General features: G+C 70.3%; 180 protein-coding genes and 7 pseudogenes (1 of these 187 cut by a window edge). 80 read left to right on the top strand and 107 right to left on the bottom strand.

Translation table 11 applies throughout. The annotated features are described in order from the left end of the window. The first annotated feature begins 215 nt into the window (after window positions 1-215). From OG446_RS30065 to OG446_RS30050, 4 genes are all read left to right on the top strand, one after another. Window positions 216-878, top strand: coding sequence for a helix-turn-helix transcriptional regulator (locus OG446_RS30065; RefSeq protein ID WP_093899280.1), 663 nt, complete (start codon window positions 216-218; stop codon window positions 876-878). A gap of 125 nt (window positions 879-1,003) precedes the next feature. Then, on the top strand, window positions 1,004-2,278 hold the full coding sequence (locus OG446_RS30060; RefSeq protein WP_328896942.1) for a ribonuclease D: 1,275 nt from the start codon (window positions 1,004-1,006) through the stop codon (window positions 2,276-2,278). A 242-nt stretch (window positions 2,279-2,520) separates the two neighbouring features. After that, window positions 2,521-3,741 (top strand): thiolase family protein, encoded by a 1,221-nt coding sequence (locus tag OG446_RS30055; RefSeq protein ID WP_328896941.1) that lies wholly within the window; start codon window positions 2,521-2,523, stop codon window positions 3,739-3,741. Beyond that, entirely contained in the window at window positions 3,738-5,867 is a 2,130-nt protein-coding gene (locus tag OG446_RS30050) for a 3-hydroxyacyl-CoA dehydrogenase NAD-binding domain-containing protein (protein WP_328896940.1), read from the top strand. Before OG446_RS30055 ends, OG446_RS30050 begins: the two co-directional genes overlap by 4 nt. A gap of 461 nt (window positions 5,868-6,328) precedes the next feature. Here the strand turns inward: OG446_RS30050 and galU are convergent, their stop codons facing one another. The 6 genes from galU to OG446_RS30020 form a co-directional block, all read right to left on the bottom strand. Continuing rightward, complete coding sequence (galU, locus tag OG446_RS30045) at window positions 6,329-7,240, bottom strand: UTP--glucose-1-phosphate uridylyltransferase GalU (RefSeq protein WP_328896939.1); 912 nt, start codon at window positions 7,238-7,240, stop codon at window positions 6,329-6,331. A 62-nt stretch (window positions 7,241-7,302) separates the two neighbouring features. Beyond that, a complete protein-coding gene (locus OG446_RS30040; protein ID WP_328896938.1) occupies window positions 7,303-9,300 on the bottom strand; it encodes a glycosyltransferase in 1,998 nt (665 codons plus the stop codon). Window positions 9,301-9,341: 41 nt separating this feature from the next. Then, a complete protein-coding gene (locus tag OG446_RS30035) occupies window positions 9,342-11,348 on the bottom strand; it encodes a glycosyltransferase (protein WP_328896937.1) in 2,007 nt (668 codons plus the stop codon). A gap of 3 nt (window positions 11,349-11,351) precedes the next feature. After that, window positions 11,352-12,980, bottom strand: coding sequence for a stealth family protein (locus OG446_RS30030; RefSeq protein WP_328896936.1), 1,629 nt, complete (start codon window positions 12,978-12,980; stop codon window positions 11,352-11,354). A gap of 95 nt (window positions 12,981-13,075) precedes the next feature. Next, window positions 13,076-14,893, bottom strand: coding sequence for a stealth family protein (locus tag OG446_RS30025; protein WP_328896935.1), 1,818 nt, complete (start codon window positions 14,891-14,893; stop codon window positions 13,076-13,078). Window positions 14,894-15,225: 332 nt separating this feature from the next. Further along, window positions 15,226-16,332: a hypothetical protein gene (locus tag OG446_RS30020; RefSeq protein ID WP_328896934.1), complete on the bottom strand. Its 1,107-nt coding sequence runs from the start codon at window positions 16,330-16,332 to the stop codon at window positions 15,226-15,228. Between the two features lie 293 nt (window positions 16,333-16,625). Between OG446_RS30020 and OG446_RS30015 the strand changes: the two genes are divergently transcribed. After that, window positions 16,626-17,714 (top strand): LCP family protein, encoded by a 1,089-nt coding sequence (locus OG446_RS30015; protein ID WP_389257473.1) that lies wholly within the window; start codon window positions 16,626-16,628, stop codon window positions 17,712-17,714. Between the two features lie 116 nt (window positions 17,715-17,830). Here the strand turns inward: OG446_RS30015 and OG446_RS30010 are convergent, their stop codons facing one another. From OG446_RS30010 to OG446_RS29980, 7 genes are all read right to left on the bottom strand, one after another. Next, entirely contained in the window at window positions 17,831-19,336 is a 1,506-nt protein-coding gene (locus OG446_RS30010; protein WP_328896932.1) for an amino acid permease, read from the bottom strand. A 163-nt stretch (window positions 19,337-19,499) separates the two neighbouring features. After that, a complete protein-coding gene (dxs, locus tag OG446_RS30005; RefSeq protein ID WP_328896931.1) occupies window positions 19,500-21,473 on the bottom strand; it encodes a 1-deoxy-D-xylulose-5-phosphate synthase in 1,974 nt (657 codons plus the stop codon). A 238-nt stretch (window positions 21,474-21,711) separates the two neighbouring features. After that, window positions 21,712-23,010, bottom strand: a complete 1,299-nt coding sequence (locus OG446_RS30000) for a sugar ABC transporter permease (protein ID WP_328896930.1) — start codon at window positions 23,008-23,010, stop codon at window positions 21,712-21,714. Next, on the bottom strand, window positions 23,007-23,795 hold the full coding sequence (locus tag OG446_RS29995; RefSeq protein ID WP_250967024.1) for an ATP-binding cassette domain-containing protein: 789 nt from the start codon (window positions 23,793-23,795) through the stop codon (window positions 23,007-23,009). The genes OG446_RS30000 and OG446_RS29995 overlap by 4 nt, the downstream gene beginning before the upstream one ends. Window positions 23,796-24,045: 250 nt before the next feature. Next, complete coding sequence (locus OG446_RS29990) at window positions 24,046-25,113, bottom strand: sugar ABC transporter substrate-binding protein (protein ID WP_389257184.1); 1,068 nt, start codon at window positions 25,111-25,113, stop codon at window positions 24,046-24,048. A 123-nt stretch (window positions 25,114-25,236) separates the two neighbouring features. Beyond that, a complete protein-coding gene (locus tag OG446_RS29985) occupies window positions 25,237-26,436 on the bottom strand; it encodes an ROK family transcriptional regulator (RefSeq protein ID WP_328896929.1) in 1,200 nt (399 codons plus the stop codon). A 197-nt stretch (window positions 26,437-26,633) separates the two neighbouring features. Beyond that, a complete protein-coding gene (locus tag OG446_RS29980; RefSeq protein WP_328896928.1) occupies window positions 26,634-27,647 on the bottom strand; it encodes an N-acetylglucosamine kinase in 1,014 nt (337 codons plus the stop codon). Between OG446_RS29980 and OG446_RS29975 the strand changes: the two genes are divergently transcribed. Both OG446_RS29975 and OG446_RS29970 read left to right on the top strand, forming a co-directional pair. Continuing rightward, window positions 27,646-28,602 (top strand): MurR/RpiR family transcriptional regulator, encoded by a 957-nt coding sequence (locus OG446_RS29975; protein WP_328896927.1) that lies wholly within the window; start codon window positions 27,646-27,648, stop codon window positions 28,600-28,602. The genes OG446_RS29980 and OG446_RS29975 overlap by 2 nt on opposite strands. Then, a complete protein-coding gene (locus OG446_RS29970; protein WP_328896926.1) occupies window positions 28,599-29,351 on the top strand; it encodes an SIS domain-containing protein in 753 nt (250 codons plus the stop codon). The genes OG446_RS29975 and OG446_RS29970 overlap by 4 nt, the downstream gene beginning before the upstream one ends. A 65-nt stretch (window positions 29,352-29,416) precedes the next feature. Here the strand turns inward: OG446_RS29970 and OG446_RS29965 are convergent, their stop codons facing one another. The 3 genes from OG446_RS29965 to ngcE are packed head-to-tail and all read right to left on the bottom strand — an operon-like array spanning window position 29,417 to window position 32,680. Then, window positions 29,417-30,289 carry a carbohydrate ABC transporter permease gene (locus OG446_RS29965; RefSeq protein ID WP_328896925.1) on the bottom strand — a complete coding sequence of 291 codons (873 nt, stop codon included), beginning with the start codon at window positions 30,287-30,289 and terminating at the stop codon, window positions 29,417-29,419. After that, on the bottom strand, window positions 30,286-31,332 hold the full coding sequence (locus OG446_RS29960) for a carbohydrate ABC transporter permease (protein WP_328896924.1): 1,047 nt from the start codon (window positions 31,330-31,332) through the stop codon (window positions 30,286-30,288). The genes OG446_RS29965 and OG446_RS29960 overlap by 4 nt, the downstream gene beginning before the upstream one ends. 16 nt (window positions 31,333-31,348) lie before the next feature. Continuing rightward, complete coding sequence (gene ngcE, locus OG446_RS29955) at window positions 31,349-32,680, bottom strand: N-acetylglucosamine/diacetylchitobiose ABC transporter substrate-binding protein (protein WP_328896923.1); 1,332 nt, start codon at window positions 32,678-32,680, stop codon at window positions 31,349-31,351. 848 nt (window positions 32,681-33,528) lie between these two features. On the opposite strand from ngcE, the gene OG446_RS29950 reads away from it, so the two are divergent. After that, a complete protein-coding gene (locus tag OG446_RS29950; RefSeq protein ID WP_328896922.1) occupies window positions 33,529-37,374 on the top strand; it encodes a GH92 family glycosyl hydrolase in 3,846 nt (1,281 codons plus the stop codon). Window positions 37,375-37,804: 430 nt separating this feature from the next. Here OG446_RS29950 and OG446_RS29940 read toward each other — a convergent pair whose 3' ends face one another. The 4 genes from OG446_RS29940 to xylB all read right to left on the bottom strand — a co-directional run bounded on the left by OG446_RS29940 (window position 37,805) and on the right by xylB (window position 43,354). Continuing rightward, a complete protein-coding gene (locus OG446_RS29940; protein WP_328896921.1) occupies window positions 37,805-38,449 on the bottom strand; it encodes a histidine phosphatase family protein in 645 nt (214 codons plus the stop codon). A 124-nt stretch (window positions 38,450-38,573) separates the two neighbouring features. Next, on the bottom strand, window positions 38,574-39,458 hold the full coding sequence (locus OG446_RS29935; RefSeq protein WP_328896920.1) for an aminoglycoside phosphotransferase family protein: 885 nt from the start codon (window positions 39,456-39,458) through the stop codon (window positions 38,574-38,576). A gap of 108 nt (window positions 39,459-39,566) precedes the next feature. Then, on the bottom strand, window positions 39,567-41,822 hold the full coding sequence (gene yicI / locus OG446_RS29930; RefSeq protein WP_328896919.1) for an alpha-xylosidase: 2,256 nt from the start codon (window positions 41,820-41,822) through the stop codon (window positions 39,567-39,569). 47 nt (window positions 41,823-41,869) lie between these two features. Then, complete coding sequence (gene xylB, locus OG446_RS29925) at window positions 41,870-43,354, bottom strand: xylulokinase (RefSeq protein WP_328896918.1); 1,485 nt, start codon at window positions 43,352-43,354, stop codon at window positions 41,870-41,872. Window positions 43,355-43,622: 268 nt separating this feature from the next. Between xylB and xylA the strand changes: the two genes are divergently transcribed. The 5 genes from xylA (at window position 43,623) to OG446_RS29900 (ending at window position 49,438) form a co-directional block, all read left to right on the top strand. Further along, the gene (xylA, locus tag OG446_RS29920) at window positions 43,623-44,792 is read left to right on the top strand and encodes a xylose isomerase (protein ID WP_328896917.1); all 1,170 of its coding nucleotides are present in this window, start codon (window positions 43,623-43,625) and stop codon (window positions 44,790-44,792) included. Window positions 44,793-44,964: 172 nt separating this feature from the next. Beyond that, a complete protein-coding gene (locus OG446_RS29915; RefSeq protein ID WP_328898456.1) occupies window positions 44,965-46,203 on the top strand; it encodes an ABC transporter substrate-binding protein in 1,239 nt (412 codons plus the stop codon). Between the two features lie 12 nt (window positions 46,204-46,215). Next, window positions 46,216-47,187 carry a carbohydrate ABC transporter permease gene (locus OG446_RS29910; protein ID WP_328896916.1) on the top strand — a complete coding sequence of 324 codons (972 nt, stop codon included), beginning with the start codon at window positions 46,216-46,218 and terminating at the stop codon, window positions 47,185-47,187. A 5-nt stretch (window positions 47,188-47,192) separates the two neighbouring features. Then, window positions 47,193-48,047: a carbohydrate ABC transporter permease gene (locus tag OG446_RS29905; protein WP_328896915.1), complete on the top strand. Its 855-nt coding sequence runs from the start codon at window positions 47,193-47,195 to the stop codon at window positions 48,045-48,047. Between the two features lie 11 nt (window positions 48,048-48,058). Further along, on the top strand, window positions 48,059-49,438 hold the full coding sequence (locus OG446_RS29900) for a GH1 family beta-glucosidase (RefSeq protein ID WP_328896914.1): 1,380 nt from the start codon (window positions 48,059-48,061) through the stop codon (window positions 49,436-49,438). A gap of 73 nt (window positions 49,439-49,511) precedes the next feature. Here the strand turns inward: OG446_RS29900 and OG446_RS29895 are convergent, their stop codons facing one another. Next, window positions 49,512-50,744: an ROK family transcriptional regulator gene (locus OG446_RS29895; protein WP_328896913.1), complete on the bottom strand. Its 1,233-nt coding sequence runs from the start codon at window positions 50,742-50,744 to the stop codon at window positions 49,512-49,514. Window positions 50,745-50,969: 225 nt separating this feature from the next. Here OG446_RS29895 and OG446_RS29890 point away from each other — a divergent pair, with 225 nt between their 5' ends. The 4 genes from OG446_RS29890 (at window position 50,970) to OG446_RS29875 (ending at window position 59,842) form a co-directional block, all read left to right on the top strand. Continuing rightward, on the top strand, window positions 50,970-53,096 hold the full coding sequence (locus OG446_RS29890) for an FUSC family protein (protein WP_328896912.1): 2,127 nt from the start codon (window positions 50,970-50,972) through the stop codon (window positions 53,094-53,096). Window positions 53,097-53,269: 173 nt separating this feature from the next. After that, window positions 53,270-54,121, top strand: coding sequence for an FG-GAP repeat domain-containing protein (locus OG446_RS29885; protein WP_328896911.1), 852 nt, complete (start codon window positions 53,270-53,272; stop codon window positions 54,119-54,121). 114 nt (window positions 54,122-54,235) lie between these two features. Next, window positions 54,236-55,150 carry an FG-GAP repeat domain-containing protein gene (locus OG446_RS29880; RefSeq protein WP_328896910.1) on the top strand — a complete coding sequence of 305 codons (915 nt, stop codon included), beginning with the start codon at window positions 54,236-54,238 and terminating at the stop codon, window positions 55,148-55,150. A gap of 711 nt (window positions 55,151-55,861) precedes the next feature. Further along, entirely contained in the window at window positions 55,862-59,842 is a 3,981-nt protein-coding gene (locus tag OG446_RS29875; protein WP_328896909.1) for a polymorphic toxin-type HINT domain-containing protein, read from the top strand. A 496-nt stretch (window positions 59,843-60,338) separates the two neighbouring features. Here OG446_RS29875 and acnA read toward each other — a convergent pair whose 3' ends face one another. After that, entirely contained in the window at window positions 60,339-63,053 is a 2,715-nt protein-coding gene (acnA, locus tag OG446_RS29870; protein WP_328896908.1) for an aconitate hydratase AcnA, read from the bottom strand. Window positions 63,054-63,371: 318 nt separating this feature from the next. On the opposite strand from acnA, the gene OG446_RS29865 reads away from it, so the two are divergent. The 4 genes from OG446_RS29865 to OG446_RS29850 all read left to right on the top strand — a co-directional run bounded on the left by OG446_RS29865 (window position 63,372) and on the right by OG446_RS29850 (window position 68,620). Then, window positions 63,372-64,124 carry a TnsA-like heteromeric transposase endonuclease subunit gene (locus OG446_RS29865; protein ID WP_328896907.1) on the top strand — a complete coding sequence of 251 codons (753 nt, stop codon included), beginning with the start codon at window positions 63,372-63,374 and terminating at the stop codon, window positions 64,122-64,124. A 356-nt stretch (window positions 64,125-64,480) separates the two neighbouring features. Then, window positions 64,481-66,010: a Mu transposase C-terminal domain-containing protein gene (locus tag OG446_RS29860; RefSeq protein WP_328898455.1), complete on the top strand. Its 1,530-nt coding sequence runs from the start codon at window positions 64,481-64,483 to the stop codon at window positions 66,008-66,010. Beyond that, entirely contained in the window at window positions 66,007-67,059 is a 1,053-nt protein-coding gene (locus tag OG446_RS29855; protein WP_443050240.1) for an ATP-binding protein, read from the top strand. The genes OG446_RS29860 and OG446_RS29855 overlap by 4 nt, the downstream gene beginning before the upstream one ends. 751 nt (window positions 67,060-67,810) lie before the next feature. Next, on the top strand, window positions 67,811-68,620 hold the full coding sequence (locus tag OG446_RS29850) for a leucine-rich repeat domain-containing protein (RefSeq protein WP_328896906.1): 810 nt from the start codon (window positions 67,811-67,813) through the stop codon (window positions 68,618-68,620). 297 nt (window positions 68,621-68,917) lie between these two features. On the opposite strand, the gene OG446_RS29845 is transcribed toward OG446_RS29850, so the two are convergent. From OG446_RS29845 to OG446_RS29835, 3 genes are all read right to left on the bottom strand, one after another. Continuing rightward, window positions 68,918-69,124 (bottom strand): hypothetical protein, encoded by a 207-nt coding sequence (locus tag OG446_RS29845; RefSeq protein ID WP_328896905.1) that lies wholly within the window; start codon window positions 69,122-69,124, stop codon window positions 68,918-68,920. Window positions 69,125-69,255: 131 nt separating this feature from the next. After that, window positions 69,256-69,726: a cyanase gene (cynS, locus tag OG446_RS29840; RefSeq protein ID WP_328896904.1), complete on the bottom strand. Its 471-nt coding sequence runs from the start codon at window positions 69,724-69,726 to the stop codon at window positions 69,256-69,258. A gap of 198 nt (window positions 69,727-69,924) precedes the next feature. After that, complete coding sequence (locus OG446_RS29835; RefSeq protein WP_328896903.1) at window positions 69,925-70,524, bottom strand: carbonic anhydrase; 600 nt, start codon at window positions 70,522-70,524, stop codon at window positions 69,925-69,927. A gap of 125 nt (window positions 70,525-70,649) precedes the next feature. Here OG446_RS29835 and cynR point away from each other — a divergent pair, with 125 nt between their 5' ends. Then, window positions 70,650-71,555, top strand: coding sequence for a transcriptional regulator CynR (gene cynR / locus OG446_RS29830; protein WP_328896902.1), 906 nt, complete (start codon window positions 70,650-70,652; stop codon window positions 71,553-71,555). Window positions 71,556-71,573: 18 nt separating this feature from the next. Here cynR and OG446_RS29825 read toward each other — a convergent pair whose 3' ends face one another. Further along, window positions 71,574-73,037 carry a flavin-containing monooxygenase gene (locus tag OG446_RS29825; RefSeq protein ID WP_328896901.1) on the bottom strand — a complete coding sequence of 488 codons (1,464 nt, stop codon included), beginning with the start codon at window positions 73,035-73,037 and terminating at the stop codon, window positions 71,574-71,576. A 236-nt stretch (window positions 73,038-73,273) separates the two neighbouring features. Between OG446_RS29825 and OG446_RS29820 the strand changes: the two are divergent. Together OG446_RS29820 and OG446_RS29815 are read left to right on the top strand one after the other, a co-directional pair. After that, a pseudogene (locus OG446_RS29820) lies at window positions 73,274-74,252 on the top strand (ATP-binding cassette domain-containing protein). Beyond that, window positions 74,249-75,040 carry an ABC transporter permease gene (locus tag OG446_RS29815; RefSeq protein ID WP_328896900.1) on the top strand — a complete coding sequence of 264 codons (792 nt, stop codon included), beginning with the start codon at window positions 74,249-74,251 and terminating at the stop codon, window positions 75,038-75,040. Before OG446_RS29820 ends, OG446_RS29815 begins: the two are co-directional and overlap by 4 nt. Here the strand turns inward: OG446_RS29815 and OG446_RS29810 are convergent. Next, window positions 75,021-78,140, bottom strand: coding sequence for an ATP-binding protein (locus OG446_RS29810; RefSeq protein ID WP_328896899.1), 3,120 nt, complete (start codon window positions 78,138-78,140; stop codon window positions 75,021-75,023). The two genes, OG446_RS29815 and OG446_RS29810, sit on opposite strands and share 20 nt — an antisense overlap. Before the next feature lie 412 nt (window positions 78,141-78,552). Here OG446_RS29810 and OG446_RS29805 point away from each other — a divergent pair, with 412 nt between their 5' ends. Then, complete coding sequence (locus OG446_RS29805) at window positions 78,553-80,082, top strand: helix-turn-helix domain-containing protein (RefSeq protein WP_328896898.1); 1,530 nt, start codon at window positions 78,553-78,555, stop codon at window positions 80,080-80,082. Between the two features lie 103 nt (window positions 80,083-80,185). Here OG446_RS29805 and OG446_RS29800 read toward each other — a convergent pair whose 3' ends face one another. Together OG446_RS29800 and OG446_RS29795 are read right to left on the bottom strand one after the other, a co-directional pair. Further along, complete coding sequence (locus OG446_RS29800; protein ID WP_328896897.1) at window positions 80,186-81,475, bottom strand: glycoside hydrolase family 6 protein; 1,290 nt, start codon at window positions 81,473-81,475, stop codon at window positions 80,186-80,188. A 143-nt stretch (window positions 81,476-81,618) separates the two neighbouring features. Next, window positions 81,619-82,584, bottom strand: a complete 966-nt coding sequence (locus OG446_RS29795) for a glycoside hydrolase family 6 protein (protein WP_328896896.1) — start codon at window positions 82,582-82,584, stop codon at window positions 81,619-81,621. Window positions 82,585-83,005: 421 nt separating this feature from the next. Here OG446_RS29795 and OG446_RS29790 point away from each other — a divergent pair, with 421 nt between their 5' ends. The 9 genes and pseudogenes from OG446_RS29790 (at window position 83,006) to OG446_RS29750 (ending at window position 91,510) form a co-directional block, all read left to right on the top strand. Further along, window positions 83,006-84,019: a LacI family DNA-binding transcriptional regulator gene (locus tag OG446_RS29790; RefSeq protein ID WP_328896895.1), complete on the top strand. Its 1,014-nt coding sequence runs from the start codon at window positions 83,006-83,008 to the stop codon at window positions 84,017-84,019. A 215-nt stretch (window positions 84,020-84,234) separates the two neighbouring features. Beyond that, window positions 84,235-85,062 carry a molybdate ABC transporter substrate-binding protein gene (gene modA, locus OG446_RS29785; RefSeq protein WP_328896894.1) on the top strand — a complete coding sequence of 276 codons (828 nt, stop codon included), beginning with the start codon at window positions 84,235-84,237 and terminating at the stop codon, window positions 85,060-85,062. After that, entirely contained in the window at window positions 85,059-85,919 is an 861-nt protein-coding gene (gene modB / locus OG446_RS29780) for a molybdate ABC transporter permease subunit (protein WP_328896893.1), read from the top strand. The genes modA and modB overlap by 4 nt, the downstream gene beginning before the upstream one ends. Continuing rightward, entirely contained in the window at window positions 85,916-87,001 is a 1,086-nt protein-coding gene (locus tag OG446_RS29775; RefSeq protein WP_328896892.1) for an ABC transporter ATP-binding protein, read from the top strand. The genes modB and OG446_RS29775 overlap by 4 nt, the downstream gene beginning before the upstream one ends. Before the next feature lie 182 nt (window positions 87,002-87,183). Further along, on the top strand, window positions 87,184-87,828 hold the full coding sequence (locus OG446_RS29770) for a LysE family translocator (protein WP_328896891.1): 645 nt from the start codon (window positions 87,184-87,186) through the stop codon (window positions 87,826-87,828). A 373-nt stretch (window positions 87,829-88,201) separates the two neighbouring features. Further along, window positions 88,202-88,720 (top strand): toxin-antitoxin system HicB family antitoxin, encoded by a 519-nt coding sequence (locus tag OG446_RS29765; protein WP_328896890.1) that lies wholly within the window; start codon window positions 88,202-88,204, stop codon window positions 88,718-88,720. 83 nt (window positions 88,721-88,803) lie between these two features. Beyond that, the gene (locus OG446_RS29760) at window positions 88,804-89,649 is read left to right on the top strand and encodes a DUF4097 family beta strand repeat-containing protein (protein WP_328896889.1); all 846 of its coding nucleotides are present in this window, start codon (window positions 88,804-88,806) and stop codon (window positions 89,647-89,649) included. Between the two features lie 85 nt (window positions 89,650-89,734). Then, window positions 89,735-90,722 (top strand): annotated as a pseudogene (locus OG446_RS29755) (ATP-binding cassette domain-containing protein). Then, a complete protein-coding gene (locus tag OG446_RS29750) occupies window positions 90,719-91,510 on the top strand; it encodes an ABC transporter permease (protein ID WP_328896888.1) in 792 nt (263 codons plus the stop codon). Before OG446_RS29755 ends, OG446_RS29750 begins: the two are co-directional and overlap by 4 nt. A gap of 114 nt (window positions 91,511-91,624) precedes the next feature. Here OG446_RS29750 and OG446_RS29745 read toward each other — a convergent pair whose 3' ends face one another. Next, window positions 91,625-92,053, bottom strand: coding sequence for a DUF6234 family protein (locus tag OG446_RS29745; protein WP_328896887.1), 429 nt, complete (start codon window positions 92,051-92,053; stop codon window positions 91,625-91,627). Between the two features lie 201 nt (window positions 92,054-92,254). Between OG446_RS29745 and OG446_RS29740 the strand changes: the two genes are divergently transcribed. After that, on the top strand, window positions 92,255-92,437 hold the full coding sequence (locus OG446_RS29740) for a hypothetical protein (RefSeq protein ID WP_328896886.1): 183 nt from the start codon (window positions 92,255-92,257) through the stop codon (window positions 92,435-92,437). Between the two features lie 127 nt (window positions 92,438-92,564). Here OG446_RS29740 and OG446_RS29735 read toward each other — a convergent pair whose 3' ends face one another. Beyond that, window positions 92,565-93,485: an alpha/beta hydrolase gene (locus OG446_RS29735; protein WP_328898453.1), complete on the bottom strand. Its 921-nt coding sequence runs from the start codon at window positions 93,483-93,485 to the stop codon at window positions 92,565-92,567. 324 nt (window positions 93,486-93,809) lie between these two features. Beyond that, entirely contained in the window at window positions 93,810-94,907 is a 1,098-nt protein-coding gene (locus tag OG446_RS29730; RefSeq protein WP_328898452.1) for a DmpA family aminopeptidase, read from the bottom strand. Window positions 94,908-95,527: 620 nt separating this feature from the next. Between OG446_RS29730 and OG446_RS29725 the strand changes: the two genes are divergently transcribed. After that, on the top strand, window positions 95,528-96,028 hold the full coding sequence (locus OG446_RS29725) for a DUF6069 family protein (RefSeq protein ID WP_328896885.1): 501 nt from the start codon (window positions 95,528-95,530) through the stop codon (window positions 96,026-96,028). Window positions 96,029-96,050: 22 nt separating this feature from the next. Here the strand turns inward: OG446_RS29725 and mnhG are convergent, their stop codons facing one another. Genes mnhG through OG446_RS29695 form a run of 6 tightly spaced genes read right to left on the bottom strand, consistent with a single transcriptional unit; the run spans window position 96,051 to window position 102,558 of the window. Then, a complete protein-coding gene (gene mnhG / locus OG446_RS29720; RefSeq protein ID WP_328896884.1) occupies window positions 96,051-96,404 on the bottom strand; it encodes a monovalent cation/H(+) antiporter subunit G in 354 nt (117 codons plus the stop codon). Next, window positions 96,401-96,736, bottom strand: coding sequence for a monovalent cation/H+ antiporter complex subunit F (locus tag OG446_RS29715; protein WP_328896883.1), 336 nt, complete (start codon window positions 96,734-96,736; stop codon window positions 96,401-96,403). Before OG446_RS29715 ends, mnhG begins: the two co-directional genes overlap by 4 nt. Beyond that, window positions 96,733-97,377: a Na+/H+ antiporter subunit E gene (locus OG446_RS29710; RefSeq protein WP_328896882.1), complete on the bottom strand. Its 645-nt coding sequence runs from the start codon at window positions 97,375-97,377 to the stop codon at window positions 96,733-96,735. The genes OG446_RS29715 and OG446_RS29710 overlap by 4 nt, the downstream gene beginning before the upstream one ends. Continuing rightward, entirely contained in the window at window positions 97,374-99,026 is a 1,653-nt protein-coding gene (locus OG446_RS29705) for a Na+/H+ antiporter subunit D (RefSeq protein WP_328896881.1), read from the bottom strand. The genes OG446_RS29710 and OG446_RS29705 overlap by 4 nt, the downstream gene beginning before the upstream one ends. Further along, window positions 99,023-99,637, bottom strand: coding sequence for a Na(+)/H(+) antiporter subunit C (locus tag OG446_RS29700; protein ID WP_328896880.1), 615 nt, complete (start codon window positions 99,635-99,637; stop codon window positions 99,023-99,025). Before OG446_RS29700 ends, OG446_RS29705 begins: the two co-directional genes overlap by 4 nt. Beyond that, window positions 99,634-102,558 carry a Na+/H+ antiporter subunit A gene (locus OG446_RS29695; protein ID WP_328896879.1) on the bottom strand — a complete coding sequence of 975 codons (2,925 nt, stop codon included), beginning with the start codon at window positions 102,556-102,558 and terminating at the stop codon, window positions 99,634-99,636. The genes OG446_RS29700 and OG446_RS29695 overlap by 4 nt, the downstream gene beginning before the upstream one ends. Window positions 102,559-102,940: 382 nt before the next feature. Here OG446_RS29695 and OG446_RS29690 point away from each other — a divergent pair, with 382 nt between their 5' ends. Genes OG446_RS29690 through OG446_RS29670 form a run of 5 tightly spaced genes read left to right on the top strand, consistent with a single transcriptional unit; the run spans window position 102,941 to window position 108,420 of the window. After that, window positions 102,941-105,826, top strand: a complete 2,886-nt coding sequence (locus OG446_RS29690) for a nitrate- and nitrite sensing domain-containing protein (RefSeq protein WP_328896878.1) — start codon at window positions 102,941-102,943, stop codon at window positions 105,824-105,826. Then, complete coding sequence (locus OG446_RS29685; protein WP_219573747.1) at window positions 105,823-106,260, top strand: roadblock/LC7 domain-containing protein; 438 nt, start codon at window positions 105,823-105,825, stop codon at window positions 106,258-106,260. Before OG446_RS29690 ends, OG446_RS29685 begins: the two co-directional genes overlap by 4 nt. Continuing rightward, entirely contained in the window at window positions 106,257-106,664 is a 408-nt protein-coding gene (locus OG446_RS29680) for a DUF742 domain-containing protein (protein WP_148021414.1), read from the top strand. Before OG446_RS29685 ends, OG446_RS29680 begins: the two co-directional genes overlap by 4 nt. 6 nt (window positions 106,665-106,670) lie before the next feature. Continuing rightward, a complete protein-coding gene (locus OG446_RS29675; RefSeq protein WP_148021413.1) occupies window positions 106,671-107,240 on the top strand; it encodes a GTP-binding protein in 570 nt (189 codons plus the stop codon). A 46-nt stretch (window positions 107,241-107,286) separates the two neighbouring features. Next, window positions 107,287-108,420, top strand: coding sequence for an FAD-dependent monooxygenase (locus OG446_RS29670; protein ID WP_328896877.1), 1,134 nt, complete (start codon window positions 107,287-107,289; stop codon window positions 108,418-108,420). Window positions 108,421-108,499: 79 nt separating this feature from the next. Here OG446_RS29670 and OG446_RS29665 read toward each other — a convergent pair whose 3' ends face one another. Continuing rightward, window positions 108,500-108,901 carry a RidA family protein gene (locus OG446_RS29665; RefSeq protein ID WP_328896876.1) on the bottom strand — a complete coding sequence of 134 codons (402 nt, stop codon included), beginning with the start codon at window positions 108,899-108,901 and terminating at the stop codon, window positions 108,500-108,502. Further along, window positions 108,898-110,025 (bottom strand): acyl-CoA dehydrogenase family protein, encoded by a 1,128-nt coding sequence (locus OG446_RS29660; RefSeq protein WP_328896875.1) that lies wholly within the window; start codon window positions 110,023-110,025, stop codon window positions 108,898-108,900. Before OG446_RS29660 ends, OG446_RS29665 begins: the two co-directional genes overlap by 4 nt. A gap of 121 nt (window positions 110,026-110,146) precedes the next feature. Here OG446_RS29660 and OG446_RS29655 point away from each other — a divergent pair, with 121 nt between their 5' ends. The 5 genes from OG446_RS29655 to OG446_RS29635 all read left to right on the top strand — a co-directional run bounded on the left by OG446_RS29655 (window position 110,147) and on the right by OG446_RS29635 (window position 113,643). Next, a complete protein-coding gene (locus OG446_RS29655; RefSeq protein ID WP_328896874.1) occupies window positions 110,147-111,784 on the top strand; it encodes an AMP-binding protein in 1,638 nt (545 codons plus the stop codon). 4 nt (window positions 111,785-111,788) lie between these two features. Then, window positions 111,789-112,604 carry a PaaX family transcriptional regulator gene (locus OG446_RS29650; RefSeq protein WP_328896873.1) on the top strand — a complete coding sequence of 272 codons (816 nt, stop codon included), beginning with the start codon at window positions 111,789-111,791 and terminating at the stop codon, window positions 112,602-112,604. 42 nt (window positions 112,605-112,646) lie between these two features. Beyond that, complete coding sequence (locus OG446_RS29645) at window positions 112,647-112,907, top strand: hypothetical protein (RefSeq protein ID WP_328896872.1); 261 nt, start codon at window positions 112,647-112,649, stop codon at window positions 112,905-112,907. Then, entirely contained in the window at window positions 112,907-113,107 is a 201-nt protein-coding gene (locus OG446_RS29640) for a hypothetical protein (protein WP_328896871.1), read from the top strand. The genes OG446_RS29645 and OG446_RS29640 overlap by 1 nt, the downstream gene beginning before the upstream one ends. Before the next feature lie 104 nt (window positions 113,108-113,211). Next, window positions 113,212-113,643, top strand: coding sequence for a hypothetical protein (locus tag OG446_RS29635; RefSeq protein ID WP_328896870.1), 432 nt, complete (start codon window positions 113,212-113,214; stop codon window positions 113,641-113,643). On the opposite strand, the gene OG446_RS29630 is transcribed toward OG446_RS29635, so the two are convergent. Continuing rightward, window positions 113,630-115,981 carry a bifunctional salicylyl-CoA 5-hydroxylase/oxidoreductase gene (locus OG446_RS29630; RefSeq protein WP_328896869.1) on the bottom strand — a complete coding sequence of 784 codons (2,352 nt, stop codon included), beginning with the start codon at window positions 115,979-115,981 and terminating at the stop codon, window positions 113,630-113,632. The two genes, OG446_RS29635 and OG446_RS29630, sit on opposite strands and share 14 nt — an antisense overlap. After that, the gene (locus OG446_RS29625) at window positions 115,966-116,793 is read right to left on the bottom strand and encodes an enoyl-CoA hydratase family protein (protein WP_328896868.1); all 828 of its coding nucleotides are present in this window, start codon (window positions 116,791-116,793) and stop codon (window positions 115,966-115,968) included. The genes OG446_RS29630 and OG446_RS29625 overlap by 16 nt, the downstream gene beginning before the upstream one ends. Window positions 116,794-117,036: 243 nt before the next feature. Here OG446_RS29625 and OG446_RS29620 point away from each other — a divergent pair, with 243 nt between their 5' ends. Continuing rightward, window positions 117,037-117,471: an ATP-binding protein gene (locus OG446_RS29620; RefSeq protein WP_328896867.1), complete on the top strand. Its 435-nt coding sequence runs from the start codon at window positions 117,037-117,039 to the stop codon at window positions 117,469-117,471. A gap of 11 nt (window positions 117,472-117,482) precedes the next feature. Here OG446_RS29620 and OG446_RS29615 read toward each other — a convergent pair whose 3' ends face one another. The 22 genes from OG446_RS29615 to OG446_RS29510 form a co-directional block, all read right to left on the bottom strand. After that, entirely contained in the window at window positions 117,483-118,910 is a 1,428-nt protein-coding gene (locus tag OG446_RS29615) for an amino acid permease (protein ID WP_328896866.1), read from the bottom strand. Window positions 118,911-119,108: 198 nt separating this feature from the next. Further along, window positions 119,109-120,113, bottom strand: coding sequence for an ornithine carbamoyltransferase (gene argF / locus OG446_RS29610; protein WP_328896865.1), 1,005 nt, complete (start codon window positions 120,111-120,113; stop codon window positions 119,109-119,111). Window positions 120,114-120,246: 133 nt separating this feature from the next. Continuing rightward, the gene (locus tag OG446_RS29605) at window positions 120,247-121,479 is read right to left on the bottom strand and encodes an arginine deiminase (protein WP_328896864.1); all 1,233 of its coding nucleotides are present in this window, start codon (window positions 121,477-121,479) and stop codon (window positions 120,247-120,249) included. Between the two features lie 102 nt (window positions 121,480-121,581). Beyond that, the gene (locus OG446_RS29600; protein ID WP_328896863.1) at window positions 121,582-124,206 is read right to left on the bottom strand and encodes a polynucleotide kinase-phosphatase; all 2,625 of its coding nucleotides are present in this window, start codon (window positions 124,204-124,206) and stop codon (window positions 121,582-121,584) included. Next, complete coding sequence (locus tag OG446_RS29595; protein ID WP_328896862.1) at window positions 124,203-125,723, bottom strand: 3' terminal RNA ribose 2'-O-methyltransferase Hen1; 1,521 nt, start codon at window positions 125,721-125,723, stop codon at window positions 124,203-124,205. The genes OG446_RS29600 and OG446_RS29595 overlap by 4 nt, the downstream gene beginning before the upstream one ends. A 30-nt stretch (window positions 125,724-125,753) precedes the next feature. Then, a complete protein-coding gene (gene mmuM / locus OG446_RS29590; RefSeq protein ID WP_328896861.1) occupies window positions 125,754-126,731 on the bottom strand; it encodes a homocysteine S-methyltransferase in 978 nt (325 codons plus the stop codon). A gap of 186 nt (window positions 126,732-126,917) precedes the next feature. Further along, complete coding sequence (locus OG446_RS29585; protein ID WP_328896860.1) at window positions 126,918-127,841, bottom strand: LLM class F420-dependent oxidoreductase; 924 nt, start codon at window positions 127,839-127,841, stop codon at window positions 126,918-126,920. A gap of 43 nt (window positions 127,842-127,884) precedes the next feature. Then, window positions 127,885-128,421: a DUF6099 family protein gene (locus OG446_RS29580; protein ID WP_328896859.1), complete on the bottom strand. Its 537-nt coding sequence runs from the start codon at window positions 128,419-128,421 to the stop codon at window positions 127,885-127,887. 124 nt (window positions 128,422-128,545) lie between these two features. Continuing rightward, window positions 128,546-128,905, bottom strand: a complete 360-nt coding sequence (locus OG446_RS29575) for a nucleotide pyrophosphohydrolase (protein WP_328896858.1) — start codon at window positions 128,903-128,905, stop codon at window positions 128,546-128,548. Between the two features lie 177 nt (window positions 128,906-129,082). Next, the gene (locus tag OG446_RS29570; RefSeq protein ID WP_328896857.1) at window positions 129,083-129,502 is read right to left on the bottom strand and encodes a cell division protein SepF; all 420 of its coding nucleotides are present in this window, start codon (window positions 129,500-129,502) and stop codon (window positions 129,083-129,085) included. 83 nt (window positions 129,503-129,585) lie between these two features. Continuing rightward, on the bottom strand, window positions 129,586-130,848 hold the full coding sequence (locus OG446_RS29565; protein ID WP_328896856.1) for a cytochrome P450: 1,263 nt from the start codon (window positions 130,846-130,848) through the stop codon (window positions 129,586-129,588). After that, window positions 130,845-131,474 (bottom strand): GTP-binding protein, encoded by a 630-nt coding sequence (locus tag OG446_RS29560; protein ID WP_328896855.1) that lies wholly within the window; start codon window positions 131,472-131,474, stop codon window positions 130,845-130,847. Before OG446_RS29560 ends, OG446_RS29565 begins: the two co-directional genes overlap by 4 nt. Next, the gene (locus tag OG446_RS29555; protein ID WP_148021392.1) at window positions 131,452-131,805 is read right to left on the bottom strand and encodes a DUF742 domain-containing protein; all 354 of its coding nucleotides are present in this window, start codon (window positions 131,803-131,805) and stop codon (window positions 131,452-131,454) included. Before OG446_RS29555 ends, OG446_RS29560 begins: the two co-directional genes overlap by 23 nt. After that, window positions 131,802-132,227: a roadblock/LC7 domain-containing protein gene (locus tag OG446_RS29550; RefSeq protein ID WP_328896854.1), complete on the bottom strand. Its 426-nt coding sequence runs from the start codon at window positions 132,225-132,227 to the stop codon at window positions 131,802-131,804. The genes OG446_RS29555 and OG446_RS29550 overlap by 4 nt, the downstream gene beginning before the upstream one ends. Then, window positions 132,224-133,585, bottom strand: coding sequence for an ATP-binding protein (locus OG446_RS29545; RefSeq protein ID WP_328896853.1), 1,362 nt, complete (start codon window positions 133,583-133,585; stop codon window positions 132,224-132,226). Before OG446_RS29545 ends, OG446_RS29550 begins: the two co-directional genes overlap by 4 nt. Before the next feature lie 173 nt (window positions 133,586-133,758). After that, a complete protein-coding gene (locus OG446_RS29540; RefSeq protein WP_328896852.1) occupies window positions 133,759-134,760 on the bottom strand; it encodes an MBL fold metallo-hydrolase in 1,002 nt (333 codons plus the stop codon). Between the two features lie 393 nt (window positions 134,761-135,153). After that, on the bottom strand, window positions 135,154-136,347 hold the full coding sequence (locus OG446_RS29535; protein ID WP_328896851.1) for a ricin-type beta-trefoil lectin domain protein: 1,194 nt from the start codon (window positions 136,345-136,347) through the stop codon (window positions 135,154-135,156). Between the two features lie 128 nt (window positions 136,348-136,475). Further along, window positions 136,476-137,651, bottom strand: a complete 1,176-nt coding sequence (locus OG446_RS29530; protein ID WP_328896850.1) for a Gfo/Idh/MocA family protein — start codon at window positions 137,649-137,651, stop codon at window positions 136,476-136,478. Window positions 137,652-137,691: 40 nt separating this feature from the next. After that, window positions 137,692-139,332: a hypothetical protein gene (locus tag OG446_RS29525; RefSeq protein ID WP_328896849.1), complete on the bottom strand. Its 1,641-nt coding sequence runs from the start codon at window positions 139,330-139,332 to the stop codon at window positions 137,692-137,694. A gap of 52 nt (window positions 139,333-139,384) precedes the next feature. After that, window positions 139,385-140,344 (bottom strand): carbohydrate ABC transporter permease, encoded by a 960-nt coding sequence (locus OG446_RS29520; protein ID WP_328896848.1) that lies wholly within the window; start codon window positions 140,342-140,344, stop codon window positions 139,385-139,387. Further along, window positions 140,341-141,351 (bottom strand): ABC transporter permease, encoded by a 1,011-nt coding sequence (locus OG446_RS29515; protein WP_389262331.1) that lies wholly within the window; start codon window positions 141,349-141,351, stop codon window positions 140,341-140,343. Before OG446_RS29515 ends, OG446_RS29520 begins: the two co-directional genes overlap by 4 nt. 450 nt (window positions 141,352-141,801) lie before the next feature. Further along, complete coding sequence (locus OG446_RS29510; protein ID WP_328896847.1) at window positions 141,802-142,602, bottom strand: DeoR/GlpR family DNA-binding transcription regulator; 801 nt, start codon at window positions 142,600-142,602, stop codon at window positions 141,802-141,804. 185 nt (window positions 142,603-142,787) lie between these two features. Here OG446_RS29510 and OG446_RS29505 point away from each other — a divergent pair, with 185 nt between their 5' ends. Continuing rightward, window positions 142,788-143,672 carry an SIS domain-containing protein gene (locus OG446_RS29505; RefSeq protein WP_328896846.1) on the top strand — a complete coding sequence of 295 codons (885 nt, stop codon included), beginning with the start codon at window positions 142,788-142,790 and terminating at the stop codon, window positions 143,670-143,672. Window positions 143,673-143,691: 19 nt separating this feature from the next. After that, a complete protein-coding gene (locus OG446_RS29500) occupies window positions 143,692-144,618 on the top strand; it encodes an acyl-CoA thioester hydrolase/BAAT C-terminal domain-containing protein (RefSeq protein ID WP_328896845.1) in 927 nt (308 codons plus the stop codon). Between the two features lie 93 nt (window positions 144,619-144,711). On the opposite strand, the gene OG446_RS29495 is transcribed toward OG446_RS29500, so the two are convergent. Next, complete coding sequence (locus OG446_RS29495) at window positions 144,712-145,260, bottom strand: hypothetical protein (RefSeq protein WP_328896844.1); 549 nt, start codon at window positions 145,258-145,260, stop codon at window positions 144,712-144,714. Window positions 145,261-145,398: 138 nt separating this feature from the next. Then, window positions 145,399-148,134 carry a cellulose binding domain-containing protein gene (locus tag OG446_RS29490; RefSeq protein ID WP_389262328.1) on the bottom strand — a complete coding sequence of 912 codons (2,736 nt, stop codon included), beginning with the start codon at window positions 148,132-148,134 and terminating at the stop codon, window positions 145,399-145,401. 657 nt (window positions 148,135-148,791) lie between these two features. On the opposite strand from OG446_RS29490, the gene OG446_RS29485 reads away from it, so the two are divergent. Then, window positions 148,792-149,427 (top strand): response regulator transcription factor, encoded by a 636-nt coding sequence (locus tag OG446_RS29485; protein WP_328898449.1) that lies wholly within the window; start codon window positions 148,792-148,794, stop codon window positions 149,425-149,427. Window positions 149,428-149,437: 10 nt separating this feature from the next. Here OG446_RS29485 and OG446_RS29480 read toward each other — a convergent pair whose 3' ends face one another. Then, window positions 149,438-149,842, bottom strand: a complete 405-nt coding sequence (locus tag OG446_RS29480) for a Zn-ribbon domain-containing OB-fold protein (RefSeq protein ID WP_389262322.1) — start codon at window positions 149,840-149,842, stop codon at window positions 149,438-149,440. A gap of 125 nt (window positions 149,843-149,967) precedes the next feature. Next, entirely contained in the window at window positions 149,968-150,690 is a 723-nt protein-coding gene (locus tag OG446_RS29475; protein WP_328896843.1) for a TetR family transcriptional regulator, read from the bottom strand. A 110-nt stretch (window positions 150,691-150,800) separates the two neighbouring features. On the opposite strand from OG446_RS29475, the gene OG446_RS29470 reads away from it, so the two are divergent. Together OG446_RS29470 and OG446_RS29465 are read left to right on the top strand one after the other, a co-directional pair. Continuing rightward, complete coding sequence (locus OG446_RS29470) at window positions 150,801-151,586, top strand: electron transfer flavoprotein subunit beta/FixA family protein (protein ID WP_328896842.1); 786 nt, start codon at window positions 150,801-150,803, stop codon at window positions 151,584-151,586. A gap of 57 nt (window positions 151,587-151,643) precedes the next feature. Further along, complete coding sequence (locus OG446_RS29465) at window positions 151,644-152,606, top strand: electron transfer flavoprotein subunit alpha/FixB family protein (protein ID WP_328896841.1); 963 nt, start codon at window positions 151,644-151,646, stop codon at window positions 152,604-152,606. Window positions 152,607-152,688: 82 nt separating this feature from the next. On the opposite strand, the gene OG446_RS29460 is transcribed toward OG446_RS29465, so the two are convergent. From OG446_RS29460 to OG446_RS29450, 3 genes are all read right to left on the bottom strand, one after another. Continuing rightward, a complete protein-coding gene (locus OG446_RS29460; RefSeq protein WP_328896840.1) occupies window positions 152,689-153,864 on the bottom strand; it encodes a macrolide family glycosyltransferase in 1,176 nt (391 codons plus the stop codon). Between the two features lie 229 nt (window positions 153,865-154,093). After that, entirely contained in the window at window positions 154,094-154,735 is a 642-nt protein-coding gene (locus OG446_RS29455; protein WP_328896839.1) for a CatB-related O-acetyltransferase, read from the bottom strand. 122 nt (window positions 154,736-154,857) lie between these two features. Next, on the bottom strand, window positions 154,858-156,264 hold the full coding sequence (locus tag OG446_RS29450; protein WP_443050239.1) for a lipase family protein: 1,407 nt from the start codon (window positions 156,262-156,264) through the stop codon (window positions 154,858-154,860). Window positions 156,265-156,663: 399 nt separating this feature from the next. On the opposite strand from OG446_RS29450, the gene OG446_RS29445 reads away from it, so the two are divergent. Next, window positions 156,664-158,193, top strand: coding sequence for a glycoside hydrolase family 43 protein (locus OG446_RS29445; RefSeq protein ID WP_328896838.1), 1,530 nt, complete (start codon window positions 156,664-156,666; stop codon window positions 158,191-158,193). A 47-nt stretch (window positions 158,194-158,240) separates the two neighbouring features. Here OG446_RS29445 and OG446_RS29440 read toward each other — a convergent pair whose 3' ends face one another. Further along, window positions 158,241-158,954: a hypothetical protein gene (locus OG446_RS29440; RefSeq protein ID WP_328896837.1), complete on the bottom strand. Its 714-nt coding sequence runs from the start codon at window positions 158,952-158,954 to the stop codon at window positions 158,241-158,243. 209 nt (window positions 158,955-159,163) lie between these two features. On the opposite strand from OG446_RS29440, the gene OG446_RS29435 reads away from it, so the two are divergent. Beyond that, complete coding sequence (locus tag OG446_RS29435; protein WP_328896836.1) at window positions 159,164-159,952, top strand: IclR family transcriptional regulator; 789 nt, start codon at window positions 159,164-159,166, stop codon at window positions 159,950-159,952. Between the two features lie 93 nt (window positions 159,953-160,045). On the opposite strand, the gene OG446_RS29430 is transcribed toward OG446_RS29435, so the two are convergent. After that, complete coding sequence (locus OG446_RS29430) at window positions 160,046-162,343, bottom strand: FAD-dependent oxidoreductase (protein WP_328896835.1); 2,298 nt, start codon at window positions 162,341-162,343, stop codon at window positions 160,046-160,048. 434 nt (window positions 162,344-162,777) lie between these two features. Between OG446_RS29430 and OG446_RS29425 the strand changes: the two genes are divergently transcribed. The 8 genes from OG446_RS29425 (at window position 162,778) to OG446_RS29390 (ending at window position 171,799) form a co-directional block, all read left to right on the top strand. Next, on the top strand, window positions 162,778-163,707 hold the full coding sequence (locus tag OG446_RS29425; protein ID WP_328896834.1) for a carbohydrate ABC transporter permease: 930 nt from the start codon (window positions 162,778-162,780) through the stop codon (window positions 163,705-163,707). Then, the gene (locus OG446_RS29420; protein WP_328896833.1) at window positions 163,707-164,624 is read left to right on the top strand and encodes a carbohydrate ABC transporter permease; all 918 of its coding nucleotides are present in this window, start codon (window positions 163,707-163,709) and stop codon (window positions 164,622-164,624) included. The genes OG446_RS29425 and OG446_RS29420 overlap by 1 nt, the downstream gene beginning before the upstream one ends. Before the next feature lie 56 nt (window positions 164,625-164,680). Further along, a complete protein-coding gene (locus OG446_RS29415; protein ID WP_328896832.1) occupies window positions 164,681-165,988 on the top strand; it encodes a sugar ABC transporter substrate-binding protein in 1,308 nt (435 codons plus the stop codon). A 221-nt stretch (window positions 165,989-166,209) separates the two neighbouring features. Further along, a complete protein-coding gene (locus OG446_RS29410) occupies window positions 166,210-167,511 on the top strand; it encodes a BNR-4 repeat-containing protein (protein WP_328896831.1) in 1,302 nt (433 codons plus the stop codon). 61 nt (window positions 167,512-167,572) lie between these two features. Beyond that, entirely contained in the window at window positions 167,573-168,187 is a 615-nt protein-coding gene (locus OG446_RS29405) for a hypothetical protein (RefSeq protein ID WP_328896830.1), read from the top strand. Window positions 168,188-168,269: 82 nt separating this feature from the next. Beyond that, window positions 168,270-168,887, top strand: a complete 618-nt coding sequence (locus OG446_RS29400) for a TetR/AcrR family transcriptional regulator (RefSeq protein ID WP_328896829.1) — start codon at window positions 168,270-168,272, stop codon at window positions 168,885-168,887. Between the two features lie 32 nt (window positions 168,888-168,919). Continuing rightward, window positions 168,920-170,578: an acyl-CoA dehydrogenase family protein gene (locus tag OG446_RS29395; RefSeq protein ID WP_328896828.1), complete on the top strand. Its 1,659-nt coding sequence runs from the start codon at window positions 168,920-168,922 to the stop codon at window positions 170,576-170,578. A gap of 144 nt (window positions 170,579-170,722) precedes the next feature. Beyond that, on the top strand, window positions 170,723-171,799 hold the full coding sequence (locus tag OG446_RS29390; RefSeq protein ID WP_328896827.1) for an NAD-dependent epimerase/dehydratase family protein: 1,077 nt from the start codon (window positions 170,723-170,725) through the stop codon (window positions 171,797-171,799). A 3-nt stretch (window positions 171,800-171,802) separates the two neighbouring features. Here OG446_RS29390 and OG446_RS29385 read toward each other — a convergent pair whose 3' ends face one another. Both OG446_RS29385 and OG446_RS29380 read right to left on the bottom strand, forming a co-directional pair. Beyond that, a complete protein-coding gene (locus OG446_RS29385) occupies window positions 171,803-172,909 on the bottom strand; it encodes a sensor histidine kinase (RefSeq protein WP_328896826.1) in 1,107 nt (368 codons plus the stop codon). After that, on the bottom strand, window positions 172,906-173,718 hold the full coding sequence (locus OG446_RS29380; protein WP_328896825.1) for a response regulator transcription factor: 813 nt from the start codon (window positions 173,716-173,718) through the stop codon (window positions 172,906-172,908). The genes OG446_RS29385 and OG446_RS29380 overlap by 4 nt, the downstream gene beginning before the upstream one ends. Window positions 173,719-173,841: 123 nt before the next feature. Here OG446_RS29380 and OG446_RS29375 point away from each other — a divergent pair, with 123 nt between their 5' ends. From OG446_RS29375 to OG446_RS29365, 3 genes are read left to right on the top strand one after another with little or no spacing between them, the layout of a single operon-like run. After that, on the top strand, window positions 173,842-174,546 hold the full coding sequence (locus OG446_RS29375; RefSeq protein ID WP_328896824.1) for a glycosyltransferase family 2 protein: 705 nt from the start codon (window positions 173,842-173,844) through the stop codon (window positions 174,544-174,546). After that, window positions 174,543-175,220 (top strand): TIGR04282 family arsenosugar biosynthesis glycosyltransferase, encoded by a 678-nt coding sequence (locus OG446_RS29370; protein WP_328896823.1) that lies wholly within the window; start codon window positions 174,543-174,545, stop codon window positions 175,218-175,220. The genes OG446_RS29375 and OG446_RS29370 overlap by 4 nt, the downstream gene beginning before the upstream one ends. After that, on the top strand, window positions 175,217-176,041 hold the full coding sequence (locus OG446_RS29365) for a class I SAM-dependent methyltransferase (RefSeq protein ID WP_328896822.1): 825 nt from the start codon (window positions 175,217-175,219) through the stop codon (window positions 176,039-176,041). Before OG446_RS29370 ends, OG446_RS29365 begins: the two co-directional genes overlap by 4 nt. Window positions 176,042-176,366: 325 nt before the next feature. Here the strand turns inward: OG446_RS29365 and OG446_RS29360 are convergent, their stop codons facing one another. Then, window positions 176,367-177,677 (bottom strand): molybdopterin-dependent oxidoreductase, encoded by a 1,311-nt coding sequence (locus tag OG446_RS29360; protein WP_328896821.1) that lies wholly within the window; start codon window positions 177,675-177,677, stop codon window positions 176,367-176,369. A 177-nt stretch (window positions 177,678-177,854) separates the two neighbouring features. Here OG446_RS29360 and OG446_RS29355 point away from each other — a divergent pair, with 177 nt between their 5' ends. Next, window positions 177,855-179,249 (top strand): hypothetical protein, encoded by a 1,395-nt coding sequence (locus OG446_RS29355; protein WP_328896820.1) that lies wholly within the window; start codon window positions 177,855-177,857, stop codon window positions 179,247-179,249. Window positions 179,250-179,407: 158 nt separating this feature from the next. After that, complete coding sequence (locus OG446_RS29350; RefSeq protein ID WP_328896819.1) at window positions 179,408-180,013, top strand: hypothetical protein; 606 nt, start codon at window positions 179,408-179,410, stop codon at window positions 180,011-180,013. 63 nt (window positions 180,014-180,076) lie between these two features. On the opposite strand, the gene OG446_RS29345 is transcribed toward OG446_RS29350, so the two are convergent. The 4 genes from OG446_RS29345 to OG446_RS29330 form a co-directional block, all read right to left on the bottom strand. Further along, entirely contained in the window at window positions 180,077-181,384 is a 1,308-nt protein-coding gene (locus OG446_RS29345) for a cellulase family glycosylhydrolase (protein ID WP_328896818.1), read from the bottom strand. Between the two features lie 975 nt (window positions 181,385-182,359). Beyond that, entirely contained in the window at window positions 182,360-183,118 is a 759-nt protein-coding gene (locus OG446_RS29340) for an SDR family NAD(P)-dependent oxidoreductase (protein WP_328896817.1), read from the bottom strand. Window positions 183,119-183,142: 24 nt separating this feature from the next. Continuing rightward, complete coding sequence (locus OG446_RS29335) at window positions 183,143-184,489, bottom strand: MFS transporter (RefSeq protein WP_328896816.1); 1,347 nt, start codon at window positions 184,487-184,489, stop codon at window positions 183,143-183,145. 127 nt (window positions 184,490-184,616) lie between these two features. Beyond that, window positions 184,617-185,201, bottom strand: coding sequence for a TetR/AcrR family transcriptional regulator (locus OG446_RS29330; RefSeq protein WP_328896815.1), 585 nt, complete (start codon window positions 185,199-185,201; stop codon window positions 184,617-184,619). Between the two features lie 426 nt (window positions 185,202-185,627). On the opposite strand from OG446_RS29330, the gene OG446_RS29325 reads away from it, so the two are divergent. The 5 genes from OG446_RS29325 to OG446_RS29305 all read left to right on the top strand — a co-directional run bounded on the left by OG446_RS29325 (window position 185,628) and on the right by OG446_RS29305 (window position 193,399). Then, complete coding sequence (locus OG446_RS29325) at window positions 185,628-186,650, top strand: glycoside hydrolase family 11 protein (protein ID WP_328896814.1); 1,023 nt, start codon at window positions 185,628-185,630, stop codon at window positions 186,648-186,650. Between the two features lie 124 nt (window positions 186,651-186,774). Next, entirely contained in the window at window positions 186,775-187,761 is a 987-nt protein-coding gene (locus tag OG446_RS29320; protein ID WP_328896813.1) for a polysaccharide deacetylase family protein, read from the top strand. Window positions 187,762-187,993: 232 nt separating this feature from the next. After that, entirely contained in the window at window positions 187,994-189,403 is a 1,410-nt protein-coding gene (locus OG446_RS29315; RefSeq protein ID WP_328896812.1) for an SWIM zinc finger family protein, read from the top strand. After that, window positions 189,400-192,027 carry a DUF7824 domain-containing protein gene (locus OG446_RS29310; protein ID WP_328896811.1) on the top strand — a complete coding sequence of 876 codons (2,628 nt, stop codon included), beginning with the start codon at window positions 189,400-189,402 and terminating at the stop codon, window positions 192,025-192,027. The genes OG446_RS29315 and OG446_RS29310 overlap by 4 nt, the downstream gene beginning before the upstream one ends. A 187-nt stretch (window positions 192,028-192,214) precedes the next feature. Further along, window positions 192,215-193,399, top strand: coding sequence for an MFS transporter (locus tag OG446_RS29305; RefSeq protein WP_328896810.1), 1,185 nt, complete (start codon window positions 192,215-192,217; stop codon window positions 193,397-193,399). A gap of 102 nt (window positions 193,400-193,501) precedes the next feature. On the opposite strand, the pseudogene OG446_RS29300 reads toward OG446_RS29305, so the two are convergent. Then, a pseudogene (locus OG446_RS29300) lies at window positions 193,502-193,708 on the bottom strand (TIGR02679 domain-containing protein); the annotation flags it as partial. 155 nt (window positions 193,709-193,863) lie between these two features. Next, window positions 193,864-197,163, bottom strand: coding sequence for an AAA domain-containing protein (locus OG446_RS29295; RefSeq protein WP_328896809.1), 3,300 nt, complete (start codon window positions 197,161-197,163; stop codon window positions 193,864-193,866). Window positions 197,164-197,510: 347 nt separating this feature from the next. Between OG446_RS29295 and OG446_RS29290 the strand changes: the two are divergent. Next, window positions 197,511-197,699: pseudogene (locus OG446_RS29290) on the top strand (hypothetical protein); the annotation flags it as partial. A gap of 187 nt (window positions 197,700-197,886) precedes the next feature. Here OG446_RS29290 and OG446_RS37240 read toward each other — a convergent pair. The 5 genes and pseudogenes from OG446_RS37240 to OG446_RS29265 all read right to left on the bottom strand — a co-directional run. Next, a pseudogene (locus OG446_RS37240) lies at window positions 197,887-198,150 on the bottom strand (hemerythrin domain-containing protein); the annotation flags it as partial. 32 nt (window positions 198,151-198,182) lie between these two features. After that, window positions 198,183-198,536: a hypothetical protein gene (locus tag OG446_RS29280; RefSeq protein WP_328896808.1), complete on the bottom strand. Its 354-nt coding sequence runs from the start codon at window positions 198,534-198,536 to the stop codon at window positions 198,183-198,185. Window positions 198,537-198,959: 423 nt separating this feature from the next. Next, a complete protein-coding gene (locus tag OG446_RS29275; protein WP_328896807.1) occupies window positions 198,960-200,261 on the bottom strand; it encodes a YncE family protein in 1,302 nt (433 codons plus the stop codon). A 678-nt stretch (window positions 200,262-200,939) separates the two neighbouring features. Further along, a pseudogene (locus OG446_RS29270) lies at window positions 200,940-201,902 on the bottom strand (chitinase); the annotation flags it as partial. A 153-nt stretch (window positions 201,903-202,055) separates the two neighbouring features. Then, a pseudogene (locus OG446_RS29265) lies at window positions 202,056-202,571 on the bottom strand (carbohydrate binding domain-containing protein); the annotation flags it as partial. Between the two features lie 378 nt (window positions 202,572-202,949). Here OG446_RS29265 and OG446_RS29260 point away from each other — a divergent pair. Then, window positions 202,950-203,543 carry a hypothetical protein gene (locus OG446_RS29260; RefSeq protein WP_328896806.1) on the top strand — a complete coding sequence of 198 codons (594 nt, stop codon included), beginning with the start codon at window positions 202,950-202,952 and terminating at the stop codon, window positions 203,541-203,543. A gap of 106 nt (window positions 203,544-203,649) precedes the next feature. On the opposite strand, the gene OG446_RS29255 is transcribed toward OG446_RS29260, so the two are convergent. Together OG446_RS29255 and OG446_RS29250 are read right to left on the bottom strand one after the other, a co-directional pair. Next, on the bottom strand, window positions 203,650-204,999 hold the full coding sequence (locus OG446_RS29255; protein WP_328896805.1) for a class I SAM-dependent RNA methyltransferase: 1,350 nt from the start codon (window positions 204,997-204,999) through the stop codon (window positions 203,650-203,652). Window positions 205,000-205,105: 106 nt separating this feature from the next. Beyond that, on the bottom strand, window positions 205,106-207,154 hold the full coding sequence (locus OG446_RS29250) for an APC family permease (RefSeq protein ID WP_328896804.1): 2,049 nt from the start codon (window positions 207,152-207,154) through the stop codon (window positions 205,106-205,108). Between the two features lie 412 nt (window positions 207,155-207,566). On the opposite strand from OG446_RS29250, the gene OG446_RS29245 reads away from it, so the two are divergent. Both OG446_RS29245 and OG446_RS29240 read left to right on the top strand, forming a co-directional pair. After that, window positions 207,567-208,235, top strand: a complete 669-nt coding sequence (locus OG446_RS29245; protein ID WP_026242838.1) for a potassium channel family protein — start codon at window positions 207,567-207,569, stop codon at window positions 208,233-208,235. Next, window positions 208,235-208,912: a potassium channel family protein gene (locus OG446_RS29240; RefSeq protein ID WP_328896803.1), complete on the top strand. Its 678-nt coding sequence runs from the start codon at window positions 208,235-208,237 to the stop codon at window positions 208,910-208,912. Before OG446_RS29245 ends, OG446_RS29240 begins: the two co-directional genes overlap by 1 nt. 63 nt (window positions 208,913-208,975) lie before the next feature. Here the strand turns inward: OG446_RS29240 and OG446_RS29235 are convergent, their stop codons facing one another. The 11 genes from OG446_RS29235 to OG446_RS29185 form a co-directional block, all read right to left on the bottom strand. Continuing rightward, entirely contained in the window at window positions 208,976-209,731 is a 756-nt protein-coding gene (locus OG446_RS29235) for a DUF3159 domain-containing protein (protein WP_328896802.1), read from the bottom strand. A gap of 3 nt (window positions 209,732-209,734) precedes the next feature. Beyond that, window positions 209,735-210,151: an OB-fold nucleic acid binding domain-containing protein gene (locus tag OG446_RS29230; RefSeq protein ID WP_326657379.1), complete on the bottom strand. Its 417-nt coding sequence runs from the start codon at window positions 210,149-210,151 to the stop codon at window positions 209,735-209,737. A gap of 86 nt (window positions 210,152-210,237) precedes the next feature. Further along, the gene (locus OG446_RS29225) at window positions 210,238-210,930 is read right to left on the bottom strand and encodes a response regulator (protein ID WP_328896801.1); all 693 of its coding nucleotides are present in this window, start codon (window positions 210,928-210,930) and stop codon (window positions 210,238-210,240) included. Window positions 210,931-211,007: 77 nt separating this feature from the next. Then, window positions 211,008-213,551 carry a sensor histidine kinase KdpD gene (locus OG446_RS29220; RefSeq protein ID WP_328896800.1) on the bottom strand — a complete coding sequence of 848 codons (2,544 nt, stop codon included), beginning with the start codon at window positions 213,549-213,551 and terminating at the stop codon, window positions 211,008-211,010. Window positions 213,552-213,838: 287 nt separating this feature from the next. After that, complete coding sequence (locus OG446_RS29215) at window positions 213,839-214,516, bottom strand: potassium-transporting ATPase subunit C (protein ID WP_328896799.1); 678 nt, start codon at window positions 214,514-214,516, stop codon at window positions 213,839-213,841. Window positions 214,517-214,522: 6 nt separating this feature from the next. Next, window positions 214,523-216,649, bottom strand: a complete 2,127-nt coding sequence (gene kdpB, locus OG446_RS29210) for a potassium-transporting ATPase subunit KdpB (RefSeq protein WP_443050238.1) — start codon at window positions 216,647-216,649, stop codon at window positions 214,523-214,525. Next, window positions 216,646-218,310, bottom strand: coding sequence for a potassium-transporting ATPase subunit KdpA (gene kdpA / locus OG446_RS29205; RefSeq protein WP_328896798.1), 1,665 nt, complete (start codon window positions 218,308-218,310; stop codon window positions 216,646-216,648). Before kdpA ends, kdpB begins: the two co-directional genes overlap by 4 nt. 7 nt (window positions 218,311-218,317) lie before the next feature. Continuing rightward, window positions 218,318-218,407, bottom strand: a complete 90-nt coding sequence (gene kdpF / locus OG446_RS29200; RefSeq protein ID WP_148021375.1) for a K(+)-transporting ATPase subunit F — start codon at window positions 218,405-218,407, stop codon at window positions 218,318-218,320. A gap of 313 nt (window positions 218,408-218,720) precedes the next feature. After that, window positions 218,721-219,485, bottom strand: a complete 765-nt coding sequence (locus OG446_RS29195; protein WP_328896797.1) for a DUF3710 domain-containing protein — start codon at window positions 219,483-219,485, stop codon at window positions 218,721-218,723. Window position 219,486: 1 nt separating this feature from the next. Then, a complete protein-coding gene (gene dut, locus OG446_RS29190; RefSeq protein WP_328896796.1) occupies window positions 219,487-220,020 on the bottom strand; it encodes a dUTP diphosphatase in 534 nt (177 codons plus the stop codon). After that, on the bottom strand, window positions 220,020-220,604 hold the full coding sequence (locus OG446_RS29185; RefSeq protein WP_219570108.1) for a PaaI family thioesterase: 585 nt from the start codon (window positions 220,602-220,604) through the stop codon (window positions 220,020-220,022). The genes dut and OG446_RS29185 overlap by 1 nt, the downstream gene beginning before the upstream one ends. A 58-nt stretch (window positions 220,605-220,662) precedes the next feature. On the opposite strand from OG446_RS29185, the gene OG446_RS29180 reads away from it, so the two are divergent. Further along, window positions 220,663-221,121, top strand: coding sequence for a DUF3093 domain-containing protein (locus OG446_RS29180; RefSeq protein ID WP_328896795.1), 459 nt, complete (start codon window positions 220,663-220,665; stop codon window positions 221,119-221,121). Between the two features lie 55 nt (window positions 221,122-221,176). On the opposite strand, the gene OG446_RS29175 is transcribed toward OG446_RS29180, so the two are convergent. The 4 genes from OG446_RS29175 to OG446_RS29160 form a co-directional block, all read right to left on the bottom strand. Next, window positions 221,177-222,172 (bottom strand): hypothetical protein, encoded by a 996-nt coding sequence (locus OG446_RS29175; RefSeq protein WP_328896794.1) that lies wholly within the window; start codon window positions 222,170-222,172, stop codon window positions 221,177-221,179. A gap of 13 nt (window positions 222,173-222,185) precedes the next feature. Continuing rightward, the gene (locus OG446_RS29170) at window positions 222,186-222,482 is read right to left on the bottom strand and encodes a DUF4193 domain-containing protein (protein ID WP_003965732.1); all 297 of its coding nucleotides are present in this window, start codon (window positions 222,480-222,482) and stop codon (window positions 222,186-222,188) included. Window positions 222,483-222,887: 405 nt separating this feature from the next. Next, window positions 222,888-224,120: a sensor histidine kinase gene (locus tag OG446_RS29165; protein WP_328896793.1), complete on the bottom strand. Its 1,233-nt coding sequence runs from the start codon at window positions 224,118-224,120 to the stop codon at window positions 222,888-222,890. A gap of 5 nt (window positions 224,121-224,125) precedes the next feature. Next, on the bottom strand, window positions 224,126-224,779 hold the full coding sequence (locus OG446_RS29160) for a response regulator transcription factor (protein WP_018551468.1): 654 nt from the start codon (window positions 224,777-224,779) through the stop codon (window positions 224,126-224,128). Window positions 224,780-225,201: 422 nt separating this feature from the next. Between OG446_RS29160 and OG446_RS29155 the strand changes: the two genes are divergently transcribed. After that, window positions 225,202-225,375, top strand: a complete 174-nt coding sequence (locus OG446_RS29155) for a hypothetical protein (RefSeq protein ID WP_187285335.1) — start codon at window positions 225,202-225,204, stop codon at window positions 225,373-225,375. 112 nt (window positions 225,376-225,487) lie between these two features. On the opposite strand, the gene OG446_RS29150 is transcribed toward OG446_RS29155, so the two are convergent. Next, window positions 225,488-226,306 carry an inositol monophosphatase family protein gene (locus OG446_RS29150; protein ID WP_326657391.1) on the bottom strand — a complete coding sequence of 273 codons (819 nt, stop codon included), beginning with the start codon at window positions 226,304-226,306 and terminating at the stop codon, window positions 225,488-225,490. A gap of 39 nt (window positions 226,307-226,345) precedes the next feature. Next, window positions 226,346-227,473, bottom strand: a complete 1,128-nt coding sequence (locus tag OG446_RS29145) for a ferrochelatase (RefSeq protein WP_328896792.1) — start codon at window positions 227,471-227,473, stop codon at window positions 226,346-226,348. 308 nt (window positions 227,474-227,781) lie between these two features. Here OG446_RS29145 and OG446_RS29140 point away from each other — a divergent pair, with 308 nt between their 5' ends. Together OG446_RS29140 and OG446_RS29135 are read left to right on the top strand one after the other, a co-directional pair. Beyond that, complete coding sequence (locus tag OG446_RS29140) at window positions 227,782-229,029, top strand: MFS transporter (protein WP_328896791.1); 1,248 nt, start codon at window positions 227,782-227,784, stop codon at window positions 229,027-229,029. Then, window positions 228,986-230,308, top strand: coding sequence for a D-arabinono-1,4-lactone oxidase (locus OG446_RS29135; RefSeq protein ID WP_328896790.1), 1,323 nt, complete (start codon window positions 228,986-228,988; stop codon window positions 230,306-230,308). Before OG446_RS29140 ends, OG446_RS29135 begins: the two co-directional genes overlap by 44 nt. A gap of 91 nt (window positions 230,309-230,399) precedes the next feature. On the opposite strand, the gene OG446_RS29130 is transcribed toward OG446_RS29135, so the two are convergent. Continuing rightward, window positions 230,400-230,686, bottom strand: the 3' portion of a protein-coding gene (locus OG446_RS29130) for a hypothetical protein (protein WP_328896789.1). It continues 817 nt past the right edge of the window; the window shows 287 of its 1,104 coding nt (coding positions 818-1,104); its start codon lies off the right edge, out of view — the gene reads right to left on this strand; the stop codon is at window positions 230,400-230,402.

The following is a 230,686-nucleotide window of genomic DNA, read 5'->3' as shown; positions in this document are numbered from 1 at the left end:
CCGTGACGCTGCGTCACACCACCTCGTACAGCCACCGGCTCTCTTTTCGTACAATCGATCGCGCGTCCTATTTGCCCGAATTGTTACTCACCAAATCGTGATCTTCCCCTAAAGGAGCAGGGGTCTGCTGCCGAAGGAGTCAATGACCCTTCAAGCACGGTTCGCCCCGGCTTCATCCCCGAGCCGGCCCGTCCCGCCACTCCCCAGGAGGCCTGGTGTCCGTTCTCCTCGAGCAGCCCGCAAGCCTGGTCGCCTACCGCCCGAACAAGCCGACGGCCATGGTCGTCGTGGCCGACCCGCGCGTCCGTTCCACCGTCACCCGCCATCTGTGGGCACTCGGAGTACGTGACGTCATCGAGGCGTCGTCCATCGCGGAGGCCCGCCCCCGCGTCGGCAACCCGCGCGACATCTGCGTAGCCGACGTCCACCTGCCCGACGGTTCCGGGCTGACCCTGCTGTCCGAAACCCGAGCCGCCGGCTGGCCGAACGGCCTCGCCCTCTCCGCCGCCGATGACATCGGCGCGGTGCGCAACGCCCTCGCGGGCGGCGTGAAGGGCTACGTCGTCACCGGCACCCGTACCAACATCGGCCATCCCACCCGTCCCGGCGTCGCACCCATCGGCGCCACCGCCGCCCGTATGCACCGCCGGCCCCCCGGCACCCCGAGCCACCCGGGCGGCTACCGCGAACTGTCCGGCCGCGAGGTGGAGGTCCTGCGGCTCGTCGCCGAAGGGCAGTCCAACAAGGCCATCGGCGTCTCCATGGGGCTGTCCGCCCTCACCGTCAAGAGCCACCTCGCCCGAATCGCCCGCAAGCTCGGCACCGGAGACCGCGCAGGCATGGTCGCCGTCGCCCTGCGGACGGGCATCATCCACTGAATCCCGACGAATCGACACCCCCGCCGGTGTGCAGAGATGCGGATCCGGCTGGATTACATGCATCGGCGCCCGCCGGCGGATCATTCCGTCGACGGGCGCCGCGCATACACAGATACCCTTTACACGTGACCGACGCCCAAGAGACCGCAGCAGACACTTCACTGCGAACCACCGGGGGCGCCCCCCCGGACGACGTCGCCCCGGCGCCGATCCCCTTGCTCGAACCTCGCGAGGGCATTCCACCGGTGGTGGCCTCCGACGATGCCCTGGCCGGGGTGATCGCCGCCTTCGCCGCGGGCTCGGGCCCGGTGGCCGTGGACGCCGAGCGCGCCTCCGGCTATCGGTACGGACAGCGCGCCTATCTCGTACAGCTGCGCCGCGAGGGCGCGGGCAGCGCGCTCGTCGACCCGGTGGGCTGCCCGGACCTGTCCGGGCTCGGCGAGGCACTGCGCGGCACCGAGTGGATCCTGCACGCGGCGACGCAGGACCTGCCCTGCCTGCGCGAGATAGGGATGACGCCGACCGGGCTCTTCGACACCGAGCTGGCCGGGCGGCTCGCCGGATTCCCGCGGGTCGGCCTCGGCGCGATGGTCGAGAGCGTGCTCGGCTACTCCCTGGAGAAGGGTCACTCGGCCGTCGACTGGTCGACCCGCCCGCTGCCCGACCCCTGGCTGCGCTACGCGGCACTCGACGTCGAGCTGCTGATCGACCTCCGCAACGCCCTGGAGGAGGAGCTCGACCGGCAGGGCAAACTGGACTGGGCGCAGGAGGAGTTCTCCTCCATCGCCGCAGCCCCGCCCGCTCCCCCGCGCCAGGACCCGTGGCGCCGCACGTCCGGCATGCACAAAGTCCGCAGGCGCCGGCAGATGGCAGTGGTCAGGGAGCTGTGGACCATGCGCGACCAGATCGCCCAGCGCCGCGACATCTCGCCCGGCAAGGTGCTCGGGGACGCCGCGATCGTGGAGGCCGCCCTCGCGCTCCCCGCCAACACCCACGCGCTGACCGCACTGCCCGGCTTCGGCCACCGCATGGGCCGGCGCCAGCTGGAGCAGTGGCAGGCCGCAGTGGACCGGGCCAAGGAACTGCCCGAGACGGAGCTCCCGCAGCCCGGCCAGCCGCTGGCCGGACCGCCGCCTCCCCGCGCCTGGGCGGACAAGGACCCGGCCGCCGCGGCCCGGCTGTCGGCCGCCCGCACGGCCGTGTCCGAGCTCGCGGAGCGGCTGAACATGCCGCAGGAGAACCTCATCACCCCCGACACCGTGCGCCGGGTTTGCTGGGAACCGCCGAAGAGGCTGACCCCGGAAACGGTCGAGAGTGCGCTCTCCGGATACGGGGCGCGGCACTGGCAGATCGAACAGGTGTCCCCGATTCTGCTGCGCGCGCTCGCTTCGGAGGCCTGAGAAGGCATGTGACAGGGTCGTATTCACGCCAGGTTCACGCGGCCCGCAGCCACTCGCCTCGTTCTTTCATGGCCCGGACGGCCCCCTTTCGGGGCCGTCCGGGCCATTTCGCGCATGTGACCTTCGCCGCTCCCGCCACAAGGGGTGGGCAGTCTGGTTACCCGCAAGTAGCATGAGGGTGGCGGCGCGCTCATGGGCGTGCCCCGCAGCAGTGCCATCCCGCACCCTGGAGGAGAGCCACCGTGCCTCGTACCATCCGGGACGTCGTCTTCGTCGACGGCGTCCGCACCCCGTTCGGCAAAGCGGGCCCGAAGGGCATCTACCACGAGACCCGCGCCGACGATCTCGTCGTGAAGGCCATCCGGGAGCTGCTGCGCCGCAACCCGGACCTGGACCCCGCATTGATCGACGAGGTCGCCATCGCCGCGACCACCCAGATCGGCGACCAGGGCCTCACGCTCGGCCGCACCGCCGGCATCCTGGCCGGGCTGCCGCAGTCCGTCCCCGGTTACTCCATCGACCGCATGTGTGCGGGCGCCCTGACCGCCGTCACCTCGACGGCCGGCTCCATCGCCTTCGGCGCGTACGACGTCGTCGTCGCCGGTGGCGTCGAGCACATGGGCCGCCACCCCATGGGTGAGGGCGTGGACCCGAACCCGCGCTTCGTATCGGAGAAGCTGGTCGACGAGTCCGCCCTGTTCATGGGCATGACCGCGGAGAACCTGCACGACCGGTACCCCACGATCACCAAGCAGCGCGCCGACGCGTACGCGGTGCGTTCGCAGGAGAAGGCCGCCAAGGCGTACGCCAACGGCAAGATCCAGCAGGACCTGGTGCCGGTCTCCGTGCGCCGCACCAACCCGGAGGCCGGTGAGACGGGCTGGGGCCTGGTCACCGCCGACGAGCCGATGCGTCCGGGCACCACGATGGAGTCCCTGGCCGGTCTGAAGACCCCGTTCCGCGCCCACGGCCGCGTGACGGCCGGTAACGCCGCTGGTCTCAACGACGGCGCCACCGCCTCGCTGCTCGCCGCCGAGGACGTCGCCCGCGAGCTGGGCCTCCCGGTCAGGATGCGCCTCGTCTCCTACGCCTTCGCGGGCGTCGAGCCGGAGGTCATGGGCTACGGCCCGATCCCGGCCACCGAGAAGGCCCTGTCGAAGGCCGGCCTGTCCATCTCGGACATCGGTCTGTTCGAGATCAACGAGGCGTTCGCCGTGCAGGTGCTCGCCTTCCTGGAGCACTACGGCATCGCCGACGACGACGCCCGCGTCAACCAGTTCGGCGGCGCGATCGCGTACGGCCACCCGCTGGCCTCCTCCGGTGTACGGCTGATGACCCAGCTGGCCCGCCAGTTCGAGGAGCAGCCGGAGGTCCGCTACGGCCTGACGACGATGTGCGTCGGCTTCGGCATGGGCGCCACGGTCATCTGGGAGAACCCGAATTTCGACGGAGGCAACAAGTGAGCTCCACCACTGAGCTTCTGAAGGGCGCGGCCGAGCTGTTCCCCGGCGAGGTCGTCACCCAGGCGCACGTCCGCCACCTGGACCTTCCGGCCGGTGCGGGCAACTTCGCCCTCATCACGCTGGACAACGGCCTGGACCACACCAAGCCGACCACCTTCGGACCGCAGTCGCTGGCGAACCTGAACGCCGCGATCGACCAGGTCGAGAAGGAGGCCGCCGAGGGTGCGATCACCGGGATCGGGATCACCGGCAAGCCGTTCATCTTCGCGGTCGGCGCCGACCTCAAGGGCGTCGAGCTGCTGAAGGAGCACAAGGACGCGCTCGCCATCGGCAAGGGCGGCCACGACGTCTTCCGCCGGCTGTCCGGCCTCGCGGTCCCGACGTTCGCGTACTACAACGGCGCGGCGATGGGCGGCGGTGTCGAGGTCGGTCTGCACTGCTCGTACCGCACCGTCTCCAAGGCGCTGCCCGCGTTCTCGCTGCCCGAGGTCTTCCTCGGTCTGGTCCCCGGCTGGGGCGGCTGCGCACTGCTGCCGAACCTGATCGGCGCCGACCGCGCGGTCTCCGTCATCATCGAGAACTCGCTGAACCAGAACCGTCAGCTCAAGGGCAAGCAGGTCTTCGAGCTCGGGATCGCCGACGCCCTCTTCGAGGGTGCGGACTTCCTGGAGCAGTCGCTGATCTGGACCGCGAACGTGCTCAACGGCACAGTCACGGTGGAGCGCCCCGAGGTCGACCGCGGTGACGCCTGGGACCAGGCCGTCGCCCGCGGCAAGGCCATCGCCGACTCCAAGGTGCACGGCGCCGCCCCGGCCGCGTACCGCGCGCTGGAGATCATCGCGGCGGCCAAGGACGGCGACCTGGGCGCCGGCTTCGACCGCGAGGACCAGGCCCTGGCGGACCTGATCATGGGCGGCGAGCTGCGCTCCGGGATCTACTCCTTCAACCTGGTCCAGAAGCGCGCCAAGCGCCCGGCCGGTGCCCCGGACAAGGCCCTGGCCCGTCCGGTCACCAAGGTCGGCGTGGTGGGCGCGGGCCTGATGGCCAGCCAGCTCGCCCTGCTGTTCCTGCGCCGCCTCGAAGTGCCGGTCGTGCTGACCGACATCGACCAGGCACGCGTCGACAAGGGCGTGGGCTACGTCCACGCCGAGATCGAGAAGCTGCTCGGCAAGGGCCGCATCAACCAGGACAAGGCCAACCGCCTGAAGGCCCTGGTCTCCGGTGTGCTGGACAAGGCGGAGGGCTTCTCCGACGCCGACTTCATCATCGAGGCCGTCTTCGAGGAGATCGGTGTCAAGCAGCAGGTGTTCGCGGAGGTCGAGGCGGTCGCCCCGGCGCACGCGATCCTCGCCACCAACACCTCGTCCCTCTCGGTCACCGAGATGGCGTCGAAGCTGAAGAACCCCGAGCGGGTCGTCGGCTTCCACTTCTTCAACCCGGTCGCGATCCTCCCGCTGCTGGAGATCGTCCGCGGCGAGCAGACCGACGACGCCTCGCTGGCCACGGCCTTCGGTGTCGCGCGGAAGCTGAAGAAGACCGCGGTGCTGGTGAAGGACGCCCCGGCGTTCGTCGTCAACCGCATCCTGACCCGCTTCATGGGCGAGATCCAGAACATCATCGACGAGGGCACCCCGGTCGCCGTCGCCGAGAAGGCCGTCGAACCCCTCGGCCTGCCGATGTCCCCGCTGGTCCTCCTGGAGCTGGTCGGCCCGGCCATCGGCCTGCACGTCTCCGAGACCCTGAACCGCGCCTTCCCGGAGCGCTTCACCGTCTCCGAGAACCTGGCGGCCGTGGTGAAGGCCGGCAAGCGCGGCTTCTACGTCTACGACTCCGGCAAGCCGGAGCTGGACCCGGAGGTCGCCGCGCTCCTGAAGCAGGGCGACACCGTCCTGTCCGAGGAGCAGGCCCGTGACCGCGTCCTGGACGCGGTGGCGCAGGAGATCGGCCTGATGCTGGACGAGGGCGTCGTCGCCGAGGCCCAGGACATCGACCTCTGCCTGATCACCGGCGCGGGCTGGCCCTTCCACCTGGGCGGCATCACTCCGTACCTGGACCGCGAGGGCGTCTCGGAGCGGGTGAACGGGAAGAAGTTCCTGGCACCGGGCGTGGCTAGCGTTCCCGCGTAGCACTCGTTGTCGCGCAGCCGGGCCGTACGGAAGTCGCTTCCGTACGGCCCGTGCGCGTATCCGGTGACCGGGCATCGCGCCCTGACCTGCGCGGCAAGCCCGTAGGCTGCCTCCACCGAAGACTTCAACAGCCTCCGCCGGACGACCCGAACAACACCGATGCCTGGGTGTGGCCTGCCGGCCTCTATTCCTCCGGACCCGGCACACGGGCTATCAGGAGTGCTACCAGACGGGAACGGTACGAGCGGGGCGGCCGACGCACGGATTCGGCGGGAAGATCGACTACCTCTTCAGCAGCGAGACCAGGCTCTGGTGCGTGGTGGCCGACTCTGCGTACTCGGACCACCACGTGATGATCGAGAGCGTCAGCGTCGCCTGAGGGACTTGTGGGCGCCGTGCCGTCCCGTCTCGCAGCCGGGCGGTACGGGATCCTTCCCGTACGGCCCGGGTCAGCGGGCCCGTCAGGAAGCGTCTTCCCGGACGAACTCCTTCAGCCAGCTCCGGAAGTCCGGGCCGAGGTCCTCACGTTCGCAGGCCAGCCGGACGACCGCGCGCAGGTAGTCGCCGCGGTCGCCGGTGTCGTAGCGGCGGCCACCGAAGACCACCGCGTGGACAGGACCGCCGAGGGCCGGGTCGAGGGCCAACTGACGGAGGGCGTCGGTGAGCTGGATCTCGCCGCCGCGACCCGGCGGGGTCTTGCGCAGAATCTCGAAGATCTGCGGGGCGAGGACGTACCGCCCGATCACGGCGAGTTTGCTGGGCGCGGTGCCGGGTTCCGGCTTCTCCACGAGGTCGGTGACGGCCAGTACGTCGCCCGCCTCGTTGTCCAAGGGGGCCACGGCCGCACATCCGTACAGGTGTGTCCGGTCCTCCTCGACCTCCATCAGCGCCACGACGCTGCCGCCGTACTGCTCTTGGACCTCCAGCATTCTGGCCAGCAGCGGATCGCGCTCGTCGATGAGGTCGTCGCCGAGCAACACCGCGAACGGAGCGTCACCGACGTGCGGTTCGGCGCAGAGGACGGCGTGGCCCAGCCCGAGCGGGTTGCCCTGCCGCACGTAGTGGACGTCGGCCAGTTCGCTCGACTCGCGGACCTGGCGCAGCTTGCCGGAGTCCCCCTTCAGCTCCAGCAGGTGCTCCAGTTCGTAGGCACGGTCGAAGTGGTCCTCCAGGGCTCGCTTGTTGCGGCCGGTGACCATGAGCACGTCATCGAGTCCGCTGCGTACGGCCTCCGCCACCACGTACTCGATGGCGGGCCGGTCCACGACCGGGAGCATCTCCTTGGGAGTCGCCTTGGTCGCGGGGAGGAATCGGGTGCCAAGACCCGCGGCCGGGATGACGGCCTTGCGGGTGCGGCGGTGGTGCGTAGGCATGAACGTGCGCTCCAGCGGGTTACTGATATGACGATGCGACAGAGCAGGGTTCGGGGGCGGTGTCAGCCCTTGTCCGGGCTGACCGTGAAGGACAACTCGTTGCCGGGCGTGAAGAAGACCCTTCCGCGGGCCGGGCCCTTCGTCGGGTGATGCCAACGCTGAGTGGGATAGACATCGATCCGCTTGCGCTCCAAGAGGTCGTCGAAGAAGCGCGCGAGGCGGATACGCGGTTGCCCGGGTTCACGCTCCAGCCACAGGTCCCAGTCGTCATGACCGCCCGAAGAGGCGGCCACGACCCCGGCGAATGGCAGATGCGCCTCGAACGCACCGTCGTGGCCCACGGAAACCTGGCCTGCCACAGTGGACGCGGCTCCTCCCTTACGGGGCACGGCGCCCAGCCGCAGCCCGGAGATGTCGGTGGCCGGCGGAACGATCAGCGCGCCGCGCATGAGCCAGCCGTCCTGTCCCACCAGCACGGCATGCACCTCGGCATGTTCCACGCGATGGCGCACGAAGACGGACAGGTGGCCGTCCGCGGTGCGGTAGGGAACGGGCCAGTACGCAGGGCCTCCCGCAGGTATCCGGCGGACCAGCAGGCCACCGGTGTGGACGCCGTCCACGGCGAGCGGTGTGCGACGGCCGTCCGGCAGCTCCAGGTCGATGTCGTAGCGGCCCTCGGCGAGGACGGGCGGTTCGGCGGGGACCGCGTACACCGCCCGCAATACGCCCGTCGCCTCGTCCACAGCCGTGCCGAGTGCTGCCAGCCTGATCAGCGTCTCGCCCCTGCGCGGGGTGACGCACAGAGCGGGAGGCTCCGCGCCGGGCTGCAGCGCGGCGCGGACCTCGATCGCACCGTCGCCTCGGACCAGCACCTCCGCCGGAACTCCGGAGGGGACGACCGACGGGGTGGGGTCGGCGGTCTCCTTCGGTACCGAGGCCACGACATCCCGCAGGAACGCGTCGTAGCGGAAGGCGATGCGCTCGGCGCTGAAGAGCGGGGCTGTGGCGTAGGCGCCCTGCGACAGCTTCTCCCGCTCGGCCGGCTGCTCGATGAGGTAGCGCATCGCCTGGGCCAGGGCGTCCTCGTCACCGATCGGGACGAGGATGCCGTTGCTGCCGGGGACGACGATCTCACCGGGGCCGAAGGGAGCGTCGGCGGCGAGAACAGGAAGCCCGTGGTGCATGGCCTCCACCAGGGTCAGGCCGAAGGACTCCCGGCGGGCCGCGCTCACCGAGAACGCGGCCTTGTCCCACTCCGCCGTGAGGTCGGGCAGCGCGCCCATGAGGCGGACGGCGTCGCTGAGCCCGTGCGCGTGCACGAGGTCCTGCAACCGTGCCTGCTCGGGCCCGCGGCCGTAGATGCGCAGCCGCCACTGCGGGTGGTGCGGTGCCACCTGGGCGAACGCGTTGATCAGCGTGTCGAACCCCTTGAGCGGCACGAGCCGCCCCGCGGCGGCGATCAACGGCAGTCCGCGCACCGGGACATGCCGTGCCGGCGGCGGCACGATGTTGCCGATACCCGCGAGCAGGGGCGCCCGGTCGCCCAGCTGTCGCTGGTAGTTGTTCATGTCGGCCTGGGTGAGGCAGACGACGCCGTCCATCTCGCGGTACAGCTCCAGAGTGCGCTCGCGCAGCGCCTGGGAGGGCACCATCGAGCTCTCGTGGTCGATGACCACGCGCCCGTAGCCGTGCCGTCCATGGGCGATGAAGTACGCGGCGAACCCGGGCCGGGCAGCGATGACGACGTCGGCACCGCTCCTGCCGAGGTGACCGAGGATCAGGTCATCGACTTCCGGGGTGTACTGGTCGGACCAACTGTCCTCCCGCGGCATGATCCGGGGCGGCTTGCCGCCAGGGATCTTCACCTGGCCCTCGCGCCGGTCGGCCAGGTAGCGCAGGGTCACGCTGCTGGAGGGTCTGAAGGACGGCTGGTCCGCCGTACGGAAGACCGAGACGATCTCCACGTCGTGGTGGACCGCCAGCGCTGAGGCCAGGCTGCTGGTCGCCCGCGGCACTCCGCCGAAATTGTCGATGCTGTGGAGCAGGAAGGAGATCCGCACAAGTGTCCTTCGGGATTCTCGGGGTCCGTGAAAGGCCGCGGTCAGTGATGCTCGGTCACTACGAGCGAGAGTTCGTTGTCCGCCGTAAAGTAAGGGCGGAGTCCGACGACGGCACGGCCGACATCGGGACCGAACAGGTCCGTCGGTTCCTCCTGCACCAGCTCGGGAAAACGCTGCACATCACGTCTCACCACCTGGTCGTCGGCGATGCGTGCCACTCTGACCGGCTCGCTGCCGCTGCTGTCCGTCAGCAGCACGTCCCAGTTCTCGCGCATGAGCAGCCGGGCCCGCATAGCCTCATCCATCTTCAGTTCCGCACCGAACCAGCCGCCTTCGAACCGCACCCGGCCGGCCGCCAGCGTGCGTGAAGGTTCCTGGCGCCGCCGAAGCAGCAACAAGAGGTCTCCGCCGAGCTGCCAGTCCCCCTGCAGCCAGCCTGTCAGCCACAGGCTCGTGTCGCCGTAGTCGATGGTCACCAGTTCGGCGTGGTTCTGCCGGGACCAGATGCGCAGGCGCAGATAGCCGCCTTCGCTCGCGTACGGCAGCACCCAGTGGAAGTGGTCCAGGTCGCTCAGGTGTCCGACGTCACGTGCCCCGCCCAGCGTGCAGAGCCCGTAGCGCAGGCGGCTCTCCTTGCCCCTGCCGTCCACCGTGTAGAGATCGGCGCGGCCTTCGCCCAGCACGGCCAGCGCGCGGGCGTCGATCCGGGCGCGTGACCCGCCGCTCGCGACGGCGAAGTCGACCACTTCCTTGCGGCCCTTGCCCTGTCCCTTGACTCGCACGGTGCGGGCGCCGGACACTCCTCGCAAGGTGATCTCCCAGGCGCCGTCCGCCAGCACCTGGCAGTCAGCGGTGGGGAGAGTGCGTTCCTCGGCGGGCGCGCCGCCGCCCTTCCGCCGCCCCTTGCTCCAACGGCCGCGTACCCCGGCCTTGACCGTCCGGAACAGTTCCTCGTACGCGTCGCCGACCTGCTCCATGCCAGCGGGCTGCGCGGTCCGCAGGGCCTGGGCCCGATGCTCGGAGCGCAGTCGCTCGTCCGCCATGTAGTGCTCCAGGGCGCGGGCCGTGGCATCGACGTCACCGACCGGCACCAGCAGCCCGCACCGGCCCTCGGCCAGCACTTCCGGAGCTCCGAAGGGCGCGTCCGTGGCGACCACGGGCGTGGCCTGGGCGAGCGCCTCCACCACCGGGCGGGCGCTGTCCATGCGCTCCGCGGTCAGTAGAGCGATGTCGGCGTCGTAGAAGTCCTCTTCGCCGGCTTCCCGGTCGAACAGCAGCACATGGTCATGGAGTCCCAGTGCCATGACCAGTTCTCGGATCTCACGACGTAGCGGACCGGTCCCGACCACCCTCATTTGCCAGCCCGGTTGTGCCTCACGGGTCCGCGCGAAGGCGTGCAGCGCCAGCTCGACGCGCCGGTGCGAGACCAGCCGGCCGGCGCTGATCACCACACCCGTCGTCGGCTTGTCCGGGCTCTCGGCGAGCTGCACAGGCTCGGCGATGTGGCGTACCTCGACGCCGGCGGTGTGCAGTGCCCGGTACTCGGGGGCGGCGGCGTCGCCCTGTGTGAGCGGGATGACCGCGTCCAGTTCGCGGTAGAGCTCCGTCCAGCGGGCGCGCACCGATTCCGGGAGCCGCTCGACAGGAACCGGCTGGCGGGCGATGCGCCGCGCGTGGGGTACGCGGCACTGAGCCAGGGCGGCACCGAGCGCGGAGCTGAGGGCGATCACCACGTCGGCTTCGCTCGCGGACAGGTGCTTGCGGAGCCTTCCGTCGTCGGCGCGGTTGTAACGCCGGAACTCGGGGTCGCCGGCGATGACGAGCTGGGAGGTCTCGTCGTCGTCCCGGTCGCCGGCAGCGACCGAGGGCGCCAGAGCCAGGACGTCGATGTTCGCCGGCAGCCTCAGTGCCGGATTCGGTGCGGCGGCGCCGCGCACGGTGACGACGGTGACACGGTGCCTGGCGACGAGGGACTGGGCGAGCCGGGCGGCCGCCCGCGCGCCAAGGGAATCGGTGGCCAGGGTGTGGACCAGGATCTCGATGTTCACGGCTCAGGACCCCGTCTTCTCGTACGGGCTCGGCACCGGGTAGAAGTCCTCGAGGAATCGGTGGAGAAGCTGGCTCTGGTGCTCGATCTCGGCGGGGTCGCTCGCGGAGTCGTTGAGGCAGAAGGTGTCCCTGTCCCGGCGCAGCAGCAGCAGTTGCAGCTTGTGCTCCAGCTCGGGATCGTCCAGCGCGAAGTATCCGTACCTGAGGTCGCCGGGCAGGCTGCACCCGGAGTAGTAGCTGTAGTAGTGGTGCAGCGAGGAGGCTATGGACAGGTCGGTGACGCTCCGCACGGGACTGGCGGAGGTACGGCGGTGGTCTTCGGGGAAATCCCGTTCGATGGCGGCGAGGATGTCCCGGTTGAGCGCGTACGGAACGTGCTTCATCTTCTGTACGAGCGTGCGGCCGAACCGCTGCTGGATGAGCCGTCGGTTGTTCTTCGCGGCGACCGAGGTGGGCACCTCGTCGGGCTCCGGGGGGCCGTGGGGGACCTGTGCCGGGGACGGAAAGAACTTGGCGATGCCGTTCGGGTGGAAGAACGCGGAAGGGGTGAGAGTTCGCCCGATGAACATGTCGTCGTTGAAGTAGACGAAGTGGCGCGACAGTCCCGGGATGTGGTGCAGCCTGGACTCGATCGCATGACTGTTGAAGGTGGGCAGGTGGGAGGGATCGTCGAAGATCTCCCGGTGGTCCACCACGCGTGCCCTGCCGTCACCGGCCGCCCACCAGTGGGGGGTCTGCTGGTCGGTGACGATGTAAATGTTCCGCACCCACGGCATGAACATCCGCACGGAGCGAAGGCTGTACTTCAGCTCGTCACGAGAGACATAGCGGGCCAGGCTTGCCGCCTCCGCGTGGAAGACCTCGCCTCGGCTTTCGGCGCGGCGCCGCTGCCAGGCCGGGTCGTCGCCGTCCACCCAGGTGTACACGACGTCGATGGGGAAGGGGTGCTCGTCGGGGAAGGGGATGTCCAGTTCCGGACGGGTGCGGGTCGGCCGCAGCTGCGGCACTTCGGACCCGTGGGCCCGCCCCACGAGCCTGGTCATCTGTTCCCCGGGGACGACGAGCTGCTCGTGCCCGAGGAAGACGTGCTCGCTGGCGCGGTTGCGGCGGGGGGCGACCAGGCGGTCGACTCCCTGGCCGGGCACGCTCTCCCCGGGCTCCCAGAACTCGATGTCACAGCCCGTGTCGGCACCGTGCGTCAGGTGCCCCTCCTGCGTGGTGCGGAACCAGAAGGCGCGCACGACGGACAGGCCGTTCGCCCGCTCCCAGGTCTTGGCCGAGGAACCCTCCCACGCACCGTCGCCGGGGGCCATGCCTGCCTTGGGGCGGGCGATGTAGCCCTTGCTGTGGGACAGCCGGGCGCGCAGCGCCGCCAAGGCCTGGGGACGTCGACGAGCGTCGACGCCTACGGCGGACGCGGTGTCGTCCAGTCCCGGCACCGCGAACCAGTCGATCCCCTCGGCTTCCAGCGCGCGCCGGACTTCCAGGTTGTTCAACTCCCGCGCGGCAAGCGGCGTGAGCCGGTCGTGCACCAGCGCGACACGCTTGTGCATGTCCACGACGACCTGCCGTTCCGTGCGGCCCCTGCGCAGCTGCGCAGGTGCGGGCTCCGGGCGAGGGCCGGTGCCCATGGAGGTCTCGCCAGCCGTTTCTCGGCTGGAGGTGTCAAACACGCGGTTCACTTTCGTTACGGGGGACGGGAGCTGCGGCAGGAGGAGCGGTGTGCTCACCGCCTGATTTCGGCCTTCTGGGACCGGATCGGCCGGTTCGCATTGCGGTACTCGTCCGAGTCCACCCGCTCGAAACGGCTGGGGACGGGGAAGTACGCGTCGAGGAAGTTCCTGACCATCTGTTCCTGAGCCTCCGGGTCGGGATGCTCGACGGTGTCGTTCAGGCAGAACGTGTCGAAGTTCCGATGCGCGAGGAGGCTGTTCAGGCGGCGCCGGGCCTGGTCTGCGGCGAGGTCGATGTACTGATAGCGCAGGTTCCCGGAGGTCGTACGGCCCGTGTGGAAGCCGTAGTAGTGGTGCAGGGACGAGGCGATCGGCACGTCGTCGGGTGACCGGAAGCGGGAGTGCTGCGTGCGGTGGTGCTCCTCGCTGTAGACGAGCTCGATGTCGGCGAGGATGCTGCGGCGCAGGGGATGAGGGGTGTGCTTCATCTTCTGTGCGATACGTGTGCCGAAGGACCGCTCGATCAGGGCCCGGCTGTTCTTCCCCGCAGCGTTCACCGGCAGGTCGTCCTTGCCTGCGGGGCCGCTCGGGATGAGTGCCTTGGACTGGAAGAACTTGGTCAGGCCATTGGTGTGGAAGAAGCGGTCGGCGCCGACCGGGCGGCCGAGGAACACATCGTCGTTGAGGTAGAGGAAGTGCTCGGACAGGCCCTCGATGTGGTGCAGCTGGCTCTCGATGGCATGCGAGTTGAACGTGGGCAACGCCTCGGGGTCCGAGAAGATGTCGCGGTGGTCGACCACCTGGATGCCCGGTGCGTCGGTGTCCAGCCAGCGGGGCACCTGTCCGGCGGTGACCAGGTAGACGGTGCGGACCCAGGGTGCGTACTGGTGCAGGGAGCGCAGGGAGTAGCGCAGTTCGTCCCGGCTGGTGAAGCGCGCGTCGTTGGCTGCCTGTGCGTGCAGGGTCTGCGGCGGGCCGCCCATGCGCCCTGAGCGGACGGCGTCGCGTTCGGCGCTCCATCGGGGGTCGGAGTCGTCGACCCAGGTGTAGACCACATCGATGGGGAAGAGGTGGTCCTCGGCCAGGGGTTGGGTGAATTCGGCCACGGTCTGTGCGCTGCCCGTCGTATAGGCGCCGGGCACCAGGGCGAACAGGGCTTGCGGGACGGTGTGCCGAGGTGCGTCGACCGGCACCTCCTCGACCACCCGGTTGGGGCGGGGCGCCACCAGCCGGCCGTGCTCCTCCGCCCAGAACTCCAGGTCGCACCCCTGATCAGCTCCGAAGACGAGCTCCTGACTGGGATCAGTGACATACCAGGCGACGCGGAGCGCGTCCTGCCTGCGCAGCTGGCGCCAGGACCTGTCGTCCTCGCCGGGCCGCATCGCCGATTCCAACGCGGTGGCCGCACCCACGTAGCCCGGGGTCTGATCGAAGGCGATCTGGAGCATCTCCTCTGCCGACTCGCGCTGTCCGGCAGGCACAGCGACCGTCGGGACATCGCTCGTGGCACCGCGGAGACAGAAGTACTCGATCCCCCCGGCCTCCAGCGCGGCGATGAGGATGTGCAGATTGCGGGCCCGTGCGGCCCAGGCCGTGGCGCCGTCGACGAGCAGGGCGTGCATGTGCCGGCCCTTGACGCGTACCACCCGGCGCATGGACGCGGCGCTGTGCCGGGGCGCGTTGCGACGTCCGCCCATCGCCCAGACGACCGTCGCCGACCGGATCGCCTCGACGGAGGTGAACGAGGACTTCACGACGGAACGCAGCGGTGCCGGAACCTTCCGGACGATGCCCCTCCGCGCGCCTGCCGGCACCACGGACCGGTACGCCGAAACCAGCGATCCCGCCTCCGGATTCCCGGAACCGACCACGAGGCATCCACCACCCACGCCACTGCGGTCCAGCGTCTGTCACGACCGGGCACCACCTCGTGCCCGGTCGACGGACGGCACGAGACCGAAACCTGTCATCCCCGTTAAAACCGCCCTACAGAACGGTCGCACTCGCTCACCCAGCGAGCAAGTCACAGAACCTTCACATAAAGAAGGGATCAACGTCCAGCTATCGAGGTGGATATATCCGACATATGCCCGTGATGAATCCCACCAACTATTCGTACAACCTTTTACAGATTCACGGAAACAGCACATGAACGCGCGGCGACAAAGCGATGTCGCCCAGCACTCCGGAAGGTGCCGTCAGATCACAGCCGCTGCCAGCGCGGCGAGAGCGTGAGCCCTGGGCCCGGCTCCTGCCGGGCGACGGACAGCACCCCGTCCCGCCCGGGAACCGCCACGACGACGCGGCCGAGTCCGTCGAGGGCGAGCGTGGGATCACCGACGCATTCCTCGGCGCTGTCCGACCACCAGACGCCACCCTGCTCCGCCTCGGTCCCGCAGACCCCGATCAGCAGGGTGCCGCCGGCCCCGCGCTGGGCGAGAACCGTGCAGTCGTAACCGTCGAGCGGGGCGCGCAGCGCCACGACGGCACCGTCTCCCGGCTGCCCGCCCACCGGCACAGGCCAGGCGCCGGCACGATAGGAGACGACCCCAGACCGGTTCGTATCGGTCCAGTAGTACGTGAAGCGGTCGGGTGCCGTCTCCAGAGCCGTCACGGAACCGTCGAAAACGTGGAACGGCACGGGCGGAGCGATGAGCGGCTTGCCGTTCGGCTCCTCCTGACGCCACTGCTGCACCCCTCGCTCGCTGGACGCGAAGACCTCGACGAGCCCGCTCGAGGTCACCGACGGCACGATCTCGGCGGCGAGTCCGGCACCCTTGAGGTCCTGCCACGCCTCCCACTTGCCGCCCTTGCCCTCACGGCGCATCTGCAGGCCGCGACCCGCGTTCCGTACGAAGACGAAGACCGTCCCCTTCGCGTCGACGACCCCGGCCGGCGGACCGACCTTCCGGCCCGTCTCCGCGTCACGGTAGAAGTTGCCGAGGGAGCGCCACTCGGCGACGGGGCGGCCGGTCTGGTACTGGACGGCGTGGACGAAGTCCACACTCGGCCCGTCGGAGCCCCGGCGCTCACGCCGCCCGAGGAAGTGCACGTACGAGTCGGCTCCCTGGACGATGGTGAGGTCCGTCAGGTCCGCGATCGGCACGAAGTCCGGGCCGTCCCAGCGGTCCCCGCCCGGGCTCCGCTGCGTCCAGCGCAGGAGACCGTCGTCCGTGCGGGCGTAGAGCGTGAGCCTGCCGTCCTTGCCGAGCGGCATCCAGCGTCCGCGCGGCGTTCCGGAGACCTGGTGGCGTCCGGCCGGCGCGAGAGGGGGCCTGCTGCCCGCGGAGTCCGATCCTCTTCTCCGCATGACCCGTAACACCCTCTCCACTTCACCGGTTCTTCCTCGCGCCCGCACGGGGCCGACAACATCATATGGCTCAGCGCCGGGCGGCCCCACGGCAGGTTGTCGGCGCTCCGCACTCCCACGCGAAGACGCCCTCTCCACGGCCGGAACGCCCGTGCGTACGATCCTCTGTTCTATAGTGCACGCTCAGTCATGCACACACGGACCGGCCACACCCCCCACCCGAGTCCCACGCACTCCACAGCCCACCGGGGCCCACGAGATTTGAGGACTCGACCACGATGAGCGACGACGTCATGTCCCAGGGCACAGACGAAGGCCGTCCGGCTTCCCGGAGCGGCGGACGACGCAGAGGAGGCCCGCGCAAGCGCCGTCGCGGTCTCAAGATCACCCTCGGTGTCCTGCTCGTCCTCCTGCTCGCGGGCGGCGGCACGGTCTACTGGCTGTACAGCCAGCTGGACGGAAACATCAAGGGCGTCGACATCAACAAGGCGCTGGGCGAGGACCGGCCCGAGAAGCTCCCGACCAGCGGGCAGAACCTCCTGGTCCTCGGCTCGGACTCGCGTGCCGGGGCCGAGAACAAGGAGCTGGGCGGCGGGGGCAGCGTGAGCGGGGCGCGGTCCGACACCGCGATGGTCGTGCACATTCCCGAGGGCCGCAGCAAGGCCGTCGCCATCTCCATCCCCCGCGACACCCTGGTGACCCGGCCCGAGTGCACCAAGGCCGACGGGACCAAGGTGCCCTCCGCGGAACGCAAGATGTTCAACTCCGTCTACTCCCAGGTCGGTCCGGCCTGTGTGGTCAAGACCGTCGAGAAGATGTCCGGCGTGCGCATCGACCATTACCTGGAGATCAACTTCGCCGGGTTCAAGGGTCTCGTCGACGCCATCGGCGGCGTCACCGTCGACGTCCCGCAGGACATCCACGACGCGTCCTCCGGCCTCGACCTCACCGCTGGGCCCCACAAGCTCGACGGCACCCAGTCCCTCGCCTACGTACGCACCCGGCACGGCATCGGTGACGGAAGTGACCTCGGACGCATCGGGCTCCAGCAGCAGTTCCTGTTCGCGCTCCTCAGCGAGGTCAAGAAGCAGGATCTGCTGGGCAGTCCGACCAGCGCCTACAAGATCGCCAACTCCGCGACCAAGTCCCTCACCACCGACGAGGGTCTCGCCTCGCTCACCTCGCTGACCAGCTTCGCCCGTTCGATGAACGGCGTCGACCCGGCCTCGATGGAGACCATCATGCTCCCCGTCGCCTACGACAAGATCGACCCGAACCGCGTGATATCCGCGCAGCCGCAGGCCGACACGCTCTGGAAGGCGATCCGCACGGACTCCGCCATTCCGGAGGACGCCAAGAAGTCCCCCGCCACCGGCGGCTGACGCGGCGACAGACCACACGGCCCCGCCTGCCCGTACGGGCAGGCGGGGCCGTCGTCGTCACACCCGGGGGCGGTTCATCGGCTGTGCCCCCGCGTCCGTACGCATATGCGAAGCCGTCACACCCGGGTGCGGTTCACCCGGCTGTGCCCGCGTCCGTACGCGAAGTAGATGATCACGCCGATGACCATCCAGATGCCGAACCGCAGCCAGGTCTCCGCCGGCAGGTTGAGCATCAGCCAGACGGAAGCGGCGACCGAGACGATCGGGATCACCGGAACCCATGGCGTGCGGAAGGCGCGGTGGAGGTCGGGGCGGGTGCGGCGCAGGACGATGACGCCCAGGGCGACGACCACGAAGGCGAAGAGCGTGCCGATGTTCACCAGCGTCGCGAGTTCGTTGATGCTGGTGAAGCCTGCGATGACCGCGATGAGCACGCCGAGCAGGATGGTCGGGCGGTACGGGGTGCGGAACCGCGGGTGGGTCTTGGAGAAGAACCGCGGGAGCAGGCCGTCACGGCTCATCGCGAAGAACACCCGGGTCTGGCCCAGCAGCAGGATCATGCAGACCGTGGTGAGGCCGACGGCCGCGCCGAAGCTGATGACGCCCGCGTAGAAGGGGTGCCCCACGGCCTTGAAGGCGTCGGCGAGCGGGGCGCTCACGGAAAGCTCGGTGTAGTGCTGCATTCCGGTGACGACGATCGATACGGCGACGTAGAGCGCCGTGCAGATGAAGAGCGAGGCCATGATTCCGCGGGGCATGTCACGCTGCGGGAGCTTGGTCTCCTCGGCGGCCGTGGCCACGACGTCGAAGCCGATGAAGGCGAAGAAGACGACCGAGGCGGCGGTGAAGATGCCCATGACGCCGAAGTTCGTGGGCGCGTAGCCGAAGATCAGCTGGACCAGCGGGGCGTCCAGGCCCGATCCGGAGGGCTGGGGCTGGGCCTCGGGGATGAAGGGCGAGTAGTTCGCGGTGTCGATGAAGAACAGCCCCGCGATGATCACGATCAGGACGACCGCCACCTTGATGGCGACCACGACCGTCGTGACCCGGGCGGAGAGCTTCATGCCGAGCACCAGGATGACGGTCAGCACCAGCACCAGGACGAAGGCGAGGATGTCGAAGCCGAAGCCGTCCGCCACATCGGGGCCGGAGAGCGCGTCGGGCAGATGCCAGCCGGCGTTGTCCATCAGGGAACGGACGTAGCCGGACCAGCCGACCGCCACCACCGCCGTGCCCAGCGCGAATTCCAGGACCAGGTCCCAGCCGATGATCCAGGCGACGAGTTCGCCCAGCGAGGCGTAGGAGAAGGTGTACGCCGAGCCGGCCACCGGGACCGTGGAGGCGAATTCCGCATAGCAGAGAGCGGCCAGCGCGCAGACGACGCCCGCGACCACGAAGGCGATGGCAGTGGCGGGACCCGCCGTCTCCTTGGCCACCTTGCCGGTGAGCACGAAGATTCCGGTTCCGATGATGACGCCCACTCCGAAGACCGTGAGGTCCAGGGCGGAGAGCGACTTCTTGAGGGCGTGCTCCGGCTCCTCGGTGTCGCGGATCGACTGTTCGACCGTCTTGGTCCTGAACAGTCCGTCTCCGCTGGGGGGCAGGTCCTGCTGGGTGCTCACCGGCGTACCTCCACGCACTCGTCGTGTACGCCATGATTCGGACCCGCCGACCCCCTGAACGCCCGCAGCACGCCGCGTACGGCCGCAATTCACGCGAATGGGCCGGTCGGACCACCCGTACGGGGTGGGCGACCGGCCCAATCGGAGAGCGGCGACAGCCGGGTCAGTCCCGGACCGGCTCCACCACGGAGCGGCTCTCCGCGTCCGTGTCGTAGCGGCCGTCGAGCCTGGCGACCAGACCGGTGACCTGGCGGGCGATGTCCGGCGCGGTCAGCCCGATCTCGGCCATGACCTCCTTGCGGGAGGCGTGGTCGAGGAAGACCGGCGGGATGCCGAAGTCGCGCAGCGGTACGTCGACGTCGGCGTCGCGCAGCGCCTGGGCGACCGCGGAGCCGACGCCGCCGGCCCTGCTGTTGTCCTCGACGGTGACGACGACCCGGTGCTTCGCCGCGAGCGGGGCCATGGCCTCGTCCACCGGCTTGACCCAGCGCGGGTCGACGACGGTGGTCGAGATGCCCTGGGCGTCGAGCAGATCCGCGATCTCCAGGCACATCGGGGCGAGCGCCCCGATGGAGACGAGCAGGACGTCCGGCCGGGCGGCGGCCGGCTCGCGGAGCACGTCCATGCCGCCGACCGTGGAGACGGCCTTGACCGACGGGCCGACCGCGCCCTTCGAGAAGCGGACGACCGTCGGGGCGTCGTCGACCTCGACGGCCTCGCGCAGCTGGGCGCGGACCTGGTCGGCGTCGCGCGGGGCGGCGATCCGGAGCGTCGGCACGCACTGGAGGATCGACATGTCCCACATGCCGTTGTGCGAGGCGCCGTCCGTACCGGTGACTCCGGCCCGGTCGAGGACGAACGTCACACCGCACTTGTGCAGGGCGACGTCCATCAGGACCTGGTCGAAGGCGCGGTTGAGGAACGTGGCGTACACCGCGAAGACCGGGTGCAGGCCGCCGGTGGCGAGGCCCGCCGCGGAGACCGCGCCGTGCTGCTCGGCGATGCCCACGTCGTAGATGCGGTCCGGGAAGGCCTTCTCGAACTTGGTCAGGCCGACCGGCTGGAGCATGGCCGCGGTGATCGCGACGATGTCCTCGCGCTCGTGGCCGAGCTTGACCATCTCCTCGCCGAACACGGAGGTCCAGTCGAGGCCGGAGGTGGCGACGGGGAGGCCGGTGTCGGGGTGGATCTTGCCGACGGCGTGGAAGCGGTCGGCCTCGTCGAGCAGCGCCGGGGTGTAGCCGCGGCCCTTCTCCGTGAGGCAGTGCACGATGACGGGCCCGCCGAAGCGCTTGGCGCGCTGGAGGGCCGACTCCAGTGCCTCCAGGTCGTGGCCGTCGATCGGGCCGACGTACTTCAGACCGAGGTCCTCGAACATGCCCTGCGGGGCGATGAAGTCCTTCAGCCCCTTCTTGGCGCCGTGCAGCGTCTCGTACAGCGGCTTCCCGACGACAGGGGTGCGCTCCAGGAGGTCCTTGCCGCGGGCCAGGAAGCGCTCGTAGCCGTCCGTGGTGCGCAGGGTCGCCAGGTGGTTGGCGAGGCCGCCGATGGTCGGGGCGTAGGAACGCTCGTTGTCGTTGACGACGATGACGAGGGGCCGGTCCTTGGCGGCGGCGATGTTGTTCAGCGCCTCCCAGGCCATACCGCCGGTGAGGGCGCCGTCACCGATGACCGCGACGACGTGGTCGTCCTTGCCCAGCACCTCGTTGGCCTTGGCGAGGCCGTCGGCCCAGCCGAGCACGGTGGAGGCGTGCGAGTTCTCGATGATGTCGTGCTCGGACTCGGCACGCGAGGGGTAGCCGGAGAGGCCCCCCTTGCTCTTGAGCTTCGAGAAGTCCTGGCGGCCGGTGAGGAGCTTGTGCACATAGCTCTGGTGGCCGGTGTCGAAGAGGACCTTGTCCTTCGGGGAGTCGAAGACCCGGTGCAGGGCGATGGTCAGCTCGACCACACCCAGGTTGGGTCCGAGGTGTCCGCCGGTCTTGGAGACGGCGTCGACGAGGAAGGTCCGGATCTCTTCGGCGAGCTGCTCCAGCTGCTCGGGGGCGAGACGGTCCAGGTCACGTGGTCCGCCGATGCGGGCCAGCAGATCCCATCCCTCGCCCGTCACCGCCTGACGCGCTTCGCGCGGCTGTGTCACCGTGCCTCCTTGCGATTGTGCTGGTCGAGCATGCCGATCCGATGAGTCTAATGTTCCGCCCGCCCTGTCGGACATCGGGCGTGCGTGTCCCGGCCCACCCCGGACCGGTACGTGACAGTGCCCGGCGCCCCGGAAAGGGGCGTCGGGCACTGTCGGGCGTTGCGTGTCACCGGGCCCCGCCGGGCCCGGTGAGGCCGGGGCCCCTCGTGTGGATCAGGCCTGATCCACACGCAAGACCCTACGCGCGGCCTGCGGTCTTCTGGGTCTTGCGCGAGACCGAGTCGATGATCACGGCGATGAGGAGTACTCCACCGGTGATCATGTACTGGATCGCGTTCGACGACAGGTTCATCTGGTTGAGGCCCTGGACGATCGACTGGATGACCAGGATGCCCAGCAGCGCGGACCAGACCTTGCCGCGTCCGCCGAACAGGGACGTACCGCCGATGACGGCTGCGGCGATGCACATCATGAGCTGGTTGCCGCCACCGAGCGAACGGTCGGCGCCACCGGTCGCGGAGGCCAGGAAGAGACCGCCGACCGCACCGAGCGTGCCGGAGATCATGAACACCGAGATGCGGATCCAGGACACGTTGATACCGGCACGACGCGCTGCCTCGATGCCGCCGCCGACCGCGAAGATCTGGCGGCCGTAGGTGGTGCGGCGCAGCACGAAGTCGGTGAGGACCAGGATCGCGAGGAAGATCACCAGGGAGAGCGGGAGGCCCTGCTCCTGGTTGAACGCGTACGCGGCGAGGAGGCACAGGACGGCGAGCAGCACGGTGCGCAGGATGATCTCGCTCTGCGGGCGGTGCGGCAGCTCTGCGGCCTTGCGGCGGCGCGAGTCGCGCAGCTGCGCGAGGTAGAAGGCGATGATCACGAACACGGCGAGACCGTAGGCTGCGGCGACGTCGGCGAAGTAGTAGCTGGTCAGGTCGCGGACGAAGCTGCCGAGCGGGGTCGTGATGGTGGACTTGTCGCCCATCACCCAGGTCTGCAGACCGGCCCAGCCCAGGAAGCCCGCCAGCGTCACGACGAACGCGGGCACGCCGATCTTGGCGAAGACGATGCCGTGGAAGGCGCCGATGACCGTGCCGGACAGGATGCCGACCACGATGGCGAGGGAGTCGGGAATGTCCGTGCCGACCACGGCCCACATCGCGCCCGCGAGACCCGCGACGGAACCGACCGCGAGGTCGATCTCGCCGAGCAGCAGGACGAAGACGATGCCCACGGCCATGATGCCGGGGCCCGCCGCGTACAGCGTGATCTGGTCGAGGTTGTACGAGGTGAGGAAGTTGCCGGTCTCGAGCTGGAAGACGATCCCGATGATGATCAGGCCCACCATGACAGGCAGCGAGCCGATCTCGCCCGAGCGCACCTTGCGCTTGAACTCGGTCCAGTAGCCCTTGAATCCCTGCTCACGGATGAGCAGGCGGGGGTCGACGACCCTGACTGCGCCGGCGGCTGCCGCGGGAGCCTCGGGGGCCTCCGCCTGGGCCGGGACCGTGGCCGAAGTCTCGTTGATCTTGCTCACTTGGATGCCTCCGCGCTGCGGGACTTGCGGCGGGTCACGGCGTTGTCCGTGGCGCCCGTGATCGCGGCGATGATCTCTTCGTGGCTGGTCGTCGCCACAGGGAAGATGCCGTTGTTGTGGCCGAGTCGCAGCACGGCGACCTTGTCGGCGACAGCCTTCACATCGGCCATGTTGTGGCTGATGAGGATGACGCCGAGGTTCTGCTCGCGCAGCCGCTCCACCAGGTCGAGCACCTGTGCGGTCTGCTCGACGCCGAGGGCCGCGGTGGGCTCGTCCAGGATCACGATCTTGGGGTTGCCGACCAGGGCGCGGGCGATGGCCACGACCTGGCGCTGGCCGCCGGAGAGCGCGGCAACCGGGATACGGACGCTGGGGATACGGATGGAGAGCGTGGACAGGAGGTCCTGTGCCCGCTTCTCCATGGCGACCTCGTCGAGGACGCCACCCTTCTTGATCTCGCGACCGAGGAAGAGGTTGGCGACGACATCCAGGTTGTCGCAGAGCGCGAGGTCCTGGTAGACGGTGGCGACGCCGAGGTTCTGGGCGTCGTGCGGACGGTTGATGTCCACCTTCTCGCCCTCCCACTCGATGACGCCCTCATCGATGGGGTGCACGCCGGCAATCGTCTTGACCAGCGTGGACTTTCCTGCACCGTTGTCGCCGACCAGGGCGACCACTTCTCCGGCGTGGACTTCGAGATCGACACCGGAGAGGACCTGGACCGCTCCGAATCGCTTGAAGACTCCACGCAACGCCAGCACGGGCGTCTGTGACACGTGAACCATCTCCTTCGCCGCCTGACCGGCGGGGATGTGCCGCCTGACCGGCGGGCTGTGCCGCCTGACCGGCGGAGACGCCGCGCCACGAGGGGCAGCGTCGACGTACTGGAAGTACTGGGGAAAATGTCCGGCACCCGGGCGGCAGCGGGGTGTGGGCCGACCGGGGCCGGACAGTCATGGGCGGGCGGACCCCCGCCGTGCGGCGCGGCTCAGACCCGCACGCGCCAGGGCCCGTTGGCCCTGGCGCGAGGAGGGACTACTTGATGCCCAGCGCGGTGCACTTGGCGGCGATGTCCTTGACGCAGATCGCGGAGGCCTGGTAGATGCCGTCCTTGACCACGGTGGACTGGATGTTGTCCTTGTTCACCACGGTCGGCTCGAGCAGCGTGGAGGGAACGCCGTCCGTCTTGCCCTGGGCGCCGATGTCCTTGCCCTGGAGCAGGTTGACGGCGAACTGAGCGGCCGTCGGGGCGAGCTGCTTCGGCGACTTGTAGATCGTGAAGGTCTGCGTACCGGCGATGATCCGCTGGACACCGGGGAGCTCGGCGTCCTGGCCACCCACCGGGATGTCCTTGATGCCGGCGTTGTCCAGGGACGTGATGATGCCGCCCGCCATGCCGTCGTTGGCGGAGTAGACGGCGTCGATCTTGTCCTTGCCGACCGAGGAGATCGCGGCGGTCATCTTCTCGCCGGCGATCTTCGGGTCCCACTCGCCGGACGCCTCGTAGGCAATCTTGATCTTGCCGTCGAGGGACGCGTGGGCGCCCTTCTTGAACAGGCCGGCGTTCGGGTCCTTCTCGTCACCGTTGATCATGACGAGGTTGGCGCCTGCCGCCTTCGAGCCGAGCGCGTCGAGGACGGCCTGGCCCTGGAGCTTGCCGATCTTCTCGTTGTCGTGGCTGACGTAGGCGTCGGCACCGACGATGGCGCGGTCGTACGCGACGACCTTGACGCCCTTCTTGTGCGCGGCGGCGATCCAGCCGGCGGACTTCTCGGAGTCGACCGAGGAGATCGCGATGACCTTGATGCCGTCGGCGATCTGCTGCTCGAACTGCTGCTTCTGCTGGCCGACGTCGCCGCCCGCGTTGTTGTAGACGACCTCGCAGTCCGCGCAGTCCTTCTTGACCGCTTCGATGAACAGCGGCTTGTCCAGCGTCTCGTAGCGAGCGGTCTTGTTCTCCGGGAGGAGCAGGCCGATCTTGGTCTTGCTGCCCGAGTCCGCCGAGTCCTTCTTGTCGTCGCCCGCCTTGCCACAAGCGGCGAGGGAGACGGCCATCGAAACGGCGGCCGTGCCTATGACGATGCGTCGCGTCATTGCGTTCATTGGGGGTGTGCCTCCCTGACGAGGCCGCAGCGTTGCGGCCGAGGTGGACTGGAGTCAACTCGGCCCCAGGCTTGGCGTCAAGGAGTAAATTCTTAACGAGATGACAACGGTGCCATTCGTTATCTAAGTGAAGGCAGGTGTCGCTGCGGGGAGGGTGCTCTCCAAAAGGGTCGAATCTCCCATCTCGTTCAGGACGAGGGCCAGGGCACCCAGCACCTCCGCCCGTCCGCCGAGGGCGCCGGGGAGCACCGAGAGCTGTCGTGCGGCGCTGGGGATGGCGTAGCGCGACACGGAGTCGCGGATGGGCCCCAGGACCAGTTCGCCGGCCTCCGCGAGCGAGCCCCCGAGCACGACCCGGCTCGGGTTGAGCAGATTGCAGAGGTTGGCCACTCCGCTGCCGATGTGCCGCCCGACGTCGCCGATCACCCGGCGGCAGCCCGGGTCGCCCTCGCGGGCCAGCTGGACCACCCGCTCCATGGTGAGATCGGGCCCGTGGCCGGGCTGGAGCAGGGGCAGGACGTACCGCGCGGCAGCGAAGGTCTCCAGGCAGCCGCGGTTGCCGCAGCGGCAGACAGGGCCCGATTCGTCGAGGGTGATGTGGCCGATCTCGCCGGCGGTGCCGCCGGGCCCCCGGTAGATGTGCCCGTCGATCACCAGACCTGCGCCGACACCGCTCGCGACCTTGATGTACGCGAGGTCCCGGACGCCCCGGCCGCTCCCCCACACCAGCTCGCCCAGGGCCCCGAGGTTGGCGTCGTTGTCGACGTACACCGGCACGCCGAGGCGTCCGGCGAGCTCATCGCTGGGATTGATGCCCGTCCAGCCCGGCAGGATCGACGTGGAGCCCAGCGTGCCGGACTCGACATCGATCGGGCCGGGAACACCGAGGCCCACCCCGATGACCTTGCCGGGGCTGATCCCGGTGGTCTCGATCAGCCGGTTCACCAGCTGCTCCGCCCGTCCGAAGCCCTCGGCCGAGGAGGCGTCCACGTCCAGCGGCTCGGACTCCTCGGCGAGTACTTGATGGGCCAGGTTGCCGACCGCCACCCGTAGGTGCGTATGTCCGAAATCGACGCCGATGACAATGCCCGCGTCCCCGCTGAGCGAGACGCTGCGGGCCCGGCGGCCGCCGGCCGAGGTGGGGGTCACCTCGACGGTGCCGCCCTCCTTCAGTTCACGAACGATATTGGAGACGGTGGCCGCGGAAAGGCCCGTACTCCTGGCGATCTCCGCCTGGGTGAGCGAGCCCGCCATACGTACGGCGCGCACGACCCGCTCAAGGTTGGCGCGATGCAGAGATGTCTGCGACCCCGGAGTCTCCATCGACTCATCCACTCCCGCCTCCGGCAGACGGCACGACGGCCGCCTCCGCGCGGGGTCGTAGCAATGAGACCCCGCCCTATCTCCAACATGTGAACTCTAAGCTGAGCCTTTGGGGTTCCTATCCGTCAAGACCTTGAGCAGGGGAAGGCACGAATGAGCGGCCCTGTCTCTGCTCACAGGTGAGACAGAAGCGCAGGTCAGACAGGCGTGACGGGCGCAGAAGCCGAGAGGGGCGGATTGCCGCCGGTAAATTTTGCGTGGAGTGAGGCGTGCATGACCGCCTCCGCCGGGTTCACAACCTCACCCGCCGCCATCCAGGCGGCCGCCCCGGCGCCGCTTCCCGCCGTACGGACCGGTCCGTCTCCCTGCGCGGCAAGGAGTTCCCGTACCGCCGAGCGAAGGATCCCTTCGCTGGTCAGCACGGATCCGGCGAGCACGATCGGGCCCTCGGCGCGGTGTACGCGTGCTGCCGTCGCGACGAGGTGGCGCGCTCCTTCTCGTACGATCTCCAGCGCCGTCGGATCGCCCGCCTCGGCCGCCCGGTTCACCACCGGAGCCAGACGGGTCAGAGACTGCGGGGCACTCTGGGCGCGCTCCACCAGAGCGATGGCCTGATCGTTCAGGTCACGAAATGGTTGCGGTGAGCCGAGCAGCTCCGCGGTGACCAGTTTCCCGAGCAGCCCCGGATCCCTGCTGTCCGGCTGCGCGAGGGTGTGCACGACGGCTTTGGCCGCCTCCCGCCCGAGCCAGAATCCGGAACCCTCGTCACCGAGGAGCCAGCCGAGCCCGTCCGAGACGGCCTCGACCGAACCGTCCCTGACCCGACAGGCGATCGCGCCCGTGCCGCTGAGCAGGAGTGTCCCCGACGACTCAGGGGTGCCGGCCACGAAGGCGATCAGCGCGTCGCCCACGAAGCGGGGCACACAGCCGAGTCCGGCCCCCTGCCATACCTCTTCGAGCACGGCGGGCGCGAAGGCCCGGCCGCCCGCGATGCCCGCCACGCCGGCGACCACGGCGGCCGGGTCCACCGCGCTCAGCGCCTGCGCGAGCGCGGCAGCCAACTGGGCGCCGGCGGCGACCTGTCCATGACTGGCCGGATTTCCGCCGCCGGCCTCTCCTCGGCCCAGGAGCTCTCCGTCGATTCGTGTGACGACCGCACGGGTCGACGTGCCGCCCGCGTCGATCCCCAGGACGAGCCGGTGATCCGTCATGCCGACATGGTGGGTCTTGACGAGAACTCGTGGCAAGAATAATTTTCATACCGCTGGCACTTCGATGAAAAGAGTTACCTTGACAGCGGGGACCGTTGGGCGCATTGCGGATGAACTACCCGAATTGCCGGGCGCGTTGCACAGGATCGCGCAAGCCGTTCTCGCCGACCCCGCCGCGGCCGCACGCTCGACCATCATCGAGCTGGCCGCCCGCGGCGCGGCCTCCCCCGCGACGGTGACGCGCTTCGCCAGGACCTTCGGATTCGCCGGGTACACGGAGCTCCGCTACGCCCTGGCCGCCGACACCGGGCGCACGGAACAGGCGAGTTGGCAGAGCACGACGACGGCAACGATCTCGCGGGACGACTCACTCGCCGTCATGGTCCAGTCGCTGCTGACCACCGACACCGAGCTGCTGCGCGAGACCGGCGAACAGCTCGATCTCGACGCCGTCGCGCAGGCGGCGGCCGCCATGGTCGCGGCCCGGCGCGTGCTGTTCTACGGTACGTCGGTCAGCGGGGCCGTCGCGGCTCTGATGGCCGGGCAGTTCAACCGCATCAGGCTGCCCTGCTGGAGCTCCACGGACCCGCACGAGGCCCTGCCGAACGCGGCCCTGCTCCAGCCCGGCGACGTCGTCGTCGGGGTCTCGCACCGGGGGCGTACGCGCGAGGTCCTGGAGGTCCTGACCGAGGGGGCCGACAACGGCGCGGTCTCCGTCGCCGTCACCTCGTCCGCCCGCTCGCCGCTGGCGGAGACCGCGGACCACGTCCTGCTCACGGCCGGCCGGGAGGGCGTACTGAGCGCTCGCGGCATGGCCACGGTCCACTCCCAGCTCTTCGCTCTCAACGCCCTCTACATGGCGGTCACCCAACTGACGTACGAACACACCACGCACGCCCTGGAGATCACCAGCCAGGCCACCGCGAGCCACCGCACAGAGAAGAGACGGTCATGACCATCGACGCTCAGTCCTTCGTCGGACACATCGAGAAGCTGATCCCCTCGGTCGCCACCAGCCAGACCGCGGCCGTCGGCCGGGCCGCCCGCCTGATCAGCGCCTCCCTCCTGGACGGCGGGGTAATTCAGGCCTTCGGCTCCGGGCACTCCGAATCCATCTCCATGGAGATAGCGGGCCGCGCGGGCGGGCTGGTCCCGACCAACAAGATCGCGCTGCGTGACCTGGTGCTGTACGGCGGCGAGCCCGCCTCGCTGCTCGGCTCCCCGGAGCTGGAGCGCGATCCCGCGATCGCCCAGAAGCTGTACGACCTGATTCCCGTCCAGCCTCAGGACGCGTTCGTGATCACGTCCAACTCCGGTGTCAACGGAACCATCGTGGAATTCGCCACGATCGTGAAGGAGAAGGGCCACGCCCTCATCGCCATCACCTCGTTGAAGCACACCCATGAGATGACCTCGCGCCACCCTTCGGGCCACAAGCTGATCGACCTGGCCGATGTGGTGCTGGACAATGGCGCACCGTACGGGGACTCGATGATGGACCTGCCCGGCGGCGGCACCTTCGGCGCCGTCTCCACCATCACCTCCGCACTGCTCGCTCAGATGACGGTCGCCGAGGTGGTCAAGGACCTGCTGGCCGCGGGCCAGGTTCCGCCGGTCTATCTCTCCGCCAACATGGCGGGCGGCGACGAGCACAACCGCGAACTCGAGGCACGGTACGCGGGACGGATCCGCCGCGGCGCCTGATCCGCACGGCGAAGTGCCCCGGCGGAGTGATCCGCCGGGGCACTTCGTCTGTCGGACAGCAGGTGTCAGCGGAAGGTGCCCTGCGACACCGAACCGGCGATCCGGCGCTGGAAGATCACGTACACGACCAGTACAGGCACCACCGTGATCACGATCGCCGCGAACAGCGCACCGTAGTCGACGTCGTAGACCTGCGAGGACGCGTAGGCGGCCATTCCCTGAGTCAGGACCCACTTGTCCTGATCGGTGTTGAGCGCCACCGGCAGCAGGAACTGATTCCACAGCCCCAGGAAGTTGAAGATCGCCACCGCGGCCATCCCCGGACTGGCCATCGGCAGCATTACCTGGAAGAACGCCCGCCAGTCTCCGGCACCGTCGATCAACGCGGCCTCGTAGACGTCATGCGGCAGCGACCGGAAGAACGAATAGAGGAAGAACATCGTGAACGGCAGCGCGAACGCGACGTAGGTGAGGATCAACCCCAGACGCGTGTTCAGCAGACCGAGGTTCTGCAGCTGGAAGAACAGCGGCACGATCGCCAGGAATACCGGGAAGGTCAATCCCGCCAGCATCACGTAGTAGATCAGCCGGCGTCCGGGGAATTCGAACCGCGCCAGGATGTAGGCACACATCGAACCCAACAACATCACCAGGAACAGCGCGGAGACAACGATGACCACCGAATTCAGGAAGTACTTCCCGATGTTCGCGTCGCTCCACGCGTGTGCGTAGTTCTCGAGCCTCCAGTGATCCGGCAGCGTGAACGGCGACGAAAGGATCTCGCCGGTCGACTTGAACGACGAGATCAGTACCCACACCATGGGCACGATCACGATCACGGACCACAGGATCAGCAAGAAGTGCGAGACCACCGCAAACCTGCGGTCACTGCTTGCGGTACCTCTCCTCAGCTTCCGGTCGGCGGCTACGGCGCTCACTGAGCACCTCCCTTGGCTCCCGCACGCCGAGCCTTGGACCCACGCGCTTTCGTCTTTTCCTCGCCACCGCCGGTCAGGCGATTGACGATGAACACCAGCAACGCGAACACCAGGGTGACCACGGCCAGGACGACCCCCATCGCCGTGGCATATCCGAACTGCCCCTGGCGGAACGCGACATTGAACAGACGCTGACTGATCGTCAGGGTCGAGTTGTTCGGTCCGCCGTTCGGCAACAGCGCCTGTACGTAGACGAACGCGTCCAGCGCGGCAATACCCAGGTAGATGTACGCCGTCTGCACGGTGTCACGGATCGCCGGCAGGGTGATCGAGACCGTTGTGCGCAAGCGGCCGGCCCCATCGATCTTGGCCGCCTCGTACAGCTCGGCAGGAACTCCCTTGATCGCAGCGATGAAGAGCACCGCGTAGAACCCGACGAGCCCCCAGACGAAGACGAACATCAGAGCCGGCATCGCCGTCGACTCCTCACCCAGCCAGGCGAACTCCTTGAAGCCGCCCAGTCCGAGCTTGGTCAGCATGCCGTTGAGCAGGCCGGCGTTCGGGTCGAACATCTGCGCCCAGATCAGGCCGACGATGATCGCCGGCACGACGTAGGGGAAGAACGAGATGACTCGATAGAACGACGCTCCACGGATTCCCCGGACAGGTCCCTTGCTGGGACCACCCAGGGTGATGGCCACCGCGACCCCGAGCGCGAGCGTCAACGTCACCAACGGTACGAAGGCCGCCAGCAACGCGACATTGCGCAACGCCTTCATGAAGACGTCGTCCTGGAACATCTTGGTGAAGTTGTCCAGCCCGATGAACTTGTAGTCCGGACTGAACCCGCGCCAGTTGGTCATCGCCCAGAAGATCGCCTGAACGAACGGGATCAGGACGAAGGTCACGAAGACGGCCAACGGGACACCGAGGAACGCGAGGAAGAACGTCACCCGGTCGAAGGTGAGCTTGCGGCGTCGGGGACGCCCGCCGCGAGCGGCCGGTGTCGACCGGCCGCTTACGGTCTCGGGTTTGGTGATCATGTCACTCATCGTGATGCTAGCTGACCTCGAACTTCGTGATGGAGTCGTCTTCCCGGACCTTGTCGGAGATCTTCTGCAGCGCCTTGGTCAGGCCCGCGGCGTCAAGGTCACCGGCGAGGAACGAGTTCCACGGCACCAGCATGTCGGTGTTGAGTCCGTAGGCGTTGACGAACTTGTAGTCGAAGATGTTCTCGCCCGCGTCAGCGAGCATCTTCGACTGCGAGACCAGCGCCGTGGATCCGTAGCCGTCGGCGGGCACGGTGTCCTTGACGATGGTCGGGGCCAGCTTCGTCTTGGAGAAGTTGGAGGCACCCTCCTTGGACAGCAGCGCCCGCAGGACCTCCTTGCCGCCGGCCGCGTTCTTGGCCTTCTTGGGAACGATGAACGGCTCGCCCGCGGCGGCACGAACCGCCTCGTAGGGCATCTTCGGGCTGGCGCTGAGCACCATCTCCGGGATACCTGTCATCTGGAAGTCGGCCTTGGTGGCCTTCTTCATCTCGTTCTCGATCCAGCCACCGGTCGGGTACAGCAGAGCCTTCTGGTCGTTGCTCCAGGACGCCTGCGCCTTCTGGAACTGGGTGCCGGAACCACCGGGGACGAACATGCCCTCCTTGACCATCTTCTCCATGATCTTGAAGATGTCCTGGATGGGCTTCTGCGACCAGGAGTCCGCCTCCAGCTTCTCGAGGGAGATCCGGACCTCTTCGCCGCCCTCCTTGATCGCGGAGTCGATGGCCAGCGTCTGGTAGTACGTCGCGGCTTCCTTGCCGTGGACGAAGAGGTACTTGCCCTTCGCCTTGGCCTTCTTGCCGAGCTCGTACGCCTCGTCCCAGGTCTTCGGCGCGGTCCAGCCGTTCGCCTCGAACAGCGTCTTCGAGTACCAGACGCCGTACACCGTCATCACGTAGTTGAGCCCGACGAACTTGCCGTTGAACGTTCCGGGCTCCTTGACGCCGGCGTAGACCGTGTCGGCGATCTTCTTGCCCTCGTAGTTGTTGGCCTCGAAGACGTCATCCAGGGTCTCGAGCTGGTCGAGAATGCTGAGGAAGCCGATCTGGTCCTCACCGGAGTTGTCGATGAGGTCCGGCGGGTTGCCGCCGACGAACCGGGGCTGGAGCTCCGGGGCGATGTCGACGACCGGCTTGACCTTGACGCTGACGCCGGCGATCTGGCTGCCCATGACCTTGTTGGCGTATCCGACATAGTCAGTGCCGTAGCCGCCGTTGAAGATGCAGGCTTCGACCTTGGAGTTCTTGGCGACACCGAACGGGTTCTTGGCCGAGGTCTCGCCCTTCGTGCCGCCCTCGTCACCCTTTTCGGAGGAGGGAGAACTGCACGCAGTCGCCATCGATGCCACTGCCGCTGCCGCGATCGCCCCTCTCAGGAACGTCCGCCTGTCAAGAGATCCGATACGAGTCGTCATCTCTGCATCCTCACTGATCGATTCGATCTTGATGGGTTTCACTGTGTGTTCGGCCCTCAGGGCCACGTCGGCGACGCGCTTGCCGCACTTCTCCGTGAGCGCGACTTCGGGTGAGCCTCCGCGCGGGATGTCGGCGGAGAGGCGCATCCGGGGTGTTTCGCCGTCGGTACGGAGCCGCTCAGCGGCGCCTGTGGTGATCAGCTGCGAGATGTGTGGCGCGGTGATCGACGCTCCTGATCAGACCACGATGGCCTACGCCGGGGGTGGATCCCATGCTCAAGTCCTCGCCTTCTCCAGGACTCAGGCGGTGTGTACCGGTCGCCCGTCGATATTCGCCTCAGGCGAAGGGCCCCGCCACCGCGGTCAGTTGCGCTTGGGTGGTACAGATTTCAGGCTAGCCATTGCAGTGGGGGGCACGGAGAGACCGAACAGCGGACGCACCTGCGGCGCCCCGTTGCCCTGCCCCCGTGTCTCCCTCGACCGCACAGTTGGAAAGAAGCTGTGCAGACGCCGACAGGTATAGTCCACTTGTCGCCAACTGAGCAAGATCGAATGCAGGTTTGGACGGCAGTCTTTCCCGAGTTGAGACCTCGCGGATACCTCGGCACCGCACGGCCTCCTTCGGATGTAACGATTTCCGCATTCCGGTCGATTCGAACACCGGCTCTGATCCAACACCCTTGACACCAACCGCCACTTCACTCCCTACTGGTTCCTGCGCCCCCCTCTGACAACGTTGTCCAAGCGCACTTCCTCGGGAGGAATGGCTCGGCATGCAGCCCCGACATGGTTCTCGCAAGAGACAAAGCAGCTCGGCCGCACTGATAGCGGCCTCACTCGTCCTGCTCGTGACAGCCCCCACCGCTGCCGCGGCCACCTCGGCCGGACCGGTTGCAGACGGCCAAAAGGCCACCGGCGAACGGACATTCAGCTCATCCTTCGAGGCGGACGAAAAGCAGCCGGACTGGCGCAATACCGTTGAAGAAGGCCCTGACGGCAAGAAGCGGTCATCGGGTATCGATGGCGGCTTCTCCGCCGGAATACCGGGCAATGTCACCGACAAGGTCACAGATGTCCGAGCCAGTGAGGAGAACACCGGCGGCGGCGAGGTGAAGGAAAACCTCGTCGACGGACAGTCCGGCACGAAGTGGCTGTCGTTCAAGTCCACCGCCTGGATCGAGTTCGACCTCGTCGAGCCGGTCAAGGTCGTCACGTACGCGCTGACTTCGGCCGACGACCACGACGAGCGGGACCCCAAGGACTGGACCCTTCAGGGCTCCGAGGACGGCAAGACCTGGACGGACCTGGACACCCGGACCGGCCAGACCTTCAGTGAGCGCTTCCAGACCAAGTCGTACGACTTCACGGCGGACAAGGCCTACCAGCACTTCCGCCTGGACATCACGAAGAACAACGGCGCCTCGGACGCGACCCAGCTCGCCGACGTCCAGTTCTCCGACGGGGACACCTCCGCCCCCGCCCCCGACGACATGCGCAGCCAGATCGACCGCGGCCCCTCCGGCTCCCCCACCGCCAAGGCCGGCGCGGGCTTCACCGGAAAGAAGGCGCTGCGGTACGCGGGCACGCACAAGGCGGACGGCCGGGCGTACTCGTACAACAAGATCTTCGACGTCAACACGGCCGTCACCCGGGACACCGAACTTTCCTACCTGGTGTACCCCCAGATGGGCGAGACGGACCTGTCCTACCCGGCCACGCACGTCGCGGTGGACCTCGCGTTCACGGACGGCACCTACCTCAGCGATCTGCGCGCCACCGACACCAACGGCGGACTGCTGACCCCCGGCGGCCAGGCCGACGCCAAGCGGCTGTACGTCAACCAGTGGAACAAGGTCGACGCGCGCATCGGCACGGTGGCGGCCGGCAAGACCGTCGACCGGATCCTCGTCGCGTACGACTCCCCCAAGGGCCCGTCGAAGTTCCAGGGCTGGATCGACGACGTCACGATCGCGCCGAAGGCTCCCGAGAAGCGCAAGAAGCACCTCTCGGACTACGCCTCGACCGTCCGCGGGACCAACTCCAGCGGCGGCTTCTCGCGCGGCAACAACTTCCCCGCCACCGCGGTGCCCAACGGTTTCAACTTCTGGACGCCGGTCACCAACGCCGGATCGACCAGCTGGCTGTACGACTACGCGCGCGGCAACAACGACGACAACCTGCCCACGCTGCAGGCCTTCAGCGCGAGCCACGAGCCGAGCCCGTGGATGGGCGACCGGCAGACCTTCCAGATGATGCCGTCGGCGGTCTCCGGCACCCCGGACGCCTCGCGCACGGCGCGCGCGCTGCCGTTCAGGCACGAGAACGAGACGGCGAGGCCCCACTACTACGGGGTGACGTTCGAGAACGGTCTCAAGGCCGAGATGACGCCGACCGACCACGCGGCACGGATGCGGTTCACGTATCCGGGCAAGGACGCGAGCATGGTCTTCGACAACGTCTCCAACGACGGCAGTCTGACCCTGGACCCGGGGACGAGCTCCTTCACGGGCTTCTCCGACGTGAAGAGCGGCGGCTCGACCGGTGCCACCCGGCTCTTCGTCTACGGCGTCTTCGACTCCCCCGTCACCGGCAGCGGCAAGCTCTCCGGCGGCGGTGGCGCGGACGTCACGGGCTACCTGCGCTTCGACGCGGGCAAGGACCGCACCGTCAACCTGCGGCTCGCCACCTCACTGATCAGCATCGACCAGGCCAAGCAGAACCTGGCCGCCGAGATCCCTGCCTCGCGCTCCTTCGACCGGGTCGAGGACAAGGCGCAGGACGCCTGGGACGACCTGCTGGGCAAGATCGAGGTCGAGGGCGCGTCCGCCGACCAGCTGACGACGCTGTACTCCAGCATGTACCGGCTGTACCTCTACCCGAACTCGGGCTTCGAGAAGGTCGGGGGGAAGGACAAGTACGCCTCCCCGTTCTCCCCGCAGGTCGGCTCGGACACCCCGACGCACACCGGCGCGAAGATCGTCGACGGCAAGGTGTACGTCAACAACGGCTTCTGGGACACCTACCGGACGACGTGGCCGGCGTACTCCTTCCTCACCCCGAAGAAGGCCGGCGAGATGGTCGACGGCTTCGTCCAGCAGTACAAGGACGGCGGCTGGATCTCCCGCTGGTCCTCCCCCGGCTACTCGGACCTGATGACGGGCACCTCCTCGGACGTCGCGTTCGCCGACGCGTACGTCAAGGGCGTGAAGTTCGACGCGGAGGCCGCGTACGACGCCGCCCTGAAGAACGCCACGGTCGTCCCGCCGTCCTCGGGCGTGGGCCGCAAGGGCATGGAGACGTCCCCGTTCGCCGGGTACGCCAACACCTCGACCCACGAGGGCCTGTCCTGGTCCCTTGAGGGCTACCTCAACGACTACGGCATCGCGCAGATGGGCCAGGCGCTCTACAAGAAGACGCACAAGCAGCACTACAAGGACGAGTCCGAGTACTTCCTGAACCGGGCCCGCAACTACGTCGAGCTCTTCGACGACAAGGCCGGCTTCTTCCAGGGCAAGAACGCCAAGGGCGACTGGCGGCTCCCGTCCGACCAGTACGACCCGCGGGTGTGGGGCTACGACTACACGGAGACCAACGGCTGGGGCTACGCCTTCACCGCCCCGCAGGACAGCAAGGGCCTCGCCAACCTCTACGGCGGCCGGGACGGCCTGGCCAAGAAGCTGGACACGTACTTCTCCACCCCCGAGACGGCCGGCCCGGAGTTCGTCGGCTCGTACGGCGGCGTCATCCACGAGATGACGGAGGCCCGTGACGTACGGATGGGCCAGTACGGCCACAGCAACCAGGTCGCGCACCACGTCACGTACATGTACGACGCGGCCTCGCAGCCGTACAAGACGCAGGAGAAGGTCCGCGAGGTCCTCGGCCGCCTGTACACGGGCAGCGAGATCGGCCAGGGGTACCACGGCGACGAGGACAACGGCGAGCAGTCGGCCTGGTTCCTCTTCTCCTCCCTCGGCTTCTACCCGCTGGTCATGGGCAGTGGCGAGTACGCGATCGGCTCCCCGCTGTTCACCAAGACGACCGTGCACCTGGAGAACGGCCACGACCTGGTCGTCAAGGCGCCGAAGAACAGCGCGAAGAACATCTACGTGCAGGGCCTGAAGGTCAACGGCAAGAAGTGGACCTCCACCTCGCTGCCGCACGACCTGCTGGCCAAGGGCGGGGTGCTGGAGTTCGACATGGGCTCCGAGCCGTCCGCCTGGGGCACCGGCAAGGACGCCGCCCCGGTCTCCATCACCAAGGACGACAAGGTGCCGGCGCCGAAGAAGGACGTTCTGAAGGGCGAGGGCGCCCTGTTCGACAACACCTCGGCCACGACGGCCGCCGTCTCCACGGTGGAACTGCCGGTCCCCTCGGCGACGAACGCGGTGCAGTACACGCTGACGTCGGGCGAGGCGGCCAAGGCGCCGAGCGGCTGGACGCTCCAGGGTTCGTCGGACGGCACGACGTGGAAGGACCTCGACAAGCGGTCCGGCCAGTCGTTCGCCTGGAACAAGCAGACGGGGGCGTTCACGGTGAACTCCCCCGGCTCGTACACGCATTACCGGCTGGTGCTCGACGGTGAGTCGACGCTCGCGGAGGTGGAGCTGATCTCCTGATCCCGCACCGCTTCACACGACCGGCCGGTACCTCCTCGCGGGGTACCGGCCGGTCGCGGTTCTCCCGTGCGGGTGGATCCGCGTCGATCAGGGGTATGGGGCCCTGGGCGGCAACCGCTGCATCCCGCGCCATGCCGCAGCCGAAGGACCTGGACCCGTACACCGATCCCCGCGCCTTCTACGGCGCCGAGTTACGCCGGCTGCGCGAGGCGGCGGGGCTGTCCCGGGGCGAGTTGGGATCCCGGGCGTTCTGTTCCGGGACGTCGCAACGGGGACGGCGGCGACTGCGTCGAGAGCGCCGACGGCCTGCCCGGCATCGTCCCCGTGCACGACGGCGAGGCGGGCCCCGAGGTGTCCGCGCTCACCTTCGCGCGGGAGCCCTGGGCGCCCTTCGTCGCGGCCCTCGGGGACGGCTCGCCCTGAGCCGCCCTCAGATGTGTTCCGGGGTCTCCGGGACGGCGGTGGGGAACAGGCTCTCCGGCAGGGTCACGTTCCAGGCCGTGATGACCGGCTGGCCGTGCTCCCTGCCGAGCCGGGACACGGCACCCGTGGCGAGCTGGAAGAGCGTGCCCTCGGCCGGGGTGAGCCCCAGGTATCGGGCCGTCAGTACGCGCAGGAAGTGGGAGTGCGCGACAAGCACGATGTCCTCGTCCCCGGCCCGTCCGGCGGCCTCCCTGACCTCGGCCAGGATCCGGTCGGCCCGTTCGCCGACCGCTTCGGGGGTTTCGCCCGGGTGCGCCTCGGGGCCCGCCGTGACGCCGTCCGTCCAGAGGTTCCAGCCGGGGCGGGTCAGGTGGATGTCGTGGGTGGTGATGCCCTCGTAGCCGCCGTAGTCCCACTCGCGCAGCTCCGGGGTGATGCGGGGCGCGGCAAGTCCCGCGAGCTCGGCGGTGCGCCGGGCCCGTACCGAGGGGCTGACCAGGGTGAGGGCGATGTGCCGGTCGGCGAGCAGCGGGGCGAGGGCGCGGGCCTGGCGTTCGCCGAGGGGCGTCAGGGGCAGATCGGTGTGGCTCGTGTGCTGTCCGTTGCGGGACCACTCGGTCTCGCCGTGCCGGATCAGGATCAACTCGCCCATGTGAAGGCCATCCGCTCTCGGTGCTGTTACCGCTCGTGCTGTCGGTGGTGTGAACCTCCTGGTCCACGATCGCATTCCGGCCGTGGCGAAACAGGCGGGCGCGCCCGGGCATGACCGGATGCGGCTACGCGCTCCGCCGCTGATCGGCCAGGATCTCCGCGATGACGTGCCGTGCGGTGTCGGCCATGAACGCGTTGGTCTGCCGGTAGTACCGGAGCTCCATCAGCGCGATCGACAGCGCCCAGCCGATGCCTCGCGCCCAGGCGGCGTCGTCCGCCTCCGCCGCGGCGCGGAAGGTGTCGCGCGCTGCGGCGGGCAGTACGTACCAGGCCGCGATCAGGTCGACGGCCGGGTCGCCGAGGCCGAGGCAGCCGAAGTCGATGACGGCGGTGAGCCGCCGGTCGGCCGTGAGCACGTTGCCCGGTTGCAGATCCGCGTGGATCCAGACGGGCGGGCCGGTCGGTGCGGGTGCGCGCAGGGCCGTCTGCCAGATCTCGGCGGCCGCCCCGGTGTCGAGGTCGGCGCGCAGGTCCGCGAGGGCCTCGCGGACTGCGGAGGTCCGGGCGGCCAAGGGCTCGCTGCGGTACGACGGGGGGCCGCCGGCGGGGTCGATGCGGTGGAGCGCGGTGACGAAGCCGGCCAGGTCCCGGGCGAACGGGGCCGCTTCGGAGGCGTCGCCGACTTTCGGGCAGTCCCCGTCGAGCCAGCCGTAGACCGACCAGGGGTAGGGGTAGCCCTCACCCGGCACGCCCGCGACCAGCGGGGCGGGGATGGCGACCGGGAGCGAGGGCGCAAGGCGCGGCAGCCAGTGGTGCTCGCCGGCCATGTCTTCGGCCGACCCGGCAGTACGCGGGAGGCGCACGACCATGTCATCACCGAGGCGATACATCGCGTTGGCGGTTCCGGCGGCGCCGACGCGTTCGACGGGGAGGCCGGACCAGTGGGGGAACTGCGCGGCGATCAGACGGTGCACCAGTGCGGCATCGGTTCCGGGCTCGTCGGCGTGCATCACTACCGTCCTGGGAGGTGATCATCGGTCGCCCGCCATACGACCTCGGCAGTGGCAGCCGGGTCAACCGTTTTCCCGTCCGGGGCCGGGCCCCGGACGGGAAAGGGATCAGCCCTTGACGACCTCCAGCGTCGCGTCGCCGACGACCACGACCTCGTACGGCCGGTCCGTGTCCGCCGTGACGCGGAGCGTGCCGCCCTCGCGGACCAGTTCGTACGTGGCGGCCGGGGCGCCCGTGAGGTCGGGGACCGTCACCGTGCGGGTGAAGTCGCCGAGGCCCTCGGGGGCGTACACGCGCAGTTCGAGGTTCTGCGTCCAGTCGCTGTCGGGGCGCGAGGCGTCCGCGCCGAGCGGCAGGACCGCGCCGGGGCGGACCAGGAGCGGGAGGCTGTCGAAGCCGTAGGTGTCCTGGCGCCAGGCCGGGCCGGTGACCGTCTCGCCGGTCAGGAAGTGGGTCCAGGTGCCCTCGGGGACGTAGTACTCGACGTGGCCGTCCTCGCTGAAGACCGGCGCCACGAGGAGGTCGGGGCCCAGCAGGTACTGGCGGTCCACCGTGCGGGTGGCCGGGTCGTCGGGGAACTCCAGCAGCATCGGGCGCATGGTGGGGACGCCGGTGCGGTGGGCCTCGACGGCGGCGCCGTACAGGTACGGCATCAGGCGGTGCTTCTGCTCGGTGAACTGCTTGGCGACCGCGACGGCCTCGTCGCCGAACTCCCACGGCACGCGGTACGACGAGGAGCCGTGCAGGCGGCTGTGCGAGGAGAGCAGGCCGAAGGCGAGCCAGCGCTTGAAGACCGCCGGGTCGGGCGTGCCCTCGAAGCCGCCGATGTCATGGCTCCAGAAACCGAAGCCGGACAGGGACAGGGAGAGACCGCCGCGCAGGGACTCGGCCATCGCCTCGAAGGAGGACCAGCAGTCGCCGCCCCAGTGGACCGGGAACTGCTGGCCGCCGGCGGTGGCGGAGCGGGCGAAGAGGACCGCCTCGCCCTGGCCGCGCTCCTTCTCCAGGAGCTCGAAGACCGACTTGTTGAACAGGTGCGTGTAGTAGTTGTGCATCCGCTCCGGGTCGGAGCCGTCGTGCCAGACGACGTCGGTGGGGATGCGCTCGCCGAAGTCCGTCTTGAAGCCGTCGACGCCCTGGTCGAGGAGGGGCTTCAGCTTGGACTGGAACCAGGCGGTGGCCTCGGGGTTGGTGAAGTCGACCAGCGCCATGCCGGCCTGCCACTTGTCCCACTGCCAGACGTCGCCCCCGGGGGTGAGGACGAAGTAGCCCTTCTCCGCGCCCTCCGCGTACAGGGCGCTCTTCTGCGCGATGTACGGGTTGATCCAGACGCAGATCTTCAGGCCCTTCGCCTTGAGCCGGGCGAGCATGCCGTCCGGGTCGGGGAACGTGTCCGGGTCCCACTCGAAGTCGCACCACTGGTACTCGCGCATCCAGAAGCAGTCGAAGTGGAAGACGGAGAGCGGGATGCCGCGCTCGGCCATGCCGTCGACGAACGAGGTGACGGTCGCCTCGTCGTAGTTGGTGGTGAACGAGGTGGTCAGCCAGAGGCCGAACGACCAGGCCGGCGGCAGGGCCGGGCGGCCGGTGAGCGCGGTGTAGCGGGTGAGGACGTCCTTGGGCGTGGGGCCGGCGACGACGAAATACTCCATCGTCTGGTCCTCGACGCTGAACTGCACCTGGCCGACGGCCTCGGAGCCGACCTCGAACGAGACCTTGCCGGGGTGGTTGACGAAGACGCCGTAGCCGCGTGAGGAGAGGTAGAACGGGATGTTCTTGTAGGCCTGTTCGCTGCTGGTGCCGCCGTCGGCCTGCCACATGTCGACGACCTGGCCGTTCTTGACGTACGGGGTGAACCGCTCGCCGAGGCCGTGGATCGTCTCGCCGACGCCGATGGCCAGCTGGGCGAACATGTGGTGCCCGCCGTCCTGGACCGTGGCGAAGGCGGTGCCCTTGGGTCCGGCGGTGGTCAGCACGCGACCGTCCGCGTCGAGGAACTCCAGGCCGAAGCCGCCCTCGGTGGGGAGCCGGAGGGTGAGCGGTCCGCTGGTGAGTTCGGCGGTGGGGCCGTCGTTACGGGTGGTGGCCGTGGTGTCCCCGGTGGCGCCGGGGAGACCGAAGTCGGGGCCGGGGTGGCGCTTGCCCGCGAGGTGGGTGACGCGGACGCCGATGACGCCTTCGGCGGCGGCGTACGCCTCCACCGTGATCAGGGGGGCGTTGAGCGTGTCCCCGCGCCGCGTCACGCGCTTGACGGCGGCGTGGGCGGTGAGGCGGTCGGCGTCGAGGCGGAGGGCGCGGGTTTCGGTGGCGTACGAGGCGTTCACACCGTCTCGCATCTGCCAGAAGCCGTCGGTGAACTTCATGGGGGGTCTTCCTTGGCCGGTGGTACGGGGATGTGCGGGGTACGTCGTCAGGGGTGCGTCGTCAGGAGTGCGGGCGTCGCCCGGTCCAGGACCGAGGTCACCCGGTCCCAGGTGGCCGTGTCCCGGGGCACGGCGGGCAGCACGCGCCCCTCGCCGGTGCCCCAGTCCGTCGCCAGGGCCACCGGGTCGCGGCCGGTGGCGGCGCCCGCGGCGAGGGCGGCCGCTCCCAGGGCCACCAGCTCGCCGGAGTCCGGAAGGATCACCGCCCGCCCGGACAGGCGGCGCACGGTCTCCACCCACATCGTGCCGCGCGCTCCCCCGCCGATGAGGCGCAGCGGCGCGTCGGGGGCGTCGAGCGGCAGTTCGTCCAGGGCGCGCAGGACGGCGACGACGGCGCCCTCGTAGGCGGCGCCGAGGATCTGCTGCCGGGTCGTGTCGTGCCGCAGCCCGTGCAGGAGCCCGGAGGCGGCCGGGAGGTCCGGGGTGCGCTCGCCGTCCAGGAAGGGCAGCAGCACGGCCTCGCCGCCGGGTACCGCGTCCTCGCGTTCCAGGCCGAGCAGCTCGGCGACCTTGTCCACGGCGAGGGTGCAGTTCAGGGTGCAGCCCAGCGGGAGGCGGGTGCCGTCGGCGGCGGCGAATCCGGCGAGGAGCGCGGAGTGCGGACGGTTGCGGGTGGCGGCGAAGACGGTGCCCGAGGTGCCGAGGCTGACGACGGGGTGGTCGAGGAGACCTTCGGCGCCGAGGCCCAGGCCCACCGCGGCCGCCATGTTGTCGCCGGTTCCGGCGGCGACGGGGATGCCGACGGGCAGGCCGAGGGCGGCGGCGGCCCGGGTGGTGAGGTGTCCGGCGACGGTGGCTCCGGTGGCGGCGACCGTGGACAGCATGTCCGCGCGGATGCCGGTGAGGGCGAGCAGCTCGGGGTCGTAACCCTGAGCGGCGGGGTCGTACCAGCACGTGCCGGACGCGTCGCCCGGGTCGGTGACGGCGGCGCCGGTCAGCCGTTCGGTGAGGAAGTCGTGCGGGAGGCGGACGGCGGCGGCCCTGGCGGCGGCGGCCGGTTCGTTCTCGCGGAGCCACATCCACTTGGCGGCGGTCATCGAGGCGACGGGCACCGATCCGGTGCGGTCCAGCCAGGCCTCACGGCCGAGTGCGGCGGTGAGGGCGGCGGCCTGGGGAGCGGAGCGGGTGTCGTTCCACAGGAGGGCGGGGCGCAGGGGGTTACCGTCGGCGTCCAGGGTGACGAGTCCGTGCTGCTGGCCGGCCACGGCGATCCCGGTGACGGCGGCCGGGTCCAGCCCCGATTCGGCGAGTGCTGCGGCGACGGCCGTGCGCAGGGCCTGCCACCACTGTTCGGGGTCGCTCTCGCGGGCGCCGCCCTGACCGGTCACGGTGTGCGGGGCCCGGCCCACGGCGAGCAGCCGGCCGGTCGCGGTGTCGACGACGACGGCCTTGGTGGACTGGGTGGAGCTGTCCACGCCGATGACGGCCGATACCGGGGCGGTGGCCGGGTTCTGGGCTGGTCGCGACGGCATGTCGTACCTCGTTCCTGTGGGTCCCGGTTTTGATCGTACACAAAACAAATAAATCTTCGAAGCGCTTCGACAGCCCCCGAAGCCGCTCCCACCCCGCCATGCGCGGGACACAAGACCCGCAACACGCAGCCACGTTGCCCCTATGTGACCGGCATGTCACTGGGATGGTCTAGAAACAAACGCCGAGATGCCGTATTAGTACTGGGAGCAAACAAATCGGTCGGACGGCAGAGCAGCCGCCCGGGCCATGTCGACAAGAGGCAGCAGAATGTCGAATCGCTTCACCCCCACCCCCGCCGACCGGTTCACCTTCGGGCTCTGGACCGTCGGCTGGCGAGGCAACGACCCCTTCGGTGACGCCACCCGCCCCGCCCTGGACCCGGTCGAGTCCGTCGAGCGCCTCGCGGAGCTCGGTGCGCACGGTGTGACGTTCCACGACGACGACCTGATTCCGTTCGGGTCCTCGGACAGCGAGCGCGCCGCGATCATCACGCGTTTCAAGGCCGCCCTGGACCGCACCGGTCTCAAGGTCCCCATGGCCACCACCAACCTCTTCACGCACCCCGTCTTCAAGGACGGCGGCTTCACGTCCAACGACCGCGATGTCCGCCGCTTCGCGCTGCGCAAGGTCATCCGCAACATCGACCTCGCCGTCGAGCTGGGCGCCGAGACGTATGTCGCCTGGGGCGGCCGCGAAGGCGCCGAGTCGGGTGGCGCCAAGGACGTGCGGAACGCGCTGGACCGGATGAAGGAAGCGTTCGACCTCCTCGGCGACTACGTCGTCGACCAGGGCTACGACCTGAAGTTCGCGATCGAGCCCAAGCCGAACGAGCCGCGCGGCGACATCCTGCTGCCCACCGTCGGCCACGCCCTCGCCTTCATCGAGCGCCTGGAGCGCCCGGAGATGTACGGCGTGAACCCCGAGGTCGGCCACGAGCAGATGGCCGGGCTGAACTTCGCGCACGGCATCGCGCAGGCCCTGTGGGCCGGCAAGCTCTTCCACATCGACCTCAACGGCCAGTCCGGCATCAAGTACGACCAGGACCTCCGCTTCGGCGCCGGCGACCTGCGCCAGGCCTTCTGGCTCGTCGACCTCCTGGAGAGCTCGGACTACGCGGGCCCGCTGCACTTCGACTTCAAGCCGGTGCGCACCGACGGCATCGACGGGGTCTGGGAGTCCGCGAAGAACTGCATGCGCAACTACCTGATCCTCAAGGAGCGCGCGCTGGCGTTCCGCGCCGACCCGGCCGTCCAGGAGGCGCTGGCCGCCTCGCGCCTGGACGAGCTGGCACAGCCGACCGCCGCCGACGGCGTCAAGGCCCTGCTCGCGGACCGTACCGCGTTCGAGGACTTCGACGTGGACGGCGCCGCCCAGCGCTCGATGGCCTTCGAGGCCCTCGACCAGCTCGCCATGGAGCACCTGCTCGGCGTCAGCTGACACCCCGGGGTGTCCGGCGGAGCGCCGTCGGACACCCCACTTCCCCGGGCACGGGACTGCCGGACCTGTGCCCGGGCTGATGGATCCACCCCGCCGGGACACAGTGGTCCCCTCGGGCCGGCACCCCTCTTCACGCAAGGGCACCATCGTGACTGCACCTTCTCCGGACGGCATGCGCCAGCCGCGCCGCCGTCATCACCGGCGGGTCATCGTCCCGCTCACCGCCGTCTCCGCGTTGCTCGGCGGAGTCGTCCTTTCCGGCTGCGGGCAGCAGGCCGACCCGAACGTGTACACCGTCATGAACTCGTCGACCGACGAGTCCTACCACCGCTGGGACGCCCAGACGCTGGCCCGGTGCAGCAAGGCGCTCGGGGTGAAGATCGAGCAGCAGAGCGTCCCCGCCTCGCAGGTGATGACGAAGGCCCTGCGGATGGCGTCCTCGAAGTCACTGCCCGACGTGCTCCAGCTGGACGCCTCGGAGATGCCGACGTTCGCCGAGGCCGGCGGGCTGATCCCGCTGAAGGACCTCGGTCTGACGACGCAGGACATCCCCGAGGGGATCGTCAACTTCGGCTCGTACCAGGGCAAGTACTACGGCGCGGCCCGCACCGTGAACACCCTGGCGCTGTTCTACAACAAGGACACCCTCGACAAGGCCGGCCTGGAGGTGCCCACCACCTGGGCCGAGATGCAGGCGACCGCGAAGAAGCTCACCCAGGGCAAGCGGTACGGCCTCGCGCTCAGCGCGGGCGGTGCGGAGGACGGCGTCTTCCAGTTCACCCCGTTCATGTGGTCCAACGGCGGCGACGAGACGAAGCTCGACACCCCCGAGGTCGCCGGGGCGCTGGACTACTGGAAGGCCCTCCTCAAGGACGGCTCGCTGTCCAAGTCCACGGTCAACTGGACCCAGGCCGATGTCAACGACCAGTTCATGGCCGGCAACGCCGCGATGATGATCAACGGCCCGTGGCAGGTCGAGAGCCTCAACGCCAAGAAGGGGCTCAACTGGGGCATCGCCCGGATCCCCGTCCCGAAGGCGGGCGACGAGTCGGTGGGACCGCTGGGCGGCGGAATCCTGACCGTGCCCAACACCGGTGACGAGGCGCGCGAGAAGATGGCCGCCCGGATCATCGGCTGCATGTCGGGTGAGCAGGAGGAGATCACCTACGCGATCAACAGCTGGATGGTCCCGGCCAACGAGAAGGCCGCCGAACTGTGGCGCAAGAAGACCCCGGAGCTGGCCGCTCTCGCCGACCAGGTCGCCACGGCCCGTTCGCGTACCGCCAAGGTCGGCGCGCAGTGGTCGTCCGTGTCGCTGGCCCTGCAGAGCGCCTTCCAGTCCGCGCTCACCGGTGAGTCCAGCGAGGCCGCTCTGAAGCGTGCCCAGCAGCAGGTCACGAGCGGGAACTGAGGTATACGAACCATGTCATCCACCACAGCCTCGGCCGCCGCGCTGCCGGCCGACCCGAAGGCCGCCTCGGCCGGTGCGGTCAAGAAGCCGGTGAACCCGCGGAGCGCCAAGCGGCGCAGGACGCTCGCCCAGTGGGGGTTCATCGCCCCCGCCGTGATCTTCATGGCGCTGTTCTTCGGCTACCCGCTCGTCCGCAACATCGTGATGAGCTTCCAGGACTACTCGCCGTCCACCTTCTTCACCGGCGACGCGCCGTTCAACGGCTTCGACAACTGGACCAACGTCTTCGAGGACGGACTGTTCGGCAAGGCCCTGTGGCAGACGATCCTCTTCACGATCGGATCGCTCGTCGGCCAGTTCTGCATCGGTCTGGCCCTCGCCGTCTTCTTCACCCGCCGCTTCCCGCTGAACGGCATCCTGCGCTCGCTGATCCTGCTGCCGTGGCTCGTCCCGATGGTCGTCTCCGGCATCGTGTGGCGGCGCATCTTCGACCAGGACACCGGTGTCCTCAACTCCTTCCTGGGCACCGTCGGCCTTCCCGGTGACACGCCCTGGCTGACGAGCACCAGCATGGCGCTGATCTCGGTGATCCTGGTGAACATCTGGATCGGCATCCCGTTCAACATGGTGATCCTCTACGGCGGCCTCCAGGAGGTCCCCAAGGAGCTGAACGAGGCCGCCGCACTCGACGGCGCGTCCGCCTGGCGCACGTTCCGCTCGGTCACCCTGCCGATGCTCAAGCCCGTCATCACCGTGGTGCTGGTGCTCGGCTTCATGTCGACGGTGAAGATCCTCGACCTGGTCCTCGCCCTCACCGACGGCGGGCCCGCCGACTCCACCCAGACGCTCGGCACGCTCACGTACCAGAACTCCTTCGTCCAGATGGACTTCGGGGCCGGTGCCGTGGTCGGCAACATCCTGATCCTGATCTCCGCCGTCTTCGCGGTGTTCTACCTGCGGGTCAACCGCAACGAGGGGAAGTGACCGGCATGGCGACCACCACCCAGATCCCCGCCGCCCCGGCTCCCGCCGTCCACCGGCCGAAGCGCCGCTGGGGAGCGACCGTCCTCGGCGTCGTCATCCTCGCGGTGATGCTGTTCCCGCTGTACTGGATGATCAACACCGCGCTGCAGCCGGACGCGAGCCTGGTCGACGTCGGCCCGGTCCCGACCGGCGTGGACTTCTCCGGCTTCACCTCCGCCTTCACCGAGCAGGGCGGCAACCTGCTGACCTCGCTGGCCGTGGCGCTCGGCGCCGTGGCCATCTGTCTGGCCATCTCCGCACCGGCGGCGTACGGTCTGGCCCAGTTCAACCTGCGCGGCGGCAAGACGATCGTCTTCGGCACGCTCATCACCCAGATGGTGCCCGGCATCGTCATCGCGAACGCCCTGTACAGCGCGTACGTGGACCTCGGCCTGGTCAACTCCTACTTCGGCCTGATGCTGGCGGACGCCTCGCTGGGCATCCCCTTCGCGATCGTACTGATGCGCTCGTTCATGGTGTCCATCCCGCGCGAGGTCATCGAGGCCGCCGAGGTCGACGGCGCCGGCCGCATCCGTACGTTCATCCAGGTCGTCCTGCCGATGAGCCGCAACTCGCTGATCACCGCCGGGCTGTTCTCGTTCCTGTACGCGTGGAGCGACTTCATGTTCGCGCTGACCCTGAACACCACGGACGAAGTAAAGCCGATCACACTGGGCATCTACCAGTACATCGGCGCCCACGTCGGTGACTGGGGTTCCGTCATGGCGGCGTCGGTCCTCTCGGCCGTGCCCGCCGCGGTCCTGCTCGTCCTGTCCCAGAAGTACATCGCCGCCGGGATCACCGGCGGATCCGTCAAGTAAGGGTCTGTTTCATGAGTGAGTTCCCGGTCTTCCCGCCCGGCTTCGTCTTCGGCGCGGCCACGGCCTCGTACCAGATCGAGGGTGCCGTGGAGGAGGACGGCCGCGGGCCGTCCATCTGGGACACCTACAGCCACACCCCGGGGAAGACCGACGGCGGTGACACGGGTGACGTGGCCTGCGACCACTACCACCGCTACCCCGAGGACGTGGCGCTGCTGCGTGACCTCGGCGTGGACTCGTACCGGTTCTCGATAGCCTGGTCGCGCATCCAGCCCGAGGGCAGCGGGGCGGTCAACGCCAAGGGCCTGGACTTCTACTCCCGGCTGGTCGACGAGCTCCTCGAAGCGGGCATCGAGCCGGCCGCCACCCTCTACCACTGGGACCTGCCGCAGGCCCTGGAGGACAAGGGCGGCTGGCGGGTACGCGAGACCGCGGAGCGCTTCGGTGAGTACACGGCGATCATGGCGGAGCACCTGGGCGACCGGGTGCCGCGCTGGATCACGCTGAACGAGCCGTGGTGCAGCGCGTTCCTCGGCTACTCGGTCGGCCGTCACGCACCTGGTGCGAAGGAGGGACGCGGGGCCCTGGCCGCCGCGCACCACCTGCTCGTCGGCCACGGCCACGCGATGACCGCGCTGCGCGCGGCGGGCGTCCGCGAGGCGGGCATCACGCTCAACCTGGACCGCAACGTCCCGGCCACCGAGTCGGACGCCGATCTCGCCGCGGTCGTCCGCGCGGACACCCAGCACAACCTCGTGTGGACCGAGCCGATCCTGGCGGGCCGCTACCCGGCCACCGAGGAGGAGACCTGGGGCGAGCTCATCACCGCGCAGGACTTCCGGCGCGAGGGCGACCTGGAGCTCATCTCCGAGCCGATGGACTTCCTGGGCATCAACTACTACCGCCCCATCGTGGTCGCCGCCGCCCCGCACCGCGAGGCCGACCCGGCCCTGCGGGTCGCCACCGACAACCGGTACAGCGAGGGCGAGTACCGGGGCGTCCGCAAGACGGCGATGAACTGGCCGGTCGTGCCCGAGTCCTTCACCGACCTGCTGACCGCGCTGAAGCAGACGTACGGCGACGCGCTGCCGCCGGTGCACATCACGGAGAACGGCTCGGCGGAGTTCGACTCCGTGGACGCCGACGGCTCGGTGCACGACGCGGACCGCGTCGAGTACCTGCAGACGCATCTGACGGCGCTGCGGGCGGCGATGGACGCGGGCGTCGACGTGCGCGGCTACTACGTGTGGTCGCTGCTGGACAACTTCGAGTGGGCGCTCGGGTACGCGAAGCGGTTCGGGATCATCCGGGTCGACTACGACACGCTGGAGCGCACGCCGAAGGACAGCTACCGCTGGTATCAGGAGCTGATCGCGGCCCACCGGAAGTAGTCCGGTCCTGCCTCATCCGGTCCTGCCCCCGTTCGCCCTGCTGCGGACGGGGGCTGTTCCTTGCCCGGGCCCCTCAGCGCGCCGCGTACGCCGCCGGGTCCGCCAGGACCTCGCGCACGACACGGGCCGCCGCGCCCCGTGCCGCGTCGCCGGAGAGCGAGGAGGCCCGCAGCCCGCCGCCGTCGCTGCGCCACCGCCCCGAGACGACCCGGTCCGCGAGCTGTGCCTGGGCCGCCCCGGCGAGCCACGGCATCAGGTCGCGGTAGACGCCGCCGAGCACGACGGTGTCCAGGTCGAAGAGGTTGACCGCCCCGGCCAGCACCACGCCCATGCGGTCCCCGGCCGCCCGCAGCACCTCCAGCGTATCCGGGTCGTCCGACCTCGCCCGCTTCTCCAGCTCCCCCAGTCCGCGCACCCCCGCGGCCGGGTCGATGCCGGCAGCCCGTAGCAGGGCCGCCTGACCGGCGTACTGCTCAAGACAGCCCCGGGCGCCGCACCCGCACAGCGGCCCGTCCGGGTCGACGACCACGTGCCCGACCTCCCCCGCGAAACCGTGGGCACCCCGCAGCAGTTCGCCCCGGAGCACCAGCGCACCGCCGACGCCGATCTCGCCGGTGAGGTAGAGGAAGCTGCGGGCGTCGCCGAGGCCGCCGAACCACAGCTCGGCCAGCGCCGCCAGGTTGGCCTCGTTGTCGGAGCTGACCGCCAGCGCCCGGCCCGCCGGCCTCAGCGTGCTGAGTGCCTGGCCGAAGATGCCTTCAGCCGCGACGCGGTACCAGCCCAGGTTGGGCGCCTGGCGGACCATGCCGCCGGAGACGAGGCCGGGCAGGGCCAGTTCGACGCCGACGGCGCGCAGCCCCTGCTCGCCGGTCGCGGTGATGACCCGGTTGGTGAGCCGGGCCGCGTGGGCGAGGACCTCGGCCGGCGGGGTGTTCCGGTTGTCGATGTGCTCGGTGACGCGGACCCGGTCGGTCCCGGTGAGCCCGACCGCGCACACCGAGACGTAGTCGATGTTGATCTCGACACCGAGCCCGGCCGGGCCGGTCTCCGACACCTTCAGCACGGTGCCGGGGCGTCCCGCGCTTCCGCTGAACGTCTTGCCGGACTCGGTCAGGTGGCCGAGCGCCAGCAGTTCCTCGACGAGCGAGGAGACCGCCGCCCGGGTCAGCCCGACGCGGGCCGCCACCCGGGCGCGGGTCACCTCGCCCTCCTCCAGGACGGCACGCAGGACCAGGCCGAGGTTGTTGCGGCGCACGGACTCGGCTCCGGCCTTGGTGCCGGGCGAGGGGGGTCGGATCGTCGTCATCAGACCTTCGAGCGTAGGGCCTCGGCGCTCCGCGCCGCACGCGCACCCGCGGACGACCTGCGGGTTTCGTCCGACGCCGCTCCCTGTCCGGCAGGATCACACGCCCGAAACATCACCGCATCCCTCCCGACAAGTCCCCCTGTTACGTTCGGTGTACGCGGCCGCCGTTGCCCGCTCCACCCGCCCCCGGACCCATGGTCCGGCCGGTGAACGAGGAGGCCGACGGTGCACATTCCGGCAGTCCGAGCCGACAGGTCCGGGCCGCGGCGCCCCGCGCCGGCCTGGCTCACCCACGTCCTGCGCCTGCGCCGGGCCCCCGTGCCCCGCACGGCGATGGTGCGCGGCGCGCTCGGCGCGGGCCCCCTCCTCGGCGCGGGGATCGCCCTCGGCCAGCCGGGGCCGGGTGTCCTCGCCGCGCTCGGGGCGATGCTCGCCGGGGTCAACGACCGCCCGGGCACCCGCCGCAAGGGGCTCGTCCACATAGGGCTGCCGGCCGCGGCCGGGTCGCTGGGGCTGCTCGTCGGCGCACTGGTCGCGGACACGACGGGGCGGTGGGCGGCGGTCCCCGTGCTCTTCCTGGTGGGCTGGGCCTCCGGGGCGCTGAGCGCCAGGGGCGCCGTGTGGTCGGCGGCCGCCCTCCAGATGCTGGTCGCCACGACGATCGGCATGGGGATGCCGCTGGCCGGTCCCGCGTGGCTGAAGGCGCTGTGCTTCCTCTCCGGCGCGGGCTGGCTCGTCCTCCTCCGGCTGCTGCCGCGCGCCCCGCGATCGCCGGGCGCGACGCGGTGGAGCGGTGAACGCGAGGCCGTCGCCGCCGTGTTCGACGCGCTCGCGGACGCGCTGGGCGCGCTCGGCGGACCGGGTGCGGCTTCCGCCCGGCGCACCCTGGTCGCCGCACAGCAGCAGGCCGACGAGGCGTTGCGGCTGATGCGGCTGCTGCCGTGGCCCCGCCGGTCCGGGGGAACGGAGCACGCCCTCGTCGAACGCCACGGCTCGGGGGTCGCGCTCTGCGAGGCGAGCATCGCGCTGCTGTGGGAGGGCCGTCCCGTCCCGGACGCGGTGGCCGAGGGCCCCCGGCGACTCGCCGCGGCAGTCCGTTCCGGCGGACCTGCGGGTACGCTGCCGGGCCCGCCGCCGGACACCGTCGAACGGCTCGCCTTCGACCGGGCGGTGCTGGAGGCCGCGGTGGTCTTCGACCGGACGACGGCCGGCGCGCACGCCCGGCAAGACCCGGAACACCCCGGCACGACAGCCGGCACCCACACCCCGCAAGGCCCGGAACACCCCGGCACGACGGGCCTCCGATCCGGGCTCCGCCCGGGTCTGTTCACCTCCGCCGGACGTGAGTACGGGCTGCGGGTGGCGCTCTGCGTCTCGGTCACGGCGGCTGTCGCGCTGCTGCTGCACGAGGACCACTGGTACTGGTTGCCCGCCACCGCCGCGTTCCTGGTGAAGCCCGACATGGGGCCGCTGTTCTCCCGGGTGGTGAACCGGTTCGCCGGGACCGTCGCCGGAGTCCTCGCCTTCGTCGCCCTCATGGCCGCGCTCGGCGGCCTCGGTGCGCCGGTGGTCGTGGCGGCGGTCGTCGTGGCCGGGGCCCTGGTGCCCCTGTCCACCCGCCACTTCGCGTTCCAGACCGCGGTGATCACCGTGCTCGTGCTGTCGTTCGTGCACACCGCGGGCGACACCGAGGCGGCCGCGTCCCGGCTGCTGGAAACGTTCCTGGCCTGCGCGATCGTGCTGCTCGTCGGCCATCTGCCGCTGGTGGCCGACCCCCGGGTACGGGTCGGCCACCGGTTCGCCGTCACGCTGCGCTGCACGGAGCGGTATCTGCGCCACGTCCTGGACACTCCGGACCCGGCAGGGGACGGCGGGCCCAGGGGCCTCGCCCGGGACGGACGGCAGCCGGGCGACGCCGGGGACCGGCAGCGGGACGACGCGCGGGGGCTGGCGCTGCGCGGCGCCGCGTACCGGGCGCTGGCCGAGGCACGGGCCGCCGCGGAGACCGTCGCGGCCGAGCTGCCGGGCCCGTTCGGCGAGCGGCGCCACGACTGGTCTGCGGTGACGGTGGCCGCCGAACTGGTCGTCGACGCGGCGACCGCGTGCGCGCTGCGGGTCGAGAACGGGGTGCCCAGGCCCTCGTCCGGCGAGGCGGAGCGGGTGACGACGGCGCTGTCCGTGCTGGCGGACGCCCTGGAGGACGGCCACCGCACCGCCCGGCCGGCGCCGGGCCCGGGTCCGCGGGACTGCCGGTCGCTGCGGGATGTGATGACGCAGTTGCACGGTATTCACCGGCTGACCACAGAGGGGTTCGCCGAACCCGCGGCCGCCGGATCCTCGGCCCATCGCTGACCTGGGGGTCCTGCGCAACGCCCGGCCGGACGGGCGGAGATGTCGCTTTGACGCCTTTCCGTCAAACCCTTGGAGCCGTGAGGGACTCGTGAAAGGATCACCCTCAATTCCGTGGCGTGTCCCCGTATCCCGCGGCGCGTCACGCCTCGACCCACCACCCATGGAGAACACACGTGGCCAAGATCTCCGGCCGTCTGCCCGGGCGGGCAGCCACCCGCGTCGCCGCCGCCGCGATAACCGCGGCCCTCGTCGGCACCGGCACCTCCGCCTTCGCGGCGGACATGGGCGACGCGCCCCTGTACGGCATCACGGGCGTGGACAGCACGGGCGCCTCGTACTACTACGCGCCGAACGGCGAGGGCGGCCTGCAGGCCCGGGTCCCGTTCGACACGGGCTGGAAGGACACCAAGTTCCTCGGCCACGTGGACAGCAACGCGGACAGCCTCCCCGACGGCCGCTGGCAGACCAACGCGGCGGGCGTGCTCAACTACGCCGCCAACGACAACTCCGACCTCAAGAACGTCGGTCACGGCTGGGGCATCTACAACAAGCTCGTCTCCGCGGGCAACCTCGGCGGCGGCGAAGCCGGTGACCTCCTCGGCCGCGACTCCGCCGGATACCTGTACCTGTACCTGGGCTACGGCGACGGCACCGTCACCAAGCGGTACAAGGTCGGCGGCGGCTGGAACGCGTACACGCAGCTCGCGGGCAACGGCGACCTGACCGGCGACGGCAAGAACGACATCGTCGCCGTCGACAAGTCCGGCGTCCTGTGGCTCTACAAGGGCACCGGCGACTACAAGTCCCCGTTCACCGCCCGCACCAAGGTGGGCGGTGGCTGGAACACGTACAACACCGTCTTCGCCCCCGGCGACATCGACCTGGACGGCACGACCGACCTCATCGGCCGGGACGCCAAGGGCGCGCTGTACCTCTACAAGGGCACGGGCAACGCCGCGGCGCCGTACGGGTACCGCACGCAGATCGGTACCGGTGGCTGGAACACCTACCGTCTTGTCTTCTGACGAAAAAGTGAAGGTTTCGCAACCGAAGTCATGACAGGATTCGGATGAAACCCGTGGCCTGTCCTCCCCTTGGGGCGGACAGGCCACCCTTCATCTCGATCCATGGAGTACTTCGTGGCCAAAACCTCTGGCCGTAAGCACAGACGCATAGCCGCCCGCGTGGCAGCTGCGGCGATCACCGCCGCCCTCGTCGGCACCGGCACCTCCGCCGTCGCCGCCGACTCCCCGAGCCCGGTGGCTCCGAGCTCGGCCAACGCCGCTCAGCAGCCCGCCGCGGCAGCAGCCGCCGCCACCGCCACCGTGTCGTCCGCCCTGTACGGGATCGACAAGGCGGGCAACTCGTACGGCTATATGCAGGACCAGAAGGGCGGCTTCCTCGCCCGCGATTCGAACAGCGATGACGACTGGTCTGACATCAAGGAACTGGGGCAGGTCAACAACGCCTCGGACACCCAGACCGACGGCCTGTGGGCACGGGACACCTCCGGCTCGCTCCTGTACCTCCCCTGGAACTCCGTGGGATTCCGGGTCGGCGGCGGCTGGAACATCTACAACAAGATGGTCTCCGCGGGCAACTTCGGCGGCGCCGGGGCCGGCGACCTGCTGGCCCGCGACGGCTCGGGCGTGCTCTACCTCTACCTGGGTACGGGCAACGGCAAGCTGACGACCCGCTACAAGGTCGGCAGCGGCTGGAACGCGTACACGCAGCTCGCCGGCAACGGCGACCTGAGCGGCGACGGCAAGCACGACCTCGTCGCCCAGGACAAGTCCGGCGTCCTGTGGCTCTACAAGGGCACCGGCAACTACAAGGCCCCGTTCGCCGCGCGCACCAAGATCGGCGGTGGCTGGGGCGCGTACAACTTCCTCATCTCCACGGGTGACCTCGACTACGACGGCAAGGCCGACCTGCTTGCCCGTGGTAAGGACGGCATCCTGTGGCGCTACTCCGGCACCGGTAACGCGTCTTCGCCGTACAAGGCGCGCGTGAAGATCGGTGGCGGCTGGAGCACCTACCGGCTGCTCTACTGAGCTCGTTCAGGATTTTCTGACGCTTGAAGAGAGGGCCGCACCCCCACGAGGGGGTGCGGCCCTTCCTCATGTCCAGGAAGTCCCCCCTGGATGCCGGCCCAGCTGCGCCATCTCGCAGCGGCAGACCACCAGACATTCACCAGCACATCACATTTCTCTTGGACCAGAAACGCATTGAAAGCACCCCAAGCCTCCCATTGGAGTCCACTCGAAGAACGCGGGCAGCAAACCATTTCATTACGGCACAGCACTCCCAGAGGATGTCAAACCAGATTGGCATCATCCCCTCCCAAAAGAACCAATCGGACGGCCATTGACCACTCTTCGGGCCCCAAGTAGGATTCAGCGAACTCTTTTCTTGTTCATTACATGCCAGTGGAGTCCACTAGATACGCAGGCTCCACATCCGGAAGGGCTTCTGTCATTTTTACAACAAAGGCCATCGGACTCAAAAGGAGCGGCGGATATATCCTGCTGCCCGAATGCAACCCGGCGCACGCGGCCCCTCCCCCGAGGCTGCAGCCCTCCTTCAGCCCAACCCTCACCGACTGACCATGCATCGCCGCAGCGTTTCACATCAACCTATCGACTCCCGGGAAATCCCCTCATTCGCACCCACCGGACAGCCGAAATCAAAATTCCTGCACCCACCAATCGTCAGGTGATGAGATGAAGCAACCCCTACAAAGACATGCAATCTTTAAGATTGTCATGATCAAGACACAACGCGCCATTCGCATCGTTGGCCTTAGCCTCCTACCCCTTATGCTCGTTTCCGGACTGCTCGGCACCTCACCTGCCGCAGCCAAGGAATCCACACTTGATCCGCACACGGAACTCGCCTCGGCGGAGCCGAACGACCGTGGACGCGTCCTCAATTTCTGGAAAATAGGCGGTCCTGGCGTAAAAGCAGCCGCAGAGGTAGCACTGTCCGGCGATGATGCAGATGTTCAGAACTTTCTCGCCGAGTTGTCGAACAACGCGCATCAAGACAACCGGGTCTACGCCGCCCAAATTGCAAGTGTCGGTGGTCAGAACACCATCGAAGCAGCCCGAAAAGCGCTGAGTGGGACACCGGGAGATCTCAAGCTGTTCCTGGATTTCGGCTGGAAGGACCCACTCGAGCAGGACGAGCGAGTGCGTACTGCTCAGATAATCAACGAGGGCGGGCCCGGTGTACAGGAAGCTGGTCGGGCCGCCCTCAACGGCACAGCCGACGACGTAAGAAAGTTCTTGACCGACGGGCAGTACGCACAGCGCGATCAAGATCAGCGAGTACAGGTCGCTCAGATCCTGAGCACGGGCGGGCCCGCTGTCCAAGCAGCGGGCCGACTCGCCCTGAGTGGTTCCGCTGATGAGATTCGGGAATTCCTTGAAGTCGGCCAGCACGTAGCCCGAGCACGCGATCAGGAGCACCTGACTGTTTCCCAGTTGGCTGAAATGGCCCGAGAGGCAGGTCGCCAGGCTGCGGCCGAAACCGTAGCGGCCACGGACGCCGCGGCACGTGCAGTCGAGTCATCGAAACTGGCCAAGGCGGCAGCGATTCAAGCAGCCGCCGAGGCCGCCATGGCCGGGAGCGACGCCAACAAGGCTGCGAGCGCAGCCGCACGCGCGGCTACAACCGCCAGCCAAGCAGCCGCCGCCGCGCAGCAGGCGATTTCCTCCGCGCAAGCAGCGAACAGCTCTGCGCGCATCGCTGCCAATGCGGCGTCGCAGGCAGCCTCAGCGGCCGCCGGCGCAGCCCAGGCGTCTGCACGCGCACGTGGTGCCGCTGCCGCCGCTGCTACCGACGCCACCAAGGCCGCGGCAGCTCGAAAGTCCGCGGAGGAAGCCAATGCCGCTGCGAAGAGCGCGGAAGTGGGCGCTGAGGCAGCCGACCAAGCCACGATCGCTGCCACAGCTGCCGGTGACGCTGCCCAGGCTGCTGCCGGCGCCGGGGCCAACGCGATGGCTGCGGCCAACGCGGCAACGGAGGCGAGCAGTTACGCGAATCAGAGCGACAGCCGAGCCATTGCGGCCCGAGCAGCTGCAGCAGCAGCGCGTCGTCACGCGCAGGAAGCGAGCCGCGCGGCCAACGCAGCTGTGACACTGGCCCGCAAATCTGCCGTCGCTGCCGGCCAGGCAAGGGATGCAGCCAGATCCGCAGCAAAGCACGCTCGCGCTTCGGCAACGGCAGCCAATGAAGCGGCGGACCACGCGGGCGACGCTGCCACCGCGGCAACGGAGTCCACCGCACATGCCACAGCGGCCCAGGTGGCTGCTGATGCCGCACTTGCGGCAGTCGAAGAAGCGAAGTCCGTGACCGCTCTGGCGCGCGAAGTCGAGGCTGCTGAGCTCCTCTCACGAACGAACGCCGGTATCGAGCGGGCCAAGGACCTCAAGGAAGAGGACGAGGCCCGCGAGGTTGCTCGCGCCGCAAGTATTCAGCGGGGCAAGGATCGTGTGGCCGAGGCACAGCGCCTGGCCACAGAAGCGGCCGAGCCTGACGCCGACCCCACCGTAGTGGTGAGGGGTGGTCGCAAGCTGGCTGTTCTGGTGATGCAGGACGGCGGCCCGTGGAGCCGGGCAGCGGCGGAAGCAGCCGTGGCCGGAACGGATCAGGACGTTACGGAATACGTTCGCACAGGCTGGAAGGAAGCAGCCGAGGCGGACGACCGGTCCCAGGTCGAGCGCCTGTCCGTGGACAGCCCGCTCACATCAGTGAGTGACGCTGCGGAGGAGGCGCTCAAGGGCGACGCCACTACAATCTCCGCCTTCCTCGCCTCTGGTCAGTACGAAGCCGGCAGAGAAGACTTCCGTGTCAGCATCGCGCAAGTGGCTTCAGTCGGGGGACCCGTACTCAAGGAGGCCGGGCAGACCGCGCTCAGTGCAGGGACTCTCCAGGCGTACCGCGACTTCTTGGGTAGTGGGCAAACAGTCGCCCGTCAGCAGGACGAGCGCGTTCGAGCCGCCCAGCTCATTTCCAGTGGCGGGTCCGAACTGAAGGCGGCTGCCCGCATCGCATTGGAAGGGCCGGCGGAACTTCTGCACAACTTCGTCGAATCCGGCCAGTACATGGCTGCTCGCAAGGACCTCTTGAGCGCCACACACGTAGCTCAGATTCAGGGGTTGATCTTCGGAGCGACCAGCGTGGCAGCGACCGCCCAGGCGGACGCTTCCGAGGCAAATCGGGTCGCGGCACTGGCGCGCAAGGCGGCGCAGGATGCCCAGAAGTACAAAGACGCAGCCGACGCTTCGTCAAAACTTGCTGACTATTACGACGATCAGGCCAGTAAGTCGGCAGCGGATGCGACCGCCTCGGCTGCTCAAGCCGCCGAGTCTGCGAGCATCGCCCGAGGTGCCGCAGCCTCCGCGCAGCAAGCTGCGACAAAGGCTGCGGTCTCGGCTGCCGATGCGACGGTCTCCTCGGAGCTGGCACACGTTTCGGCAGCCAGTGCATGGACCGAAGCCAAAAACGCACGTACCTCTGCGATCGCCGCTGGAAAAGACGCCGAAGCCGCCCGCACAGCCGGCACGGAGGCATTGCAGGCCGCTATCGCAAAGATAAAGGAGGAGGCAAGAGCCGAACGCGCGAAACTCCGCCAGGACACACCGGCCGAGCGCATGCGCAAGTGCGGAATTCTGGGATGTCCGCCAGAGAATGACCCGTTCTACTGCGACAAGAAGCCCCCGACCGACGTGTTCTGCACCACGCTTGCACTGTCGAAAAAGCTCGAACCTACCATCACAGCCTTGTTTGAGCTCGGCAAGGCAATTTCCGGTCTCAATGACCTGGAAGATTGCATCAACCACGATCTGTGGGCTTGTGCCGAGCTGATGAAGGATGTGACCATCAGCTCCAAACTTCGCTTGTTGAAGGTTTCGTACGAAACCATCCGAGCCCTTACCGCAGTGTGCGAGACATGCTTCCCGGCAGGTACGAAGGTCCTCATGGGGAACGGCAAGCTGCGAAATATCGAGGACGTCAAGCTCGGAGACAGGGTCATGGCGGCCGACCCTCTCAGCGGAAGAAAGGGCCCGCGGCATGTCACCCGCCTCGTAGTCACCGAACACGACAAGCTTTTCAACACGCTGACGATGGGCGCGGGGAGGGGTACGGAAAAGGTCACAGCAACCTACGAGCACCCCTTCTGGAATTCTTCCGCGGGAAAGTGGACCCGGGCAGCCGATCTCAAGCCCGGCACCGCCTTGCTGAGTGCCGACGGATCCCGCGTCACAGTGCGGAAGAATGTTTCGTCCGCGAGGTATGCACGCACCTATAACCTCACGGTCAACGATCTGCACACCTATTACGTCATGGCCGACCAGACGTCGATCTTGGTCCATAATTCTGGATGCTCCCATATAGCACTGGGGCGGACCGAGACGTCGACCAATCCATACGAATTGGAAGAATTCGCAATGGATCATGGCGCAGAAATGTACAAGCACTGGCCGGATAATAAGCAATGGTATAATCACGTAAAGGAGTTCCTCAAGCCAGAAAGCACCACTCGCATATCGTTCAACCTCAACGGGATCGGTTCCAAAAACGCCCGAGCGGCGGCAGCCCGAGGGGAAAGTGTCGATCCGGCAAGAGATTTCGAGGGCCTTACTGACTGGGAGCTCTACCAAATCAGCCAGTCGCCCGGCGCCTGGAACAGAATAACCTGGTACGAGGGAGGTATTAAGGTTGACAACCCCTTTGAGTAACAGCAGCCAGTCGTCGGTTCACTTCAAGTCCGAGCACACCTTCAGGGTCTGGCGGTACGGTGTGGGACATTCACAGCTGCTGCTCCGCGCCGTCGGAGACGACGATACGGATTTTCATGGAATCGACCTCCTTTTCGAAGGTGTTGATTTCATGCAGCTTGCCACCAGGTACGAAGGCCTTGAGGTACATGCGGCTGACGTTGGCGAATCCCAGAAGATCTATAGGGCATCCGGACTGGATCCAAAATGGCGGCCGCATCGCCTCGTGGTGGCTCTCAGGTCAGCGAGCGTCGAGGGATATGTCCAGTGTCAGCGAGTAACCGCGGTGCGGGGAATCGAGGATGCTTTCTCCTCGGAAGATCTGTCACAACACCGAGACGTCATGTGGAGCATGCGTTGCCCGCGATGAGGGCTGTCTCCCGGACCGACTGACATGAGAGAGGGCCGCACCCCCGTCGCCGGGGGTGCGGCCCTCTCGCCGTACTGCCGCTGATGCCTACTTGCGGATCAGGCTGCGGAGCACGTACTGCAGGATGCCGCCGTTGCGGTAGTAGTCCGCCTCGCCGGGGGTGTCGATGCGGACGACGCCGTCGAACTCCACACCGGTGTCGGTGGTGACCTTGACGGTGCGCGGGGTGGTGCCGTCGTTCAGCTCGGTCACGCCGGTGAAGGAGAAGGTCTCCTCGCCGGTGAGGCCGAGGGTCTCGGCGGTGTGGCCCTCCGGGAACTGGAGCGGGAGGACGCCCATGCCGATGAGGTTCGAGCGGTGGATGCGCTCGTAGGACTCGGCGATGACGGCCTTGACGCCCAGGAGCGCGGTGCCCTTGGCCGCCCAGTCGCGGGACGAACCGGAGCCGTACTCCTTGCCCGCCAGGATGACCAGCGGGGTGCCGGCGGCCTGGTAGTTCTGCGAGGCGTCGTAGATGAACGACACGGGGGCATCGGCCTGCGTGAAGTCGCGGGTGAAGCCGCCCTCGGTGCCCGGCGCGATCTGGTTGCGCAGGCGGATGTTGGCGAACGTGCCGCGGATCATGACCTCGTGGTTACCACGGCGCGAGCCGTAGGAGTTGAAGTCACGGCGCTCGATGCCGTGCTCCGTGAGGTACTTGCCGGCCGGGGTGTCGGCCTTGATCGCACCGGCCGGGGAGATGTGGTCGGTGGTGACCGAGTCGCCCAGCTTGGCGAGGACGCGGGCGCCGGTGATGTCCTCGACCGGGGTCGTCTCCATCGTCATGCCCTCGAAGTACGGGGGCTTCCGGACGTAGGTGGACTCGGAGTCCCACTCGAAGGTGTTGCCGGTGGGGATCGAGAGCGCCTGCCACTGGGCGTCGCCCGCGAAGACGTCCTGGTAGGACTTGTTGAACATGTCCTCGCCGATGGAGTTGGCGACGACGTCGTTCACCTCGGCCTCGGACGGCCAGATGTCGGCGAGGAAGACGGGCTTGCCGTCCTGGTCGACGCCGAGCGCGTCCTTGGTGATGTCGACCTTCATCGAACCGGCGATGGCGTACGCGACGACCAGCGGCGGCGACGCCAGGTAGTTCATCTTGACGTCGGGGTTGATCCGGCCCTCGAAGTTACGGTTGCCGGAGAGCACCGAGGTGACGGCCAGGTCGTGGTCGTTGACCGCCTTGGAGACCTCTTCCGGCAGCGGGCCGGAGTTGCCGATGCAGGTGGTGCAGCCGTAGCCGACGAGGTTGAAGCCGACCTTGTCGAGGTACGGGGTCAGACCCGCCTTGTCGAAGTAGTCGGTGACGACCTTCGAGCCCGGGGCGAGGGTGGTCTTGACCCACGGCTTGCGGGTCAGGCCCTTCTCGACGGCCTTCTTCGCCACGAGCGCCGCGGCGACCATGACGTAGGGGTTCGAGGTGTTGGTGCAGGAGGTGATCGCGGCGACGGTGACGGCGCCGTGGTCCAGCTCGTACGTGGTGCCGTCGGGGGCGGTCACGGTGACCGGGTTCGACGGGACGCCGTTGGTGGCGGCCGGCGAGTCGGAGGCAGGGAAGGACTCCTTGCCCGCCTCCTCGTCGTCCGAGACGTAGTTGCGCACGTCCTGGGCGAACTGCGCCTTGGCGTTCGCGAGGACGATGCGGTCCTGCGGGCGCTTCGGGCCGGCGATGGAGGGGACGACCGTGGAGAGGTCGAGCTCCAGCTTCTCGGAGAAGTCGGGCTCGGCGGCCGGGTCGAGCCAGAGGCCCTGCTCCTTGGCGTACGCCTCGACGAGCGCGACCTGCTGGGCGTCGCGGCCGGTCAGACGCAGGTACTTCAGCGTCTCGTCGTCGATCGGGAAGATCGCGGCGGTGGAGCCGAACTCCGGCGACATGTTGCCGATGGTGGCGCGGTTCGCGAGGGAGGTGGCGGCGACGCCCTCACCGTAGAACTCGACGAACTTGCCGACGACGCCGTGCTTGCGGAGCATCTCGGTGATGGTCAGCACGAGGTCGGTGGCGGTGGTGCCGGCCGGGAGCTCGCCGGTCAGCTTGAAGCCGACGACGCGCGGGATGAGCATGGAGACCGGCTGTCCGAGCATCGCGGCCTCGGCCTCGATGCCGCCGACGCCCCAGCCCAGCACGCCCAGGCCGTTGACCATGGTGGTGTGCGAGTCGGTGCCGACGAGGGTGTCGGGGTACGCCTGGCCGTTGCGGACCATGACCGTGCGGGCCAGGTGCTCGATGTTGACCTGGTGGACGATGCCCGTGCCCGGGGGGACGACCTTGAACTCGTCGAAGGCGGTCTGGCCCCAGCGCAGGAACTGGTAGCGCTCCTTGTTGCGGCCGTACTCCAGCTCGACGTTCTGCGCGAACGCGTCGTTCGTGCCGAACTTGTCGGCGATCACGGAGTGGTCGATGACCAGCTCGGCCGGAGCGAGGGGATTGATCTTCGTCGCGTCACCGCCGAGCTCCTTGACGGCCTCACGCATGGTGGCGAGGTCCACGACACAGGGCACACCGGTGAAGTCCTGCATGATCACGCGAGCCGGCGTGAACTGGATCTCCTGGCTGGGCTGGGCCTGGGAGTCCCAGCCGCCGAGCGCCCGGATGTGGTCGGCGGTGATGTTCGCGCCGTCCTCCGTGCGGAGCAGGTTCTCCAGCAGCACCTTCAGGCTGTAAGGGAGGCGCGCGGAGCCCTCGACCTTGTCCAGCTTGAAGATCTCGTACGACTCGTCGCCCACGCGCAGCGTGCTGCGGGCGTCGAAGCTGTTCGCCGACACGACAGTCTCCTTCATCAATGTGCGCGTAACTCCGCGCCGCGCCTCACTTCGGCGGGCGCCGCGTGGTGCCGCCTTCGGCGAGCCGGACATCCGCTAAGGTAAGGCTTAGTTAGGTAACCCTTACCGCACGGTGGCCCGCTGTGCGCCTTCGGCATATATCTCGATGTCGAGATAACTCTAGTACATGACCGGGGAAGGGTCATGTCAGGGCGTGCTTGACCGCTGTCATCCAATCGAGGCGTTTGACAGCGAACCCAGTCGTTTCGACTTTCTTGCCAGCGAACCTAGTCGTACGAGGTGACGCGCTGGGGGTGCTGGGTGGCCGTACCGGTCGAGGTGGATCTTGCAGAGCCGTACGTCGAGCTGTCGTACGTAGATGCTGTACGCGAGCGTCGGCGGCGTCCACTGCTGGACTGTGTGACGGCCCGGTTCGAGGACGTGGCTGCCGTACGACCGTTTCGCTGGTCGCGTGGTGAGCGTCACTTCTCCGGCTGGTACTGGGCGGCAACGGTCGGGCAGCACGTCGGTTTCGAGTCTTGGCTGGAGCGGGACCGGCTTTTGCTGATGGACTTCGATCCCGAGGTGGCAGGGATCGCCTCGCAGCCGTTCTGGCTGCACTGGCACGACGGCAAACGGGAGCGTCGGCATGCTCCGGACTACTTCGTACGCCGCAGGGACGGCTCGGCAGTGGTCGTCGACGTCCGCGCCGATGAACGGATCGAGCCGAAGGACGTAGAGGCGTTCGACGTCACCCGCCTGGCCTGCGTCCAGGCGGGGTGGAGCTTCGAGCGGGTCGGGGTGCCGGAGGCGGTGCTACTGGCAAATGTCCGGTGGCTGTCGCGCTATCGGCACCCGCGGTGCCTGCGCGGACCAGTCGTGGACCGGCTCCGGGAGGGTTTCGCGTTCCCGGCCCCGCTGATGGTCGGCGCCGATGCCGCCGGCGATCGGTTGGAGACGCTCCCTGTCTTGTTCCATCTCCTCTGGCTCCAGGAGATGACCGCCGAGGGACTGGCGATCGAGTTGCTGGGGCCGTCCACCATCGTGCGCCTGGCGGATGAAGGTGACCTGTGACGGGTAAAGGGCGGCGGGTGCCTCCGACGGGCAGGATCGCGGAGTTCCCGGAGACCGCGGCTGAACAGGCCCGCTGGTGGGAGAGGCACATTCTGGAGGTTTTGGACGGCTTACCGTCGGATGCTCCTGTGGGGACGGCGCCGCGGCCAGAGTTCGATCCGGCACGGAACTCGCTGGCTCAGCGTGAGCGGGCCAAGGCTGCCGAGCTGACCGCGGCCGGGCACGCGATGACGGCCAGCGGCGTCAAGCAGCGGCGCCAGCGCTACCAGCGCGACGGGCTGGTAGGACTGGCCGATGGCCGGTCGGCCAAACAGATGCCGTCGTTCGGCCGGGTCAACCCGGCGGTGGTCGAGGCGATGCGAGAGGCGATCGAGGAAACCGCCGAGGCGTCGTCCAAGACGATCGGCTTCGTGGTCTGGCGGGCGACACAGATCCTGAACGCACGCGACGACGCGGAAGGTGTCGAGGTGCCGTCCGAGCGCACGCTCTACCGGCTGTTCGACAGGCTGGCGGCCGGCACCCACGCCACAGGCTCGGCGACCACGCGCCGTTCGGTGAACGCGCGTCCGACCGGTCCGTTCGGGGAGGTGCCCGCCTGCGCGCCAGGGGAATGGATACAGATCGACTCCACTCCGCTGGATGTCCTGGTGCGGCTGGACAACGGGATTGCCGAGAAGGTCGAGTTGACGGCCATGATCGACCTGGCGACCAGGTCACTGGCCGCTGTGGTGCTGCGACCGACGACGAAGGCGGCCGACGCTTCTGCTCTCCTGGCCCGGAGCGTCACCCCAGAGGCGATGCGTCCTGGCTGGTCGGAGGCCCTTCGGATGTCGAGGTCGGCGATGCCGCACCGGCGGCTGCTGGCTTTGGACGAGCGGCTGGAGCACGCAGCTGCGAAGCCTGTGATCGTGCCGGACACGATCGTCTGCGACCACGGGAAGGCCTTCATCTCGAACAACTTCCGTGCCTCTTGCCGCTACCTGGGCATCAGTCTTCAGCCGACTCACAAGGCGTCCCCCTTCGAGAAGGGCGCGATCGAGAAGACGCTGGGGTCGGTGGCGACGCTGTTCGCGCAGTTCGTCGCGGGCTACACCGGCCGGTCGGTGGACCGTCGGGGCCGGGGGCTGGAGAACGGGCCGCTGTGGTCCTTGTCCGAGCTGCAGAGTTTGTTGGAGGAGTGGACCGTCGCCGTCTGGCAGAACCGTCCGCACGATGCACTGCGGGACCCGGACTCCCCGAAGCGGGCGTTCTCGCCAAACGAGAAGTACGCGACGCTGCTGGAGTCGTGCGGCTACGTTCCGGCTCCGCTCAGCGGCGAGGACTACATCGAGTTGCTGCCCGAACGGTGGCAGGCGATCAACGCCTACGGCATCCGGATCAACCACCGCACATATGACGCCCGCGAGTTGACTCCCTTGCGCCGTCAGCACTCCGGGGTGGCGGCGAAGAAGGGGTTATGGGAGATCCACTACGACCTCTACGACGTCTCCCGCATCTGGGTACGGGACCGCCGCGACGAGTCCAACCGGTGGATCACGGTGTTCTGGAAGCACCTGCACCGCGTCGGCGTCCCGTTCGGCGAGATGGCCTGGGACCACGCCCGTGAACAGGTGCCCGGCGGGAGTGAGGAACAGATCGCCGATGCCGCCGCTGCCCTTCTGCAGCGAGCCCACGACGGCCCCGCAGAGGAGAACGGCCGTCCGGCCAGGGCTTCCCGGCGAGACCGCCGCGTCGCTGCCCGCACCCGGGCCACCACGACCGACCGGTCGAATCCTGACCCGCCGGTCACCGGGGCGCCGCCAGAGGACGATGCGGACTTTGGCCTGGCCAAGGTCGTCCCGCTGGGCTTGTTCGACCCGCTCGCCAATCCCTGGAGGCGTTCGTGACCACCCCTGAACTAGCGGCCCGACACACCGCGTTGCTGGAGGTCGATGCCGATGCCAACCGGCAGCTCACCACATTGGACGGATGGCGGAGGTTCATCGACAGCTCCCCCGCGCCCCCGGTCCTCTTGTCTCCCCGCGACCTGGAACAGCTCTCTCCCACCGCCCGGGACCTTTACGACGACGATCGACTCGGCCATCACGCCCGCATGCTCACGGTCGCCACCTCGTTCGTCGAGAAGACGGTGATCTGCGGCCGCAGGCTGGTCCTGCTCAACCGGCACGCGATCAGCGCCCGCCGCGGCCTGATGGTCTCCGGGCTTCCCGGAACGGGCAAGACCAGCGCCATCACCCAGCTCGGACGGTCCCACGAACTCCTCGACCGGGCCCGGCACCCGAACATCGCCGACCGCATCCCGGTTCTCTACATCACCGTCCCGCCCGCGGCCACCGCCCGCATGGTCGCCGCTGAGTTCGCCCGCTTCCTCGGCCTTCCCGTCCGAGGCCGCTCGAACATGACGGACATCATCGAGGCAGTGGTCGGCGTCTGCACCGACACTCGCACCGGCCTCGTGCTCGTCGACGAGATCCACAATGTCTCGCAGGTCACGCGGGCCGGCGGCGAGGTCTCCGACACCCTGAAGTACTTCTCGGAGCGCATCCCCGCAACGTTCGTTTACGCCGGTATCGGCCTGGAGACCAGTGAACTCCTGGCCGGCACGCGGGGCGCCCAGATCGCGGGCCGGTTCACCCTCGTTCCCACCCGCCCGTTTCCTTACGGAGACGAATGGAAGAGGCTGGTCGCGACCTTGGAAGAGACCTTGCTCCTGCACGAACACCCGCCGGGAAGCCTGGTCAAGCTGGACCGTTACCTCCACAACCGGGCCGACGGCATGATCGGAGCGTTGTCTCACGCGATCCGCGGCGCCGCGATCGACGCAATCCTCAATGGCACCGAGCGTGTGACCAGAGAAGCGATCGACGCGATCCCCCTGGACCACGCCGCGGAGACCGCGACGACGTCCCCGTCCAAGAAGACGGCCCGAAAGTGACCCGCGTGCCAACGGACCGACCTGCCCCGCTGCCCATCCAGGTTCCGCCGCGGCTCGGAGAGACAACCGACTCCTTTATCCGACGCCTGGCTCGCGCCAACCACCTCAAGCCCAGCTACCTGCACCGTTTCCTCTGCGGCCCACCGTTCTGGTTCGGCAAACCCAGTCTCTCCCGCCTCGCAGCAGTCTCCGGCCGCCCCAGACGCTCACTCGAACGAGCCCTGGCCGACGTCGCATCGCCACGCCGACGCACTAAGCCGAACGTCCGCTACCCCAGCAACGTCCCCTTGGCCGACCGCCCGGACCTGGCCCTCCGCATCCACGAGACTGCCCAGTCCGGGACCGCGACCATCCGCGACCTGTCCAGACGCCACCAACTGCCCTCCCAGACCATCCGCACCATCCTGGAAATGCCAGCTCCGAGCCCCTACAGGTCCAGGAAAGGTCCCAAGACGGGGCAGCCAGTCAGACGGCCCGCCCCCGCGATCAACGACTCAACACGAACCCTGATTGACGCCATGCTCGCCCAGCGCCTCGATCTCCGAGAGATCTGGAACCGGCTGATGGACGACCACGACGTCTCCGTGTCCTACTCCTCCATCAACGTCTACTTCCGGTCCCGTCCGCATGTGGAACGTCACGCAATTCCCCATCAGCAGCGCCAGCTTCTCCGCGCAAGCGTTCGCCCCTGAGTCTCTCTCGCCCGCATAGTCACTGAAGCGGCCCCCAGCAACCTCCGTATCTTGGTGCCATGACGGACGAGGAAGAACCGAGGCTCTACGTGAACCGTTGGGGCGACACATCAGATCCAGCCCCGGAGCGGCGGGGGCCCCGCCAGGACGCGTGCTCGTGCTTCGACCAGTCCAGGCCGCAACCGCGAGCCCGCGTCGGGTTCCACACCGAACGGCAGGACACCTCCGCCCCGGGCTGGCAGCACCTGCTAGAGCTGGTCGATGAGGCCATCGCCGACGGGCGCGAAGAGTTCCGTCCCCTCACCGAGCTGAGCCCGGAAGAGCGGCGGCAGGTCATCACCCTGCCCCCGAGCATCGCCATGCTGACGGCGGTCAAACACCTGGTGCTCTACGGCAGCAACTTGGTTCGCATCCCGCCCGAGATCGGATCCATGACCAGCCTGGAGGAGTTCACCCCCTACACCTCATACCGGCTGCACTGGTTCCCCTACGAGATCACCCGATGCTGGAAGCTGACCCGCAGCACAGTGAGCACGCGCGCGTTGTTCGGCAATGAGAAGCTGCGGCCGCCCTTCCCGAGACTTCAGCCTGCCCAGGACTCCGTCACGGACCTCGATCTGGAGAACCTGGATCCCCGGCGATGGGGCGACACCGCCATCCATCGCTGCGGTGTCTGCGACCATCCGATCGCACAAGACGGACTCCATCAGGTGTGGATCTCGCTACGCGTGGCCACCGACGTGCTTCCTTTGCTGGTCAGCGCCTGCTCGTCGGCGTGTGTCGCCGAACTGCCCGACGGTGCGAAGGGCTACATCCCCACACCACACACAGGCGGCCGAGTCGATCAGCCGGCGTCCGACTGGGACTGACCAGCCGACGTGACCGCCAACGCCGCGACCGATCCCACGTGATCGTTTGCCAACCAACTTAGTCGTGGCAGGTCAGCGCGACCCCGGCGACTAACTTCAGTGTCAAAGGACAGTGCTTGTCCGCTGTCATCCCGTCGAGGTGTTCTACGGCGACCCCAGTCGTTTCGGCTTCCTCGCCGGCGAGCCTCCAGCCGTACGCGCCTGGCCGTACCGCCTCTCGAACACGCCGCCTTCTCGGCCGCGCCGCCTTCTCGGCCCGGCCGCACCGCCTCTCGATCGGGCCGGTCGGAGCGGAGGTCAGTCGATGGGGACGTCGGCCGCACGGCGCTTGCCGTCGTTGCGTTCCTGCCAGAGCCTGTACACGTCAACTGCCGTGTCGCGCTCCTCGTAGCGCATGGGCAGGCGCCGCTCGTCCCAGTCCTTGACGATCACGGTCGCACATGGCCGGCCACCCTCCTCGACGTTGAGACGGGCGATGCCGATGGTGCGCTGTGCGAAGTCCATGCGGAGTCCTTTGCGGAACAGGAAGGTCGTACCGTCCGGCGGGAGAAGGAGGTCAAGCCGTCCGGCAGGAGAAGGAGGGGCGGGCCGATGCTGTTGCGGGCCCGCCCCCTGGCGCTGCGGGCTCGGCCGGATCAGAAGGGCTGGGTCGGGAGGTACTTGCCGTCCAGGGTGATGACGGCGCGCTCGCCACCCTCGGGGTCGGCGACCTTCTTCACGTCGAGCTTGAAGTTGATCGCGGAGATGATGCCGTCGCCGAACTGCTCGTGCACCAGAGCCTTGAGCGTGGTGCCGTAGACCTGGAGCATCTCGTAGAAGCGGTAGATGGTCGGGTCGGTCGGGATTCCGCCGGGGACGGAGCCGCGGGTCGGGATGGTCTGCAGCACCGTCGCGTCTGCGGCGTCCAGGCCCAGGAGTTCAGAGACGGCCTCTGCCGACGCCTTCGGCAGTGCGTGCTGACCGAGCACGGCGGCGGTGACGAACGCGACCGACAGCCCCGCGGCGTCGGAGATCTGCTGCCAGGACAGGTCCTTGCGCATCTTGGCGTCGACGGCCTTGGCGGCCAGTGCCTGACGGGCGGTGCTGTCGAACTGGGCGTGGATCATGAGAAGGGCTTCCTTTCGGGTGTGCCGCTCGCCGGGGGAAGACAGGGAAACGGCAGGTACGGGGGTTCAGTGGTGGGGCGCGCCATCGGGCGGCAGAGGATCGGGCCCGGGCGCCGGGTCAGGCTGCGAGGGCGGCCGCACGGGCGGTCAGGGGCGGCCGGGCGGGCGGTCAGGCTGCCAGGGCGGCCGGACGGGCGGTCAGGCTGCCAGGGCGGCCGGACGGGCGGCGTCGAGTTCGTCGACGGTGCCGGTGGGAATGTCATAGACCCAGCCGCGCAAGGTGACCGACCTCGTGCCCAGAGCCCGCGCCACCGAGGGGTGGGTGGCCAGGTTCGCCAGCTGGGCGAGCACGTTCTGCCGCACCAGGTCTTCCACCTTCTGCGCATCCCCCGCGGCGGCGCCGCGGGCAACGGAGGCGTCCGCGTGCCGCAGCCAGTCGGCGATCGCCGGGGCGCCACTGAGGTCGTGGTGTTCGGCGATGGCGGTCATCGCGCCGCAGGCGGAGTGCCCGCACACCACGATGTCGCTCACGCCCAGGACCGCGACGGCGTACTCGACACTGGCTGCCACCCCGTCCGGGCCGGGCGCGTGGGCGGGGACGAGGTTACCGGCGGTGCGGATGACGAACAGCTCACCCGGCTCGCTGTGGGTGATCAGCTCCGGCACGACGCGAGCATCGGAACAGCTGATGAACAGTGTCGACGGCCGGTGAGTCGCGGCCAGGTGGGCGAAAAGCTCCGCTTTGGCCGGGTAGACGTCTCGCTGGAATCGCGCGACTCCCTCGGTGAGGTCATGCATGGTCACTCCCTTCCGTGGATGCCGGCCCCGTGGGGGCTGACGTTCTCCACCGTGCATGACCTGTACCTATAGCGTCCAAGACGTGTTATCCATTACTGCTATCGATGTCACCTATAGTCGTGGGTATGGCTCCGGAACTCCGTCACCTGCGCTACCTGCTCGCCGTCGTCGAGCACGCCAATTTCACCCGCGCCGCCGAAGCCCTGCACATCTCCCAGCCGACGCTCTCCCAGCAGGTCAAACAGCTCGAACGCACCGTCGGCGTCCAGCTGCTGGACCGTACCGGCCGCACCGTCCGGCTCACCGATGCCGGAGAGGCCTATGTTCACTACGCCCGGCGGGCCCTGCGCGACCTGGCGGCAGCCGAACGCGCGGTGCTGGACGTGTCCGACCTCTCCCGGGGCCACCTCCGCCTCGCGGTCACCCCCACGTTCACCGCCTACCTCGTCGGCCCTCTCGTCGCCGAACTCCACGCCCACCACCCCGGCATCACCCTGGACATCAAGGAAATGCCCCAGGACCGCATCGAGGCCGGGCTCCTGGCGGACGAACTCGACCTCGGCATCGCCTTCCAAGGCGCCCACCTGCCGGGCATCACCGCCGCCCCTCTGTATGCCGAAACCCTCAGCCTTGTCGTCGCCGGACACCCGGGCGTCCCCGCCCCGCCGCAGCCCTTGCCTGTGGCCGACCTGTCAGGACGCCAACTCGCGCTGCTCAGCGACGACTTCGCCACTCGTGGCCATATCGACGTCTACTTCACCGCTCACAAGGTGCAGCCACGCATCGCGGTGGAGGCCAACTCCATCCAGGCCCTCACCGAGATTGTCCGGCGTACGGAACTCGCCACCGTTCTGCCCGACGCCATCACCCATGGGCACGCCCTCCTCACCCCCGTTCCCCTCGATCCGGCCCTGCCTGCCCGCACCGTCACCCTGTTGCAGCGGGAAAGCGCCTACCGGAGCGCCGCCGCGCGCGCCTTCACGGTCCTCACTCAGCACCACATCCGCACGCGCGGCTACGTTCCCGCCTGACGTGTAAAGGCGCCTTGCTCAACATTCCGCACGCGCTCGGCTCAGGCCCGCGTAGCGGTGTGCCACTCCGCCGGGAAGCAGGTATTCGGCCAGCAGGTTGCCTGCCCGGCGCGACGGCACCCCCATGTCGTGCAGGAGCTCGTCCGCACAGTGGATGTCGTACGGGCCGAAGTCGTAGCCGCCGGAGCCCGGCAGTACCTGCTCCTGCCAGGCCAGGCGAGCGTCGGTGGCCTCCTCCATCTCCTGTTCGCCCGGGGCGGTGAGCAGCCTCTCCAGGAAATGTCCGGTCAGCCAGTGTGCGGTGAGTTCCATTCCCATGATGTTGTTGAACACCTGCCGGAATCCGACGAACCCCAGCCGGTCGGCGCCGGGGGGCACGATGCCTCGGTAGAGCCGCAGCCGACCGTCGGCATCGTGCACGCGCACCCTCGGGTCCAGGAACGGGAAGGTCTTGTGGTGCCCCGTGGCGAACACGACGACATCCGCCGCCGCTTCCTCGCCCGTCGCCAGTCGCAGCCCCTTGTCGGTGTACGCCTCGACGGCACTGACTCTGGGGGCGATCAGACCGCGGCGGACGGCCCGCACGTAGCCGCGTGGCATCACTCCCGCGTGGGCGAGGTGGAAGGGGAGCGCGTGAGCGGGCCGCAGGTGCTTCGGCAACCGGTACAGCCCGGTGGAGAGCAGCGTGTCGTGGGTGATGAGCCACCACAGGGCCCGCTTGACCCGCTCGTCGATGCGGTCGACCGGAGGGACACAGGCCGGATCGTGGTAGCGGGGCAGGAGCGCCTCACCGAGCCGGGTGAACAGGATCCACTTGTACCCGACCAGGCCGAGCAGATAGCGCTCGGGGATCATCCAGTTCACCTTGCGCTGCACGAGCGTGGCCGAGGCCGCCTCGCGTGCGGCTCGGGTGACCAGGTCCAGTGCGGACTTGCCGCCGCCCACGACAACCACGCGCTGCCCCTTGAACGCCCCGGCCCGCACCTCGTTGGAGTGCAGTACCGTCCCACGGAACAGCTCACGCCCGGGCAGCTCGGGCATGCGCACATGATGATGAGCCCCACTGGCGACCACGACACAGTCGAATGTCTCGCGATGAACGTCCGCCGCCCCGTCCCCGGCGGGCCGGGAGCCGACCGTCCAGCCGCAGGCGCCCATCCGCCCGGGCCCCTCCACCGGCCGGACGGAGACCACTTCGGAACCGGGCCGGACGCGGTCCAGTACACCGAAGGTCTCCGCGTAGCTCGCCAGATAGCGCTGCGTCTCCACCGCGCCGGCGAAGTGCAGGCGGTTCGGCAGGTCGGCGAACTCGAAGATGCGGCGCGCGGACTGGTTCGCCAGCCCGTCGTAGCAGCCCTCTGCTGACCAGACTCCGCCGACCTGCTGGTACTTGTCGAAGACCGTGACGTCGAAGCCGTTCTCCAGCAGCACCTTGGCGGTGGCGATTCCCCCGGGGCCGGCCCCGACCACGCACGCTCTCATCAGCTGTCACTCCCGTTCGGGCGATGGCCGTGTCCAGCCCGCTCATCATCCCGGTTGCGGGCCTCCATGCCCAGGGCGCACGGCGATACCCGGGGCATCGGAGTGGGGCCGGCTGCCCGGCGCCACGGGATTCCTCGCCCACGAGGCACTGGGGAGGGCGCGTCCGAGGCCCGGTTTCAGGGCGCTGAAACCGTCGTGAAACCGCAGTGAATGTGCCCTGCCGCAACCTCCTCGGCATGACGACAACCACTTCGCACTCTCTCGCCATCGCGGCCAAGGGGCTGCACAAGGCCTACGGGGACAAGACAGTCCTCGACGGCATCGACATCGAGGTGCCGGCCGGGACGGTCTTCGCGCTGCTGGGACCGAACGGCGCCGGCAAGACCACCGCCGTGAAGATCCCTCTCCACCCTCGTCACCGCCGACGCCGGCGACCTCCACGTCGGCGGCCACAACCTGACCACCGCCCCCCAGGCCGTACGCGCCACCATCGGCGTCACCGGACAGTTCTCCGCCGTCGACGGACTCATCACCGGCGAGGAGAACATGCTCCTCATGGCCGACCTCCACCACCTCTCCAAGCAGGAAGGACGCCGGGTCGCCGCCGAACTCCTCGAACGCTTCGACCTCACCCACGCCGCGAAAAAACCCGCCTCCACCTACTCCGGCGGCATGAAACGCCGCCTCGACATCGCCATGACCCTCGTCGGCAACCCCCGCATCATCTTCCTCGACGAACCCACCACCGGCCTCGACCCCCGCTCCCGCCACACCATGTGGAACATCATCCGCACCCTCGTCACCCACGGCGTCACCGTCTTCCTCACCACCCAGTACCTCGAAGAAGCCGACGAACTCGCCGACCGCATCGCCGTACTGAACAACGGCACAATCGCCGCCGAAGGCACCGCCGAGGAACTCAAACGACTCGTCCCCGGCGGACACGTCCGCCTCCGCTTCACCGACCCCCACACCTACCGCTCAGCCGCCACCGCCCTGCGCGAGGCCACCCGGAACGACGAGGCACTGTCACTCCACATCCCCAGCGACGGCACCCAGCGCGAACTGCGCGCCATCCTCGACTGGCTGGACTCCGCCGGCATCGAGGCCGACGAACTCACCGTCCACACCCCCGACCTCGACGACGTGTTCTTCGCCCTCACCAGCTCCACCGTGCCGGCCCAGGCCGCCCAGTCCAAGGAGACAGCCCGATGAGTACCCTCGCCCTCGCCGTCCGCGACTCGAACACCATGCTCCGCCGCAACCTCCTGCACGCCCGGCGCTACCCGTCCATGACCCTGAACCTGCTGCTCACGCCGATCATGATGCTGCTGCTCTTCGTCTACATCTTCGGCGACGTCATGAGCGCGGGCATCGGCGGCGGCACCGCGGACCGCTCCGACTACATCGCCTACATCGTCCCGGGCATCTTGATGATGACCATCGGAAGCACCGTGATCGGGGCCGCCGTCTCCGTCTCCACCGATATGACCGAGGGCCTCATCGCCCGCTTCCGCACGATGGCGGTCTACCGCGGCTCGGTGATCGTCGGGCACGTCGTCGGCAGTGTGCTTCAGGTACTCGCCAGCCTGCTCCTCGTCGGCCTGGTCGCCGTGGCCATCGGGTTCCGGTCCACGGACGCCACCGCCCTGGAGTGGCTCGCGGCATTCGGGCTGCTCGCCCTGTTCGCCACCGCGCTCACCTGGATCGCCGTCGGGATGGGCATGGCCAGCCCGAACGCCGAGGCGGCCGGCAACATGGCCATGCCGCTGATCCTTCTCCCGCTCATCTCCAGCGCCTTCATCCCGGCCGACACGATGCCGGGCTGGTTCCGGCCGATCGCCGAGTACCAGCCCTTCACCCCCGCCATCGAAACCCTGCGTGGCCTGCTTCTCGGCACCGAGATCGGCAACGACTGGTGGATCGCGATCGCCTGGTGCCTCGCACTGATCGCGCTCGGCTACCGCTGGTCGATGGCCCAGTTCAACCGCGACCCGAAGTGAGTGCGCGGGCTGCGTCCCGCAGCTCGTCACGCTCCAGGGCGGCATACTCCGACACCGCGTCGGCGTACGCCGCCCGGTCGGCGTTCTCGGCCGCCCGCCTGGCCCGGTCCGCTGACATCGTGGGCTGGAAGTCGCGCATCACCCGCAGTCGTTCGGCCAGCGCGAGCATCCGTATCGCAGTGGCATCGTCATCGCCGGAGGCGAGCCCCGCCAGGCCGAGGGCGTGCAGCACCGTACCGAACACGGGGAGCTGCCAGGGCGCGCCGGGCGGGCCGGAGAGCAGGGTACGCAGCCCGTTCCGCAGCCGGTCGAGCGGCTCCGCGACCAGTTCGAGACGGTCGGCGTACGCGTGCGCCGAGACCGCCACCGCCTGGAGGTGCAGCGCCGACGGGTCGAGCCGGAGTTCGTCGCCCTGCGGCGAACCGGCCTCGGGCATCCACTCCACGACGCCGCGCCACAGGCCGAGGCCGACCTCCGTCAGCCCGCGGGCGAGCGCGATCTCGGCCCGCCCGGCGAGGTCGGGCCGGTAGAAGGAGTCCGGCTCCCGGGTGTTGTCGCGCTCCGCCTGCCGCAGCCAGTACTCGGCCTCCTCCGGATCGCCGCGCTGCAGGCAGGCGAGGACGAGGCTCGTACGGATGAAGAGGTAGTCGTGTCCGTCGCCGAGCCGCGGCACCACGTCCAGGGTCGCCTTGAGGTGCTCGTACGCCTCGTCACCCCGCCCCGTCCGCAGGCACAGCTCGCTGAGCCGGGAGTGCCCCGTGAGCTGCATGGACGGGCTCTCGACCGGGGCCAGCTCGGTGAGTATCCGGCGGGCCGAGGTGAGCGCGCGGTCGATGTCGTGCTCGTACTCCCAGACATACGTGGCGATGGACTCGGCGACTCCGGCGACCAGCGGCTGGTCGCTTTCGCAGAGCCCGCGCAGCACGTCGTGGTCGGGAGGGAGCATCTCGGGGATCGCGCTCAGCACCGCCCCGATGGCGCGAAGGAGCGTGTCCGGCGGGGCCGTCGGCAGCCGCCGGAGGGTGACGAGCTGACGTACGGCGACCGGGCCGTGGGCCATGAACAGACCCGCCGTGCACATCACCGCGGCAGCGCGGGCGACCTCGACGTACGCGGGCTCGGGGTGGTAGTGGGAGAGCGGCGGGCCGGTCTCCGAGGCGAGGGCAGCGAGCCGCGGGAAGCCCGAGTCGGTGGCCCACAGGGCGGCGAGGACGGCGGTGAGGGCGGCGAGGGCGGGTGCGTCCTCGCGCCCCAGGGCATGCCGCAGGGCGAGGACGAGGTTGTCCTGCTCGGGCCTGATGCGCTCCCAGGCGGCCCGTGGTTCCGACCGGAAGAACCAGTCGTGGTACGTGGCCCCGAAGTCCCTCGCCCAGGTGAGGAACCGGCGGACTGCCTCCTCGTCCTCGCCCGCCTCCGCGCGCCGGGCGGCGCTGAACTCCCGTACGGTCTCCAGCATCCGGAACCGTACGCCTGCCGGGGTGTCGGCGACGGTGAGCAGCGACTGATCGGTCAACTGCTCCAGCAGGAACAGCACATCGTCGCCGAGGACGTGCTCCGCCGCTTCGCCGGAGAAGCCGCCGGGGAAGACGGACAGCGTGCGCAGCGCCGCCCGGGCGTCCTCCGCGAGCAGGTTCCAGCTCCAGTCGACGACCGCGTGCAGGGTGCGGTGGCGTTCCGGGGCGTCCCGGGCTCCGCCGCGAAGGAGCGCGAACCTGTCTCCGAGGCGGCGGCCGATCTCCGGCACAGAGAGCACGCGAACCCGCGCCGCGGCCAACTCCACGGCGAGCGGCAGCCCTTCGAGGTCGCGGCAGAGTTCCGCGACCTCGTCCGGCGGCAGTTCCACGCCGGGCCGGGCGGCCCTGGCCCGCTGTGTGAACAGCTCGACCGAGGTGTCGGGGGCCAGCTCCGGCAGTGCGTACAACGCCTCCGAGGTGAGTCCCAGCGGGGCGCGGCTGGTGGCGAGTACCCGCAGGCCCTTCGAGGACGAGACGAGGGCCCGTACGAGGTCGGCGGCGCCCCGGATCACCTGCTCGCAGTTGTCGAGGACCAGGAGCGCGGGTGCGGAGCCGAGCGCACCGAGGATGCCGGCCACCGGGTCGGCCGCCGCCTGGCCGCTCATCGCGCCCGCGCCGAGCGCGGAGGCCACCTCAGCGGCCACGTCCGCGTCCGCGGTGACGCCGGCGAGCGGCACGAAGTACACCACGCGCTGTTCGGCGCGGCGGCTGACGGCGTGCGAGAGCCGGGTCTTGCCGAGGCCGCCGGGGCCGACGACGGTGACGGCTCGGGAGGTACGCAGCAGGCCCTGCACCGCCGCGATGTCCTCGTCCCTGCCGAGCAGCGGATTCGGCTCGTGCGGTACGCCGTGCCTGACCGCGGGCGCCTCGCCGCGCAGCAGCTCGTGCTGTACGGCCTTGAGCCCGGCACCCGGATCCGTGCCGAGTTCGTCGCGGAGCTCACCGCGGTAGGCCTCGTACCGCGTCAGCGCGGCCGACGGGCCCGCCGTCGCGGCCTCGCCGCGCAGCAGCTCGGCGAGCACCTCCTCGTCGCGGGGGTGCTCGGCGGCGGCTGCGGCCAGCGGTCCGGCCGCCTCCGCGTGCCTCCCGAGACGGGCGAGCGCGAGGGCCTGTGCGCGTACGAGCGCGCCGCGGACGGGGGCGCGCTCGGCACGCAGGGCGGCCACGGGGTCGCCGGCGTCGCCTGCCCCGTCGGGCGTGCCCGCCCACAGCGCGAGCCCGGCCTCGGCCGCGGCGAGCGACCCCGCGTGGTCGCCGGCCCTGGCCCGGTCCGCGCTCGCTGTGGCGTGCAGCAGCAGGGCGGAGGTGTCGACCTGTTCCTCGGAGAGCGCGAGCCGGTATCCGGTCGGCGTACTGGCGATGACGTCGGCGCCCAGCAGTGACCGCGCCCGGGACACGAGAACCTGCACCGCCTTGCCCGGCCGCTCCGGCAACTCGTCCGGCCACAGCCCCTCCACGAGCCGCCCGCTGCTGCAGCCCGTGCGCAGGTCGCCCGCGAGCAGCGCGAGTAGACCGCGCAGCCGGGGCGCGGTGAGTTCCTGTCCCCGGTAGGCGACGCGCGGCAGCAGGGTCAGGTCGGTGGTCACCCGTGCAGGTTAGCCAAGGCCCGCCCTTCGCAACCCCCAGGGCCCAACTCCCGCTGTGCGCACGGCCCTGCGCGGCACGTACCCTCCCCACCCGGCCGCCCGTACCGGCGGGTTCCGGTCCGGTACGGGCGGGGCTGCCGTTGCCGCGGAGGATGCCGGGCGCCGGCCCGGCCGCCCGTGGTGCACGTCGTCCCGACTCCTCGACAGGCCCGGGGACGCAGCCCGCGCCGCCTCCTGCCGGATGCCCGATGGGCGCACCCCACGTGCCGAACCGACGGCCCGGGCGGATCCTGGAGGTGGACAGCGCGTCCGTGCTGGGCCGCGCCCTCCTCCCGCGGCTCTGAACCCATTCGTCACTCGAACACCACACCCCCCGAACAGAGTCATCTCATATCTGAGATAGCCTTTCGGCATGTCAGATGATTACCTCGCACGCATCGGCAAGCTCATCCGTGACGCCCGTCAGCACCGGGGCTGGACACAGAGTCAGCTCGCCGAGGCGCTCGCCACCAGCCAGAGCGCCGTGAACCGCATCGAGCGCGGCAATCAAAACATCAGCCTTGAGATGATTGCCCGCATCGGTGAAGCACTCGACAGCGAAATCGTGTCGCTCGGCTACGCCGGCCCCATGCATCTGCGGGTGGTCGGCGGGCGCCGGCTCTCCGGATCCATCGACGTCAAGACCAGCAAGAACGCGTGCGTGGCACTGCTCTGCGCCACGCTGCTCAACAAGGGCCGCACGGTGCTGCGCCGGGTGGCCAGGATCGAGGAGGTCTACCGCCTCCTGGAGGTGCTGAACTCCATCGGGGTACGCGCCCGGTGGATCAACGACGGCACGGACCTGGAGATCATCCCGCCGGCCCGGCTCGACATGGACGCCATCGACGCGGACGCGGCCCGCCGAACCCGGTCGATCATCATGTTCCTCGGTCCGCTGCTCCACCGCATGGACCGGTTCAAGCTGCCGTACGCGGGCGGCTGCGACCTCGGCACCCGCACCATCGAGCCGCACATGATCGCACTGCGCCGCTTCGGTCTGGAGATCGCCGCGACCGAGGGCATCTACCACGCCCAGGTCGACCACTCCGTCGTCCCCGGCCGCCCCATCGTGCTGACCGAGCGCGGCGACACCGTGACCGAGAACGCGCTGCTGGCTGCCGCCCGGCACGACGGCACCACCGTCATCCGCAACGCGTCCTCCAACTACATGGTCCAGGACCTCTGCTTCTTCCTGGAGGCGCTGGGCGTACGGGTGGACGGCGTCGGTACGACGACACTGACCGTGCACGGGGTGCCGAACATCGACGTGGACGTCGACTACTCCCCCTCCGAGGACCCGGTCGAGGCGATGAGCCTGCTCGCCGCCGCCGTCGTCACGGAGTCCGAGCTGACGATCCGCCGGGTGCCGATCGAGTTCCTGGAGATCGAGCTCGCGGTCCTGGAGGAGATGGGCGTCGACTGCGCCCGCACCGCGGAGTACGCCGCCGACAACGGACGCACCCGCCTGGTGGACCTGACGGTCCGGCCCTCCAAACTGGAGGCGCCCATCGACAAGATCCACCCGATGCCGTTCCCGGGCCTCAACATCGACAACGTGCCGTTCTTCGCGGCCATCGCGGCCTCGGCCCACGGCCAGACCCTGATCCACGACTGGGTCTACGACAACCGCGCGATCTACCTCACCGACCTCAACCGCCTCGGCGGCCGGCTCCAACTCCTGGACCCGCACCGGGTGCTGGTCGAGGGCCCGACCCGGTGGCGCGCGGCGGAGATGATGTGCCCGCCGGCATTGCGGCCGGCCGTGGTGGTGCTGCTCGCGATGATGGCGGCCGAGGGAACCTCCGTACTGCGCAACGTGTATGTGATCAACCGCGGTTACGAGGAACTGGCGGAGCGGCTGAACTCGGTGGGGGCGCAGATCGAGATCTTCCGGGACATCTGAGCGGGCGCGGTGTCGTGCCCCTGGAGGACAAGGGGCACGACACCGCGGTCGGCCACGGGCCGAGGGCTGACCGTGGCCGGCCACGGTCAGGGATGAGCGGTGCTCAGCGGTTGAACGTCAGTCGGGGCGCCGCTTGACGGGCGAGGCCGTGGACGTAGTCGGGCCACCAGGTGCCGGCGGGAGGGTCGACGATGCCGTACTCGGGGTCGATGCTGCCCCCGGTGTTGCGCGTGCAGCTGCCGTCCGACTCTCCGGGGACCTTGATCCACAGGTAGGCGTCGGCGAGCGGATTCCCCGTGTCGGCCGTGGGCCGTGGGCCGATGCCGCGGCCGGGGGCGTTGCACCAGGGTTCGGCGTCACCGCTGTACTTGCCGGGCGGCGGGGTCCAGGCGCCCAGGCCGTTGCGGCTGGTGTCGATGACGAAGTGCTCGAGTTCGCCGGCCGGCGGGGTGCCGGTGTTCTGGTCGAACCAGGCATCCGTCCAGCGCCAGGTGGCGGGGTCCGTGGAGGAGACGGAACCGCCGGGGGTGCCGTCGTTGGGGGCGGCGGAGGAGTAGTACTGGTTGGCGCACCAGTCCGCGTGGCCGCGGGCCCAGTCGGGGCCCTTGGTGGCGAACCACATGCACTTGGCTATCCAGGCGCCGTAGCGGGCGTTGTGGTCGGTGGGGTGGGTGTTGGACACGTTCAGAGCGAAGCCGTCGCCGAGTTCGACGCCGGAGTCGAGCAGGCGCTGCGCCATGTCTCCGACGTGGCGCCACTGGACGTTGCCCGCGTCCAGGTAGACCGCGGCGCGGGGCTTGGACTTGAGGGTCTTGACCGCGTACGCGAGGTCGGCGAGACGGGTGGCGGTCAGTTCGCCGGTGGGGTCCGTGGTGGGGCTGCAGTCGCTGGGCAGCAGGGCGAGGCCGTCGGGCTCGACGATGACGACGGCCTTGCTGTCCCCGATGCCGGTGGCGAAGGCGTCGACCCACTGCCGGTACGCGGCGGAGGACGCGGCGCCACCGCTGGAGTACTGGGTGCAGTCCCGGCCGGGCACGTTGTAGGCGACCATGACGGGGGTGGTGCCCGCGGCCCGGGCTTTGCGTGTGAGCGTGGTGACCTCGGCACGGACCTCGGCGGGGGTTCCTTCGGTGAACCACTTCGACTGGGGCCAGCTTGCGAGGCGGGCCATATTGGCCGCGTTCCCGAGGTCGCCGTTCCTGAGGTCGGTCAGGGCCTGCCCGGCGGCCTTGCTGTGCCGGTCGACGTAGAACTTGGTGGACGGTGTGATCACGTCGTGGGATGTCGGCGCGGGCCCGGCCTGAGCCTGTGCCTGGGTCGAGGTGAGGGCGGCGCAGACGCCGAGCGCGGCAATCGCGGCGCCCGCGCGGCGCAGGACAAGGGCTGTTCTCAAGGGTGCTCCTAGCCAAGAGGCGAGTGGGGAAGGCCGCTGCGCGACGGGCGGGCCGGGGCGTGGATGCGGGCCGGCCCGTGCGGCGGTAGTACCTGGGGCCCGGTTGCGCCGCATGGACGGACCGGGCCCCAGGAGCCGGTGGGTCAGTACCCGTAGATCATTTTGTAGGCCACCTCGGGGAGGAACTGTCCGGCCGTGGAACCGGCGCCGACGCCGCAGTTCCCGTCGGACTCCCCCGGCGTCTTGATCCACAGGAGCATCTCGGCACCTCCCCCCTTCTGCGTGGGAGTGCCTGTGCGGCGGCCCGCGGGGTTGCACCACTGGCCGTTGGATCCGTTGCCGTTACGGCTGGTGTCGACGACGAACGGCCGGGTGTAGCCGTAACGGGCGCTGAGCTCGGCGTTGACGGCGTTGCCGAAGGCGGTGTTCTCGGCGGTCGAGTAGTAGTTGGAGATGTTCAGCGAGAAGCCGTGGGCCTGCCGCAGACCGGCGCCGTGCAGCCGCTGGGCCATGGTGGCGGGAGTGCCCCAGCCGGGGTTCCCCGCGTCGAGGTAGACCCACGCGTTGGGCGTCTGGCGCGTGAACTCGCCCAGTGCGCCCTTGATCATGGCCTCGCGCTCGGCGATCTGCGCCTGGTTCATGCAGCCGTAGTCCCCGAGGGAGTCGGGTTCGAGGACGACGACAGCCGGGCGCTGCCCGATCCCGCCGGCGAACTCTGCGATCCATTTCGCGTACGCGGCCGACGAGGAGGCGCCGCCACCGGAGTGCCCGCCGCAGTAGTCACGGTTGTACACGTTGTACGCGACGAGCACGGGCAGCTTGTCCCCGTAGTCCGCCGCCCCCACATAGGCGCCGGCGGCGGTGCCGATGCTGCCGCTCCAGGCACCGAACCACCGGGCCATGGGCGTGTTGGCGATGGACGCGCTGATCGCGGGAGCGCGGCCGTCGGCCGGGTTGGCCGTGACCCACTGCTTCACGCTGGAATTCGGGTCGACGTAGAAACCGCTGGTCATCGTCGTGGGATCGGCGGCGTGTGCGGACGGAGCGATGCTGAGCGTCAGGGGCAGCGCTATCAGGGCTGCCGTGAGCGCACGGATCTGGCGACGCATGAACGTACCTCGGCTTTCTGGCGGGGATACACCGCAGGCGTTCGTCCAGAGGCCCGCGGCGCGCAGAGGAGTGCGGTGGTACTGCGCCCCTGTGCCGGCGGCTCTCCGGCGGGGACGGCACACCTCAGGCATCAGCCACGAAACTTGGGAGCGCTCCCACTGGAAGCGCTTCCAGTCCCATCCAGACGTTCTGAGGTGATGGCCGGTATCGTGTGACGGAGCGCGCTCACTGTCAAGAGGCTCCTTCGCAACGCGCACTTCACACGACCGTCACGAGGTCATACTGTCCATAAAACTGGAAGCGCTCCCAGTCGTTCTACCCTCGTGGTCACAGGTGTTTGGCGGGCAGGCGGGCAGGCGGCCCAGGAGCGCGGGATGAGAAGCTTCCTCTCGTCCGGCCGCGAGGGAAGGCTCGAAGTTCATGGCAGTAGATGGGCCACGTCGGCAGCTCACCCTCGACGAGGTGGCCGAGCTCGCCGGCGTCTCGCGCTCGGTGGCCTCTCGTGTACTCAACAACGCCCCGCATGTCAGCCGCGCCAAGCGCGAGGCGGTCGAACGGGCCGTTCGGGAGCACGGTTACGTCCCGAATCCGAGGGCCCGGGCGCTGGCGACCCGTCAGACGGGGGCGGCGGCCCTCGTCATCTCCGGGGAGAACCCGTCGGTCTTCGCCGATCCGTTCTTCGCCCAGGTCATCGTCGGTGCCACCGGCGCACTGGAGGAGGCCGACCTCAACCTGATGTTGTGCCTGGCCGCCTCCGACCGGGGGCGCAAGCGGGTGGAACACCTGCTGCGGTCGAAAGGTGTGGACGGCGTCATGCTCATGGCCCTGCGCGAGGACGATCCGCTGGCGGGCATGGCCCAGGAAGCCGAGATTCCCGTCGTCTGCGGCGGTCGCCCGATCGGCCCGAAACCGCGCTGGTTCGTGGACGTCGACAATGTCGGCGGAGCCCGTGAGGCGACCGAGCACCTGATCGCGGCGGGCCGGACGCGCGTGGCCACCATCTGCGGACGCCTGGACACCGAGGTCGGACGCGCCCGGCACCGGGGCTACCGCGACGCCATGCTGGCCGCCGGCCTCGAACCGCTGCCGCCTGCGGAGGGAGACTTCACCGAGCCCAGCGGTGCGGACGCGATGGCCGCGCTCCTGAAGAACGAGCCCGGCATCGACGGGGTGTTCGCCGCCAACGACAACATGGGGGCCGGAGCGCTGCGTACCCTCCGGCAGGCTCGTCGGCTCGTCCCCGCCGATGTCGCGGTGATCGGCTTCGACGACCTCGCCGTCGCCCAGATCACCGACCCGCCCCTGACCACGGTCCACCAGCCCATCAGGGCGCTCGGGCAGGAGATGGCACGCATGCTCGTCGCGCTCATCGACGGAGGCGACCCGACCCCTCTGATCCTCCCCACCCACCTGGTCACCCGCTCCACCACCTGAGGAGCCGCGCCCGGCGGCCCTCTCCGGACCGACTCACGGCCCGGCTTCTCCGGGGTCCGGTTCCCGTACCGGGGCACAAGAATCCGTGCGAACGCACATACCACCCGTGCCAGGATTTGGCCCGACTCATGCGAAGTGACAGGAGACTTTCCCCTCGCATCTGCGGCAGTATCATCACGGTCGACGTGTCCGTCAGGACGAGAGGGAGCAGACCCGTGACGACCCGTACCGCACGCCGGACCCGCCGGACGCTTCAGGCGGCCGGTGCAGGTGTCGGCGCACTGCTGGCCCTGAGCGCCTGTTCCTCGTCCGACGACACCTCGTCCTCGACGTCGGGCTCCTCCGCGTCCGGCTCCTCGGGCCAACTGTCCGGCACGGTGACCGTGTTCGCCGCCGCCTCCCTCAAGGAGTCCTTCACGGCTCTGGGCAGGGAGTTCGAGGAGCAGCACCCCGGTACGAAGGTGACCTTCAGCTTCGGGGGCAGTGACTCGCTCGCCGCGAGCATCACCGGCGGTGCCCCGGCCGACGTCTTCGCCTCGGCCAGTCACAAGACGATGAAGATCGTCACCGATGCCGGGGACGCCTCCGGGACACCCGCCACCTTCGTCCGCAACCAGCTGGAGATCGCCACGCTCCCGGGCAACCCCGACGGGATCTCCTCCCTGAAGGACCTCACCGAGTCCGGCCTCAAGGTGGTCCTGTGCGACAAGGAGGTGCCCTGCGGCGCCGCCGCTCAGAAGGCCCTGGACGCCGCCGGGCTCGACCTCACGCCCGTCTCGTACGAGCAGGACGTCAAGTCCGCCCTGACCAAGATCGAGCTGAAGGAGGCCGACGCGGCCGTCGTGTACAAGACCGATGTGCACGCGGCGGGTGACAAGGTGGAGGGCGTGGACTTCCCCGAGTCGGCGAACGCCATCAACGACTACCCGATCGTCCAGCTCAAGGACACGCAGAACACCGGGGCCGCCAAGGCGTTCATCGCCCTGGTGCAGTCCCCCGCAGGCCAGAAGGTCCTGACCGGGGCCGGGTTCCTGAAGCCGTGACGGATCTCGGCAAGTCCGGCGCGGCGACCGGCCCCCTCCGGAGCGGGCCGCGGCGTCGGCGTGTCCGGACGGGCGTCGGCCGGGGTGTTCCGCTGCCTCTCCTGGTCCCCGCGCTGATCGGCCTGGCGTTCCTGATCGTGCCCCTGGTCGCGCTGCTCGTACGGGCCCCGTGGACCAGCATGCCCCAGCTGCTGACCAGCGCCGAGGTATGGCAGGCGCTCCGGCTGTCCCTGGTCTGCGCCACGGCCGCCACCGCGGTGAGTCTGGTCATCGGTGTGCCGCTGGCCTGGCTGCTGGCCCGTGTCGAGTTCCGCGGACGCGGCCTCGTACGGGCCCTGGTGACCCTGCCGCTCGTCCTGCCACCGGTGGTCGGCGGTGTGGCCCTGCTGATGGCACTCGGCCGCAACGGCATCGTCGGGAAGACGCTGGACGACTGGTTCGGGATCACCCTGCCGTTCACCACGGCGGGCGTCGTGATCGCGGAGGCATTCGTCGCGATGCCCTTCCTCGTCATCAGCGTCGAAGGCACCCTGCGCGCCGCCGACCCGCGCTTCGAGGAGGCTGCCGCCACGCTCGGCGCCTCCCGCTTCACCGCGTTCCGCCGGGTCACACTGCCGCTGATCGCGCCGGGCATCGCGGCCGGCGCCGTCCTGGCCTGGGCCCGCGCCCTGGGCGAGTTCGGCGCGACGATCACCTTTGCCGGCAACTTCCCCGGCCGTACCCAGACCATGCCGCTGGCCGTGTACCTGGCCCTGCAGAGCGACCCGGAGGCGGCCATCGCCCTCAGCCTGGTCCTGCTCGCCGTGTCCATCGCGGTGCTGGCCGGCCTGCGCGACCGTTGGATGACAGCAGGATGACCACCGAACCCCCCGCCCGCACCCCGCGCGCCGATGCGCCCCGGGAGGGACTCGACGCCCGCCTCGTCGTCGAGCGCGGCGCCTTCCGCCTCGATGTGACGCTGGCCGTCGCACCCGGTGAGGTCGTCGCCCTGCTCGGCCCCAACGGCGCCGGCAAGACCACGGCCCTGCGCGCCCTCGCCGGCCTGACGCCGCTCACCGACGGGCATCTGCGGCTGGACGGAACGGCGTTGGAGCGTACGCCGCCGGAGTCCCGCCCCGTCGGCGTCGTCTTCCAGGACTACCTGCTCTTCCCCCACCTCACCGCCCTGGACAATGTGGCCTTCGGACCACGCTGCCACGGGACGGCCAAGGCCGCGGCCCGTAGCGAGGCCGCGGAGTGGCTCGGCCGCCTCGGTCTCGCCGAGCACGTCGACGCCAAGCCGCGCAATCTGTCCGGCGGCCAGGCCCAGCGTGTCGCCCTGGCCCGCGCGCTGGCGACCCGGCCGCGCCTGCTGCTCCTGGACGAGCCGCTGGCGGCGCTGGACGCCCGCACCCGCCTGGAGGTCCGTTCGCAGCTCCGGCGGCATCTGGCCGAGTTCGAGGCCGTCGCCGTCCTGGTCACACACGATCCACTGGACGCGATGGTGCTGGCGGACCGACTGGTGGTGGTCGAGGAGGGCCGGGTCGTCCAGGAGGGCGTGCCGTCCCACATCGCCCGTCATCCCCGTACGGACTACATCGCCCGTCTGGTCGGCCTGAACCTCTACCGGGGCCTGGCCGACGGCCACACCGTCCGCCTCGACGACGGCCCTCCCGCCACCACCACGGAGGCCCTGTCCGGTCCGGTCTTCGTGGCCTTCCCGCCGAGCGCCGTCACCCTCCACCGCGACCGCCCCGCGGGCTCCAGCGCCCGCAACCTCTGGCAGTGCGAGATCGCGGGCCTGGAGACCCACGGCGACCAGATCCGCGCCGACCTCACCGGAGAGCTGCGTCTCACCGCGGACCTGACCACCGCCTCCGCCGCCGAACTCGACCTGCACCCGGGTGCGGCGGTCTGGGCGACCGTGAAGGCGGCGCAGACCCACGCCTACCCCGTCTGAGGCGGACGCGTACCCGCGGAGCCTGAACAGGAACGGGGCCCGGGGCGCCCGCAGTTGCCGAGCGGTCACGCTCTATGCTGCAGCGGGCGGGCCAGGCACGGCACACGCGTCGTACCCGTCCGCCACAGCAGGGTGACCCCCTTCCGTATCAGGCACCCGACGAACGACCTGGAGGCTGACCGGTGATCACTCTGGCCGCGATCGGAGGAGTGGCACTGATCGAACTGGGCATGGCCCTGACTCCGGGACCGAACATGATCCACCTCGCCTCCCGGGCGATCACCCAGGGCCGCAGGGCGGGACTGATCAGCCTCGGCGGGACCGCTGTGGGGTTCGTGTGCTATCTCCTGGCCGCGGCTGCGGGGCTGTCCGCGTTGTTCGCCGCCGTGCCGGTGGCGTACACGGTGATCAAGCTTGCCGGGGCCGCCTACCTGGCCTACCTCGCCTGGAGCATGCTCAAGCCGGGCGGCCGCTCGCCCTTCGACCCGGCCGGGGATCTGCCTCCGGTCTCCGACGCCCGCCTGTTCTCCATGGGGCTGCTGACCAACCTGCTCAACCCCAAGATCGCCCTCCTGTACGCCGCCCTGCTGCCCCAGTTCCTGGACCCGCAGGGCGGTCCGGCCTGGGCACAACTGCTCCAGCTCGGTGGCGTGCAGATCGTCGTGGGCGTCACCGTGAACGGCCTGATCATGCTGGGCGCAGCACGGATTTCGGGGTTCCTGGCCACCCGGCCCCGCGCCATGACCGCCCAACGGCTCACGTCGGGCGGTCTGCTCGGCGTCTTCGCGTTGCGCACCGCGCTGTCCCGCGCCGCGGTTTCCGCCTGAGCCACGCCAGGGACAGCCGGAGATGTGCGGGGATGCATGCCGGTGACGGCATGCCTGTCCCCGCCGGACCGGACATGCCCGTTGGCGGACTCCTGATCCCGGGTGGCCGACCCTTGACGCGCGATTGACGTCGCCTGCCTTGGCGGGCCCCGCGTGGCTCAACCACTGGCACGGAATGGCATCACGTGACACCAGGTGGCGTCATTGGATGCTCTTCCGTGCGAACTGAGACCTGCAGGCACACACGACGCCACACCACCACAGCCAAAAGATGCCACGTTTACGCAGGTCAGATGCCATAACTTGGGACACGCACCCGGGAATGATGCCACACGGCTTGCGCGTGGCGCCATTATGGTGCCATCATGGCGTCATGGACCTCACCCCCTATGTCGACACCCTCCGCCGCGAACTCGCGGTGGCTGCCGAGGCCGGCGGCGACGAAGCCCGCGCACTGGCAGAGCGACTCACCGCTCCGCTGGAGTCGGCGACCCGGCTGACCATGCTCAACGTCCTCTCCGCCGCGATGGACGAGATCACCCGCGAGCTCGCCCCCGGTTCGGTCGACGTACGGCTGCGCGGGCTCGACCCCGACTTCGTCGTGACGCTGCCGGCCACCGTCATCGCCCCCGCGGAGCCCGCCTCCGCGCCCGCCGAACCCTTCAGGGCCCCGGCTCCGACGGACAGCGACGAGGGTGGCACCGCCCGCGTCAACCTGCGCCTGCCGGCCCATCTGAAGTCACGCGCCGAAGAAGCCGCGACCCGCGAGGGACTGTCGGTCAACGCGTGGCTGGTACGAGCCGTGTCGGCTGCGGTCGACGGTGGCACCGCACCACGTACGACGGAGAAGAGCCAGACGCTCGGACAGGGCTACACGGGGTGGGTGCGCTAGCCGCACCAGCCACCCGCACCACTTCACCCACACCACGTCCCACCAGTGGGGACGCCACCAAGAGCCAAGAGGACGGGACAGCCATGCCTTCTTTCGACACCTCCGAACCGATCTCGGTCACCGCCCATGTGGAGGCCGGTTCCATCCAGTTCACCGCCGGCGACCGCCCCGACACCGTCGTCGAGGCGCGGCCCCGCGACCCGAAGAAGGACCAGGACATCCGGGCGGCCGAGCAGACCGAGATCACGTACTCGGGCGGCGTGCTGACCGTCCGGACACCCAAGCAGCGCTACCTGATCGGCCGCACCGGCACGGTCGACGTGACGGTCGAACTGCCCACCGGATCGCGTATCGACCTGACCGGCGCCTGGGCCCAGGTGCTCGGCGAGGGCAGGCTCGGCGAGGTCCGCGTGAAGACCTCGTCCGGGGACGTCCGCCTCGACTCGACCGGCCCGCTCCACCTGACCGCGTCGCACGGCTCGATCACCGTGGACCACGTGGACGGCAAGGCCGAGATCACCACCAGCTCCGGCAGCCTGCGTGTCGGGCTCGTCGACGGCCCCGCCGTCCTGAAGAACTCGCACGGCACCACGACCGTCGGCGTCGCGACCGGCGAGCTGCGGGTGAGCGGATCCAACGGCGACATCGACATCACCCGGGCCGAGGACTCGGTCACGGCCAAGACGGCCCACGGCACCCTGCGCGTCGCCGAAGTCGCCAGCGGATCGGTCCAGTTGGAGACGAGCTACGGGGCCATCGAGGTCGGCGTCCGCGAGGGTACGGCCGCCTGGCTCGACGTCAACTCCGGGTCCGGCCAAGTGCGCAACACCCTCACCGCCTCCGAGACCCCCTCGAAGACCGAGGACACCGTCAGCATCCGCGCCCGCACCCGATTCGGCAACATCGACATCCGCCGCGCCAAGGCCTGACCCGGCAGCAGCCCTCGGTTCGCTCAGCCACCAGCCCCAGCCGCCTTCACTCTTCGAACGGGAGGGCTCCATGCCTTCGTCTGTCATGCCCACGTCCAGCAAGGGGGGCGGCCGGTCGTTGCCGGACGCCGTCTCCGCCGTCGGGATGCGCAAGTCCTACGGGGACAAGGTCGTCCTCGACGGGATCGACCTGCACGTCCCCGCAGGCACCGTGTTCGCGCTGCTGGGACCGAACGGCGCCGGCAAGACCACCGCCGTGAAGATCCCTCTCCACCCTCGTCACCGCCGACGCCGGCGACCTCCACGTCGGCGGCCACGACCTGACCACCGACCCGAACGCCGTACGCGCCACCATCGGCGTCACCGGACAGTTCTCCGCCGTCGACGGACTCATCACCGGCGAGGAGAACATGCTCCTCATGGCCGACCTGCACCACCTCTCCAAGCAGGAAGGACGCCTGGTCGCCGCCGAACTCCTCGAACGCTTCGACCTCACCCACGCCGCGAAAAAACCCGCCTCCACCTACTCCGGCGGCATGAAACGCCGCCTCGACATCGCCATGACCCTCGTCGGCAACCCCCGCATCATCTTCCTCGACGAACCCACCACCGGCCTCGACCCCCGCTCCCGCCACACCATGTGGAACATCATCCGCACCCTCGTCACCCACGGCGTCACCGTCTTCCTCACCACCCAGTACCTCGAAGAAGCCGACGAACTCGCCGACCGCATCGCCGTACTGAACAACGGCACAATCGCCGCCGAAGGCACCGCCGAGGAACTCAAACGACTCGTCCCCGGCGGACACGTCCGCCTCCGCTTCACCGACCCCGACACCTACCGGTCAGCCGCCACCGCCCTGCGCGAGGCCACCCGGGACGACGAGGCACTGTCACTCCACATCCCCAGCGACGGCACCCAGCGCGAACTGCGCGCCATCCTCGACTGGCTGGACTCCGCCGGCATCGAGGCCGACGAACTCACCGTCCACACCCCCGACCTCGACGACGTGTTCTTCGCCCTCACCGCCCCGGCCGTAATCCCGGACCAGCCCAAGGAGACTTCCCGATGAGCGCCCTCGCCCTAGCCGTCCGCGACTCGAACACCATGCTCCGCCGCAACCTCCTGCACGCCCGCCGCTACCCCTCCCTCACCCTCAACCTCCTGCTCACACCGATCATGCTGCTCCTGCTCTTCGTCTACATCTTCGGCGACGTCATGAGCGCGGGCATCGGCGGCACGAACGCCACCCGCGCCGGCTACGTCACCTACATCCTCCCCGGCCTCCTCCTCATGACCATCGGCTCCACCACCGTCGGCACCGCCGTCTCCGTCTCCAACGACATGACCGAGGGCATCATCGCCCGCTTCCGCACCATGGCCATCCACCGGGGCTCCGTCCTCGTCGGGCACGTCGTCGGCAGCGTCCTGCAATGCGTCGCCAGCGTCATCCTCGTCGGCGCCGTCGGTGTCGCCATGGGCTTCCGTTCCACCGACGCCACCCCCGTCGAATGGCTCGCCGCCCTCGGAGTCCTCGTCCTCTTCGCCACCGCTTTCACCTGGATCGCCGTCGGCATGGGGCTCATCAGCCCGAGCGTCGAAGCCGCCAGCAACAACGCACTCCCCATGGTCCTGCTCCCGCTCCTCTCCAGCGCCTTCATCCCCGTCGACACCATGCCCGGCTGGTTCCGGCCCATCGCCGAGTACCAGCCCTTCACCCCCGCCATCGAAACCCTCCGCGGCCTCCTCCTCGGCACCGAGATCGGCAACAACGGCTGGCTCACCCTCGCCTGGTGCCTCGCACTCACCGTCCTCGGCTACCTCTGGTCCACCGCCAAGTTCAACAACGACCCGAAGTAGGCCCGTTCAGCAGCTCGAAGGCCACGCCCGGCTCGTCCCGCCCCGGGGCGGCGTACTCCGACACCACGTCGGCGTAGGCCGCCCCGTCGGGCTGGAACGCCTGCCGTCGGCGACTCAGTCACATCGTCCGCTGCCGCTGTAGCAGGGCTGGTAGCCGGCGCTCGGGGTGGGCGCGGGGCGCGGGTGCGACTGTTCGTACTCGTGCTGGCTGAGGACGAGCATCATCGCCACGGCGCCGGCGGCCAGGAGCTGCAGGACCGCTGTCCACGGGGCGCGGGCCAGCGCCGCGAGCACGAAGAGGACGACTACGGCGATGAGGAAGTGCTGCATGAACGCGATGCTCGCCAGCGTCGCCTCGTCGATCTCCTCCCGCCTCCCCTGCGCGGCCCACCCATCCATCCCGTAGCCGAACATCGCCCAAATGAAGACCAGGGTCTCGACGATGAGCAGCATGAGGGCCGCGGGGATGTCCGAACTGCGGGACGTCGTGTTCGACCAGGGCCATCTGCGCCGGGACAGGCGCGTGCGAAGCTCATGAGTCATGGCCCGATGCTGCCGGACCGGCCACCGGTGCGCATGAGTACGCACACTCATTCGACGCAGCCGCTTCCACGAAGCACGACAGTCCGGCAACGGGCGCCAGTCGCTGGTCACTTGGGGGGCCGGGTCCCGCCCTACCCAGATGTCCGACGACCATGCGATCCTGCGGCATCGAGGGCTGAGCGGGGGACCAACGATGAGCATTTGGTCGCGCTCGCGCGGCGGGCGGGAATCGCGGTCGAGTTGCACGGAACGGAGCCCGCCGACGCGGCCGGGGGCGGCCGGCTGGACATGCCGGCACCCATCGGCCCCAGGACCACACCAGAGGCTGTCGCCACCGCCCTGGACGGACGAGCGCGGGAAATGGACCGGCAGATGGCCCGCTGATCCACAGTTCGCTCCTGGCCGGCCCAGAGGCCGCTACTCGGCGGCTCGCTGAGGCCCCTCCACCGGGAAGTGGATCGGGCTCAGCAGGTGCTGCGTACCCGGAAGGGCCGGGCCCGGGCATCGGCACTCAGCGTGCGGCAGAGGGCGCGCCGTCGTCGAGGCACTCGTCGAGGAAGGCCAGGGCCCGCAGATGGTACACCCTGGCGGCCCGGCCGAGGCTGATGTTGTGCCCGGCTCCGGCGAGCCGGTCGACGAGGACCCGGGGCGCCGCCGAGAGCTGTGCGGCGAGATCGGTGAGGTCGGCATCGCTCTGGCACCACCAGGCCTCGTGCTCGGCGAAGGTGAAACGCACCGGCACGGCCACGCGCGGCAACAGGCGGGCGGACAGTCCGCTCCACTCCTGCGCCGACGCGATCTCCTGGTCGGGCATCGGGGCGACGACTGCCGCGGCCTCGCGGAAGGTCCCGTCCGGGTAGAGGCCCAGCGGGCCCCAGTTGAGCCGCCGGAGTCCGGTGCGCGCCCCGGGGCCCAGGAGCGCCACGGAGGCGGCCGGCCGGTGTCCGCAGCCGGAGATGTCCAGGCCGAGGAAGTCGTCGGGCGATGCGTCGGCGGCGAGGGCGAGGGCGAGTTTGCCGCCGAAGGAGTGGGCGAGCAGGAACAGGGGGCCGGGGACGTGGCGGGCCTGTGCGTCGGCGAGCGCGGAGCGGACCGTCGCCACCTGCTCCAGGAGGTGCTGCCCGGTGGGCAGGTGCGGGGCCGAGGCGCCGTAGCCGGGCCGGTCCAGCGCGAGCACGGCGTAGCCGAGGCGGGCGCCGAGCGTCAGCAGGGAGACGTCCGGATGCGCCTGCCCGTCGAAGTACCCGGCGCTCATCCCCCCGCCGTGCAGGGCGACGACGGTCGCGCGCGGTGGGCGGCCGTCGGCGGGTTCGCTCAGCAAGGCGGACAGGGGGATCCCGCCGACGGCCTCGAGGGTGATCCTGCGGACCCCCGGTGACAGACCGCCGGGTGCGGGGGTTCCCTGCGCAGGGTGTGCCGTCGTCGTCAGCATCGCGCGTCCCCGTTCCTCCTCCGCCCGCCCTGGGCGCTGTCCTTCCAGCATCGGGGGCGGCTGCGGAACGGGACAAGGCATGCCAGTCATGGCTCCTTCGGATCTCCGCCTCCTCGGCGTCGGAGAACGCACAGGCCGCGGTCGGGAAGCCGTCACGGGCGGGTCGTCCCAAGGGTTGTGCCCTTCCCCGCCGGGAGGGACACGGCCGTGCGGGCGGATTCCGGGGGCTTCGCCCGCACGGGTGAAGGGGACGTCCCTCCAGGACCTCGTGGCGCGGAACCACGGCACGGGGGCAGCCGCACTCCTCCCCGGCAGTGGCGCCTTCTACGCCACCGCGCCCCGCGCGGCCAACAGTGCGGAGACCTGGTCCAGCGGCAGCGCCGGGACGTGGTGGCCGGCCCGGCCGGTCATCGCGTGCGCACCCGTGAGGACGTTGAGGACCGCCTCCTCCACCGACTCGACCACCGCACCGTAGAAGGGGTCCATCCGGCCCCAGGGCACGAAGCGCATCGACTCGTACGGAGCGCTGCCGTCGTCCTCCGGGAACGTGCTGGTCAGGGCACCTTCGTTGGCCGTGGAGAAAGCCAGGAAGATATCGCCGGAGAAGTGGCTGCCCGTGGTGCCGGTGCGGGCGAGGCCCAGGGTCGCCCGCCGGGCCAGCGCCTCGCACTGGCCGGGCAGCAGGGGTGCGTCCGTGGCCACCACCACGATCACCGAGCCGGCGCCGGGCGGCACCTGACGCTCGCCGTCGGGCTCCGGCGCGGGGCCGTCGGGCAGTTCGCGGCCCACCGGGACGCCGGCCACCACCAGTTCGCGCCGCGCGCCGAAGTTGGCCTGCACGAAGGCGCCGACGGTGTACCGGTCCTCGCCGTACTCCACCACCCGTGAGGCGGTCCCGGAGCCGCCCTTGAAGCCGTAGCAGCGCATGCCAGTACCGCCGCCGACGCATCCCTCCTCGACCGGTCCGGAGGCCGCCGCCTCGATGGCGGCGGCCGCGTGGCGGGACTCCACGGCCGAGCCGTGGATGTCGTTGAGGTGGCCGTCCCAGGTCTCGGTGACGACCGGAAGCAGCCATTCGGGCGCCATGTCCCGGCGGTTGGCGCGTACCCACTCGACGACACCGCGGTGCACCGGGCCGACCGCGTAGGTGTTGGTGATGAGCACCGGAACGGCGAGGGATCCGCTCTCCTCGATCCAGGCGGTGCCGGTCATCTCGCCGTTGCCGTTGAACGAGTGCAGGCCCGCCGCGCAGGGCATGCCCACTCCGTCCCTGCCGCGCGGGAGGAGCGCGGTGACTCCGGTGCGTACGTCGTCGCCCTCGCAGAGGGTCACGTACCCGACCTCGATACCGGGGACGTCCGTGATCGCGTCCCACGGCCCCGGTTCGCCGGTCAGCGGTATGCCCAGTTCGCGTGCCCTCATGCGGTGGTCGTCCACAGGTTCCTCGCGCGTGCCGTCGTCATTCATGCGCCCAGAGGTTACGTGATCATGCGCGGCCGGAGGCGACGAGGGCGGGGCGCCGTCCGTCAGGCCTTCTCGCGCTCGCCGGGTTCGGCGGACGCTTCTCCTCTCCCGCACCCGGCCCCACGACCGGCCCGGAGGCGGGCCCGAACCGCGTCGCACAGTGTTGTCGGAGCCTTGTGCCGGACTTCCTCCATGACGACTACGGGGGCAGCGGCGGCGCGGGGAGGTCGACGGCTGCCTCGGAGGCGGGGCACACGGACCGGACCCGGGGCCAGGTGCACTGGGCGCCGTTCCGGCAGACCGAGCGCTCGGCCGTCGCCGCGATCGACCTGCTGCGGCGCCCGGCGGCGGAAGACGGCGGGGGCCATCCGCCGGCTCCCCGCGACCCGGAGGTCGCCCGGTTCCTCGGTGCCACGCACCGCACCCACCGGCGCCGAGGACGACCGGTAGCCGCGCGGGCGGTTGCTGAGCCGCCGTCACCCTCCGCTTGCCTCACTCGTTCGGACCGTGCCCGGTCGCCTCTGGGCCCCGGCCGTCCGACGATCGGGATTCGGTCGATCGAGGGGAGAGGTCCGGTCATGGACCCACAGGACGGTTACGACTGGCAGCCGCAGCAGACCGGATACGTACCGCCGCAGCACCGGCCGCGCGCCCGGGGCCCCCGCGTCGACGCGGGGCGGCTGTGGGCGGGTGGCGCCATGACGGCCCTGGTCGCCGCGCTCACCGCCGTCGTCGGGCTGCTGCTGATCCGCGGTGTGCTCGGGATCCCGGTCTTCGCCCCGGAGGGTGACGGTGCGATGGGCGACGCGTCGACGGGGGTACTGGCCACGGGGGCGGCGTTCGCCGCTCTGGCGGCCACCGCCCTGCTGCACGTGCTGATGCTGGCGACGCCGCAGCCGGGCACCTTCTTCCTGTGGATCGTCACGCTCGCCACCGCTGTCATGGTGCTGCTGCCCTTCACCACGTCCGCCCCGCTGGACGCCAGGATCGGCTCGGCGGCGCTGTACCTCGTCATCGGGATCGCGATCGGTTCCCTGCTGTCCGCCGCCGGCCGCAGCGCGACGCGCCAGGAGTTCTGACCGCGAGCGGGGTGGTTCCGCGTCAGCTCTCCTCGGTGAGCTGCTCGTCCAGTTCGTCGAAGAGCAGTTCGCCGTGGTCGATCTGGCCCGTGCGGTATGCGGAGCGCGCGACCAGGTGGGCGGCCACCGGACCGGTCATCAGCTGGAAGAAGCCGATCAGCGCCAGCGTCGCGAGGTCCATGCCGCTGCGCAGCCGCAGCGCGACGCCGGCCAGCACCAGCAGCATGCCGAGTGACTGCGGCTTGGTCGCGGCGTGGCTGCGGGACAGGACGTCCGGCAGTCGCAGCATGCCGATCACGCCGAGCAGACAGATGGCCGCGCCGATCAGCAGCAGGACCGCACCCGTCGTGTCCACGATCTGGAGCCAGAGACTCATGGCGCCTCCCTGCCGGTCCGCGGCTCGCCGTCGGTCCGCGCGCGGCCCGGCGGGCGGTCGCGCACCGCGATGAAGCGGGCGATGCCGACCGAACCGGTGAAGCCGAGGAAGGCCAGCACCAGCATGATCGGGAAGTAGAACGGATCCCGCGCGAAGGCGGACTTGGCACCGAGCCCGCAGATGATGAGGGCGGCGCAGACATCGAGCGAGAGCGCCCTGTCCAGCATCGAGGGGCCGCGCCAGATACGGAACAGCAGGCCCGCTCCGGCGATGACGATCAGGACGACGGATGCGGTCAGCAGCACCCGGTCGACGGTCTCCGGCACACTCATGCGCCCTCCTCCTGGTCTCCCGGCCGCTCGCCGGTGTGCGGTGCGGGCGGGGGCGGGCCGGCGACCCGGTCGATCTCGTCGCGGGTGCCGAAGGCCCGGACGGTCAGTTCCTCCATGCGCCAGACGGAACGCCGGGCCGCGTCGAGTTCGGCGGGCCGGTCCGCGTCGAGGACGTGCACGAACACGGTGGCGGTGGCGCGGCGCACCTCGACGATCGATCCGCCCGGCACGTTCGACACCGCGACGGCGGTCGCGGTGAGCATCAGGTCCGAGCGGCAGCGCAGCGGGACGGCGATGACGGCGGCCCGGTGCGGGCGGTCCGCGAAGATCTGCCGGGTGACCCTCACGCCCGAGGTGTACATGTCGTAGAGCAGATAGGTGACCAGCCGCAGGATGCCCCAGGGGTGCAGCCGCAGCCCCAGATCGACCTGAGGCAGCGGGAACGCCAGGCAGACGGCCACCGCGACCACGACTCCGGTCAGCACGTTGGCCCAGTTCAGGCTGGACCAGAGCAACACCCAGATGACGGTGAGCCAGGCGATCAGCGGGAGGTCGAGCACGCGTGGCCTCCGGCCGCCGAACTCCAGGCTGAAGGGGGGCAGGTTCTTGTTCCGGTAGGGGAACGTGATCAGGCGTTTCACCGGCCGAGCACCGCCTCGATATAGGGGACGCGCGCGATGAGCTCGGCGGCCGAGCGGTCCGTGTACGAGGTCAGCGGCCCGGCGAACACGGTGAAGGCGAGGCCGAGCGCGACCGTCGCCGCGGTGGCCCAGGTCATCAGGCGCGGGAGCCTGGTCGTGGTCGTGACGGCATGGCCGTGCAGCGTGGCCGCGACCGCGCGTCCGGCCGGCTCGTGGCGGGGGCGCACCCCTTCGTCCCCGGTGCCGGGCATCCGGTCGGGGCCCTCGTCGGTGTCGTCGTCGCTGTCGTCGTCGGACTCCAGGACCGTGCCGTCCGCCGCCTGGCCGGGAGGCGCCGCCCGCCAGAACGCCAGGTTCCAGACCTTGGCCATCACGTACAGCGTGAGCAGGCTCGTCGCCGTCGACCCGATGACGAGGATCCAGGCCCAGACACTGCCGTCGGCGACACCGGCGCGCATGAGTCCGAGCTTGCCGATGAAGCCTGAGAGCGGCGGAATGCCGGCCAGGTTCATGGCGGGTACGAAGAACAGGACGGCGAGCAGCGGGGCGGCCTTGGCGATGCCGCCGAGCCGGGTCAGCTCGGTGGTGCCGCCCCGCCGCTCGATCAGGCCGGCCACCAGGAACAGCGTGGTCTGGACGGTGATGTGGTGGACGACGTAGACGATCGCGCCGCCGTACGCCTCCCGGGTGGCGAGCCCGATGCCGAAGACCATGTAGCCGATGTGGCTGATGAGGGTGAAGGAGAGCAGCCGCTTCAGGTCGGTCTGGGCGACGGCGCCCAGGATGCCGACGACCATCGAGGCGAGCGCCGCGGCCATCAGCAGGTCGCCGAGCCGGTTGCCGGGGAAGAGCAGGGTCTCGGTGCGCAGCATGCAGTAGACGCCGACCTTGGTGAGGAGTCCGGCGAAGACCGCGGTGACGGGGGCCGGCGCGGTCGGGTAGGAGTCGGGGAGCCAGGCCGCGAGGGGGAAGACTGCGGCCTTGATGGCGAAGACGGTCAGCAGCATCCCCTGGATCAGGGTCTGGACGCCCAGCGGGAGTTCGCCGAGCCGGACGGCCAGCTGGGCGAAGTTGGCGGTGCCGGTGGCCGCGTACGTCATGGCGATGGCGGTGAGGAAGAGCATCGAGGAGAAGAGGGAGATGATCACGTACGTGGAGCCCGCGCGGATCCTGGGGCCGGTGCCGCCGAGCGTGAGCAGGACGAAGCTGGCGACGAGCATGATCTCGAAGCCGACGTACAGGTTGACGAGGTCGCCGGCGAGGAAGGTGCAGGAGACCCCGGCGACCAGGATCAGATAGGCGGGGTGGAAGACGGCGACCGGTGTCTCCTCGTCCCGGTCGGCCATGCCCTGGCCGAGGGAGTAGACGAGGACGCAGAGGGTGACGGCCGAGGAGACGGTCAGCATCAGTCCGGAGAGCCGGTCCGCGACCAGGGTGATGCCGAGCGGCGGGGCGAAGTCGCCGAGGTGCACGCTGAGCGGGCCGCTCGTATCGGCGGCGATCATCAGGGCGACCGAGAGCCCCAGTACGGCGGTGAGGACGGCGACGCTGATGAAGCGCTGGAACTGTTTGAGCCGGGTGCCGAAGGCGAGGCTCAGTCCGGTGGCGCAGAGCGGCAGCAGCACCGGCAGCGGGACGAGTGCGTTCACCCGGTGTCTCCTCGGTTCGTGGGGGTTTCGGACCGCTCCGTGGGCCGCCGGGCCGCGTAGTCCTCCGGGTCCGCGCCCAGGACGTCGTGCCACAGGTCCCCGCTCGCGTCCCGGCCGCGGGCCTGGAGGGCGCGGTCGGCCCGCAGCCTGGCCCGCAGACGGCGGCGCTCCTCGCGGTAGCGGCGGCGGGCCTCGGCGCTGGGTTCGGCCTCGGCCCGGTACTGCTCGCGCAGTTCGTCGCGTTCCCCCAGCACTTCGGCGCGCAGCACGATGCGCCGGTCCTCGTCGTCGTCGTGCACCTCGTCCGTGCCGGTCAGCTGGTGGCTGCGGTAGGCCATGGCGAGGAGGAACGCGGTGGTGGCCAGCGTGATGACGATGGCGGTGAGGGCGATGGCCTGGGGCAGCGGGTCGGTGACCCGGCCCAGTTCGACGCCGTAGAGGAGGGGTTCGCGGCCGGCCGATCCGGTGGCGGACAGGACGAGCAGGTTGATGCCGTTGCCCGCGATGACCGCGCCCAGCAGGATCCGGGTGAGGGGACGGGTGAGCATGAGGATGCCGCCGACCGCGCACAGGACCGCGGCGGTGGCGAGGAGCGAGGCGCTGACGGTCACGGGGCGGTGCCTCCCGTCTCGGGGGCGGCCGGCCCGGGTGCCGGTCCGGTCGTCGTCGCCTGTACGGCCGCCGCCCGCTCGATCTGCCGGTCGACCTTGGCGCCGAGGGCCCGCACGATGTCCAGCACCACGCCCAGGACCAGCAGATAGACACCGCAGTCGAAGATCACCGGAGTGCCGAAGTGGTAGTCGCCGATCAGCGGCAGGTGGCCGTGGTGGGTCCAGGCGTGCAGGACGGTGCCGTCCGCGAGGCCGAGCAGTGCCACCCCGGTGGACAGGAACAGGCCGAGGCCCGTGAAGAGCCCGGGCTGCAGAGGCGCGGCCTCGGCGAGTTCGAAGCGGCCGCCCGCCAGATAGCGGGTGATCAGCGCGACCCCGGCGACCAGTCCGGCGACGAATCCGCCGCCCGGCATGTTCTCGGCGCAGAACAGGAGATAGACCGAGAGCACCAGGATCGGGTGGAACAGCAGCCGTGCCACGACCTCGAAGACGACTGAGCGGTGCTCGGGTGCGAGCGTGGAGCCGGCTGCCAGCCAGCTGCGCTCGGGGGCGCCTTCGTCGCCGTGCGGAACTCCCGTCAGCGGGGGCGTGGTCACCGACCAGGCGGTGTGCCGCCGTGTCTCCGGGGGCGCCGGGTCGCCCTCGGCGCGACGGTGCAGGTAGATCAGGCTCGTCACGCCGATCGCCGCGGCCGCCAGGACGGCGGACTCCCCCATCGTGTCCCAGGCCCTCAGGTCCACCAGGATGGTGGCGACGACGTCCTTGAGGCCGTGGTGCGCGGTCTCCTCGACCATGGCGGCTCCGGCGGGCTCCGCGGTACGCGCGGCCGCCGCGACCCACACCACGACGCTCAGGGTGGCCGCCGCTGCCAGCGCCACCGGGATCCGGACGGCCCGCCGCCAGCTGCTCACCGACTCCTGGAAGTGCACCGGCATCCGCCGCAGCACCAGCACGAACACGATCATCGACACGGTCTCCACGCAGAACTGCGTGAGCGCCAGGTCCGGTGCGCCCTGGACGACGAAGAGCAGCGCGGCCCCGTATCCGGTGAGCCCGGCGAGCACCACGGCCTTCATGCGGCGTCTGACGGTCAGACAGGACAGCGCCGCCGCGCAGGTCAGCGCCGCGACGGCGCCCTGCAGCGGTACGTCCCAGAGCCGCGGCGCCGCTGCCCCGTGCCAGGGCCGGTCGACGCCGAGCACGGTGAGCTGGCCGGCGAGCATCACGAGCAGGGTGGTGGCGAGGTAGACCGACAGGGAGCCCCGCTGGACGAAGCCGGTGATCTGGAGCGAGAGCCGCTCCAGGCCCAGCAGCAGATGGCCGAAGGCGCTGTCGGCGGTCGGCCAGGCGATCCGCCGGGAGAGCCTGATGACCGGGGAGCGCACGGCGAAGAGCACCGCACCGCCCGCCGTGGCGACGGCCGACAGCAGCAGTGCGGTGCCCCAGCCGTGCCAGAGCGCGAGGTGGTACGGGTGGGCGGGGGCGGGGAAGGCGTCCGCGTACGCACTCAGCAGCCGGTCGGTCCAGCCCACGCCGGGTCCCAGCACCAGCCCGCAGGCGGCGAGCAGGGCGGGCGGGGCGAGGAAGGCCGCGCCGACCCGGTGGACCGGGGTGTCGGCGACTCCGGGCTTGCGCCAGAAGGCGCCCCAGACGAACCGGACGGTGTACGCGACGGTCAGTATCGAGCCCGCCACCGTGATGCCCAGCGCCCAGCGGTCCGCCGTGTCGCCGTGCAGCAGGGCGTCGAAGGCGGCCTCCTTCGCGGCGAAGCCGAGCAGCGGGGGCAGTGCGGCCATGGAGGCGGCGGCGGTCACGGCGACGGCGCAGACGTACGGCAGCGACCGTCCGACGCCGGAGAGCCTGCGCAGGTCGCGGGTGCCGGCCGCGTGGTCGACGATGCCGGTGATGAGGAACAGCGGGGCCTTGAACAGGGCGTGCCCGAGGATCATGACGGTGGCGGCCAGCGCCGCGTCCCGGTTGCCAACGCCCGCGAGCAGGGTGAGGAAGCCGAGTTGGCTGACGGTGCCGTAGGCGAGGACGAGCTTCAGGTCGTTGAGCCGCAGGGCCCGCCAGCCGCCCAGCAGCATCGTCGCGGCGCCGAGGACCATCACGACGGGCCGCCAGACGGGGACGTCGGCGAAGCCGGGGGCGAGCCGGGCGACGAGGTAGACGCCGGCCTTGACCATGGCCGCGGCGTGCAGGTACGCGCTGACTGGGGTGGGCGCCGCCATGGCGTTCGGGAGCCAGAGGCTGAAGGGCCAGATCGCCGACTTCGACAGGGCCCCGCACAGGATCAGCACGACGGCCACGGAGACGGCGAGGCTCGTTCGGGGCGGGTCGGCGAGGATCGCCGAGATCCGGTAGGTGCCCGCCGCCTGACCGATGATCAGGAATCCGACGAGCATGGCGAGCCCGCCGAGGGTGGTGACGGTGAGCGCCTGGAGGGCGGAGCGGCGGCTGTGCCTCTGCTCGCTGTCGAATCCGATCAGCAGGTAGGAGAAGACCGTGGTCAGCTCCCAGAAGACGTAGAGCGTGATCAGGTCGTCGCTCAGTACGAGGGCGAGCATGGCCCCGGCGAAGGCGAGCAGGTTCCCGGCGAATCCGGCCAGTTGAGGGGTGTCGTCCTTGAAGTACGAGGCGCAGTAGAGCAGGACGAGCGTCCCGACGCCCGCCGCGAGCAGCACCATGAGTTCGGCGAGGGCGTCCAGGCGCAGGGCGACGGAGACGTCGTACGCCGGGATCCAGTTCCACGACCAGGTGACCGAGGCGCCGGAGGCCGCCGTGTCCCACTGGGCGAACGCCCAGCAGGTGGTGGCGGCGGGGGGCAGCGCGAGAACCACGAAGGCGCGCGCGCCCAGCCATCGCACCAGCGGGCGGGCGCACGCGGCGAGGACGAAGTGGCAGATGACGAGCGCGGTCATACGGCCGGCACGGCAGGTGGGGTCACAGAACAGGCAAAGAGCACTATGTACAGATATATCCCCGGCTGCGCTTCACCCGTACGGCGCGCCGCACGGACGGTGATGGACCGTCATCCCCCGCCCGCGGAGCCTCCCCGAACCGACGCTTCCGCTGCGCGGGACCGCTGTCGCAACGTCACTTTCCGGACAGCTCCGCGCGTTGATGGTGCTTCTGTGGACGATCAGTGATGCACATGTGAGCCCGCTTCCTTTCCTTTTTTGCAGTGTGACTAATATCTATCTGTCGAAGTTTCCAACGGATTTGACCAGTCGTGAGGCTGGCACCATCGTCAAGGAGCATGCCCTGCGCACGCGCGCGTCAAGGCGGAGCGACTCGACCACAATGTCGCTGCGGACGGCCCTGCTCGTACTGGCCATCGTCCCCGGTGTAGCACTGGCCGCCCTCTGGGCCGTCACCAGTGGTCAGACTCTGCTCGACTTCCAAAGGCAAGCGGCCCAGGGGCTGTTGGCCCAGAAGGCCGGCCAGCCGTCCAACATCGTGTACTACAACCTGCAGGAGGAGCGGCGGCTGAGCGCCGACGCTCTGGCCCGCCCCGGAGGTGCCACCGACGCGCTGCGCAAGCAGCGCAAGCTGACCGACGAAGCGATCACCGGCTTCCAGTCCCTTTCGGACATCGCCACCGACGACGCCCCCGGCGAGGTCCGGGACGCGGTCGTCCAGGCACGTTCGGCGATCACCCAACTCCCCGCCCAGCGCTCCCTCGTCGACGCGGGGGACAACGACCAGCAGAAGGCCGTGTACCGCTACTACACGGACCTGATCGCCGTCGACCTGAAGCTCTTCACCGCGCTCAGCCATGTGGACAACGGCGAGATCACCACCATCTCCCAGCCGCTGGTCGACCTGTTCTGGGCCAAGGAGATGATCTCGCGCTCGGACGCCCTGCTGGCCCGCGGCTGGTCCAAGGGCAAACTGAGCACAGGAGACCTCCAGCAACTCCGCGAGGCCGTTTCCGGCCAGTCCTTCCAGTACGCCACCAAGGTCGTCCCCTTCCTTCCGGCGGACGAGAAGGCCATGTGGGAGGAGATCTCCGGCAGCGCGGCCTGGAAGACCAAGACCCAGGTGGAGAACGAGGTGCTGCGCCCCGCCGACCCGGACAAGGCCGGCTTCGTCAGCCTCGGCGCCGAGGAGAAGACCTGGCGCGGTGCGATGGACGAACTCACGCCCCAGCTGATGAAGCTGATGGAGCACCGCACCGACGTCGTCGTGGCGAACGGCAAGGACAGCGTCCTCTCACTGCTGATCAGGGTCATTCTCACCTCGGTCATCGGCCTCCTCGCCGTCATCGCCGTCATCTGGATCACCTGGCGCCTCACCCGCAACCTGCGCCTCCGGATCGGCCGGCTCCAGGAGCGGGCGGAGGAGCTGGAGAAGACCCTGCCCGACGTCGTCGAGCGGCTCGGCAAGGGCGAACGCATCGACATGGAGGCCGAGGCCCGTGCCATCGGTCGCGACCGCAAGGAAGGCAGCAAGGCCGACGAGCTGACCCAGCTCGGTGACGCTCTCGACCTGGCCCGCACCAGTGCGCTCCAGGCGGCCGTCAAACAGGCCGACCAGCACCGCGGCTTCGAGCGGCTGCTTCAGCGCATCGCGCGCCGCACCCAGCAGTTGATCGGCCAGCAGCTGAAGAAGCTGGACGAGCTGGAGCGCAAGCACGAGGACCCCGAGGTGCTCGACGGCCTGTTCGACCTCGACCACCTCACCGCCCGCCTCCGGCGCTACGAGGAGAACCTCGTGATCCTCGCCGGCGGCTCCCCGCACCGGCGCTGGCGCAAGCCCGTACCGCTGCTCGACGTCATGCGCTCCGCCCAGGGCGAGGTGCAGGACTACCAGCGTGTGGTGCTGGATCTGGACGGCGCTCCCTGGCTCACGGAGCGGGCCGTGGGCCCGGTCTCCCATGTGCTGGCGGAGCTGATCGAGAACGCCCTCACCTTCTCCAGGCCGCCCAGCCCCGTCGAGGTCAGGGCGGCCCGGGTCAGCCGGGGCCTGGCCATCGAGGTCGAGGACCGCGGGCTCGGCATGGACGACGACCAGCTCGCCGAGGCCAACGAGCTGATGAGCAGGCCGCCCCGGATGGACGTGCTGGCGCACGCCGACGACATCCGGCTCGGTCTGTACGTGATCGCGCGCCTCGCCGACCAGCACGGCCTGCGGGTGGAGTTCCGCCAGTCGGCCTTCGGCGGCACCCGGGTCGTCCTGCTCGTCCCCGACGCGCTCACCGTCCCCGGCCCGCACTCCGGTCCGGTGGCCGTCCCTTCCCCCGAGGACACGGGCGCCGCACCGGCCCCGGAACCCGCACCGACCCGCGACGCCGACGCACTGCCCAGCCGCGGCCGCGGCCAGGCGCTCGCCGGGGTCACCGCGCTGCACGCCGCGGGCGCCCCGTTCGAGACCACCGGGACGCCCTACACGGTGGCGGACGAGCCCTTCCCCGACCGGGAGGAGCAACCGCAGCCGGCCCCCGCCGACAACCCGTTCGGTGATCCGGTGACTCCGTACACCCCGTATGCCGACAGCACACCGGCAAGTACAGCGGGAAGCCCGTACGGCCACGCCGTACCCACTTCCCCGTACGGCGGTACTACTGACGGGAGCCCGTACGGCAGCGGCAGCCCGGGCGACAGCACCTACGGCGCGTCCCACCAGGACGCGTACGCCGATGCCGAGCAGCCGTACATGAAGGCCGAGGGCCAGTACCCGGTACCGCATCAGCCCTACCAGACGCCCGAGGAGCCGTACATGACTCCGCACCAGCCGTACCCGGGACCGTACGCGGCGGGCGTCCCCGACCGGACCGGCTTCCCGGTGCCCGGGCCCCGGCAGCCGGAACCGGCCGTCGGACACCCGGGACGGCTCCCGGTGGCCGAACCCGACCATCCGGCTCCCCCGGCGGCGGGTACGACCGGCCGGGAGAGCGGGCCGGGACGGCCCGCACTGCCGGCATCGCCCGCCGCGGAACCCCCGTTGCCGCGCCGGGTACGCCAGGCCAGCCTCGTGGACGAACTGCGGATCACGCCGGCCTCCGGTTCTGCCGCGTCCCCGTCCGCGAGCCGGCAGGCGTCCCCGCAGTCCCGTCCGGCCCCGCGCCGCGCCGGGGCTGCCATCGGAGCCTTCCAGCGCCGGTCCCGCGCCGCCCGCGCGACCGACGAGCCGCCGACGCAGCCCGACCCTCCCGCACCCCTCCCCACGAGAGAAGAACGGTCATGACACGCACTACCGCCACTCACCAGGACCTCGACTGGCTGCTCGACGGTCTGGTGGACTCGGTGGCCGAGACCCTGAACGCCGTGCTGCTGTCCGACGACGGTCTGGTGGTGAGCCACTCGCGCACCGTCGAGCGGTCCGACGCCGAGCGGCTGGCCGCCATCTGCACCGGCCAGCAGAGCCTGGCCCGCGGTGTGGGCCAGCTCTTCAACGGCGGCGACGTACACCAGGTGATCGTCGAACTGTCGGATCTGTGGCTCTTCATCATCTCCGCGGCCCAGGGCACGCACCTGGCCGTCGTCGCCTCCCAGGAGGTGGACGCCGAGATCATGTCGCTGGCCATGCACAACCTCGTCCAGCAGGTCGGCCAGAAGCTCAGCACCCCGGTGCGGGGCGACTTCAACGCCTTCGGCGGCGGGGACGGGCCGCGCGCGTGACCCCGCACTGGGAGGACGAGGAGACGGAGGAGGACGGTGCGGGCACCATGGTGCGCCCGTACACCATCACCCGTGGCCGGACCGCCCCCGAGCGGGACGACTTCACCCTCATCACCGTGCTGACGACCGCGCACGACCCGCGGGACGGGCACGGCGCCGCGGTCCATCCGGGCAGGCTCCAGCCGGAGCACCGGATGATCCTGGAGCGCTGCCGGCGTCCCGCCGCGGTCGCCGAGGTCTCCGCGGACCTCAACCTCCCGGTCTCGGTGACCAAGATCCTGCTGGCGGACCTGGTGGCCCAGGGCCTGCTGCTCGCCCGTGCGCCCCTTTCGGTGGCCCGGGCGGCCGGCGGTGCCGACATGGGAATGCTGGCAGCCCTTCGCGACGGACTCGGGAGACTCTGAGCCAAGATGACCATCAGTCAGGCGGCCCCCGCCGCCGTGAAAATCCTCGTCGCCGGCGGCTTCGGCGTCGGCAAGACCACCCTCGTGGGCGCGGTCAGCGAGGTCGCGCCCCTGCGCACCGAGGAGTTCCTGACCAAGGCCAGCATCGGCGTCGACGACCTGGCCGGTGTCGGACAGAAGGACACGACCACCGTGGCCCTGGACTTCGGCCGGATCACGGTCAGTCCGGAGCTCGTCGTCTACCTGTTCGGCACCCCGGGCCAGGAACGCTTCTGGTTCATGTGGAACGACCTGGTCAACGGAGCCCTCGGCGGCGTCGTCATCGCCGACACGCGCCGGCTGGAGACCAGCTTCGCCTCGATCGACTTCTTCGAGAGCCGGGACATCCCGTTCGTCGTGGCGATCAACTGCTTCCACGGTCACAACAGCCGCACCCCGGACGAGATCAGAGCGGCTCTCGACCTCGATCCGCATGTCCCCCTGCTGGTCGGTGACGTACGCGAGCGGTCGTTCGGCCGTGACGTGCTGCTGGCCCTCGTGGACCACCTGATGAGCCTGCCCGTCGCGGCCGGCTGATCGCGCCCCGACACCTCGCACCCTTTCCCCACTGGAGACAACCGATATGGCAACACCCCTGCGCGTCCTGATCCACGGCGGCGGCATCGGCGGGCTGACGCTCGCCACCGCCCTGGCCCGACGCGGCCACACCGTCGAGGTCGCCGAACTCCGCGACGAGCTGGAGGCCCTGGGCGTCGGCATCATCCAGCCGTCCAACGCCCTGCACGTCATGCGGGAGATCGGGGTCCTCGACGACTGCCTCAAGGCGGGCTTCGAGTGGGAGGTCCTGACCATCGCCGACCCGGCCGGCAACACCCTGGCCGAGATCCCGCAGCCCCGGATGGGCGACGCCCCGTCCAACAACGGCATCCCGCGCCCCGCGCTCGCCCGGATCCTCGGTGCCGCGGCCACGGCCGCCGGCGCGACGATCCGCTTCGGCGCGACCATCTCCGAGCTGACCGACGACGGCGAGGGCGTGGACGTCACCCTGTCCGACGGCTCGGCCGGGCGCTGGGACCTGGTCGTCGGCTTCGACGGCATCGGCTCGCCGCTGCGTACCCGGCTGTACGGCGACCGCTACACCCCCGAGTACACCGGATTCGCCAACTGGCGTGTCACCGTGCCCCGCCAGGAGCACGTCAAGGGCGTCGTCATGGGCACCGCGGGCCAGGCCGCCAAGGCGCTGCTCACTCCGATCACGGACGAGCTGATGTACCTGGGCGCGGTGTTCGCCGAGCCCGAGGACTTCCGGCCCGACGCGGAGAAGGCGCACGAGCAGCTCAAGGAGCGGCTGCCGATGTTCTCCGGCCCGGTCGCCGAGGCGCTCGCCGCCGTCACCGGACCGGAAGCGGTGGTGTACTCGCGGATCTCCCAGGTGACCGTGGAGGAGCCGTGGCACGTCGGCCGGGTCGTCCTGGCCGGTGACGCCGCGCACGCGAGCACCCCGCACCTCGCACAGGGTGCGGCCATGGCCGTGGAGGACGCGCTGGTGCTCGCCGAGTCGCTGGACGCCGAGGCGGACCTCGCGGCCGCTCTCGGTGCCTGGGAGGCCCGCCGCCGCCCCCGTGCCATGTGGGTGCAGGCCCTGTCGCGCGCCGTGCTCAAGCAGGAGACGGGCGGGGAGACGACGCCCGAGGAGGACGAGCTGCTGAAGGTCGGCATCCCGGGTGCCGCGCACGTGCTGGTGCAGCCGTACTGATCATGCGCCGATCGCTCTGAGAGTGTTTGAACGCCCTGTGCGGTCCCGGACTCCCGGGCCCGCACAGGGCGTTCGTGCGTCAGGGCAGGACCGCCACCCCGTCGATCTCGACCAGGGCCTGTTCGTCCCAGAGCCGCACCGCCCCGATGACCGCCATCGCCGGGTAGTCGCGGCCCGCCAGCCGCCGCCAGATCCGGCCCAGCTCGGCGGCGTTCGCCCGGTAGTCGGCGACATCGGTGGCGTAGACCGTGACCCGTGCCAGGTCGGCGGGGGCGCCCCCGGCCGCGCGCAGGGCGCCGAGCAGATTGGTGAGCGCGGTGGCGAACTGCTCGGGCAGGGTGCCTCCCACGATGTCGCCCCGCTGGTCGAGGGCGGTCTGCCCGGCGAGGAAGACCAGTTGACTCCCGGTGGCGGTGACCGCGTGCGAGAAGCCCGCGGGCGGGGAGAGTTCGGCGGGGTTGATCCGGTGGATCGGGCTCATGCGGACGGCTCCCGGTTCGCGTACAGCTCCTTGGCGATGATCGTGCGCTGCACCTCGCTGGCGCCCTCGTAGATACGGGGGGCGCGGACCTCGCGGTAGAGGTGTTCGAGCAGATGCCCGCGGCGCAGGGCGCGGGCGCCGTGGAGCTGGACGGCGGTGTCCACGACGTACTGCGCGGTCTCGGTGGCGTACAGCTTCGCCATGGCGGCCCGCCGCGGGACGCCCGGCTCCCCCGCGTCGTACGCGGCGGCGGCCGCGTACACGAGCAGCCGGGCGGCCTCGGTGCGGGTGGCCATCTCCGCGACCTGGTGGGAGACGGCCTGCAGATCGCTCAGCGGCCCGCCGAACGCGGTGCGGGTGGCGGTGTGTTCCACAGTGGCGTCGAGCGCCGCCCGGGCCATGCCGATGGCGAAGGCGCCGACGCTGGGCCGGAAGAGGTTGAGGGTGTTCATGGCGACCCGGAAGCCCCGGTCAGGTTCGCCGAGCACATCGTCCGGGGTGACCGGGACTCCGTCGAAGCGGAGCGCGCCGATCGGATGCGGGGACAGCATGTCCAGCGGGGTGCCGGTCAGGCCGGGGCGGTCGGCGGGGATCAGGAACGCGGTGACGCCCCGCGCTCCGGCGCCCTGCGTCGTCCGGGCGAAGACGGTGTAGAAGTCCGCCTCCGGGGCGTTGGAGATCCAGCACTTCTCGCCGGTCAGCCGCCAGCCCTCCGGCGCGTGCACGGCGTCCAGGGCCAGCGCCGCCGCGTCGGAACCGGCCCCCGGCTCGCTGAGCGCGAAAGCGGCGACGGCGCGGCCCGCGCGGACCTCGGGGAGCCAGCGCTCGCGGTGGGCCGAGGTGCCCGCCTGCACGATCGGGTACGTCCCGAGGCCCTGGAGCGCCAGGGCGGTCTCGGCCTCCGTGCAGCCGCGGGCGAGCGATTCGCGCAGCAGGCACAGATCGAGGGCGCCGGACCCGAGCATCCGGTCCAGCAGCCCGAGCTCGCCGAGCGCCGCCACCAGAGGGCGGTTGACGTGCCCCGGCTCGCCCTTCTCCGCGAGCGGGCGCAGCCGCTCGTCGGCCAGGGTGCGCAGTTCCTCGCACCAGGCGGTCTGTGCCGGATCGAGCGAGAATGCCGTCATACCGGCGCCTCTCTGTCGAACGTCCCGGTGCCGTCCCTTCCGGGACCGGGACTTTATCGCGGACCGTTGACTACCGTCACCCAAACGATACGCTCCAAGGGCGACAAGGGGGCGATCCTTCATGGAACCGAATTCCTCAGCGCACATCGACAGCTTCGCCAGGGAACATCTGCCACCCGCCGACCAGTGGCCGGAACTGGTCTTCGACCTGCCCGAGCTGCACTACCCGGACCGGCTCAACTGCGCCGCGGAGCTCCTGGACCGTACGGCCGAGCGCTTCGGGTCCGGCCGGCCCGCCTTCCGTACGCCCGACGGCGGTGTGCTGAGCTACGGGGAGCTGCGGGACCTGGTCGACCGGATCGCCCACGTCCTCACCTCGGACCTGGGGGTCGTACCCGGCAACCGCGTGCTGCTGCGCGGCCCCACCACGCCCCACCTCGCCGCCTGCTGGCTGGCGGTGCTGAAGGCCGGCGCGGTCGCCGTCACCGTACTGGCCCAGCAGCGGGCGGCCGAACTCGCCACGATCTGCTCGATCGCCCGCGTCAGTCATGCGCTGTGCGATGTCCGGACCGTCGACGACCTGGTGAAGGCCGATGTGCCGGGGCTGCGGATCACGGCCTACGGCGGCGACGCACCCGACGACCTGCTGCGGCTGGCCGAAGCCCGGCCGGGCCCGTACCCGGCCGTGGACACCGCGGCGGACGACGTGGCACTGATCGCCTTCACCTCGGGGACCACCGGGCGCCCCAAGGGCTGTATGCATCTGCACCGCGATGTGCTGGCCATCGCGGACACCTTCTCCCGGCACGTCCTGCGGCCGGTGCCCGACGACGTCTTCGCCGGCAGTCCGCCGCTCGGTTTCACCTTCGGGCTCGGCGGTCTGGTCGTCTTCCCGCTGCGGGCCGGCGCGTCGGCCCTGCTGCTGGAACAGGCGGGCCCCAAGCAACTGCTGCCCGCCCTGGCCGCGCACCGGGTGTCGGTGCTGTTCACCGCCCCGACCGCCTACCGGGTGATGCTCGACCAGCTCGACGGGCACGACCTCTCCGCACTCCGCCGCTGTGTGTCCGCGGGCGAGAACCTGCCCGTCGCGACCTGGCAGTCCTGGTACGAGCGCACCGGCCTGAAGATCATCAACGGCATCGGTGCCACCGAGCTGCTGCACATCTTCGTCTCCGCCGCCGACGACGCCATCCGCCCCGGCACCACGGGCGTCCCGGTCCCCGGCTGGCAGGCCCGGGTGGTGGACGCCGAGGGCGAACCGGTGCCGGACGGCGAGCCGGGGCTGCTCGCGGTGCGCGGTCCGGTCGGCTGCCGCTACCTCGCGGACGAGCGGCAGCGGGAGTACGTGCGGCACGGCTGGAACCTCACCGGCGACACCTACGTGCGCGACGCGGACGGCTACTTCCGCTACGTGGCCCGCGCCGACGACATGATCATCTCCTCCGGCTACAACATCGCGGGCCCCGAGGTCGAGGACGCCCTGCTGCGCCACCCCGACGTGGCGGAAGCCGCGGTGGTGGGCCGTGCGGACGAGCTGCGCGGCCGGATCGTCGCGGCGTACGTGGTGCGCCGGGAGGGCTCGGACCTGACGGCCGACGCGCTGCGCGCCTTCATGCGCTCCGAGCTGGCCCCGCACAAATGCCCCCGCCTCATCACGTTCCTGCCCGCACTCCCCCGTACGGCGACCGGCAAACTGCAGCGGTTCCGGCTTCGCGCGGACGAACCCGGTGCGGACCCCGGCACACCGGGCCGAGAATGATCACATGGTCGAACCGCACACTCCCCGCTCGCTGATCGTCACGCTCTACGGTGCGTACGGCCGCACCCCGGGCGACGCCCCGATACCGGTGGCGGAACTCGTCCGGCTGCTCGGTGCGGTCGGTGTCGAGGCCCCCGCCGTACGGTCCTCCGTCTCCCGGCTGAAGCGGCGTGGCCTGCTCGTCGCGGCCCGGACGCCGGGCGGGGCCGCCGGGTACGCCCTGTCGGCCGACGCGCGCCAGCTGCTCGACGACGGGGACCGGCGGATCTACCGGCATCCGGACCCGCGCATCGAGGACGGCTGGGTGCTCGCCGTGTTCTCCGTACCGGAGGCCGAACGCCACAAGCGGCACCTGCTGCGCTCACGGCTGTCCGGTCTCGGCTTCGGCACGGCCGCCCCCGGCGTGTGGATCGCGCCGGCCGCGCTGTACGAGGAGACGCGGCACACCCTGGAGCGTCTGGACCTCACCCCGTACGTGGAGCTGTTCCGCGGTGACCACCTGGGGTTCGCGGCCACCGGGGAGTCGGTGGCGCGTTGGTGGGACCTGGACGCCGTGGCCCGGCTGCACGAGGGCTTCCTGGAGCGGCACGAGCCGGTGCTGCGGTCCTGGGAGGCGCGCCCGGAGCGGGCGCCGGCTCCGGAGGCGGCGTACCGCGACTACCTGATGGCGCTGGACTCCTGGCGGCAGGTGCCGTACGCGGATCCGGGACTGCCGAAGGAGCTGCTTCCGCCGACGTGGCCGGGCGGGAGGTCGGCGAAGGTGTTCGGGCTGCTGCACGAGCGATTGCGGGATGCCGGGGCGGAGTTCGTCGGCGGATAACCGCGTGCCCCGGTCGCGGTGCGCCCGGCAGAATGCCGATGCATGACCTGGACCTTCACGGACGACGTCGGGCTCTTCCTCGCCACGGCCGGCCCCTCGCTGAGCGCCCGGCCTGCCGAGAGCACGGTCATGCTGACCGTCACCGCTGCCCTGCGCCGCCACGGGCCCCGCGCCTACGGCGGCCACGATCCGGTACTGGGCTGGTGGCGTGGCGTCGACGGCGAGGTGGCGGGCACCCTGCTGCATACGCCGCCCTACCCGGCGACGCTGAACGCGGTCGCCCCGAGGCGATCGCCCCGCTGATGGCCACCCGCCGGCTGACCCGTGTGAACGCCGACCGGGCCACCGCCCGGGCGGTGGCGGCGCATTGGCCGGGGCACCGCGTCGACAAGGAGCAGCGTCTGTACCGGCTGGGCGAGCCGACCCCGCCGTCGCCCGCTCCCGGTGGCCGGGCGAGGCCGGCGACTCCGGCGGACCGGGAGCTGCTCCCTGATCCGGCCTGATCCGAACGAATGACCCTGGCGAAACCCGACGAGCAACGGCGTGTACACCCGCATCGGCTACCGGCCCCTCTCGGACCGGCTGCTGATCAGCGCGGAGGAGAGCGATGGATGACGTACCCGAACCCCAGTGGCTGGTCGCGGCGAACGTCGTACGGTGGCGGCGGTACGGGGATCTGGGGCAGGAGTTCCGGCCCGGCACGAAGGCTTTCCGGGGCGGGGCGAAGGTCTACGTCGTGGACACCCATCCCGGAATGGGCAACGCGCAGCTGACCGCGGTGGGCCACGGCCGGCACACCGGGCGGTGGATCACCATCGACACCGGGACCCGGCATCTGCACACCTTCCGGCCCCGGTTGGTGTACTCCCCCGCCGTCCTCAAGCGGTGCGCCGCCATGCCCGTGCGGACGCGTGAGGAGGCGGCCGAACTGGCGGAGCGGCTGGACAGGACCGCGCGGCTGGGACGCCACACCCATCACGCCGCCCCGCACCCCGATCCCTGCCTCTGCCACGAGTGCCTGCCGCTCAGTCCAGAGTGAGCCGCGGCTTCGGTGCGTCCGTACGGCCCGTCGGCGGGGTACGGCTGCCCGCGCGGTACGGGAGCGGCCAGGGGGCGCCCGGCCCGGTGTAGCCCTGGTCGGCTGCTGCGTGGAGCGTCCAGTGCGGGTCGTACAGATGCGGGCGGGCCAGGGCGCAGAGGTCGGCGCGGCCCGCGAGCAGCAGGGAGTTGACGTCGTCCCAGGAGGAGATGGCGCCGACGGCGATGACGGGCACGCACAGGGTGTTGCGGATCCGGTCGGCGTACGGGGTCTGGTACGAGCGCCCGTACTCGGGCTGTTCGGAGGGGACGACCTGCCCGGTGGAGACGTCGATGGCGTCGGCGCCGTGCGCGACGAAGGCGCGGGCGATCTCGACGGCGTCCTCGCCCGTCGTCCCGCCCTCGGCCCAGTCGGTCGCGGAGATCCGGACGGTCATCGGCCGGTCGTCGGGCCACCGTTCACGGACCGCGTCGAAGACTTCCAGCGGGAAGCGGAGCCGGTTGGCCAGGGTGCCCCCGTAGGCGTCGGTGCGGTGGTTGGTCAGCGGGGAGAGGAAGCCCGAGAGCAGATAGCCGTGGGCGCAGTGCAGTTCGAGGAGGTCGAACCCGCAGGCCTCGGCGCGTCGGGCGGCGGACGCGAACTGCTCGCGGACGGTGTCCATCCCCGCGCGGTCCAGGGCGTGCGGGATCTGGTTGACGCCCGGCGCGTACGGGAGCGCGGAGGCGGCGGTCAGCGGCCAGTTGCCGTCGTCGAGCGGCTGGTCGATGCCCTCCCACATGAGCTTGGTGGAGCCCTTGCGGCCGGAGTGGCCGAGCTGGATCCCGATGGCGGTGCCGGGCGACCCGGTGTGCACGAAGCCGGCGATCCTGGTCCAGGCGGCGGCCTGCTCGTCGGTGTAGAGGCCGGTGCAGCCCGGGGTGATGCGGCCCTCGGGGCTCACGCACACCATCTCCGTCATGACCAGCCCGGCACCTCCCAGCGCCCGCGCACCGAGGTGGACGAGGTGGAAGTCGCCGGGGACGCCGTCGGTAGCGGAGTACATGTCCATGGGCGAGACGACGACGCGATTGCGCAGCTCCAGGGCCCGCAGCCGCAGCGGAGTGAACATCGGCGGGGTGCCGGGCGGGCAGCCGAACTCGTCCTCGACGGCCGCGGTGAACGAGGCGTCGCGCAGCCGCAGGTTGTCGTGGGTGACGCGGCGGCTGCGGGTGAGGAGGTTGAAGGCGAACTGACGGGGCGGCTGGTCGACGTACGTACCCAGCTCCTCGAACCAGCGCAGGCTGGCCGCGGCGGCGCGCTGGGTCGACTCGACGACGGGCCTGCGCTCGCTCTCGTACGCGGCGAGGGCTGTCGGCAGGTCCGGCTGTTCCTCGATGCAGGCGGCGAGGGCGAGTGCGTCCTCGACGGCGAGTTTGGTGCCGGAGCCGATGGAGAAGTGCGCGGTGTGGGCGGCGTCACCGATGAGGACCGTGTTCCCGTGCGACCAGTGCTCGTTGACGACGGTGCGGAAGGTGAGCCAGGAGGAGTTGTGGGAGCGCAGCGGCCGGTGGCCCAGGGCGTCGGCGAAGATCTTGGCGCAGTGCCGGGTCGACTCGGCGGGGTCGCAGGTGTCGAATCCGGCCGCGCGCCAGACCTCTTCGCGCATCTCGACGATGACGGTCGAGGCGTCGGGAGAGAAGGGGTAGGCGTGCAGCTGCATCACGCCGTACGCGGTCTCGGCGGTCTCGAAGCGGAAGGCGTCCAGGGCGAAGTCCGCGGCGAGCCAGATGTACCGGCAGCGGTGGGCGGTGATGTGGGGCCCGAAGAGGTCCGCCTGGGCGTCGCGGGTACGGCTGTGTACGCCGTCGGCCGCGATCACCAGGTCGTGGGAGGCGGCCAGTTCGGCGGCGGGCGGTGCCTCCTCGCGGAAGCGGAGGCGCACCCCGAGACCGGCGCAGCGCTCGTGCAGGATCTCCAGGAGCCGCCGCCGGCCGAGTGCCGCGAAGCCGTGACCGCCGGAGGTCTGGGTGTGGCCGCGGTGGACGATGTCGATGTCGTCCCAGCGGACGAACTCGCGTTGGAGTGCGGCGTGGACGGCGGGGTCGGCGTGCTCGATGCCGCCGAGGGTCTCGTCGGAGAGGACGACGCCGAAGCCGAACGTGTCGTCGGGGGCGTTGCGCTCCCAGAGGGTGATCTCGCGCTGCGGGCCGAGCCGTTTGAGCAGGGCAGCGGCGTAGAGCCCGCCGGGTCCGCCGCCGATGACGGCGATCCTGCGGAGTGGTTCCGCTTCACCGCCGGGGGGTGGAGGGCCGGGGCGCCGGGCTTCGGGGGGTGTCACCCGGATCACCGGCCCTGCCATTTCGGCGGCCGCTTCTCGGTGAACGCCGCGTGGAACTCGGCGTAGTCCTCGCCGTGCATCAGGAGGGCCTGGGTGGCGGCGTCCATCTCCACGGAGGCGGCCAGCGGCATGTCGAGTTCGGCGGTGAGCAGTGCCTTGGTCTGGGCGAGGGCGAGCGCGGGTCCGTCGGCGAGGCGCCGGGCGAGCGCCGCGGCCCGCTCGTCGGCCCCGCCCTCCTCGGCCAGTTCGCTGATCAGCCCGATCCGCTCGGCCTCGGGGGCGCGGACGGGATCGCCCAGCATCAGCAGCCGGGTGGCGTGGCCGAGGCCGACGACCCTGGGCAGCAGGTAGGCCGCGCCCATGTCACCGCCGGAGAGCCCGACCCGGGTGAAGAGGAAGGCGAACTTCGCCGAGGGGTCGGCGACCCGGAAGTCGGCGGCGAGCGCGAGCACGGCGCCCGCCCCGGCGGCGACCCCGTGCACGGCCGCTACGACGGGGAACGGGCACTCCCGCAGGGCCCGTACCACCTGCCCGGTCATCCGGTTGAAGTCCAGCAACTGGGCGGTGTCCATCGCGAGCGTGGCTCCGATGATCTCGTCCACATCGCCGCCCGAGCAGAAGCCGCGCCCCTCTCCGGCCAGCACGAGGGCGCGCACGGAGCGCTCCCTCGACAGCTCGGCCAGGAGGTCGCGCAGATCCGCGTAGGCGCCGAAGGTCAGCGCGTTGAGCTTCTCGGGCCGGGCGAGGGTGACGGTGACGACGCCGTCCTGCGTCGTCACCCGCAGATGGTGCCAGGTCTCCGTACGGGACGCGGAGCTGGGAAACGGACTCATCGAGGGTGGTCCCCTTCGGCCGTCGGGCTGCTGCCTGGCCCCGAATTTATCACTCGTACGTGACTTCCGTCACGAGTACGCGATAGATGGAGTGGGGGTACCAGTGACGAACGTCCTGTTCGCACCGGTCGGCAGGCCCTTGCCCGTGTCGTGGGGATTCGTAAGGTTGAAACCAAGAAGTTCTGAGCTCCCCGAACCCTTGAGCCCCGGACTGTTCACGCTCTCCTGAACGGAAGCCCCGCCGTGCCGTCCGATCCCCCCGCACCCGCCGTCTGGCGCATCACGCTGCCGCACTCCGCGGCCGCCGTGCCGATCGCCCGGGCGCTGATCCGTACGGTGCTGGCGGACCTCGACGCACCCGCCGACAGCGACACCGCCGAACTGCTGACCGCGGAACTGGTCGCCAACGCCGTGGAGCACACCCCGGCCGACGAGCCCGTCGAGCTGGTGGTGGAGCTCCTGCCGAGCGGCTGCCAGGTGGAGGTGCACGACGGTGATCCGTCCCCGCCGGGCGACCTCTCACGCCCGGAGCCGGACGACATCCCCGACCCGTGGCAGGAGCACGGGCGAGGACTGCTGCTGATCCGCACCCTCAGTTCGTCCTGCGGCCACCGCACGACGGAGCGCGGGAAAGCGGTGTGGTTCACCCTGCCGTCACCCGCCCGGCCTGCCTCCTGACCGGGCGGCCCTCAGGCTCCGGTCCGGTGCGCCAGCCGTGAGCGGGAGCGCCCGTAGCCCGCGTACACCGCCGCGCCGACGGCCAGGAACACCGCGAACTGCACCCAGGTCGACCAGCCGGTCCCGTACATCAGATACACGCAGAAGGCGACGCCGAGCAGCGGGCTGAGCGGGTAGAGCGGCACCCGGAACGAGCCCTTCACCTCCGGATTGCGGCGGCGCAGCACGATCACGGCGACGTTGACCGCGACCATCGTGGCCAGCGTCCCGATGGTGGTCAGGTTCACCACCACGTCGAGCGAGGAGAAGGCCGCCGGGACGGCGAAGACGACGGCGACGATCCAGGTGTTGGCGACCGGTGTCGCGGTCCGCGGCGAGACGCGTTCGAAGACCCGCGGAACCAGGCCGTCGCGCGACATCGACATCAGAATGCGGGTCTGTCCGTACATGACCGCGAGAACGACCGAGGCGATGGCGACGACCGCGCCGAACGCGATGATTCCGCCGCCGACGGTCGAGTCGGTGACCTGGTCGACGATGAGGGAGAGCGCGGCCGGCTTGTCGGAGACGGCTTCGGGCCCGAGGGCACCGATCGCGGCGAGGGCCACCGCGCAGTAGAGCAGCGTGACCAGGCCGATGCAGATCATGATCGCGATCGGGATGTTCCGCCGGGGGTTCTTGACCTCCTCGCCCGTCGTGGTGATGGCGTCGAAACCGATGTACGAGAAGAACGCCAGCGACGCTCCCGCGGTGACTCCGCCCGCGCCGTGGGACATGAACGGCGTGAGGTTGCCGTGCTCGAAGGCGGTGAAGGCGATGACGCAGAACATGACCAGGATGGTGATCTTGAGAACCGCCATCGCGGCCGTGGCCCCGGCGCTCTCCCGGATGCCGCGAACCAGCAGCGTCGCGGCCATCATCACCACGAGGACGGCCGGCAGGTTGATCACACCGCCGTCGCCGGGACCGGCGGAGAGCGCGGCCGGAAGCTGCCGTCCGAAGAGGCTGTCGAGCAGTTCGTTGACGTACTGGCTCCAGCCCACCGCCACGGCCGAGACCGACACCCCGTACTCCAGGAGCAGGCACCAGCCGACGAGGAAGGCGGTGCGCTCACCGAGGGTGGCGTAGGCGAAGGAGTACGAACTTCCGGAGACCGGGATCGCGCTGCCCAGCTCGGCGAACGAGAACGCGGTGAAGATGCAGGTGACGGCCGCGAGGACGAAGGACAGCACGACGGCGGGACCGGCCTCGGCGACGCTGTCGGACAGGCCGACGAAGATGCCGGTGCCCACGACGGCACCGATCCCGAAGCACACCAGCTGGAAGAGCCCCATGGTGCGTCTGAGCCCGTGGCCCTCCAGGTCGGCGCCGGACTCGGCGATCAGCTGGTGCGGGTCCTTGACGCGGTGCGGCGGGCCGGGAAGGCGCAGGGGGCTCACGGCGGTGGTCTCATCTCTGGCGGTGCAGGTGGGGGGAGGGTGCGGCGACGGCAGTGGGGGCCGGTCGCCGCACACGAAAATGGGGTTCGAGCGTGCGAGCTCGAACCCCACCAACGGGGACCATATTAGACACCCGTGCGCATGTTCACCCAAGTGGGCGCATGACCATGCGCTTGCATGACCTTCGCCACGATCGTGTCAGCGCGTGGCCATCGTGGCGACCAGCACGGCCTTGATCGTGTGCATCCGGTTCTCCGCCTCGTCGAAGACGACGGAGTGCGCGGACTCGAAGACCTCGTCACTGACCTCCAGCTCGGTGAGGCCGTGCCGGGCGTGGATCTCCCGGCCCACCTTGGTGCCGAGGTCGTGGAATGCCGGGAGGCAGTGCAGGAACTTCACGCCGTCGTTGCCACTGGCCCGCAGGACGTCCATGGTGACGGCGTACGGCGCGAGGGCGGTGATGCGCTCGTCCCAGACCTCCTTGGGCTCGCCCATCGAGACCCAGACGTCGGTGGCGACGAAGTCGGCACCGCGCACGCCCTCGGCGATGTCCTCGGTGAGCGTGACCGTCGCCCCGCTCGCTCCGGCGAGCCGGCGGGCCTGGGCGACGACGGCTTCGGCGGGCCAGTAGGCCTTCGGCGCGACGATCCGCACGTCCATCCCGAGCAGGGCGCCGGTGACGAGGTAGGAGTTGCCCATGTTGAACCGGGCGTCACCGAGGTAGGCGAAGGCGATCCGCTCCAGCGGCTTCTCACTGTGCTCGGTCATCGTGAGGACGTCGGCGAGCATCTGGGTGGGGTGCCAGTCGTCGGTGAGCCCGTTGAAGACGGGCACGCCGCCGTGGGCCGCCAGCGCCTCGACGGCCTCCTGGCTGTCACCGCGGTACTCGATCCCGTCGAACATCCGGCCGAGGACGCGGGCGGTGTCCTTCACGGACTCCTTGTGCCCCATCTGGGAGCCGGAGGGGTCGAGGTAGGTGGTGGAGGCGCCCTGGTCGGCGGCGGCCACCTCGAACGCGCAGCGGGTGCGGGTCGAGGTCTTCTCGAAGATCAGCGCGATGTTCCTGCCGCGCAGCCGCTGGACCTCGGTGCCCGCCTTCTTCGCAGCCTTGAGCTCGGCGGCCAGGGCGATCAGGCCGCGGAACTCCTCGGCCGTGAAGTCCAGCTCCTTGAGGAAGTGGCGGCCTGCGAGGTCTATGGCCATGGTGACTGCTCCTGGGTCGGACGGGGGCGCATACAGTAACCCTGGAAGTCTATACGACGTAATGCATCGCTATACAGAGCCCCCGCTGACTCGTTCCCGGTACCTCACCGGCGGCGCGTGCCGCGTGCCGCGTCTACACCGGGTCCCGGACCACCGGGCAGCTCATGCAGCGCGGGCCACCGCGGCCCCGGCCCAGTTCGCTGCCGCGGATCTCGATGACCTCGATGCCCTCCTTGCGCAGATGGGTGTTGGTGGTGGCGTTGCGCTCGTAGGCGACGACGACGCCCGGCTCGACGGCCAGGACGTTGCAGCCGTCGTCCCACTGCTCGCGCGCGGCCGCGTGCACGTCCTGGGTGGCGGTCAGGACCCGGATCGACTCCAGGCCCAGCGCCTCGGCGATGGCGCGGTGCATGTGCTCGGGCGGATGGTCGGTGACCTTGAGGTCGCGCGGCCCGTCCCCGGGTTCGATGGTGTACGAGCGGAGCATGCCCAGGCCCGCGTACTTGGTGAAGGTGTCCCCGTCGACCATCGTCATCACCGTGTCGAGGTGCATGAACGCCCGGCTCTTGGGCATGTCGAGTGCCACGATCGTCCGGGCGGATCCGGCGTCGAAGAGGCCGCGGGCCAGCATCTCCACCGCCTGCGGAGTCGTGCGTTCGCTCATGCCGATGAGCACGGCCCCCCGGCCGATGACGAGGACGTCACCGCCCTCGATGGTGGAGGGATAGTCGTCCTGCCCCTCCGACCAGTGGTGGAAGGCGCCGGCGTCCGGGCCCGTGAAGAGCGGGTGGTGACGGTAGATCGCCTCGAAGTGAACGGTCTCGCGCTGCCGGGCGGGCCACCGCATGGCGTTGATGGAGACCCCGTCGTAGATCCAGGCCGAGGTGTCCCGGGTGAAGAGGTGGTTGGGCAGCGGCCCGAGCAGGAAGTCGTCCAGGTCCATGACGTGGAAGCGCACGGAGGTCGGCTCGCGGTAACGCTCCAGGAACTCCCGTTTGGTCATCCCGCCGACCAGTGCCTCGCAGAGGTCGGCGGTGGACAGCTCCTCGAAGGCCACCCGCAGATGCTCGGTGGCCAGCGGCCCGTACTCCTTCTCCTCGAAGACCCGGTCCAGCACGAGCCGCCGGGCCACGGGGATCTCCAGCGACTCCCGGAGCAGGTCACCGAAGAGGTGCACCTCCACTCCGCGGTCGCGCAGTACGTCCGCGAAGCCGTCGTGCTCCTCGCGGGCCCGGCGCACCCAGAGCACGTCGTCGAAGAGCAGCGCGCCCCGGTTCTCCGGGGTGAGCCGTTTCAGTTCCAGATCGGGGCGGTGCAGGATGACGCGGCGCAGCCGCCCGGCCTCGGAGTCGACATGGAATCCCATGCCCTCATCCTCACCGCGCGGGAGGTCGTTCACCCGGCGAATCGCCAGCCGGTTCTGTCGGCGGGCCGGGACCCTTCACGGTCCCGGCCCGCCGGCAAGGCACTACAGCCGCGGGTCCACCGGCTCCGACTCCAGTGCCAGGACCGCGAACACCGCCTCGTGGACCCGCCACAGCGGCTCCCCGTCGGCCAGCCGGTCCAGGGCCTCCAGGCCCAGGGCGTACTCGCGTAGAGCGAGCGACCGCTTGTGGCCGAGGAAGCGGCCGCGCAGCCGGTCCAGGTTTTCCGGGCGGGTGTACTCGGGACCGTAGATGATCCGCAGGTACTCCCGGCCACGCACCTTGATTCCGGGCTGGACGAGCCGGCCCTTGCCGTCCCTGACGAGCGCGCCGAGCGGCTTGACGACCATGCCCTCGCCGCCGCGGCCGGTCATCTCCAGCCACCAGTCGACACCCGAGCGGACCGAGGCCTCGTCCGCGGGGTCGACGACGAGCCGCCGGGTGACCTGGAGCAGCCCGGTGGGGTCGTGCTCCACCAGCCGGTCCAGCCAGGCCAGCTGCTCGTCATGGGGTACGGCGGCGAGCGAGCGGCCCTGCACGGCGAGGATCTGGAACGGCGCAAGGCGCACCCCGTCCAGCCCTTCCGTGCTCCAGCAGTAGCGGCGGTAGGCCTCGGTGAACGCCGCCGCGTCCTCGGCCCGCCCCCGCTGCCGCTGCGCGAGCGCGCCGACGTCGACACCGCGTGCCGCCGCTGCCGCCAGCGCCCCGGTGGCCGAGGGGAAGACGGCGCCCGACGCCGCGCCGACCGCCGCGTACTGCGAGCGGAGCAGCCCGGCCGCCTTCAGGGACCAGGGCATCAGCTCGGCGTCGAGCAGCACCCAGTCGGTGTCCCACTCCTCCCACAGCCCGGCAGCGGTGACGGCCTGGCGCAGCCGGTCCAGCACGGTTTCGGTGAGCGCGGGGTCGTCCAGGAACGGCCGTCCGGTGCGGGTGTGCAGCGCGCCCGTCGGGCCGCCCTTGCCCAAGTCGCCGGTCCCGAAGTCAACGGTCCCGGAGTCACCGGTCCCGAACCGTTCCCGTGCCGCTTCCGCGTCACGGCAGACCAGGGCCACGGCCCGGGAGCCCATGTGCTTCTCCTCGCACACGACCCTGTCCACACCGTCCGCCCGGTACTGCGCGAAGGCCTCGGCCGGGTGCTCCAGATAGCCCTCCTCCTTCGAGGTGGCGGTCGGTGCCATGGTCGGCGGAAGGTAGGCGAGCAGCCGGGGGTCGACGGCGAACCGGCTCATGACCTCCAGCGCCGCCGCCGCGTTCTCCTCGCGCACCGCCACCCTGCCCATGTGCCGGGTCTCCACGATCCGGCGGCCCTGCACATCGGCGAGGTCCAGCGGCCGGCCCTCCCGGCCGCCCGGCGCCTCGGTGGTGAGCGGCTTCACCGGCTCGTACCAGACCTGCTCGGCCGGTACGTCGACGAGTTCGCGCTCCGGCCAGCGCAGCGCGGTCATCTTCCCGCCGAACACGGCGCCCGTGTCCAGGCAGATGGTGTTGTTGATCCAGGAGGTGTTCGGCACGGGGGTGTGGCCGTAGACCACGGTGGCCCGGCCCCGGTAGTCCTCCGCCCACGGGTAGCGCACCGGCAGCCCGAACTCGTCGGTCTCGCCGGTGGTGTCGCCGTAGAGGGCGTGCGACCGGACCCGCCCCGAGGTGCGCCCGTGGTACTTCTCGGGCAGCCCGGCGTGGCAGACGACCAGTTTGCCGTCGTCCAGCACGTAGTGGCTGACGAGCCCGTCGATGAACTCCCGGACCCGGCCGCGGAATTCCGGGTCCCTGGTGTCCTCCCGCTCCAACTGCTCGATCGTCTCGGCCAGTCCGTGGGTCTGCTGGACCTTACGGCCCTTGAGGTAACGGGCGAGCTTGTTCTCGTGGTTGCCGGGGACACAGAGCGCGTTGCCGTCCGAGACCATGGACATGACGCGGCGCAGCACGCCGGGGCTGTCGGGCCCGCGGTCGACGAGGTCGCCGACGAACACCGCCGTGCGCCCTTCGGGGTGCGCGCCGTCCACGTAGCCGAGCTTGACGAGCAGCGTCTCCAGCTCGGAGCTGCAGCCGTGGATGTCACCGATGATGTCGAAGGGACCGGTGAGGTGGCGGAGGTCGTTGTAGCGGCGCTCCAGCACCACTTCCGCGTGCTCGGCCTCCTCCTCGGTGCGCAGGATGTGGACCTTGCGGAAGCCCTCACGCTCCAGGCCGCGCAGCGAACGGCGCAGCTCCCGGCGGTGGCGCTGGACCACGTGGCGGGGCATGTCGGCACGGTCCGGCCGGGCCGCGTTGCGCGCGAGGCAGACCTCTTCGGGCAGGTCGAGGACGATCGCGATGGGCAGCACATCGTGCTCCCGGGCCAGCTGCACCAGCTGGCGGCGGCTCTCCGACTGGACGTTGGTGGCGTCGACGACGGTCAGCCGTCCCGCGGCCAGGCGCTTGCCCGCGATGTAGTGAAGGACGTCGAAGGCGTCCCGGCTGGCGCTCTGGTCGTTCTCGTCGTCGGCGACGAGTCCGCGGCAGAAGTCCGAGGAGATGATCTCGGTCGGTTTGAAGTGTCCGCGGGCGAAGGTGGACTTGCCCGAGCCACTCGCCCCGATGAGGACGACGAGGGAGAGGTCGGTCACCGGCAGGACGCGTCCGGTGCGGGTGCTGTCGCTGGTGCGGTCGCTGGGGCTGGTGTTGCTCATGCGGTTTTCGCCTCCTTCTCGGTCGTGGCGGTCGCGTCGGGCGCACCGGCCGTGTCGGTCGTGTCGGTCGTGTCGGTCGCGGCCATCGTGAACACGGCCAGCTGAGTGGGCGGACCCACCTCGGGGTCGTCGGGGCCTACGGGGACGAACTCCACCCCGTACCCGTGCCTGCGGGCCACTTCGCCCGCCCAGTCCCGGAATTCGGCCCTGGTCCACTCGAAACGGTGGTCGCCGTGCCGGACGTGTCCGGCCGGGAGGGACTCCCAGCGGACGTTGTACTCGACGTTCGGCGTGGTCACGAGCACGGTACGGGGACGGGCCACGCCGAACACCGCATACTCCAGGGCCGGCAGCCGCGGCAGGTCGAGGTGCTCGACGACCTCGCTCAGCACCGCCGCGTCGTACCCCTTGAGCTGCTTGTCCGTGTACGTGAGCGAGCCTTGCCGGAGCGTCACCCGGGCGGCCTGGCGCTCCCCCATCCGGTCCAGCTTCAGCCGGCGCGAGGCGATCGTCAGGGCACGCATCGAGACGTCCACGCCGACGATCTCGGTGAAGCGCACGTCCTTCAGCAGTGCCTGCACCAACTGGCCCTGGCCGCAGCCGAGGTCGAGCACCCGGCTCGCCCCCGCAGCGGTCAGCGCCGCCAGGATCGCGGCCCTGCGCTGCTCGGCGAGCGGCACCGGCCGCTCCTCCGTGTCGGCCGTCTCGTCGACGGCGTTGTCGATGCTCTCGACTTCGAGGTCGTCGGACTCGGCGAGCCGCACCAGCTCCAGCCGCTGCATCGCCTGCCGGGTCAGCCCCCAGCGCCGCGACAGATACCGGCTGGTGATCAGCTTCTGTTCGGGGTGGTCGGCCAGCCAGCCCTCACCGGCCCGCAGCAGCTTGTCCACCTCGTCCGGCGCCACCCAGTAGTGCTTGGCGTCGTCGAGCACGGGCAGCAGGACGTACAGCTGGCGCAGGGCGTCCGCGAGCCTCAGCTCACCCTCCAGCACGAGCCGTACGTACCGAGAGTCCCCCCACTCGGGGAACTGCTCGTCCAGCGGCACGGCCACCGCGTCCACGCGGGACCAGCCGAGCGGACCGAAGAGCGCCCGCACCAGCTCGGCACCACCACGGGCCGGGAGGGCGGGAACCTCGATCCGCAACGGCATCGGCTCCGCCGCCCGCTCGGGCATCGCCTTGCAGGTGCCGCTCAGCGCGGACTTGAAGACGGTGCTCATCGCGACGGAGAGCAGCGAGGACGCGGCGTAGGGGCGGTCGTTGACGTACTGCGCGAGTGCCGCGTCGGGGGCACCGCCGCGGCCCTTGCCCTTGCCCCGCCGCACCAGCGCCACGGGATCCACCTCCAGCAGCAGCGCGGCCGTGCACTGCTCCGCGGATGCCTCGGGATAGAAGACATGCGCGGTGCCGTGCGAGGTGGAGAACGTCTGCGCCTTCTCGGGATGCTTGTGCAGCAGGAAGCCGAGATCGGTGGCGGGACGTTCCGGGGTGCCGGTGGTACTGATCGTCAGGAACACACGTCCGAGTATGGTCCGGTCCACTCGCCCTCACCAGGCATTTTCAGCTCTCCCCGGCCCGGGTGCCGTCGCTCCCTCGCCGAGCAGCGCGGCCAGTTCCGCGATGGTGGCCGGGCCGACGCGGCAGCAGCCACCGATCAGCCGCGCACCGGCGTCCTGCCAGGCCCGGACCCGTCCGGGGTCGAACGTGGCGCCCCCGGTCCACGCCCTTCCCTGCGCGTCCCAGCGCTCGCCGCTGTTCGGATAGACGACGACCGGCTTCCCGGTCGTCTCCGCCGCCACCCGGACCGCCCCGTCCACATCGGCCGGATCGCAGCAGTTCACCCCGGCCGCCACCACCTGCTCCTCCCCGGCGACGAGGCCGAACGCCTCCTCCAGCCGCTGCCCGGCCCTGGTCCGGTCACCGGCCACGGTGTAGGAGAGCCAGACCGGCAGCCCGCACTCCCCCGCCACCCGCAGCAACGCCTGCGCCTCGTCCAGGTCCGGCACCGTCTCCATCGCCAGCACATCGGGGCCGGCGGCGGCCAGGGCCTCGATCCGGGGGCGGTGGAAGCGTTCCAGTTCCCGGATCGTGAGCCCGTAGCGGCCCCGGTACTCCGCCCCGTCCGCCGTCACCGCCCCGTACGGGCCGACCGAGGCCGCGACCCAGACGTCCCGGTCCACCGCCCCGGCCGCCCGGCGGGCCAGTTCCACGCTTCGGGCGAAGAGCCCCGCCGCGTCCGCCCGCCCGATCCCGCGCTGCCGGAACCCTTCGAAACTCGCCTGATAGCCGGCCGTGATGAGCACCTGCGCACCCGCCCGCACATACGCCGTGTGCGCGGCCTCGATCTGCTCCGGTCCGTCCACGAGCAGCCGGGCCGACCACAGGTCGTCGGACAGATCACAGCCCTGCGCCTCCAACTGGTTGGAGAGCCCACCGTCGAGCAGGACGGTTCCTGCCGCGAGCGCGGCGGCGAGCGGGCGGGACGGCGCCCCGGCCGGGGCGGCGGGATCGCGGGCGGGTGACACCAGAGGCTCCTTCTTCTCTCGGTCCAGTGCTGCCCTCGGTCCAGTGCTTCGCTCGGCCGAGCTTTCTGCTCATCCGAGGTGCCCTCTCAACCGAGCTTTCCGCTCAGCCGAGCTGCCCTCCCAGCCGAGCTTTCCGCTCAGCCGAGCTGCCCTCCCAGCCGGGAGTCCCCTCGGCCGAGAGTCCCCTCAGTCAAGCTGTGACTGGACCTGCGACGAGATCAGCTCCAAGTGCTCCAGGTCGTCGAGGTCCAGCACCTGGAGGTAGATGCGCGACGCCCCGATCGCCCCGAATCGGCCGATCTTGTCGACGACCTCGGCGGGCGAGCCTGCCAGCCCGTTCGCCTTCAGTTCCGCCACGTCCCGTCCGATGACGGCGGCCCGGCGCGCCACCTCCGCATCGTCCTTGCCTACGCAGACGACCAGGGCGTTGGAGTACACCAGGTCGTCGGGCCCGCGTCCCGCCTCCGCGGCCGCCGCCCGGACCCGGCCGAACTGCTTCTCGCTGTCCTCCAGCGAGGCGAACGGAATGTTGAACTCGTCGGCGTACTGCGCGGCCAGCCGCGGCGTCCGCTTCGCACCGTGCCCGCCGATCAGCACGGGCACCTTGGCCTGAGCGGGCTTGGGCAGCGCGGGCGAGTCGGTGAGCTGATAGTACGTACCGTCATAACTGAACGTCTTGCCGACCTCGGTGGCCCACAGACCGGTGACGATCGCCAGCTGCTCCTCCAGCCGGCCGAACTTCTCCTTGGGGAAGGGAATGCCGTAGGCCTTGTGCTCCTGCTCGAACCAGCCGGCGCCCAGGCCCAGCTCGACGCGGCCGCCGGACATCTGGTCGACCTGTGCCACCTGGATGGCGAGCACTCCGGGAAGGCGGAACGTCCCCGCCGTCATCAGGGTGCCGAGGCGGATCCGCTTGGTCTCGCGCGCCAGCCCGGCCAGCGTGATCCAGGCGTCCGTCGGGCCGGGAAGGCCGTCGCCCTGGCCCATGCGCAGATAGTGGTCGGACCGGTAGAAGGCATCGAAACCGAGGTCCTCGGCCGCCTTCGCGACGGTGAGCAGTGTGTCGTAGCTCGCCCCTTGCTGGGGCTCGGTGAAGATTCGAAGATCCATGCATCCATCCTGCACCTCCGGACGCCTCACCGGTGCCGGACGCTCAGCCGACGTCGGCGGCCGGTCCCACCGGTCCGTGCAGCACACCGTGCGGGCCGTCCCGCTCCCGGCCGCGCTCCAGATCCGCGCGGCGCTCGCGGTCCCGCTCGTCGAGCAGGCGGAGCATGCCGTGCACCCGGTCCGTCGATTCGTCCGCGGCGTCGATCGCCTCCATGCACTGCCAGTACAGGCCCTGTTCATCGGTCTCGCACGCCACCCCGACCAGGGCTATCCCCACCTCCCCGAGCAGCGCGCCGAGACCGGTGAGGGACGCGCGCGGATCGGCGACCTCGGAGAGCTGCGCCGCCCGTGCCACACCCGCCCGGGCCGCCGGGTGCTCCAGCGCGCCGTTACTCCGTCCGCCGATCTCGCTGAGGCCGCTCGCCTCGCCCCGTAACTCCTTGGGGCCGCTCGCCGCCAGCCGGCTCCCGATCGCCTGCGCCAGCGCTTGGGCCTGCCAGGCCTCGGCGATGATGTCCGGCGTGCCCCGGCTCTGCGCCAGTGCCCTCCGGATGACTGCTACAAGCCGCTCCGCTTCCATCCCTTGCCCCCGTTCGACCCGGAAACCCGCTCACCTCTTCATTACCCACAGTGAGGGTGGTGGTACCGAAAGGCCAGGGGAATTCGGAAATCTGTGGACACGAAATCGAATGTGGACAACTCGATCACTCCGAAGAGTGACGGTACGGGGGATCCGTCGGCTGCGGCACCGGGAAACGCCCCTCGTTCCGCTCGATCTTGGCCGCCAGGGCCGCCAGCACATCAATGCCCAGCACCTCGCAGAACTGCAGCAGATAGGCGAGAACGTCGGCGACCTCGTCCGCCACCCTGGGCGCCGTCGCGGCGTCCTCCATCACCCGCGCCGACTGTTCCGGCGTCAGCCACTGGAAGATCTCCACGAGTTCGGCGGCCTCGACGCTCAGCGCCGACGCGAGGTTCTTGGGGGTGTGGTACCGCTCCCAGTCGCGTGCGGCCGCGAATGCGGCGAGCCGTCGCTGGAGCACGTGCACGTCGAGTTCTGTCACGGCCCCAGGTCTACCACCGCCCCGCAGACGGGCAGCCGGCCGGGCAGGCAGGCGGGAGGCAGCCGGACAGACAGACGGGCAGGTGGCCGGACAGTCGGCAGAGGCGCAGGGAGCGGGCCGGGGGCCGCACCCGGTCACGGCGTACCGGATGCGTGGCGGTCCCGGCCGGCACGTCGGCTACGCCCCCGGTACGCCCGCCGCCGTCACTCCCTCGACCTCCATGCCGACGGGAGACAGCAGGAAGACGTTCCGGTCGACCCGGTGCATTCCGCTGCCCAGCCCGAAGACGACCCCACTGGTGAAGTCCAGGATCCGCTTGGCCACATCGCTCTCGGCGCTGGTCAGATCGAGGAGCACCGGAATCTGCGCGACCAGGTACTCGGCGACCTCGCGCGCATCCGCGAAGATCTGGACCCGCAGCACCACCATGCGGCGCTGCTCGGCGCTCTCCTGCTCGTCCGGGACCGTGCGATGGTCCACCCGCGAGGGCCACTCGTTGCGGCTGCGCAGCGGGACGACCTGGGCGAGCCCCTCCCACTGCTCGTCCGTGACGTCATATCTGTCGTACCTGCTCACCGGACCACCCCGTCTGTGCATCGGTTGGCGTTGCGCCGGCTGCGCTCACTGTTCATCGGGCAATTCTCTCGCCCCTCACCCGTTCGGCCTACCAGCGACACGGTTCAGGTGCCGATCGGAACCTCCGGCTGCCGGGCCGGCTCCCGGTCGGGGCCCGCGGACACGTGGGTGTCCAGGGGGGTGAAACGTACCGGAAGATGCACCAGCGCGCGGTGGAACGGCCCCGGTCGCCAGAGCAGTTCGCTCACCGGAACGCTCAGTTCCGCGTCGCACAGCTGACTGGTGAGCTGCTCGATCGCGGTCATCGCGATGAGCAGGGCCGGCTGCTTGGCGGGGCACCGGTGGGGACCGGCCGACCAGGCCAGGTGGGCGCTTCCCCCCGACCGCACCCCGGTGGGCGAACCGGCAGGGCCCGACTGGGTGTTGGCAGCACCGAAGGAGACCAGGACGAGCTGTCCCGCACGCAGCCGGACCCCGTGGAACTCGGTGTCGTGGCGCGGGTAGTGGGCCGCCAGATTGGCGATCGGCGGGTCCTGCCACAGGACCTCGTTGATGGCCTCGTGGGCGGTCATCGCGCCCCCGTGAAGCGATCCCGCGTACCGCTCGTCGGTGAGCATGTGCAGGGTCGCGTTGCCGATCAGGTTGGTCTCGGGGTCGTGGCCCGCACTCATGAGCAACGTGATCTGGCGCACGGTCTCGTCGTTGTCCAGGTGCGCCGGATGCGCCAGGAAGTACGAGGTGAGGTCGCGTCGCGGCCGGGCGCGCCGGTCGGCGACGAGACGGGTGACGACGTCGACGAGGTCGGCGTACGCGGCGGCGGCGCCCTGTTCCGGGTTCATCATCCCGCCGATGCCGTCGACGATCCGGTCGCCGTCCGCGGGATCGACGCCGAACCAGGTGACGAAGACGTGCAGCGGGAGCAGCCGGGCGTACTGGGCGATGAGGTCGCCGCTGCCGGTGGCGGCGAACTCCGCGATGAGCTGCTGGGCGACCCCGGCCACCTGGGCCCGCAGGATGTGCGGTTCGATCAGGGCCAGGGTGTCGTTGATGGCGTCGCGGTAACGGGCGTGCTCCGCGCCGTCGCTGAACAGCGCGGTGGGTCGGTGCCCGAGCACGGGCAGTACCGGGGAGTCCGCGGGGACCGTCGCCTGCCAGGCGCGGGGGTCCTTGCTGAAGGTGTGGGTGTCGCGGAGCAGGTCGACCGCTGCCTGGTAGTCGGTGACGAGCATCGCCTCGATGCCGGGGGCGATCCGGACCGGTGCGAGCGGGCCGTGTTCCCGCAGGGTGCGGTAGTGGCCGTGCGGGTCGGCCGCGAAGTCGGGGCCGTACAGCGCGAGGGGCTGCGGCGGCTGCGGATGCGATGTCATGACGGGTCCTCGGGCTGCGGGTCCTCGGGCTTCGGCAGGCGGGTCAGCACGTGCTCGGCCAGCGCGATCAGGGCGTCGATGCTGCCGCGTCGCTCCCTCGCGTCGCACTGGACCAGCGGAGTCCCGGCGTCGAGGTCGAGGTGTGCGCGCAGGACCTCGTCGCTGTGGGCGGGGGCGTCGGGGAAGCGGTTGACAGCGACGGCGTACGGCAGTCCCTGCTCCTCGACCATGTCCATCACGGCGAAGGAGTCGGCGAGCCTGCGGGTGTCCACCAGGACGAGCGCGCCCAGCGCCCCGCGCGCGATGTCCTCCCACAGCGGCAGGAAGCGGTCCTGGCCGGGCGTGCCGAACATGTACAGCACGAGATCGTCCAGGACGGTGAGGCGTCCGAAGTCGATGGCGACCGTGGTCGTGGTCTTCTCGGGAAGCCCGGCGGTGTCGTCGAGCCGGGTGCTGGACTGCGTCATCGCCTCTTCGGTGTGGAGCGTGGGGATTTCCGAGAGGGTGCGGATCAGGGTCGTCTTGCCCACGCCGAAGGGACCCGTGACGACGAGTTTCATCAGGGTCCGGGCGGCAGCCGGCAGATAGCCGACGTCCGTCCGGTCAGTGGAGGGAGCGGAGTCCAACGAGCAGCCTCTCGACGAGCGACCGGTCGATCTCCCCGGCACTGGGTATCGGCGGTCGCGTGAGCAGAAGTCCGGCGGCCGCGAGATCCGTGGCCAGGAATACGGTGGCGCTGACCGGCAGGTCCAGATGGGCCGCGCACTCGACGACGGTGAGGGCGCCCGGCTCCAGCAGTTCGCACAGCCTGCGCTGCTCCGAACCGGTGTCCTGCGGCAGGGCCTCCTCGGTGCGCACGAGCACGGCGAGCCGGTCGAGCGCGGGGCCGGTGGGCCTGGACCTGCCCCCGGTGACGAGGTAGGCGGGGATCAGACGGCGTCCTGGGCCGGCGGTCATGGCCGGTCGGCGGTGTCCGGTTGGCGGGCCGGGGCGTGCATCGCCCGCGTCAGCGCGGTGACCTGCACCTGCATCTGGTAGGCGATGTCCCCGAGCTTGGCGCCCGGTTCGGCGAACAGGGCGAGCGTCGTGTTCTTCCCCGCCGGTACGACGATGGCGAAGCCCAGGTCCGACTCGACGACCGTCTGGGCCAGTTGCGGGGCCTCGACGTTGGTGAAGGCCGTGGTGAAGGCGCGGGCCGCGGCGTGCAGCGTGGCCGTCATGGCGGCGACCCGTTCACCGGAGGCCCGGTCGAGTCCGGGCGAGGCGCCCTCGACGAGGCCGTCGCCGGTGGCGACCACGGCGTGCTGGACTCCGGGCAGTTCCAGCAGCGGGGTCAGCACCCATGCGAGGTCACCGGTGGTGGGGCTGGGGGCGCTCACTTCTCGTCGTCTCCTTGGTCGTCCTGGTCGCCCAGGTGGTCGTGGCCGTCCGCATCCGGTGCGGGGACCCGCCCGGCAACGCTCCTGCCGATCAGGGTGCCCTGTTGGAGTGCCGCCCAGGAAGACTCCGCCTGCTCGGGTGTACGGGACACCTGTCCGGCGGCCGGGGCGGCGGGGGCCGGGGTGGCGGCCGCGGGGCGCGGCGCACGCCGGCGTCTGCTGGGCAGTCCCGAAGGCGCCTCGGCGGGCGCCGGTTCGGGCCGGGCGGACTGCGCGGGGGCGGCCGGCCGGTCCGGGGCGGGGACGGCCGACACGGGCGCAGGGGCCAGGGCGGAGAGGCTGTGGTCGTCCTCCAGCACCGTCAGCAGATGGGCGGGGACACGCAGGATCGTACGCATGCCGCCGAACGGCGAGGCCTCGATGTGGCAGTGGAAGCCGTACTGCACCACCAGCCTGCCGACGACCGCGAACCCCGTCTGCGGCGGGTCGCCCAGTTCGGTCAGCAGGACCTCGGAGGGCCCGGCCAGCAGGGCGCGGGCCCGGTCGAGCGCGTCGTCGTCCATGCCGATGCCCGCGTCGTCGACCACCAGGAACGCGCCCCGGCCGCCGCTCTGCTGGACGGTCACCTGCACATCGGTGTCGGGGTGCGAGTAGGCGGTGGCGTTGGCGAGCAGTTCGGCGAGCGCGATCGCGAGGGGTTCGGCGGCGCGGGCGGCGAGGCCGAGGCGTTCGTCGCGCAGGTGGTTGGCCACCTTGATCCGCTCGTAGCCGGCGACGCGGGACTGTGCGCCGAGCACGATCTCGACGAGGGGCGAGTTCTGCCGGGCCAGGCCGGGCCACGCGTCGCAGAGCACCGCGGTGGACTGGGTGCGGCGCAGCGCGAGTTCGTTGCGGAAGTCCAGTTGGAGGATGCGCGGGTCGTCGTACTCGTGCTGGAGTTCGTGCAACAGCTGCTGGGACTGGTTGAGCAGGGACTGGATCTTGGCCGAGGTGCCGCGCATCGCCGCGCGGGCGGCCGCGTCGACGCGCTGCCGCTCCTCCATGACCGCTGTCCTGGCCGCCTGTACGGCCTCGGTGAGCAGCCTGGCCGCGCCACCGTCGACCTCGGCCGCCTCGCGCAGTCCGGGGACCTGGGCGCTGGGGTGGGAGAGGGCGAGCGCGGCAGCCGGGATCCGCTTGCGGGCCAGCTGCCTGATCTCGTCGACGAGGGCCGCCGTGCGGGCCTCGGCCGTCTTCGCCTGGCGTTCGGCGAGCTCGGCGTGGGCCACGGCCAGCTGTTCCGAGCGGGCGGCCCGGTAAAAGCGTGCCGTTGCTGCCACGGCGGCTATGACGGCGATCACCGCCACGATCCATGCCATGCCGTTACCGCGTTTCTGTCGTCGGGTGGGTCCTGTGCCCGGGGCGGCGGTGGCCGGCCCCGGGCTCGGGGCGGCGAACGCCGGTTCCGCCGCTGCCGTCCCGGAGGCCGCTTCCGTAGCCGCGGAAACGGAGGCCGGCCCCGTTGCCGCCGCTGCGGCGCAGGACCGGGCGGTCAGTCCGCCGCGCCTGCTGCCGTCTCACGGGCCTGCTCCACTTCTTGCGCGACCGCTGCGACGTCGGTCATGACCTGGAGCACGCCGGGGAGTTCGGATCCGTCGAGTTGCCGGTACTCGCTGCCGATCGTGACCACCAGCCGCTCCGGCAGGCCCAGTTCGGGGTGACGCCCCTCCCCGATCACCCGGCGGGCCGCCTCCACGGCCGGTACGCCGGCGCCGTGGAAGGCGTGGGCGCGCTCGCGCACGTACTCCAGGTAGACGATGTGGTCGCGTACGCCCGCCCGGTCCAGGACCGGTCCGTGGCCCGGCACGACGGTCTCGGCGCCGGTGTCCAGTACCTGTTCGCAGGCCGCGATCACATTGCTCAGCGGGCCGGCCCAGTGGATCGGGTGGTCGCCCGGCTGCTGCGGGGTCGAGGAGAAGATGATGTCGCCGCTGAACACGACGCCCTGCGCGGGCAGGTGGACCATGAGGTCACCCGTGGTGTGCGCGGACGGCAGGGACGTGATGCGTACGGGGTACTCCCCCAGGGTCAGTTCGAGTTCCCCGGTGAAGTAGGTCGTCGGCCGGACGGGATCGGTCTGCGACCAGTCGAAGGGACCGAAGTGCCGCCCGAGGTAGGCGCCCAGCGCGGTGGCCGGATCGCTTCCGTTGACCAGGGCGTGCTGCTGCTGCGGGGTGGGCTCGTAGTGGATGTGCTCCCGGGCCTCACGGGTCGCGATGATCTCCGCGTCCGGGAGGACCCCCGCGCCCCAGAAGTGGTCCCCGTTGGCGTGCGTGACAATCACACGGTCGATGGACACACCGTCGGGCAGCAGCTTCGCGCTCTCGGCCAGGAACTGGCCCGCCAGTACCGTGTCGTACGGGGTGTCGATCCAGAGCGCGCCACGGGGCGAGACGAGCAGGCCGCAGTTGGCCAGCCCCCAGCCCCGTTTCGGCGGGAGCCACGCGTACAGGCCCCGGCCCAGGTCAACGACGTCTCCACCCGTGATCGACATGGACGCGATTATGCCGACCCCGATCCGACCGCGCGTTCGAACCCGTCGACAACGAGACGTTGTTGGCGTGAAATCGCCTGCCGATCACCCCGGGCACGGCCGACCGGTGACCGTACGAGACCAGCCGAGGCGGTCGCGGCAGGGAACGTCCGGAAAATTTCCGCGCAAATACCCCGGCTGCGGGCACCCCGTCATCGACGCACGTCGGACCGTCGTCAAACCGACGGAGGCCGGTTACCCACCGAGCATGGCTGGAAACAGACGCTTGGGCCAGGGGCGAGACCGTCGGAAACGGACACCGAAGCCCTGGGTGAGCCCTCGGGTACGCCGAAGCCCCCGCGCGGGACCGCTGGAAGCGGCCCGCCGGGGGCCCGTGGCTCCCGGCCCGGCGGATCAGTAGGTCGCGGGCACGTTCCACTGCTGGTTGGCACCACCGTGGCAGTCCCAGAGCCCGAGAGCGGTCCCGTTCGTGGTGTCGCTTCCCGGGACGTCCAGACAGCGCCCCGACGCCTTGTTGACGACCGCGTGCGTGGAGGCGTTGTACGTCCACTGCCGGGCCGGGTCGGTGACCGCCCCGCCCGCACCGGTCCCGGCACAGTCACGCACGCGTACCGCGGCCCCGTTGCCGGTGCCCTCCGCGGCGAGGCAGTAGTCGGACGGAAGTCTCAGCGTGCCGTCGGCCGCCCTCACCCAGGCCTGGTTGGCGCCGCCCGAGCACGTGTAGAGGTCGGCGACCACACCGTCCGCGACACCCCCGAAGGCGTCCAGGCACTTCCCGGCGGGCCCGGTCACCGCACCGCGCACCGAGTTGCCGACGGCAAGGTTCTGCGCGGTGGAGCCGGCCGCGACATCGATCCGGGTCATCGGGGCGCAGGCGTTGGCGCTGCTGGACGTGGCGGCGACCGCTCCGGTGACCGTGCCGCCGTTGCCGGTCGGCACGCCGAAGCGGGCGTCGCTGAACGGCTGGTCGTAGCAGGTGGCGCGGGGGTTGTTCCACTCGAAGTACTCGGTCCAGTCGACCATCCCGGAGGGCGATATGGCGGTGGCCGGGGTCTTGATGCTGCCGAGCTTGTACGAGGCGCCCGTGGTGGTGTCCGCGACGGTGGCGCCGAACCAGCCGCTGCCCTCGGCCGCGACCTTGAACGTGTAGCGGTGGCCGGCGGTCCAGTCGAGGTTCATCCGGCAGCTCATGCCTTCGCCCTCGCCGCCGAAGGTCTGGCACCAACTGCCGGCCGAACCGGCTCTGGCCTCGGAGACGTCCCAGACGGAGAAGAGGAGCGTCCGCTTCGACCCTCCGTTGGACTGCATTCCGAAGTACGCGCCGTTGCCCTTGTCGAAGCCGAACTGATGGCTCCAGAAGACGTTCGCCCGGTAGCCGGGATCGTGCAGGACGGTGGTGGACCAGGTGACGTCGGTCAGTACCGGAGCGCCGGAGAAGGAGTAGTTGGTGTACGCGCCGGGAGTCGTGCCGAGCGCGGCGGCCGAACCGGGCTCGGCGGCCTGGGTGGGGGCGGCCGTGCCGAGCAGGGCCAGGGCGGCTGCCGCGGCGGTGGCGGTGATCGTGCCGAACAAGTGGCGCAGAGTCATGCGTTGCACCTGCTTCTGGTGGGGGAATGGGGATCGTTGCGCTTGCGTGCACCGGCTCGGTGCATCTGTTGCGGTGAAACCCGCCGGACAGGGCCGTGGCCCTGTCCGGCCCTTCCCGGGTCAGATCCTTAAGCGCGGACCTGCCCGCGTTCGAAGTACGCGACCAGCTCGGGGTCAAGGGCCGGCACGTCGTACGGCGCACCGCCCTCACGCAGCGAGCGGGTCGCGAGGACACCGGCCGCGACGCTCATCCGGGCGGCGACCGGAGAGGTGTCGGTGACGCCCCCGTCGCGCACGAACCGGCAGAACTCCTCCATGATCCGGGTGTCGCCGCCGCCGTGCGAACCGCCGGCCTCCGGCACCCGGTAGGTGATGTCGGCGTCGGCGCGGTAGCCGCTGGGTCCTGTGTTCCAGACCTTGACCTCGTCACCGGGGCTGTCGCCGAAGTTCTCCAGCCGCCCCTCGGTGCCGATGACGGTGTAGTTGCGCCAGTAGTCGGGGGTGAAGTGGCACTGCTGGTAGGCGGCGACGACGCCGTTGTCGAGCTGCATGTTCATCACCGAGACGTCCTCGACGTCGACGATGTGGTGCAGGTCCTTGCGGGCCGTCGGCGGCCAGTCGAACTCGCGCAGCCAGTTGTCCGGGCGCGGGGTGTCCGCCTCGCGGCGCGGCAGGCCTCCGTAGACGAGCAGGTCACCCAGCGCGTTGACGCGCCGGGTGTAGCCGCCGGCCAGCCAGTGCAGGACGTCGATGTCGTGCGCGGCCTTCTGGAGGAGCAGCCCGGTGGTCCGGGTCCGGTCGGCGTGCCAGTCCTTGAAGTAGTAGTCGCCGCCGTAGCCGACGAAGTGCCGTACCCAGACGGTCCTGGGCTCACCGATGTCGCCGCGGGCGATGATGTCGCGCATCAGCCGTACGACGCCCATGTGCCGCATGTTGTGGCCGACGTAGAGCCGGGTCCCGGTCTCGTACGCGGCGCGCAGGACGTTGTCGCAGCTCTCGACGGTGATCCCCAGCGGCTTCTCCACGAAGACCGCCTTGCCGGCGCGCAGGGCGTCGATCGCGATGACCTCGTGGGTGTCGTCCGGCGTGGCGATGACGATCCCGTCGAGGTCGTCCCGGTCGAGGAGGAGTTTGTAGTCCTCCACCGCGACATCGGTACCGAAGCGCTCGGCCTCGCGTCGGCGCACCTCGGGGTCGAGGTCACAGACGGCGGTGATCGCCGAGCCCTGTCCGGGGTGGTGGGCGGACATCGCGATGGACCGGCGCAGGCCGAGTCCGATGACACCGAGTCGCAGGTCTGACACGGGGCTCCCTTTCTGTATGTACAGGTCGTGCGGGCGGAGACTACTTACCGGCGAGCGAGGCCTCGAACTCGGCACGCATCTTGTCGCCACCGCCGGAGCGCCACTTGCTCAGCTGTTCCTTGAAGGCCGAGAGCGGCTTGCGGCCCGCCATGATGTCCAGCTGGCAGTCGCTCATGGCCGTGGTGAGCGAGGCGCTCTTGCTCGTCGAGGTGTCGGAGAAGTGCCCGCTCGTCGGGTTCGACTGGCTGATCTTGAGGAGTTCCTGCTGCCAGCCGTGGATCTTCCCGGCCAGTTCGGCCTTGCCCGGCAGGTAGACGTACTCGGGTCCCGCCGCGAGGAAGGCCAGCGGCATCGCCGTGGTCACCGCCTCGGAGTTGCCCTTGGGCGTGAGCGCGATGTCGCCCTTCGCCGTACGGGTGAAGTGCTTGCCCTCGATGCCGTTGTCGAGGAAGAGGCGTTCCTCGGTACCGAAGGGGGCGGCCAGGTAGTCCATGACGCCCAGCAGCATCTTCACGCGCTCGGCGTCCGCCTTCTTGTTGATGGCGGTGTAACCGACGGAGCCGTAACCCATGCTGTACCGCGGCTCGGCTCCCGCCCTCGCCGCGAACGGCACGATGACGCCGAACGGGAAGTCGTACGTCTTGGCGTCCACCAGGAAGCTGGGGAAGGACTGCACATAGGCGCCGAGGCTTCCCTGTGCCATCTTCTCCATGGTGGTGCTGAGGTTGGGGTCCGGCCAGAAGAGACCGGCCTTCGCCACCTTGACGCCGAACGCCAGGGCCTCCTGGTACTCCTCCGTCTCGTACATGTGCGTGAGCTTGCCGCCCTCCAGCCGCCAGCCGAGGGGGGCGCCGAACCACTGGCCGAACATGCCGACGTGATTCACGTAGGCCGGCTCCAGGACGTACTTGTTGCGCTTGGCGTCGAGGAGCTCCTTGCCCTTGGCGAGGAAGTCCTCGGCGCTGCTGAACTCGGCGCCGCCGACCGGCTTCCAGAAGTCCTGGTTGACGACGTAGACCTGCCCCATGGAGCCGTACGCCACGGTGACACCGCGGATCCTGCCGTTGATCACGGCGGTCTTCCAGGCTGTGGTCGGCAGGTTCGCCAGGTTCGGGTAGTCCTTCACCGCGTCACCCGACAGGTACGGAGTGAGGTCGTGGAACTTGGCGTCGAGCAGTTCGGGCACGCGCTGGATGCCCTGGTTCGGCGGGAACCAGACCAGGTCGGGTATGTCACCGCCGGCCATCATGGCGTTGAACTTGGTGAGGTACGCGTCCACGCCCTGGTCCACGACGATCGTCATGTCGAACTGCGCCCCGAGGCGCTTGTTCAGCTCCTGCCAGTACGCGTTCTTGCCCTGCGGCGGGGCGGGGGTCGTGAAGGTCTCGGTGAGGGCCGTGATCCGGCTGCCGTCACCGGGTGCCTTCGCCACCGACGTGGTGAGCGCCTTGGGATAGCGCAGATAGGTGGCGTCCAGACCGGCGGCGTTGCCCGCCAGATCCGCCGGGGCGGTCTGCGCGGCCACGTACGTCGGCAGCTTGAGCTCGGCCGACGCCTTGGCGCCGCCCTTGCTGACCGTCGCGCCGCTGCCGCAGGCGCTCAGCGCGGACAGACCGGCCACGGTCAGGCCGGCGATCCCTGCGGCGCCCATGAATCCGCGCCGGGACAAGTTGGTCGACATGGTGCTCCTAGAAGTGAGGGGCCTGCGGGGGCGATGGGGGTGGGCGGACGGATCAGCCCTTGATCGCCCCGGTGAGAACGCCCTTGACGAAGAACTTCTGCAGGAAGGGGTAGACACAGAAGATGGGCACGATGGCGATGATCAGCACGGCCATCTGCAGTGAGGTCGCGGGCGGCACCGCGTGTACACCCATGGCCGACGCGTTGATGCTCTGCCCGTTGAGCACGTAACTGCGCAGGATCACCTGGATGGGGAACTTGCCGGAGTCGCTGAGATACAGCACCGCGTTGAAGAAGCTGTTCCAGTACCCGACCGCGTAGAACAGGCCGACCACGGCGAGGACCGCCTTGGACAGCGGGAGGACGATCCGGAAGAGGACGGTGACCTCACCGGCGCCGTCGATCCGCGCCGCGTCGTACAGCTCCTCGGGAATGCTCTGGAAGAAGGAGCGGACGACCACGATGTTGAACGCGTTGAGCAGGACGGGGAGGATCAGCGCGGCGTAGGTGTCCAGCATCTTGAACTGCTGGACGGCCAGATACGTCGGGATGATGCCGGGTGCGAAGAGGAAGGTGCCCAGCACCAGCAGCAGGATCGGCTTGCCGAGGACCGTGCCGGGGCGCGAGGTCCCGTACGCGATCATCACCGTGCAGGCGAGGCTGAGCGCCGTACCGATCAGCGTGATGCAGATGGAGACCAGGGCCGCCTGGGTGACGACTCCCCCGGAGAGGATGACCCGGTACGCCTCCAGCGTCGGGTGGTGCGGCAGCAGTACGTAACCGCCGTTGGCGTTGAGCTCCTCGCGGCCGGCCAGGCTGGTGCCGATGGCGAGGACGAACGGGTAGAGCACGATCACGGTGAGGACGGCCAGGGCCGCCGCCTTCGCGCCCTGCCCGTACCAGTGGGGACGCTCCATCCACGGCGGCCTGCCGTGGGAGGAGCGGCCGCGCGCACCGCTCCGGGGGCCGGACCGCGCGGTGCGCGGCCGACTCGCTGCGGACTGCTGACTCATCGGTACACTCCCTGCTCGCCGAAGCGGTGGGCCAGCTTGTTGGCCGCGAGGATGAGCGCGAACCCGATGACGCCCTTCATCAGCCCGGCGGCGGTGCTCATGCCCCAGTCGCCGTCCACGACGCCGTGGAAGTAGACGTAGGTGTCCATGACTTCGGAGGCGTCCGGGCCGACGGCGTCGCGCTGCAGGATGATCTGCTCGAAGCCGACGGAGAGGATGTCGCCGAGCCGCAGGATCAGCAGCATCAGGATCACCGGCCGGATGCCCGGCAGGGTGACGTGCCAGATCCTGCGGAGCCAGCCGGCGCCGTCCATCGCTGCGGACTCGTACTGGCCCATGTCGATCGAGGCGATGGCCGCCAGAAAGATGATCGTTCCCCAGCCGCAGTCCTTCCAGATGGCCTGGGCGGTGATCAGCAGCTTGAACGTGCCGGGGTCCGTCATCACGTTGCCGATGCTGACGCCGTGCTCCATGAGCAGCGTGGTGACCGAACCCGCGCCGCCGAGCACCTGCTTGAACATGGCGACGACGACGACCCAGGACAGGAAGTGCGGAAGGTACACGACGGTCTGGATGAACCGCTTGATCTTCTCGCTGATGAGCGAGTTGAGCAGCAGGGCCAGGGCGATCGGCGCGGGGAAGTACAGGAGCAGCTGAATCGCCGTGATCTGCAGCGTGTTGGAGACCGCGCTCCAGAACTCGGGTTCGGCGAGCAGTGCGGTGAAGTTCGCGAGGCCCACGAACGGACTCTGCTTGAAGCCCAGGAACGGCTGGTAGTCCTGGAAGGCGATGACGTTGCCCGCGAGCGGCAGGTAGAAGAAGAGCGCGAAGTACAGCACGCCCGGCAGACAGAGGAGCAGGAGCGTCCTGTCCCGTTTCAGTCGGGACCGGAGCGGCTGCCGTATTCGGTTCTTCCTGCGCTTCTTCCCGGCGGGGCGGTCCGCGTCGTCGGGGTCGCGGGGCTGCGGCACGGGCGGCCGCACGGCTGTGACCGGCACATCTGCCATCGTCACAGGCACCTCCAGGGCTGACGGAGCAAGAGAACGTCCCGCATACGTGGAGGCGACGCACACCCGGCGAACGGGGCGGCCACGACTCCTTCGCGGCGACAGCCACATAGTTCACGACCGCACACCCGCATGGCAAGAGTTGTTCATTTCACAGAGGTAACGAACATCTATTGGCATTCAAAAGTCGCTGCGTGCACGCATGCAGCCGGGACGGGCTCCCAAAATGCACACACAAGAGACACACAATCGCCGCGACGAGGCACGGCGTCGCCTGTGGAACCATCAGAAGCTGATCCACGGTGCTTGATTGTGATCATTGATGCCCAGACACATGCACGTTCCCGCACTCCGGAGCACCACAGGGCGTACGCATGACGGCGGGCCGCCACATCTCGTGTGGCGGCCCGCCGTCATGCGTACGCCCGTCAGGGCCGGTTCCGGTCCGGGTCAGACGGCGACGACCGTGACACCCGCCTCCGTGAAGCGCGCGGCGGCCTCGGGCGTGATGCCCTTGTCCGTGACCAGGAAGTCGACCAGTCCGAGGTCGCAGACCCGGGCGAACGCCCGCTTGCCGATCTTCGACGAGTCGGCCGCCACCACCACCCGCTGGGCCTGCTGGGCGAGCAGCCGGTTGATGCTGGCCTCGCCCTCGTGATGGACGTACGCACCGCGTTCGGTGTCGATCGCGTTGACACCCAGCACCGCGACGTCCAGGGTGATCTCGCCCAGCACCCCGCTGGCCAGCGGTCCCGTCAGCTCGTACGACTGGGGCCTGGCCACACCGCCGGTCACCACGATCTTGATCTGCGGCCGGATCACCAGCTCGTTGGCGATGTTGAGGGCGTTGGTGACCACCGTCAGGGTCGGCTGACCGGACGCGCCGCCCGCACCTTCGCCCACGAGGTCGGAACGCACGGCGAGGGACCGGGCCACCTCCGTGATGGTGGTGCCGCCGGTCAGCCCCACCACCTCGCCGACCGCGACCAGTTCGGCGACGGCCCGGCCGATGGCCTGCTTCTCCGGGGCGTTGCGTCCCGTCTTGTAGCGCAGCGCCAGCTCGTAGCTGACGCCGTGCGCGACCGCGCCACCCCTGGTACGGGTGAGCAGCTGCTGCTCCGCCAGCTGGTCCAGGTCCCGGCGGATGGTCGCGGCCGAGACGTCCAGCGTCCTGGCGGCGTCCTCGACGTCCACCCGGCCGTGTTTACCGACCAGTTCCAGCAGCGCGTTCCACCGGGCATCCCTGGACAAGAGAACTCTCCTTACAGGTCCGGTCTGCGAGCACCCATCCCCTTGGGCACGATCACCGGACACGCGCAAGCGTCGCACAAGGCTCCGGCGAGTCAAGCCACCTGCAAGGCGAATGCTTGATAATGCTCGCACATCGCAGGTAGCGTGCGTTAACGAGCATCCAATCACCAGTACGGAGTGCAAAAGTGTCATTTGTCGAGACCGAGACAGCCAGTCAGCCGGACTGCTGGCGCCGCGCCGCAGACCTCGCTCCGAGCCACGCCGCCGCACTGCCCGCCCCCGGCGAGCGCATCGCCGTGGTCGGCTGCGGCACCTCGTTCTACATGGCTCAGGCATACGCCTCGCTCCGTGAGGAGTCCGGGCAGGGCGAGTCCGACGCCTTCGCCGCCTCGGAGTTCCCCTCCCGCCGCCGCTACGACCGCGTCGTCGCCCTCACCCGCTCCGGCACGACCACGGAGGTGCTCGAACTCCTCGACCGGCTGCGCGGGACCACCCCCACGGTCGCCATCACCGCCGACCCGGACACGCCGGTGATGACCGCCGCCGACGCCGTCGTGGTCCTCGACTTCGCGGACGAGCAGTCCGTCGTGCAGACCCGGTTCGCCACCACCCTCCTGACGCTGCTCCGCGCCCATCTCGGTCTGCACACCGACGCAGTGGTCCGCGACGCGGAGACCGCACTGGCCGAGCCGCTGCCCGAAGGGCTGCTGGACTGCACCCAGTTCACCTTCCTCGGCCGCGGCTGGACTGCCGGTCTCGCCAACGAGGCCGCGCTGAAGATGAAGGAGGCATCCCTGTCCTGGACGGAGGCGTACGCCTCGATGGAGTACCGCCACGGTCCCATCAGCATCGCCACCACCGGCACCGCGACCTGGACGTTCGGCGCCGCCCCCGAGGGGCTGCGCGAGCAGGTCCTCGCCACCGGCGCCCGCTGGGTCGAGAGCGGCCTGGACCCGCTGGCCGAACTGGTCCGCGTCCAGCGCCTGGCAATCGCCCGCGCCGCCGCCCGCGGTCTGGACCCGGACAGCCCCCGCCACCTGACCCGCTCGGTGGTCCTGGCCGACGCCTGAGCCTGATACCGATCGGGACATGGAGATCGCAGAACGCACGGTGCGGGCCGGACCGGTCACCGGCGCGGACGCCTGGACGGGCTTCCTCGCCACCCCCGTGGACGGCAGCACCACAGGTGTGCTCGTCCTCGCCGGGTCCAGCGGACGGATCGAGGACGAGCGGTGCCGGCTGCTGGCCCGGGAGGGCATGGCGGCGCTGTCGGTCCAGTGGTTCGGCGGCCCGGGGCAGCCGCCGGGCATCTGTGAAGTCCCGCTGGAGACCTTCGGCTCCGCGGTCGAGTGGCTGCGCGCGGAGGGCGCCCGGCGCATCGGTGTCCTGGGCACCTCCAAGGGTGCGGAGGCCGCCCTGCACCTGGCCGCTCTCCACGACGGCGTCGACGCCGTCGTGGCACTCTCCCCCACCGCACTCACCTGGGCGAATGTGGGACCCGGCCGCGACGGCAGCACGCGACCCCAACGGTCGTCCTGGACCTGGCGGGGCACGCCGCTGCCGTACGTGCCCTACGACGACACCTGGAAGCCGGCCGAGCCTGCGGGCGCACCCGTCTCGGTTCTCGGCTGGTACGAGCAGAGCCGGCGGTCCGCCGCCGGCCGCGTCCCGGCCGCGGCGGTCCCGGCCGGCGGGCCCGGCACCGATCTCGTGCTGGTCGCGGGCGGCGACGACCTGATGTGGCCCTCGCTGCGGTACGCCCGGGAACTGGCCGCCCGTCGCAGGGCGGCCGGTCTCCCCGTACGCCTGATCACCCGCGCCGACGCGGGACACCGCCCCCGGCTGCCCGGCGAGGGCCCCGCGGCCCCGTCCGACCGCTTCCGGTACGGAGGTTCACCCGCCGCCGACGCCGCGCTCGGGGCGGCCGCCTGGCCGCACCTGCTCGACGCGCTGCTCGGCAGGGACGCTTCCCGGGCGCCCGCCCACGGCTCCCCCGCACCGGACACACCTGCGTAGGCATCGGGGCCCCCCGGCCTCAGGGCTCCCCGACACGGCCGTCCCGGCCCGCGGCCTCGGAGCCCCCGTCACGGGCCTCCCGGCGCCTCGGCGTCAGGACTCCTCGAAGTAGGCGTCCAGGACCGCGTCGAAGCCCTCTGTCCACTCCTTGAGGCTGCTCCTGGCGGCCGCCTCGACCTCGGCGTTGAACCAGCGCCGGGTCGACATGTGGACCGTGATCGTGAACCGGCGGCCGAACCGGGCCGGCTTCAGCTCGACGGCGCCGATCTCGTCCCAGCGGAAGTCGGCCTCCTGGTCGTCCAGCGTGAACCGGATACCCACGCGGTCCGCGGAGATCGAACCGCGTCGGTCGCTCACCTCGAACGACGGGCCGTCCGCGGCCCCGTCCTCGTCCTTCTTCTCGTCCTCCTCGTCGTCCGCCGCCTTCTCGGCGGCGGGCTCGCCGTCGTCCGCCGCGTCCTCGGATGCGGCCTCCACGACGGCATCGTCGGGCGCGGCAGCCTCGGGTGCGGGCTCCTCGGTCTGCTCCGGGTCCTCGTCCGCCTGCGCGGCGGTTCGAGGCGTCGTGAGACCGGGGATGTACGCCGGGTCTGTCCCTGCGGCGTACGCGGGCTGAGTGTTCGGATCTATACGCTGCTCCACGGCGGGCAGTATGGCCGACGAACCTGTACGGGGCCAGTGAGGACGCCGTTCACGCCTCCGGGACCGGGGACAGGACACGGGGCGGGCGGGCGCCCGCCCGGCCCGCCCCTCCCCCGTCCCCGTCCCCGTCCCCGTCGGTCAGCCGGTGGAACAGGCCTTGTCGCCCAGCGCGAACGCGGACGGCGCGGCGTTACCGCCCGTCAGGGTGCCCGTGAAGCCGAAGCCCACCGAAGCCCCCGGCGCCACCTTGCCGTTCCAGGAGATGCTGGCGGCCTTCACCTTCGCACCGTCCTGCGTGGGCGTCGCGTTCCACATCTGGGTGACCTTCTGTCCGTCCGCGAACGTCCAGCCGAGCTGCCAGCCGTCCAGGGCCGTGGTACCGGTGTTGGTGAGTGTCACATCGGCCTGGAAGCCGCCGGACCACTGGTTGGTGACCTTGTACGTCACCGAACAGGCCGCGTTCCCGGGCGGGTTCCCCGGGTCGGTTCCGGGATCCGTGCCCGGGTCCGTGCCCGGGTCCGTGCCCGGGTCCGTGCCGCCCCCGTCACCGTCCGAGGAGTCGCCGTACATGATCCCGCGGCCGTTGGTCGAGACGTACACCCGTCCGTAGACCCGCGGGTCACCGGTGATGGAGGCCCCGATCCAACCCCACTGGTGGGCGTCGTCGTTGATCCGGGTCCAGGTCGTGCCCGCGTCCGTGGAACGGAAGACGCCACGCACGCCGTCGATCTTCGCGGTCACGAAGAGCGTCTGGTACGAGGCTCCCGCGGCCGCCTTGCCGAGGCCGACCGAGTCCGCCTGCTCGATCCCGGACAGCTTCGTGAACGTCGCGCCCGAGTCGGTGGAGTGCCACAGCCCGTAGGCCCCGGTCGCGCTGCCGCCCGCCAGCCACACATCGCCTTCGATGCCCGGCACGGCCCTGAAGCGGACGTTGCCCTCGGTGGGCAGGCCGGTCGACGCCTTCGCGGTGAACGTGGCGCCGCCGTCCGTCGAGACGTAGAAGGTGCCGGCCTTGTACCCGTAGAACTTCTTCGGGTTCTTCCGGTCGGACTCGACGGTCGCCCCGGCCGGTATGCCGGTGGACGCCGACCAGGAGTTCCCGTACCCGGTCGTGCGGTGCACGGCCGCGCCCTCCGGGCTCCACACGAATCCGCTGCCGTCGGCCGCCGCGGCGACCGTGCCGCCGCCGGTGACCCCGGCGGGCTCGGAACCCTGGAACCAGTTGGACCCGTTGTCCGTCGAGAAGCCGATGTGCGGGGCGGCGTCGGCGCTACCGACCCGTACGACGGTGCCGGGGCTCGCCTCCGCGAAGTCGAGGCTGGTCGTCGAGGTGAGGTTGGGCGAGGTGAACATCATGCCCGGCACGGTGTCGAGATCGGTGTGCCGGAAGCCCCCGATGTCGCCGAGCGCGCTGAGCAGCGGGGCACCGGACGGCGGGCTCGCCAGGTCGTTGACGGCCGTCTCCTCCAGGCCCTTCACCATCGGGGTGATCTTGAACTGGCTGCCGGAGTCCCAGTTCCCGAGGTTCTCGGTGCCGTAGATCGTGGCGCCGGTGCCATACATCATCCGGTTGGAGTCGAACGGGTCGATCTCCAGCGCCTCCGTCATCCAGCCCAGCTTGGGCGAGGTCTCCGGCGGCGTCGGGTTGGCGCCCCAGGTCAGCCACGGCACGGAGGAGACGTCCTGCGTGAAGCGGTTGGTGCGGTTCGGGTAACTGCTGTAGTCCCAGGCCTGCGTCCAGGTCGCCCCGCTGTCGGTGGAGCGGAAGATCTGGGTGTCCGGCCACCAGGAGCTGTACGCCGTCGCCATCAGGGTGCCGGGGTGCTGCCGGTCCACGGACAGTCCGCTGAATCCGTAGTACGTGTCCGCCTCGGCGACCGGGCTCACGTCCGTCCACGCACCGGTCGCGGTGGCGTACCGCCAGATCCGTCCCTTGCCGCCGTCGTACGGCCCGCCGGTGTCACTCAGCGTCAGATACAGATAGCCGTTCGCCGAGTCGAGCACCCCCTTATGGGCCAGGTATCCGGTCGGCTGACCGGCGATCCGCGACCAGGTGACGCCGCCGTCGGTGGAGCGGTAGACGGTGTTGTCCTTGTCGGCGACGCCGACGTAGATGTCCTTCGTCGCACTGCCCGCGCTGCCGGTGCGCTCGTCGAAGGTCACCCAGACGATGCCCTGGTTGTCGTTGCCGTATCCGCTGGTGTCGGTCGGGTCCTGGGCGTAGTTGCCCGGGTTCGGGAAGGCCGTCACCTCCGACCAGGTCACCCCCGAATCGGTGGACCGCCACAGGCCGTTGCCGCTGGGAGCGCCCAGGTACAGCACGGAGTTCTTGTTCGGGTCGACCGCGAGGCGCTCACCCATGCCGCGGCCCGGCATGTTCCCGCCGATCTTGAAGGGGAGCTCGGCCGCCTTCCAGCTGGCGCCGCGGTCCGAGGAACGCAGGACAGCGCCGTTGTTCGGGTCCCAGCTGTTGGTGTACGTGCCCACGGCGGCGTACACGTTGTCCGGGTCGGCCGAGTCGGAGGCGAGACTCACCACACCGGTCCAGCCCCAGTGGTCCCAGTCCACCCAGTCGAGCAGCGGGGTCCACTGCTTGCCCGCCTGGTCCCAGCGGTAGGCGCCGCCGATGTCGGTGCGGGCGTAGGCGAGGTTCTTCTCCGAGCGGTTGAAGACGATTCCGGGGACGAAACCACCGCCGTCGATGCGGACGTTCTTCCAGTCGTACGTGTCCGCGGCCAGGGACACATCGGATGCTTCGGCGGCCGGTACGACATCGTTGGCTCGCGCCGACGCCGGGGCGCCGGTGGCGAAGAGCCCGGCGGTAAGAGTGAGTGCTGCCAGGAGGGCGGCAAGGGGTCTAGCGCTTGAGCGCACGGAAACGTCCTCTCCGAACGAGACCGCCGACAGCGGCGGTACGGGGCGGTTATGGATGTGGGAGCGCTCCCATTCGCGTCCCGATGGTAGCGGCGCGAGCCCGCCGGGAGAAGGGTCGGACGCAGGGTTCATCGGATGACTTGACCGGACCCCACATCACCATGGCGGCACCGCCCGGCAATTCGCCCGTAGCACCGGAGCGGTGGTGGCCGGTCCGGGCAGACGGACGCCCCATCGGCCGCGCACCACCGCAGTGGGGGCGCGTCCGGCGAACGGGTCCGCCGGGAAGCCCGGCCGCGCCGGGGCACGCCCCGGCGCGCACCCTGCGGGAAACCGCAGTGCGGACGTACGGAATACCGCACCGCGTGCGGCGGCATTCCGCATACCGCCGCAGGTCAGCGGTTCCTAGCGTGGCCCGGGAGTCGTGGTGGCCCACCTCGGCCGTCGTCCCGTCTGGAGACCCGTATGAATCCCGTGACACTCGCCCTGCCGCAGGAACCAGCCGGCGGCGTCGCCGGCTGGGCCGCGGACCTCGTCGACGCCATGGGCGGGCCGGGGGCCGGCCTCGCCATCGCGCTGGAGAACCTCTTCCCGCCGCTGCCGAGCGAGGTAATTCTGCCGCTGACCGGCTTCGCCGCGGGACAGGGCGTGATCTCCATTCTCGCCAAGGACTCGACCCTGCTGAGGGAAGGGCTGGTCCGTCTGCTCGCCGAGGAGGGCCATGAGGTGCTCGCCTCGGTGGGGGACGCCGGGGCGCTGCTGTCGGAGGTCGCGGCCCACGAGCCGGACCTCGTCGTCACCGACATCCGGATGCCGCCCGCGCACAAGGACGAGGGGCTGCGCGCCGCGGTGGAGATCCGCAGCCGGTGGCCCGGCGTCGGCGTGCTCGTCCTGTCCCAGTACGTGGAGCGTGCCTACGCCGCCCAGTTGCTCGCCTCGAACGCCGAGCGGGTCGGCTATCTCCTCAAGGACCGGGTGGCGCAGGTGGAGGAGTTCCTGGACTCGCTGGAACGGATCCATGCGGGCGGGGCCGTCTTCGACCCGGAGGTCGTACGGCAGTTGGTCATCCGCAGTGCGCACGGCGACCCGCTGTCGCGGCTGACCCCGCGCGAGCGCACCGTCCTGGAGGCACTGGCACAGGGCCACACCAACGCGGCGATCGCGCAGAAGCTGCACATCTCGCTGAGCGCGGTCGAGAAGAACCTGAACGCGGTCTTCGACAAGCTGGGGCTGGCGCACACCACCGGCTACAACCGGCGGATCCTCGCCGTGCTGCGCTATCTGGAGACGTGACTGCGCCGGCTCACGCGCACCAGTCGGCCATTCCGGGCGGGTCGCACAGTTCGAGTACCACTTCGCCCGATTCGGAGGTCTTCCCGCCGACGGGCCGGACCCGGTCGCCGACGCTCACCAGATGGGGAGCCGCGCCCACGATGCGGCAGCGGTACACGAAGCCTTCGGGGAAACGGACCAGGGACTCGTTGCGCATGACCCGGGAGTAGCGGTTCACGACGCTTGATCGCACGACGACGCCGTGTCCGTCGCTCTGCTCCGACTCCAGGTCGCTCGACGCGCATACGGGGCACAGGAGTTTGCGGAAGGATGCGGTGCCGCACCATCGGCACACCTGGTAGACCAGACCCTCCGTGCTGCACGGCTCCACTGCGTCGCGAGCAGTGGGCTCCACGTCGATTCCGGTGATGAACACGTCTCGGCCTCCCGCGCTCGGCTGGGTGCGCCGCACCTCCGGCGACGGCACACCGGCACCGTATGGCACTTAGTTCCACGAAGTAAAGGTACTGAGTGCCGAAGGATGGCGAACCGTCGAGTGAACTACCTCTCAGTGGTGCCGCGTTCCTCGTCGAGAACCGCTTCGACGCGCTGCACGACGCGCCACATCGGGGCGCCCTTCGGCGCGATCATCACGATCACCTCGTCCTCGGCGGCCGGCACGGGGGGCCGCTCGGCGGCCGGTCCCCACACGGCGCGGACGAGTTCGAGCCCCCGGTCGACCTCGGCGCCGGCATCGCCCCGGCCACCCGAACGCAGCCAGGACCGCAGCCCGTTGTTGTGCGCCGCGACCACCGAAGCGGCGATCACCTCCGCACGCAGGGCGGCGTCGGGGGCGCCGGCCCACCGGCGCTCCAGGTACCCGGCCATGGTCCGCTCGTAGCGGCGCACGACGGAGAGCTCGTAGGTACGCAGACCGGGCACCTCCCGGGTGAGCCCGTAGCGCTGCACGGAGAACTCCGGCTTCTCCGCGTACATCCGCAGGACCAGCCGGGCCGCGTCGCACACCGCCTCCACCGGATCGCCCTCCCCGGCGGCCTCCAGGAACGCGGTCATGTCCGCGAGGCACCGCTCGTGGTCGGGGAAGACCGCGTCCTCCTTCGAGGGGAAGTAGCGGAAGAACGACCGGCGCCCGACTCCCGCGCTGGCGACGATGTCGTCCACCGTGGTCCGCTCGAACCCGCGCTCCATGAAGAGCGCGAAGGCCGCCTCGGCGAGCACGTCACGCATGGGGGGCTTCTTGGCCGGCCCGCGGTCATCGGTCATGCCGGAAACGTAGCATCGGAAACGCACATCCGACACTGAGTACCTTTACGAAGGGTACGGGGTGCCATAGGATCGTCTCGGAGACACCACGAAGTACAGGGAGAGCCGGCGTGAGCTTGAGGATCGTTGTCTGTGTGAAGTACGTGCCCGACGCGACCGGTGACCGGCATTTCGCCGATGACCTGACGTTGGATCGTGAGGATGTCGACGGTCTGCTGTCGGAGCTGGATGAGTACGCGGTCGAGCAGGCGTTGCAGATCGCGGACGCGGCGGACGATGCGGAGGTCACCGTGTTGACGGTGGGTCCGGAGGATGCCAAGGACGCGTTGCGCAAGGCGTTGTCGATGGGTGCGGACAAGGCTGTTCACGTCGAGGACGACGATCTGCACGGTACGGACGCGATCGGTACGTCGTTGGTGCTGGCGAAGGCGGTCGAGAAGACGGGTTACGACCTGGTGATCTCGGGGATGGCGTCGACGGACGGCACGATGGGTGTGGTTCCGGCGCTGCTGGCCGAGCGGCTGGGTGTGCCGCAGGTGACGCTGCTGTCCGAGGTCTCCGTGGAGGGCGGTGTCGTGCGCGGCCGCCGGGACGGTGACACGGCGTCCGAGCAGCTGGAGGCGTCGCTGCCGGCGGTGGTGTCGGTGACCGACCAGTCCGGTGAGGCCCGCTACCCGTCGTTCAAGGGGATCATGGCGGCGAAGAAGAAGCCGGTCGAATCGCTGGATCTGGATGATCTGGGCATCGACGCGGACGAGGTGGGTCTGGGCGGTTCCTGGACCGCGGTCGACTCCGCGGCCGCACGTCCGGCCCGTACCGCGGGCACGATCGTCAAGGACGAGGGCGAGGGCGGCGAGGCTCTGGCCGAGTTCCTGGCCGGCCAGAAGTTCATCTGAGCCGCACGCACGTTCCCTTCGTTGTTTCTTCGTTCAATCGCAGGAGATTGAAGTCCCATGGCTGAAGTTCTCGTCTATGTCGACCACGTGGACGGTGCCGTCCGCAAGCCCACGCTGGAGCTGCTGACGCTCGCCCGCCGGATCGGTGAGCCGGTCGCGGTGGCGCTGGGCAACGGTGCGGCCGGTACGGCCGGTGTGCTGGCCGAGCACGGTGCGGTGAAGGTGCTGGTGTCCGAGGCGTCGGAGTATGCCGACTATCTCGTGGTACCGAAGGTGGATGCGCTGCAGGCCGCGTTCGACGCGGTGTCGCCGGTGGCGGTGCTGGTGCCGTCGTCGGCGGAGGGCAAGGAGATCGCTGCCCGCCTCGCGGTGCGGATCGGATCGGGAGTCATCACCGACGCGGTGGACCTGGAGGCCGGTGAGCAGGGGCCGGTGGCGACGCAGTCGGCGTTCGCGGCGTCGTTCACGACGAAGTCCCGTGTCTCGCGCGGTGTTCCGGTGATCACGGTGAAGCCGAACTCGGCGCCGGTGGAGCCGGTCGCGGGTGCGGGTGAGGTCCAGGAGCTGGCGGTGGGGTTCTCCGCCCTGGCCACCGGCACGAAGGTCGTCTCCCGTACCCCGCGTGAGTCGACGGGCCGCCCCGAGCTGACGGAGGCCGCGATCGTGGTCTCGGGCGGCCGTGGCGTCAACGGCGCGGAGAACTTCGCGATCATCGAGGCCCTCGCCGACTCCCTCGGTGCGGCCGTCGGCGCCTCCCGCGCCGCGGTCGACGCCGGCTGGTACCCGCACACCAACCAGGTCGGCCAGACCGGCAAGTCCGTCTCGCCGCAGCTCTACATCGCCTCGGGCATCTCCGGCGCGATCCAGCACCGCGCGGGCATGCAGACCTCGAAGACGATCGTCGCGGTCAACAAGGACGCCGAGGCCCCGATCTTCGACCTCGTCGACTACGGCGTCGTCGGCGACCTCTTCAACGTCGTCCCCCAGCTCACCGACGAGATCACCGCCCGCAAGGGCTGACCCTCGACCGGCACACACGGACAACGGCCCGGGGCCGCACGGTGAGACCCACCGCGCGGCCCCGGGCCGTTCCCGATCTCGGTCAGCCGAGCATTTCCTCGATGAGGTCGGCGGCCCGCGGGGTGCCGCCCTCGGCCCGGGCCTCGGCCCGCAGCCGTGCCGAGCGGCCGGCGACCTCGGGGTCGGCGACGAGTTCGGCCAGTGCCGTACGGAGCGCCTCGGCGGTGGCGTCCGCCGTGTCGATGCGGCGGGCCACGCCCAGTTCCACGAGCCGGTCGGCGTTCATGAACTGGTCGGCGCCCTGCGGGACGGCGATCATCGGCACCCCGGTGTACAGCCCTTCGGCGCTACCGCCCATGCCGGCGTGGGTGACGAAGGCGTCCGCCTGTTCCAGGATCGCGAACTGCGGTACCCAGGAGTGCACTTCGACGTTGTCCGGGATGGTGCCCAGTTCCGCCCGGTCGGTGTGCCGGCCGATCTGGAGGACGACGTGCCAGCCGGGCAGGTCGCCGTACGCGGCCAGGCACTGGCGGTAGAACTCGGGCCGGTCGGTGTACGCCGAACCCAGCGAGACCAGCAGCACGCGCTCCGCGTCCGCGGGGCGGGTCCAGCTCTGCTCGGCACCGCGTCCGCCGAAGCAGGGCCCGACGAACGTCACGGTGTCCGTGTCGACGTCCTCGCCGTGCGGCTGCATCGCCCGGGGGATGAGGGCGAGGGTGTGCTCGGGACGCCCGGCGAAGACGTCCATGTCGGTGGTGGACGCGCCGCAGCCGGCGAGCCATCCGGTGAACCTCGCCCGGTACGCGTCGGCTCCGGGCAGCTCCCACAGGTGAGCCGCCACGTCCTGTTCGTATCCCTCCCAGGCGACCATGGCCGGGGACAGCTGCATCAGCGGGCGCTTCTGCGACTCGGCCAGCGCACGCGCCGCGTACGCCCCGATGTCGTACAGGTACAGGTCCGCCGGGTCGTCGTCGTAGAAGGCCCTCAGCTGCGGGAGCACCTGGACGGCGTCGTCGAGGAAGAGGCCCATCGCGCCGATGGCGTCGGCGGGCCAGTCGTTGTCGGCGACCGGCAGGGTGGAGCGGAAGGGGACGAGCTCGGCACCGGTGGCCTCGATCCGGTCGGCCACCGCCGGGTCGTTGGCGTACGTCACCCGGTGGCCGCGGGCCACCAGTTCACGGATGACCTCGATACTCGGCAGGACGTGGCTGACGGCGGGGATGCCGACCATGGCGATGTGGGCACGGCGACGTGACATGGAAGATCACTCGATTCAGGTCTGCGGCGAGAAGGACACGGCGAACCCGTGCGTCGGCCACTGCGGCCCGGGGTCCGGGTCGTGGGCGTGCACTGGGTGTACCGGACGGAGGCGGGGCGCTGCCCCGTCCCGCGTCAGCCGTAGAGCTGTCGGAAGAACATGCCGGAGACGATAGCCGGTGCCCGGGCCCGCCGCACATGAATTGCGGTGGGCCCCGGCGGAGCCGCCGTCACGCGGGCGGCGCGGCGGCTTCGAGCGCGTCGACGGTGCCCGACATGATCGTGCGCACATGGGTGGTGATGTGTTCGGCCGGCCAGTCCCACCAGGCCAGGGCGAGCAGCCGGGCGATGTCCCGGTCGTCGTAGCGGGTGCGGATGAGACGGGCCGGGTTGCCGCCCACGATGCCGTAGTCGGGTACGTCCTTGGTGACGACGGAGCCGGCTCCGATGATGGCGCCGTTCCCGATCCGTACCCCGGGCATGACGGTCGCGCTGTGGCCGAACCAGACGTCGTGGCCGACGACGGTGTCCCCGCGGTTCGGCAGTCCGGCGAGCAGGTCGAAGTGGTCCGCCCACGATCCGCCCATCGTCGGGAACGGGAAGGTGGAGGGGCCGTCCATGCGGTGGTTGGCGCCGTTCATGATGAACCGCACCCCCGTGCCCAGGGCGCAGAACCGGCCGATGACCAGCTTCTCCGGTCCGTAGTGGTAGAGCACGTTCCGCGTCTCGAACAGCGTCGCGTCGTCCGGGTCGTCGTAGTAGGAGTACTCCCCGACCTCGATCAGCGGGGACTTCACCAGAGGTCTGAGCTGCACGACCCGCGGCTGGCCGGGCATCGGGTGGAGAACGGTCGGGTCGGCCGGTACGGGCATGGCGTGCGGTTCCTCACGGGGCGGCGGGCAGGACCGGTCCATGATCGCGCCCACCGCCCCGCAGTGACAGCGGTTTACCGCATCGGCTCTCCTCGGCGGATCGCTCGTCGGGGCGCCGCAGGTCAGGGCTGGAGGGGCATCGTCCAGCAGTTGGACGATGTCCCCTTGCCCGAGAGCCGGTCGGTCATCCAGGAGATCGCATCGCCCTGGTCGGTGATCAGCGGGACCAGGTGGTTGGTGAGGAGCTTGTCGCCGAGGTTCGGCAGGACGACGGCGTCGTAGGTGACGTCGGCGCCCTTGCGGCACCAGTCCACGGCGAGTTGGCGCGCCTGGGCGTGGGGCACGATGTCGTCCTGCACACCGGTGGCCAGGCGCACCGGGCCGGTGGGCTTCAGCGTGCCGATGCGCTGCCGGTCGAGGGCGGCCTGCGCCTTGGGCTCGGCGGCGATGATGTCACCGAGGGACTTGCCGCTGGTGGTCCATTTGCTGCTCTTGGTGAAGCCGTAGCCGAAGATCGCGTCGCCGACGCACATCGTGGAGGCGTCCTTCAGCGCGGCCCGGCCGGCGTCGTTGACGTTGGCCTCGACGACGTCCTTCAGATCGGCGTCGGACTGGGCGAAGCCGTTGATCGACCAGGCCAGGGCGCCGGCGAGGGCGCTGCCGTCGATACCCTTCATGGTCGCGGTCAGGTCGGCGGGCGGCGCACCGGCGTAGGTGCCGGCGAGCTTGACGTCGGGTGCGTAGGACGACTGGAGTTCGGCCGCCGACGCGCTGGCTCCGCCGCCCTGGCTGTAGCCGTACAGACCGGTGCGCGAGTCGGGCGTGATCGAGGTGCCGGGCAGTTGGTGCGCGGCCCGGACCGCGTCCAGCAGGGCGTGGCCCTGGTCGAGCCGGTTGACGTAGGTATGGAGCCGGTCCGTCGCGCCGAGGCCGACGTAGTCGGTGACCACGACGGCGACGCCCGCGGAGAGCAGTCGGTAGATCGCCAGGGTCTCGTAGCCGACCGACACGGTCTCGGGGGTCAGGGCCAGCGGGTGCTGGAGGCTCAGGGAGGGTGCGCACTGGTCGCCCTGGCCCACGGTTCCCGAGGCCAGCGCCACCAGCGGACGCGGGCCGGAGCCCTTCCAGCCGGCGGACGGTTCGATGTAGGCGCCGGTCACCGCGACGGCCTGTCCGCCCGAGTCGGTCGAGCGGTACATCAGCCGGGTCGCGGTGCCCGGCATCGGGCGGCCGTCCAGACCGGGCAGGCTCAGCCCGAGCGGCAGCGGCTCGTGGCGGATCACCGCGCCGTTGGCGGAGGGCAGTTCGGCCGGAGGGTTGTAGAAGGCGGGGATGGTGACCCCGCGGGAGACGACGGGCTGCGGCCCGTCGGTGGCGGACGCGGGTGCGGCGTACGCCGCCACGCAGGCCGCGGCCGTCACGGCGACGGCCACCGCACGCATGTGTCCGGGGCGTGGCCCGCGGGCGGGGGAAACCATGGGGGACGACGTGGGGAAGGGGGAAAGCGAACGGGTGCTCTTGCGGCTCACAGCTCACTCCTCGCTCTGCTCGGAATGCAGGTGATCGCAAGCTAGCAGCGGCACTTACCGAAGGTAACCCGTCAGTAAGTTACGCGATGGTAACTGTCGGATCGGCGCAGCCGACGGCCGCGGCGCACTACGCCCCAGGACGAGAGGGGCGACCCTCGCCGCCTGTGCACGCGAGAGAAGAGCGGCGCACCCCACCCCGCCGCGAGCAGACCGCCGCACACCGGCGGCCCTGGCATCAGTCGTTCCGTCAACGCGGCGTGAGGGCCGACCGACACGGCCCCCACCGCACCGCCGTTGACACCACCGTGCCTCCGTGCCACTTTCGAAGCGCTTCGACGATCGTGGCGGTGCGGCGGGCAGCTCTTCCGCCACCCGGCCATCCACACCCCTGGGACGAACATGGCACTCTTCGACAACCCCGTGATACCCGGCTTCAGTCCGGACCCGAGCATCTGCCGGGTGGGCGACGACTACTACGTGGCGACGTCCAGCTTCGAGTACGTGCCGGGGGTGCCCCTGTGGCACAGCCGCGACCTGGTGAACTGGCGGCTGATCGGCCACGCGCTGGACCGGCCCGGCCAGTTGGAGCTGCCGGAGTCGGTTCCGGCCTCGTGCGGTGTGTACGCGCCCACCCTGCGGCACCACGACGGACTGTTCTGGATGATCACGACCGTGGTCGGCGACGCCGGCACCGTCCTGGTGACCGCGAAGGACCCCGCGGGCCCCTGGTCGGACCCGGTACCGGTCGGCATACCCGGCATCGACCCCGACCTGGCCTGGGACGAGGACGGCACCTGCTGGTGCGTGTACTCGGACGACGGGATCCGCGCGGTGCGCATCGATCCGGAGACGGGCCGGGCACTGGGTGAGCCGGTGGCACTGTGGTCCGGGACCGGACTGCAGTACCCCGAAGGACCGCATCTGTACCGGATCGGCGACTGGTGGTACCTGCTGCTGTCGGAGGGCGGCACCGAGCGCGGCCATGCGATGTCGGTGGCCCGGGCCCGCAGTCTGCCGGGGCCCTTCGAACCGCACCCGGACAACCCCGTGCTCTCCCACCGCAGCACCGGTCACCCCGTGCAGAACATCGGCCACGGAGACCTCGTACAGGCGCAGGACGACAGCTGGTGGATGGTGCTGCTGGGCACCCGGCCCCGCGGGGACACCCCGAAGTACCACGGCCTGGGCCGGGAGACGTTCCTGGCGCCGGTCCGCTGGGAGGACGGTTGGCCGCTGCCCGGCCCGGTGGAGCTGCGGGCCGAGGCCCCGGCCCTGTCGCCGCACCCGTGGCCGGAGGAGACGGAGCGGGACGACTTCGACTCCCCCGCGCTCGCACCGCGCTGGGTGTCGCCGAGGCGGCACGACCCGGCCGCCGTCCGCCTGGACGAGCGACCGGGGCACCTGGTGCTGCACGCCCGCGCGGACAGCCTCGACGCGCCGGGCGCGCTCGTCGTGGGGCGGCGCCAGCAGGACCCCGACTGCACCGCCCGTACGCGGATCGACGTCGCGCCGGGAGGCCTGGGCGGGCTCGTCGTCCGGCTCGACGAGGCGCACCACTACCGGGTGGAGACGGACGGCGCCGGGACGGTCCACGTCGTCGCCAGGATCGGCCCGCTGTGCCACAGCGTGGCTGAACGCACGGTGGAGCCGGGCCCGTTGACCCTGCGGATCGACGTCACCACCGACGTGACCCTGCCCCCGTCCGTCACGGACCCGCAGGCGGCGGCCAGGCCCGGCCTCCGGATCGGCGGACCCGACACCCTCCACCTGGGCTACGAGACGGACGGGGGCGACTTCGAGATCCTGGCCGCACTCGACGGCCGCTACCTCACCACGGAGGTGGCCGGGGGCTTCACCGGCCGGGTCGTCGGCATGTACGCGACCCGTGGCAGCGCGGCCTTCGACTGGTTCGGCCTGCGCCCGGCCTGACGCCGGGGGCGGGGGCGGGCGTTCCGCTCCCGCCCCCGCTGCCCGGCTCAGTAATGCTGGACCTCCGGCCAGACCGCCGCCGGGTCGCAGTGGGCCGGGCACGCCATCAGGTAGACCTCGTTGCCGAGGAACATCCCGTAGGTGTCGGCCCCCACGCTGTAGGGCTGCTCCGGCAGGCCGGGACGGACGGCGAACTCCGTGTTCTCCGGCACCTGGCAGAGGTACTCCAGTTCGGCGCCGCACGCGCAGGTGAAGGACACGGGGCCCTGCGCCCAGGACGGCGTACCGCCCAGCTTGAACGCCAGGGCGCCGATGCCGCGCGAGTCGGGGACGTCATCGAAGGGCCGCAGCGTCAACGGCAGGGCGCATACGGAAGGTTCGGGCTCGGCAGCCGGAAGATCAGCCCGCCGCTGGAGCAAGATGCGCCAGAACGGGCCCGGGTAGGGCGATTGCGGGGCGTCCCAGTACCGGGGCACGAGCCGCCCGTCGGCGTACTCGGCATCGGACGCCTCGTTGTGCGCTCCGCAGTGGAACACCAGCAGGTGGTCCCCGCCGAAGGGGCCAAGGTCCGCGGGCACGTCGAGCTGGAAGAACAGCGCCAGCCTCTCCCCGCAGAAGCACACGGGCCACTCCTGCCCGGGATCGAGGTACGGCCAGCCGCCCAGCGAGTCACGCACCGGCCTGTCCAGCGGTCCGGCTCCGATCTCGATGGCGTGCGCGGGCAGCGCCGCCCGGGAATTCCCTGCATCCTGTCCAGTCATCCGCTCACCCTAGAACCGCCCTGCGACAGTCCGATCACGGATGATCGGGCTGACGGGGACGGGCCTGGGCACGATGTCCGGGCTGTCCTGGATGGCCGGAACGGGCGGCATCCCGAGCCTGTTCCGGCCCTGGATTTCGCAGCCGCCGCTCCGGCCGACGCGATATGCTGATGCAGATAGTGCAAGCGACTTGCAAAATGAGGAGGGTCATGGCTACTCGGGCGACCGACGCCGGGACGAACCAGAGCGTCGAACGAGCCGTCTCGGTGCTGCGCGCACTCGACTCCGGCCGCGCCGAGCTACGCGTCTCCGACGTCGCCGAACTCACCGGGCTGGGATCCTCCACCACCTCCCGTCTGCTGTCCACCCTCGAACGCCTCGACATGGTCGAGCGCGACCCGGTCAGCAACCTCTACCGGCTCAGCCTCGGCATCCTGCCCCTCGCCGCCACCGCCACCAACCGGCACCCGGTCCACCGTGCCGCCCGCATGGTGCTCCAGGACCTCGCCACCCGCACCGGGCTGGGGGCCAACGTCGCGATCCGCCGCGACACCGAGCTGATGTTCCTGTGCAACTTCGAAGGGACGCGCGCCCCGAAGTCGTACACCCAGGCCGGACACACCGCCCCGCTGCACGCCACCAGCATCGGCAAGTGCCTCCTCACGGGGCTCACGCCCAAGGAGCGCCGCACGCTGCTGCCCGAGCCGCTGGCGGCCCACACGGACTACACGACCACCAGCCACGATCTCCTCGACGCCGAGATCGACACCGTCCGCCGCACCGGCTACGCCGTCGAAGCCGAGGAACGGGCGCTGGGCCGGGCCTCCCTGGCCGCTCCGGTCCGTGACGCCTCGGGCGACGTCGTGGCCGCCATCTCCCTGTGGGGTCCCACCTCCCTCCTCGGCGGGCACGCCGAGGAGGAAGGACAGCGGCTCGCACTGACCCGTGAGGTCATCGAGGCCGCCGACGCCATCAGCCAGGCGCTGGGCGCCGTCTGAGTCACCCGCCGGACAAACCGTCCGAGTCACCGCCGAAGAGAAGGGGCCCGTACAGGTCGGCCGACCTGTACGGGCCCCTTCTCGCCGCGCGCCCTATGCGCCGTACGCCTTGAACGCGATCACATGTGCGTGCCGCGCTCCGTGCGTCGCGTCCACCACGAGCCGCAGCGCGTCGGTGCTCACGGGTCCGCCGTCCGCACCGCGCAGACCGTGCACGCGGTGGCGGCGGCGGTTGTCCGTCACCGTCAGCAGGGTGTGCCAGGTGCCGTCGGGCTCACGGCTCTGGACGCGGTAGTCGCGCACCAGTTCCGGCATGACCTCGAACGGAGTGCGGTGCCGGTGCAGGTTGTTGAGGTACTCGTCGACGTCGTCGTCGAACACCACGCGCACCTCGGTGAGCTGTCGCGCTCCGTCCCAGTCCAGGCGCAGCCACTGCCCGGCCCGTTCCGGGTCCGCCAGCGGCTCGGACGACCACATCTGCGGCCCGCCGTAGGGCCGCTGGAATCCGCCGACGGCCCGCTCGGGCAGGAACGCCTCGGTGTCCGGGGTGGCGCGGAAGCCGAAGCTCCGGCGGCGGAGGCCACGGGCCTGCCACTCCAGGACCAGCTGACCGTCCTCCTCGGGGATGTCGTGGTCGACGGCCACATCGCCCTCGGCCCGGCTGCGCAGCGCGAGAACGCCGTCGGTGCGCACGGGGACGAGGACCAGCGCCGCGCCCGGGCAGGCGCGCACGATCAGGACGACGTTCTCCGGGGCGTCCGGGCGGTGGCCGAGGTGGGCGGCGACCCAGTGGGGACCGCCGGCCGGCACGGTCACCGTGGTGGTCAGCAGCTGGTCGGCCGGGACGGCGTTCTCGGGGCGGCCGGTGCTCCACAGCTCCACCGTGAGTTCGCCGGGCCCGTCCGGGGCGCCGTGGACCAGCAGGTCGACCGTGTCGAGCACGGGGTCGACCGGCAGCAGCAGCGCGAGGTCACGGGTGAGCGGGTACGGCTCGCCGGGCGCGGTCGCAGTCGGCTCCGCGGCCAGCCGGTTCAGGTACGAGGAGGCGCTGACCCGGGCCGTGAGCGCCAGGTTGCCGGGGTCGTCGTCGGACAGGCCGATCACCGAGGCGTCCTGCCGGAGCAGGGTGCGGCGCACCAGCTCGGGGTGGTCGGCGGCGAGTTCACGCGGGCCGATGCCCTCGGCCACACACAGTGCGGCGGCCGTGCCCGCGGCCTCGCCGAGGGTGGCGCAGGTGGCCATCACGCGGGTGGCGCCGAACGCGATGTGGGTCGCGGATATGTTGCGCCCGGCGAACATCAGGTTCGTGACGTTCACCGAGTACAGGGAACGCAGCGGGATGTGGAAGATGCCGTCCGCGTAGCGCTGGCGGGCGCCGGGCTCGTCGGCGTACATCCCCTGCACGGGGTGGAGGTCGACGGACCAGCCGCCGAACGCGATGCGGTCGTCGAACTGCCGCTGCTCCAGGACGTCCTGCTGACTCAGCACGTGGTCGCCGAGGAAGCGGCGGTACTCGCGTTTGCCCGGGAGGCTGCCGACCCACTCCAGCGTCAGGTTCTCGGCGTCCGGGAACTCGCCGGAGTTCTTGATGTGGTCCCAGATGCCCATGACCACGGCCTGGAGTTCGTCGCGGATGCGCTCGTTGTCGTGGACGGTGTCGAGTTCGCCGCCCCACTCGACCCACCAGTAGTCGCAGCCGTTGTCGCCGGTGCGCAGCACACGGTTGCGCAGGATGGGGGTGGTGGTGAGGTCGCGGGCGGAGGCGGGCGGGACGAACTTCACGGGCCGGCCCAGGTCCTTGGTGTGGAAGAGGATCGTCGACCCGAGCAGCGCCTCGTCCTCCTCCTCGGGTGCCCAGGGCTCGCCGAACTCCGCGCGCGCCTCGCGGCCGATGCGGTAGCGGGCACCCGCGAGGTGGCCGAGCAGGCCGTCGCCTGTGCAGTCGAGGAACTGCCGGGCGTGGAAGGTGATGCGCCGCTCGGAGCCCATCATCCAGCCGGTGCAGGAGCGCACCTCGCGCGCGTCGTCCGGGCCGCTCGCGTCGACCTCCCGTACGTCGGTGTTGAGGTAGAGGTCGATGCCCGGTTCGGCCCGGACCGCGTCGAGGACCACCTGGTCCCAGTAGTACGGGTTTCCCTCGGGGTTGCGGTACTGGTTCTCGGTGTACAGCTCGCCCATGATGCCGGTCTCCCGGGCCCAGCGGTGCACGCCGTGGGCGGAGGCTCCGCAGACCCAGACCCGGACCTCGCTGCTGGCGTTGCCGCCCAGCACGGTCCTGTTGTTGACCAGGGCGACGCGCCGGCCGAGCCGGGCCGCGGCGATGGCCGCGCAGGTCCCCGCCAGGCCACCGCCGATGACGGCGATGTCGTAATGGACCTCTTCTTCCCGCACGGGGCGGCCTCCTCGGTGTGAAGCACGGATTCTCTCCGCCGTAGCGGAGCGACCACGAACGTACATCACATCCATATTGTGCAACCACTGTTCAGCCAGTGGGATGTGTTGTAAGTTTCCGGCGCAGCCAACGATGCCGTCGGCGAGGGCTACCGTTCGAGTTCACGGCAGGTCAACAGCCTCGTAGGTTCTGCACAGAACCGGCGATTCACCGACCAAAAGGGTTGACGTCTTCGCACGATATGGAGAACGATCCCGCATGCTGCAACTTGTGTTCAGTGCAGCAGCATGACCTTCACACAGGGCCTCGGCCGACGCACGGGACGGCGCGGCTCACGGCTCACGTCCGGCCACTGCGCCTCCGGCCCTTCGGAGCGCAGCCACCGAGGCGCGCCCCGCACCACCGCTCCCGCACCGTTCGAGAGGACTGATCCATGAGTACGGCCGCACCTCCACGGAAGGCCGCTCCACGTCGTGAGCGGACCGGTGGACGACTCTCCAACGGCGCGTTCGCACTGCTGCTGACCGCACCGGGGATCGCGCTCTTCGCGACGATCATCATCTATCCGCTGGTGTCGGCCCTGTTCACCGGCTTCTTCAAGCAGGACCTGCGCCTGCCGGGACGGGAGTTCGTCGGCCTCGACAACTTCACCTACTGGCTGGACGGCGACTTCCTCACCATCCTCAAGCAGACCCTGGTCTTCACCGTCGGGGCGACAATCGTCCCCTTCGTCATCGGGTTCGCGCTCGCGCTCGCACTGAACTCGGGCCTGAAGGGCAGCGGCTTCATGCGCGGCCTGTTCCTGTTCCCGTGGGTGATCCCGGGCGTGGTGGTCTCCTTCCTGTGGATGTGGATCTTCAACGCGAACTACGGCGTGCTGAACGGCGTCCTCATGGACACCGGGATCATCGACGAGTCGGTGTCCTGGCTCGGCCAACCGGGCACCGCGATGCTCGCCGTCATCGTCACCAAGACCTGGGCGAGCTTCCCCTGGATGATGGTGATGCTCCTGGCCGGTCTGCAGACCGTGCCCAAGGAACTGCACGAGGCCGCCTCCATCGACGGGGCCGGTTCGATCCGGCGCTTCTTCGCCGTCACCTGGCCCCAGGTGCGTGGGGTCGCCTCGATCGTGCTGCTCCTGGAGTTCATCTGGAACTTCCAGCACTTCGACACCATCTACGTGCTCACCGGCGGCGGGCCGGCCGGCGCCACGGAGACCTTCGCCACCGCGGTGTACCAGACCGCTTTCAAGGGCTTCGACATCGGCCGGGCGACCGCGCTGGGCGGCCTGTGGATGCTGCTCCTGCTCCTCCTGGTCGTCGTCTACCTCAGGATCACCGACCGGAAGGGCGACGACGCCTGATGACCTCCACGACCTCCACCCCGCTGTCCGGCACCGGCCGGCTGAAGCAGGCCGCCACGTCCGCCGGGAACACCTCGCGGCGCCGGATGCGCAAGGACCTGCTCCGCTCCAGGATCGCCGCCTGGACCGCGGTCCTGGTGATCGGCGCCTTCGGCCTCCTGCCGGTCTACTGGCTGCTGGCCACCGCCCTGAGCAGCCCCGAGGACGCGTTCCGGTTCCCGCCGAAGCTGATACCCACGCACCTCACCCTCAGCAACTTCACCGCGCTCGCCGAGAACGACCAGCTGATCAAGTACATGGTCAACTCGCTCGTCGTGGCCTCGATCACCGCCGTGCTGAGCGTGGTCGTCGCCACGTACATGGGCTACTCGTTCTCCAAGTTCCGCTACCGCGGGCGTCGCTCGCTGATGCACATGGTGCTGGCCTCCCAGATGTTCCCCCAGGCACTCCTGCTGGTGACGCTGTACGCCGTGTTCTCCAGCTTCGGCCTGCTGAACACGTACACCGCGCTGGTGCTGTCCTTCACCACCTTCACGATGCCGCTGTGCGTCTGGATGCTGAAGGGAATCTTCGACACCATCCCGGACGCGCTCCTGGAGGCCGCGTCCATCGACGGCGCCTCCCGGTGGCGGACGCTGCACTCGATCGTGGCGCCGCTGGCCGCACCCGGGATGATCGCGGCCGGGCTGTTCGCCTTCGTCCGCGGCTGGAACGACTTCATCTTCGCCGTGACGCTGGCCGACAAGGAGAAGCAGACGCTGCCGCCCGGCCTCGTCTCCACCTACATCGGCGAGTTCCAGGCCGCCTGGCCCGAGCTGATGGCCGCCTCGCTCGTGGTGTCCATCCCGGTGGTCGTCGCCTTCATGTTCCTGCAGCGCTACCTCGTCGGCGGCATGACCGCCGGCTCGGTCAAGTAGCCCCCGCACTCCCCCTTGCCGCTCCCTCCCCTTCCGCTTCCTCCCATGGAGACACCATGACCACCTCTGGCATCAGCCGCCGCGGCGCGCTGCGCATGTTCGGTATCGGCGCGCTCGGTATGGCCGGCGTCGGCGCGCTGGGTGCCTGCGCGCCGTCCCCGTCCAACTCCGGCAGCGCCTCCAACGGAGGCGACACGAAGTCCAAGGACTTCGACTTCACCTCCTGGTCGCTCAACGAAGAAGCCGCCAGACCGGCGATCGAGAAGATCATCGCCGCCTGGGAGAAGGCCGAGAAGTCCAAGGTCCGCGCGGTCTCGTACCCGTACAACGAGTACCTCAGCCAGCTCACCCTCAAGCTCGGCGGCGGTGAGACCACCGGCGCGATACACCTCGACATCGCGTGGCTCGCCGCGGTGGCGCAGATGGGCAAGCTCGCCGACCTCGGCTCCGTCGCCCCGAAGGGCGGCTACACGGACGTGGCACTGAAGAGCGGTGTGTACGACGGCAAGCAGTACGGCCTGCCGTGGAACACCGGCTCGATCGGTGTGATCGCCAACTCCAAGCTCCTGGAGAAGGCCGGCATCAAGAAGCACCCCACCACCGTCGAGGAGTTCGAGGACGCGCTGCGGGCGCTGAAGGGGCTCGGCGGCGGGGTCGTTCCGTACGCAGCGGCCACGAAGGTCGCGCAGCTCAAGGACATCTTCCCGTGGATGCAGACCTTCGGCTGCACGCTCATGGACGGCGAGAAGGTCACCATCGGCGACGACGCCTCCGTCGACGCGGTCACCTGGTACAAGAAGCTGCACGACGCGAAGCTGATCGCCGCGGATGTGGACCGCTTCGACGCCCGCGCCCTGTTCGGGCAGGGCAAGGCCGCCTTCTACGACGACGCCGTCATCGGCAAGGGCGTGACCGCGGCCCAGTCCAAGGACAAGACGCTGGCCGACGCCATGCAGCCGATGCAGCGCCCGGTGCTGCACTCCGGTGACACACCGCAGGCGCTGCTGTGGGGCGGCGTGATCGCGATCGTCAACGGCAAGGGCCAGGACGCGGCGACGCAGTTCGCCCTGCACACCACGTCCGACCTCGCCACCACCTCCGAGTACTTCACCTCCCGTGCCCTGCCGCCGTCGACCACGGCGGGCCTGGCGGACCCGAAGGTCGCCGAGGACACGTTCACCACCGAGTGGACCGAGAAGATCACCAAGACGGCGACCGGCAGCCCGTTCTGGCAGTTCGCACAGAACGCCCAGATCGAGGAGGCCGTGGCGAAGCAGGTCCAGGCCGTCCTGGTCGGCAAGTCGAAGCCGAAGGACGCGATGAAGAAGGCCAACGAGGAGATCACCGCGCTCATCAAGCGCTGAGGCAACGCACGGCGGCCCGGGGCCCGGTGAAGGATGAACAGCCTTCACCGGGCCCTTCGTCATGCCGCATACGACTTCCCTCTGGAGTACCTCAAATCCTCATTGTGCATTCTCTATTCACGATGTGGGATCTGTTGTAAATTTCCGGCGCAGCGAGGGGACGGAACGACCCTCTGGGCCCTCTTCCGGACCCCATCACCCCACCCGCGAAGGAGCTCACCTTGCGACGTCCCACGGCACGCGCGTACGCCGCCTCGGCCGCTGCCCTGGCCGCCCTGCTCACGCCCGGCCCTGCCGCCCAGGCCGCCGACCCGGACCGCGCGGCGGCCGCGACGACGGTGATCGAGAAGGTCCCGTACGCGATGGACTCGTCGAACCAGGCCGCCTGGTGGACGCCCGCAGCGACGTACAAGGGCCGCGGCCAGTACACGTACTTCGCCTTCAACGAGCCCGGCGCGACGGCCGCGACGCACCGCCCGGCCATCGCCCGCCGCGACCCGGACGGCGTGTGGAGCCGACTGCCGCTGCTCGCCGCGAACGGACAGCAGGCCGAGTTCCCCGACGACAACGGCCACAACCAGCCGTCGGTCGCACGCGACGGCAACGGCCGCCTCCACGTGTTCACCTCCATGCACGCCAACCCCTGGCGCTACTTCCGCACCGAGGCCCCCGGCGGGGCCGTCACGGACCACGCGGCCGAACTGCCCGACCAGGGCGAGGCGATCACCTACCCGGTCGTGACCACCGCCCCCAACGGCGACCTGTACCTGGCCGCCCGCGTCGGCGCCGGCTCCGACCAGCGCCCCGGCAAGCTGTACCGCTGGGACAACGCCGCATCACGCTGGAGCGTGGTCGCCACGTTCGCCGGCGCGCTGAACCGTTCCGTGTACCCCGACGACCTGACGGTCGACGCCGCCGGGCGCGTACACCTCCTCTACGAGTGGGCCAAGGCACCCGCGACCGCGTTCCGGCACCAGCTCTCCTACCTCCGCTACGACCCGGCGACCGGCGCCTTCGCGGACAGCGCGGGCGCGGCCGTCAGCACTCCGGTGACGCCGGCCACGTCCGACGTGATCCAGGAGCTCACCACGGGTGAGGAGTGGAGCATCGACAACACCTACCCGGGCCCGGCGGTGCAGAGCGCCAAGCTCACCCTCGACGGCTCCACCCCGAAGGTCGCCTATCGCTACCGCTCGGCCGACAGCGGCGGCGACTTCCGCGTGTACTACGCGTACCCGAGCGGCAGCAGCTGGCTCCGCCAGACCGTGTACGCCGACGGCCAGACCGCCGCGGCCCTCGGCATCACCTGGGACGAGACGGACGCGGGCCGCGTCTACTACGTGACCACCTCCGGCACCGACCGCGTCTTCGCCGCGACCCGGCCGGGCACCACATGGACCTCGCAGTCCGCCGCACCGGGCGTGAGCGCGGACCGGCTCGCGGTGCGGCGGGACTCGGACGGGAACGACGTGCTGTACCTGCCGGACACCGCACACAACTCGCTCTATTACGGGCTGCGTTGAGCCACAGGAGGTAGCCGGTCGGCTCGGCCGCAGACTCCCGGGGCGCGAGGCGTGGTGGTGGGTGCCTGTGCTCACCGCTGCCGGAGCCGTCCCGCTGTCCCTGACCATGACCGTGCGCGCCGGGGCCGGTCCGTCGGCGGGCCTCGGCAGTTGGCTCATCCTGACAGCGGCCCTCACGCCCGCGGCCCTGGTCACCCGAAGGCTCCTGCTGCCGGACCGCCGACGTCTCACCGGCGCGGCCATGTTCGGGCGGGTGGCGATGTACGGGACGCTCGCCGTCATCGCCACCTGCACGCTCTCCGGCATCGCGCTTGCCGCCGGGCTCGGCTACGAGCCTCCGCGACTGAACGCGGAACAGGTCGCCGGGGCATGGTCCGACGGAGAGGGCGGCACCCTCGCTCTAGCAACGGACGGCACGGCCACGGCGACCCGCCTCAGGACGTTCGGCGTGGACGATTCCTCCGAACCCGCGGTGAACCGGTGCACCGGCACCGGAACCTGGGAGTACGTACCCGGTGACGGCCCCCGGGCGCAGGAGCTGAACGTGTCCGCCGACGCGTGCTCCACGGATGTCTGGCATGTCCTCGGTACCCCCGAGCACCCGAAGCTCTACGTCTTCATCGGCGACCCCGACGCCGCGGACCTCTACATCCTGGAGCGCCGGAGCACGGAGTAGGGAGCCGGTTCGCGCCACTGCCTGTTCGCGCCACGGACCCCGACCCTTGCCGGGAAACTATGAATGATGGTTCACTTCTTACATGGCCTACCGGAAGACCCCAGCCGAAATTCAGCGTCTCGAATCGGCCCGCGAGCATCTGGTCAGCCGGGCGACCGACGTCGTCGCCGAAGTGGGCTGGTCAGGGGCGTCCGTGACCGCGGTCGCCGACGCCGCGGGCATCGCGGCGGGCTCGGTGTACCAGCACTTCGCGTCGAAGGCCGCTCTCGCGGTCGAGGTCTTCCGGCGGGCGGCGGGGCACGAGGTGGACGTCCTCGAATCCGTGCTGAACGGTTCGGGGACCCCGGTCGAGCGGCTCGCCGACGGCGTGCGGGTCTTCGCCGGTCGCGCCCTCGAAAGCCGTGGCCTGGCCCACGCCCTGCTCGCCGCGCCGGCCGACGCGGCGGTCGGCGCGGAACGGCTCGTCTTCCGTCGCCGCTACCGGGCGCTGTTCGCCGAAGTGATCCGCGAGGGCATGGCGCAGGGACTGCTGCCGCCCCAGAACGGGGAGGTCACCGCCGCCGCGCTCACCGGCGCGATCGGCGAGGTCCTCGTGGCGCCGCTCGGCGCACCGAAGAACGACGACCAGGACATCCTCGCCGAGCTGACCGCCATGGCGCTGCGCTGCGCGGGCGCGGCCCCCGCGTCCGCGCACCCCTGATCCGTCACCCGTCCCACCGAGGAGGGCTCTTCATGCCTGCGTCGCCCGCACCCCACAGCCGTCCCACCGCCACCACTCACGAGGTGACGAACCAGCCGCCGCCGCTGACCGGCCACGATGTCGCCGACGACCCGGTGCTGATCGAGGGCGTCCGCCGCGAGGGTGCCGAGTGGTATCTGGACGACCTGCACCGGCTGGGCCGCCGTGCCGGCAGCGAGGAGGTGCAGCGCTGGGCGGACGAGGCGAACCGCCAGGAGCCGAGGCTGCGCACCCACGACCGCTACGGCAACCGGATCGACGAGGTCGAGTTCCACCCCTCGTACCACGCCCTCATGGACGTGGCGATCAGCGAGGGCCTCGGCGGAGCCGCCTGGGCGGACGAGCGACGCGGTGCGCACGTGGCGCGCGCGGCCGGCTTCATGGTGTGGAGCAGCGCGGAAGCGGGCCACGGCTGCCCCGTCTCGATGACTTACGCGGCGGTCCCCGCCCTGCGTCACGCCCCGGACCTCGCCAAGACGTACGAACCCCTGCTGACCAGCCGTGTGTACGAGTCCGGTCTGCGCACCCCCGCCGAGAAGCCCGGGCTGCTCGCAGGCATGGGCATGACGGAGAAGCAGGGCGGCACCGATGTGCGCGCCAACACCACCGCCGCCGTACAACAGGCGGACGGCACCTGGCGGTTGCGCGGGCACAAGTGGTTCACGAGCGCCCCGATGAACGACCTCTTCCTCGTGCTCGCCCAGGCCCCGGCGGGTCTGTCCTGCTTCCTGGTCCCCCGGGTCCTGCCGGACGGCAGCCGCAACACGTTCCGTATCCAGCGCCTCAAGGACAAGCTCGGCAACCGCTCGAACGCCAGCAGCGAGCCCGAGTTCGACGACACGGTGGCCTGGCTCGTCGGCGACGAGGGCCGGGGCGTGCGCACCATCATCGACATGGTCACCATGACGCGCCTGGACTGCGTCCTCGGTTCCGCCGCCGGCACCCGTGCTGCCCTCGCCCAGGCGACGCACCACGTACGTCACCGGGCCGTGTTCGGGGCGAAGCTCATCGACCAGCCCCTGATGCGCAACGTCATCGGAGATCTGGCGCTGGAGTCCGAGGCGGCGACCACGCTGGCCCTGCGCCTGGCCGGGGCGGCGGACCGCGCGCAGCAGGGCGACACACAGGAGCGCGCCTTCCTGCGGCTGGCCACCGCGGTCGGCAAGTACTGGGTGTGCAAGCGCCAGCCGGCCGCAGTCGCCGAGGCCCTCGAATGCCTGGGCGGCAACGGGTACGACGAGGAGTCCGGCATGCCCCGCCTCTACCGCGAGGCCCCGCTCAACGGCATCTGGGAAGGCTCCGGCAACGTCAACGCCCTGGACATGCTGCGCGCCCTTTCCCGTGAGCCGGAGTCGCTCCAGGCCCTGCGCACGGAGATCGAGGCCGCCGCCGGGGGCGACCGCCGTCTGGACTCCGCCTGGCAGGAGCTCCGGGGCGAGCTCGCCCTCACCGAGGACGCCCCGCTCCGCGCCCGCCGGGTCATCGAGCGGGCGGCGCTCGTCCTCCAGGGCTCCTTGCTCGTCCGCCACGCACCGGCCGCCGTCGCCGACGCATTCTGCGCGTCGCGGCTGGCCGGTGACCGCGGACTGGCCTTCGGGACGCTGCCGCCCGGGACGGACTTCACGGGGCTGCTCGCCCGGCTGCCCGTCTGACCGGTCTTCCGCGGCCGGCTCCACGTCACGAGCCGGCCGCGGCTCGCCACGCACCCGCTTCTCTTACGTTCCCGTCTCTTACGTTCCCGTGACGTGCCGCGTCATCGACGCCCGGCCGGTCCCCCGCGGCCTACCGTGGGCGGCATGCGTGTACTGGTCACCGGCGGCGCCGGGTTCATCGGTTCGGACATCGTGCGGACCCTCGTGTCGGCCGGGCACGAGGCGGTGGTGCTCGACGCCCTGCTCCCCTCGGCGCACGGCGCGGGCGCCACCGTGCCGCCCGGCGCCGGCAGCGGGTTCGTCGTGGCGGACGTGCGCGACCGCGAGGCCGTGGACCGTGCGCTGTACGGCATCGACGCGGTCTGCCACCAGGCGGCGATGGTCGGCCTCGGCAAGGACTTCGCGGACGCGCCGGACTACGTCGGGTGCAACGACCTCGGAACGGCCGTGCTGCTCGCCGCGATGGCGGGCGCGGGGGTGCGGAACCTGGTCCTCGCCGGATCGATGGTGGTCTACGGAGAGGGCCGGTACGACTGCCGGCTCCACGGCCCGGTCCGGCCGGGCCCCCGCGCGGAGGCCGATCTGGCCGAGGGCCGCTTCGAGCCCCGCTGCCCTTCCTGCGGCACGGAACTGGCCCCCGGGCTGGTCGGGGAGGACGCGCCCGTGGACCCGCGCAACGTGTACGCGACGACCAAGCTCGCCCAGGAACACCTCGCCTCCTCCTGGGCCCGGGCGACGGGCGGCCGCGCCGTGTCGCTGCGCTACCACAACGTGTACGGGCCGGGCATGCCGCGCGACACCCCGTACGCCGGTGTCGCCTCCTTCTTCCGTTCGGCCCTGGCCCGGGGCGAGGCGCCGCGCGTCTTCGAGGACGGCGGTCAGCGCCGGGACTTCGTCCATGTGCGGGACGTGGCCGCCGCGAACGCGGTCGCGCTGGAGGCGGTCGCGGGACGCGGGCCCGGCACCTTCACCGCGTACAACACCGGGAGCGGGCAGCCGCACACCATCGGCGAGATGGCCGCCGCCCTGGCCTCGGCCCACGGGGGCCCGGCACCGGTGGTCACCGGTGAGTACCGGCTCGGGGACGTACGCCATGTCACGGCGGACTCGCGGCGGCTGCGCGACGAGCTGGGCTGGAAGCCGGCGGTGGGATTCGCCGAGGGGATGGCGGGGTTCGCGGCGGCACCGCTGCGGGAGGGGGCCGGGGTGGCAGCGGGGTGAGGCTCACGCCACCGGCAGCGTCACCTCGAAGCAGCAGCCTCCGGTGACGTTGCGGACGTCCGCTCGGCCGGCGTGCGCCTCGACGATCCCACGCACGATGGCGAGTCCGAGTCCCGCCCCGGCCGGAGGTGTACGGGCATGGGTGCCGCGCCAGCCGGTGTCGAAGACCCTGGGCAGATCCTCCTCCGGAATGCCGCCGCAGCCGTCGGTCACCGAGAGCACCACTCCGCCGCCCGTGCGGTGGGCGGCCACCGCGACGGTGCCGTCGGCGGGGGTGCGGCGGATGGCGTTGATCAGGAGGTTGCCCAGGACCCGGCTCATCTCCTTGCCGTCGACCTCGACGGGCACGGCCTCGATCCGGTCGCCGACCAGCCGGACCCCGTGCTCGCGCGCCAGCGGATCGGCTCCGGCGAGCGCATCGCCCACCAGGTCGTAGACGGAGATCCGGGTGGGGCTCAGGGTGAGCGAGCCGGCGTGGATGCGGGAGAGTTCGAAGAGGTCGCCGACCATGTCGTTCATCCGCTCCACCTCGGTGCGTATCTGCCGCAGATAGCGCCGTGAGTCGACGGCCATGCCGTCCTCCAGCGCCTCGGACATCGCACGCAGACCGGCGAGCGGGGTGCGCAGGTCGTGCGAGATCCAGGCGACGAGCTCCCGCCGCGAGGTCTCCAGAGCGCGCTCCCGCTCGCGCGAACTGTCGAGCTTGGCACTGGTGGCGGCCAGTTCGCGGGTGAGTGCGGCAAGTTCGGCGGTGGCCGGTGCCTCGGGGGCCGCGAAGGTCCCGCCGTCACCGAAGGAACGGGCGGCGAGCGTCAGATCGCGGCTCCTCGCCGCGACCCAGCGGCCCAGCAGCATCGCGGTGACGAGCGAGACGACGGCGGCCATGGCGACGACGGTGGTGACCACGGTGAGGTCGTGCGGCGACAGGAACATCGCCCAGGCGACGGTCAGGGTGCCGGCGAGCATCGCGGTGACGGCAACGGCGGCGACGACGGTCAGCGAGACGACGAGCGAACGGTGCCGGGAGATCCGCAGCACGACGGCGCCGAGCAGGCCGGCCGCGGCGGCGCCCAGGAAGGCGAAGAGCGCGATGAGAAGGATGTCGGTCATGCCGGCGCTCCGAAACCCGCATCCGTGGGAGCGGCGGGAGGGGTGGGTGCCACAGGCACGTCCGGATCAGCCGGCCGGTCCGGAGGCAGGTCGAGCCGGTAGCCGACGCCCCAGACGGTACGGATCAGCTCCGGGCGGGCCGGGTCGGCCTCGACCTTCCCGCGCAGCCGGCGGACGTGGACGGTCACGGTCGACAGGTCCCCGAAGTCCCAGCCCCAGACCCCGCGCATCAGCTCCTCCCGGGTGAAGACCCGGCCCGGATGGCGCAGGAGGAAGGCGAGCAGGTCGAACTCCCGCAGGGTGAGGGCCAGCGCCCGGCCCGCGAACGTCGCGCTCCGGGCCGCCGGGTCCAGGACGAGGCCCGCGCCCTCCAGCAGTGCCGGGCGGCCGGGAGGCGTCGCGGCCGCCCGGGCGCGGCGCAGCACGGAGTCGACGCGCAGGACGAGTTCACGAGGGCTGAACGGCTTGGTGACGTAGTCGTCCGCCCCTGTCTCCAGACCGAGGATGCGGTCGTCCTCGTCGCCGCGCGCGGTGAGCATGATGACCGGCACGGGGCCCTGCGCCCGCATGCGGCGGCAGACCTCGAATCCGTCCATGCCCGGCAGCATCAGATCCAGGACGGCCAGGTCCGGGCGCCGGGCGGCGTACTGTTCGAGCGCGGCCGGGCCGTCCGACGCCCGGGCCACCTCGTATCCGGCCCCGGTCAGGTAGCCGGTGACCACTTCCGCGACCGTGGGGTCGTCGTCCACGACGAGTACGTGGCCGCGGGCGGCGGGGCGGGGCGGTGAGGGGTCCGGGGTCGGCTGCATGCCACCACCTTGGCACCTGCGGAGAGGGAGCGCGGACCCTCCTGGTCCGCCACCCGCCGACGTCCATATTTCGTAAGAATCTGGAACCCGATTTGTCGGTTTTCCCTCCGTAGGGTGAGCCGCGTGATTCCTCCCTCCGATACTTCCGGCCCCCGCGCCGACCTCGTCCTCCCCTGTCTGGACGAGGCCGCCGCCCTGCCCGCGGTGCTGGCCTCGGTCCCTCCCGGCTGGCGGGCGATCGTCGTGGACAACGGTTCGACCGACGGCTCGGCGGAGCTGGCCCGGTCCCTCGGCGCGACGGTGGTGTCCGAACCGCGGCGGGGCTTCGGCGCGGCCTGTCACGCCGGTCTGCTCGCCTCCGAGGCGGAGTTCGTCTGCTTCTGCGACTGCGACGGCTCGCTGGATCCCGGGCTGCTGGCGGGCTTCGTCCGCCGGGTGGCCGACGGCGAGAGCGACCTGCTGCTCGGCCGCCGGCGCCCCCAGGAGCGTGGCGCGTGGCCGCTGCACGCACGGGCGGGCAACGCGGCACTGGCCCGGATGTTGCGCCGTCGCACCGGGCTGCGGCTGCACGACCTGGGGCCGATGCGGGCGGCGCGCCGGGCCGATCTGCTGGCACTCGGTCTCACCGACCGTCGCAGCGGCTACCCGTTGCAGATGGTGGTGCGCGCGGCCGACGCGGGACTGCGCGTCACCGAGACGGACGTCCCCTACCTCGCCCGGACGGGGAAGTCGAAGGTCACCGGCACCTGGCGGGGCACCTGGCACGCGGTGCGTGACATGCGCGCCGTACTGGCGGAGCCACCCGTCCGGATGGGGGCCCTGCGATGAACGCACCCGAGTCCGGCACGCCCCGCCCGGCCCCGGCCGGGGCGACGGCCCTCCTCGTCATCGCGAAGGAGCCGCTGCCCGGCCGGGTGAAGACCCGGCTCACCCCGCCCTTCTCCCCCACCGAGGCCGCGCGCCTCGCCGAAGCGGCGCTGGCCGACACGCTGCGCACCGTCCTGGCTCTGCCCGCCGCGCGGCGGGTGGTCGTCCTCGACGGGAGGCCCGGGCCGTGGCTGCCGCCCGGCATCGAGGTCGTGGAGCAGGGCCCGGGACGTCTCGACGAACGGCTGGCCGCCGCGTTCGCCGCCTGCACCGGGCCGACCCTCCTGATCGGGATGGACACCCCGCAGATCACGGCAGCCGATCTGGCCCCCGCCCTCACCCCCACCGCCTGGGACGGCTGCGACGCCTGGTTCGGCCCCGCCGAGGACGGCGGGTTCTGGGCGCTGGGCCTGGCCGAACCCGACCCCGGACTCCTGCGTGGCGTGCCGATGTCCGTACCCGAGACCGGTGCGGTGCAGCGGCGTCGGCTCGTCGACGCCGGACTGACCGTCCGCGACCTCCCCCTCCTGCGGGACGTGGACACCGCGGCCGACGGCGCGGTCGTCGCCGCACTCGCACCGGACGGACGGTTCGCCGCCGAATTCGCCCGGCTGACCCGGGCGGCGGTCCGATGAACCGCACAGGCCGCGATCAAGGTGTGCTGAGCCCTCCGCACGAGGACGCCACCGCGTGGGACACCGGCTCGTGGGGCACCGACCCCTACGCCAACGCCCTGCGCAACGGACACGGTCCGCTGTTCCTTCGCCGTACGGACGGCTGGCTGCTGCCGCTGGACGTGGAGCGCTGGTGTGCCGGAGCGGACGCCGCCGACCTGTCGGCACTGCGCCGTTGCGAGGGCCCCGTCCTGGACATCGGCTGCGGGCCGGGGAGGCTGGTGGCCGCGCTGGCGGCCCGCGGCCACCGCGCGCTCGGCATCGACGTCAGCGCGGCCGCGGTCGACCGCACCCTGCGGCTCGGCGGTTCCGCGCTGCGCCGCTCCGTCTTCGAACCGCTCCCGGGTGAGGGCCGCTGGGGCACCGTGCTGCTCCTCGACGGCAACGTCGGAATCGGCGGCGACCCGTCCGGCCTGCTGCGGCGCACGGCGGACCTGCTGGCCCCGGGCGGACTCCTCATCGCCGAGACCGCGCCGCAGGACATCGACGAGCGGGTCCGTGTGCAGTTGGACGACGGCCGGGCCCCCGCCGCCGGTCCGGCACCGGCCGCCCCCTTCCCGTGGGCCCGGCTCGGCACCTCCGCGCTGCTGCGGTACGCCCGCCCGCACGGCCTGCGCTCCGTCGATCAGTGGGACGCGGACGGCCGCTCGTTCGTCTCCCTGCGGCGCGGCCGGAGCATCCGCGCGACGAGCCAGACACCCGACAGCAGGAACAGCGCGGCCGTGATCAGCAGCCAGTTCCCGAGGAACACGTCGGGGGACAGCCCGCTCGCCCCTTCGTAACGTTCCGACTGCCGGGTGATCAGCGGGAACCACACGAGCAGCAGCAGACCGGAGAGGAAGACCGGCACCCGGACGAAGTTGACCAGCTCCGGGCGCCGGCCGGCCGCTCGGCACAGCAGCCGGTCCGCACCCGCGTACAGCGGGACCAGCACCAGGTCGTGCACGAGCGCGGCGCCGGCGAACCACACGACCACGCCCCAGGTGTCGCCCGCGAGCAGCCGTACGCCAGCGTAGCCGGCCAGGGCGAAGGAGGCGGCCGTCAGTACCAGGTGCAGCGGCCCCTCCCCGTACCACCGTCGCACGACCGCTCGCGGGTCCGCCCTGTTCACAGCTCTCCGAACGTCAGCCGGGACACCCATTTGGTGTTGAGTACGCCGGGGGCGGCCGGGACGATGATCCGTGCCGGATAACCGTGGTCGGGTGTCAGGTCCTCGCCGTTGACCTGGAGGGCCAGCAGCGAGCGCGGGTCGCGCACCTGGTTGTCACGGAGGGCGGCCCGGCGGAACGGCCCGCGTCGCTGTACGGACTCCACGAGCACCCCCGGGGCATCGTCCGGGTATCCGGCGAGCGCCGCCAGATCCCTCAGCCTGACGCCGCGCCACCACTGGTCCGAGGTGGACCAGCCCTCCACGCACGCGATCGGCAGCGCCGCGCTGTACTGGTCCATGGCAAGGAGCTGTTCCCGGGTGAACCGTTGGTTCCCGGCCGGACCGCTGACGGTGAGCCACCAGCCCACCCCCGTATCGGTAGGGGTCACGCCGACCGCGGCGGCCGTTTTGTTGATCTGGAAGCCGCCCGGTCCGGACCCCGGCTCGGCCGCGCCGTGCGGAGTGAGCGCGGCGAGCCGCCGCAGCGGTCCGTCGAAGCTGCGTCCTGCCGAGGTGATCAGCAGGACCAGCGAACCTGCCCCCACCATCGCCAGGGCCCCGCGGCGCGACAGGGTCGGCGGCGCGGGTGCGGGCGCCTCCAACGGATCGTCCGGCACCTTCCGGCTGAGACCGCCCGACCTGAGGACGCGTACGGCCTGCGGCGCCCGGAGCACTGCATGGGCGAGGAACGCGGCGAAGAACACCCACGCCCCGTAGAAGTGGAGCGGGTAGAACGAACCCGGGAACAGGTATTCCAGCTGGATGTTCAGCAGCCCGGTGACGAACTCGAACAGCGCCCCGCCCACCAGGAGGAGCAACGAGATCCGCTCCAGCGCATGGCCCAGGGAACGGGCCGGCGGCAGCGCGAAGAGTCTCGGCACGACCGACCAGAGCTTGGCCAGCAGAACCGGGACGAGCACGATTCCGAGGGTGACGTGCAGCCCCTGCGTCAGCCGGTACAGCCAGTGCGGCCCGGTCGGCCAGGCGAAGAGGTATAAGCCCAGCAGGCCCTTGTCCGGGGTCTTGTCGTTGACCGGATTCAGGTCCGGGTTGTACGCCGCGTAGGACAGCAGCCCGGTCACGAACAGCACCGTGATGCCGACGAGCAGCACGAGGCCGAGCACCGCGGTGAACGGCACGCCTCGCACCGGGCTGCGCCAGAACCCCGGCGCGGAGGGTGAGCGTTCGAGGATGGTGGTCGCACGTCCGCCGAGAAGACGGGAGCGGAACGCGGGTGGGGTCGGACTCTGCCGACGGCTGTCGCCCATGCCCCGACGCTATGCCGAAGGTGCGGGCGTGAGGGGGTGACGACTCCTGACGAAACGATGACGTCACCCCTGCGAGGACCTGGGCCGCCATGCCTCGGACGGCCGCGAATCTGACGGTTCGGTGACGCGCCCCGGCAGGGGACGTGCGCGGCGCCCGGTCGTGCGTACGGTGCCTGCGTGAAGACCGTGGACCGCACCGAACAGACCACCGAACCGCTCCCCGTACGGCGCTCCGGGCACCGGCGAGACCTGGCCGCCGTCGGTGCGGGCCTCGTGCTGGTGGCCGCCGCCGTGCTCGTCGGCCGGGCGTTCGACGATCCCCTGCGCACTCTCGTGGTCCACTGGCCGCCGCTGCTCGCACACTGGTATCCGCACGTCGGTCCCGGCACCTGGGCAGCACCCGTCGTCGCCGTCGCCGTCATCGCCTACGGCCCGGTCCTCGCCGACCGGCTGCGCTGGCGTGCGCTGCTTCTCAGCTGCTACGCCGCCTCCCTCGCCTGGGTCTTCTCGCTCGCACTCGTCGACGGCTGGGGCCGCGGCATCGCGGAACGGCTCACCACGAAGCACGAGTACCTGCGGGTCATCGGCCGCTTCGACGACATCGGTGCCGCGCTGCGCGGTTTCAACGGGCACATCCTGGCCGGGCAGCCGGACAACTGGCCCGCCCATGTCGCCGGACACCCGCCGGGCGCCACGCTCACCTTCGTCCTGCTGGACCGCGTCGGGCTGGGCGGCGGTGCCTGGGCCGGGGTCTGGTGCATCGTGACCGGTGCCTCCGCCGTCGTGGCCGTCCTCGTCACCGTCCGCACCCTGGCCGACGAGCACACCGCCCGCCGCGCCGCCCCGTTCGTCGTCCTCGCACCGGTCGCGATCTGGGCGGGCACCTCAGCGGACGGCTACTTCACCGCGGTGGCGGCCTGGACCGTCGCTCTGCTGGCCCTGGCCGCGACCCGCACGGCCCGCAGCCCCGCGGCCGCCGCACTGGGCGCCGGTCTTCTCTACGGGCTGACCTGCTACCTGAGTTACGGTCTGACGCTCATCGCGCTCCCGCTCCTCGCCGTCCTCGTCCTCACCCGCACCGCCCGGCCGCTCCCCCACTTCGTCCTGGGGGCTCTCGTGGTGCCGGTGGCCTTCACCCTCGCGGGCTTCAACTGGTGGGAGGCGTACCACCTGCTCGTCGAGCGCTACTACCAGGGAGCCGGTGGCGTCCGTCCCTACTGGTACTGGGTCTGGGCCAACCTCGCCTGCACGGCGATCGCCGTCGGACCGGCGACTCTTGCGGGCCTGCGCCGCAGTGCGGCGGGTGCTCCCGGGGCGGTACGCGCGCTGCGCTCCGGGACGGCGGCCCCGTCGCAGCGGCTGGTCCTGCTGGTCTCCGCGGCGCTCCTGGCACTGCTCGCGGCCGACCTGTCCGGGATGAGCAAGGCGGAGACGGAACGGATCTGGCAGCCGTTCATGCTCTGGCTGCTCCCGGCGGCCGCTCTCCTGCCCGCCCGGGGCCGGCGCTTCTGGCAGGCCGCGCAGGCGGTCGTGGCACTGGCCGTCAACCACCTGCTCTGGACGGGCTGGTAGCCGGTGGAGCGTACGAGACCGGCTGCGTCCAGGACCGGGTCACGGGCACGCCGCCGGCGTCCTCGCTTCACTCGGCGGAGTGGAGTCCGCAGCCCACGGGGGTTGTTTCGGCCTCGCCGCGCTCAGGTTCCCGTGGTGGTGTGCCGAACGATGAGCGCATGTCACTGAACAGTCTGCGTTCGCTGGCCCGCCGCGTGGTCCCCACCCTGCTGGTCGCCCAAGTCGTCCTCCTCCCCCTTCAGCCCGCCTCCGCCGCGCCGGCAACCCAGCCGTGCCGGTCGGCCGCCGCCTGCGGTTCGGTGATCGTCGCCCCTGTCTCCCAGGCCGCCCCGGACCACGGCGACTGCACCAGCCCGGAGCCGGTCGTGTGCCTGATCCGGAGCGAGACGCCGGAGGAGCGCGAGATCGCCCGCGACCAGCGGATGCGCTATCACCAGCTCCTCGTGGACATGGAGCGCACGGAGTGCGCCATGCGCGCCGAAGGGCGCTCGGAGGAGGACATCGCGCGCGCTCTGGTCCAGATGCGCAACGACGCCAAGGACGTCATCCGCGCCGGCATGACCCCGGAACAGGTCGCGGAGCTGGAGGCACGCAACGAGAAGAAGTACGGCAACCCGCTCGGCCCGACAGCGGACCAGCTCTACATGAAGTACGGCTCGTGGGAGAAGGTCGCCGACGCCGCCACCCGTTCGAGCGCGGCCGTGGACCAGGAGCTCGGTCTGGAGTTCCGCCACTGTTCCTGTGAGGTTCTCCGGTCGGCCTGACCCGACGCCGGGCCGGGCCGCCTGCCTGCGCAGACGGACCGGCCCGGTCACCGCTGTCGGCCGTCAGCCGTCCGCGCCGCTGCCCGGGACGACGCAGGAACGGCTGTTCTCCCAGCCCCACCCGTCACCGTCCGGGTCCGACGAGCTCCCGTTGACGCAGTACGGGTACCCGTTGGGCGCCGTGCCACCGCCCGTGCCGCCGCTGTCGGCGCCGCTGCCCGGGACGACGCAGGAACGGCTGTTCTCCCAGCCCCACCCGTCACCGTCCGGGTCCGACGAGCTCCCGTTGACGCAGTACGGGTACCCGTTGGGCGCCGTGCCGCCGCCCGTGCCGCCCCCGCCACCGGGCTCGCCCCCGCCGCCGTAGACGGTCGCGGGCTCGGAGGTGGCGGCGATGCCGTTGGCGCCGTTGATGAAGCGGTTGCCCCAGCTCGTCAGGGAGTTCGCGTCGAAGCCGTTGACCATGTCGAGGTACTCGACGCCGCTGCCGTTGCCGCTCCAGGACCAGCCGATGTAACCGACGCCCAGGGACTGCGCGGTCGCCATGATGGCGTCCTCGTTCGGGTTGCCGTCGCTGTGCTGGTCCCCGAACTCGCCCACGACGATGGGAAGTTTGTTGTCGGTGAAGTGGTGCAGGTAGTCCTGCACCTCGGCGGCGGTGTCGTACACGCCGTACATGTGGATCGAGAAGATGGTGTTGCGGTCGGGGTCGGACGCGAAGACCGAGGCCGCGTTGTCCCTCATGGTCCCGGACCAGTCCTGGCCCCAGTTGGGGGCGTCCACCATCAGGGCGTGGTCGATACCGGCGTTCCGCAGTTTGCCGATCGCGCTCTTGGTGGCCCCGGTCCAGGCCGCGGCGTTCGTGTTGCCGTACGGCTCGTTGCCGATGTTGACGACGACGTAGTCCTCCTGCCCCTCCAGTGCGCTCTTCACCCCGATCCAGTAGTCGGCGGCCTTGTCCAGGGTGGTGGCGGCGCCGTCCTCGCCGTAGCCGGTGGTGTCGTGCACCTCCAGCACACAGATGACCTTGCTGGCCTTGCACTGGCCGATGAGGGCGGAGACCTGCGAGGCGCTCGTCTTCGTCCACCGGTCGCCGCTGCCGAGGACGACGCGGACGGTGTTGGCGCCCTTGGCCGCTATGTCGGCGATGGCGGTCGTCCGCTCGGGGTACCAGGCGTAGGCGTGGTTGACGCCACGCATGACGAACTCGTTCCCGTTCGCCTCGACCACGTGTCCGTTACTGACACGGATGCCGGTGGGCGCGGCCTCGGCCTCGCCGACGGAAGGGCCGGCGATCGAACCCAGCAGACCCAGGGCGGCGGCGAACGCCATGCCTGCCGTGGTGATCAGGGTGCTTCTCGGCTTTCGCATTTCTCTCCTCGGTACCCATGCGGGTGGGTGGGGGTGGGGTGCGGGAAGGAACACGGAGCTGGACGACGTCACCGAACGCACAGCACCCTCATGACAACGATGTCCGACGATCGCGCCGACCCCGAAGGGCACGCTGGGTGAGCGCCGCACACACATCGGCGGGAGTGTCGCCGAAGGCAGGCTTCGCGGGCGTCGTGATGGTGGGGGCAGCTCGGGCAACTGACGTCGACCAACTGCGACTTCGGCCGGATGTGGCTCGAACGGGCCGTCGCCACACCATGAGGCACCGGGCGTTACACCCGTGTCAAGAGCGAGTTCACGATCCGTCCGCAGCGCGCGGAATGCCTCGTTGAACTAAACCGCTAAACCCCCTGGCCAGGCAGGGGGAAGCCCAAGATGTGGTCATCTACCAGCAAAAACATGATCGACGCGATTGATTGACAGTCACACGACACACCCCTACGTTCCTCATCGATAAACCGGTACAGGGCCCGAGTCCACTCCGTCGAGCCGCCGAAGCCGACCCCCTCCACCCGCCGCGCCCTGCGAGGCCGCGGATCGCTCCCTCAGGACGAAAGAGACGCCATGCGCAGTCAGTCACTCCCGCACTCGGGGCAGGCGTCGCCGACCCCAGGTGCGCCTGCCTCCGGCCTCTTCCGGCGCACCTGTCCGTCGCGCGCGAAAGGCGCCGGCCGGCGCGACGACTCCGTACGCGGCGAGCGAGCACACACGGATCGGACAGCGGCCCCCCACGGCGCCCGGATCAGGGGGGCAGCACCACAGAAGGCGGCGACCCTCGGCACACGCGCAAGGCCCCCGGCGAGGGCGCGGGCGCGGGGTGCGCCGCGCACGAGGACGATCGGACTTCGGACTTCGGGTCTCGGTCTCGGATCGCGGTCCGAGACCGCGCGGATCGCGGTCTCGGATCGCGCGGATCGCGGATGCGTGGTGGTCCGTTCGCCGCTGGCGGGCCCGTCAGGCCGAGGACCCGCTGTCGACCACCAGATCGGCGCCGACCACCGAGCCGGCCGCGGGCGAGGCGAGGTAGAGCACCGCAGCCGCCACTTCCCCGGCCTCCGCGAGCCGGCCGAGCGGGTTCTCCGTCTTCACCCGCTCGGCCCGGTCCGCCTCGGTCTCGCCCGGACGCAGCGACATCGGGGCGGCGGAGGCGCCGGGACTGACCGCGTTGATGCGGATGCCCTGGTGGATGTGGTCGAGTGCGGCGGCGCGGGTCAGCGCGGAGACCGCCGCCTTCGAGGTGATGTACGCGGCGGCGTTGGGGATCCTCAGGTGGGCGCCCAGATTGGAGGAGATGTTGACGATGGTGCCGCCGCCGTTCTCCTTCATGTGGGCGATCTCGTGCTTCATGGCCAGCCAGACGCCGGTGACATTGGTCCGCAGCACCGCGTTCCAGTCCTCCTCGCTGACCTCACCGACGGGTGCGGCGCCGCGCAGTATCCCGGCGTTGTTGACCGCGATGTCCAGTCCGCCGAAACGGGTGACGGTCTCGCGTACGAGGTTCTGGAGCCGGCCCGAGTCGGTGACGTCGACGGTCACGGCGGCAGCCGTGCCGCCGGCCGCCCCGATGAGGCCGACCGTCTCGTCCAGAGAGGCCGCGGTGCGTCCCGCGACGACCACGGACGCGCCTTCGGCGGCGAAGGCGAGCGCGATGGCGCGGCCGAGGCCGGAGCCCGCACCGGTGACGAGGACGGTCCTGCCGGTGAAGCGGTTCATTTCGGTGACTCCCTGAGTGATGGGTTACGGGGTGCGGTGGTTCAGGAAGGCCACGACGAGGAGGGCGGCCCCTGTCGCGGCCAGGGCGGCGGCGTCGCTGCCGAGCGTGAGCAGGACGGCGAGGAGGAAGGTCGGGCCGCATTCCATCGCGGTGTTCAGCACACCGCCCGCAAGCCCGGTCTGCCCCGGCGGTACGCCTTCGGTGGCAAGGACGGAGGCACCGGCGAAGGACGCCGCGGTGCCGACCGGCAGCAGCACGAGGCCCGGCAGCAGGCCGTACACGTAGCCGGTGTGCGCGCCGACCCCGGTGACCGCGAGGAGGATGAGCCCGGCCGCACCCGTGCCCATCCCGGTGACCGTGACAGCGCGCGGCCCGTACCGCCTGATCAGCGGCCCCGCCGCCCGCCCCGAAACAATCAGGGCGACGGCGAACGGTACGAAGGCGGCCGAGGTCTGCACCTGTGACCAGTCGCGCACCTGCTGGAGGTGGAGCGACAGGACCACGAAGGTCATCGCCGTCCCGCAGGCGCTCAGCGCGATGGCCAGGAGGGCGAGGGACCGCCGCCGGTCGAGCAGGAACCGGGGAGGCAGCAGCGGATCGCGGGCCCGGAGCTCGGCGTACCGGAACGCGGCCAGAAGCCCGACTCCCCCGAGCAGAGGTACGAGCACGGCGGCCGACGACCAGGGCCGTGCGTCGGTGACGACGAGCCCGTAACTGGTCAGGGTGATCCCGGCGGTGGCGAGCAGGGCTCCCGGCAGGTCGAGACTCCTGCCCCGGTCCGGCGCGGAGTCCGGCAGCAGCCGGCGCGTGAGGGCGAGGGCGACGATCGCGACCACGATGGGCGGAGCGAAGGCCCAACGCCAGGAAAGCAGCGCCGAGATGACACCGGAGAGCAGATTGCCGGCGGTCGCGCCGAGGACGGAGAGCCCGCCCCAGGTGGCCATCGCCCTGCCGTACGCGGGCGGGGAGGGGAAGACGGTGCGGAGCACGGCCATGGCGGCCGGTGCGACGAGGGCCGCGCCCGCGCCCTGGGCGAAGCGCGCCGCGAGCAGGGCCCCGATGCCGGGGGCGAGCAGGGCGGCGGCCGAGGCGACCGCGAAGAGCAACAGGCCCGCGGTGAGGGTGCGCCGCCCGCCGTAGCGGTCGGCCAGGCGTCCGCCGAAGAGCACCAGCCCGGCGAAGGTCAGCCCGTAGGCGGCGCTGAGGAGGATCAGGTCGGCGCGTTCCAGGTCCAGTTCGCGCCCGATGCGGGGCAGCGGGACGGCGATGGCGGCGAGCGTGAAGATCAGTGTGGCCTGCACGACGCCGAGAAGCACGAAGGCGTATCGGTACCGCGTGCCGACGACGTGGGCGGCGCCTGTGGCGGCCATATCTCCCCCTGATATTTGACCGAACGTTCCATTATTCGGCCACACGAAGGCGCCACAGCGGCACCCACCGATCCCGTGACCTTCCCTCGCGTTCCGCGGCTTTCCGTCGCGTTCCGTCGCGCGTGATTCAGTCCAGCAACGTCAGCGCCTGCTCGGCGGCGTCCCGCACCCGGGCCGGATCGTTCGACGCCTTGCCGACGACCCGGATGCCCTGCAGCAGGACGAGCAGCATGCGGGCCAGCGCACGCGGATCACGGTCCCCGGCAAGCTCACCCTGAGCCTGGGCCCGTACGAGTGCGGAGTGCAGCGGGGTCTCCAGACGCTCCCAGCTGATCTCGACCCGGCGAGCCGCCGCGGGGTCGTGCGGGGCCAGTTCCGCCGCGGTATTGGTGACGAAGCAGCCGTTCAGCCGGCCGTTCGGGGAGGCCGCCTCCGCGGCGAAGCGGCGCACCACCGCCCGCACCGCGGGAAGCGCGGGGCCCGGCTGCGACAGTTCGGCCAGGAGCAGCGGGTCGCGCATCTCGGCGTACCGGTCCATGGCCTTCAGATACAGCTCGTTCTTGCCGCCGAAGGTCGCGTAGATACTGGCGCGCCCGATGCCGAGGTGCTCGACGAGGTCCGCCACCGACGTCGCTTCGTAGCCGCGCCGCCAGAACAGCTCAAGGGCCGACTGGAGCGCGGCATCCGGATCGAATTCCTTGGTCCTGGCCACACCGAAGACCCTAGCCCCATCTGGAACGATCGGTCAATTAACCCTGCTCCGGGGCCCGTTCGCGGACCTGCCCGTTGTAGGCGGCGCGAGAATCGAGAATCCCGAAAGTTTCGAAGTCCTGCATGATTCAGATTGGATCATTCCTCTCGCCGCAAGCGACCAGCACGAATTTCCATGCGGTCAGTGTGCGCCTTGAACTGCATGGATAGTGCCGATGCCGCCCTTTCAGTGAGACCGAAGGTTTCGCAACACCTGCCGAAACTATTGACAGCCCTCGGGGGCAGATCAAGACTCCGTGATCGGGCCGGGACAACCACCGCCGGCTGCCGCGTGAGCCCAACCATGCGCCGGAGCCCTCGTGTTGAGGGTGTCGGCAAGGGCCCGTCCGGCATCACTCCTACATAACAGCCCCTGGAGGAAACCGACATGAGCGCACCCGTGCCATCGCCACGCAGACGCAGACCCGGCCGCTTCATGACCCTGCTGAGAAGCTCCTGGGCGATCGCCCTGGCCGCGGTCGCCGTGCTGCTGCTGCCCAACGCCGCCAGCGCCGACACCGTCATCAACTCGAACCAGACCGGCACGAACAATGGTTACTACTACTCGCACTGGAGCGATGGCGGCGGCTCGGTGTCGATGACGCTGGGCTCGGGCGGCAACTACGGCTACCAGTGGAGCAACGTCGGCAACTTCGTCGGCGGCAAGGGGTGGAGCACCGGCGGACGCAAGTCCGTGAACTACTCCGGCAGTTTCAACCCGTCGGGCAACGCCTACCTCGCGCTCTACGGCTGGACCACCAACCCGCTGGTCGAGTACTACGTCGTCGAGAACTTCGGCACGTACCGCCCCACGGGCACCTTCAAGGGCACCGTCACCAGCGACGGAGGCACCTACGACATCTACGAGACGACCCGGGTGAACCAGCCCTCGATCGAGGGCACCAAGACCTTCAAGCAGTACTGGAGCGTCCGCCAGGCGAAGCGGACGGGGGGCACCATCACCACGGGCAACCACTTCGACGCCTGGTCGAGCCACGGCATGAGCATGGGTTCCTTCAACTACATGATCATGGCGACCGAGGGCTACCAGAGCAGCGGCAGTTCCAACATCACCGTCAGTGAGGGCGGCTCCGGCGGCGGCACGGGCGGTGGCGGAACGGGTGGCGGTACCGGCGGAGGCTCAGGCGGCTGCACCGCGACGCTCTCCGCAGGAGACAAGTGGAGCGATCGCTACAACCTGAACGTCTCCGTCTCCGGAGCCGGCACCTGGACCGTCACCATGAAGGTCCCCTCACCCGAGAAGGTGCTGTCCACCTGGAACGTGAGCGCCAGTTATCCGGACAGCCAGACCCTCGTGGCCAAGTCCAACGGCAGCGGAAACAACTGGGGAGCCACCATCCAGACCAACGGCTCCTGGACCTGGCCCACGGTCACCTGCAGCGCCGGCTGATCCACCACCGGGTCCGCAGTGACCCGGCCGGCTGATCCCACCGGTCCGCAGTGACCCCTCCCCTTCACCACGCGTCCGGCCGCGCCCTCGGCGTGGCCGGACCTCCGCCACCAGGAGGACCCCCATGCATCTCCTTCCCCGCCGCCGCCCGGCCGCCCTGGCCGCCGCACTCACCCTCGCCGCAACAGCCACCCTGGGCCTGACCGCCACGGCCGCCGCTCCCGCCCAGGCCGCCGCCTGCAACGGCTACGTGGGCCTGACCTTCGACGACGGCCCGTCCAACGACCACACCCCCGCCCTGCTCAACGCTCTCAAGCAGAACGGCCTGCGGGCCACCATGTTCAACGAGGGTCAGTACGCCGCCTCCGCCCCGAGCCAGGTGCAGGCCGAGATCAATGCCGGCATGTGGGTCGGCAACCACAGCTACACCCACCCGCATCTCATCCAGAAGAGCCAGGCCGAGATCGACTCGGAGATCTCCCGGACCCAGCAGGCCATCGCCAACGCGGGTGGAGGCACGCCGAAGCTGTTCCGGCCGCCGTACGGCGAGACCAACTCCACGCTCAAGGCCGTCGAGGCCAAGTACGGACTGACGGAGGTGATCTGGGACGTCGACTCACAGGACTGGAACGGTGCCAGTAGCGACGCGATCGTGCAGGCCGTGGGACGACTCACCAGCGGTCAGGTCATCCTGATGCACGAGTGGCCCGCCAACACCCTCGCCGCGATCCCGCGCATCGCCCAGTCGCTCGCATCCCGCGGCCTCTGCTCAGGCATGATCTCCCCGCAGACCGGGCGGGCCGTCGCGCCCGACGGCAGCTCCGGCGGAGGCGGAACCGGTGGAGGCGGCTGCACCGCGACGCTCTCCGCCGGGCAGCAGTGGGGCGACCGCTACAACCTCAACGTCTCCGTCACGGGCTCCAGCAACTGGACGGTCACGATGAACGTCCCTGCCCCCGAAAAGATCCTCTCCACGTGGAACGTCAGCACCGCCTTTCCCAGCGCCCAGGTCCTGACCGCGAAGCCCAACGGCAGCGGAAACAACTGGGGGGTGACGATTCAGACCAACGGATCCTGGACCTGGCCGACGGTCTCGTGCACCACGGGCTGACAAGCTGCCGCATCACGGCCGAGTGGCTTCCGCGGCTGAGGGTCACCGGTTCAGGCGTCCCGCTCGCGGAGTCCGGGGGCAGCGGCTCCCGTCGCTCAACGTTGCCAGCGGCTCCCTCGCTCAACGTTGCCAGCGGCTCCCTCGCTCAACGTTGCCAGCGGCTCCCTCGCTCAACGTTGCCAGCGGCTCCCGTCGCTCAGTGTTGTCAGTGGCTCCGTCTAGCGTCTCCGACATGACAAGAAGTGCACACACCTTCGCCTACGCACGCGCCTCCTCGCTGACCGTCGCCGAGACGGGTCAGCTGCTCGGTCTGGAGACTGCGGGAGGGCTCACCCCTGCCGGTGCCGATGCCCACCCGCAGTTCTTCGCCGGGTTCCTGAGCGCGCCTCAGGCGGCCGCGCGAGCACTTCTCGCCGTCGCGGACGTGGCCGCGGCCCGTTACCACCGGCGCACCCTGCGCGCCTCGCTCGATCCGGTGGTGACGGGCAACGGCGACCGGCTCCGTTTCGAGTCCTTCTCCGGGTGCTGCGGCGTGTACGCCCGGCTCGATGTGCTCCCCGACGGGCTGTGCGGCGCCGACACCGGCCACGGAACCACCAACGTCGATGTCAACAACCCGCTGCGTGAGGCGCTGTCCCGGCTGAGCGGAGACGATCCGCTGCACCTGAGGGTGGGCCCCGACGAGATGGCGGTGACCACCCTCGACGGGCCGGTCGTCGAGAAGAAGGTCCCGCTCCCGGAGCGCTGGCTGCGCGGATTCGCCGAGTCCCAGGCCGTGACCGCCGGCTTCGATCTGCGGGGAGAGCTGACCGCCGCAGAGACGACGCGCTTCCTCCGTTCCCTCCCGCGCACCGCGACGGGTGCCGGCGCCACGACCGGCCCCCTGTGGGTGGTTGCCGCAGGTCGCACGCTGCGCCCCACCACCCGACCGGTCCCCGGCGCGGTCTGTCTGCCCGGCCCCGAACGTCTCGCCGCACTCCAGCGGGTGCTGCGGCACGCGACCGGCCTGCGCGTATACGGCCCGGCGCCGGACGGCGCCCACCCCACCGCCTCCGCCTGGGAGGTCGGGCTGCCGGGAATGCGGCTCACACTCACCCTCTCCCCGGAGCCCGACCGCGGGTTCTCCGGTGAAGGCGGTGTCCTGGAAGCCCTTGCCGGCGACGCGGCGGCCCAGGACGCCGATCTGGTCTCCGTCCTGCTCGCGTGGGAGCCACGCATCGATCCTGCAGACCTCGCCCAGCAGTCCGGGCTCACCGTGGACCGCGTCCGGGCCGCTCTCGTCCGCCTCGGTACGGCCGGCCGCGTCGGCTACGACATCGCCGAGGCCGCCTACTTCCACCGCGAACTCCCCTACGACGCCCGGCAGGCAGAGCGGCACAATCCCCGGCTGGTCGCCGCCCGCACCCTGCTGGAGGCGGGCGCGGTCACCGTGGAGCGGCCCGGGACCGCCGTCGTGGTCTCCGGTGAACGCCGCTACCAGGTGCGCGGGTCAGGCGGCGCGTTGAGCTGCACCTGCCAGTGGTGGGCGGACTACCGGGGCCGCCGCGGCCCCTGCAAGCACGCGCTCGCCACCCGGATGGCCTGGAGAGCAGCAAACACCTCCACCAGCGCGACCACCACCACCTCCGGAGCCACACGTTGAACGCTATCGACGACGTCCTCGAAGCCGTACGGGCAGGCCGCACCGCCCAACTGCCGGGACTGCTCGAGCCACTGGAACCCGCGCACCGCCGGGTCCTGCTCACCGGCCTGAAGGAACTGCGCCGCACGCTGCGTTCCTCCCGCTCGGAGCACTGGCAGGACCGGAACCTGATGAACCCGGCCCTGGTGGTTGCGGGAGCAGGCTGCAACTCCGGCGCCGCAGCGGCGGCCGCCTGGATCGGAGCCGCCGATCTGCGCCGTTGGATGCCGCTGCCGCCGACCGCGGCACTGCTCGACGTACTGGCCGGCCGGGACCCGAAGTGGCTGGGCGACCTCGCTCACCGACTGGCCGCCCGGTCCGCCACCGCCGAGGCGGACTACCCGCTGATCCGCGAACTGGTGCGGCTCGCAGGCTGTCCGACGCCCACCACCGACGGCTGCGTCGAGGGCTGGTCGGCGGCCATGGCGTCGACCAGCGCCCCGCTCGTGTTCGCCCTGCGCAAGGACCCGTACGTCGCCACACTCGTCCCGTGCCTCTTCACGACCGCCGAACCGGTCCGTTCCTTCGCCTGGAACCTGGAGCCGGGGCACACCCACCACTGGCCGACCGCGCTGGCCACCCTGGCCGACGAGGGGCACGTGGAGCGCACCGCGCTGTTGGACGGGTGCGTCGCCAGGCTGTTGCGGGGTGGCAAGGCTGCTCAACTACGGCCGTACCAGGCGATCCTGGAGGCTCTTCGCCCGACCACTGAGGAAGAGCAGGAACGGGCCGCCGACTGGATCGCGCTGGCCGCCGACGCCCCCTCCGCCGTGTCCGGGAGCGCCCAGCGCACCCTCGCCCGGCTCGCGGCATCGGGCCTCCTGACCCCGCGCATGCTTGCCGAGATGTCGAGCGCCGTCCTCTTCCGCCCCGAGAAGAAGCTGGTCCGCGCCCAGCTCGTCCTGATCGGCAAGGAACTCGCCCGCTGTCCTGCCGCTGCCCCCGAACTGCTGCCTGAGCTCGCCGAGGCCTTCGGCCACGCGGACACCGAGATCCAGGAGCGGGCGCTGAAGCTGGTTGCCGCGCACCTCACCGACGATCCCGCCCTGCGCGCCGAACTCGGCGACCGCGCCCGGCTGCTGAGCCCGACCCACCGTGCCCGTGCGGTGGAGCTCTTCGGCCCGGACGCCGCCCCCGACGAGGAGACCGGCACCTACGAGGAGATCCTGCCGCCGGCTCCGGTCCCGGTCCGGCTCGCCCCCGCTCCGGAGACGGTCGCCGAGGCCGTCGAGCTCGTCGCGGCCATCGTCCACGGCCGCACCGCCACCGTCGAGGAGTTCGAACGCGCACTGGACGGACTGGTCCGCCACGCCCACCGGGACCGTGCAGCCCTCGCCGAGGCGCTGCGGCCCGCTCTGGCAGGCCGCTTCTGGCTCGATCCTGCGCAGGCTCACTACTACACGCATGAACTGCCCGGCCTGGAGCACGTCGCCGCTGCCGTGCTGGACATGCCGCCGACCGCCGAACCGCCTCCGGCCCTCGTGTCGTGGCGCTCCGACTGCTCCCACACCGCACTGCGTGCCGTCACCCACGCGCGCGTCAAAGAGGCCGCGCTGCGCATCACGTCCCGGCCGCTGCCCTTCCTGCTCGCCACGCCCACCACGGAATCCGGCACCCTGGCCCCCCGCGTGCTGATCGCGCGGCTGGCCGAGTACGACCGCCTGGGCGAGGACCCGGCCCCGGCGGACTTCGGCCAGGCTCTGCTCCGGGTCCAGCGTGACACGACCGCCCTGCCCCTGGCTGCCGCCCTCGGTACGCCCGCGGGCGACCGGCTGGCCTCCTGGCTCGGCGCCGCCGGGCAGCCGGTGCCCCTCACCCGGCGTACTGCCGGAGCGGAGCGGTACGCCTACGGTGGTGGGACCCCCGCCCGGCTCGTGATGGACACCGGCGAACGCACGGCTGTGCTGCGCGGATTCCCGGACGCGTTCCGCGAACTGGCGGGTGCCCGCCAGGCGGTGGACCTCTGCTGGGACGGCGGCGAGGACGCTCCACTGATCGCCGTCCTGCCCGAGGACCGCGAAACCCTGGCCGCCTGGTGGCTGCCGCTCGTCACGGCCGCCGCCGCCCAGGAAGCGCGCGCGGGGGCCACCGCACTCCCGCTGTTGGCGGCGGCCGGTGGACCTGCCGGCCCGGCCCTGCACCTCGCCCTCGCTGCCGGACTCTGTGCCCGGTACCCGGAGGACCGGCTGCGGGCCGTGGACGCGCTCCTCACCCTGGCCGCCCGGGGCGACCTGAACGCCCTGCGCCTCGGCGGCGACCTGGCCGAGCTGATCGGCCTGGGCACGGTCAAGCCCAGCCGGCTCGCCGACTCGCTGCGCACCGCTGCGGCGACGGGAGCCTGCGCGACGACCTGGGCCGTGCTGGCAGCCGTACTGCCGGCCCTCCTCACGAGCACGGCTGATCCGCGCGGCACCGGAGATCTCCTGGCGACGGCTGCCGAGTGCGTGGAGCAGTGCGGAGCCGGTTCACCGGAACCGGCCGGGCTCGCTGCGACAGCGAGCCGCGGCGGCAAGTCCCGCCTGGTGACCCAGGCGGCGCGGCTACGCGACGCCCTCCGACGAAATGAGAAGGAGGCAGCTGCCTGAAGCTGAACGCCCCCTCATGGAGGGCACCCTCGCGGCCCGCCACAGGCTTCGTCCCGTACGCGACGCCCCAAGCGCCTGGAGGTGGCACCTCGCGTCCGCCCGCGGCCGGGGCCATTAGGGTCGGCCTTGGGCCGCCGCGTGCGCGGGCCGGCCGGGGAGACGAAAGCTCGGCCCAGGAGAGGTGTTCGTGAACAACGTCGCGCAACGCGGTGCGATCGCCGCGGTGCAGGTGCTCGGCCTCGCCGTGTGGTTCTCCATGTCGGCGGTGGTTCCCAGCCTCCGGACCGACTGGGGACTCACTGCCGGGGGCGCGGTATGGCTGACGGCCTCGGTACAGATCGGTTTCGTCGTCGGGGCCGTGGTCTCGGCCGCTCTGAACCTGGCCGACCGCATCCCGCCGCAGCGTCTGCTGGCCGCCAGTGCCGCGGCAGCCGCGGTCTGCACCGTGGTGCTGGCGCTCGTCGCCGACCAGTTGGCCGTCGCCATCCCGCTGCGCTTCCTGACGGGCATGTTCCTCGCCGGGGTCTACCCCACCGGCATGAAGCTGATGGTCTCCTGGTCCGGCAGTGCCGGACGGGGCAGGACGATGGGCGTCCTGATCGCCGCCCTCACCCTCGGCTCCGCGCTCCCTCATCTGATCGCCGGGGTGGGATCACTGCGCTGGCGTGACGTTCTGCTCGCTGCCGCAGCGGCCGGCTTCGCGGGTGCCGTCATCGCCCTGCTCTTCGTCCGGCCCGGCCCCTATGCGGCGAAGTCCGCTCCGGCCCGCAATCCCAGGTACGCGCTGACCATGTTCACCGAGCGCGGGCCCCGGCTGGCCAACCTCGGCTACTTCGGGCACATGTGGGAGCTCTACGCCCTGTGGACGTGGATCCCGTCCTTCCTGCTGGCGACGCCTGCCGCAAAGAGCCTTCCGGGCTCGGTGGAGATCACCGTGTTCCTCACCATGGGCCTCGGCGGGGTCGCCGGCTGCCTGCTCGGCGGCTGGGGCGCGGACCGCTACGGCCGCCCACCCGCCGCCATGGCGGCTCTCCTCCTCAGCGGCCTGTGCTGCCTGGTCTCCCCCTTCTTCTTCCCCTCCTCCTCGCTGTTCCTGTTCGCCTTCTGCATGCTGTGGGGCGCGGCGGTGATCGCGGACTCGGGGGTGTTCTCGACCTCACTGAGCGAGGTCGCCGACCACCGCTACATCGGAACGGCCCTCACCGCCCAGACCGCCATCGGCTTCGCCCTGACGGTCATCACCATCCAGCTCACCCCCCTGCTGGCCGAGGCCATCGGCTGGCGCCATGCCTTCCTGCTCCTGGCACCGGGGCCGCTGGCGGGCGCCGTCGCGATGCGGGCGTTCGGCGGATACTCGAGCGGGAAACCCTGACCGCTGCACCGGATCGGGACAGCCCTTGGGCGCTGCCCGACCGCTGTCCCTCAAGCTGCCGGGCCACGCTGCGGACGCCGACCGTGGGGGCAGCTCGTCCCGCAACAGTCCCACCGATGCCCAGGCCTCCCGTCTCCATTCAGCGCCCTGGCCGTCGTGGAAACCGGTCAGCGCACGGGCCCCGGACAGGGCGAGGGTGGCCAACGGTGTGCCGTCATCATGGGCGTGTGCCCAGCCGAGGCCCCTGGCGGCGAAGGCAGGATGCGAGACGACCGGGACGTCGGGGAGTTCACTCAGGAGGGTACACACGCCGACAAGCAGACCGAACGTGACGTCTGGCACGGATGCCCGACCCCAGGAGCTCACGCGGTTCACCCGCGTTCACGAAGGGTGGTCACCGAGAAGGGCCGCGTACGTATCGCGGCCACGCCCGGCGGAGGGCGTCCCGCGCAGCTCCCGGTGAGCTACCGTTGTGCGCTGCCCGGCCGGCGCCAGAGGTCGATGTCCTTCTTCCATGCCTTGTTGCCGCCACCCGTCGGGCACTGGCTGTTGTAGCAGCGCCAGTACCAGTTCTCCTTCGCACCGCGCCTGATCTCGATGTCCTCCTGTCCGCACCGGGGGCACTTCGGCGGGCGGGCGAAGATCTCGGCATGCTCGTGAGTGAGGATCTTGCGGGCGAAATAGGCGCCGCGCATGGTCACCATCACCTCGCGGGTCCAGCTCTGTGACAGGGCGTTGAGGCTGCCGAGCATCACGGTCCTTTCATCCACGACCACGATCTTCTGGTGCATGACGTGCATCGGGACGACCGTATGGACGACCGCACGCAGGTCCTCAACGAGAGACAGGTTCGCCGGCTTCTTCTGAAGCTGGTCGCTGGGGTCGCGGACGAAAACGGTCACCCGTACACCCCGGTCGACCGCCGCGCGCAGCTCCGGAAGGATCATCCGGACGCGCCTGGCCACCCAGGGGGTCCACAGCCACAGTGATGTCCGCGCGCTTCTGATGGCGGCGACGAAGGACGTGTAGAACGTCGTCTCGTCGTCGACATCACTGACCTCCACGTGCCGTGAGAGGACCTCTGCCAGACGGTCGCCGAACTCCCCGCGTGGCACGTTCAGCTCGGGCGGCGTGATCAGAGACTTGGCGGGGAGAACCCGCACTCCGGACGTGCCGATGAGGGCGTCCAGCTGTCCGAACGGGGAGTGCGGCGCCTTCCGTGCCACCTCCCGGATGCGTGTGCCGCTCGCGATGACGTACACGCGAGTCTGTACGCGGGTCATGGCCACGTTGAACAGCCTGATCCCGCTGCGCATCCAATCGCTCGCCTCCGGCGCGCGCGATGCCTTCGCCATCCACAGCGGCCGGCTGTGTTCGCCCTCGACTGTGTCGAAGACGACGATGGGGAACTCCCGGCCCTGAAACCGGTGCGCGGTGCCGACCTCGGCGCTCGGACCACCATCACGTTCGATGTCGCGAAGCGCCTCCAGTGTGGCCTCGGCCTGGTCTCCGTACGGGGTCACGACGCCTGTGGTCTCGCCGTCCCCGCCGTGCAGATCGATCAGGGCCCGGGAGATGAGGGGGCCCGCGGGCCACCAGCCCTTGCTCGGGCCCGTGAGATGGACATGGGCGAGTTCGTGGAGTCCGTCGGTGTCGATGAGGACGATCTCCGGGTCCTCGGGGCTCCTGGGGCTCCGTACGACGGGTCCGGCCTGGAGCACACCGCCGTAGGCCAGGCCGTTCACGAGGCCCATCACGGCACGACCGAACCGGTTCTGGGTCACCAGGGTCGTACAGGCGGGATGTGTCCGCGCTGCCGCCGGGTCGGTGATTCCGCAGTGCCGAAACACGTCCGGAACCAGCCAGCGCTGGATGTCAGGGCGTCTTTTGTCCTTCAACGCCCGGGGAACGACCGGGCCCAGCTGCATGAAGTCGCCGAGAAGCACGGCAGCCTGTTGGGCGTGGGCGACGGCGAGCAGGACCTCGGGCAAGGAGGCGGCGCCGGCCTCGTCGATGAGGACCACGTCGTAGTGGCCGGAGAAGACGTGCCGGTTGGTACGGAAGCGGGCCAGGGTCGTGGCAACGAGACGGGCATTCTTGATGATCTCGCCCTGCGCGTCACGGGCGAGGCGCTCGTACTCCTCCTGAATCTGCCTGTAACGCTCCTCCAGATGACCCTTTCGAGCCGCTTCGGAGGCGACCACGGGACGCAGGGCCACGGCCTTCCCGTGCCGGGCCGGCCAGCCCTGTTCCTCGGCAGTGGCGATGAGCGTCTCGGCGAGGTGCGCGCGCCCGGCTTCGTCCTCGGCCGTGGCGAGAGCCGAGCGAAATTCGCCCAGGGACCGGGTGAGCGTCCGGTGGCGGGTGGCGGCGCCGCGCGCCGCCTTGTCACGCCGGTCGATCTCGGTGCCGGAGACGGGGATCGCCCGAGTCATCTCCTCGGCCTGGACCGCGATCTGGGCCCGGCGGCGATCCGCGATGTCGCGGGCCTTGAGGGCATGGTCGTGTGCCTCTCGGAACTGGACTCCCGCCTCACTGCACGCGGCCTGGGCCTCGGTTCGCTCAGCTCGTGAACGCAGCTTGGCGAGCCCTGTCCGATTCTCGACCTCGCGCAGGGCGCGCTGCGCCTCGCGCAGCCCCTCCTGGCTCTGAAGAGCGGCGGACTCGGCTGCCGTGGCGGCATGTTCCACCCCGTCGGCCTCGTCGAGAAGAGCGTCGACCTGCTTCCAGAGGTGGCGCGAATCCTCGGCGTCGTCCCGGTCCTTCAGCGCCCTGCTCAGGTCCTGTTCGGCCGCTGCCAGGGTCTGGCCGGCCTCCCGGGCGGCCTTCTTCAGCTCCGTCACCCGTACATCACGCGACGCCGCATCACCGAATGGCTCGGCCACCAAGCCCCTGGCCTGCGCATAGGCTTCCGCGTCGAACCGTACGAGGCCAGCCTCCAGCTCCGCCAGATCCTCCGCGCGGCTTCGGATGTCCAGCAGTTCCACTGACACCCGGGCACGCCGGCCCTCGACGTCGGCCAGCCGGGCCCGGACCATGAGAGGAAGGGACACCTGCGGGTCGTCAGCGATCTCCTTCAGCTGGGGCGGTCCCACGCGGACGACGTCTCCGCTGTTGTGGCGGTGTCCCCTCAGGACCCCCTTCAGGGCGTTGTCCACGGCGATGTTGGTCGCGGAGACGAGCAGGACCCTCTTGCCTGCGGCCATCAGATCGCCGATGGCCAGTGTGAGCACCATCGTCTTCCCTGTGCCGGGTGGCCCCCACACGAGGCGTACGCCGGTTCCCAGACAGGCGCGGTACGCCTCCTTCTGCTCGGGGAAGAGGCCGGCCGGTGCCTCGGTCCGGGCCGGCGCTCCGGCGGGGCTGCCGGAAGCAAGCAGGCTGCCGAGCGGAGTGTCCCCCAACCCGGCGATGCCGTCCCTCAAGGCTTCCAGCAGAAAGGTGGGGGGCTGTTGCAGAACCCAAAGGAAAGGGTCGACCGGGTCCGCGAACTCGGCGACTCTGACGGTCAGCGCCGAACCGCTCTGCATGGCTTCGGTGACAGCGAAGCCGGCATCCACACCCGATTCCTCGGGCCCGGCGAGGCGCAGGCTTTCGAGCTGGTCGGGGTTGAGTTCGGTGCCGCGAAGATCCACTGCATAGCGACCCGGCTCGCCGGCCCGGGCCGCGCGGCCGATCCTTCGCCATCGCGGGCGCTGACCTGCTCCCCCTTCCACGGCGATCCATTCGTCGACCGCCGTGGTGATCTCCTCGCGCCAGCCCAAAGTTCCCCCTTGTCAGCTCGCGAATGGTAGATCGTACGGAGGTCCCGGCACCTCTTGTTATGTGAAAGCCGTGGCTTCTACCGCGGGAATGGAAAGCTTCGAGACTCGGATCGGTTCCTATTCGGCCATGTCCCGGTCCTCGTCAACCGGACTACGGGACCGCCTGTCCGAGACGACACATACATTGACGCAGCTCACCGAACCGGCACGAAGTGAAGGAGATCGCCGTGAGGCCCACGCTGGCCGCCGCGCAACTACGGGGCAGTACCTCACGACGACGTACGCGCTCACCGACGAGGACACCCAGCGGGCGCTGGAGCGGTTCCTCGAACACCCCGGGACCGAGTGGCCTCCACGGATTCGATGCCCTGTATCCGCAGGCACACGTCTCGGCCGCGGCCCGGCGAACCCGCACCGACTGGCTCGCCCGAGTCCTGCGAGGCCCCATGCACCTGGCTTTCGCCGCGCCGAGGCGCAGCACCGCCACCGGAGCGGAGCGGGAACGTCGCGGTGCTCAACCTCCACCCGATTCCTGAGAGGGAAGACCGCCCGGCAGTCCGTGCAGTGGGCTTGGCCCTGACCTGCCAACGTGCTCCGACGAAGCGGGGCCGTCGGCGCCCGGCACTCGGCACGCTCGATCAGTGTCGGCATCATGGCGTCGACGCAGGCGGCCATCCGCTCGCCCGCGGCGCCGTCGGCGCTCGCCGTCCACGCCGGCAACTCCGCGTCGACGGCCGTGACGGCGTCGTCGACCTGCGCGTGCTGCGCGTCCATGCGGTGCATCAGCTCCTGGTCGAGGGATGCTCGCTCACGCAGCAGCGGAAAGAGCAGCTCGTCCTCGCCGGTGTGGTGCGTGTGGAGGAAGGACAGCATCTCCCGGGCGTGCGCACCGACGACCTTGGATCGCGCACGGTCACCCGCCGCGGCGCGGAACAACCGCGGTAGCTGACCGAACTCGCGCCGGAGAACACGATGGATCAGCACCATCTCATGCGTGTCGACGCCGGGCCCTGGAGTACTCACCGTGCCCCCTCGACGGCCGTGGCGTTCCGGACGACTTCATGCGCGCTGATCGCCGGCCGGCCGATGAGCTTGACCAGGTCGTCGCTGTCGGTGAACAGCTTTCCGCGGGCCAGCCCGGCATCGGCATCAGCCACCGCGGCAGCCATCTCCGAAGGCAGCCCGGCACCCGCCAACGTCGCGGTGTAGTCGGCGACCGGCATGTCCCGGTAGGCGATGTGCGTGCCCAGGACATCGCTGAACGTTGCGGCGAGTTCGGTCAGTGTGAACGGCGTTCCGGTGCCGGCCTCGGCGGTAACCGGCTTCGCCGCGAAGACCCCGGCCGCCCCGAGTCCAGAAGTGACGGTATTCATCGGGGGCCAACCGGGTGGCAGGCCAACGTGCGGTCAACGGCACCCGGCCGCTCGGCGCCGGCAGAGGCCAACACCTTCGCCTACGACCCGTACGGCGCCCGAGTCCTGAGCGCCGTCACGGGAGGCGCACCCCCGAGCCCCCTTCCTTCACCGGGTGTCGCCGTACGCCGATGCCCGAGCTGACCATGCACGGCCGCCACTGCCGCCGAGCACTCATCCGCAGCCACGGCGCACAGCGACGGCAGCCGGCTCGGGAGATCCACTGCGCGGTCCCGGCACGATCGCCGTCCGGCGTGCTTCGCGATCCGGGCTGGGAGCCGGCGGAGAAACCGCACCCGCCCGTACCGTCGGATCCGGTACGGCGGGTTCGCGTTGGAGCGGCGGGAGACTCGGGGTCCGCGATGCGACGTCGCCCGGTGCGTCTCAGCCGGTGGCCGGGCCGGTCCAGTACGCGGGGACGTGGCCCAGGCGGACCCGCTGCGGGTGGTCGCCGACGGGGATCGAGGTGACCTTCTTGCCAGTGGAGAAGTCGATAGCCGTCACCCGGTCGGTGCCGCTCTCGGACACCACGCAGTGCTTGCCGTCTCCGCTGACGGTGGCCCAGTACGGCTTGGCGGCGGTGACGAGCGGACCCTCCTGAAACGTCTCGCGGTCCACGACGGTGACATAGTCGTCCATGGTTCCGGCGATGCAGAGCTTGTCGCCCCGGGGGCTCATGGACATGCCGTGATGGCGGGAGTCGTTGACGTAGGTGGTGCGGTCGTCGCTGGTTTCCGGGTTCTTCGGCAGCGTCTTCACTCGGGTGATCTTGTCGTTGTGCACGTCGTACTCGACGAAACCGTTGAAGAAGGAGACCTGGAAGTACATCTTCGACTCGTCGGGCGTGAAGGCCACGGGGCGCAGCGCGTCGGACAGGTCCTTGCGGCCGAAGGCGTCGAGCCGCTCGCGCATGTCGATGATCTTCTTGACCTGGAAGGTCTTCGCGTCGGCGACGGTGATGCGGCGGTCGCCCTTGGTGAAGTCCTGCCAGGGCGCGTCCATGTCGGTGTTGACCTCACCGATGGCCATGTTCCAGAGGTACTTGCCGCCGTCGGTGTACACGTTCTCGTGCGGCTTGTCGCCCGTCTTGAAGTTGCCCGCCTCCTTGCCCGTCGCCATGTCCAGGACGTGCACGGTGTTGGAGATGGAGGAAGAGACGGCGACCTGGGTGCCGTCGGGGGTGACCGCCATGTGGTCGGAGCGGAAACCGGACACCGGGAAGCGCCAGTTGATCTTTCCGCTCTCTACGTCGATGGAGACCACATCGGCGAAACTCGGCCGGGAGGCGACGACGGACTTGCCGTCCTTCGTGGTGTACATGTCGTCGACGTACTGGTCGTGCCCCTCGCCCGGGCCGAGCCGGATACCGAGGAAGAAGGCGAGCTTGACGGGGTTGAGGTAGATCTCCAGCAGGCGCTCCTCCTTGTCGGGGATCATGTCGATCCGACCGATCTTGGCGTAATCGCCACGGGAGTTGATGACGTCGGCGGTGCCTTCCCAGTTGTTCCCGACGAAGAACACCTCCTTGAGCTCCTCCGGGGCGGCTTCCCGCGCCTGCCTCGGGACCTCGCTCGCGCCGGCCGGGCCGGAGATGGCCGGCAGTGTTCCTGCGGTCAGTCCCGCGACGACAAGAGTGGCCGCGGCGAAGGTGCGCCGACGGTGAGGACGGGGGGTGGAGGAACGCATCACGGTGAACTCCGGAGGCAGGGAGGGGCGGCGCGCCGTCGGACCGGCCCGCATCGTCTGTTACCAGAGGTAACGTAACCAGGAGATACGGAACTTGAACAGAGCCCCCTCGACATCCCTCCACGCCTGACCATCACTCCCCCGCCGGTTCACCACGGGCGGTACGACTGACCCGCCTCGCCGGACAAGGCACTTCGAAGGACACATCCGATGAAGCTGGTCCCGTGGCGGGCATGGCGGGCGCCATCGCCCCCCCCTGACCAGCCTCCGAACCTTGCTCGTGCAACGAAGGGCATACCCCCTTCTTACGACGCTGCCTGGCGCCAGTCCCGACCGTGTTCCGAACGTTCGGAACACCATCACGCACGATCTGTGGGAGTCGCTTCCCCCACGCCACCAGACGGCGATGGTCTTGTCAGCCGCGTTGGTCCTTCTCCGCGCGGCAACGGTCGGCTCGGCCGGCCCGTTCTGCGGGGCGTACGTGTGCCAACCTGGCTGAGCCGGAAGTACGCTCCTCGAAAAGGCCGACTCGATGCCGAGCGGCGCGGAGCCGGGCCCCCCTGCCGGGGCCCTGCGATGGCCCGCGTTTCGTTCATCCTGGGCTTGCGGGGTGGCGCACGCGCAACTGCGGCGTGCCCCACCCCGCTCCCTGAACCAGCCCGGTCCGAACGAAGGACCCTATCGGTTCTGCAGGGACTTGACGTTGTTGCCGAAGGACCAGCCCTTCGAGCCGTCCCAGTTGAGGGACCACGTCATGAGGCCCTTGAGCGAACCGTTGAACGTGTTCCACGCCTGGCTGACCTGGCTGGGTGCCATATAGCCGCCGCCCGCGCCCGGTTGAGCCGGCAGGCCGGGCACCTGCTTGTCGTACGGCACCTTGATCGTGGTGCCCTGGATGGTCAGGCCGTTGTTGAGGCAGGTGGTCTGAGCGGCGAAGCCCTCCACGGTGCCGGCCTGGTACGAGTCGCCCGAGCAGCCGTACATGCTGCCGTTGTAGTACTGCATGTTGAGCCACCACAACCGGCCGTTGTCGACGTACTTCTTCACGATCGGCAGGTAGGCGCCCCAGATGGACCCGTAGGTGACGCTGCCGCCGGTGACGTACGCGGTCTCGGGCGCCATCGTCAGGCCGAAGCCCGCCGGCATCCTGGCAAGCACGCCGTCGATGATGCGGATCAGGTTGGACTGGGAAGCGGACAGCGTGTTGATGTCCCCGCTGCCGGCCAGACCGGTCTCGATGTCGATGTCGATCCCGTCGAAGTTGTACTTCTTGAGGATCGGGACGACCGTTTCCACGAAGCGGTCGGCGACCTTGCTCGACGACAGGTCGATGCCCGCGGCCGCGCCGCCGATGGACATCAGGATCGTGGCGCCGTTCGCCTTGGCCTCACACATCTCCGCCGGCGTCGACACCTTCACACTCGCGTCCATGCCGTCCTCCCAGAGGACGGTGCCGTCCGAGAGAATCACCGGGAAGGCGGCGTTGATGACGTTGTAGCCGTGCTGGGCGATCCGGCTGTCGGTGATGGGGACCCAGCCCATGCCCGGGTGGACGCCGTTCGAGGCGCCGTCCCAGTTCTCCCAGTACCCCTGCAGCACCTTGCCGGCCGGCTTGGGCTTCGTGGCACAGGTGTCGTCGCCCGGAGGGTCGGTGGGCGGCGGCGTGGTCGGCGGGGGCGTGGTAGGTGGCGGCGTGGTAGGTGGCGGCGTGGTCGGCGGGGGCGTGGTGCCACCGGGGCCGGTGAGCGACACGTCGTCCGCCAGGTACGCGGGCATCCCGTACCAGCCGTGCAGGTAGACCGTCACCGATGTGGTGTTCGCACCGGTGGTGAAGCCGACGCTGAGCTCGCTGTACGACGAGGAGTTGGGCGTCCAGGTCTGCGGCTCGCTGGTGGCACCGGTGCCCCTGGCGCCGAGGTAGACGTAACTGCCCTGGACGAATGCGCTCAGCGTGTACTTCGAATTGGGCTGCACGCTGACCGTCTGGGTGCACTCGGCGTGGCCCGAGCCGGACGGTGTGGCCTTCAGCGCGGACGATCCGGAGTGGGCCGGGCTACTGATCACTGCGCCGGAACCGTTGGCGCAGGACCAGCCGGAAAGGCCGCTCTCGAACCCGGAGTTGGTCACCAGATTGGTAGTGGCAGCCCCGGCCGAGCCGGAACCGGCCAGGGCGACGCAGGCGCCGATGACGGTGACAGCGCTCACCCCGGCGATCGTACGGGTCAGGACGGTCGAGCTGCGCCGAGTCCGGGCGGCGGTCGAATGCCCGTCATCCACCTCGGGCAGAGTACGAATCCTCCGACGGAACATGCTGTGCTCCATTCTCGCCACGTGCCGTGGGCGTGCGTGAGGGGGCGTGGACGCACAGCCCCGGATGAACTGGAGAGACGCAGTTCGGCGATCGACGGGATCGTAGAAGGGGGGACCGGGCCCGTCAATAGGTCTGGACCAAAGACGAACGACCGCCGAGTTTGCCCCACTTGCCAGAACTCGACAGACCGGGCCCCGCCCGGCGAATCGCTTGAACACGAGCCCGACCAGGTGCGAAAGTGCGGCCTGTCCGACAGCACGACATGTCGTTCGTGCGGGCGAGGGCCTGACAACTCCGCCTTGCCTCATGGAAGTTGGGCTTGCCGCACCTCTGACACCTCATGTGCTGAATTGCATCAACTCCCGCAAGGAGCCCCGATGTCGCAGGAGTTGGCGGTGTCCGCAGCGTCCCTGACCATGATCCTGGGCGTGGTGTCGCCGATGTCCCTCGCCTCGGTCTCCTCGCCCGCGGTGAGCAAGCCCAGACCCGAACCCGTCGCAGCGGCGGTGACCGCCGCGGACCGCGCCACGGGCAGCGACGTGGACGCGCCGGCGAGGGAACCGGCCGAACGCCACGACCGGCGCCAGGCCGTCCCCAGGACCGAGAACCTGTACGCGGTCGCCCACGAACGCGCCTACAACGGCCTGCCGACCGTGGGCGGGGACGCCGTGGTGCCGGCCGACGGCGACGGCACGGTGCGCTCGCCGCAGTCCGCGCCCACAGCCACAGCCTGGATCTCGGTACCGGCCACGGGCACGGTCGCCACAAGGCAGGCCGCCGCGACCAGCGGGCCCCGGCCGGCGAAGGTCAAGAAGGCCGACGCCCCCGTGCTCCTGGTCCGGGTCGAGAACGACCACCCCGTCCTCGTCCGGGAACCGCGCCGACGGGCCGGACGAAAATGGGCCTACCCAGCATGCTGCACGTCTTCCTCGACGCGCAGACCGGTCGTAGCGTCGGAAACCGGCTGCTGACACGGGACACGAGAGGGCCATGCACCCGTCCGTGCGCCTGGTGGCACATGCGCGCATCGTGAACGCCTGTGTGCAGGCCCAGACCTTGATCCACCCAGCCGCAGCGCTACTTCACGGGCTCCAGAATCGCCACGCACTCCACATGGTGCGTCATCGGGAACAGGTCGAACGCCCGCAGCGTCCGCACCTTGTACCCGCCCTCCGCGAAGTACGCCAGGTCCCGCGCCAGCGCCGCCGGGTCGCACGCCACGTACGCGATCTTGCGCGCCCCCAGGCCGACCAGCTGCTTCACCGTGGCCTTGCCCGCGCCCGCGCGCGGCGGGTCCAGGACGATCAGGTCGCACTCGGTGATGCCCGTGCGGGGCAGGACCTGGTCGACCTTGCCGTGCTCGATGCGGACCCGCTCCAGGTCCTTGAGGTTGTGGCGGGCGTCCTCGACCGCGCGCTTGCCGGACTCGATGCCGAGCACCGCGCCCTTCTCGCCGATGCGCTGGCCGATGGCGCCGGCGAAGAGGCCGACGCCGCAGTAGAGGTCGAGCGCCGTGTCGTTCTTGCGCGGCAGCAGGCCCTGCATGACCGCGCGGACCAGGGTGTCCGCGGCCTGCGGGTGGACCTGCCAGAAGCCGCCGGAGCCGACGCGGTACGTGCGGTCGTCGGCGCGCTCGCGGACGAAGCCGCGGCCGTGGACGCGGTGCACTCCGCCGTCGCGCTCGTCGACGCGCAGGACCGAGACGGGCTTGTCGAGCTCGACCAGCGGGAGGCGGCCGCCCTCGCGCGGGGTGAGGATGACCTGGCGGTCGTGGGAGCCGGTGGCGGCGATGGCCTCCACCGTGGCCATCTGGGGCCAGTCCTGCTTCTCGATGCCGAGCTCGCTGACGCCGGGCGCGGCGATCAGGCACTGGTCGATGATCTCGATGTCGTGCGAGCGGTGCTTGCGCAGGCCGACGCGGCCGTCCGCGTCGATGGCGTACTGGACGCGGGTGCGCCAGGCGGGCACCTCGCCCGGCGGGAGCTTGTCGCCCTCGGCCGGCATGACGGTGCCGTCCCAGCCCGCTTCCTCGGGGGTGAGGCCCGCGAGGCGCTGGAGCTGTTCGGCGATCACTTCGCCCTTGAGCCGGCGCTGGGCACCCGGCTTGGCGTGCTGCCAGTCGCAGCCGCCGCACTTGCCGGGGCCGGCGAACGGGCACGGGGCCTTCACCCGGTCCTTGGACTCCTCGATGATCCGTACCGCGTCGGCGCGCAGGAAGCGGGAGTCGGTGGCGCCGTCGGTGACCTTGGCGACGACCTTCTCGCCGGGCAGGGCGTGGCGTACGAACAGGACCTGGCCCTCGGCCGTACGGGCGATGCAGTGGCCGCCGTGGGCGACCGGGCCGACCTCGACCTCGTACTCCTGCCCCACGAGCGATTCCCCGGACTGCGGTTCCCCGGTCTGCGGCGGAGTGGATTCGTTCTGCATGAGGGGAGGGCTCCAGAGATCAAGGGAGGACGGCGAACGGCCGGACAACAACCTACGAGTCTACGTGGGTGCCGTCCGGCCGCTTACCAGGTGCCGCTACGGAGCGTCAGCTCTTGTTCGTCGGATCCTTGTGCCTGCGCTCCACGGGGCCGCGCCGCACCGAGCCGGGGGCGTTCCAGTCCGCGCGCTTGCGGGCCCGCTTCTTGGCCGCTTCGGAGGACTCCAGCTGGTACGGGACGGAGGTGACCATCACACCCGGGGTGAAGAGCAGCCGGCCCTTGAGCCTGAGGGCGCTCTGGTTGTGGAGCAGGTGCTCGTACCAGTGGCCGACGACGTACTCCGGGATGTAGACGCTCACGACGTCGCGCGGGCTCTCCCGGCGCAGGCCCTTGACGTACTCGATGACCGGGCGGGTCACCTCGCGGTACGGCGAGTCGAGGATCTTCAGCGGGACGTTGATGCCGCGCCGCTCCCAGTCCTCCTTGAGCGCCTTCGTCTCGGCCGGGTCGACGCTGATGGAGAGCGCCTCCAGGTGGTCCGTGCGGATCAGCTTCGCGTACGCGAGGGCGCGCAGGGTCGGGCGGTGCAGCTTGGAGACCAGGACGATCGAGTGGACCCGGGAGGGGCGGACGGTCTCGTCGGACGGCGTCTCGTCGGCGGCGATCTCCGCGGCGACCCGGTCGTAGTGCTTACGGATCGCGGTCATCGTGCCGTAGAAGATCACCATGCCGAGCAGCGCGACCCAGGCGCCGTGGGTGAACTTGGTGGCGAGGACGACCACGAGCACCAGGCCGGTGAAGAAGGCCCCGAAGGTGTTGATCGCGCGGGAGCGGATCATGTGACGCCGCTTGAGCGGGTCCTTCTCGGTGCGCAGGTGCCGGTTCCAGTGCCGGACCATGCCGGTCTGGCTGAGGGTGAAGGAGACGAACACGCCGACGATGTAGAGCTGGATCAGCCGGGTCGAGTCGGCCCCGTAGATCCAGACCAGCAGGATCGCCGCGCCGGCCAGCAGCACGATGCCGTTGGAGAAGGCGAGCCGGTCACCGCGGGTGTGCAGCTGGCGGGGCAGGTAGCGGTCCTGGGCCAGGATCGAGCCGAGCAGCGGGAAGCCGTTGTACGCGGTGTTGGCGGCCAGGAAGAGGACGAGGGCGGTGGCCGCGGCGAGGATGACGAAGAAGAACGTGCCGTCGCCGAAGACCGCGGCCGCGACCTGGGAGATCACCGGGTCCTGGACGAAGGACGAGCCGACCGGGGTGCCGTTGTTGATCAGGTCCTTCGCCGGGTTCTCGGCCATCTTCACGTCGGTGGCCATGGCCAGCCCGATGATGCCGCAGAACATGGTGACGGCCAGCAGGCCCATCATCGCGAGGGTGGTGGCGGCGTTCTTGCTCTTGGGCTTCCGGAAGGCGGGGACGCCGTTACTGATGGCCTCGACACCGGTGAGGGCCGCACAGCCGGAGGAGAACGCCCGCAGGAGCAGGAAGACCAGGGCGAAGCCCGCCAGGCCCCCGTGCTCGGCCTTGATCGTGTAGTCGGAGGTCGGGGCGTGCATGGTGTCGCCGAGGACCAGTCCGCGGAAGGCACCCCACGCGATCATGATGAAGACGCCGGCCACGAAGAGGTAGGTGGGGATGGCGAAGAGTTTGCCGGACTCCTTGACGCCGCGCAGGTTCATCACGGTCAGCAGCACGATGGCGGCGATGGCGCACGTCGTCTTGTGCTCGACGACGAACGGGATCGCGGAGCCGAGGTTCTCCACCCCGGAGGAGATGGACACGGCGACGGTCAGGACGTAGTCGACCAGCAGGGCGCTGGCCACGGTCAGTCCGGCCTTCGGGCCGAGGTTGGTGTTGGCGACCTCGTAGTCGCCGCCACCACTCGGGTACGCGTGCACGTTCTGCCGGTAGGAGGCGACGACGGTGAACATCAGGACCACGACGGCGACCGCGATCCACGGGCTGAAGTGGTACGCCGACACGCCCGCGATGGAGAGCACCAGGAGGACTTCTCCGGGTGCGTACGCCACCGAGGACAGCGGGTCGGATGCGAAGACGGGAAGGGCGATGCGCTTGGGGAGGAGCGTCTCCCCCAGCTTGTCGCTGCGCAGGGCCCGTCCGATCAGGATCCGTTTGGGCACGTCGGTCAGTTTGGACACGCTGAGGATCGTAAGGGTTCCGTATGGGAGCGACCCACGCACCACCCCCGTGGCCCCGCAATCTCCTGCACTCGGACGGAATGGCCGCGGAATCCTTAACGGAATCCTTGCACCGCGCCCACTCGAAAGCCCTCTCGGAGCGCATTCGAAGCACTTTCGACCGCCCCCCTCGAACATCTCCCGAACGCGCGTCGGAAGTCCGTCCGAACACTTCGGGGAACGTCGGCTTTGCCACAGTGCCCCCGGGATGAGCACACTCGAATGAGGCAACGCACCCGCCGCCGCTTAAGCTCAATCCTGGGCAACGGGACGAACCGTTGCCCCATTGTTTGCCCGGCCAGCCGAGGAATGAGTGTGAGCAGGGTGTTTTCGCAGGTCAGCCGGACGACCAGGACTGCGAGGTAGGCGCAAGGTGCACATCGTCATCATGGGCTGCGGGCGAGTGGGAGCCGCTCTCGCGCAGACCCTGGAGCAGCAGGGGCACACGGTCGCCGTCATCGACCAGGACCCCACGGCGTTCCGGCGCCTCGGCTCCGGCTTCGGCGGCCGTCGCGTCACGGGGGTCGGGTTCGACCAGGACACCCTCCGCGAGGCGGGGATCGAGGAAGCCGGCGCGTTCGCCGCGGTGAGCAGCGGCGACAACTCCAACATCATCGCGGCCCGCGTGGCGCGCGAGATGTTCGGCATCGAGAACGTCGCGGCCCGGATCTACGACCCCCGGCGTGCCGAGGTGTACCAGCGCCTCGGCATTCCCACGGTCGCCACCGTGCGCTGGACCGCGGACCAGATGCTGCGCCGGCTGCTGCCTTCGGGCGCGGAGCCGCTGTGGCGGGATCCGAGCGGCGGTGTGCAGCTCGCCGAGGTGCACACCACTCCGTCCTGGATCGGCCACAAGATCAGCACCCTCCAGGAGGAGACGGGCGTGCGCGTGGCCTTCCTCACCCGGTTGGGCGAAGCCATACTGCCGTCGTCGCAGACGGTGCTGCAGGAGGGCGACCTCGTCCACGTGATGATGCGTACGGACGAGATCGCGAAGGTCGAGGCGGCCTTCGCCGAGGGCCCCGAGGAGGGCGGTCACTGATGCGTGTCGCGATTGCCGGGGCCGGCGCGGTGGGACGTTCCATCGCGGCCGAGCTGCTGGAGAACGGGCACGAGGTGCTGCTCGTCGACAAGGCGCCGACCGCCATCTCGGTGGAGCGGGTGCCGATGGCCGAGTGGCTGCTGGCGGACGCCTGCGAGATCACCTCGCTGGACGAGGCGGCGCTGCAGCGGTGCAACGTCGTGATCGCGGCGACGGGTGACGACAAGGTGAACCTGGTCGTCTCGCTGCTCGCCAAGACGGAGTACGGCGTGCCGCGCGTCGTCGCCCGGGTGAACAACCCGAAGAACGAGTGGCTGTTCAACGAGTCCTGGGGCGTCGACGTGGCGGTCTCCACGCCGCGTCTGATGTCGGCCCTGGTCGAGGAGGCGGTGAGTGTCGGCGATCTCGTCCGGCTACTGCGCTTCAGCCACGGTGACGCGAACCTGGTCGAGCTGACGCTGCCGCCGGAGTCGGCGCTGGCGGGCACGCAGGTCGGGGCGGTCGCCTGGCCGGAGGACACCTCGCTGGTCACGATCATCCGCGGGCAGCGCGTGCTGACGCCGAGCACGGAGGAGACCCTGGAGGCCGGGGACGAGCTGCTGTTCGTCGCCGCCCAGGCACGCGAGGAGCAGCTGGAGGACCTGCTGTCGGTGCGCCAGGGCGACCCGGAGAGCTGAGACACGAGAAGAGGGGCCCGTTACCGCCGGTGGCGGTAACGGGCCCCTCTTCTTTGCTCAGCGTCAGAATTCCTGGCCGCGTGCCGCTTCCGCGGCGGCCGCCTTGCGGGCCTTCTCGGCCTGCTCCTCGGCCTCCATCTCGGCGAAGACGTCGATGGGCGGCGGCGCCTTGGCGAGGAAGACCCAGGTGAGGTAGACCGCCAGCAGGAACGGCGGGATCTTCAGGGCGATCAGGACCCAGCCGAACTGGGTGGTGTCGGCCCACCAGTACAGCGGGAAGAGGATCGCGCACTTGGCGAGCAGGATCAGTCCCCAGGCGTAGCTGGCCTTGGCGTAGGCCTTCTTCCGGCCGGGGTTCCGGGTGCGCCAGGAGAGGTTCTCCTTGAACACCGGGCCCAGGATCAGTCCGATCAGCGGGAGACCCGCGAGCGTGCTGACCAGGTAGGCGACGGCCAGTCCAAGCGTGTAGATCATGCCCGGGAGGTAGAAGTCCTTGGCGTTGCCGGTCATCTTCGCGAAGACGACGCCGAAGGCCACACCGAAGACACCGCTGAAGGCGTGCTTGACGGTGTCCCTGCGGATCAGCCGGACGGCCACGAGCACCAGCGACACCGCGACGGCCGCGATGGCCGAGTTCGTGAGGTTCTTGTCGATGGTGAAGATCGTGACGAAGAGCAGTCCGGGCAGGACCGTCTCCACCATGCCCCGGATGCCGCCGAAGGCCTCGAAGAGGGCGGCCTCGGTGACCGCCTTCGCGTCGGCCTCCTGCTGGTCTGTGGTGCGGTCCGTGTCGGACGTCGGCTTGTCGAGAGACGTCACCGGCTACTCCTTGCCGAGCGGTCGGAGTTCGTATTTGGGGTTGAACAGCACCCGGCGCCCGTGGCTCATGGCGATGCGGCCGGAGGCGATGAGCTTGCGGCCCGGCTCTATGCCCACGATGGAGCGGCGGCCGAGCCAGACCACGTCGAGCGGCGCGGTGCCGTCGAAGAGCTCCGCCTCCAGGGCGGGCACTCCGGCACGCGGTCGCAGGGTGACCGTCCGCAAGGTACCAGTGACCTTCACGATCTGGCGGTCGGTGCACTCGGAGATCCGGGTGCACCCCGATGCCTGCGAGTCCTCCTCCAGCTCCTCGCACTCCAGGTCCTCCTGGGAGCTGGAGAGCCGGTCGAGCATGCGCCGGAAGCGCCCGGACGGCCGCTCGGCCTTCTGGGACTTCTCGAATCGAGGTACGGCACTCATACCCGAAGGGTACCGGTCTCCGGAGGTCCTGGAGGGTGGCCGCCGTCTCACTCGAACAGGTGACGCGGCACCCCGGTCGCGGGTCCTCAGGCACGCTCGAAGCGGTAGCCCATCCCGGGTTCGGTGACGAAGTGGCGGGGGTGCGAGGGGTCGGTCTCCAGCTTGCGCCTCAGCTGGGCCATGTAGACCCGCAGATAGTTGGTCTCGGTGCCGTACGAGGGCCCCCAGACCTCCTGGAGCAGCTGCTTCTGACTGACCAGCCGGCCGCTGTTGCGGACCAGGACCTCCAGCAGGTGCCACTCGGTGGGAGTGAGCCGCACGTCTCGCCCCTCGCGGTGGACCTTCTTGGCGGCGAGGTCCACGGTGAAGCCCTCGGTCTCCACGAGCACGACCTCGTCGCCGCCGTCCTGGCCGACGGGCTCGGCACGGCGCACCGAGGCGCGCAGCCGGGCCAGCAGCTCGTCCATGCCGAACGGCTTGGTGACGTAGTCGTCGGCCCCCGCGTCCAGTGCCTCGACCTTCTCGTCAGAGGTGTGCCGGGCCGAGAGCACCAGGATCGGCACCCGGGTCCAGCCCCGCAGGCCCCTGATCACCTCGACACCGTCCATGTCGGGCAGTCCGAGGTCGAGGACGACGACGTCGGGGTGGCGCGCGGCGGCCAGCTGGAGCGCGGTGGCCCCGTCGGGCGCGGCGTCCACCTCGTACTTGCGCGCCTTCAGGTTGATCACGAGGGCGCGTACGATCTGCGGCTCGTCGTCGACCACAAGCACCCGGGTCATCGCGGTCCTGCCTTTCTGCTGTACGTCTGATCTGCTGTACGTCTGAGCGGTGGGCGGGCCGGGAAGGTCTTCCCGGATCATGAGGTGACCCGTGCGGGCAGGTCGGGGCTGACCGGAACGTATCCCGAGGCCGCCTGGAGGGTCAGCACCATGGTGAGGCCTCCGCCGGGGGTGTCCTCGGCGTCCAGCGTGCCGCCCATGGACTCGACGAAGCCGCGGGCCACCGCCAGGCCCAGGCCCACTCCCGCGCCACGCGGGGCGTCGCCGTAGCGCTGGAAGGGCTCGAAGATGCGTTCCTTGGCCTCGTCGGGGACTCCCCGGCCGCCGTCGGCCACCCGTAGCTCGACCCTCGCGCCCAGCGCGCTGGCGGCCACGGTGACGCGTTCTCCGTCGGGGCTGTACTTGACGGCGTTCTCGACGATGTTGGCGACGGCCCGCTCCAGCAGTCCCGGGTCGACGGCGACCATGGGCAGCGTCTCGGGGATGTCCAGCTCGACGCTGTCCTCGGGGACGCCGCCGAGGGCCATCGGCACGACCTCGTCGAGGTCGATCTCGCGGATCAGCGGGGTGACGGTGCCGGTCTGCAGACGGGACATGTCGAGGAGGTTGCCGACGAGGTGGTCGAGGCGGTCGGCGCCGTTCTCGATGCCTTCGAGGAGTTCGGCCTCGTCGTCGTCGGACCAGGCGACGTCGTCGGAGCGCAGGGAGCTGACGGCGGCCTTGATGGCTGCGAGGGGCGTCCGCAGGTCGTGGCTGACGGCGGCCAGCAGTGCGGTCCTGATCCGGTTGCCCTCGGCGAGCCTGCGGGCCTCCTCCGCCTCACCGACCAGTCGCTGACGGTCCAGGACGACGGCGGCCTGCGCGGCGAAGGCGCCGAGCACCCGGCGGTCCTCGGCGGGCAGCACCCGGCCGGAGAGGGCCAGGGCCATGTGGTCGCCGACGGGCATGTCCACATCGGCGTCCTCGGGCCGGGCGACCGGCGCCGGGCCGACGCTGCCGGCGCACGTCCACGGGTCGACGTCGCTCTGCCGCTCCAGCAGGGCGACGGACTCCATCCCGAAGGTCTCGCGGACCCGGTCCAGGAGCGCGGCCAGGGTCGTCTCGCCGCGCAGCACGCTGCCGGCCAGGAACGAGAGGATCTCGGACTCGGCGCGCAGCCTGGCGGCCTGATGGGTGCGGCGGGCCGCGAGGTCCACCACGGAGGCCACCGCGACGGCCACCGCGAAGAAGATCACGATGGCGACGAAGTTCTCGGGGTCCTGCACGGTCAGGGTGTGGGTCGGCGGGGTGAACCAGTAGTTCAGCAGCAGCGAGCCCGCGGCGGCCGACGCCAGGGCCGGGCGCAGCCCGCCGAGCAGGGCCGCGCCGACGGTCAGGAAGAGGAAGAGCAGGACGTCGTTGGCGAGCCCGGGGCCGTTCTCCAGGCCCTTGAGCAGCAGGGAGAGGAGCACCGGTCCGCCGACGCCGACGAGCCAGCCCCAGATGATGCGGGCCCGGCCGAGCCGTGCGCCGCGGGCGATGGGGAGGCCGCGGCCCTTGGCGACCTCGTCGTGGGTGACGATGTGGACGTCGAGGTCGGTGCCGGACTCACGGGCGACGGTGGCGCCGACCCCGGGACCGTAGATGTACTGCCAGGCCTTGCGGCGGCTGGAGCCGAGGACGATCTGGGTGGCGTTGACGCCCCGGGCGAACTCGAGGAGCGCGGAGGGTATGTCGTCGCCGATGACGTGGTGGAAGGTGCCGCCGAGGTCCTCGACGAGCGTGCGCTGGACGGTCAGCTCCTTGGGCGAGGCCGACGTCAGTCCGTCGCTGCGGGCGATGTAGACGGCGAGGATCTCGCTGCCGGAGCCCTTGGCCGCCATCCGGGACGCGCGGCGGATGAGGGTGCGGCCCTCGGGACCGCCGGTGAGCCCGACGACGATGCGTTCGCGGGCCTGCCAGGTGGTGCGGATGTTGTGCTCGCCGCGGTACTGCTGAAGGTACTCGTCGACCCGGTCGGCGACCCAGAGCAGGGCCAGCTCGCGCAGCGCGGTGAGGTTGCCGGGGCGGAAGTAGTTGGAGAGCGAGGCGTCGATCCGGTCCGGCTTGTAGATGTTGCCGTGCGCCATCCGCCGGCGCAGGGCCTGGGGCGACATGTCGACCAGTTCGAGCTGGTCGGCGCGGCGGACCACTTCGTCGGGCACGGTCTCGCGCTGGCGTACGCCGGTTATGGACTCGACGACGTCCCCGAGTGACTCCAGGTGCTGGATGTTGACCGTGGACACCACGTCGATGCCGGCCTGGAGGAGTTCCTCGACGTCCTGCCAGCGCTTGGCGTTGCGGGAGCCCGGCACATTGGTGTGCGCGAGTTCGTCCACCAGGGCGACGGCCGGGGCGCGCTCCAGGACTGCCTCGACGTCCATCTCCGTGAAGAGGGCGGAGCGGTACTCGATCTCGCGGCGCCGGACCTGTTCCAGGCCGTGCAGCATGACCTCGGTGCGCGGGCGGTCGTGGTGCTCGACGAAGCCGACGACACAGTCGGTGCCGCGCTCCACCCGGCGGTGCGCCTCGGAGAGCATCGCGTACGTCTTGCCGACGCCGGGTGCCGCACCCAGGTAGATCCGAAGTTTGCCGCGCGCCATGGCCCCATTGTCTTCCTGAAACCGGTTCTGTTCACCGAGACCGGCGGCGGCCCATGCGGCAGCCACTGTCGAAACTACTCCGTTGATTTCCGGCGTATCGGGCGAGGACTGCGGGTGCGGTCCGTTTTGACGTAATTCTGATGCCCCGGCCCGGTCGACCTCGTTCGTGCCGATGCCCGGGTCCGTCGACGTGCCGTGTCGACGGCATTCTGATGCCCGGGTCCGTCAAACGGCCTTCTGATGCCCGGGTCCGGCCGCCGGGGCCGGACCCGGGCATCGCGGTGCGGTCAGCGCGTTCCCGTGTCGTTCACGAGGTCCCGCAGTGCGATGTTGAGCAGGAGGACGTTGACGCGCGGTTCGCCGACGAAGCCGAGGATGCGGCCCTCGGTGTGCTGGTCGACGAGCTCGCGGACCTGTGCGGTGTCGAGGTGGTTGCGTGCGGCGACCCGGTTGACCTGGAGGTCGGCGTAGGCCGGGGAGATGTCCGGGTCGAGGCCGGAGGCGGAGGAGGTGACGGCGTCGGCCGGGACCTGGGAGGGGCTGACCGGGTGGCCGGGGACGGAGTTGTCCCTGACGACGGCGGCCTTGGCGGTGGTGACCCAGTCGATGAGTTCCTTGTTGTCGCCGGAGCGGTTGGTCGCGCCGGAGAGGATCAGGGAGTACCGGGTGTTGACGCTGTTGGTGCCGAGGCCGTTGGACGGGCGGGGCTGGAACCACTTGAGGTCCGGGGCCGCGGTCTCCTGGCCCTTCTCGACGGGGAGGTCGTAGCGCTGGCCGATGAGTTCGGAGCCGACGACCTTGCCGTTCGCCGTGACCTCGGAGCCGTTGGCGTGTCCGGGCATGAGTCCCTGGGCGACGCCGGTGACGGCGAGGGGGTAGAGGACGCCGCAGACCAGGGTGAGGACGAGCAGGGCGCGCAGGCCTGCCCAGAGCAGGCGGGCGGAGTTTCCTACGGAGTTGTTCATGGCAGGTCAGCCGATTCCGGGGATGAGGGAGATGATCAGGTCGATGATCTTGATGCCGGCGAACGGGGCGATCAACCCGCCGAGCCCGTACACGCAGAGGTTCCGCCGGAGCATCGAGTCCGCGCCGCTGGGCCGGTAGCGGACGCCCTTCAGGGCGAGCGGGACCAGCGCGACGATGATCAGCGCGTTGAAGATCACGGCGGACAGGATCGCGGACCGCGGTGAGGACAGGTCCATGATGTTGAGCTTGTCCAGGCCCGGATAGACCACGGCGAACATCGCGGGAATGATCGCGAAGTACTTCGCGACGTCGTTGGCGATGGAGAACGTGGTGAGGGCGCCGCGGGTGATCAGCAGCTGTTTGCCGATCTCCACGATCTCGATGAGTTTGGTCGGGTTGGAGTCCAGGTCCACCATGTTCCCGGCCTCCTTGGCGGCCGAGGTTCCGGTGTTCATGGCCACGCCGACATCGGCCTGGGCGAGCGCCGGGGCGTCGTTCGTGCCGTCGCCGGTCATCGCGACGAGCTTGCCGCCCGCCTGCTCCCGCTTGATGAGGGCCATCTTGTCCTCGGGCGTGGCCTCGGCGAGGAAGTCGTCGACGCCCGCCTCCTGGGCGATGGCCTTCGCGGTGAGCGGGTTGTCGCCGGTGATCATGACCGTACGGATGCCCATCCGGCGCAGTTCGTCGAACCGTTCCCGCATGCCCTCCTTGACGACGTCCTTGAGGTGGATGACGCCCAGCACCCGGGCCCCGTCCGCGTCCTGGCGGGCCACCAGCAGCGGGGTGCCGCCGGCCGCGGAGATGCGGTCGGTGAGTGCCTGCGCGTCCGGGGAGACACTGCCGCCCCGCTCCCTCACCCAGGCGACGACCGATCCGCTCGCGCCCTTGCGGACCTTGCGTCCGTCGACGTCCACGCCCGACATGCGGGTCTGGGCGGTGAACGCCACCCATTCCGCGTGGGCGAGCTCGCCCTGGTGACGCTCGCGCAGGCCGTACTTCTCCTTGGCGAGGATCACCACGGACCGGCCCTCGGGCGTCTCGTCGGCCAGCGAGGAGAGCTGGGCGGCGTCCGCCAGTTCGGCCTCCGTCACCCCCGCGACGGGGAGGAACTCTGCTGCCTGGCGGTTGCCGAGGGTGATGGTGCCGGTCTTGTCGAGCAGCAGCGTCGAGACGTCACCCGCCGCCTCGACGGCCCGCCCGGACATGGCGAGCACGTTGCGCTGGACGAGGCGGTCCATGCCGGCGATGCCGATCGCGGAGAGCAGCGCGCCGATGGTGGTCGGGATCAGACAGACCAGCAGCGCGGCCAGCACGATCATGGACTGCTCGCTGCCGGCGTAGATCGCGAACGGCTGCAGCGTGACCACGGCCAGCAGGAACACGACGGTGAGGGACGCCAGCAGGATGTTGAGCGCGATCTCGTTGGGTGTCTTCTGCCGGGCCGCGCCCTCGACCAGGGCGATCATCCGGTCGATGAACGTCTCGCCCGGCTTGGTGGTGATCTTGACGACGATGCGGTCGGAGAGCACCTTCGTACCACCGGTGACGGCGCTGCGGTCGCCTCCGGACTCCCGGATGACCGGGGCGGACTCGCCGGTGATCGCGGACTCGTCGACGCTCGCGACGCCCTCGACGACGTCCCCGTCGCCCGGGATGATGTCGCCCGCCTCGCACACCACGAGATCACCGATGCGCAGTTCCGCGCCGGGGATCCGCTCCTCGTCGGTGCCGATGACCCGGCGGGCGACGGTGTCGGTCTTGGCCTTGCGCAGGGTGTCGGCCTGGGCCTTGCCCCGGCCCTCGGCGACCGCCTCCGCCAGGTTGGCGAAGACCGTCGTCAGCCAGAGCCAGACGGCGATCGCCCAGCCGAACCAGTCGGTCGGGTCCAGCACCGCGAGCACCGTGGTCAGCACCGAACCGATCAGCACCACGAACATCACCGGCGACTTGACCATCACCCGTGGGTCGAGCTTGCGTATCGCGTCGGGGAAGGAGGCGATCAGCATCCGGGGATCGAACAGCCCGGCGCCGACGCGCCCTTCGGGAGCGGACCCGGCCGGAGTGTCCTGATGGGGTGCTCGGGCCGGAGTGGCCGTGGACATCGTGTCCTCTTGCTTCGTACGGAGGGTCATGACGCCAGCCCCTCGGCCAGCGGGCCCAGGGCAAGGGCCGGGAAGTAGGTCAGACCGGCGATGATCATGATGGTGGCGACCAGCAGTCCACTGAACAGCGGTTTGTGGGTGCCCAGGGTGCCGACGGTCGCCGGTACGGGCCGCTGCTCGGCGAGCGAGCCGGCCAGGGCCAGGACGAACACCATGGGCAGGAACCGGCCCAGCAGCATCGCGAGCCCGATCGTGGTGTTGAACCACTGGGTGTCCGCGTTGAGCCCGGCGAACGCCGAACCGTTGTTGTTGGCGCCGGAGGTGTAGGCGTACAGGATCTCCGAGAAGCCGTGTGCGCCCGAGTTGGTCATCGAGTTGCCCGGCGTGGGCAGGGCCATTGCCACGGCGGTGAAGCAGAGCACCAGGGCCGGTGTGACGAGGATGTAGCAGGCGGCGAGCTTGATCTCGCGGGTGCCGATCTTCTTGCCCAGGTACTCCGGCGTACGGCCGACCATCAGACCGGCGATGAACACCGCGATGATCGCCATGATCAGCATCCCGTAGAGACCGGACCCGGTACCACCGGGGGCGATCTCGCCCAACTGCATGCCGAGCATCGTGATGCCGCCGCCGAGGCCGGTGAACGAGGAGTGGAACGAGTTCACCGCACCGGTCGAGGTGAGCGTGGTGGCCACCGCGAAGATGGACGAGCCGCCGACGCCGAACCGGTTCTCCTTGCCCTCCATCGCGCCGCCCGCGATCTCGAACGCGGGCCCGTGGTGGGCGAATTCGGTCCACATCATCAGGGCGGTGAACCCGAGCCAGATGACGCCCATGGTGGCGAGGATCGCGTACCCCTGCTTGAGCGAACCGACCATGCGGCCGAAGGTGCGCGTCAGGGCGAAGGGAATGACGAGGATCAGGAAGATCTCGAAGAGGTTGGAGAGCCCATTGGGGTTCTCGAAGGGGTGGGCCGCGTTGGCGTTGAAGTAGCCACCGCCGTTCGTCCCCAGCTCCTTGATGACCTCCTGGGACGCGACCGCGCCGCCGTTCCACTGCTGCGAACCGCCCGTGAACTGCCCGACCTCGTGGATGCCGGAGAAGTTCTGGATGGCCCCGCAGGCGACCAGTACGAGCGCGCCGATCACCGCGATCGGCAGCAGGATCCGTACGGTGCCGCGCACCAGGTCGGCCCAGAAGTTGCCGAGTTCACCGCTGCGGGTGGCGGCGAACCCCCGGACGAGAGCCACCGCGACGGCGATGCCGACGGCGGCCGAGACGAAGTTCTGCACCGCGAGGCCGCCGGTCTGCGCGACGTGGCCCATGGCCTGCTCGCCGTAGTACGACTGCCAGTTGGTGTTGGCGACGAACGAGGCGGCCGTGTTGAACGCCTGGTCGGGGTCGATCGACGCGAAGCCGAGCGAACCGGGCAGGGAGCCCTGGAGCCGCTGCATCAGATACAGGAAGAGGACGCTCACGGCGGAGAAGGCGAGAACACCGCGCAGATAGGCGGGCCAGCGCATCTGCGTGTTCGGGTTGGCGCCGATGGCCTTGTACATCCACTTCTCCACCCGCAGATGCTTCGGGGAGGAGTAGACGCCGGCCATGTAGTCACCGAGCGGGCGGTACGCCAGGCCGAGCGCGACGACGAGCGCGAGGACCTGGAGCACGCCGGCGAGGACGGGGCTCATATCGGGCTCAGAACCTCTCCGGGTACAGAAGGGCGAGGACGAGGTAGCCCAGCAGGGCTACGGCCACGACGAGGCCGGTCACGTTTTCGGCAGTCACAGCTTCGCCACCCCCTTGGCAATGAGTGCCACCAGCGCGAAGACCGCGATCGTGGTGACGACGAAGGCCAGGTCGGCCATCGGGTGCTCCTGGATGAGGTGCGGATTTCTCGGACCTCTTGAGCAAACCCCCCGCTCGCACCCGCATGACCTGCGTTGATGGCTTCCTTACGGGGACGGGCCCGGCCTTGACGGCGCCCGTACGTGCCCGATACGCGCCCCATACGGCCGCCTCGCATCCGGAGACGGAAAAGCCGGTGGCCCGTACCCCGGGAAGGGATACGGGCCACCGGCCGGTGTCTGTGACGTGCGGGTCAGCGCACCTCGGTGATCTCGGGGCCGCGCTGGAGGCCCGCCATGCCGCCGGAGAACTTCGAGCCCTCCTGCTCCTCCTGCTGCACGCCCTCGGGAACCATCTGGGCGTCGTTGGGGAGCTTGAGGACGATCGGGTCGCGCGGGGCCATCGGCCCCTCGCCGCGGACCACGACGGTGTCCCGGAAGACCGTCTCCAGGAGACCGGCCGCCTCAGGCTGCACGGCTCCCTGGCCGGAGATCACGCCGCGCAGGAACCAGCGCGGGCCGTCGATGCCGACGAACCGCACCATCTGCACGCCGTTGGCCCCGTCGGGGAGCTGTACGGGGACCTGCGCACGCAGCTCCCAGCCCAGCGGGCCCTCGACCTCGTCGATGATGCCGCCCTGCTGGGTGATACCGGAGGCGATCTCCTCGCGGACCTCGCCCCAGATGCCCTCCTTCTTGGGGGCGGCGAAGGCCTGCAGCTGGATCGCGCTGTCGCGCAGCACCACCGTGGCGGCGACGATCGCGTCACCGGCGACCTCTACGCGCAGCTCCATGCCCTCGACACCGGGCACGAAGATGCCGCCCAGGTCGACCCGGCCCTCGCCGGGCTGGGAGACCTCGTCGATGTCCCACGGACCGTCCGGCCTCGGTGCCGGCGGAAGGTTCGTCCGGCGCGATCCGCCCTCGGCGTCATCGAGCCCGTCGACGACCTGCTCGGCCTCGCGCGCTTCGTCCGCCGTGTCATCGGCGGAACCACTGTTCTTGCGACGTCCGAACACGTCACTTTCCTTCCCGGTCGGATTCGACCGAAGCGTAGCTGTTCCCGCCCTGGGGAACCCCGCCCCGGACGCCATCAACATCAACGGCGGCATGACCGCCGGTGGACCCGAAGCCCCCTTCGGCCCGCGCCGAACCGGGAAGCTCCGACACTTCGTGGAAGCGCACCTTCTCGACCTGCTGCACGACCAGTTGGGCAATCCGGTCGAACCGCTCGAACCGCACGGACTCGCGCGGGTCGAGATTGATGACGATCACCTTGATCTCTCCACGGTACCCGGCATCCACCGTCCCCGGAGCATTCACCAGAGCGACTCCACACCGTGCGGCGAGGCCGGACCGAGGGTGCACGAACGCGGCGTACCCGTCCGGCAGGGCGATCGAAACCCCGGTGGGGAGTACGGCCCGCTCACCCGGCGCCAGCTCGGCGGCCTCGGTGGTGACCAGGTCGGTTCCGGCGTCGCCCGGGTGCCCGTACGCCGGAATCGGCACCTCCGGGTCGAGCCGGCGGATCAGGACGTCCACGGGACGGCGCATCAGGGGTTCACCTCGAAGGCACGGGCCCGCTTGACCTGGTCGGGGTCGGCCATCGCGGCCTGGATCTCGGCCGGGCGGCCGTTGTCGATGAAGTGGTCGACCTTGACCTCGATGAACAGGGCCTCCGCGCGGACCGCGACGGGCCCGTCCGGGCCGCCGATCCGGCCGGTCGCCCGGGAGTAGATCTTCCGCCCGTGCACGGCGGTGATCTCGGCGTCCAGGAACAGCACGGTGTCCACCGGCACGGGGCGGACGAAGTCCGTCTCCAGCCGTCCGGTCACCGCGATCACGCGCAGCAGCCAGTTCAGCGAGCCGAGCGTCTCGTCCAGCGCGGTGGCCAGCACCCCGCCGTGGGCGAGGCCCGGGGCGCCCTGGTGGGCGGCCTGCACGGTGAACTCGGCGGTGACGCCGACACCCTCACCGGCCCGCGCCTGGAGGTGCAGCCCGTGCGGCTGTCCGTCGCCGCAGCCGAAACAGTGTTCGTAGTGCGCGCCGAGCAGCTCGCCCGGTGCCGGGGCGTCGGGATGCCGGACCGGTTTCACCGCGTCGGCGGGGGGCTTCAGAGCCGCAGATGTTCCACTCACAGCCGCAGACCTTACCCGCGCGGGTACCCGCAGGTCGCGCCGTGCCAAGCTTGGGTTCATGCAGCCTTCCACCCCGCCGTTCGACGAACGTCTCACCGCACCCCGTTCGTGGTGGTTCATCGCCCTCATGGTCGGCATCGCGTGCGCGCTGATGCTGCTGCCGCTGGGCACCCTGCCCCTGCTCGCCGGGCTGGCCGGCGGCACCGTGCTGTCGGCGGTGGCGGTCAGCTCGTACGGCTCCGCGCGGATCCGGGTGGTGGCCGGCGCCCTCGTCGCGGGCGACGCGCGGATCCCGGTGTCGGCGCTCGGCGAGGCCGAGGTGCTGGACGCCGAGGAGGCGCGCGCCTGGCGCTCGCACAAGGCGGACACCCGGGCCTTCATGCTGCTGCGCAGCTACATCCCCACGGCGGTGCGCGTGGAGATCACGGATCCCGATGACCCGACCCCGTACGTGTATCTGTCGACCCGTGAGCCGCAGGCGCTGGCAGCGGCCCTGAAGGCGGCCGGCCCGGCCTAGCGCCTGCCGTCACGCTGCCGTCGTCGCCCGAAGGGCGGCCGCGCGGCGTCAGGCCCTACGGGTCTCTCGGGCCCTCGTGGCCCTCCGCGGTCCCGGGCAGGGCCTTGTACGGGCGCTCGGGCCGTTCCAGCGGCGGCAGGTCGGTCAGGCGGTCCCAGGGGATCTGCCGCTCGCGCAGGTCCTTCCTGACCCGTTCGGCGAGCTTCTTGGTGTCGCGCCGGTTCATCATCGCGCCGACGGCGGCGCCGATCATGAACGGGATGAGGTTGGGCAGATCGCGCACGGTGCGCTTCATGATCTGCTGGCGCAGCTCACGCTTCATCTGGCCGCCGAGCGCCGCGTTCACCGTCGTGGGGTGGGCGACGTCGATACCGCGCTCCTCCGTCCAGGACGTGAGGTAGGCGGTGGAGCGCTGGGCGATGCTGCCGGGCGGGCGCAGTCCGTAGACCTCGTGCAGCTCCGCCACGAGCTTCATCTCGATCGCGGCCACACCGGTGATCTCCGCGGCCAGCTCGGCGAGCATGGCGGGCGGGACGGGCATCATGGCCGCTGCGCCGATTCCGGCGCCGACGGTCGCGGTGGCCCTGCTCGCTCCGGCGATGAGCCGGTCGGCGATCTCGTCGGGCCCCAGGCCCGGGAACTGCTTGCGCAGGGTGGCGAGGTCGCGCACAGGGACGCGGGGAGCGATGTCGATGATCAGGTCGGCGATATGACCGATCGCCGCCTTGGCGCTCTCCCCGCCCTTGCGTACGCCCCGTTTCACAGACTTCAGACGGCCTGCCCCGGTCACGGGCTCCGTCCTGTCGACCTGTCCGGCCCTGTCGGCCGCGTCGACTTCCGCAGCCGCCTCGATGGCTGCGACAGCTGCTTCGACTGCTTCGAGCGAGGCCGACGGGCCTCGCTCGTCGTCGTGTTCGCCCGGCGTGGGTGGCAGGGCGGACCGCTCGGCAGGCGCTGTGACGCCCTCTGCCGAACCTGTACCGCCCTGTTGCGCCTCCGGCTCTTCGTTGCGCCGGCGGCGCCGCTTCCGGAACGGTGAGTCCCCTGCCACGGCCGACCGGACCTCAGTCGCAGTCGCGGCAGATCGGCTGACCGTTCTTCTCGCGGGCCAGCTGACTGCGGTGGTGCACGAGGAAGCAGCTCATGCAGGTGAACTCGTCGGCCTGCTTGGGCAGGACCCTTACGGCCAGTTCTTCGTTGGACAGGTCTGCGCCGGGCAGCTCCAGTCCTTCGGCCGCATCGAATTCGTCGACGTCGACGGCGGACGCCGTCTTGTCGCTCCGGCGAGCCTTGAGCTCTTCAAGGCTGTCCTGATCGACGTCGTCGTCGGTCTTGCGTGGGGTGTCGTAATCCGTTGCCATTGTCGCTCTCCCCCTCTGGGTGTCTGCGGTGTCTCAGCGCACGTAACGCGTGAGAGGCCGGACTTGTGCCCGACCCGAGGCGGAGATTTTGCCTCACATCAAGGTCTGTTACTCAATCGACACCCAAAAGGACCGCTCGAGAGTGATCAGCTTGGGTGGCGATGGGGACCGTACACGGTCCCGGCGGTGCCGTTTACCAGCACCACCCCGTGTACTTCCCGTGATATCGGCCCCCGAAAACCCGACTTTTGCCGGATTTTCGGTAGGATCCCCGATCACGGAGCGTGGGCGGGCGGAAATTCGCTCCTGTGATCGATCACACACGGTTCTCCCGGGATCGAGTCCCGAAAATTCCGCTCAAAGCGAACAAAAATAATCCGCTCACCTCGCGCCCCGCCCCGCTTCTCAGACGGGCAGTGAGACGCGCATCACAAGACCACCGCCTTCGCGGGGCTCCGCGATGATACGGCCTCCGTGAGCGCGCGCGACGGAACGCGCGATCGACAGGCCGAGACCCACCCCCTTGTCGCTGCCCGTTCGCTCCGTACGCAGCCGTCTGAAGGGCTCGAAGAGGTTGTCGATCTCGTAGGCAGGCACCACGGGTCCGGTGTTCGTGACCACCATCAGGGCCTGCCCCGGCATCAGCTCGGTGCTGACCTCGACCCAGCCGTCCGCCGGAACGTTGTAGCGCACGGCGTTCTGTACGAGATTGAGCGCGATCCGCTCCAGCAGGACACCGTTGCCCTGGACCACGGCCGGGGCCAGCTCGCCGCGCATCTCCACGCCCTTGGCCTCCGCCTCGCCCCGCGCCTGGTCCAGCGCGCGGGAGGCCACCTCGGCCAGGTCCACGGGCTTGCGCTCGACGATCTGGTTGTCGCTGCGGGCGAGCAGCAGCAGGCCCTCGACGAGCTGCTCACTGCGTTCGTTGGTGGCCAGCAGCGTCTTGCCCAGCTGTTTGAGCTCGGGGGGTGCCTGTGGATCGGAGAGGTGGACCTCCAGCAGCGTGCGGTTGATGGCCAGGGGGGTGCGCAGCTCGTGCGACGCGTTCCCGACGAACCGCTGCTGCGCGGTGAAGGCCCGCTCCAGCCGTTCCAGCATGTCGTCGAAGGTGTCGGCCAGCTCCTTGAGCTCGTCGTCCGGGCCGTCCAGCTCGATGCGGCGGGACAGGTCGGTTCCGGCCACCCTGCGCGCGATGCGGGTGATCCGGCCCAGCGGCGAGAGCACCCGCCCGGCCATGGCGTATCCGAAGGCGAAGGCGATGACGCTCAGGCCCACGAGGGCCAGCAGCGACCGGTTGAGGAGCGTGTCGAGCGCCTGCTGGCGCTGATGGTTGACGCAGGTGTTCACCGCGGCGTTGAAGTCGTCCGCGGGCGCGTTCTCGGGCAGGTTGCAGATCTCGCTGGTCACCTTGCCGCTGACGATCTTGAACGGCAGCTCGCTGCCCACGTGCAGGGCCTGGGCGGCCAGCATGTAGATGATCGACAGCAGCAGGATGCCGGCGATCAGGAACATGCCGCCGTACAGCAGGGTGAGCCGTATCCGGATGGTCGGGCGCAGCCAGGGGTACGGGGGCTCCTGCTGCTTGGGCTCCCAGGTGGGTTTCGGGGGCGCCGCCGCGGGGGGCGGGACGGTGGGCACCGGCCTCAGATCCGGTAACCGGAGCCGGGCACCGTGACGATCACCGGCGGCTCGCCGAGCTTGCGCCGCAGGGTCATGACGGTCACCCGGACGACGTTGGTGAACGGGTCGGTGTTCTCGTCCCAGGCCTTCTCCAGGAGCTGCTCCGCCGAGACGACGGCGCCCTCGCTGCGCATCAGGACCTCCAGCACCGCGAACTCCTTGGGAGCGAGCTGCACCTCCTGGTCGCCGCGGAAGACCTCACGTCGGTTGGGGTCGAGCTTGATCCCGGCGCGCTCCAGGACGGGCGGCAGGGCGACCGTCGTACGGCGGCCCAGCGCCCGGACCCGGGCGGTCAGCTCACTGAAGGCGAAGGGCTTGGGCAGGTAGTCGTCCGCACCGAGCTCCAGGCCCTCAACCCGGTCGCTGACGTCCCCGGACGCGGTGAGCATGAGCACCCGGGTCGGCATCCCCAGCTCCACGATCCGGCGGCAGACGTCGTCGCCGTGCACCAGGGGGAGGTCCCGGTCGAGCACCACGACGTCGTAGTCGTTGACCTCGATGCGCTCCAGGGCCGCGGCGCCGTCGTACACGACATCGACGGCCATGGCCTCACGGCGCAATCCGGTGGCCACCGCATCGGCGAGCAGCTGCTCGTCCTCCACGACGAGTACGCGCACGGCGCTTCCTTCCTTAGAACTTCACGGCAGAACCGAACTTCACGGCGGGACTCCGCTGTGTGACTCCACAACGTTCCCGACAGACCGGCGGAGCGTCCGGACGGACCCGTGGTCCATGATCCAGAACCTGTCCCGGCACGGTCTGTGCGGCTCCATCCTGCCCGTAACGCGTATAAACCGGCGGTAAGACGGCGCGGCCCGACCTGCGGCTTCCGGGAATTCGAAGGATTCCCGGGCCAGTTGAGGTTTCTCTGAGGGTTGGGCAGGGGAGGACGAATTCACACCCGCGATCACGTCTTGTATGTGGCGTGCCACAGGCCCCTCCGTCCCCCGGAGAGTGCGTGATCACCCGCCCTACCGCCTCGGCGGAGGGAAACCCGGGCACACCCCCGTGCCACCGACCCACGATGAGGGGGCGCTTCATGGACGCTTTCACCGCAGGTCTGCTGCAACGCATCCAGACCACCGAGTCCGACCTCACGAAGGCCCGCGAGACGGGCGACGACTTCCTCGCGGATGTCGAGCAGGGCGAGCTGGACGACCTGCACCGCCTCGCCGCCGAGCACGGTGTTCACATCGGCGCCACAAGCGTCTGAGCCGTCACGAGAAGGCCCCGCGATGCCGCATGCGCATCCGCGGGGCCTTTTCGGTTCCGGTGACGTCCACGGCCCGCCCAGCGGCCCTCCCGGGGGTGTGGACGGCCGGTTCTCAGTCGTGCCAGGCGCCGAGCTCCTCCAGCAGCGCCTGAAGGGGCTCGAAGACCCCGGGCGCCGCGGCCACGGTCAGGCCGCCGTCGGCGGGGAGTCCCGGGCGGCCGCCGGTCAGCGCGCCCGCCTCCCGGGCGATCAGGTCACCGGCCGCGAGGTCCCACGGATGGAGGCCGCGCTCGTAGTAGCCGTCGAGGCGCCCGGCGGCGACGTCACAGAGGTCGATCGCCGCGGAACCGCCGCGCCGGATGTCCCGCAGTCGCGGGATCAGCACACGGGCCACGTCCGCCTGGTGCGCGCGGACGTCGGCGACGTAGTTGAAGCCGGTCGACACGAGCGCCTGGTCGAGCGGCGGGGCCGGCCGGCAGCGGAGCCGGGCACCTTCCCCGTACGCCCCGCCCTTTGCGTACGCACCGCCTCCGAGGACCGCGTGGTAGGTCTCCCCGCGCATCGGGACCTCCACGACGCCCACGATCCGTTCGCCGTCGCGTTCCGCGGCGACGGAGACGGCCCACGTGGGCAGGCCGTAGAGGTAGTTCACGGTGCCGTCGAGCGGGTCGATCACCCAGCGGATGCCGCTGCTGCCCTCGGAACTGGCGCCTTCCTCGCCGAGGAAGCCGTCGTGCGGGCGGCGCTCGGACAGGAAGCCGGTGATCAGCTTCTCGGCGGCGATGTCCATCTCGGTGACGACGTCCACCGGACTGGACTTGGTCGCGGCCACCCCCAGATCGGCCGGGCGGCCGTCGCGCAGCAGCGCTCCGGCGCGCCGGGCGACGTCCAGGGCGAGGTCGAGCAGTTCGGGCAGCAGGGGGTCGGTCACGGCGCTCCCAGAGGGGTGAGGGGTTCGGATCGGATCGCTCTACGCGTACGGGCTGTCGGCACCCGCGGCGGCCGGCTTGAGCGCCCTGGCCGGACAGCAGCCGACCGGGCAGAGGTCGTGGCTCGCCCCGAGGCTCCCGAGCGCGCACCGCTCCCGGCCCAGGCCCTTCTCGGTGGCGGCGCGCTCCAGCACCAGGTCGCGCACGGCCGCCGCGAACCGCGGATCGGCACCGACCGTCGCGGACCGGCGCACCGTGAGCCCGAGCTCGGCCGCCTTCGCGGTGGCCTCGGTGTCGAGGTCGTAGAGGACCTCCATGTGGTCCGAGACGAAGCCGATGGGTGCCATGACCACGGCGGGGACCCCGTCACCGTGCAGCGACTCCAGGTGGTCGCAGATGTCAGGCTCCAGCCACGGGATGTGCGGGGCGCCGCTGCGCGACTGGTAGACGAGCTGCCAGGGGTGCGCGACGCCGGTCCGCTCGGCCACGGCCGCCACGATCAGCCTGGCCACGTCCAGGTGCTCGGCGACGTAGGCGCCGCCGTCGCCGTGTTCCTCCACCGGGCCCGAGGTGTCGGCGGCCGAGGTGGGGATGGAGTGCGTGGTGAAGGCGAGATGCGCGCCCGCCCGCTGCTCCGGCGACAGCTCGGCCAGCGAGGCCAGGACGCCTTCCACCATCGGCTCGACGAAGCCGGGGTGGTTGAAGTAGTGCCGCAGCTTGTCGACGCGCGGCACCGGCAGGCCCTCGGCCTCCAGGACGGCCAGCGACTCGGCGAGGTTCTCGCGGTACTGCCGGCAGCCGGAGTACGAGGCGTAGGCGCTCGTCGCCAGGACGGCGATGCGGCGGTGCCCGGCCCGGGCCATCTCGCGCAGGGTGTCGGTCAGATAGGGCGCCCAGTTGCGGTTGCCCCAGTACACCGGCAGATCCAGTCCGTGCTCCGTGAAGTCCTTGCGCAGCGCGTCGAGCAGCGCCCGGTTCTGGGCATTGATCGGGCTGACGCCGCCGAAGAGGAAGTAGTGCTTGCCGACTTCCTTCAGCCGCTCCTCGGGGATCCCCCGGCCACGGGTCACGTTCGCCAGGAACGGAACCACGTCGTCCGGGCCTTCGGGGCCTCCGAAGGAGAGCAGCAACAGGGCGTCGTAGGGAGCGGGATCGCGCAGATCGGACATGACGTCGATCCTGCCACCCGTCCGCAGCCCGCTTCCCACCGACATCCGCACCGCGGCCACGGCCCGCTTCCCACCGACATCCGCACCGCGGCCACGGCTCGCATCCCGCCGGCGTACGTTCCGTGGCCACGGCTCGCATCCGGCCGGGGTACGTTCCGCAGCGACGGCTCGCATCTGTCGGCCGTCGGGCACCATCCCCGGCGCGCCCGCCGGGAATCCCGCTGTCGGGCACACGGGCGCGCCCGTAAGCTGTATCGGCCACGTTCACCCCTGACACCGCGTGTGATCACGCCGTAGCGGAGCCCCCCTTGCCCAGTCCCTACCGCGCGATCTTCGCTGCCCCCGGCACCAAGGGGTTCTCCTCGGCCGGCTTCTTCGGCCGGATGCCGCTGTCCATGATGGGCATCGGCGTGGTGACCATGATCTCCCAGCTCACCGGCCGGTACGGGCTGGCCGGCGCGCTCTCCGCGACGCTGGCGATGTCGGCCGCGGTCGTCGGACCGCAGGTGTCCAGGCTGGTGGACAGGCACGGGCAGCGCCGGGTGCTGCGTCCCGTGACGCTCGTCGCGCTGGCGGCCGTGGCCGGCCTGCTGGTCTGCGCGCAGCAGCGGCTGCCCGACTGGACCCTGTTCGTCTTCGCCGCGGGGGCGGGCTGCGTGCCCAGTGTCGGGTCGATGGTCCGGGCGCGCTGGGCGGAGATCTACCGCAGCTCGGCACGGCAGCTGCACACCGCGTACGCGTGGGAGTCGATCGTCGACGAGGTCTGCTTCATCTTCGGCCCGATCATCTCCATCGGGCTCTCCACCGCGTGGTTCCCGGAGGCGGGCCCGCTGGTCGCCGCCGGGTTCCTGCTCGTCGGAGTGTTCTGGCTGACCGCCCAGCGGGCCACCGAACCCGTGCCGCACCCGCACGCCCGGCACACCACAGGCTCCGCACTCGGCTCGCGCGGGCTTCAGGTCCTGGTGGTCACCTTCGTGGCGACGGGGGCGATCTTCGGGGCGGTCGACGTGGTGACGGTGGCCTTCGCCGAGGAGCAGGGGCACAAGGCGGCGGCCAGCCTGGTGCTGGCGGTGTACGCGCTGGGGTCCTGTCTGGCCGGGGCCGTGTTCGGCCTGCTGCATCTCAAGGGCAGGTCATCCACCCGGTGGCTGGTGGGAGTGTGTGCGATGGCCGTGAGTATGATCCCCCTCCAACTGGCCGGGAACCTGCCGTTCCTGGCCGTGGCGCTCTTTGTCGCGGGTCTCTCCGTCGCACCGACGATGGTCACGACCATGGCCCTCGTCGAACAGCACGTACCGCGCACCAGACTGACCGAGGGCATGACCTGGACCAGCACCGGGCTCGCCGTAGGCGTGGCGCTCGGCTCCTCGGCCGCCGGCTGGGTGGTCGACGCTTCGGGGGCGAAGGCGGGGTACGCGGTGCCCGCCGTGGCGGGAGCGCTCGCGGCCGCGGTGGCGTTCCTGGGGTACCGCCGGCTCACAGGGCCGGTTCCTACGGAAGGGCGCGGGGAAGATGACCGACACCTACGCACGGACGACGACGAGCGCGTGGCATAACTGGGCGGGGAACGTCACCGCCCGCCCGGCAAGGGCCGTGTCCCCCGCCTCCGTGGACGAACTCGCCGAGGCGCTGCGCAGGGCGTCCGAGGACGGTCTGAAGGTGAAGCCGGTCGGCACCGGCCATTCGTTCACGGCGACCGCCGCCACCGACGGGCTGCTGATCCGTCCCGATCTGCTCACCGGCATCCGCGACATCGACCGCGCGGCGATGACGGTGACCGTCGAGGCAGGCACCCCGCTGAAGCGGCTCAACACCGCACTGGCCCGCGAGGGGCTCTCGCTCACCAACATGGGCGACATCATGGAGCAGACCGTCGCCGGGGCCACCTCGACCGGCACCCACGGCACCGGCCGCGACTCGGCGTCCATATCCGCGCAGATACGTGCCCTGGAAATGGTCACGGCGGACGGCACGGTGCTGACCTGCTCGGAGACGGAGAACCCGGAGATCTTCGCCGTCGCCCGGATCGGGCTCGGCGCGCTGGGGGTCATTACGGCCCTCACGTTCGCCGTGGAGCCGGTCTTCCTGCTGACGGCACGTGAGGAACCGATGGCCTTCGACAAGGTCACGGCGGACTTCGATCAGCTGGTGACCGAGAACGAGCACTTCGAGTTCTACTGGTTCCCGCACACGGGGAACTGCAACACCAAGCGGAACAACCGGAGCGCGGGCCCGGCCGCCCCGCCCGGCAAGGTCAGCGGCTGGATCGAGGACGAGCTCCTCTCCAACGGCGTCTTCCAGGTGGCCTGCTCGCTCGGCCGCGCGGTCCCCGCCACGATCCCCTCGATCGCCAAGCTCTCCAGCCGGGCCCTGTCCGCGCGTACGTACACCGACATCCCCTACAAGGTCTTCACCAGCCCGCGCCGGGTGCGGTTCGTGGAGATGGAGTACGCCCTGCCCCGCGAGGCCGCCGTGGGCGCGCTGCGCGAGGTCAAGGCGATGGTGGACCGTTCCCCGCTGCGGATCAGCTTCCCGGTGGAGGTGCGCACCGCCCCCGCGGACGACATCGCGCTCTCCACGGCCTCGGGCCGGGACAGCGCGTACATCGCGGTCCATCTGTACCGGGGCACGCCCTACCAGGCGTACTTCACGGCGGTCGAGCGGATCATGACCGCGCACGGCGGCCGCCCGCACTGGGGCAAGGTCAACACCCGTGACGCCGAGTACCTCTCCGGGGTGTACCCGCGCTTCGGCGAGTTCACCGCCGTACGGGACCGGCTGGACCCGGACCGGCTCTTCGCCAACGACTACCTGCGCCGGGTCCTGGGCGACTGACCCGGCCCCTTCCTCGGACGCCGTCGGCCTCCGCCCTGATTCAGGGCGGAGGCCGACGGCGTCCGAGGGGATGCGCTGACCGGTTCCTCACTCACTCCCCGGTGTCCGTGCCGGCGGGTGCGTCACCCTCCTGCGCCGGGGCGCTCCCCGTACCTGCCGGATCGGGCGTGGAGCTGCTGCCGTCGCCGGTGCTCGGGCTGGGGGCGGGCGCCGGAGCCGTGCTGCCGCCGGCGGATTCCGACGGGGTGGGCGTGGGCGTCGGGTCGGCGGTGGAGGTGCCGTCGCGGTCCGGATCCGGGTTCGCGCTCCGGCCGTCCTGCGGGTCGGCGCCGGGGGCCGTTCCATGGTCCTCGCCGGGTGCCGTGGCGTCCGGCTCCG

Origin of the sequence: Streptomyces sp. NBC_00236 (assembly GCF_036195045.1) — a bacterium.
In the GTDB taxonomy this organism is placed as follows: Bacteria; Actinomycetota; Actinomycetes; order Streptomycetales; family Streptomycetaceae; genus Streptomyces.
Note: the sequence above shows the minus strand (reverse complement) of the source record. Positions and strands in the feature narration are given on the sequence as shown.

Coding starts and splice junctions, on each gene's coding strand:
- galU (WP_328896939.1), bottom strand. CDS start 7,240: ATGCCTACGCACCACCGCCGCACCCGCAAGGCCGTCATCCCGGCCGCG.
- OG446_RS30030 (WP_328896936.1), bottom strand. CDS start 12,980: ATGGGCACCGGCCCTCGCCCGGAGCCCGCACCTGCGCAGCTGCGCAGG.
- OG446_RS30020 (WP_328896934.1), bottom strand. CDS start 16,332: ATGCGGAGAAGAGGATCGGACTCCGCGGGCAGCAGGCCCCCTCTCGCG.
- OG446_RS30015 (WP_389257473.1), top strand. CDS start 16,626: ATGTCCCAGGGCACAGACGAAGGCCGTCCGGCTTCCCGGAGCGGCGGA.
- OG446_RS29995 (WP_250967024.1), bottom strand. CDS start 23,795: ATGGTTCACGTGTCACAGACGCCCGTGCTGGCGTTGCGTGGAGTCTTC.
- OG446_RS29990 (WP_389257184.1), bottom strand. CDS start 25,113: ATGAACGCAATGACGCGACGCATCGTCATAGGCACGGCCGCCGTTTCG.
- OG446_RS29985 (WP_328896929.1), bottom strand. CDS start 26,436: ATGGAGACTCCGGGGTCGCAGACATCTCTGCATCGCGCCAACCTTGAG.
- OG446_RS29975 (WP_328896927.1), top strand. CDS start 27,646: ATGCCGACATGGTGGGTCTTGACGAGAACTCGTGGCAAGAATAATTTT.
- OG446_RS29980 (WP_328896928.1), bottom strand. CDS start 27,647: ATGACGGATCACCGGCTCGTCCTGGGGATCGACGCGGGCGGCACGTCG.
- OG446_RS29970 (WP_328896926.1), top strand. CDS start 28,599: ATGACCATCGACGCTCAGTCCTTCGTCGGACACATCGAGAAGCTGATC.
- OG446_RS29960 (WP_328896924.1), bottom strand. CDS start 31,332: ATGATCACCAAACCCGAGACCGTAAGCGGCCGGTCGACACCGGCCGCT.
- ngcE (WP_328896923.1), bottom strand. CDS start 32,680: ATGGCGACTGCGTGCAGTTCTCCCTCCTCCGAAAAGGGTGACGAGGGC.
- OG446_RS29950 (WP_328896922.1), top strand. CDS start 33,529: ATGCAGCCCCGACATGGTTCTCGCAAGAGACAAAGCAGCTCGGCCGCA.
- OG446_RS29940 (WP_328896921.1), bottom strand. CDS start 38,449: ATGGGCGAGTTGATCCTGATCCGGCACGGCGAGACCGAGTGGTCCCGC.
- OG446_RS29935 (WP_328896920.1), bottom strand. CDS start 39,458: ATGCACGCCGACGAGCCCGGAACCGATGCCGCACTGGTGCACCGTCTG.
- yicI (WP_328896919.1), bottom strand. CDS start 41,822: ATGAAGTTCACCGACGGCTTCTGGCAGATGCGAGACGGTGTGAACGCC.
- xylB (WP_328896918.1), bottom strand. CDS start 43,354: ATGCCGTCGCGACCAGCCCAGAACCCGGCCACCGCCCCGGTATCGGCC.
- xylA (WP_328896917.1), top strand. CDS start 43,623: ATGTCGAATCGCTTCACCCCCACCCCCGCCGACCGGTTCACCTTCGGG.
- OG446_RS29915 (WP_328898456.1), top strand. CDS start 44,965: ATGCGCCAGCCGCGCCGCCGTCATCACCGGCGGGTCATCGTCCCGCTC.
- OG446_RS29910 (WP_328896916.1), top strand. CDS start 46,216: ATGTCATCCACCACAGCCTCGGCCGCCGCGCTGCCGGCCGACCCGAAG.
- OG446_RS29905 (WP_328896915.1), top strand. CDS start 47,193: ATGGCGACCACCACCCAGATCCCCGCCGCCCCGGCTCCCGCCGTCCAC.
- OG446_RS29900 (WP_328896914.1), top strand. CDS start 48,059: ATGAGTGAGTTCCCGGTCTTCCCGCCCGGCTTCGTCTTCGGCGCGGCC.
- OG446_RS29895 (WP_328896913.1), bottom strand. CDS start 50,744: ATGACGACGATCCGACCCCCCTCGCCCGGCACCAAGGCCGGAGCCGAG.
- OG446_RS29875 (WP_328896909.1), top strand. CDS start 55,862: ATGATCAAGACACAACGCGCCATTCGCATCGTTGGCCTTAGCCTCCTA.
- OG446_RS29860 (WP_328898455.1), top strand. CDS start 64,481: ATGCGAGAGGCGATCGAGGAAACCGCCGAGGCGTCGTCCAAGACGATC.
- OG446_RS29850 (WP_328896906.1), top strand. CDS start 67,811: ATGACGGACGAGGAAGAACCGAGGCTCTACGTGAACCGTTGGGGCGAC.
- OG446_RS29845 (WP_328896905.1), bottom strand. CDS start 69,124: ATGGACTTCGCACAGCGCACCATCGGCATCGCCCGTCTCAACGTCGAG.
- cynS (WP_328896904.1), bottom strand. CDS start 69,726: ATGATCCACGCCCAGTTCGACAGCACCGCCCGTCAGGCACTGGCCGCC.
- OG446_RS29835 (WP_328896903.1), bottom strand. CDS start 70,524: ATGCATGACCTCACCGAGGGAGTCGCGCGATTCCAGCGAGACGTCTAC.
- cynR (WP_328896902.1), top strand. CDS start 70,650: ATGGCTCCGGAACTCCGTCACCTGCGCTACCTGCTCGCCGTCGTCGAG.
- OG446_RS29825 (WP_328896901.1), bottom strand. CDS start 73,037: ATGAGAGCGTGCGTGGTCGGGGCCGGCCCCGGGGGAATCGCCACCGCC.
- OG446_RS29815 (WP_328896900.1), top strand. CDS start 74,249: ATGAGTACCCTCGCCCTCGCCGTCCGCGACTCGAACACCATGCTCCGC.
- OG446_RS29805 (WP_328896898.1), top strand. CDS start 78,553: ATGTCAGATGATTACCTCGCACGCATCGGCAAGCTCATCCGTGACGCC.
- OG446_RS29795 (WP_328896896.1), bottom strand. CDS start 82,584: ATGCGTCGCCAGATCCGTGCGCTCACGGCAGCCCTGATAGCGCTGCCC.
- OG446_RS29790 (WP_328896895.1), top strand. CDS start 83,006: ATGGCAGTAGATGGGCCACGTCGGCAGCTCACCCTCGACGAGGTGGCC.
- OG446_RS29775 (WP_328896892.1), top strand. CDS start 85,916: ATGACCACCGAACCCCCCGCCCGCACCCCGCGCGCCGATGCGCCCCGG.
- OG446_RS29765 (WP_328896890.1), top strand. CDS start 88,202: ATGGACCTCACCCCCTATGTCGACACCCTCCGCCGCGAACTCGCGGTG.
- OG446_RS29760 (WP_328896889.1), top strand. CDS start 88,804: ATGCCTTCTTTCGACACCTCCGAACCGATCTCGGTCACCGCCCATGTG.
- OG446_RS29750 (WP_328896888.1), top strand. CDS start 90,719: ATGAGCGCCCTCGCCCTAGCCGTCCGCGACTCGAACACCATGCTCCGC.
- OG446_RS29745 (WP_328896887.1), bottom strand. CDS start 92,053: ATGACTCATGAGCTTCGCACGCGCCTGTCCCGGCGCAGATGGCCCTGG.
- OG446_RS29735 (WP_328898453.1), bottom strand. CDS start 93,485: ATGCTGACGACGACGGCACACCCTGCGCAGGGAACCCCCGCACCCGGC.
- OG446_RS29730 (WP_328898452.1), bottom strand. CDS start 94,907: ATGAGGGCACGCGAACTGGGCATACCGCTGACCGGCGAACCGGGGCCG.
- OG446_RS29725 (WP_328896885.1), top strand. CDS start 95,528: ATGGACCCACAGGACGGTTACGACTGGCAGCCGCAGCAGACCGGATAC.
- mnhG (WP_328896884.1), bottom strand. CDS start 96,404: ATGAGTCTCTGGCTCCAGATCGTGGACACGACGGGTGCGGTCCTGCTG.
- OG446_RS29715 (WP_328896883.1), bottom strand. CDS start 96,736: ATGAGTGTGCCGGAGACCGTCGACCGGGTGCTGCTGACCGCATCCGTC.
- OG446_RS29695 (WP_328896879.1), bottom strand. CDS start 102,558: ATGACCGCGCTCGTCATCTGCCACTTCGTCCTCGCCGCGTGCGCCCGC.
- OG446_RS29690 (WP_328896878.1), top strand. CDS start 102,941: ATGTCGCTGCGGACGGCCCTGCTCGTACTGGCCATCGTCCCCGGTGTA.
- OG446_RS29685 (WP_219573747.1), top strand. CDS start 105,823: ATGACACGCACTACCGCCACTCACCAGGACCTCGACTGGCTGCTCGAC.
- OG446_RS29675 (WP_148021413.1), top strand. CDS start 106,671: ATGACCATCAGTCAGGCGGCCCCCGCCGCCGTGAAAATCCTCGTCGCC.
- OG446_RS29670 (WP_328896877.1), top strand. CDS start 107,287: ATGGCAACACCCCTGCGCGTCCTGATCCACGGCGGCGGCATCGGCGGG.
- OG446_RS29665 (WP_328896876.1), bottom strand. CDS start 108,901: ATGAGCCCGATCCACCGGATCAACCCCGCCGAACTCTCCCCGCCCGCG.
- OG446_RS29660 (WP_328896875.1), bottom strand. CDS start 110,025: ATGACGGCATTCTCGCTCGATCCGGCACAGACCGCCTGGTGCGAGGAA.
- OG446_RS29655 (WP_328896874.1), top strand. CDS start 110,147: ATGGAACCGAATTCCTCAGCGCACATCGACAGCTTCGCCAGGGAACAT.
- OG446_RS29650 (WP_328896873.1), top strand. CDS start 111,789: ATGGTCGAACCGCACACTCCCCGCTCGCTGATCGTCACGCTCTACGGT.
- OG446_RS29645 (WP_328896872.1), top strand. CDS start 112,647: ATGACCTGGACCTTCACGGACGACGTCGGGCTCTTCCTCGCCACGGCC.
- OG446_RS29640 (WP_328896871.1), top strand. CDS start 112,907: ATGGCCACCCGCCGGCTGACCCGTGTGAACGCCGACCGGGCCACCGCC.
- OG446_RS29635 (WP_328896870.1), top strand. CDS start 113,212: ATGGATGACGTACCCGAACCCCAGTGGCTGGTCGCGGCGAACGTCGTA.
- OG446_RS29630 (WP_328896869.1), bottom strand. CDS start 115,981: ATGGCAGGGCCGGTGATCCGGGTGACACCCCCCGAAGCCCGGCGCCCC.
- OG446_RS29625 (WP_328896868.1), bottom strand. CDS start 116,793: ATGAGTCCGTTTCCCAGCTCCGCGTCCCGTACGGAGACCTGGCACCAT.
- argF (WP_328896865.1), bottom strand. CDS start 120,113: ATGGCCATAGACCTCGCAGGCCGCCACTTCCTCAAGGAGCTGGACTTC.
- OG446_RS29605 (WP_328896864.1), bottom strand. CDS start 121,479: ATGGGATTCCATGTCGACTCCGAGGCCGGGCGGCTGCGCCGCGTCATC.
- OG446_RS29600 (WP_328896863.1), bottom strand. CDS start 124,206: ATGAGCAACACCAGCCCCAGCGACCGCACCAGCGACAGCACCCGCACC.
- OG446_RS29585 (WP_328896860.1), bottom strand. CDS start 127,841: ATGGATCTTCGAATCTTCACCGAGCCCCAGCAAGGGGCGAGCTACGAC.
- OG446_RS29580 (WP_328896859.1), bottom strand. CDS start 128,421: ATGGAAGCGGAGCGGCTTGTAGCAGTCATCCGGAGGGCACTGGCGCAG.
- OG446_RS29570 (WP_328896857.1), bottom strand. CDS start 129,502: ATGCACAGACGGGGTGGTCCGGTGAGCAGGTACGACAGATATGACGTC.
- OG446_RS29565 (WP_328896856.1), bottom strand. CDS start 130,848: ATGACATCGCATCCGCAGCCGCCGCAGCCCCTCGCGCTGTACGGCCCC.
- OG446_RS29555 (WP_148021392.1), bottom strand. CDS start 131,805: ATGACCGCCGGCCCAGGACGCCGTCTGATCCCCGCCTACCTCGTCACC.
- OG446_RS29545 (WP_328896853.1), bottom strand. CDS start 133,585: ATGGCATGGATCGTGGCGGTGATCGCCGTCATAGCCGCCGTGGCAGCA.
- OG446_RS29540 (WP_328896852.1), bottom strand. CDS start 134,760: ATGTCGATCACGGGTGGAGACGTCGTTGACCTGGGCCGGGGCCTGTAC.
- OG446_RS29535 (WP_328896851.1), bottom strand. CDS start 136,347: ATGACTCTGCGCCACTTGTTCGGCACGATCACCGCCACCGCCGCGGCA.
- OG446_RS29525 (WP_328896849.1), bottom strand. CDS start 139,332: ATGTCGACCAACTTGTCCCGGCGCGGATTCATGGGCGCCGCAGGGATC.
- OG446_RS29520 (WP_328896848.1), bottom strand. CDS start 140,344: ATGAGTCAGCAGTCCGCAGCGAGTCGGCCGCGCACCGCGCGGTCCGGC.
- OG446_RS29515 (WP_389262331.1), bottom strand. CDS start 141,351: ATGGCAGATGTGCCGGTCACAGCCGTGCGGCCGCCCGTGCCGCAGCCC.
- OG446_RS29500 (WP_328896845.1), top strand. CDS start 143,692: ATGGAGATCGCAGAACGCACGGTGCGGGCCGGACCGGTCACCGGCGCG.
- OG446_RS29475 (WP_328896843.1), bottom strand. CDS start 150,690: ATGACCGATGACCGCGGGCCGGCCAAGAAGCCCCCCATGCGTGACGTG.
- OG446_RS29465 (WP_328896841.1), top strand. CDS start 151,644: ATGGCTGAAGTTCTCGTCTATGTCGACCACGTGGACGGTGCCGTCCGC.
- OG446_RS29460 (WP_328896840.1), bottom strand. CDS start 153,864: ATGTCACGTCGCCGTGCCCACATCGCCATGGTCGGCATCCCCGCCGTC.
- OG446_RS29455 (WP_328896839.1), bottom strand. CDS start 154,735: ATGCCCGTACCGGCCGACCCGACCGTTCTCCACCCGATGCCCGGCCAG.
- OG446_RS29445 (WP_328896838.1), top strand. CDS start 156,664: ATGGCACTCTTCGACAACCCCGTGATACCCGGCTTCAGTCCGGACCCG.
- OG446_RS29440 (WP_328896837.1), bottom strand. CDS start 158,954: ATGACTGGACAGGATGCAGGGAATTCCCGGGCGGCGCTGCCCGCGCAC.
- OG446_RS29435 (WP_328896836.1), top strand. CDS start 159,164: ATGGCTACTCGGGCGACCGACGCCGGGACGAACCAGAGCGTCGAACGA.
- OG446_RS29425 (WP_328896834.1), top strand. CDS start 162,778: ATGAGTACGGCCGCACCTCCACGGAAGGCCGCTCCACGTCGTGAGCGG.
- OG446_RS29420 (WP_328896833.1), top strand. CDS start 163,707: ATGACCTCCACGACCTCCACCCCGCTGTCCGGCACCGGCCGGCTGAAG.
- OG446_RS29415 (WP_328896832.1), top strand. CDS start 164,681: ATGACCACCTCTGGCATCAGCCGCCGCGGCGCGCTGCGCATGTTCGGT.
- OG446_RS29400 (WP_328896829.1), top strand. CDS start 168,270: ATGGCCTACCGGAAGACCCCAGCCGAAATTCAGCGTCTCGAATCGGCC.
- OG446_RS29395 (WP_328896828.1), top strand. CDS start 168,920: ATGCCTGCGTCGCCCGCACCCCACAGCCGTCCCACCGCCACCACTCAC.
- OG446_RS29390 (WP_328896827.1), top strand. CDS start 170,723: ATGCGTGTACTGGTCACCGGCGGCGCCGGGTTCATCGGTTCGGACATC.
- OG446_RS29385 (WP_328896826.1), bottom strand. CDS start 172,909: ATGACCGACATCCTTCTCATCGCGCTCTTCGCCTTCCTGGGCGCCGCC.
- OG446_RS29380 (WP_328896825.1), bottom strand. CDS start 173,718: ATGCAGCCGACCCCGGACCCCTCACCGCCCCGCCCCGCCGCCCGCGGC.
- OG446_RS29370 (WP_328896823.1), top strand. CDS start 174,543: ATGAACGCACCCGAGTCCGGCACGCCCCGCCCGGCCCCGGCCGGGGCG.
- OG446_RS29365 (WP_328896822.1), top strand. CDS start 175,217: ATGAACCGCACAGGCCGCGATCAAGGTGTGCTGAGCCCTCCGCACGAG.
- OG446_RS29360 (WP_328896821.1), bottom strand. CDS start 177,677: ATGGGCGACAGCCGTCGGCAGAGTCCGACCCCACCCGCGTTCCGCTCC.
- OG446_RS29350 (WP_328896819.1), top strand. CDS start 179,408: ATGTCACTGAACAGTCTGCGTTCGCTGGCCCGCCGCGTGGTCCCCACC.
- OG446_RS29345 (WP_328896818.1), bottom strand. CDS start 181,384: ATGCGAAAGCCGAGAAGCACCCTGATCACCACGGCAGGCATGGCGTTC.
- OG446_RS29340 (WP_328896817.1), bottom strand. CDS start 183,118: ATGAACCGCTTCACCGGCAGGACCGTCCTCGTCACCGGTGCGGGCTCC.
- OG446_RS29335 (WP_328896816.1), bottom strand. CDS start 184,489: ATGGCCGCCACAGGCGCCGCCCACGTCGTCGGCACGCGGTACCGATAC.
- OG446_RS29325 (WP_328896814.1), top strand. CDS start 185,628: ATGAGCGCACCCGTGCCATCGCCACGCAGACGCAGACCCGGCCGCTTC.
- OG446_RS29320 (WP_328896813.1), top strand. CDS start 186,775: ATGCATCTCCTTCCCCGCCGCCGCCCGGCCGCCCTGGCCGCCGCACTC.
- OG446_RS29315 (WP_328896812.1), top strand. CDS start 187,994: ATGACAAGAAGTGCACACACCTTCGCCTACGCACGCGCCTCCTCGCTG.
- OG446_RS29280 (WP_328896808.1), bottom strand. CDS start 198,536: ATGAATACCGTCACTTCTGGACTCGGGGCGGCCGGGGTCTTCGCGGCG.
- OG446_RS29275 (WP_328896807.1), bottom strand. CDS start 200,261: ATGCGTTCCTCCACCCCCCGTCCTCACCGTCGGCGCACCTTCGCCGCG.
- OG446_RS29260 (WP_328896806.1), top strand. CDS start 202,950: ATGTCGCAGGAGTTGGCGGTGTCCGCAGCGTCCCTGACCATGATCCTG.
- OG446_RS29255 (WP_328896805.1), bottom strand. CDS start 204,999: ATGCAGAACGAATCCACTCCGCCGCAGACCGGGGAACCGCAGTCCGGG.
- OG446_RS29240 (WP_328896803.1), top strand. CDS start 208,235: ATGCGTGTCGCGATTGCCGGGGCCGGCGCGGTGGGACGTTCCATCGCG.
- OG446_RS29230 (WP_326657379.1), bottom strand. CDS start 210,151: ATGAGTGCCGTACCTCGATTCGAGAAGTCCCAGAAGGCCGAGCGGCCG.
- OG446_RS29225 (WP_328896801.1), bottom strand. CDS start 210,930: ATGACCCGGGTGCTTGTGGTCGACGACGAGCCGCAGATCGTACGCGCC.
- OG446_RS29220 (WP_328896800.1), bottom strand. CDS start 213,551: ATGGCGCGCGGCAAACTTCGGATCTACCTGGGTGCGGCACCCGGCGTC.
- OG446_RS29215 (WP_328896799.1), bottom strand. CDS start 214,516: ATGAACAACTCCGTAGGAAACTCCGCCCGCCTGCTCTGGGCAGGCCTG.
- kdpB (WP_443050238.1), bottom strand. CDS start 216,649: ATGACCCTCCGTACGAAGCAAGAGGACACGATGTCCACGGCCACTCCG.
- kdpA (WP_328896798.1), bottom strand. CDS start 218,310: ATGAGCCCCGTCCTCGCCGGCGTGCTCCAGGTCCTCGCGCTCGTCGTC.
- dut (WP_328896796.1), bottom strand. CDS start 220,020: ATGCGCCGTCCCGTGGACGTCCTGATCCGCCGGCTCGACCCGGAGGTG.
- OG446_RS29180 (WP_328896795.1), top strand. CDS start 220,663: ATGCAGCCTTCCACCCCGCCGTTCGACGAACGTCTCACCGCACCCCGT.
- OG446_RS29170 (WP_003965732.1), bottom strand. CDS start 222,482: ATGGCAACGGATTACGACACCCCACGCAAGACCGACGACGACGTCGAT.
- OG446_RS29155 (WP_187285335.1), top strand. CDS start 225,202: ATGGACGCTTTCACCGCAGGTCTGCTGCAACGCATCCAGACCACCGAG.
- OG446_RS29145 (WP_328896792.1), bottom strand. CDS start 227,473: ATGTCCGATCTGCGCGATCCCGCTCCCTACGACGCCCTGTTGCTGCTC.
- OG446_RS29135 (WP_328896790.1), top strand. CDS start 228,986: ATGACCGACACCTACGCACGGACGACGACGAGCGCGTGGCATAACTGG.